This is a genomic window from Bradyrhizobium sp. USDA 3262 (genome assembly GCF_054060035.1).
Genome location: NZ_JBSSCT010000001.1, coordinates 742984 through 969339, shown reverse-complemented (window position 1 = coordinate 969339; position 226356 = coordinate 742984). Strand labels below are relative to the sequence as shown.

The following is a 226356-nucleotide window of genomic DNA, read 5'->3' as shown; positions in this document are numbered from 1 at the left end:
CATATGCGGCAGCAGCGTCACCTTGCCGGCCCGGGCGAGCCGTACCAGCTTGGGGTTCACCGCGGGCTCGTGCTCATAGACGTCGAGGGCTGCGCCGCCGATATCGCCGGCTTCGATCAGCTTGATCAGCGTGTCCTCGTCGATCACCTCGCCGCGCGCGGTGTTGACGACATAGGCCTCCTTGCGGATCAGCTTGAGCCGCCGCGCCGAGAGCAGATGATAGGTCGCCGGCGTGTGCGGGCAATTCACCGAGATGATGTCCATCCGCGCCAGCATCTGGTCGAGGCTTTCCCAATAGGTCGCCCCGAGCTCTTCGGCGATCATAGGCGCCACCGGGCGGCGGTTGTGATAGTGGATCTGCAGGCCGAAGGCGCGGGCACGGCGCGCCACGGCCTGGCCGATGCGGCCCATGCCGACGATGCCGAGGCGCTTGCCGCCGATGCGGTGGCCGAGCATCCAGGTCGGCGACCAGCCCGCCCAGTGCTGCTTGCCTTCGGTCAGGATCGAGGCGCCCTCGATCATGCGCCGCGGCACCGCAAGGATCAGCGCCATGGTCATGTCGGCGGTGTCCTCGGTCAGCACCTTCGGGGTGTTGGTCACCGTGATGCCGCGCGCATGCGCCGCGGCGACGTCGATATTGTCGACGCCGTTGCCGAAATTGGCGATCATCTTCAGCTTGCAGTCGGGCTGATTGATCACATCCTCGCGGACCATGTCGGTCACGGTCGGCACCAGCACGTCGGCGGTTCGCGCCGCCTCAGCGATCTGCTCCGGCGTCATCGGCGTGTCGTCGAGATTCAATCTGGCGTCGAACAGCTCGCGCATCCGGGTCTCGATCGAGTCCGGCAGCTTGCGGGTGACGACGACGAGAGGCTTTTTCTTCACCGACATGTCCTGCTTTCATGGGGCGCGCGGCGTGCCAAAAAACAAACCGTTCAGGCCTCATTAACCCGGTTGTTCGACACTGCTGATAGCCGCGCTGTCCCGGCGTTTCCTTCGCGTTTCCTAGGGTTCCCCGATACTTGCCCCGGCTTTTCGCCAAGGCGAAACAACGGGAAATTCGGGTGTTCTGGCTCTCAGGCGTTCCGTCCTCTCTAGCAGAAGGCCGGGCCAAGACAAGAACCCCCGGACTTGCTGTGCGGGAGCGAACGGGCGCAGGCGCAGGGGGCCTTCGGGCGTGGTTGGGGTTGCAGTGCGCCGGATGCGGGTTAGGCATCTCGGCAGGAGACGAGTTGATGGTGGCGTTCTGGCGTTTCAGTTCATTGGTGGCGCTGGTCGGAAGCATGCTGAGTGCGTCGGTCATGCCCGGACATTCCGCCAAGGATTTGAGCCCAACCACCAGCGGCCTGCCGATCCCGCGCTATGTCAGCCTGAAGTCGGATCACGTGAACGTCCGGGCCGGCCCGACCAAGGACAATGACGTCGCCTGGGTCTACACGCGGTCGGGGCTGCCGGTCGAAATCACCGCCGAGTTCGAGAACTGGCGCCGGGTGCGCGATTCCGAGGGCGCCGAAGGCTGGGTCTATCATTCCCTGCTGTCCGGCCGCCGCACTGCCGTCGTCACCATGAAGAACAAGGACGATCTGGCCTCGCTCTACGATCGCCCCGACGCCACCAGCGCCGTCGCGGCGCGCCTGCAGGCCGGCGTCGTCGCGCAGGTGAAGAAATGCGCCAACAACTGGTGCCGGGTCACCGGTAACGGCTTCGACGGCTGGATCGAACAGCAGCGCCTCTGGGGCGTCTACGCCGACGAGAAGGTGGACTGAGGTTTGTCGTCCCTGCGAAAGCAGGGACCCATACCGCGTGATTTATCGTTGGCGCGCGGTAGGAGACGCCTTTAGCCAGCAACCAAGATTTGTGGTTATGGGTCCCTGCTTTCGCAGGGACGACAGAACTCAGCGCTTCTTGCGCAGCCGCACGACCATGTCGACGCGGGAGATCTCGTAGCCTTCGGGCACGTCGGGCATTTTCGACAGCACGAGGTTCGGGTCGGGGATGTCGACCAGCTCGTGGTTGTGCTCGAGATAGAAGTGGTGGTGCGTCGACACGTTGGTGTCGAAATAGGTTTTCGTGCCGTCGACGCTGACCTGGCGCAGCAGGCCGGCATCGGTCAGCTGGTTCAGGGTGTTGTAAACGGTCGCCAGCGACACCGGAACCTTGGCCAGCGTGGCTTCCTCGTACAGCATTTCAGCGGTCAGGTGGCGGGCACCCTTGCCGAACAGCAGCCAGCCCAGCGCCATGCGCTGGCGGGTCGGCCGCAGACCGGCAGACTGCAACATTTCGTTGACGTCATGCCACGGACAGCCGGTCAGGGCAGGGTGGTGCCCAGCGCCCCGGGCAGCCGGGTGCACGGCATCATCGTTCACAGCCGGTACTTCCTCGTTCATATCCACTCTATGCACCCAACTCAGGCAATATTCCTCATAAATATAAAAAGGATGCCTATCAGATGCAAGTTTTTCGCAACTAGAACGAATCCAAGCTGCGGTAGAAACCTAAGGAGAAGCGGTCATTTATCATCGGAATGCCGCTTTGCCGCCCAGTTAGCCGTATGTTAGAGAGCGCGCGGACCACATATGCGCTTTCGGCAGAGATAACAGGCCGTAGCGTACCCAGGTAGCGCCAAGATGCGGGACGGGTTATTCCGGTTCCCGTGGGTAGATCAAGGTCCGACCAAGCAAAGCGCTTCATCGGGACATCAGAGGTGGAAAGAGGATGCTGGATCGGCGCGGCGGTTACGAATACGAGGATTTGCTGGCTTGCGGGCGGGGCGAGCTTTTCGGTCCCGGCAACGCCCAGTTGCCGCTGCCGCCGATGCTGATGTTCGATCGCATCAGCCAGATTTCGGAAAATGGCGGCGAGTACGGCAAGGGGCTGGTGCGCGCCGAGCTCGAGGTGAAACCGGATCTCTGGTTCTTCGGCTGTCATTTCAAGAACGATCCGGTGATGCCGGGCTGCCTCGGCCTCGATGCCATGTGGCAAATGGTCGGCTTTTACCTCGGCTGGATCGGCGGCGAAGGTCGTGGCCGCGCGCTCGGCCTCGGCGAGCTGAAGTTCTCCGGACAGGTCCTGCCGCACGCGCGCAAGGTTGTGTACAACATCGATATCAAGCGCGTGATGCGGTCAAAGCTCGTGCTTGGAATTGCCGATGGGTGGCTTTCCATGGACGACGAGATTATCTATCGCGCCAAGGACTTGAAGGTCGGGTTGTTCAAGCAGGGCACGGCGCCATCTTGAGCAGGATCATCATGCGGCAACATAAAGGCAGGGCGAGGCGAACATGAGGCGGGTTGTCATCACGGGGATGGGTATTGTCTCGTCCATCGGTAACAACACCCAGGAAGTGCTTGCGAGCCTCTACGAGGCGAAGTCGGGCATTTCGCGCGCGGAGAAGGCCGCCGAACTCGGCTTCCGTTCGCAGGTGCACGGTGCGCCGACACTCAATCCTGCCGAGGTGATCGATCGCCGCGCGATGCGGTTCCTTGCCGAAGGTGCGGCGTGGAATCACGTTGCGATGGAACAGGCGATCCGCGACTCCGGCCTCGAGGAGAATGAAGTCTCCAACATCCGCACCGGCATCATCATGGGATCCGGTGGACCGTCGACGCGCACGCTGGTGGAGGCCGCCGACATCGCGCGCGCCAAGGGCCCGAAGCGCGTCGGTCCGTTCGCGGTGCCGAAGGGCATGTCCTCGACCGCGTCGGCGACGCTCGCGACCTGGTTCAAGATCAAGGGCGTGAACTATTCGATCTCGTCGGCCTGCGCGACGTCGAACCACTGCATCGGCAACGCCTATGAGACGATCCAGATCGGCAAACAGGATATCATCTTCGCCGGCGGCTGCGAGGAGCTCGACTGGACGCTGTCGGTGCTGTTCGACGCCATGGGCGCGATGTCCTCGAAATACAACGACACGCCGGCCACCGCCTCGCGTCCCTACGACCTCAACCGCGACGGCTTCGTCATCGCTGGCGGCGCGGGTGTCGTGGTGCTGGAAGAGCTCGAGCACGCCAAGGCGCGCGGCGCCAGGATCTATGCCGAGGTCGTCGGCTACGGCGCGACCTCCGACGGCTACGACATGGTGGCGCCGTCGGGCGAGGGCGCCGAGCGCTGCATGCGCATGGCGATGTCGACGGTGAACACGCCGGTCGATTACATCAATCCGCATGCCACTTCGACGCCCGCCGGCGATCCGCCGGAGATCGAGGCGATCCGCAAGGTGTTCGGCACCGGCGACAAGTGCCCGCCGATCTCGGCCACCAAGGCGCTGACCGGCCACTCGCTCGGCGCCACCGGCGTGCAGGAAGCGATCTATTCGCTGCTGATGCTGAACAACGGCTTCATCTGCGAGAGCGCGCATATCACCGAACTCGATCCGGTGTTTGCCGACATGCCGATCGTGCGCAAGCGCATCGACAACGTCAAGCTCAACACCGTGCTGTCGAACTCGTTCGGCTTCGGCGGTACCAACGCCACGCTGGTGTTCAGGCGGCTTGACGCGTGATTTCGCCTCTCCTCGCTTGCTGAGGGAGGTCCGCGGGCAGCGAATGGGAACAGTGCAACGATCCGGAATGGGGTGGGAATGATTATTGAACCGCGCGTGCGAGGCTTCATCTGCACGACGGCACATCCCGTCGGCTGCGCCACGAATGTCCGCGAACAGATCGCCTATGTTCTGAAGCAGGGCCCGGTCGCCGACTGCCCGAAGCGGGTTGCCGTGCTGGGCTGCTCGACTGGGTATGGCCTCGCGAGCCGCATCGTCGCGACCTTCGCCGGCGGCGCTGACACCATCGGCGTGTCGCTGGAGCGCGAGCCGTCGGAAAAGAGAAGCGCCAGCGCCGGCTGGTACAACAACCGTGCCTTCGAGATCGAAGCCCAGAAGATCGGACGCTCGCCGCTCACGCTCGAAGGCGACGCCTTCTCCGACGAGCTGAAGGCGACCTTCATCGAGCGGGTGCGTGAGAAATTCGGACAGCTCGACCTGCTGGTCTACAGCATGGCGGCGCCGGTCCGGACTGATCCCGACACCGGCAAGACCTATCGTTCGGTGATCAAGCCGCTGGGCGCCCCCGTCGAGATCAAGACGCTCGACACCGAGACCGGTGAGGTGTTCCAGACGACGCTCGAGCCGGCGAGCGAGGAGCAAACCGCGGCGACCGTCGCGGTGATGGGCGGCGACGACTGGAAGCGCTGGATCGATCAACTCGCGGATGCCGGCGTTTTGGCGCCGGGCTTCCAGACGCTCAACTACACCTATATCGGCAGCGAGCTGACCTGGCCGATCTACTGGAACGGCACGCTCGGCCGCGCCAAGGTCGATCTCGACAGCAAGGCGGAAGCGATCCGCGGCCGGCTCGGACCTGACGCGGCGCGCGTCGTCGCGCTGAAGGCCGTCGTCACCCAGGCGAGCTCGGCGATACCGGTGGTGCCGCTCTACGGCACGGTGCTGTTCAAGGTGATGAAGCAGCTCGGTCTCCATGAAGGCTGCATCGAGCAGATCGACCGCCTGTTCCGGACGAAGCTCGGTAAGGGCGTCGCGCTCGATGACGCGCAGCGCGTCAGGGTCGACGACTGGGAGCTTTCGCCCGAAGTGCAGACGGAAGTGTCGCGGCGCTGGCCGCTGCTCACCACCGAGACGCTCGGCGAACTGGCGGACCTCGGCGAGTACAAAAGCCAGTTCCTCCGCCTGTTCGGCTTCGGCATCGACGGCGTCGACTACACGCAGGACGTCGATCCCCGCGTCGTCCCGGGTTAAGCCGTTCGAAAAACATCGCGAGCGGTTACAGACCGGTCTTCTCCTTCCCCCTGAAAGGGGGAAGGTCGGGATGGGGGTCAGCCGCAGGCGATGCTGCTAGCGGAGAGAGTTGATCCCCACCCGCTTTGCTCTGGCGAGCAAAGCGACCTCCCCTTTTCAAGGGGAGGTTAGTAGCCCGGATGAAGCGAAGCGCAATCCGGGAGAGCTCTTTCTACATCAGAGACTTTTCCCGGATTTCGCTTCGCTCCATCCGGGCTACAAGATCCGATGCTTACCCCGCCGCGATCTTCTCTGCGCGCTGGAACGCGGGCCGCGCCACGCAGCGGCCGATATAGGCCTCGAACGACGGCCGCGACGGCACCATCTTGAAGACGCGCACCGCAAAGTTCAGTCCCGCGCCGATCGCGATGTCGGCGGCGGAGAATTGATCGCCGAGGATCCACGGCCCCTTCTGCAGCTCGGCGTCGAGCACGTCGAACACCTGCGCGGCGCTGCCCCATGCAGCGGTGCTGGTCGGCACCTCGAGCTTGGTGAAGAGCTGGATCAGCGCCGGCTCGATGCAGCTCGGCGAGAAGAACAGCCACTGCAGATAGCGCGCCCGCTTCGGGTCCGTCGCTGCCGGCGCGAGTTTGGTTTCGGGATAGCGGTCGGCGATATAGGCGCAGATCGCGGCGGCCTCGGCGAGCTGCGCGTCGCCGTCGGTCAACGCCGGCACCTTGCCCATCGGGTTGATCTTGAGGAAATCCGGCGATTTCTGCGCGCCGGTGCTGATGTCGGTCAGCACCCGTTCGTATGGCAGGCCGGTTTCCTCCAGCAGCCAGATGGCGGAGAACGAGCGCGAGCGCGGCGACCAGTACAGCTTGATCATGGCTTAGCCTCCGATGTGCGGTTTGTTCTCGTCCACCGATAGTGCTTCATCGTGAAGCCGGTGACCGGATTGGGCGCTTCCTTCTCGAACACAAAGCCTTCGCGCTCGTACCAGCGCCAGGCCTTCTCATTCTCGCGGACGCATTTCAGCCGGATCTCGTCGGGCATCTGCCGGCGGGCGAAGGCGAGCAGCTGACGTCCCAGGCTCATGCCCTGATAGGCGGGCACGACCATCAGCTGGTCGAGCAGCGAGGTCGGCAGGTGCAGCGCCAGCATGGCGGCGATGCTGCCGCGATCGTCGGCGACGAACAGGGTCCAGCCGCCGGCGATCTCGCGCGGCAGACGGGCGCGCAGATCGTTCAACAAACTGTCGCTGGCTTGCGAGAGCCCGGTCGAGGCCCAGCTCGCCATCCAGGCGCGCGCGATCGCGTCATGTTCGTCGGAACGTGCAGGGCGGATGGTCGGCGGCGTCATCGTCGATCCTCACGGCGTTCGACACCGGCGGTGCGACGCTGTGGATACATAAAGGTGAAAGCCCCGCGAAGCGATCGCGGAGCTTTCGAAGGTAACGCAGTTCCTCGCGACCGGCGAGCCCGGCGGCTCACACGCCGAGCGTGCCGGCCTTCGCCGCCGCATAGCGCTCGGCCACGGCCTTCCAGTTCACCGTATTCCACCACGCCTTGAGATAGTCGGGGCGGCGGTTCTGGTAGGTCAGATAATAGGCGTGCTCCCAGACATCGTTGCCGAGCAGCGCGCGCTTGCCGTCCATGATCGGATTGTCCTGGTTCGGCCGCGTCTCGATCGCGAGATTGCCATCCTTGGTGACGGTGACGAACACCCAGCCGGAGCCAAACACGCGCCCGCCGGCGGCGTTGAAATCGGTCTGGAATTTCTCCATGCCGCCGAGGTCGCGATCGATCGCGGCGAGCACCTCGCCATCCGCCTTGCCGCCGTTCGGTCCCATGATCTGCCAGAACATGGTGTGGTTGGCGTGGCCGCCCATGTTGTTGCGCACGCCGGTGCGGATCGCGTCCGGCACGCTGCCGAGATTGGCGAGCACCTCGACGACCGGCTTCTCGGCGATCTGCGGATTGTCCTTCGCGAAATTGTTGAGGTTGGTGACATAGGCCTGATGATGCCGGTCGTGATGGATTTCCATCGTCTTGGCATCGATATGCGGCTCCAGCGCATTGGTGGGATAGGTCAGCGGATCGATCTTGAATGGTCCGGCCGGGGCCTGCGTCGTGGCCTGCGCGAACGCAGCGCGCGACGAGGCGGCGGCTGCAGCGATGCCGCCTGCTGCGATCATCAAATGGCGTCGGGACATCGAGGACATCGTGGTTCTCCGTGCTGGGAAAGCATCCTGATGTTAGGCCCGAGTTGTGAACGGGTTCCAACGAATCCCGATCACAATGCCGGGTCAAAACCGCGCATGCCGATCAGCGGAGATTGATTTGCGGCCGACCTCGGCAAACCAAAAAGGGCGGCCCGAGGGCCGCCCTTTTCGTAACAGTCGATTTGCCAGTCGATTGGCCTGGGCTTACTCGCCGGCAGCTTCGCGCGGCGCCGCAGCCTCGGTCTTCTGCGTGGCCTCGAGGTCCTCGCCGGTCGTCTGGTCGACGGCCTTCATCGACAGGCGGGTCTTGCCGCGATCGTCGAAGCCGAGCAGCTTGACCTTGACCTTGTCGCCTTCCTTGACGACGTCGGAGGTCTTCTGCACGCGGTTGGCCGCGAGCTGGCTGATGTGGACGAGGCCGTCCTTGGCGCCGAAGAAGTTCACGAACGCGCCGAACTCCATCACCTTGACGACGGTGCCCTCGTAGATCTGGCCGACCTCCGGATCGGAGGCGATCGACTTGATCCACTTGATCGCAGCCTTCATCGCCTCGCCATCGTTGGAGGCGACCTTCACGGTGCCGTCGTCCTCGATGTTGACCTTGGCGCCGGTCTTCTCGACGATCTCGCGGATCACCTTGCCGCCGGTGCCGATCACTTCGCGGATCTTGTCGGTGGCGATCTTGAAGGTCTCGATGCGCGGTGCGTATTCGCCGAGCTCGGCGCGCGCCGCGGTCAGCGCCTTGGCCATCTCGCCGAGGATGTGGATGCGCCCTTCCTTGGCCTGGCCAAGCGCAACCTTCATGATCTCCTCGGTGATGCCCTCGATCTTGATGTCCATCTGGAGCGAGGTGATGCCCTGGTCGGTGCCGGCGACCTTGAAGTCCATGTCGCCGAGATGATCCTCGTCACCGAGGATGTCCGACAGCACCGCGAAGCGCTGACCTTCGAGGATCAGGCCCATGGCGATACCGGCGGTCGGCCGCTTCAGCGGCACGCCGGCGTCCATCAGCGACAGCGAGGCACCGCAGACCGAAGCCATCGAGGACGAGCCGTTCGACTCGGTGATCTCGGAGACCACGCGGATCGTGTACGGGAACTCGTGGTGCGGCGGCAGCACCGGGTGGATCGCGCGCCAGGCGAGCTTGCCGTGGCCGATCTCGCGACGCTTGGTGCCGCCGAGGCGGCCGGTCTCGCCGACCGAGTAGGGCGGGAAGTTGTAGTGCAGCAGGAACGTTTCCTTGTAGGTCCCCGACAGTGCATCGATGTACTGCTCGTCCTCGCCGGTGCCGAGCGTGGTCACGACCATCGCCTGGGTTTCACCGCGGGTGAACAGCGCCGAGCCGTGGGCGCGCGGCAGCACGCCGGCTTCGGCGATGATGTTGCGCACGGTCTTGGCGTCGCGGCCGTCGATGCGCTTGCCGGTGTCGAGGATGTTCCAGCGAACGATCTTGGCTTCCAGTTCCTTGAACACGCCGGCGACGCGGAGCTTGTCGTATTTCGGCTCCTGACCTTCCGGGAAGAAGTGCGCGAGCACCTTCTCCTTGACGGCGCCGACCGCGGCATAGCGTTCCTGCTTGACCGGGATCGCGTAGGCATTGCGGAGCTCCTGCTCGGCGATGCCGAGCATCTCCTTCTCGATCTCCGAATTGTCGATCGTGGTGACTTCGCGCGGCTCCTTGGCCGCCTTCTCGGCGAGCTCGATGATCGCGTTGATGACGGGCTGGAAGTGGCGGTGGCCGAACATGACCGCGCCGAGCATCACGTCTTCGTTGAGCTCCTTGGCTTCCGATTCCACCATCAGCACGGCGTCGGCGGTGCCGGCGACGACGAGATCGAGCTGGGTCTCGGTCATCTCGTCGAGCGTCGGGTTGAGCACGTATTCGTCATTGGCAAAGCCGACGCGCGCAGCGCCGATCGGGCCCTTGAACGGCGCGCCCGACAGGGTCAGGGCGGCGGAGGCGGCGACCAGCGAGACGATGTCCGGATCGTTCTCCATGTCGTGCGACAGGACGGTGACGATCACCTGGGTCTCGTTGCGCCAGCCGTCGACGAACAGCGGACGGATCGGGCGGTCGATCAGGCGGGAGACCAGCGTCTCCTTCTCGGTCGGACGGCCTTCGCGCTTGAAATAGCCGCCGGGAATGCGGCCGGCAGCGTAGGTCTTCTCCTGGTAGTCGACCGTGAGCGGCAGGAAGTCGACGCCTTCGCGCGGTGCCTTCGCCGCGACGACGGTGGCAAACACCACGGTCTCGCCGTAGGTCGCCATCACGGCGCCGTCGGCCTGGCGGGCGATCTTGCCGGTTTCAAGTTTGAGGGGACGTCCACCCCAGTCGATCTCGACGGAATGCGTATTGAACATTTCGGTCTTCTTTCATGGTTTCACCAAAGCATGGCGCCCTGAAACACAAAGACCATGCCAAGACGGCGAGACACTGACACGCGGTTGCGATCAGTATCCGGCGATCCTGCCATGGTCCCTGGATTTCGGATGGCGTCCATCCTTTCGGTCATCTGGGCATCTTGCCCGGTCCAGCGGCCGGATTGCTGCTGGACGCTAGTTGGCATGGCACTATTGCCATGCTGCGCATGATCATCTTTCGGCAATTCGAAAGTCCGAGTTCGCGGACGACCATGCGGAAACGCGCGCGAACCCTCGCGCGCGTGCTTCTCAAATCAACGACGGATGTTGTGCTTTTCGAGCAGCGCCTTGTAGCGCGCCTCGTCCTTGCGCTTGATGTAGTCAAGCAGGGAGCGACGCGTCGACACGAGCTTCAGGAGGCCGCGGCGGGAATGGTTGTCCTTCACATGGCTCTTGAAGTGCTCGGTGAGGTTATTGATGCGTTCCGACAGGATCGCGACCTGAACCTCGGGCGAGCCGGTGTCGCCGGCTTTGTTGGCATTCGTCTTGATGACTTCCGCTTTGCGTTCGGCGGTAATCGACATCGTCAGTTACTTTCATTGTTGCGAGCCGGACCGGCAGTCAGTCCGTTCAGGTTGAACACGCGCTTGGGGATGAGTTCGCCATTGCCAATCTCGGCAAGCGCGAGAAGCCGGCCTGCCACCGTGACATAGACTGTGCCGCTGGTATTGGGCGCATCCCGTCCGCGCAACAAAACGGCCTGGCCCCTGTGGAGCCTTGCCGCATCAGCCCGTGTGACGGCCAGTGCCGGGATGTCGTCCAGCGCGGTCTCAACGGGCAAAAGCGCGTCGGCGAGGCTGCCCTCGCCAGACGCGGCTCTATTGCATAAAGCCTCCAACTGTTCCAGCGGAATCATGTCCCGTTCGGTAAACGGACCGACAAGGGTCCGCCGCAGGGCGCAGATATGGCCGAAACAGCCCAGAATCCGGCCCATATCGCGGGCCAGCGCCCGGACATAGGTTCCCTTGCCGCACTCGGCCTCGAACACGGATTGGCCGTTATCTCCATGTTCCACAAGGGTTAATTCGTGGATCTCGACCGGGCGGGGCTTCAGTTCCACGGTCTCGCCGTCGCGCGCCAGGTCATAGGCGCGCTCGCCCTGCACCTTGATCGCCGAATATTGCGGCGGGATCTGCTCGATCACCCCGGTGAAGCGCGGCAAAAGTTCCCGGATCGAATCCGCGGTCGGCCGGCTCTCGCTGGTCCTGACCGGCCGCCCCTCGGTGTCGTCGGTGTCGCGCTCCTCGCCCCAGCACACCGTGAAGCGGTAGCGCTTGCGGCCGTCCATCACGAACGGCACCGTCTTGGTGGCCTCGCCCAGCGCGATCGGCAAGCCGCCGGAGGCGAGCGGATCGAGCGTGCCGGCATGGCCGGCGCGCTTGGCCTGGAACAGGCGCTTGAGCACCGCGACCGCCTGCGTCGAGGTCATGCCGATCGGCTTGTCGAGCACCACCCAGCCATGGACGTCGCGCTTGTCGCGGCGCGGCTGCTGGTTCTGCCTGCCCTGCTTCTGGCGCGGGTCGTTGTTGGTGCGGCGCGCATCGTCGCTGCGCTGGCCGGCAAAAGCATCCCGCTCAGCGTCGCGCGCGTCGGCATCCTTCGCGTCGATAACGCCGTTGGTCGTCATCACAGTCATCACTCGTCGTCCGAATCGGGTGCAAGGTCTCGCTGCACCGCAGGTGTCCGCAGTAGTTTCTCGATGCGCTCCGCCTCGTCGAACCGCTCGTCGACGCGGAAGCGAATGTCGGGTGCAAATTTCAGGTTGACGCGATGCGCGATCTCGCCGCGAAGGAACTTCTTGTTGCGCTCGAGCGCTGATATCACCGTGTCGGTGTCGCGGCCGCCGAGCGGCATCACATAGATCGTCGCGAGCTTCAGGTCCGGCGACATACGCACCTCGGGAACGGTGATGATGTGGCCTTCCAGATCGGGATCGTGGACCTCACCCTGTGACAGAATCTCGGCAACTGCATGGCGAACCGTTTCGCCGACGCGCAGCTGACGTTGCGATCCGCCGGGGCTGGAACTCTTCTTTTGACGGGGCATGACCTTCTTCCAAAACCGTCACGCCCGCAGGCCTTGGCCGCGGGCATCAATGTCTAGCTTTGCTTTCAATCAGACAATGCGCTGGTGGCCGGACCAAAGTCCGGCCACGCAGTCGCATTTTCAGTTAAATGGACCCAACGCTTCGTAAGATTTGGACTTACAGAGAGCGCTGGATCGTCTCGATGCGGTAACACTCGATCACGTCGCCGACGCGCATGTCGCCGTAGTTCTCGAACGCCATGCCACACTCCTGGCCGGCGACCACTTCCTTCACTTCATCCTTGAAGCGCTTCAGCGTCGACAGCTTGCCTTCGTGCACCACCACGTTGTCGCGGATCAGGCGAACATTGGCGCCGCGTTCCACGGTGCCGTCGGTGACGCGGCAACCCGCGACCTTGCCGACCTTGGAAATGTTGAACACTTCCAGGATCTGCGCGTTGCCCAGCATGGTTTCGCGCAGCGTGGGCGCGAGCAGGCCGGACATCGCCTTTTTGATGTCATCCACGAGGTCGTAGATGATGTTGTAGTAGCGGATCTCGATGCCGTTGCGCTTGGCCGCGGCCGCCGCTTCCTTGTTGGCTCGGACCGAGAAGCCGATGATCGCGGCGTTGAAGCCTTCCGCGAGCGTGACGTCGGATTCCGAGATGCCGCCGACGCCAGCATGCAGGATGCGGGCGGCGACCTCGTCGGTGCCGAGCTTCTCGAGCGAGCCCAGGATCGCTTCCAGTGAGCCCTGCACGTCGGCCTTGACGATCAGCGGGAACTCCTTGCGGCCCGCGGTCTTCAGCTGCGACATCATCTGCTCGAGCGAGCCGCGCATGCCGGAAATCGAGGCAGCCGCGTTCTCGCGCTTCTGGTGCGCGCGGTAGCTCGTGACCTGGCGGGCGCGGGCTTCGTTCTCGACAACGGCGAGACGGTCGCCGGCTTCCGGCGGACCGTTGAAGCCGAGCACCTCGACCGGCACGGACGGACCGGCCTCTTCGAGATTCTCGCCCTGGTCGGAGATCAAGGCGCGGACACGGCCCATTTCGGCGCCGGCCACGATGATGTCGCCGATGCGCAGCGTGCCGCGCTGCACCAGCACGGTCGCGACTGGACCACGGCCGCGATCGAGCTTGGCTTCGATCACGGTGCCTTCCGCCGGACGCTGCGAATTGGTCTTCAGGTCGAGGATTTCGGCCTGCAGCGCGATCATCTCGAGCAGCCGGTCGAGATTGGTCTTGTTCTTGGCCGAGACCTCGACGTCGACGACGTCGCCGCCGAGCGATTCGACCTGCACCTCGTGCTGGAGCAATTCGGTGCGCACGCGCTCGGGGCGCGCGTCGGGCTTATCGATCTTGTTGATCGCCACGATCATCGGCACCTTGGCCGCCTTGGCGTGGTTGATCGCTTCGATCGTCTGCGGCATCACGCCGTCGTCGGCCGCGACCACCAGCACGACGATGTCGGTGACCTTGGCGCCGCGGGCGCGCATCGCGGTGAACGCGGCGTGGCCGGGCGTGTCGATGAAGGTGATCTTGGTGCCGCTCTCGGGCGACAGCACCTGATAGGCGCCGATATGCTGGGTGATGCCGCCGGCTTCGCCCGACACCACGTTGGCATGGCGCAGCGCGTCGAGCAGCGAGGTCTTGCCGTGGTCGACATGGCCCATGACGGTGACCACGGGCGAACGCGGCTCGGTGTCGGTGGAATCGTCGACGACGTCGAACAGGCCTTCTTCCACGTCGGACGCGGCGACGCGCTTGACGGTGTGGCCGAGTTCTTCGGCGATCAGCTGTGCGGTGTCGGCATCGATCACGTCGGTGATCTTGTGCATCGCGCCCTGCTTCATCAGCATGCGGATGACGTCGACCGCGCGCTCCGACATCCGGTTCGCGAGTTCCTGGATCGCGATCGCTTCCGGAATGACGACTTCGCGGATCAGCTTTTCCTTCTGCTCGTTTGCGGCGTGACCCTTCAGGCGCTGGGTACGGCGGCGGAACGAGGCGATCGAGCGCTCGCGCACGTCATCGGCGTTGAGCGCGGTGACGACGGTCAGGCGTCCGCGCTGCTTCTGCGGACCGGGCTTGTGAGTGGTCTTCGGGGCCGCGACGGGACGCACGGCGCCGCCGGGGCGGCGCACCAGGCGCGGACCTTCGTCCTCGTCCGCCTCGGCGGCAACGGCCGGCGGCCGCCCCGGGGCAGCCGGCGTGCGCGCAGCAGGCGTCGTGGTCGTTGTCGGGCGGGCTCCGCCGGGCGCACGGGCGGCCGGAGCAGACGCAGGTGCGGCTCCGGCAGGCTTGGCGGGAGCAGCGACAGGCGCCGCACCGGGCTTGGCCTCGCCTTCGCCAAAACGGCGCTTGGCCTCGACCTCGGCCTTGCGCTTGGCCTCTTCCTCGTGGCGATGGCGTTCCTCTTCCGCCTTGCGGCGGGCCTCGGCGGCCTCGCGCTCTGCCTTCTCGGCAGCCTCGCGGACGGCGCGGCGCTTGGCTTCCTCTTCGGCCTGGCGGCGTTCCTCGATATCGCGCTGACGGGCGTCGGCCAGCGCACTGGCACGCGCGGAACGCTCATCCTCGGTCAGCGTCGGCAGCACCACGCCGGAGCGGGTGTTACGCTGTTGCTGGCCCGGAGGCGGGCCCGAGGGGCGGCCGAGCGGCGGCTTGGCGGCGGGCGCCGCCGGCTTTGCAACCACGGGTTCCGGCGCATGCGCCTCGCCGGGGCCATCGCCACCGACGCGGCGCTTGCCGCGCTTCTCGACCACGACCTGCTTGGTCCGGCCGTGGCTGAAGCTCTGGCGCACGGTGCCCGTCTCGACGCGCGGCTTCAGCGACAACGTCTTGCTCGGGACACTCAAAGTCTTGTCGCCAGGGGTCTTGGTATCAACCATTCAGCAGTCCTAATCTCGTTTCGCTGTGCGTTTGCCGCACAAATCCTTCAACGTGTCGTCGTTTGCTGAGCATGACCGGTCGGAAAGACGGCGTCCGCCTTCCCGGATCACGCTCTGGAATTTCTGGCCGCTTCGGCGGTCTTGTCGTCGTCGGCCATCCGGTATCGGACCAGCATCTGGCAGCGCGACAGGAACGTCTTGCTCGCTGGGCCCGCGAGCAGCGCAGCATGTATCACATTTGACCGCCCAAGTGCCAAATCCAATTCTTCCGACGTCAAAACATTGACGACGGGGATTACCGGCGATTCACCACGTTTTTCGCCCCTTTGCCTGACGATCGCGTCCAATTTGCGGATTCCGTCCGCTGCGCCGTCGGAAGCGTGGATCAGGGCTGCAGTTTCGTTCCGGTTGAGTGCGTCCTCGACCTTGCCGAAGCCCGAAACGACCTGACCGGCCTTGGCGGCCATTGCCAGGGCCTCGGTGACGCTGCGCACCAGGAGGGTGTCGGTGTCGGTGGGGAGGGTCGGCGCGACGCGGACGTCGCGCTTGAATCCCTTGCTAAATTGGTGACGGCGGACCGCTTCCGCAACGCTGCGCCGCGATGCGGAAACCCATAATCCGCGGCCGGGCAGCTTGCGCTTGAGATCCGGGATCACCTCGCCCGTGGGCGCAATGACGAACCGGATCAGCTCGTCGATCGGACGCACCTCGCGGCTGACCGCGCACATCCGCGTGGTCGCGGACTTCTGCGTCCGCGGTCCATCGTCGAGATCGGGGTCAGCCTGAGCCAGCATCCGTCGGGCATCTCCTTACGAAGCCGTCGTTTCTGCTTCGGCGGCCTCGGCCTCCTCGGCAGGCTTGGCGAGGTCGGCCTCGGTGATCCAGCCGGCCTTCAGACGGGCCTGCATGATCATGGCCTCGGCCTCGTCGCGCGAAATCTCGATGCCGTCGAGGAACCCGGCATGCTTGGTCGGCTCGCCGCCTTCCTTGCGCTCCGTCCAGCCGACCAGATCGTCGGTGGCGCAGCCGGCGAGATCCTCGACCGTCTTGACCTCGTTCTCGCCGAGCTTGACCAGCATCTTGCCGGTGATGCCGGGCACGTCCTTCATGGCGTCCTCGACGCCGAGTTCCTTGCGCTTGGCTTCCAGTTCCGCCTCGAGCTGTTCCAGATACTCGCGGGCGCGGGTCTGCAGCTCGTTGGCGGTCTCCTCGTCGAAACCCTCGATGCCGGCGAGTTCCTTGACGTCGACCAGCGCGAGTTCCTCGACCGAGGTGAAGCCTTCGGAGGCGAGCAGCTGGCCGACCACCTCGTCGACATTGAGCGCTTCCATGAACACGCGGGTCGAGTTCTCGAAGTCGGCCTGGCGGCGCTCCGACTCTTCCTGCTCGGTCAGGATGTCGATGTCCCAGCCGGTCAGCTGCGAGGCGAGGCGGACGTTCTGGCCGCGGCGGCCGATCGCCAGCGACAGCTGGTTGTTGGTGTCGGGAACCACGACCTCGATGCGCTCGCGGTCCTCGTCGATCACGACCTTGGCGACTTCGGCCGGCGCCAGCGCGTTGACGACGAAGGTCGCGATGTCGGGCGACCACGGGATGATGTCGATCTTCTCGCCCTGCAGCTCATTCACCACGGCCTGCACGCGCGAGCCGCGCATGCCGACGCAGGCGCCGACCGGGTCGACCGAGGAATCGCGCGAGATCACGCCGATCTTGGCGCGCGAGCCCGGATCGCGGGCGACCGCCTTGATCTCGACGATGCCGTCGTAGATCTCCGGCACTTCCTGCGCGAACAGCTTCGCCATGAACTGCGGATGGGTGCGCGACAGGAAGATCTGCGGACCGCGGGTCTCGCGGCGGACGTCGAAGATATAGGCGCGGACGCGGTCGCCGTTGCGGAACACTTCGCGCGGCAGCATCTCGTCGCGGCGCACGATCGCTTCGCCGCGGCCGAGGTCGACGATCACGCTGCCATATTCGACGCGCTTGACGATGCCGTTGACGATGTCGCCGATGCGGTCCTTGAATTCCTGGTACTGCCGGTCGCGCTCGGCCTCGCGCACCTTCTGCACGATCACCTGCTTGGCCGACTGCGCGGCGATGCGGCCATATTCCAGCGGCGGCAGCGTGTCGGCGATGGTGTCGCCGACCTGGGCGCCCGGATTGGCGCGCTGCGCGTCGTGCAGCGAAATCTGGTTCGACGAGTTCTCGACGACGTCGACCACCAGCATGTGGCGGGTCAGCCGCAGCTCGCCCTTCTTGGCATCGATCTCGGCATGGACGTCGGTCTCGCTGCCGTAGCGGGCACGCGCGGCCTTGGCGATGGCGTCTTCCATCGCCGCGATCACGATGGAGCGGTCGATCGACTTTTCGCGCGCAACTGCGTCTGCGATCTGCAGCAGTTCGAGTTTGTTGGCGCTGACTGCCATGGCTTAGTCTCCTTCGGATGGATCGATCTCGCCACGGCGCGCGCGCTCGGCCGCCAGGCGGTGCTTTTTGGTGTTGGTCGGGGCCGGCTTCTTGCCGGGCATGTGAGCAGGCTTGTCACCAGGCTTGGGTTTCGGCTTCTGGCTCTTCGCCGGATCGCTCTTCTTGGCGTGGGCCGGTTGCGGCGGCGCGAGGCCGAGCTCGCGGCGCAGCTCGCGCTCGGCGGCCTTGCCGCGGCGCATCGATTCCTCGATCAGCTCGTCAGTCAGGACCAGCCGCGCGTCCGAGATGTCCTCCATCACCAGCAGAACCTCGGCGTCCTCGTCGGGACGCGGATCGTCACGCCTGATGCGCACCGCATCGCCCTCGACGCCGGCAAGCACGCCGCGGAACCGCTTGCGACCCTGATGCGCCACCGCCATCTCGATCTTCACGAGATGCCCGGTATAGCGCTCGAAGTCGGAGCGGCGCACCAGCGGGCGGTCGATGCCAGGCGAGGAGATTTCCAGCCGGTAGGCGCGCTCGATCGGGTCGGCGACATCGAGCACCGGAGACAGCGCGCGCGAGATCGCCTCGCAATCCTCCAGCTGCATCGAGCCGTCGGGCCGCTCCGCCATGATCTGCACGGTGCAGCCGGCATCGCCCGAGACCTTGATGCGCACCAGGCGATAGCCCATGCCCTGCAGCACCGGGACCGCGACCGCGGCGACGCGCGCCGCGACCCCGGGCTCGACGACGAGACGCGGCTCGGCGAGCAGTTCGGTGTCCACGGACGTGGCGGTCGGTTCGGTCATATCCAGTGTCAAAGTCTGTCTAAGGTCTAAAGGCTGCTGAGGTCTGTTGTGTTGTTCAGATGGCCTTAAGGGGCCGCTAACGCTACCCAAACGGGACCCGGCCTCGCTGGGTCCCGTCAGGTAATAAAAAAGAGCGGGTCCCGGGGGGCCCACTCTCCTACGCGATCGTATGAGATACCATAAGTTGCGCTGGATATAGCTCTTTTGCCCGGGTCCGGCAAGGCCCCAGGGTCCGGCGGGAGGCGATTTTACGGCTCCCCGGATGCCGGTTTGATCTAACCCTCCGTTTACGAACGGGACCATAGATTGCCGAAAATCGGCAGAAGTCGCCGGTTGGACAAGGCTCATGACGACAGCCCCCGCGCTGATCCCGGAACTCGACGACATCGTTCGCCGCGGCGACCCCAAGCGCCGCGCCGAGGCCGCGCGGCGGCTCGGCGAGCTGTTCCTGCAGGGCGCCGCGAGCTTCCGCCCCGACCATATCGACCTGTTCGACGGGGTGCTGACCAGCCTGGTGCCGCATGCCGAGCTTGCTGCGCGGGTCGATCTCGCCGAACGGCTCGCGCCCCTCGGCAACGCGCCGCGCCATCTGGTCGGGCAGCTCGCCCGCGACGACGAGGTCGCGATCGCGGGGCCGCTGCTGCGCCGATCGCCGGTGATTGACGAAAAGCTGCTGGTCGAGATCGCCAATGCCAAGGGCCAGGGCCATCTGCTCGCGATGGCCGAGCGATCGAAGCTCTCGACTGCGCTGACCGACGTCCTCGTCCGCCGCGGCGATCGCGATGTGATCCGATGCGCGGCCGGCAATGCCGGCGCCGCGTTCTCGGATGCGTCCTTCGCGACGCTGGTGCGCCGCGCCGGCCAGGACGGCGTGCTGACGCTGCGGATCGGCCGCCGCGATGATCTTCCGCCCGAGCATCTGAAGGGCCTGCTCGCCGGCTCGATCGACGTGATCCGCCGCCGTCTGCATGCCGTCGCCACGCCGGAACGCCAGGCCGAGATCAAGCTGGCGATGAACGAGATCGAGGGCGTGATCGTTCAGGTCGAGGGCCGCGATTTCACGGCTGCGCAGCGAGCCATCCTGGCGCTGCATCGCGCCGGCGAATTGAACGAGGCCGCAGTGGCCGGCTTCGCAAAGGCCTTCAAATATGAGGAATGCGTGGCGGCGCTCGCCGCGATGGCCGGCGTGAAGATCGTCACGCTCGATCGCCTGATCTCCGGCGACCGTTACGATCCGATCCTGATCGCCAGCAAGACGATCGGCTTCGAATGGCCCACCGTGCGCGCCCTGATCCTGATGCGGCTCGGGCCGAACCGCGTGCCGTCTCCTGCCGATATCGAAGGTGCGCGGGTGAATTTCGTGCGCCTGATGCCGTCAACGGCGCAGCGCGTCGTGGAGTTCTGGAAGTCGCGTTAGTTCACGCTAACAGCTCTTGGCTCCGTCATCCTGAGGAGCGCCGCAGGCGCGTCTCGAAGGATGCGCGGCCACAGTCGGGCCGTCGACCCTTCGAGACGCGCGTTCCGCGCTCCTCAGGGTGACGGACTAGAGCCGTTCCGCTATGCTTTCCGCAAGGCGCGACACAGCGCCAACGGGGAGATCGCCATGCTGACGGACGCCGACATCCAATCGCACGCCGCGCGGATCCGCGACGACGGATACACCGTGATCGAGCGCGCCGCCTCGCCCGATTTGGTCGAGGGGTTGAAGGCGGCGGTGCTGAGAATCGAGAGCGAGCACAATCTTGCACCTGCCAGGACGTCGTTCGAAGGCTTCAAGACGCTGCGCATCAACAACCTCCTGACCTATGACGATCTGTTCTGGGAGGTGCCGCTGCATGACAATGTGCTGCCGGTGGTCGAACGCGTGCTGGACAGGGAATGCCTGCTCTCGTCGTTCTGCTCGCTGGTGCTCGGCCCCGGCCAGGAGGCGCAGCCGATTCACGAAGACACCCAATTGATCCCGCTGCCGCGGCCGCACATTCCGATCACCATCAATGCGATCTGGGCGCTGTCCGGTTTCCGCGAGGATAACGGCGCGACGCGGATCATTCCGCGCAGCCACAAATTCGATTCGTCGCCCGAATACGGCAAGGAGTACGATGCGGTCACCGCGACCATGCCGGCCGGCAGCGTGATGCTGTTCGACAGCGCGCTGTGGCATGGCGGCGGCGCCAACAGCAGCGACGCCAGGCGCTTTGCCTTCTCCTGCGCCTATTGCTGGGGCTGGATGCGGCAGCAGGAGAACTTGCAGCTCGGCATTCCGCGCGAGACCGCGGCCCGCTTTCCGCGCCGTTTGCAGGAATTGTGCGGCTACAGCGTCTACAAGGGCCAGTTCGGCCACATCGACAATCACGATCCGATCGAACTGCTCGGCCGCGAGCGCGGCAAGCGGATGGTGTGGGAGGCGACCGACGTCAGGAAGGCGCGGCTGGCGGAAGTGAAGGGATAGCCACCCGTCATTCCGGGGCGGCGCGATAGCGACGAACCCGGAATCTCGAGGTTCCGGGTTCGATGCTGCGCATCGCCCCGGAACGACGACACTAAGGCGTGCGTCGAAACCTCAAATACGCCGCCTTGCGCCCCTCGCGCTCGGCCTTGGCGCCGTAGCGCGTCATCGTGTAGTTCGGCCACGGCCGTTGCCAGTCGATCGCGCGCTCGGCGAGCCAGGCGAAGTCAGGCGAGCGCATCAGATGCGCCAGCGTCCAGGCGCAGTAGTCGTCGATATCGCTGACGAAGCGGAATTCGCCGCCCGGCGGCAGCAGCCGTGTCATGGCAGTGACCGTAGCATCCTGCACGAAGCGCCGCTTCCAGTGCCGCCGCTTCGGCCAGGGATCGGGATGAATCAGGTCGATGCGCGCAAGCGAGCGCGTCGGCGCCCAGGCCAGCAGTTCGGCCGCGTCGCCGGCGAACAGGCGGATATTGCCGATATTGAGCGCCTCGATCTGGGTCAGGATCTTCGCCATGCCGTTGACATAGGGCTCGCAGCCGATGAAGCCGGTGGTCGGAAAGGCCTGCGCCTCCGCGATCAAATGCTCGCCGCCGCCGAAGCCGATTTCGAGCCTGACATTCTCGGTGCCGTCATCGAACAACTCGGTCAGCGCCTCGGGCGCGGACGTCGAGATGTCGACGGCCAGATGCGGCAGCAGAGTGTCGATCAGGTCGGCCTGATGCGGGCGCAGCTTGTGGCCCTTGCGCCGCCCGAAGAACGAGCCGCGCGCATGCGCCATCGCGCCGTCGTCGGAGGAATCGCGATCGCCGCGGTCGCCTGGAGCCGGTGTCATCGCAGCGTTTGATAGAGACGGTGGAGCAGCCGCGCGCGCGGCTCGATCGACGAGATGTAGAGCTGCTCGTAATGGGTATGCGCGCCCTCGCCGTCGACGCCGAGGCCGTCGAGGGTCGCGGTGTGCGGGGCGGTGAAATTGCCGTCGGAGCCGCCGCCGGTGAACACATCCGCCAGCTCGAAGCCGAGCTCGGCGGCCAGCCCCTTGGCGTGCTCGTAGAGCGCGGCGCCGGCGTTGCTTTTCTCATATGGCGGACGGTTCAATTCACCCGATATCTTCACGCTGACGCCCTCGGTGCGTGAGGTGATTCCGAGGATCTTCGGCACCAGCTCGTCGGCGTCGGCCATCGTCGGCACGCGCATGTCGACTTCCGCATAGGCCTCTTCGGCGATCACGTTCGGCTTGGTGCCGCCGCGGACGACGCCGACATTGACGGTGACGCCGCGCTTGAGATCGTTCATCGCCTCCAGCGCCTGGATCACATTGCCGAGTTCCCGGATCGCGCTGCGGCCGTCCTCGGGGCGCGTGCCGGCATGGGCCGGCGCGCCCTTGATGAACACGTCGAACCGCGCGACGCCCTTGCGTCCGGTGACGATCTTGCCGCCATCGCGCGCCGGTTCGGTCACCAGCACGTATTTGGCCTTGCGGCCCTCGGCCTCGATCAGCGCCCGCGAGGTCGGGCTGCCGATCTCCTCGTCCGAGACGTAGAGCTGGGTGATGCCGAGCGGCGGGCGCGAGCCGTCGGCGCAGACTTGCCTGAACGCATGATAGGCGAGATAGGCGCCGCCCTTCATGTCGTAGATACCGGGGCCGAACGCGCTGTCGCCGTCGACCCTGAATGGTAACCGTTCGATGAATCCCATCGGATGGACTGTGTCGAGATGGCTCAGCACCAGGATGCCCGGCGCGTCCTGGCCCCAGGACGAGCGCGTCACCAGGTGATCGCCGCAGCCGTCGCGTCCCGCGATGCGCTCCACCGTGGCCGGCAGGTCGCGATAGCCCGACGCGACGAGATCAGCCAGCTTGTTGACCTGGTCGGGCCGCTCCGTCGGAGATTCGATCTCGACCCAGCGGCGGATGCCGTCGAGAATTGCGGCGGTTTCGAACGGGTTGCTGGACATGCTGTTGTCGTCGCCTGTGAATTCGCTTTGTCATTGCGCGCACGCGCCAAAGCATGATCCGAAATCATGCTCAAACGAGGCGCTAAAGCGCGACGATGCTCAAGCTGAACTCATCGCGTTAGCGTACGCCGGAATGGCATATTCCAGATTTGACGATCGCTCAAACGGATATGGCTGAATCAGACCTGCTCGGCCGCCTCGCGCGCCGCGATCTGCTCGACCAGTTCAACGATGCTGCGGCGGAGCTTGGCGTCCGCAATCCGCGTGAAGGCGCGGGTCAGGGCCAGGCCCTCGGCGGTTGCCAGAAAATCGGAGACATAGGTCGGCGAGGCGCCCTCGCTGAAGCCGTCGGCGGTCTTGACCCCACTCGGGCCGCCGTCGAACAGGAAAGAAACCGGCACCTGCAGGATTTCGGAGATCTGCTGCAGCCGGCTGGCGCCGACGCGGTTGGTGCCCTTCTCGTATTTTTGCACCTGCTGGAACGTCAGGCCTAACGCCTCGCCCAGTTTCTCCTGGCTCATGCCGAGCATGATGCGTCGCATTCGGACGCGGCTGCCGACATATTTGTCAACAGGATTGGGCGCTTTGGTGGACATCTCCAACTCTCCTAAGGGATTGCGCGCCCGTGGATGAGGCAAGTTGGAAGTGGAGTATGCCTCAGGCGCCGGTGCCGTCAAATCCTGCAAGGAGGATCGGGACGAAATGCGGACAATTTGCGCAAAGGGGCTGACTTGGCTTGTGATTTCGCGTGGACCCGTACAATGCGAAGTGCACGGTCGATCTGTCAACTGGTGGAATCATACTGAGGTAAATTTCGACGTTTTTTCGGGTTCGCGACAACCGGCGATATGCGGTCGTCAGGGTTTTCGCCTCACAAACCGCCGCCGCAACACGAACGCCAGGGCTGTGATCACAATCACAGCGGCGGGGATGTTCCCGACACGCGCATAGATCGTCGGCGCGATGGCCGCCGGCAGGCCGGCATCGAGCACGCCTTCGATGCCGAGCCCGAGTTGTGCAACGATCCGGCCGACGGGGTCGATGACGGCCGAGATGCCCGTATTTGCGGCGCGGACCATCGGCAGGCCTTCCTCGATGGTGCGCAGCCGGGCCTGTTGCAGGTGCTGGTAAGGGCCGGTCGAGATTCCGAACCATCCGTCATTGGTGACATTGACGATCCAGCCGGGACGGTCGTCGCGGCTTACGACATTGCCGGGAAAGATCGCCTCGTAGCAGATCAGGGGCAGGGCGCGCGGTGCATTCGGAATATCGAGCGTACGGCGGATCGTGCCCGGAATGTAGCCGCCCTGCACCTTGGTGAGCTGCACGAAGCCGACCTTCTCCATCCAGTCCTGGAACGGCAGATATTCTCCGAACGGGACAAGATGCAGCTTGTCGTAGACCGCGAGCACGCTGCCGTCATGGTCGATGACGTAGATGGAATTATAGGCGCGCGTCACGCGGACGCCGGGCGGCAGATCGGGCGCGCGCACCGAACCGGTGATCAGTACGGTTCCCTTCGGTAGCAGGTCGGCGATCTGCGCCATCGCGTCGGCTTCCTTGGTCAGGAAGAACGGAAACGCGGATTCCGGCCAGATCAGGATGGTGGCATCCTTCACGCCGGTGGCGTGCGGCCCGGAGGCGCGATCCGACAAAGTGAGATATTTCTGCATCACCGCCGCCTTGGCGGAGTAGTTGAACTTGGCGTCCTGCTGCAAATCGGGCTGCATGAGGCGCAGCTTGACGCCGTCGACCATCCTGGTCGGCTGCTGCGCGAGGCGGACCACGCCGAACGCCAGCATCGCTGCCAGCACCAGCACCGCCGCCACCGGCGCGCGCCACGGCTTGCGGCCGCGCGAGGCGCCGTCGATCAACACGGCCGGGCTTGCGAAGATCGCGACGGCCAGGAACGTCATGCCCCACAGCCCGATCAGCGACGCGGTCTGGGCCAGCGCAAGCGGCTCGGTCAGTGCGTAGCCGAACGCATTCCACGGAAAGCCGCTGAGGAGATGGCCGCGCAGCCATTCCGAAATCGTCAGGCTGACCGCGAGCGCCAGCACGCGCGAGGCGTCGCGCGGCCAGATCAGCCGCGCCAGCGCGAAGCCGAACGCAGTGAACAAAGCGAGATAGGCAGGCAGGCCGAGCACCGCGAACGGCGTCAGCCAGGCGAAGGTGTCCGCATCGACGAAGAAGGCGTAGCCGATCCAGTACAGGCCCGGCACGAAATAGCCGAGGCCGAACCAGAACCCGGACAGCGCCGCGGCGGGCAGACCGCGCCAGCGGCCGGCCGCACTGCCGTCGATCAGCCAGACCGCGATGGAAAAGGTGAGAAACAGAACCGGCCAGGCGTTGAACGGCGCCATCGCCAGCGAAGACAGCGCGCCGGCCGTGAGCGCGAGGACGGCGCGTTTCCATCCCCAGGTCAGGATGATTGCAAGGCCGATCGATCGGAGCTTGTCGGACAGCCTCACTGCGGACCGGCTCCCTCGCCGGGCGGCGGCATGTTGTCGTTCGCCTGCGGGTTTCCGGAGTCCGGCGCCTGTTCGCGGCGCCGCTCGCGCTCCTTGCGCGGCGTCGGCCGTTCCTTGCGCGCGGTGATGCGCACGCGCTTGACCCGCCGCGGATCGGCGTCGAGCACCTCGACTTCGTAATTGCCGGGTCCCGAAATCACCTCGCCGCGCACCGGCAGGCGCCCGACGAACGATACGAGGTAGCCGCCGAGCGTCTCGACCTCCTCGCCGGCGTCGCCGATCACGAAGTCCTCGCCGATCACCGAGCGGACATCGTCGAGGCTGGCGCGCGCATCGGCGATGAAGGAGTTGTCCGGCTGGCGAACGATGGACGGCGGCTCGTCGGAATCGTGTTCGTCGTCGATCTCGCCGACGATCTGCTCGACGATATCCTCGATCGACACCAGCCCGTCGGTGCCGCCATATTCGTCGACCACCAGCGCGAGATGGATCCGCGAGGCCTGCATCTGCGCCAGCAGGTCAATCGCGCGCATCGATGGCGGGATATAGAGCAGCTTGCGGATGATATTGGCTTCCGACAGCGGCAGTGCGAGATCGACGCTGCGCAGATCGAGCCCGGCCGGGAACGGCTTCTTGCGCTTCGTCTTGGTCGCGTCGGTGACGCGGGCCTTCGCGGTCATGAAGGCGAGCAGGTCGCGGATGTGCACCATGCCCTCGGGGTCGTCGAGGGTTTCGTTGTAGACGACGAGCCGCGAATGCGCCGCGCTCTCGAACAGGCTCATCAATTCGCCGAGCGGAATGTCGCGCTTGACCGCGACGATGTCGGCGCGGTGCACCATGACGTCGGCGATCCGCCGCTCGTTCAGCGACAGGATGTTGCGCAGCATGGTGCGCTCGATCGCCGAGAAGCCGACATCGTCGGGCGTCGAGGCGTCGAGCACCACCTGTAGGTCGTCGCGCACCGAGCCGGCCTTCCAGCCGAACAACGTGCGGATCGCGCGCACCAGCCAGCCCTCGGCCGCCGGGCGCTGCACCTCGCCCTCGTGCACCACGGCGGGCAGGTTGCTCACGTTGCGCGGGTTGTCGTGGGTCGGTTCGGAATCCGGCATGTCAGGCGATCCGATCCGCATAGGGGTCGGGAATGCCGAGGGAAGAGAGGATCTCGCGCTCGAGCGCCTCCATGTCCTCGGCATCGTCGTCGTTCTCGTGGTCGTAACCGATCAGGTGCAGGAAGCCATGCACCGCGAGATGGCTCAAATGGTGGTCGAACGGTTTCTGCTCTTCATCGGCTTCCCGCCGCGTCGTCTCATAGGCGATCGCGATATCGCCGAGCATGCGTGGGGCATCGTCGGGTCCGCCGGCGCCTTCTGGCTGCAGCGCCGGAAACGACAGCACATTGGTCGGCTTGTCGATGCTGCGCCAGTTGGCGTTCAGGGTGCGGATACCGGCGTCGTCGGTCAGCATCACCGCAAGCTCGGCATCGGCGACACCGGCATCGGCGATTTCGGCGGCAGCCTCGATGGCGCGATGGATCACCGCGTCGGCATTGGGCTCGGCCTGCCAGCATTCGGCGGTGACGAGAACCTCGGTTGCAGGAAAAGCAGACACGTTGGTTTCAAAATCTGCGTTATGGCCGGATCTCGCACCGTGCGGGCTCGCGGCCGAAGCTATTGGTCTCAAGATCTGGCGTTTGCCGGCTTTTGCGGCAATCCCTCATAGGCGGCCACGATGCGCGCCACCAACTCATGGCGGATGACGTCCTCGGCCTTGAAATGCACCTGCGCGATGCCCTCGACGCCGTCGAGCAGCTTCACGGCTTCCGTGAGCCCCGAGGCCTGGCCGTGCGGCAGGTCGATCTGCGACGGGTCGCCGGTGACGATCATCCGGCTGTTCTCGCCGAGACGCGTCAAAAACATCTTCATCTGCATCGTCGTGGTGTTCTGCGCCTCGTCGAGGATGATGGCGGCATTGGTCAGGGTGCGGCCGCGCATGAAGGCGAGCGGAGCGATCTCGATCTCGTTGCCCTGCAGCGCGCGCTCGACGACGCGGGCGTCCATCAGATCGTACAGCGCGTCATAGATCGGGCGCAGATACGGATCGACCTTCTCCTTGAGGTCGCCGGGCAGGAAGCCGAGCCGCTCGCCGGCTTCCACCGCGGGCCGCGTCAGGATGATGCGATCGACCTCCTTGCGCTCGAACAACTGCGCGGCATGGGCGACCGCGAGCCAGGTCTTGCCGGTGCCGGCCGGGCCGATGCCGAACACCAGCTCATGCCGCTTCAGCGCGCGGATGTAGGAATCCTGCGCCGCGGTGCGGGCGCGCACCGGACGCTTGCGCAGATTGATGGTCTCGAAGGTCGGCTTGGCGGTCTTGTTGTCGAATTCGAACAGCGAGCCCTGCGCGATCACGGCGCGGATCGCGCCTTCGACCTCGCCCTGGTCGAGGTCGTGTCCCTCGACGGCCTGCGCGTAGAGCGTCTCCAGCACGCGCCGCGCCGCGTCGCAGCCGTCGCGGGAGCCTGCGATGGTCAGATGATTGCCGCGGGAATCGACCACGACGCCGAGCCGCCGCTCGATCAGCGCCAGATTTTGTCCGTAGGGGCCGACCAGCGCGGATGCCGCGCGGTTGTCGTCGAAATCGATGACGACCTGAGTTTCAGGGGGCCGGGTCTCAGGTGGCATTTGCATGTCGCGGTCAGGTTTGCGGCTGGGAGCGAGCGAAGACGAATCCGATGCGCTTTTGGGCAAGGATTTCAGGCTCCAATGGTCTGCGAAATGAGGCCGGGCGCGGGTCGCGGCGCGAGCTCGCCGATCAGGCTGTAGCGCTCGAGGCTGTCGATCCTCACCGGGAGGACCTGGCCGATGATGTCGGGCGACGCCATCACATGGGCGGGCTGCAGATAGGCGGTGCGGCCGACGATCTGGCCCGGATTGCGCGCGGCGCGCTCGAACAGCACATCGACCGTTGTGCCAATCGCAGCCCGGTTGAAGGCCGATTGCTGGCTGTCGATCAATTCCTGAAGCCGCCCCAAGCGCTCGTCCATCTCGGCTGCTGACACTGTCTCCCGCATCTCCGCCGCCGGCGTGCCCGGCCGTGGCGAATACTTGAATGAATACGCCGCAGCGTATCCGATTTGCGTGACAAGCGCGAGGGTGGCGGAAAATTCTTCCGCGGTCTCTCCTGGGAAGCCCACGATAAAATCTGATGAAAAAGCAATATCTTGCCGTGCGGCGCGGAACCGGTCGATGACGCGCCGGTAGTCATCGGCGGTATGTTTGCGGTTCATGGCGGCAAGGATCCGGTCCGACCCCGATTGCACCGGCAGGTGCACGAACGGCATCAGTTCGGGCAAATCGCGATGCGCCGCGATCAGGGCGTCGTCGACGTCGCGCGGATGGCTGGTGGAGTAACGCAGCCGCGTGACGCCTGGGATTGCGGCGAGCCGTTGCAACAATTTGCCGAGCGGCCAGACGCGGCCGTCGGGGCCTTCGCCGTGATAGGCGTTGACGTTCTGTCCGATCAGCGTGAATTCGCGCACGCCATTGTCGGCGAGCTGCTTCACATCGTCGATGATCCTGGCGACCGGACGCGAGACTTCCGCGCCGCGGGTGTAGGGCACCACGCAGAAGGTGCAGAACTTGTCGCAGCCTTCCTGCACCGTGACGAAGGCGGAGATGCCGCGGGCGCGGATCGCATCCGGCTTCGGCTGCGGCAGGAAGCCGAACTTGTCCTCGACCGGGAATTCCGTTTCCAGCGCGCGGCCGTTTTGTTTGGCGCGCTTCAAGAGCTCGGGCAGATGATGATAGCTCTGCGGCCCGACCACGATGTCGACGGTCGGCGCGCGATGGATGATCTCGGCGCCTTCGGCCTGCGCGACGCAGCCGGCGACCGCGATCTTCATCTCGCGGCCCGCCCGCGCGGCCTCGTCCTTGGCGACGCGCAGCCGCCCGAGCTCGGAATAGACTTTCTCCGATGCCTTCTCGCGGATGTGGCAGGTGTTGAGGATCACGAGGTCGGCGTCTTCGGCGCTCGCGGTCTCGACAAAGCCCTCGCTGGCCAGCGTGTCCGCCATGCGTTGCGCATCGTAGACATTCATCTGGCAGCCATAGGACTTGATGTGCAGCTTGCGCGGCGTCGTCATGGAACCCTGAGAGCGAAAAATGGAAACGGCGCCATCGGGGCGCCGAGGCTGAAATATAGCTTAAACCGGGGAAAATCCAGCCGTCCCGCCGGTCATTCCGGGATGGTCCGAAGGACCAGACCCGGAATCTCGAGATTCCGGGTTCGATGCTGACGCATCGCCCCGGAATGACCCTCCAGGGATCAGCCGGCGAGCGCTCTGGTACCCACCCGCGCGATCAAATCGGGCAATTTCCGCATATCGGCGAAGGTGACGGCCGCACCGGCCCGGCGCAGCATGTCCTCGTGTTCCGCAGTGCAATGGCTGCCGCCGTAAAAACCGAGCACGGTCATCCCGGCGGCACGGGCGCCGGTGACGCCGGCCACGCTGTCCTCGATCACGACGCAACGCGCAGGGGTCACGCCCATCTGCGTGGCCGCGAACAGGAAGAGATCGGGCGCCGGCTTGCCGCGCTTGACCTGCGTGGCGGAGAAAATATGCGGCGCGAGCTGGTCGTAGAGCCCGGCGCAGGTCAGGCCGTGATGGATCTTTTCCGGCGTGCCGCTCGACGCCACGCATTTCGGTAAGCCGAGCGCGGCGATCGCCTCGCCGACATGCGCGATGGCGCTGAGATCGTCGGCATAGAAGCTCAGCGTCGCGTGCTTGACCTCGGCCTCGAAGGTCTCGGGCAGCGCGCGGCCGATCTCGCTCTCGACGATCCGCCGCGCCTCGCGATCGGACACGCCGAGGAAGCGCTTCAGCACGCCGTTAGGCGTAATCGGAAAGCCATGCCGCGTCAGCGCTTCCGCATGCGCGCGACAGGAGATCACCTCGCTGTCGACCAGCACGCCGTCGCAATCGAAGATGACGAGATCGAATGTCATGGTCGGGTGACGCGTTCCCGCACGCGCCTAGGACTTGCTGTCTTCGTCGAGCGGGACGCAATACAGCTCGAGACGATGATCGACCAGCTTGTAGCCGAGCTTGCGCGCGATCTCGGCCTGCAGCTTCTCGATCTCCTCGGAGGTGAACTCGATCACCTTGCCGTCGCGCAGATTGATCAGATGGTCGTGATGGCTTTCGGGCATCTGCTCGTAGCGCGCGCGGCCCTCGCGGAAGTCGTGGCGCTCGATGATGCCGGCATCCTCGAACAACTTGACGGTGCGATAGACGGTCGAGATCGAGATCTTGTCGTCGACGGCCACGCAGCGGCGGTAGAGCTCCTCGACGTCGGGGTGATCCATGGCCTCCGCCAGCACGCGTGCGATCACGCGGCGCTGTTCGGTCATGCGCATGCCGGTCGCGGCGCAGCGCGCCTCGATGCCGGTATTCTTCTGCGCAGGCGTGATTTTCACCGTCGTCATGGGTCCTTGGCGGGTCCTTGGCCAGTCCTTGTGCCTTGGATGGCGGAGCAGGGCGCTGTTCTGCCATCGCGCCGATGTTACGACAAGTCGCGGCGCATCAGAAGCGCGTTCAAATGTTCCCCGCCGGGCTGCTTGTAGTAGCGTTCGCGGCGGCCGATCACGCCGAATCCGGCCCTTTCATAGAGCCGTCGCGCCGGCTGATTGTTCTCTTCCACCTCGAGGAAGATGGTGCGGATGCCGCGGCCGGCAAGATGGCCGAGATGGGTCAGCAGCAGGTCGCGCGACAGCCCGCGGCCGCGCTGATTGGAATCGATCGCAATCGACAGGATTTCGGCTTCGTCCGCCGCCATCCGCGAGACGGCAAAGCCGATCACCTTGCGTCCCTGCCGCAGCCGGTGCACCAGCGTGTTGCGCTCGGTCAGCATCGCCTCGAATTCGCCCTCGCCCCAGCCGCGATGAAACGACGCGCCGTGCAATTGCGCGAGCCGCGCCGCATCGCGCAGCGATGCGGGCTCGATCGCGGGCGGAGCGCCGCCCCACCATCGTGACAGCCAGCCGATCATGTCGATCGCGGCGTGCTGATTTCGAGCCGGTCCTTCGGCGGCTTGGCGTCGGGCGCACGCAGATAGAACGGCCGCGGCGGCGCGGTCTCAGGATCCACGGCCGCGCCGATCCAGGCGACCCAGTTAATATCGGGCGCGGGCTGCCGGTCGACCTTGACCGGCGGTGCGGCGTCGGCGGGCCAGCGCTCGGCGAGGATATTGGCGGCGTTGCCGACCAGATGCAGCGCGCCGTGTTGGGAGGCCTCGAGCGCTTCCGCGATCGGCGCCACCTTCGGCTTGATGATCGGGCTGCCGTCGCCGCCGACCAGCTGGAAATAGACGTGATCATGCCGCGCATCGATCGCCGACAGGATCGCAGACGCGCCGTTCTCGGCGACCACAGGCGCGGCGTAGGCGGCGAGCGTCGACAGCCCGACCACCGGCTTTTCCGCGGCCAGCGCCAGGCCGCGCGCCGCCGAGAGGCCGACGCGCAGGCCGGTGAAACTGCCGGGGCCGGTGGTGACGGCGATGCGGTCGAGCCCGGCAAAGCCGATGCCGCTCTCTTTCATCACCCGGGCGATCAGCGGCATCAGCGCCTCGGCATGGCCGCGCTGCATCGCCTGCGATTCAATGGCGATTGTATTGCCGGAGGTGGTGTCGAGCACCGCCGCGGAGCAGGCGTCGAGCGCCGTATCGATGGCGAGAATCATCATGGGAGGGCGAATAGCGAATAGGGAATGGCGAACAGAGGTCCAGCGGAGAATGCTATTCGCGATTCGCCACTCGCCATTCGCCGCTCCATCACATCGGCCGGACTTCCTGCACGTCGGGCACGAAGTGCCGGAGCAGGTTCTGGATGCCGTGTTGCAGGGTTGCGGTCGACGACGGGCAGCCGGCGCAGGAGCCCTTCATGTTGAGATAGACGATGCCGTCCTTGAAGCCGCGGAAGGTGATGTCGCCGCCGTCATTGGCGACCGCGGGACGCACGCGGGTCTCGATCAGGTCCTTGATCTGCTCGACCGTCTCGGCGTCGGCCTCGTCGAAGAACTCGTCTTCCTCATCGCGCGCGTCGTCGCTGGCCGCGGTGCCGTCGGCGAGCAGCGGCGCGCCGGACATGTAGTGCTCCATGATCGCGCCGAGGATCGCGGGCTTGAGGTGCTGCCAGTCGCCGTCGGCCTTGGTCACGGTGATGAAGTCGCCGCCGTAGAACACGCCGGTGACGCCGGATACGGCGAACAGCCGTTCGGCGAGCGGCGAGCGCGCGGCGGATTCGGGCGAAGAGAATTCCATGGTGCCGCTGTCGAGCACCATGCGGCCCGGGATGAATTTCAGCGTGGCGGGATTGGGCGTGGCTTCGGTCTGAATGAACATTTGCTGTCTCCGGCGTCGCCGGTTCAAGGCCGGCGCGTTGGGTTCCATTATAGCGTTTTCGAGCGAAGTGACACCGGTTCGCGAAGAAAACGCGTCAAATCAAGGAGTCAGATGGCAACTAAAAAGCCCGCGATCAAGCCGCAAAACCGCGGTTCCAGGCGCATACCCATGCCCGGAAGCGGGTCCGGGGCCGGTAACGGGCTAGGACAGGGCGTCGATCTCGGCGTCGGTCAGGCCGCCCGGCACGATGCTAACCGGGATCGGGAATGCCCCCATGGTCTTGGCCATGGTGGTGATGATCGGCCCGGGCCCCTCGGCGCCCGGATTGGCGGCCAGCACCAGCGCTGCGATATCGACGTCCTTGTCGATCACGTCGAGGATCTGCTCGATCGGGTCGCCCTCGCGAATCACCCGCTCCGGGGTGATCGCGGCGATGCCGTTGGCGCGGCCCGCGGCGCGGTCGAGCGCCTCGTTGGCGGCTTCCTCGGCCTCTGCGCGCATGATGTCAGCGACCCCGAGCCATTGCTGGTTCTGGTCCTCGGTCTCGATCACCCGCAGCATCACGACGCCGCCGCCGACCCGGATCGCCCACCGGCTGGCGTAATAGACCGCGCGGTCCCATTCCGCCGTGTCGTCAACGATGACGAGGCATTTCGGCTTGTGACCTGACTCGTAGCTTCGTCGCTGGGTGGTCATGCATGTCCCGGTGCTGAACCAAACCAACCCATGGTGCCATACTCCCTCGCCGTTTGGGAGAGGGAGCGCGCAGTTCCTGCCTTGCGTGTCAGCGCGGACGGATGAAGCCGACGATGTCCTTGGTGATGCGCATGGTCTCGTCGGCGATGCCGCGGGCGCGGTTGGCGCCGTCGGCGAGGACCGCGTCGACATGGCCGGGATCGGCGACCAGCTTCTTCATCTCGGAGGCGATCGGCGCCAGTTTTGCGACGCAAACCTCGACCAGCGCGTTCTTGAAGCTGGAGAACTGCCCGCCGCCGAACTGCGTCAGCACCTCCTGCTTGGAGATGCCGGCCAGCGCCGCGTAGATGCCGACCAGATTGTCGGCCTCGGGACGCGTCTCCAGGCCCTTTTCCTCCGACGGCAGCGGCTCCGGATCGGTCTTCGCCTTGCGGATCTTCTGCGCGATGGTGTCGGCGTCGTCGGTGAGGTTGATGCGCGAATTGTCCGACGCATCCGACTTCGACATCTTCTTGGTGCCGTCGCGCAGGCTCATCACCCGCGTCGCGGGTCCCGTGATCAGCGGCTCGGGCTGCGGGAAGAACAGGCCGTCGGCGAAACCGTGACCACGAACTGAATCGCCGAAATCGTTGTTGAACTTCTGCGCGATGTCGCGGGACAGCTCCAGGTGCTGCTTCTGGTCCTCGCCGACCGGCACATGGGTCGCGCGGTAGAGCAGGATGTCGGCGGCCATCAGCACCGGATAGTCGTAGAGGCCGACCGAGGCGTTCTCACGGTCCTTGCCGGCCTTCTCCTTGAACTGCGTCATGCGGTTCAGCCAGCCGATCCGCGCGACGCAGTTGAAGATCCAGGTCAGCTCGGCATGGCCGGCGATCTGGCTCTGGTTGAACACGATGTGCTTCTTGGCATCGATGCCCGCGGCGATGAAGGCCGCGGTGACCTCGCGGGTGTTGCGGGCGAGCTCGGCCGGGCCGCCCCAGACCTCGACGCCCTGCGTGATCGCATGCATGTCGACGACGCAATAGATGCAGTTGTGAGTCTGCTGCATCTTCACGAAGTTGACGATAGCGCCGAGGTAGTTGCCGAGGTGCAGATTGCCCGTCGGCTGGACGCCTGAGAAAACCCGTTCAACGAACGCCATGGTCTAATTCCCGGAAATGGCTAGTTTTGCCGCGTCGTTTGCCACTTAAGCTCCGCGCGCGCAAGTCAGGCGGGGCGCCTTTGCCTGACGGCGTTAACCGCCTCGCGCCAGCCGGTGACGCCGAAAAGCTGCAAGAACAGCCCGTAACCGGCGATACCTGAGGCGATCAGCATGAGCAGGGAGGCTGCCTGCACGAAACCGTGGCTGCCGGCTGACGGCAGCGCGCCCTGCGCGAGCCAGAGCAGGGCGCCCATCGCGAGCGCCGCGGCCAGGATGCGCGGCAGCCGGCGGCGCGCATCGGCATCGATCGAGAAGCCGAAGGTCGCGGCCCCCTTGCGGATCAGTGCCAGTGCGTTGCTCCAGGCGCCGAGCGCGATGCCTGCGGCAATTCCGCTCGCACCGAAGATCTGGCCGAGCAGGAAGGCCGCCGCGATCGCCACCACGACCGCTTTCAGCGTCGCGAGCAGCGGCGTCAGCGTGTCCTCGCGCGCAAAGAATGCCGGCGACAGCGCCTTCACCAGCACATGCGCCGGCAAGGCCAGCGTCAGCCAGGTCAAGGCTTGCGCGGTTGCCGCGCTATCCTGGGCGGTGAACGCGCCGTGCTCGAACAGCATCCGCACGATCGGCTCGCTCAGCACCATCAGGCCGAGCGTCGCCGGCAGCGCCAGCCCGACCGCCAGCTCGAGGGCACGCGATTCCGCATGCGCGATCGCGCTGGATTCGCCGCTGCGCACGGCGCGCGTCATCTCCGGGATCAGCACGGTGCCCATGGCGACGCCGACAATGCCGAGCGGCAGCTCGAGCAGGCGGTTGGCGAAATAGAGCCAGGACACCGCCGATGGCGAGGTCGATGCGATCACCGCGCCTGCCACCATCAGCCATTGCGGCGCGCTGCTCGCGACCATGCCCGGGACCGCGCGGCCGAGAAAGCGGCGCATGTCAGGATCGAAGGACACGCTGAGCGGCGAAGCGAGTTTCGCGCCGCGCAGCGCCAGCATCGACAGTTGCAGGAAGCCGGCGATGCCGATCGTCGCCGCCATGACAATCGCCGCCTGCGCCGGCTCCTGCTGCCGCACCAGCAGCACGGCCATCACTGATATCAGCGCGATGTTGAACAACAGCGGCGAGAACGCGGTCAGCGCAAAGCGCCCCTGGGCGCTGAGCAGCGCCATCATCACGGTGACCGGACCGGCGAAGGCGAGATAGGGCAGCATCAGCCGTGCGTAGTCGACGGCGAATTGCAGCGTGTCGCGGCCGACGAACCCCGGCGCGATCGCCGCGATCACCAGCGGCATCAGCACGCCGATGACGAGCGCGGCCGCGATCACGGCGGCGCTGATGGTGCCGAGCACGCGGCCGGCAAAGGCGGTTGCCGCGTCCAAGCCGCCGGCATCGCGCGCCTTCAGCCAGGCCGGCACCAAAGCGGCATTCAGTCCACCCTCGGCCAGCAGCCGTCTCACCACATTCACGAGCTGAAACGCCGCCAGGAACGCATCCGCCACCGGCCCTGCACCCAGCAGCGCCGCGATCACGGAATCGCGCACGAAGCCGAGCAGTCGCGAGGCCAGCGTTCCCGAGGAGACCGTGAGGAAGGAGCGGAACATGGGGTCTGTATAGCAGTAGCGCGCTTTGCTGCCAGCGCCACTCCGTCAGCCCCGTCATCCTGAGGTGCGAGCGAAGCGAGCCTCGAAGGATGCATCGGCCACTAGTCGGGCCGTCCATCCTTCGAGGCTCGCCAAGAGGCTCGCACCTCAGGATGACGGGTTACAGGCGAGGGGATGACGGAACTAGCAGCAGCCCTTCCCTTGCTGCCCCGAGCCTGAACGTGATAGGCCGCCACTCTTGTTGGGTGGCGTTAACACAGGGCAGGTCTATGGCTGACGCAAAATACGACGTTCTTGGGATCGGCAACGCGATCTTCGACGTGCTGGTGCAGACCGACGAGGGGTTCCTTGCCCGTCACGGCATGACCAAGGGCTCGATGCAACTGATCGACGAGGTGCGCGCCACCGCGATCTACGGCGACATGGGCGTGGCGACCGAAATGTCGGGCGGCTCGGCTGCCAACACCATCGTCGGCGTCGGCAGTCTCGGCGCCCGCGCCGCCTATGTCGGCAAGGTCAAGGACGACCAGATCGGCAAGCTCTACGTCCACGACATCCGCGCCGCCGGCGTCGCCTTCGACACCGCGCCGGCCAAGACCGGCCCGGCCACCGGCTGCTCCTACATCCTGGTGACGCCGGACGGCGAGCGCACCATGAACACCTATCTCGGCGCCGCGCAGGACCTGACGCCGGACGATATCGATCCGGCCCAGATCGCGGCCGCCGGCATCATCTATCTCGAGGGCTATCTCTGGGATCCGAAGAACGCCAAGGATGCCTTCGTGAAGGCGGCGACCATCGCGCACGGCGCGGGCCGCCAGGTCGCGCTGACGCTGTCGGATTCGTTCTGCGTCGATCGCTACCGCGACGAATTCCTCGACCTGATGCGCAAGGGCATCGTGGATCTGGTGTTCGCCAACGAGTCCGAGCTGCACTCGCTGTACCAGACCTCGGATTTCGACACCGCGCTGAAGCAGTTCGGCAAGGACACCAAGCTCGGCGTCGTCACCCGCAGCGAGAAGGGCTGCGTCGTGATCTCCGGCGACAGCGTCGTCGCGGCGCCCGCCTCGCCGATCGACAGGCTGGTCGACACCACCGGCGCCGGCGACCTGTTCGCCGCCGGCTTCCTGGTCGGCCTCGTGCGCAATGTCGGCCATGAGAATGCCGGCCGGCTCGGCGCGCTCGCCGCCGCCGAGGTGATCCAGCACATCGGCGCCCGGCCGCTGGTGTCGCTGCAGGATCTGGCGAAGCGGCAGGGGCTGCTGGTTTAAGGCGTAGTCTTTCTTCGCCTCTCCCGCTTGCGGGGGAGGCCGACGCGCGAAGCGCGGCGGGTGGGGGCTCTCTCCACGGAATGACTCGCGGAGAAAGCCCCCACCCCGACCCTCCCCCGCAAGCGGGAGAGGGGGAAGAACGGCATCACGCCGTCTTCGCCGCCTTCAATCCCAGCCGCTGCTCCACCGCGTCGCGCATCACGAATTTCTGGATCTTGCCGGTCACCGTCATCGGGAATTCGTCGACGAACTCGACGTAGCGCGGGATCTTGTTGTGGGCGATCTGGCCATGGCAGAAGGCGCGGACCTCGTCGGCGGTGAGCGTTTCGCCCTGCCTGATCCTGACCCAGGCGCACAGCTCCTCGCCATAGCGCTCGTCGGCGACGCCGAAGATCTGCACGTCCTGGATCTTCGGATGGCGGTAGAGGAATTCCTCGATCTCCCTCGGATAGAGGTTCTCGCCGCCGCGGATCACCATGTCCTTGATGCGGCCGACGATGTTGCAGTAGCCCTCGTCGTCGATCACGGCGAGGTCGCCGGTGTGCATCCAGCCATTGGCGTCGAGCACGTCTGAGGTCTTTTCCTTCTCGTCCCAATAGCCGAGCATGATGCTGTAGCCGCGGGTGCAGAGCTCGCCGCGTTCGCCGCGCGGCACCACCTTGCCGTCGAGATCGACCACCTTGACCTCGACATGCGGATGGATGCGGCCGACGGTCGAGACGCGGCGCTCCAGCGGATCGTCGGTCGCGCTCTGAAAACTCACCGGGCTGGTCTCGGTCATGCCGTAGGCGATCGTCACCTCGCGCATGTTCATCTCGGTGTTGACGCGCTTCATCACCTCGATCGGGCAGGGCGCGCCGGCCATGATGCCGGTGCGCAGCGAGGATAGATCGAAGCGCGCGAAGTCGGGATGGTCGAGCTCGGCGATGAACATGGTCGGCACGCCGTACAAGGTCGTGCATCTCTCCTGCGCGACCGTGGTCAGCGTCGCCAGCGGATCAAAGCCTTCGCCGGGATAGACCATGGTGGTGCCGAGCGTGACCGAGGCGAGGTTGCCCATCACCATGCCGAAGCAGTGATAGAGCGGCACCGGGATGCAGATGCGGTCCTGCTCAGTCAGGCGCATGGCGCGGCCGGTGAAGTAGCCGTTGTTGAGGATGTTGTGATGGGTCAGCGTCACGCCCTTCGGCGAGCCGGTGGTGCCGCTGGTGAACTGGATGTTGACGGGATCGTCGAATTGCAGGCTCTCGCCGAGCGCCGCAAGCTGCTCGCGATGGCGCTCGCCGCCCATCTGCGCGACCGCATCGAACGGAATGGTGCCCGGCGCCGCCGGTCCGCCGATCTGGATCACGGCGCGCAATTGCGGCAGCCGCGCCGAGCGCAGATGGCCGGGCTCGGAGCTCGCAAGCTCGGGCAGCAGCGTGTTCAGCATCTCCATATAGGCCGAGGTCTTGAATGCGGTCGCCGTCACGATCGCGGCGCAGCCGACCTTGCCGAGCGCGAATTCGAGCTCGCTGAGGCGATAGGCCGGATTGATGGTGACGAGGATCAGTCCGGCTTTCGCGGCGGCGAATTGCGTCAGTGTCCATTCCGGCCGGTTCAGCGACCAGATGCCGATCCGCTCGCCGCGTTGCAGCCCGAGCGCGAGAAAGCCCGCCGCCAAGGCCTCGACGCGACAGGCGAATTCGTTCCAGGTCCAGCGCACGTTGTGGCTCGGCGAGACCAGCGCTTCGCGCTCGCCCCAGCGCGCCCGTGCACGGTCGAGGCTGCGGCCGATGGTTTCACCGAGCAGCGGCGCATCGGAAATGCCGCACACATAGCTGTCTGCCTTGCCGTCTCCCTTGGGTGTGGGTGCCAAGCTCGTCCTCCTCGTGGTCGTGTTCGCGTGGCCGCGCTTTTTTGCGCGATCTTAGTCGTTTGGCGCTGACGGGACAGGCCCGACCAATGGCCGGTACGAAAAATCCCTCCCCGTGAGGGGAGGGATTAAGGGCCGAAATGGAACAGCGGTCCCCGCTTCACCTCGCCCCGCCTGCGGGGAGAGGTCGGAACGCATCGCAAGATGCGTTCCGGGTGAGGGGGTACAGGTCTCACCGTGGTCAGAGCTCGCGGAAGCAGCCCCTCACCCCAACCCTCTCCCCGTAAGAACGGGGAGAGGGAGAGGATATTTTAAGCCGCCCGCTGCCCGCTGCCGGCGTCGAGCCCGGCATAGATGCCCTTCTCGAAGCCTGCGAAGGCTTCCAGGCTGTGCTTGTCGGCGAACGGCAACAGCTGCGTCAGGATCACGCCGCAGACGTCGCGCGACGGATCGATCCAGTAATAGGTGTTGGCAAGGCCCGCCCAGGCGAGGCTGCCGGCGCTGCGGCCTTCCGGCGTCTTGGCGGTGTTGATGAGGAAGCTCAGTCCCCACTTCTTGACGATGTCAGGATAGAGATCGACATCGTTGGTGTACACCGGCAAGGCCGTCGTCATCTTGCCGACGGTGAGCTCGCCGATGTGATTCTGCCCCATGGTCGCGACCGTCTCGGCCTTCAGCACCTGATTGCCGTTGCCTTTGCCCTTGTTGAGGATCATCTGGCAGAACTTGATGTAGTCGGCCGCCGTCGAATACAGGCCGCCGCCACCCATGTGGAATTCAGGATTCTGCTCGAGCTCGAACGGGATTGCCGCCAGCGTGCCGTCCTCGCCGCGGGCATGCATGCCGACCAGCCGCTTGCGCATGTTGTCGGAGATCTTGAACGCGGTGTCGCTCATGCCGAGCGGTGCGAACATGTTGTCGCGCAGATAGGCATCGAGCTTCTGGCCGGATGCGGCCTCCACCGCCTTGCCGACGAAGTCGATATTGGTGCCGTACTCCCAGCGCGTGCCGGGGTCGGTCATGATCGGTGTCTTCAGCGCGGCATTCAGGCAGGTGATGATGCCGGGCGTGCCGGTCTTTTCCAGATATTTGCCGAGATTGGCGTCCCACATGTCGTAGGCGAAGCCGGCGGTGTGGGTCATCAGCTGGCGCAGCGTGATCGGCTTTTTCGCCGGCCGCAGCTGCGGCTCGCCCTTGGCGTCGAAGCCGTCAAGCACCTGCACCGCGGCGAGATCGGGCAACAGCTTGCCGATCGGCTCATCGAGCGAGAGCTTGCCCTGCTCGACAAGCTGCATCGCGCCCGCCGAGGTCACCGCCTTGGTCATCGAGGCGATCCAGAACACGCTGTCCGCCGTCATGGGATCGCTCTTGGAGAGGTCGCGCTTGCCGAACGCGCCTTCGTAGATCACGTCCTTGCCGGTGGCCGCGATGGCGACCACGCCGGGAATTTCCTTTGCCTCGCTCTTCTGGCGCAATACCTGATCGATCTGGGCCTTGCTCTGCATTGGGGGCTTCCTCCGGTGGGGTTTATTGTTTTGAAGTGGGCGGATCATCCTCCCGCTTTTCCGCTCCCGCAAGGCGGGCGCGATGCGACGATGTCGCGATGTCGTGAAGGCCGGGCCGCTAGGAACGGCCTTGGTCGGGAGACGTTCACCACGCGCGCAGATTTTGCAGGGGACGCCGCGCAAGTCCCGGTGACCTCCGCAAGCGGCCACGGTAACGTGATCAAGGAATGATTTTCGTACCTGATTATTTGCATTAACGCATTCAGATCGCTGCACAAACGGTGCGGCGGATTGGACCGGATTTGACGAAAAGATTCGTCATTTCCCGCCTTGCGGGGGCGCAGCAATGATTTCGACATGGAGTGAATGGAAGCGCTATCCGCGGCCGGGCCGCGGCGAGAATATCGAGGCGCCGATCAGCCCAGGTCTCTACGAAGTCCGCTACGCAGGTACCGGCGCACTGCACTCGTTCGAGGCCGTCGAGAATGTCGCGCAGGCGCTGGCGCTGCTGCGGTCCGGCGCCAAATCTTGGTTCGGCCGCCGCGATGCGCGGACGCAGGCCGACCTCGAATACCGGACCTGCGCGACCTCGACCAAGGCGGACGCCAAGGCCGCGGCCGAGCGCATGATCGGCCGTCGTGAAACCTATATGTCCGGCGGCGCAGTCTGATCAGAGCCGTCATTCCGGGGCGATGCGCAGCATCGAACCCTCAGGTGCGCAACTGCGCACCGAGAATCTCGAGATTCCGGGTTCGACTCCTAGAGCCGCCCCGGAATGACAACCCTCCAACAATCGCGCCGCGTTTGCATCCAAGCAGGGTCGCGCCCGGCGCCGGTGCATCGCAGCGGCTTTCCGCTTATATAGGCGGCGAACACCCCCAAGAAATTCCAGAAATGACAGGAGTAACGCCATGACCCCGCCCGTTGCCGCACGCGCCACCCAATCCGCAGCATCCTCCCTGCAAAGCCGCCTGAAGGACCCCTCGCTGCTGCGCGACCGCTGCTACATCGATGGCGCCTGGGTCGGCACCCCCGAATTCGCCGTCAACAATCCGGCGACGGGCGTCGAGCTGATCAAGATCCCGCAGCTGAGCGCCGACGACGCGACCAAGGCCGTCGAGGCCGCCGAGCGCGCGTTTCCGGCCTGGGCCAAGCTGACCGCGAAACAGCGCTCCAACATCTTGCGCAAATGGTTCGATCTGATCATCGCCAACCGCGAGGACCTCGCGCTGATCCTGACCTCCGAGCAGGGCAAGCCGCTGGCGGAAGCGCTCGGCGAGGTCGATATCGGCGCCGCCTATGTCGAATTCTTCGCGGAAGAGGCGCGTCGCGTCTATGGCGAGACGATCCCGACGCAGCGTCCGGACGCGCGTCTGCTCGCGATCCGGCAGCCGATCGGTGTCTGCGGCGCCATCACCCCGTGGAATTTCCCGAACTCGATGATCACCCGCAAGGTCTCGCCGGCGCTGGCGGCCGGTTGCACCGTGGTGCTGAAGCCCGCCAACGAGACGCCGCTGTCGGCGCTCGCGCTCGTTGCGCTGGCCGAGAAGGCCGGCGTGCCGAAGGGCGTGTTCAACATCGTCACCGGGGATGCGCCGCCGATCGGCAAGGTGCTGTGCGAGCATCCGGCGGTGCGCTTCGTCGGCTTCACCGGCTCGACCGAGGTCGGCAAGATCCTGTACCGGCAGGCGTCGGTCGGCGTGAAGAAGCTCGGCCTCGAGCTCGGCGGCAACGCGCCGTTCGTGGTGTTCGACGATGCCGACATCGATGCCGCGGTCGAAGGCGCCATCGTCTCGAAGTATCGCAACATGGGCCAGACCTGCGTCTGCGCCAACCGTCTCTATGCCCAGGACAAGATCTACGACGCGTTCGTCACGAAGCTGTCGAAGAAGGTCGCGGAGATGAAGATCGGCGACGGCACGGAAGCTGGCGTGACGCAGGGGCCGCTGATCAACATGGAAGCGATCGAGAAGGTCGAGCGGCACATCGCCGACGCCGTGAAGGGCGGCGCCAAGATCGTGACCGGCGGCAAGCGCTCGTCGCTCGGCCGCAGCTTCTTCGAGCCGACGGTGCTTTCGGACGTGCGGCCGGACGCGCTGGTGTCGCACGAGGAAACCTTCGGCCCGCTCGCGCCGGTGATCCGCTTCAAGGACGAGGCCGACGTGATCGCGATGTGCAACGCCTCGCCATTCGGCCTCGCTTCCTACTTCTACTCGCGCGACATCGGCCGCGTCTGGCGCGTCGCCGAGGCGCTGGAGTCGGGCATGGTCGGCGTCAACTCCGGCCTGATCACGACCGAAGTAGCGCCGTTCGGCGGCGTCAAGGAATCGGGCCTCGGCCGCGAAGGCTCGCGCCACGGCATGGATGAATATGTCGAGATCAAATACGTGATGATGGCCGGCGTCTGATCGCCGGGCTGCGTGTCCCTTCGCCCCGGCGGGCGAGGGGACGCATGCCGGTGAATCCATCGGTCGTCGCTGTCGATCGCTCCGTCCGCCGGCATCCGCGGTCTGCGACGATTCACCGCGACGGTTGGATGCAGCGCGTCGATCGCGACGACGCTCGCATCAAGAATTCCTCTAACCTCGAAGGTGTCGATTAGAAGCAAGCCGCATGCGCGCAAACGCCGATTCAGCGAAAGAATAATCGAAACGCGGAATCTGCCGCATCGATGTCGCTTCATGCAGCAGGTGTTATCCCCGTTGCTTAGATGCGTTCTAGTTGGCCTCACAACGCATGCTGCTTATGCCCCGGTGGTCGCGCTCGAACCCTGATGATGTTCGAGGCGAAGCCACGAAGAATCCGGGGACCTCATGCTCGTCAGTTCAAACGCTCCACGCGCATTTCAATTCGCGTGCGCGTCTCTCCTCCTTTCCGCGGTCCCTTCGCTCGCCCAGTCGCTTGAGCAGTCACCCGCGAGCAGCGTTGCGCCGCTGCCTCCAGTCGTCGTCACCGCGCCACAGCATCGAGCCACGCCGGTTCGGAGGCCGTCGTCGTCGCGCTCAGTGCGCCCGTCGGCACCGCGTCAGGTGAGCAGGCGCGAGCACGCGCCGCAGGCTGCGGCCGCGCCGACGGCCGGCGCGCAGCAGGCGGCGTTGCCCGTGCCCTATATCGGCGGCCAGGTCGCGCGCGGCGGGCAACTCGGCCTGCTCGGCAACAAGGACTACATGGAGACCCCGTACAGTCTGACGAGCTACACCGAGAAGACGATCCGCGATCAGCAGGCAACCAGCGTTGCGGAAGTGCTGACCAATTCCGATCCGTCGGTGCGTGCTGCGATCGGCAGCAGCAACCGTTACGACGCGCTGACCATCCGCGGCTTCCGGGTCGAGAACAGCGAAATCGCCTTGAACGGACTCTACGGCCTCGTTCCGGCCTACCGCATCAATCCGGCTCCCATCGAGCGCATCGAGCTGCTCAAGGGGCCGGGTGCCTTTCTCAACGGAATGGCTCCGCAAGGCAGCATCGGTGGCACGGTCAATGTCGTGACGAAGCGGGCGGCGGAAGACATCACGCGCCTGACCGCCGGCTACATCTCGGATGGACGTTTTGGAACGGAGCTGGACCTCGCACGGCGCTATGGCGAACAGAAGGAATGGGGCGTTCGCTTCAACGGCGGGATCGACGGCGGCAACACCACGATCGATCGGCAGTCGGCGCGCAACGGCGTGGGCTCGCTCGGCGTCGACTATCATGGAGAGCGCTTTCGCTGGTCGGCGGACATCATCTCCCAGGACGACTGGATGAAGGCGGCCCAGCGCGGCTACACGCCCGTGCCCGGCATCGCAATGCCGAGCGCCCCCGATCCGCGCATCAATCTCGCGCAACCGTTTGACTATGCGCGGTCGCAGAGCCTGACCGGCTTGACCAGGGCCGAATACGATCTCAGCAACAGCGTCACCGTGTTTGGCGCTGTTGGCGCCAACCAATTCCGCTACGACAAGCAGGAAGACCCGGGCGCGACGATTCTCAATAGCGCGGGCGATGCGCGGGGCACGTCCCGATTCCAGACCGGCAAGTCGGAGGGCGCCTCAGGCGAGGCGGGTGTACGCGCGCGTTTCGACACGGGTCACATCGGCCACGAGGTCGTGGTCAGCGGCAGCGCGCAAAACCGGACGGACTGGCTCGGCCAGACCAACTACGCGGCCTACCTGACGAACATCTACAGACCGACCTTGCTGACGACCGCCGGCACGCCGGTATCGACATTCCAGGAGGGCAAGTCCGGCTTCCTCGGGCTGCGCAGCGTCGGTGTTGCCGACACCATCACGACGATGGGGGGCCTGTTGGAGGTGATCGTGGGCGCGCGCCAGCAGCAGGTGATCGCGAACAGCTTCAATCCGGTCAGCGGCCTGGAAACAACACACTACGACGATAGCGCGACGTCGCCTTCGATCGCCTTGGTGGTGAGGCCGATCAAGCAACTCTCGCTTTATGCCAATTACATCGAAGGCCTGACGCCGGGGCCGACGCCGCCCTCCGGCGCGGTGAATACCAATGCGGTGTTTGCGCCGTTCAAGACGCGACAAGTCGAGGTCGGCACCAAGCTCGATCTCGGAGGCTTCGGCGCGAGCCTTGCCGCGTTCCAGATCAGCCAACCGAGCGGGGTGATCGATCCCGTCACCAAGATCTACAGTCTGGATGGCGAGCAGAGAAACCGCGGTATCGAGCTCAATACATTCGGCGAGGTCACGCCCGGCGTCCGCGTTCTCGGTGGCGTGACCTGGCTCGATGCCCGGCTCACCCAAACGCAGGGCCACCTCTACGACGGCAATCACGCGATCGGCGCGCCCGACCTGCAGGGCAATCTCGGTGTCGAATGGGATACGCCCTTCGTGCCCGGCCTCACCGCGACGGCGCGTGCCATCTACACCAGCCGGGCCTATGTCAGCGCCGACAACGTCCAAAGCGTCCCCGCCTGGGCGACCTTCGACATCGGTGCGCGCTACGCGACAACCCTCGCGGGGCGTCCGACCACCTTCAGGGCGTCACTGACCAATCTGTTCGACAAGCACTACTGGATCGGCAATCCAACCGGCTATGTGATCAGCGGCATGCCGCGGACGCTGTGGCTTTCCATGACGGTGGATTTCTAGAGCGTTTTCGAGCGAAGTGGATACCGGTTCGCGTGAAGAAAACGCGTCAAAACAAGAATCTAGAGCCCCGTTCCGATTCCATCGGAACGGGAAAGCTCTAGCAGAAAAGCCGAGGGCCATCGCGCGCCGCACGCTGGTGTGCGGTGGCCGCTCAGACGTCGCGGCTGTGTTGCGAAAGATCCGTCGCCGATCCGGCGATTGCCTCACACGCCCTTGTCGTTCGGGTTGGCGACGGCGTCCTTCAGCGGCGCCGTCATCGGAAAATTCAGGTTCACGTTCTTCGGCGGGATCGGCCGCGTGAACCATTTTGCGTAGAGCTCCTGGAATTCGCCGTTCTTCATCATGGCGACCAGCGTCTTGTCGACCAGCGCCTTGAACTCCGGATCGCCCTTGCGGATGATCAGCCCGTAGGGTTCGGTGCGCAGGCTGTCGTCGATGATGCGCCAGTCCGCAGGGTTGCGGCTGCCGGCGATCAGGCTCGCCAGCAGAATGTCGTCCATCACGAAGGCTTCGCTCCGCCCGGTGGTCAGCGCGAGGAACGATGCGGCGTGGTCCGCCGTCAGGATGTTCTTGGTCTGAAAGTTCTTCTCCTGGGCCCGTGCGCTCAACAGTCCGATCGAGGTCGAGCCCGAGGTGAGCGAGACCGGCCGGCCGCCGAGATCCTCAAAGGTCTTGATTGGCGCGTCCTTCTGCACCACCGCGCGGATGCTCGACACGAAGATCGTGTTGCTGAAGGCGACGACCTTCTGCCGCTCCAGCGTGTTGGTGGCGGGACCGCAGACGATGTCGATGGTGCCGTTCTCGATCAGCGGGATCTGGGTGGAGAGCTGGATCGGCTGCAGCCTGGTCTGCAGCGCCGGCAGCTTGAGATCGGCCTTCACCGCATCGACGATCCGGGTGCAAAGGTCCATCGCAAAGCCGACCGGCTTCTGGTTGTCGTCGAGATAGGAGAACGGGACCGAGACGTCGCGGTGGCCGAGCCGGATTTCGCCGGCATCGCGGATCTTGGCCAGGGTGCCGCCGGACGATTGGGCCTGTGCCGGGGCGGATGTCGCCGCAAGAAAAGCTAGGCAGATCAATCGCTTGGCGGCTTGATGCATCGGGTGCTCGCGAACGCTGGCAATGTTGGATACGATGAGGCAAGATTTTATACACAGCATTGCATAATCGGCCAAACTGATTTTATACAATCAGAGCTGGGTCGGATATCCCGATCCCGCCACGCAGCGAGAGAGAAGTCGGATGGAGCCCGCAACCGTCACCAGCCATCGAGGGGCCGGACCCCACGGTTCCGCGCCGGACGCCGTGCGCGAGGCATTGCGGGCCGCGATCAGCTCGGGCGAGCTCGCGCCCGGATTGCAGCTGCGTCAGGACGAGCTCGCCGCGCGGTTCGGGACCAGCCGCATCCCGGTGCGCGAGGCGCTGCGCCAGCTCGAGGCCGAGGGTTTTGTGACCTTCCTGCCCAACCGCGGCGCGGTGGTCTCGGATCTTTCGATCGACGAGGTAATCGAACTGCTCGAGATCCGGATCGCGCTCGAATGCCACGCGCTGCGCCTGGCGATCCCGGCCATGGGCGAGATCGATCTCGAGGCGGCGACGAAAATCCTCCGCGCCTACGATGCCGAGCCCGATCCGGCGCAATGGGGCGCCTTCAACTGGAAATTCCACGCAACGCTCTACGCGCCGTGCAATCGCCCGCGCCTGCTCGGCATGATCGAGGCGAATTATGGCCATGTCGGCCGCTTCACCCGGGCGCTGGTGTCGCAGGCGACCGGCAAGGAGCGACCGCAGCGCGAGCATTACCGGCTGCTCGAATTCTGCCGCGACGGCGAGGTCAAGAAGGCGGTCCGGCTGCTGCGCGACCATATCGAGGAGACGCAGAAGACGCTGCGCTCGGCGCAGCGCCAGGCGTTGCGGGATGCGGGCGAGGGTCGCCCTGCCTGATCGTCGTTCAGACAATGTGAGTGATCGCGGGCCGCGCTACGCGGCCGCAGGAGAGTGCGCGTGAAGACCAATGACGTCGAAATCCTGGTGATCGGTGCGGGAATCGTCGGCATCGCCGCGGCCTATTACCTCGCCGTTCAGCACAAGCGTTTGCGCGTGCTGATTGTCGACGAAGGCCAGCCGATGGCGTTGACCTCGGCGCAGTCCGGCGAGAACTACCGCAACTGGTGGCCGCATCCGACGATGGCCGACTTCACCAACCATTCCACGGACCTGATGGAGGAGATCGCGCGCCGCAGCGACAACCGCATCCACATGACCCGGCGCGGCTATCTCCTGGTCACGCGCGAGGAAAAACCCGAGGAACTGCTGCAGCAACTCCATGCCGGCTATGGCGAGCAGGCCGAAAAGCTGATCCGCCTGCACGAGGGGGCAAGCCGCGGCTACCTGCCGGCGCATTCGGCGGACCGGCAGAGCGCGCCCGACGGCGTCGACGTCCTGCTCGGCCGCGATCTGATCCAGGCCCATTACCCAACCTTCGATAAGGACGTCGCGACGGCGCTGCATATCCGCCGCGCGGGCGACATCAGCGGCCAGCAGCTCGGCCAGTACATGCTGGAAACGATGCGGCCGCTGGGCGCGCAATTCCAGCAGGCGAGGCTGCTCGGCATCGCGAAGACCGACCGCTTCGCCGTCGATGTGCTGGCCGATGGCGCGCGGCAAACCATCAAGGCCGACATCATCGTCAATGCCGCGGGCCCGTTCGCGGCGCAGGTCGCGGCGATGCATGGCGAAGAGCTGCCGATCATCAACGTGCTGCAGCAGAAGATCGCGTTCGCCGACCGCAACCGCGCGGTCGATCGCAAAATGCCGTTCGCGATCGATCTCGACGGTCAGACGCTGGCCTGGTCCGATGACGAGCGCGAGGCGCTGGCAGCTGCGCCGGAATTCGCGCGCCTCTTGGCGCCGATGCCGGGCAGCATCCATTGCCGGCCCGACGGCGGCGATCACGGCGAATGGATCAAGCTCGGTTGGGCCTTCAACGCCGAGCAGACCACAGAACCGGTGCGCGAGCCGGAGCTGAACCCTTATTTTCCCGAAGTCGTGTTGCGCGCCGCGAGCCGGTTGCAACCACGGCTCGCGCAATATCTCGGCGCCCTGCCGCGCGACCGCGTGCATTACGGCGGCTACTATCCGATGACGAAGGAAAACTGGCCGCTGATCGGTGCCGCGAAGACGCCGGACGTGTTCCTCGCCGCGGCGCTGTCGGGCTACGGCACGATGGGCGCCTGCGCCACCGGCGATCTCTGTGCCCGCGCCGTGGTCGGCGCGCCGGCACCCGCGTTCGCCCGCAGCCTCTCGCTGGCGCGCTATGACGACAAGGCGCTGATGGCCGAGCTCGCAGCGAGCGAAAGCCGCGGATTGCTGTAGTTCTCATCTTCGTAGCCCGGATGGAGCGACGCGCAATCCGGGACCCATGCCGCCGCGCGGCGATAACCCCGGATTGCGCTTCGCTCCATCCGGGCTACGCATCTTCAGCGACGCAGCACGGCGATGGTGCGGTTTGGCAAGGCGATCGCGCGCGAGATGTGCGTGTCAGCCGTGGCCGCCCTCATTGCCGAAGGCGCCGTGACGGCCGACGCCGGAGGCAAAGCGCGCCGCGCCCGACAGCGTTTCGCCCGAGGCGATCACCTGGAGCCCGCCGCGCATCTCGTTCCTGATCGCCTCTTCCTCGTCGAGGTCCCACTGCCGCAGCGCCGACAGCCGGTCGGCGCGCAGGCAGTTCTGCGGGAATCTCGCGATGTCCTTGGCGAGCGCGATGGCGTGCGCGCGCGTCTCACCCTTCGGCACCAGCCGGTTCGCGAGCCCCATGCGATGCGCCTCGGGCCCGGCAACCGGGCGTCCGGTGAGGATCAGATCGATCGCCTGCGAATGGCCGATCAGCCGCGGCAGGCGGATGGTGCCGAGATCGATCAGTGGCACGCCGAAGCGGCGGCAGAACACGCCGAAGGTCGCGTCCTCGGCCACGACGCGCATGTCGGCCCACAGCGCGAGCTCCATGCCGCCGGCGACCGCAAAGCCTTCGATCGCGGCGATCACCGGCTTCGAGAGCCGCAGCCGGCTCGGTCCCATCGGCGCGATCGTGTCGTGGCCGCCGACCTCGCGCTTCTTCTCGGGATCGCCCGCCGCCACCGCCTTCAGATCGGCGCCGGCGCAGAAATAGCCGCCGGTGCCGGTGAACACCGCGACGGATGCGCTCGCGTCCGCATCGAAGGCGAGAAACGCGTCATACAGCTTGCGCGCGGTGGCGCCATCGACGGCGTTGCGGTTGTGCGGACGGTTGATGGAGATGATGGTGACAGGACCGTCGCGCTCGACGAGCACGGTATCGGCATCAGGCATGGGGCGCTCCCTAGGCTGTTCTTGTTGTGCCCGGAGAGTGCCATCAGAGGTGAGGTGCGCGCAATCCCGCCACGGAAGGCGCAATTCCGTGGAGCGAGCGCGCCGATGGTGCAGCTAGACCTTCAGCTCGTAGGATGGGTAGAGCGTAGCGAAACCCATCACCATCGTGCCGCGGATCGAGATCGTGGGTTTCGCTTCGCTCTACCCACGCTACGGACGACCGATCAGACCTTCAGCTCGCTTCCCGTCACGCGGCGATATGCTTCCAGATACCGCTTGCTCGTCGCATCCACCACGCTCGCAGGTAGCGGCGGGGCGGGTGCGTCGCCGTTCCAGCGGCCGGCATGGCGCTCGACGTCAAGATAGTCGCGCAGCGGCTGCTTGTCGAAGCTCGGCTGTGGCTGGCCGGGCTTGTAGGCATCGACCGCCCAGAAGCGCGACGAATCCGGCGTCATCACCTCGTCGATCAGGATGATGCGGCCGTCCTTGTCGCGGCCGAACTCGAACTTGGTGTCGGCGATGATGATGCCGCGGGCGCGGCTGGTCTGTTCGCCGTAGCCGTAGACGTCGCGCGCCATCTTCTCCAGCGTCGCGGCGACGTCGGCACCGACGATCTCACGCACCCGCTTAACCGTGATGTTCTCGTCATGGCCGGCCTCGGCCTTGGTCGCCGGGCTGAAGATCGCGGGCTCGAGCTTCTGGCTCTCGACCAGGCCGGCCGGCAGCTTCTCGCCGGCCAGCGTGCCATCGGCCGCGTATTCCTTCCACGCCGAGCCGGAGATGTAGCCGCGGATCACGCATTCGATCGGGAACACGGTGGTGCGCTTGCACAGCATCGCGCGGCCGAGGATGTCGGCGCGATGATCCTTCAGTTCAGGCACCGCGCGGATGATCTCGTCGGCATCGGCGCTGATCATGTGATGCGGCACGGTGCCCTCGAGCTGCCGGAACCACCAGGCGCTGATCTGGGTCAGCACCGCGCCCTTCATCGGAATGGTTTCCGCCATCACCACGTCGAATGCCGAGATTCGGTCGGTGGTCAGCAGCAGCACGCGGTCGTCGCCGACGGCGTAGATATCGCGCACCTTGCCGCGGCCGATCCGGGGCAGGGGCAAATCGCTGGATAGCATCGCGGTCATGGCGTGATCTTTCAAGGTGGCTTTTCAAAATAGGTGGCTTGCAAAGACGAGCGCCCGCACACGAGGCGTGCGGGCGTTCAAGCCTATCACAGGAAATAGCTCACTCCGGCAGCGGAATGAACTCGTGTTCGTGCGGAACCTGCGTGAAGCGGCCGGTTTTCCAGTCCTGTTTGGCCTGCTCGATCCGCTCCTTGGAGGACGAGACGAAATTCCACCAGATGTGGCGCGGCCCCTCCAGCGCGTCGCCGCCGAGGAACATCATGCGGGTCGGCCGCAGCGTCTTCACGGTGATGCGGTCGCCGGGCCGGAAGATCAGGAGCCGCGGTCCCTCGTGGCGGTCGCCGGCGATCTCGACCTCGCCGTCAACGAGGTAGATCGCGCGCTCCTCATGGTCGGGGTCGAGCGGCACCGATGTGCCGGCCTTCGCGGTCACTTCAGTGTAAAACCACGGCGAGACCATGCTGACCGGCGAGGTGATGCCGAACGCGGAGCCGGCGATGATGCGCGCGGTGAAGTCGCGCTCGGAGATCATCGGCAGGTCGCCCGCGCCATAATGCTGGAACGACGGCGCGATCTCCTCCTTGCCCGCAGGCAGCGCGATCCAGCTTTGCAGGCCCAGCATCTTCTGGCCGTCGCGGCGCTGCACGTCAGGCGAGCGCTCGGAATGCGCAATGCCGCGGCCCGCGGTCATCAGGTTCATCGCGCCGGGCTGGATCTCCTGGATGTTGCCCTCGCTGTCGCGGTGCATGATGCTGCCGTCGAACAGATAGGTGACGGTGGCGAGCCCGATATGCGGATGCGGCCGCACGTCCATGCCCTTTCCGGCGAGATACTGCACCGGTCCGAAATGGTCGAAGAAGATGAAGGGCCCGACCATCTGGCGCTTGCCGTGCGGCAGCGCGCGGCGCACCGCAAAGCCGTCGCCGAGATCGCGGGTGCGCGGCACGATGATCAGATCCAGCGCGTCGCAGGTCTTGGGATCGCCGAGTTCGGGATCGGTCGAGGGCTGCCAGCTCATGTCGGACTCCTTGCAGTTTTACTGGATCATACTCTTTTGCCGCGATCATACTCTATCCGCCGTCCCGGCCAAGCGAAGCGCGAGCCGGGACCCATAACCACCGATGCTAGTTCTGCGAAGGCTGCGGCCCCAGCCCTGCTCACCAAGTGTTATCGGTGGTTATGGGTCCCTGCTTTCGCAGGGACGACGAATTACCTGTGGCTTGCACCTGCTCTCGATGGCAGCAAGTACAAACTTGGAAACCGGAGACAGTGATGGTTTCTCTGATCAAGCCAGGCGCAAGACTGCTGCGGGTCGATGGTCCCGTGATCGAGACCGCGCGGCTCATCCTGCGGCCGTGGCGCGCGTCCGATGTCGCTGAGAACACGAAAATGCTGTCCGATCCCGAGACGGCGCGCTTCATCACGCCGGATCATCAGCCGGTCACGTCGGAGCTGAAGGGCTGGCGCAATGCCGCCGTCATCTCGGGTCATTGGGCACTGCACGGTTTCGGCATGTTCGCGGTCGAGGAGAAGTCTTCCAGCCGCTACATCGGTCGCGTCGGCCCGTATTTTCCGCCGGAATGGCCGGGCTTCGAGGTCGGCTGGGGCATTGCCAAAGAGCGCCGCGGCAAGGGCTACGCGGTGGAGGCGGCGCGCGCCGCGATCGATTGGGTATTCGACAACTTCACGGTCGACCGCATCATCCATTGCATCGATCCGGCCAACGTCGCCTCGCAGGCGGTGGCGCGGCGACTCGGTGCCGTGAACGAGGGGCCGGGCAGGCTCGAGGGCGATGTGGTCGATATCTGGGTGACATCGCGTCAGCGCTGGCAGCGCGAGCCATCTTGAAAAACCATGTCCGACCGACGATTGTTCGGCGATGACATCGGCTGCTTCGGATTGGGCCGCACTTGAACTCTGCCTGCGCAGCGCCAGCGTGGCGCTGCTGCTGGTGCTTGCCGCCTTGCTGCTGACTGATTTTCGCAAGGCGCTTTCCGGGCGCCTTGCGGCCGCTTTCGCGCTCGGCTCGGCCGCGCATGCGGTGACCGCGTCGATCGGTGCCGGGCCGCCGGTCTCGGACTGGCATGCGCCGCTGATCGCGCTCTCGACCGGCGATATCGTGGTGTTCTGGCTGTTCACGCGCGCGCTGTTCGATGACGCGTTTGTGCTGCGCTGGTGGCACGGCCTGATCTGGGCCGCAGTCGTGGCCTACAGCTTCGTCAGTTGCATGTGGATCGCACCCGCCGGTCACGCACGGCTCGCGATCACCATGGTCAATTCGCTCTCGCTCGTGTTCGTTGCGCTCGCGGTGGCGCAAACCATCGGATCATGGTCGGCAGATCTGGTCGAGCGCCGCCGCCGTGTCCGCGTCTTCATCGTCGCCGCGTCTGCGCTGTACGGCGGATTCAATGCGCTGCTTCAGATAGCCTATGCCGGCAGCCGCGTGACAGTGGAATGGGCCAACCTGATGAACGCGGCCGTGCTCACCGTCATCGTGGCCGCAATCACCTGGGCGATGATGCGCGTCGACGGCGCCGACCTGTTCACGGTGCCGGCGGAGGCCGTCGTGCTGACGAAGCCAGCCGCGGCCGAGGAGGCGACCGACCGCAAGCTGGTCGATGCCCTGATGCGGCTGATGGCGGACGAGCGCATCTACCGCCACGACAATGTCACCATCGGCACGCTGGCGACCCGGCTGAAGATCCCCGAGTATCGTCTGCGGCGGCTGATCAACCAGCGGCTCGGCTACCGCAATTTCAACGTCTTCCTCAACAACCACCGGATCGAGGAGGCCAAGGCGGCGCTCGCCGATCCCGCGCAGGCCGAGGTCCCGGTCATCACCATCGCGATGGACGCCGGCTTCCAGTCGCTCGGCCCCTTCAACCGCGCCTTCAAGGCGACAACAGGCGTGACCCCGACGGAGTATCGGCGGCTGAAGGCGGGTGTGGCGTGACCCCGCGTATGTGAGGGACGCACCGTGGTAGGGTTCCCTCCCCCCTTGCGGGGGAGGGTTAGGGAGAGGGGTACCACACGACGCGCTCTTTCAGATTTCCCTCGGCGAGGGGGGAAAGCGATCTGCGATAGCGACGAATCTATCGACCATCTCGCCCGGGGCCTACCCCTCTCCCCAACCCTCCCCCGCAAGGGGGGAGGGAGCCCGACTGGCGTGCTCTCCTCACGAAGCACGCAGCTCGCGATTCTAGCCGTTGTAATCATTATAAAATTCCAGAATCGGCCAGCCGCCGCCAATTCTCGGCCAGCCCGATTTTCGAATCCGGCGAGCGCTATCGCACCCCCTGCGGCCTGATCCTGGCCATGCCCATCGCGCCATGCAGGAGGATCCCGTGACCCGTCGAAAGCTCGTCTTCATTCTCGCCGCCACCACCGCGTTCGGTGCGTTGGTGCTGTCTGCCGCCCGCGCCCGCGATGTGCCTGAGGTCGCGACCGGCTTTGTTGCCAATGTGATCTGCTCGGAGACCTTCGTCAGCGGGCTCGACCCCAGGCGAAACCTGACCGAGACCACGGACGCGATGCCGGGCGCCGGCCTGATCACCTGGGCGATGGACACCGAGGTCGACCTCGATCGCAAGGACGTCGCCGTGACGCTGTTCGGGCTCGGCCGCAGCCATGCGGTCTATCGCGAGGGCATGGGCTGCACGCTCGACCATGGCGAGACGCTGGGCGAGACTGCGTCGCCGCCTTTGAGGCCGCAGGCCGCGTTGCTGCCCGAGATCGCCGGCCCCGCGCTCGTCGCGCCGCAAACCCCGCAGCTTGCGGCCGCGCTCGACCGCGCCTTTGCCGAGCCCGCGGAGCCGCCGTTCCGCCGCACCCGCGCTGTTGTCGTGATGAAGGACGGCCGCATCGTCGCCGAGCGCTACGCCGACGGCGTCGGCACCGACACGCCGCTGCTCGGTTTCTCCGCGACCAAATCGGTGATCTCGGCGCTGATCGGAATCCTGGTGCGCGACGGCAAGCTGGCGGTCGATCGGCCGGTACCGATCGCGGCCTGGCAGGATCCGAAAGATCCGCGGCACGCCATCACGGTCGATCAGCTGTTGCGCCACACCGCGGGCCTCGCACTCGGCAGTTCGCTGCAGGCGTCGCTGGCATCCGTGCTCGAGCCGGTCAACCGCATGAAGTTCATGGAATCGGATATGGCCGCCTTCGCCGAGAGCGCTCCGTTGGAGAGCGCGCCCGGCCGGGTCTGGAACTATCACGACGGCAACTACCTGATCCTCTCGCATCTGATCCGGAACGCCGTCGGCGGGCATGCGGCTGATGTGATGCGCTTCGCGCGTGAGGAGCTGTTCGGACCGCTCGGCATGCGCAATGTCGTGATGCAGTTCGATGCGGCGGGCACGCCGGAAGGATCGGGCGCGATGATGGCGAGCGCGCGCGACTGGGCAAGGTTCGGCCAGCTCTACCTCGATGACGGCGTGGCGGGCGGCAAGCGCCTCCTGCCTGAGGGCTGGGTCAAGTATTCCGCATCGCCGACGCCGCACGCCTGGGTCGGCATCGGCGCGGGGTTCTGGACCGATCTCGGCGACAGCTTTGGCGCCAACTACCGGGTCGCGCACGGCTGGCCGCGCGATGCCTTCTTCGCCAAGGGCACGATCGGGCAGTATGTGATTATCGTGCCGTCGCAGCACCTCGTCATCGTCCGGCTCGGCCGCTCGCCGAACATGCCGACCGAGGCGGACGGCGTGTTCGATCTGGTCCGTGATGTCGTCACAGCGACGTCTGCAAGCGCGCGGCTCGCGGGCGGCAATTGACCGGCATGTCACACAACACCCGCGCGATCGTGAATTGAATCTCGGCCTCCGGAATTTTCTGATGCTGTGGCGCATCTCGCGAGGAGGCGCCATAGTTTCTTGAAGCACGCGTCAGCCGGAGACCATCATGCCGAAAGCCTACTGGATCGTGCACGTCACGGTTCACGATGAAGCCCGCTATCCCGACTATCTCGCCGCCGCGATGCCGGTGTTCGCCAGATACGGCGCCAATTTCATCGTGCGCAATGGCCCCTATGAGGTGATGGAAGGCGCAACGCGCCAGCGCAACTTCGTCATCGAATTCAAGGATCGCGCCACCGCGATGGAATGCTACACCTGCCCGGAATATCAGGCCGCGAAGGCGATCCGGCAGAAATACTCGGATGGGGATTTTGTGATCATTGATGGGGCGGAGTAGGCGAGGAGCTCGTGTTCTCCCAAACTCAGTGTCGTCCCTGCGAACGCAGGGACCCATAACCACAAATGCCGCTTATTGCGTGACGCTGGAACGACGAATCCCATTCACAACATCTGCTGCGGAGTATGGGTCCCTGCTTTCGCAGGGACGACAGTGGTGGGTGTGGCGCGCAGCCCCGCGCTGTAACAACGAGTGCAGACTTACTGCCGCCCCAGCTGCGTCGCCTTCTCCACGCGGTCGAAGCGCTCGAGCGTCAGGATGGCGTCGGCGAGCTGGTCGGCGCGTTTGTCGAGCACCGGGCGGGCCAGCGTCAGGAACTTCTGCTGCATCGCCTTTGCGTCGGGGAACGAGGTCGGCTCGCCGGAGGGATCGGCATAGAGGCGCTCATGGGTGCCGTCATCTGTCGTGATCGAGACGCGGGCGCCGAACGGATGGGTGCGGCCAATCTCGAGCCGGTCGTCCTGCACCACGTCGAACTTGTCGGCGAGCGCGTCGATGGCCGCATCGCCCAGCCGGTCGTAATCGTCCCAGCCGAAATGGCCCTGGTCGAGCGCGATCGCGCCGGTGAAGAACATCGAGAACTGGCCGCCGACCACCGAGGTCGGGTGGCGCTTGGTGGCGGCGTCGCCGGTCAGCGTGATGCCGTTGCGGTGCAGGCCGATCTCGACCTTCCTGATCTGGTCCGGCGTCAGATTGTGCTCGCGCCGCATCGCGATCAGCGCGTCGATCGCGGCGTGGGTGTAGCGGCAGCTCGGATACGGCTTCACGCCGATCTTCAGCGTCTCATAGGTGTGGCCCAAGCCCGCCACCGCCTTGTCCGGATGCGCATCGTCGCTATAGCCGACCAGCAGGCCGTGCTTGCCCTCGACCGCCTCGCTCGAGCCGACGAAGTCGTTGCGCGCCAGGGTCGCGGCGATCACGCCGTTCATCGCGGCGGCGCCGACCTGGTAGCGCTTGTTCCAGGCGCCGTTGACCAAAAATTGCAGCGAGCCCGCAGCCTGGCTGCCGGAGACGCCGAACGCGGAGATGATCTGTTCCTTCGACAGTCCGAACAGCTTTCCTGCTGCCGCGGCGGCGCCATAGGTGCCGGCGGTCGCGGTCGGGTGGAAGCCGCGGGCGTAATGCGAGGTCGGGTCGAGCGCGTTGCCGAGCCGGCAGCACACTTCATAGCCGGCGACGATCGCGGTCAGCACGTCGCGGCCGGAGGCGCCGACCATCTCGCCGACCGCGAACGCGGCGGGCACCACCGGTGCGCTCGGATGCAGCGAGGAATCGGCGTGGGTGTCGTCGAAGTCGAGCGAATGGCCGAGCGCGCCGTTGAGCAGCGCGGCGACCGCCGGGGTCCAGGTCTTGGTGTCGCCGAATACGGTGGCCTCGCCCTTGCCGTCGAGCGCCAGCGCCTCCAGCATCTTCATCAGCGACGGCGTCGATTCCGCATCGCGCCGGGCGCGGATGGTGCTGCCGAGGAAATCCAGCGTCAAAACCTTGGCGCGCTCCAGCACCTCCGGCGGAATGTCGGAATATTTCAGGTCGGCGACATAGGCGGCGAGCGTTGCGGTTTCGTGGGCCATCGTGTTTCCTCAATTTTGAGGCGCAGGGTAGGCGGGCAGGTCAGGCCTTTCAAGCCACCTTGCCGCCGCGGGCAGCTGCCATGCTCCAGATCGGTTAGCTTCAGGTCGGTTAGCTTCAAGTCATGTAACACGGGCCTTTCCTTTGATTGCGGATCACGGTGCATGAGGACCTTCGCAAAACGCATGTTCGACCAGCTCTGGACCCGCAAGACGCAGCTGGCGCTGGCGGTCCGGATCGCGTCCGCCGGCGTGGCGGCCTATACCATCGCGCTGGCGCTCAACCTGATGCTGCCGCTCTGGGCGGTGCTGACTTCGCTGATCGTGACCCAGATGAGCGTCGGACGCTCGCTGAAGGCCAGCCGCGACTACATGCTCGGTACCATCGGCGGCGCCGTCTATGGCGGCGCGATCGCGGTGCTGATCCCGCATTCCGGCGAGGGCAGCCTGCTGGCGCTGCTGGTGCTGGCGATCGTGCCGCTGGCCTTCATCGCCGCGCTCAATCCGAGCCTGAACTCGGCGACGGTGACGGCGGTGATCGTGCTGCTGCTGCCGACGATGCATCACTCCAACCCGCTGGATTCCGCGATCGACCGCGTCCTCGAGGTGACGGTCGGCGCGCTCACCGGGCTTTTGATCTCGTTCCTGGTGCTGCCGTCGCGCGCGGTCAGCCAGATCAGGGTCAATGCATCGAACCTGCTGGAGCTGCTGTCGGCGGCGTTCGCCGAATTGCTCGCCGGCCTGACCCGCGGCCTCGACAACGACGCGCTGCACCGGATCCAGGACGGCATCGGCACCGCGGTGAGCAATCTGCACGCGACCGGCCTCGAGGCCGAGCGCGAGCGCTCGATGCATCTGTCGTCGGGGCCGGACACCGGCCCGTTGCTGCGGACCATCCAGCGGCTGCGGCACGACGTCGTGATGATCGGGCGCGCCTGTGTGGTGCCGCTGCCGGCCGATATCCAGGCGAGGCTGGCGCGGCCATTGGCCGACGTCAGCAAGGCGATCGTGACTTACATGGTGGCGGTCGCGACCGCGTTGCGCGCCGGCAGCGGCCCGGCCGACATGGCGCCGGTCGATGCCGCGCTGCATGCCTATAGCGAGGAGGTCGCCGCGGTCCGCAGGGATGGCCTGATCCGCGGCCTGCCGGTCGATGCCGCCGAGCGCTTCTACGCGCTCGGCTTCTCGCTCGACCAGATGCGGCAGAATCTCAACGACCTCAAGCGCTGCCACGGCAATTGGTGCACCAACGCCGACGCCTCGGAGAAGATCGTCGGCGACACGCCGGAGAAGAGCGCGGCTTAAGATGGAGCAGGGCTCAGTCTACGGCCTTGCGCAGCATCGCGGGCACGATCAGGCGGTGGAACGGCATGATCGCCGTAAGATAGGCCCGCCCGAGCCAGTTATGGGTGAGCACCAGCGTGGTCGCGGTGATGCTGCGCGCGGGCCCTGCGGGCGCGACGTCGACGACGAGCCGGAAGTCGAGATGCTTGTCGTTGAAGCCCGCAACCAGCCGCTCCGGCGTTTCGCTGACCACCGGAAAGATCCCGATCATGTCGCGCGCCACGCCCTCAGTTGCGCCTGACGTCTTCAGGCCGAGCGGCGCGACCAGGAGATTGCGCAAGGCGATCAGCCATTCGAACCAGCGCGGCTGGCGCGTCACCATCGCTTCGGCGGCGTGGCGCGCGTCGAGGTCCGGACGCGTGGTCGCGATCCGGAACGCATCGATGAACTGCGCGCCGGCGAGCAGCGCGGCGGAGTCCACGTTCGGTGTGACTTCGTCGACCCTCATTTGGCCAGTTTGCGTGCCAGCAGGCGGAAACGCAAGACAAGGAGGGTCGCATAGACCGCCGTCCCGAGTGACAGCCCGATCCAGACACCGGCGGCGTCGAGCCTGGCCCCGAAGGCGAGCGCGGAGGCCGACGCAAAGCCGATCAGCCAATAGCTGATGACGGCGAACAGCAGCGGCACCTGGGTGTCGTTCATGCCGCGCAGCGCGCCCGCGGTGGTGGTCTGGATGCCGTCGGCGATGAAGAAGGTCGCCCCGATCAACAGCAGCGCCGCGGTGAGCTGCGCGGTGGTGTCGGAGGCCTCGCCGAGGAACAGCGCCGCGATCTCGAAGCGCGCCAGGATCACCGCGAGCGTCATGACGCTCATGAAGACGCCGGACAATGCGACCGCGACAAAGCCGGCACGCTGCACCGCGTCGGTATCGCGGCGGCCGACGGCCTGGCCGACCCGCACGGTAGCGGCCATGCTGACGCCGAACGGCACCATGAACAGGATCGCCGCGATCTGCAGCGCGATCTGGTGCGCGGCCAGCGCCGTGGTGCTGATCAGCCCCATCAGCAGACCGGCCGCACCGAACAGGCCGTATTCCAGCAGGAAGGCGATCGAGATCGGCGCGCCGACGGCGACCAGCTTGGCCGTCAGCGGCCAGTCGATGCGCCAGACGCGGCTGAATACGTGGTACTTGCGGAACGGGCGGCGGCGCGCCGCGAACCACACGCCAGCGAGGAAGGTGCCGAGATTGACGATCGTGGTCGCAAGCCCGGCGCCGAACATGCCGAGTTCGGGCATGCCCCATTTGCCGTACAGCAACAGGTAGACCATCAGCGCATTGGCCGGGATCGCCGCGAGCGTGATCCACAGCACCGGCTCCGGCCGGTTCACGGCGCTCATGAAGCCGCGGAGCGCGATGAACCACAGCGCCGGCAAGATGCCCCAGGCGAGCCCGAACAGGTATTGCTGCGCCAGATGCGCGGTGGCTTGGGTCTGGCCGAGCGCGAGCAGGATGCGCTCGCCCTGGAACGGCAGCGCCATCAGCGGCAGCACCATGAAGAAGCCGGCCCACAGGCCGACGCGGAGCGCGCGCCGCATCACGCGCGGGTTGCGCGCGCCGAACGCCTGCGCGGCCAGCGGCGAGACCGCCGACATCATGCCCATGCCGATGGTGAAGCTGACGAAATACACGGTGTGCGCCAGCGCCGCGGCGGCGACGTTTTCGCTGCCGAGCCGGCCGATGAAGGCGAGGTCGGTCGTCATCATTGCGATCTGACCGAGCTGCGTCAGCGCGAGCGGCACCGCGAGCTTCAGCGTTTCCGCGAGCTCGGCCGTGAGCAGGTTGCGAGGGACGACAACGGCCGCGTTCGGCGCGGCCGGGTCGATCTTGTCGATGCAGGTCATGACGGCACGCTTAGCACGGTAATCCGGCCGGAAGGATGGCCAAGCTGCCGCAGGGAATCACGATCGCGCGGGAATCCGCTTGATCTTGGCGCCGAGGGCGTTGAGCCGCTCATCGATCCGCTCATAGCCGCGCTCGATCTGGTCGGCGTTGTTGATGGTGGAGGTGCCCTCGGCACACACCGCGGCCAGCAGCATCGCCATACCTGCCCGGATGTCGGGCGAGTTCATCGGCGCGCCGCGCAGCCGGCTGGGGCCCGCGACGATCGCACGGTGCGGGTCGCACAGCACGATGCGGCCACCCATCGCGATCAGGTTGTCGACGAAGAACATCCGTGATTCGAACATCTTCTCGTGCATCAGGATGACGCCGTCGCACTGCGTCGCGGTGACGATCGCGATCGACATCAGGTCGGCCGGGAAGGCCGGCCAGGGCTGGTCCTCGAGCTTCGGCACATGGCCGCCGAAATCGTCCTGGATCTTCATGGTCTGGCCGGACGGTACGACGAGGTCGTCGCCCTCGACGCCGCAGACGATGCCAAGCCGCTCAAAACCCATCCGGATCGAGCGCAGATGCTCGACGCCGGCGCGCGCGATGCGCAGCGGCGAGCGGGTTACCGCGGCAAGCCCGACCAGCGATCCGACCTCGATATGGTCGGGCTGGATCGCGAAAGTCGTGCTGCCGAGCGTCGCCGGCCCGTGCACGATGATGGTGTTGGTGCCGACGCCTTCGATCCTGGCGCCGAGCGCGATCAGGAAATTGGCGAGGTCCTGCACATGCGGCTCGGAGGCCGCGTTGCGCAGATAGGTGGTGCCGCGGGCCGCGACCGCGGCGACCAGTGCGTTCTCCGTCGCGGTGACGCTGGGCTCGTCGAGGAACACGTCGGCGCCCTTCAGCCGCGTGGCGCGGAATTCGAGCCGGTGCGTCGCGGTGACGGTGGCGCCGAGCTGCTCGAAGGCCAGGAAGTGCGTGTCGAGCCGGCGGCGGCCGATCACGTCGCCGCCGGGCGGCGGCAGTGCGACCTCGCCGCAGCGGGCGAGTAGTGGACCGGCGAGCAGGATCGAGGCGCGGATGCGCGCGCACAGCGCCGGATCGAGATCGGCGGCGCGGATCTCCTTGGCATGAATCTGCAGCGTGTTGCGCTCGGTCCATTCGGCGGTGGCGCCGACCGAGCGGCACAATTCGACCAGCGTTTCGGTGTCGCGGATGCGCGGCACGTTGGTCAGCGTGACCGGGTGCTCGGTGAGCAGTGCCGCGGCGATGATCGGCAGCGCGGAGTTCTTGTTGCCCGACGGCTCGATGGTGCCCGAAAGGCGGCGGCCGCCTTCGACGATGTATTGGATCGGCGGCACGCGGATTGTCCCCTAACGCATCATTCAGACCGGGTCATTGGAAATTCCACAACGGAATCAATGGCCGTCCGGCACCGTAACACAACTTCCGGCGTAGCTTCCACACGAAAGGTAGCGCCGCGCCGGCGCCGAGAAGCGCACACCCGCCCGGCCGTGCGCAGAACCCTAGATGTCGATGGTGGCGCTGAGCGAATTGTCCTGGATGAACTCACGGCGCGGCTCGACCACGTCGCCCATCAGCTTGGTGAAGATATCGTCGGCCTCGTCGACCTCCTTGATCTTCACCTGCAGCAGCGAGCGCGCCTCGGTGTCCAGCGTGGTTTCCCAGAGCTGTTCCGGGTTCATCTCGCCGAGACCTTTGTAGCGCTGCAGCGAGATGCCCTTGCGGGCGGCGTCGGTCACGGCCTCGAACAGGTCGATCGGGCCGTGGATGATCTGCTCGGCATCCTTGCGCCGCAGCTTGCCCGCCCGCACGTAGATCTCCTGCAGTTCGGTCGCGTATTCATCGAGCTTGCGGGCGTCGGCCGAGCCGAGGAAGGCGTCGTCGATCACGGCGAATTCCCTGACCCCGCGCACGGTGCGCTCGAACTGGAACCCCTGGCCTTCCGTGAAGGTGCCGATCCAGCCGCGCTCGACCTCTTCGGCCACGGCGTCCAGCCGCTTGGCGATGTATTCGGCCGCCGAATTGGCGGTGGCGATATCGCTCGTGATCCTGGGATTGAGCACGCCCGCGATCGCGGCCTGCTCGATGACGGCGCGATTATAGCGGCTATGCAGGTTGCGCAGCACCGAGCGGATGACCCGTGCGTCTTCGACCAGCGACAGCAGATCACGGCCCGAGCGGTCGTCGCCGGAGGCCGGCTTGAAGACGCATTCGTCGAGCCCGGTCGAGATCAGATAGTCCTCGAGGGCGCGCTCGTCCTTCAGGTATTGCTCGGACTTGCCGCGCGAGACCTTATAGAGCGGCGGCTGGGCGATATAGAGATAGCCGCCATCGATGATCGAGCGCATCTGACGATAGAAGAAGGTCAGCAGCAGCGTGCGGATATGGGCGCCGTCGACGTCGGCGTCGGTCATCACGATGATCTTGTGATAGCGCAGCTTGTCGACCGAGAAATCGTCGCTGATGCCGGTGCCGAGCGCGGTGATCAGCGTGCCGATCTGCTCGGACGACAGCATCTTGTCGGGACGGACGCGCTCGACATTGAGGATCTTGCCGCGCAGCGGCAGCACCGCCTGGAATTCGCGGTTGCGGCCCTGCTTGGCGCTGCCGCCTGCCGAGTCGCCCTCGACGATGAACAGTTCGGATTTGGCCGGGTCCTTCTCCTGGCAGTCGGCGAGCTTGCCGGGCAGCGAGGAGACGCTGAGCGGATTCTTGCGGGTCAGCTCGCGGGCCTTGCGCGCAGCCTCGCGGGCCGCGGCGGCCTGGATCACCTTGCCGACGATCTCCTTGGCTTCCTTCGGATTCTCCTCGAACCAGGCGGCGAGCGCCTCGTTCAGGACGTTCTCGACCACCGGCCGAACCTCCGAGGACACCAGCTTGTCCTTGGTCTGCGACGAGAATTTCGGATCGGGCACCTTCACCGACAGCACCGCGGTGAGGCCTTCGCGGCAATCGTCACCGGTCAGCGCGATCTTTTCCTTCTTCGCATTGGCGTCGGCATAGCCGTTGACCTGGCGGGTCAGCGCGCCGCGGAAACCGGCCAGATGGGTGCCGCCGTCGCGCTGCGGGATGTTGTTGGTGAAGCACAGCACGTTCTCGTGGTAGCTGTCGTTCCACCACAGCGCCGCCTCGACACCGATGCCGTTGGCTTCCGAGCGCACCATGATCGGTGCCGGCACGATCGCCTTCTTGTTGCGGTCGAGATATTTGACGAATTCCTCGACACCGCCGGAATAGTGCATCTCCTCGCGCTTCTCGACCGCGTGACGCATGTCGGAGAGTACGATGTTGACGCCGGAATTGAGGAAGGCGAGCTCGCGCAGCCGGTGCTCCAGCGTCGCGAAATCATATTCGATGTTCTTGAAGGTCTCGGCCGAGGCAAGGAAGGTGACCTCGGTGCCGCGCTTGCCCGGGGCATCGCCGACCACCTTGAGCGGCGCCACGGCATCGCCGTGCGCGAATTCGATGTAGTGCTCCTTGTCGTCGCGCCAGATCCGCAAGCCCAGCTTGCTGGAGAGCGCGTTGACGACGGAGACGCCGACGCCGTGCAGACCGCCGGAAACCTTGTAGGAGTTCTGGTCGAATTTTCCGCCGGCGTGCAGCTGGGTCATGATGACTTCGGCTGCCGAGACGCCCTCTTCCTTGTGGATGCCGACCGGAATGCCGCGTCCGTCGTCGTACACGGTGACGGAATTGTCGGCGTTGAGGGTGACCAGGACGCGGCTGGCATGGCCCGCCAGCGCCTCGTCGATCGCATTGTCGACGACCTCGTAGACCATGTGGTGCAGGCCGGAACCGTCGTCGGTGTCGCCGATATACATGCCGGGCCGCTTGCGGACGGCGTCGAGGCCCTTCAGCACCCGGATCGATTCCGCACCATATTCAGCCGGAATGGGATGCTCAGATTCGGCAGGGGTCTGCCGGGCAGGTTCAGTCATGTGAGGCCTTCGAGGATGTCCCGAATCAGCTGCACAAAATAAGGCGCTGATTCCGCTATTTGTGCCATGAAAGACGAGTTGCGCCTAGCGCAAAGTCTCCATCTACAAACTATTGAATAGATGGGATTTTTTAGGCCTTTTTCAAGGTCTTCAAAGGCGGATTCCGAGGGCTCTGAAAAGCCCGATTCGGTGGCGGATTCGGAGCCCTCATCGAGGCCGATTCTGCGCCGCCAGAAACATGATGAGACCAGGCTGAATTGGAGCGGCTTCGGAGGTTCGCTTCTCCCCGCTGGGCATGGGCGAACCGGGGGGCGAGGGATGCTGGCGCAATTTCGGAATATTAGAATAATGTTCCTGAGTTGCCCGACGTGTCAAGCTGCTTGGTCGAACGCCGGCCGCCGCCGGCTACTTTGCATGGGGTTGTTTTCGATATTTTGGCAATGCGCTCTGCGACCGCGCCATCGCTTCAGATTGCCCTAGACTAGCCAATCAGCCGCGCCTTGTGGCGCGGCCGGATTCGACGTCGAAAATCTCCCCCCGAGGGCCGATGTCGACGAACGCCGCGGGATCGGCGCCGGTCATCCAGACCTGCGCGCCGAGCTTGGCGAGCTCGTCGAACAGCGCCTTGCGGCGGTTCGGATCGAGATGGGCGACGACCTCGTCGAGCAGCAGCAGCGGTGCGATGCCGGTCATCTCCGCGACCATCGTGGCGTGCGCCAGCACCAGCCCGATCAAGAGCGCCTTCTGCTCGCCGGTCGAGGCGTCACGCGCAGGCATGTTCTTCGGCGCGTAGACCACCTGCAGATCGGTCAGATGCGGGCCGTCGAGCGTGCGCCCGGCGGCGGCATCGCGCGGCCGGCCGGCGCGCAGGATCTCGCGGTAGCGGTCCTCCACCGCCGTTGCAGGCTCCTGCAGCAGTGCGTTCTCCATCCAGCCGTCGAGCATGATCTCGGCGGAGGGAAAGGCCGAGGCGGCGCCGCGCTCGCGCAGCATCGCGGCGAGCTTGGCGGCGGTCTGGCCCCGCGACGCGGCGACCGCGACCGCAAGCTCCGCGGTCTCGCGCTCGATCGCGTCACACCAATGGTCGTCATAGTTGCGCACCTCGAGCAGCCGGTTGCGCGAGCGCAGCGACCGCTCCAGCGCGGAGACTCGGCTGGAATGCTCGGAATCGATCGCCAGCACCAGGCGATCGAAGAAGCGCCGCCGTTCCGAGGCAGCGCCCATGAACAGGCCGTCCATCGCCGGCGTCAGCCACACGATGCGCAAATGATCGCCGAAGGCGGTCGCGGACCCCACCGGTTCGCGATCGATGCGGCAGCGCCGCGTGCTGCCCGCCTCGCCGGTTGGCGGATCGATACCGGTGCCGAGCGTGGCGAGGCCGAGCGCGCCCTCGACTTCGGCCGACACCGCCCAGGAGCCGTCGCCCTGATTGTCAGCGATGTCCTCCAGCGTCGCGCGGCGCAGGCCGCGGCCCGGCGACAGGAACGAGACCGCTTCCATGCAATTGGTCTTGCCGGCGCCGTTCGGCCCGACCAGCACCACCATGTCGCCGGCGACCTGCAGCGTCGCCGTCCGGTAGTTGCGGAAATGCGTCAGCGACAGACGGTGAATGCGGGACGGGGTCATCTCTCTTCCTTCCCCTCTCCCCCTGTGGGAGAGGGTGGCGCCTCACGAAGTGAGGCGACGGGTGAGGGGTATCTCACAGCTCGGCAAGCTTGGCGACAATGTCTTCCAGCACTGCCCCGGGCGTCCGCAAGACGTCATTGTTCCAGTAGCGCAAGACCTGAAAGCCTTCCGCCGCAAGCGCGTCAGTCCTGGATGCATCACGCGGCGACGAAGCGTGCTGACCGCCGTCGATCTCGATGGCGAGGCGCTTCTCAAAGCACGCGAAGTCGAGAATGTAATTGCGAAATGGAACCTGCCTTCGAAATTTCAAGTGCGACAGGCGCCGATCGCGCAGCAGGCGCCACATCTTCGCTTCCGCGTCAGTCGGCTCTCGGCGCATCTTCTTTGCGAAGCTGCGGAGGCGTTCATCGGTCGGTCGATGGTGCGGCGTTCGCGGCACCAACCCCTCACCCGGCGCCTTCGGCGCCACCCTCTCCCACAAGGGGAGAGGGTGCAGTTGCGCGTGTGGAGAGGGTCATCACACCCGCATCGGCATCAGCACGTAGAGCGCGCCCTTGCTGTCGCGGTCCTGCACCAGGGTCGGCGAACCGGGATCGGCGAGCTTCAGCACCGCGACCTCGCCCTCGATCTGAGCGGCGATGTCGAGCAGATAGCGCGAGTTGAAGCCGATATCGAGCGCGTCGGAGGCGTACTCGACCTCGAGTTCTTCAGTGGCGCTGCCGGAATCCGGGTTGGTGACCGAGAGCACCAGCTTGCCCGCGGACAGCGCGAGCTTCACCGCGCGGCCGCGTTCGCTGGAAATCGTCGAGACGCGGTCGACGGCGGCCTCGAAGTCCTTCTTGTCGACGACGAGTTCCTTGTCGTTGTTCTGCGGAATGACGCGGCCATAGTCCGGGAAGGTGCCGTCGATCAGCTTCGAGGTCAGCACCACATTGCCGAGCGTGAAGCGGATCTTGCCGTCCGACAGCTCGATCGAGATCTCGGCGTCGTCGCCCTCGATCAGCCGCTGCACCTCGCCGACCGTCTTGCGCGGGACGATCACGCCGGGCATGCCGGTTGCGCCCTTGGGCAGCGCGAGGTCGATCTGCGCCAGGCGGTGGCCGTCGGTCGCAACCCCGCGCAGGGTCGCCGCCTTGGCGCTGCCGGCCGCGTGCAGATAGATGCCGTTGAGGTAGTAGCGGGTCTCCTCGGTCGAGATCGCGAACTGGGTGCGGTCGATCAGGCGCTTGATGTCGGACGCCGGTAGCGAGAACGAATGCGTCATGTCTCCAGCGGCGAGGCCCGGGAAGTCGCTCTCGGGCAGGGTCTGCAGCGTGAAGCGCGAGCGGCCGGCACGCACCGCCAGCACCGAACGGTCGCCGTCGGCTTCCAGCACGATCTGCGAGCCGTCGGGCAGCTTGCGGACGATGTCGTAGAACATGTGCGCGGGCACCGTGGTCGAGCCGGCGGTTCCGGTCTCGGCGGCCAAGGTCTCCGTCACCTCGAGGTCGAGGTCGGTCGCCTTCAGCGACAATTTGGCGCCCTCGGCGCGGATCAACACGTTGCCGAGGATCGGGATGGTGTTGCGGCGCTCGACCACGCGGTGAACGTGACCCAGCGATTTCAGGAGTTGCGCGCGCTCGACGGTGACCTTCATTGCAATACCCGCCAGATCCCTCAGATGGAAAAGCCGGGCGGCCGTTCAGGGCAGCACCGCGGCATTGGAAACCCGAAAAGCCGGATCAATACCGGATTTGATCAAACCCACGGGGGGACCGCAAGGTGGCGCGGATGGGCGGCCGGTGCAAGGGATACGGGCGCGAAACGAGCCCCGTTCCCCACGTTTTGGGTCGGAAAAAAGTTTAGCCCTCCCCTTTGGCAAAGGGGAGGGCGATGGAACGAGCCGGCCGGATGAAGCGGCCCTATTCCTGTAGCTGGCGCTTCAGCGATTCGACTTCCTCCGAGAGTGTCGTGTCCTTGGCGACCAGTGCCTCAATCTTGCGCACGGCGTGCAACACCGTGGTGTGGTCGCGGCCGCCGAAGCGCCGGCCGATCTCCGGCAGCGAGCGCAAGGTCAGCGTCTTCGCCAGATACATCGCGACCTGACGCGGGCGCACCACATTGGCGGTGCGGCGGGACGACAGCAAGTCGGAGCGGCTGACATTGTACTGCCGGGCGACCACGCGCTGGATGTCCTCGATCTTGATCCGCTTCGGCTCCTGCGGGCGGATCAGGTCGCGCACCTCGCGCTCGGCCATCTCCAGCGTCACCGGCTGGTTGTTGAGCTTCGAGTGCGCCAGCAGGCGGTTGATCGCGCCTTCAAGGTCGCGGCCGTTATGGGTGATGGTGCGCGCCAGATAGTCGAGCACCTCCTCCGGCACGTCGAAGCTCGCATGGTGGACGCGGGCCGCGGCGACGCGCGACTTTAGGATGCCGAGCCGCAGCTCCTCGCCGAGCGAGCCCATCTCGACCACGAGGCCGCCGGCGAGCCGCGAGCGCACGCGGTCGTCGAGGCTTTCCAGATCGGACGGCGGACGGTCGGCCGCGATCACGACCTGGCGGCCGGCATCGATCAGCGCATTCAGGGTGTGGCAGAACTCGGCCTGCGTCGACTTGCCCTGCAGGAACTGCAGATCGTCGATGACCAGCACGTCGATGCCGCGCAGCGCCTCCTTGAAGGCCAGCGCCGTCTGCGTCTTCAGCGCCGCGACGAAGCCGTACATGAACTTCTCGGCGGTGAGATACAGCACCTTGCGCTCGCCGCCGGAATTGCCGGACCAAGTCACCGCCTGCAGCAGATGCGTCTTGCCGAGGCCGACGCCGGCATGAATGTAGAGCGGGTTGAACATCACGGGATCGCCGCGGCGACCTTCCGCGACCTGGCGGGCCGCCGCATGAGCCAGCGTGTTGGACCGGCCGACGACGAAGCTGGCAAAGGTCAGGCGCGGATCGAGCGGTGAGCCGCCGAGCGCGTCATGGCTTGCCGACACCGGCGCAGTCGCAAACGAGCGCAATTCGGGCGCGGGGCGACCGTCGGCGCGCTCGATGCGGCGCACTTCGACGGGCGCAGCCGTTTCCTTCACCGGAACCGTCGCGCGGATCGCCGAGCGGACGGTAAGGTCGATCTTGTGCACTTCCGGCATCTCGGCCTGCCAGCAGGACAGCACGCGATCGGCGTAATGCGCCTGGATCCAGCTCTTGAGGAACCGGGTCGGAACCGACAGGTGCACGCTCTCGTCGTGCACGCTCTCCAGATCCATCCGTGCGAACCAGCTCGTGTAAACGTCCTCGCCAACGCTCGTCCGCAGACGTCCCTTCACCCGCGACCAGCGATCCTGTTCCGTGTTCGTCATTGCCTTCGTACTTCCAAGTCTGAGAGATATTCGTTGCGAAAGCGCCGCGCAGGTTTGCTGCCACGGCGCGACCTCTAGCGGGCGCGGTCTGCTCCGGACAAAGCTCTCCCGTGCGGCGACCATGCGCCACCCGACAGATCAGCTGTTTGGAGAAGATGCGCCCCGCGAGGTCAGCGCGTACTCGACGGACGCTGCGGGTAGGAACTGACGTCCGAGGGGTTGATTACGGCACCACTGGAAATTTGCGCTTCGGCTGTCGTTGGTTCGACTGCAGTGATGATACCGTAAGGCATAAGTCCTCCCCCTCCCGCCGCGACGTATCGCGGCAAGTTGTCAGCTTGCTCGTGTCTTCAAATTCGAACTGCTGCTACCGAACACCGAAATGCCCGGCGCTTCGCCGCCGCCGTGTCGTCGTCAACCCGTTCACTCGCTCCGCGTTCCCGCTGCCAGATTCCGACCGACGTCCTGGTCTCTCTTGTTCGATCCCCCAAAATTGCCGGGGACATCGCCGGAGAATTTTTGACACAGGTCGTCCGTCCTCATATCGCTATGAGCCGTCAATCCAGCTTCGCTTGGAAAGCGTCGCTAACGCACACACCGCCGCCGATTTGTGCGTCCGCCCCTGGGTCTCAAACCGCGCTGATCTGGAGAGCCGTGGGCGTCGCGAACAAGAAATAAATACACCAAGCACATTTCCTGACAATCCGTGGATTCGACGGGGACCGAGACTCTTCGCGACTGTTGCGGCGTTGCCGATGCTGAGTTGCGAAAGCAAGTTTTTGAATCAGCGCACAGATTCACGCGCGTCACAAACGACGGTGCAATACCAAAAATTTTTCATAGAAAATTTACATTTGGTCTCGCGCCGGTCATTTTTCCAATCGCTGTCCAACGCTATGTGCATAAGTAATTCGCGAGACGTCATTTTTCTCGATTACTTTTGCAGGGTAACCCCGCGTCGCAAGTTTCGCCGCGAAATGCTTGCGCGCTATTCCATCTATCCAGCTTAGCGAAGGACAATCTGTGGGCGAGTGCGGCGCATTAAGCATGTTGAGCCGGTAGAACTACGGACGCGACGAAACGAAACATGACACGCAGTTCGTCGCGCGGCAACGCGAAGTGTTCTCGCGCTATGAAACTTCCACGACAAAAGTCGAGACAAAAACAAAAAGCCCGGCGTGAGCCGGGCTTCGTGACAAATGTGTCTTCCAGTCAGCTCACGCGCCGAGCTTTTACTTGGCGAGCTTGGCGATCCGCTGCGACAGACGCGACACCTTACGGCTCGCATTGTTCTTGTGAATGATGTTGCGCTGCGCTGCCTTCATCAGCTCGGGCTCGGCGCGGCTCATCGCCTTCAGTGCCGCCTCGCGGTCGCCGCTCTTGATCGCTTCCTCGACGGTGCGCACCGCGCCACGCATCTGCGTGCGGCGCGACTTGTTGACGATGGTGCGGCGGGCAATCTTGCGGGTCGCCTTCTTGGCGGAGGTGGTGTTGGCCATGGTTCTCTAACTGTCCTTCGGCGGTGATCGCTCGGTGGTCGGGCTTGCGCGCACCGGCCGGTTCAAATCTCAACTCTGATGTATTTGTCCAAGGTGGTTTTCTTGGGTGTCCTTGAGGCGGCCATGCGAGGAGCGCAAAATGCTGCCCCGCGCCTGCGGCACTGTCCAAAGAACAGCGGCGGCAGGATTGCGCCCGCCGCCATCGGCCGGTCTTATAGATGGCGCGGGCTGAAGCGTCAACGCTTTCGGGACCCAAAAAGGGCCCGAAATCGCCCCCGCGGGGGCCGGATAAGCCGCTGAAGAGGTTGAATTTCCGGGGGGCGCCCGGTAAGTCGTGACGACGCGTGGGGCGCGACTGGGAGTTAGGGTGACGCATGATCCGCGGCTTTTTCCGTCTGATCGGCCTTCTGCTGCTGGCCGGCAGCTTCATCTTCATGGTCTATGACGGGGCCCGCTACGTCGCCGACCAGAGCCTGCGGTTCACCCAATTCGGCCAGTTCTGGAACGACATCCACCAGTCGAGCCAGCAGGCATTCCATGCCTGGGTGGATCGCTTCGCGCCCTGGCTCTGGAATGACGTGATCCGCCTGCTTCTGGAGCAGCCGGTGTTCGCAGTGCTCGGCATTGCCGGCATCCTGCTGATGATCCTGTTCCGGCCGCGCAAGCCCTTGATCGGCTACGCGCGCGACTGACTTGTCGGCAGCCCTCCTTGGCTGCAGCCCTCAGTAACGGGGCTGCCATCATCCGCGTAAGGACATATATAGGTGACAGCCGGCCCGCAGGCCGTTGCCGCGTCGGCCGATGTCCCGCCTGGAGGTGTCCATGTTGTTCATGCGCAAGACCACCGCGTTGCCAAGCGCCGCCGAGGCGCTGCCGGGCCGCGCCACGCCGATCCCGACCGCGATCACCCATTTCGTCAATGGCAGCAAGTTGCAGCCGCCTTATCCGCAGGGCCTCGAGCAGGCGGTGTTCGGGCTCGGCTGCTTCTGGGGCGCGGAGCGCAAATTCTGGGAACTCGGCGAGGGAATCTACACCACCGCGGTCGGCTATGCCGGCGGCCACACGCCGAACCCCACCTATGAGGAAGTGTGCTCGGGGCGCACCGGCCACACCGAAGTGGTGCTGGTCGTGTTCGACCCGAAGAAGATCTCCTACGAGAAGCTGCTGAAGACGTTCTGGGAGAGCCACAACCCGACGCAGGGCATGCGCCAGGGCAACGACATCGGCACGCAATATCGCTCCGCGATCTACACGTTCAGCGACGCGCAGCGCAAAGCCGCCGACGAGTCGCAGGCGATGTATCAGAAGGCGCTGGCCGCCAAGGGCCTTGGAGCGATCACGACCGAGATCGCGCCGGCTGGTGAATTCTACTTTGCCGAGGACTACCACCAGCAATACCTCGCCAAGAACCCGGCGGGCTATTGCGGGCTCGGCGGCACCGGCGTGTCCTGCCCGATCGGCGTCGGCGTCACCGCCTGATCATCTTGTTGAGAAAGAGCTCGCTCCGGAAAGCCGGTTTGCGCTCTTGCCGGGCGCGGCGCTAAGCCAATGGGAGGCCGGCTTTTCCGGCCTCCCGCTCGACCCTCGAAAACCCTTTATTAACCATAAGTGGTGCAAGACTGGGCCTGTCTCGCCGTTGAGGGATAGGTCCGGTGCCGGTTGCACGCGCGTTACGATTGCCGATCACTGCCGTTGTGGCTGCGCTCGCGCTGTCTGGCTGCATGAGCACGTCCGGTCCCGTCGCCGTCGGCCCGCAAGGCGTCGATGCCGTCAGCTATGGTCCGGCCTACGCACCCGCTCCGGTTGCTGATGCAGGCGGCGGCGGTGCGATCAGCGCATTGCGTTCCGCCTTCGCCGGCGCGTCCCCTGGTTATGGCTATGCCGCGCCGGCCGCCGCCCCGGTCGTCTATGCCGCTGCCCCGGGTGGACCGCCGGCCGGTTACGACAACGGCTATCATCTTGGCCCCGGCGACAAGCTCCGCGTCGTGGTCTACGGCCAGGAAGGCCTGACCAATTCCTATGCGATCGACGCCGCGGGCGCGATCACGATGCCGCTGATCGGCTCGGTGCCGGCACGCGGCCGCACGCCGGCCGGGCTTGCCGGCGAAATCTCGGCACGGCTGCGCAACGGCTTTATCCGCGAGCCTTCGGTGGCGGTCGAGATCGAGTCCTATCGTCCGTTCTTCATCCTCGGCGAAGTCCAGGCCCCCGGCCAATATCCCTACGTGCCGAACATGACGGTCGAGAGCGCGGTCGCGATCGCCGGCGGCTTCTCGCCGCGGGCCCGCCGCGACAGCGTGACGCTGACCCACACCGATGCGTCCGGCTCCGGCCGCTTCGTGGTGCCGCTGGGCACGCCGATGAGCCCGGGCGATACGGTGTTCGTCGGCGAGCGCTGGTTCTGACGAAGGACAGCGTCCTTCGACTTTCCGGGGCGATGCGCAGCATCGAACCCGGAATCTCGAGGTTCGCCGGTGCGCAATTGCGCACCTGAGGTTCGCGCTTTGCGCGCCCCGGAACGACGGGTGGAGAAGCTCGCTTCCTATCGCTTCAAATGCTTTGCGAAAAATTCCATGCTGCGCGGCCAGGCGATGTCGGCGCTTGCCTTGTCGTAGCTGGCGCGCTCGTCGCAATGGAACCCGTGCTGCGCGCCGGGATAGATGAAGACCTCGACCTCGGGCCGCTTCGACTTGATGGTCTCGACATCGCTCAAGGGAATGCCGGCGTCCTTCTCGCCGAAATGCAGCTGCGTCGGCACTGCCGGCTTGTCGTCGGCGAAGCGCACGACGGCGCCGCCGTAATAGCCGACCGCGGCTGACAGCCCGGCGAGCTTGGTGGCGGCAGCATAGGCGACGCTGCCGCCGAGGCAGAAGCCGATGATGCCGACCGGCCCGACCGGTTTGACCGCGTCGATCGCGGCCTGGCTGTCGCGCAGCATCGCGGCCCAGTCCGGATTGGCGACGAACTTCCGCGCCTCGGCGATCTCGTCGGGGGAATAGCCGCTCTGGAAGTTCGGCGTGATGCGGTCGAAGATCGACGGCGCAACCGCGACATAGCCTTTCTTCGCCAGCCGGTCGCAGACCGAGCGGATGTGGTGATTGACGCCAAAGATCTCCTGGATCACGACGACCGCGCCCTTCGGCGCGCCGGCAGGATTGGCGCGGTAGGCGCCGAGTTCAAATCCGTCCGAAGCCTTGAGTTTGATGTCTTGTCCCATGGTCCATCCTTGTCATGTTGGGGGTTGCATGAAGGTCATCGACGATGTGGTCCAAAGCGCGATGACATTGTCGTCGCGCTTTGGCTCTTCGTTTGAGCGTGGCCTTTTCGGAAAACCGCTTCGCACGTTTCCGGACCATGCCCTAGCGCCACATCCAGTTCTCGCCCCAGTCGGCCTTCCAGCCGGTCAGCCGGTGCTTGCGGAATTGGAGGAAGAGACGGTCGTGGTGCGGGAACAGCCCGCTGCCGCCGAGGTCGCGGAAGGTCAGGAAGACCTCGTTGCCGGGCCGTCCGCTGACATAGGTGAGGGGCGTGCCGAGCGCGCGCTGCGCGTCCGCGACGCCCATGCCGAACACCAGCGGCGTGGTGTTCGACAACGTCGCGGTGAACGTGGACGGGGCTGTTACGAACGGCAGCTTCTGCGCGCTCGCCCCTGTCGTGGCCGCAGTCAGCAACAAGGCAACGGCGATTGTTTTCATGGCGCGGTCTTTCCAGGCGCGCCCTCAAGGCCGTCCAGGAACGGCAGCACCGCGGCGATGAAGGCCTGCGGCTGGTCGATGTTGACGGCGTGGCCGGCGTTCGGAATCACCGCCTTCTGCGCACCGTGGATCTTTGCCGCCATGTAGTCGGATGCCGCCAGGAACGGCGTGTCGTCGGCGCCGACCACAACCAACGCTGGCACCTGGATCCCGGGCAGCGATTCGATCACCCGTGCATCACGCTGGGCCAGCATGCCGCGCGCCGCGAGCGCGAGGCCCCTGGCGTCGCGATGGGTGACCGACGCGCGCTCGGCGCTCAGCGATCTCAGCACCTCGAGCCCTTCGCGGTCGAAGCGGTCGCCGGTCTCGCGGGCGCGCTTGTTCCAGACCTCGCGGGCGTCGTCCTTCTTGAAGCCCGGGCCGGTGTCGATGATCAGCAGCGCCCGCACCCGCTCCGGATGGGCGCGATGAAAGGCGAGCGACATGTAGCCGCCGAGCGACAGCCCGCCGACGATCGCCTTGTCGGCGCCGGCGGCGTCGAGCAAAGCGGCGATGTCGCCGACCGTCAGCGCTTCGCTATAGGCATCGGGATCGTCGGGATAGTCGGATTGGCCGTGCCCGCGCATGTCCCACAGGATCAGCTTGTGCCGTTGCGACAGCGCCTCGATCTGGCCCTGCCACATCGCCGACGTCGAGGAATAGCCGTGGGTCAGGATCAGCGGCGGGCCGCTGCCGTGAATCTCGTAGTAGATGTCGACGCCTTTGCGGTTGAGCTTGGCCATTGACGGGCTCCTTGTGTTTCTCTGGCCGCTGTCATCGGACGGCGTTGCCGGTGCTTGCTGCCGACGCTTTGAGCAAGCGCCTGTCGATTAGACACGAACGCTGGCATTCCAAAAAGCGTCATGCCGTTGCCGCATCGCACAACAGGCATCTTCGGAAATTTATTCTTTTCGAGCAATTCCAAATTGGATTGCCTCCAGCCGGGAACCGGATCATTGTTTCGGCAACTGTCGCTGACCCGGTGGGCGCCGGCCAAGACCCAACAGTGAGTTGCCGCCGTAAGCGGCTTCCTACACCGGAAGGGGAGAGAGATGCCAAATCTCAATATCAACGGACGGAATATGTCCGTCGAGGCGGCCAATGATACGCCGCTGCTTTGGGTCATCCGCGAGCAATTGCAGATGACGGGCACCAAATTCGGTTGCGGCGCCGGTCTGTGTGGCGCCTGCACGGTTCACGTCAACGGCGAAGCGGTGCGGTCCTGCCAGACCTCGGTCGCCGACGCCGTCGGCAAGAAGATCACCACCATCGAAGGCCTGTCCGCCAAGGGCGATCATCCCTTGCAGAAGGCCTGGGGTCGCCGAGCAGGTGCCGCAATGCGGCTACTGCCAGTCCGGCCAGATCATGCAGGCGGCAGCGCTGCTGTCGAAGAACACCAACCCGACCAAGGAAGAAGTGGTCGCGCATATGGACGGCAATCTCTGCCGTTGCATGACCTATTCACGAATCCAGAAGGCGATCATGCGCGCTGCGTCCGACATGCGCACCGCATCGGCCACCGGATCCGAGCGGAGGGCCACATGAACAAGCACGTGAACAACCTCGCGCCCGAGACGACCGATCTCAGCCGCCGTTCCTTCCTGGTCGGCACCGCTGCAACCGGCCTCGTGCTCGGCTACTCAGCGTCCGGCATCGACCAGGCGCTCGCGGCACCCGCACCCGCCAACTTCGAGCCGAGCGTCTGGTATTCGATCGCGCCCGACGGTCTCGTCACCGTGACCTGCGGCAAGGCCGACATGGGCCAGCACGTCGCCTCGACCATGGCGCAGATCGTGGCCGAAGAGCTCGGCGCGAACTGGAAGGACATGCGGGTTCAGCTCGCCTCCAACGATCCGAAGTTCAACGATCCCGTGCTGGGAGCGCAGATCACCGGCGGCAGCTGGTCGACGATGATGAACTTCGACGCCATGAGCCGCGCCGGCGCCGCCGGCCGTATCGCATTGACCGAAGCGGCGGCGGCCTCCATGGGCGTGCCGGCCGGCGAGCTGGTGGTGCGCGATTCCAAGATCAGCCATGCGAAGTCGAAGAAGTCGATGTCGTTCGCCGAAGTGGTGAAGAGCGGCAAGGCGACCAAGACTTTCACGGCGGATGATCTGAAGGCGATCAAGCTCAAGACGCCCGACCAGTACACCATGATCGGCGTCTCGGTGCCGCAGCTCGACATTCCGTCGAAGGTCAACGGCACGGCCAAGTACGGCATCGACGTGATGGTGCCGGGCATGGTCCACGGCGCGCTGGTCACCCCGCCGGTGCGTTACGGCGCCACCGTGAAGTCGGTCGACGATAGCGCGGCCAAGAAGCTGCCCGGCTTCATCAAGGCCGTCACCCTCGACGACAAGACCACAACCACGACCGGCTGGGTCGTCGCGGTCGCCAACACCTATGCGCAGGCCAAGAAGGCCGCCGCGGCGCTGAAGATCAGCTATGACGGCGGTCCGAACGCAAAACTGTCGAGCGAATCGCTGTTCACGGAAGCCAAGCGGCTTCAGGGATTGAGCGATTCCGGAGAGTTCTTCGTCAAGGACGGCGATCCGAACGCGGCCTTCGGCTCGGCGGCCAAGCTGTTGGAGGCGGAATACACCACCAACATCAACATCCACGCGCCGATGGAGCCGATGAACGCCACCGCGGAGTTCAAGGGCGACATCCTGCACATCTATTCCGGCAACCAGTTCGCGACGCGCTCCGGCGCGATTGCGGCCGGCGCCGCCGGGATCGATCCGAAGTTCGTGGTGATGCACCAGATGTGGCTGGGCGGCGGCTTCGGCCGGCGTCTCGACGCCGACATGATGGTGCCCGCGGTGCAGGCGGCGAAGGCCGTCGGCAAGCCGGTCAAGGTCATCTATACGCGCGAAAACGACATGACGATGGATTTCTCGCGTCCGCTGACCTACCAGAAGGTGAAGGCCGGCATGGACGGCGACGGCAAGATCGTCGCGATGAGCCACGACGTGGTCTCGGCCTGGCCGACCGCGCGTTGGGGAATCCCCGATTTCCTGACACCGTCGGTCGACAAGAAAGGCCCGCTCGACTCCTTCACCGTGAACGGAGCGGACTTCTTCTACACCGTGCCCAACCACTATGTGCGGGCGATCAAGAACGAGATGGCGCACAACGCCACCCCGTCGGGTCAGCTCCGCTCGGTGGCGCCGGGCTGGACGTTCTGGGCGGTCGAAAGCATGATCGACGAGATCGCGCATGCGACCGGCAAGGACCCGGCGCAGCTGCGCATCTCGTTGCTCGACGGCAAGGGCAAGAATGACGGCGGCGCGCAGCGTCTCCGCAACACCTTGCTCGCTGCGATGGGCCTTGCCGGCTACGGCACCAAGCAGCTGCCCAAGGGCGAAGGCATGGGGGTCGCCTGCGTGTCGTCGCAGGAGCGCGCCACGGCGAGCTGGACCGCCTGCGTCGCCCACGTCGCTGTCGCCCCGTCGGGCGAGGTGACGGTGAAGAAGCTGACGGTTGCGACCGACGTCGGTACGCAGGTGAATCCCGACGGCATCCGCGCCCAGGTCGAGGGCGCGGCGCTGTGGGGCATGTCGCTGGCGCTGTTCGAGAAGGCGACGTTGAAGGACGGCGGCATCGAGCAGACCAACTTCGACAGCTACACGCCGCTTCGGATGAGCCAGCTGCCGGAAGTCGCGGTCAACGTCATCGCCAATGGCGAGAAGGCGACCGGCGTCGGCGAGCCCGCGGTGACGGTGGTGGCGCCGGCGATCGGCAACGCCGTCTTCAACGCGGTCGGTGCCCGCGTCCGCGGCCTGCCGATCACCGCGGAAGCCGTGAAGGCGGCGATGAAGGCGTAACGACCTGAACGAACAAGGACGCCGGAGAGCACGAGCTCTCCGGCGTTTTCCTTTGCTCCGCGCGTCGGCCGGCCGGTGACGGCATCAACATTCTCGAAGCCGCAAAAATTCATGATTCGCCGCCGACGCTCGCATCTGCATTGATTTTCGGCCGGCCTGATTTTGCTGGCGGATTCGGCGATCCCTCAAATTGTATCCATTGCGCTTAAGCGCCGTTCAGCATCCCCATTAAGCCGGAGGGAACGCATCGTCAGGTAGCGTCCCGGCGTCGGTCGTTACCGCGACGGGGATGCCATGACTGCCTTAGCCAACAACCAGACTTCGAAGCGCCGCCTCCTGCTGGCGTCAGATCGAAGCGATCAGAGCAACGAGCTCGCGAGCATTTTGCGCTCGGTGGGCGAGGTCGATACCGTTCCGACCTCCGACATTCCCGAGCAGCCGGCCCGCGATCTCTCCGGCATCGTCGTCGACATCAACCTGCGCTCGCCCGAAGCCGTGCAGCTCGTCCGCGCCAAGCTGCAGGCCGACGCCTATCGCGAGATGCCGCGGCTGTTCGTGCTGGCGGATGCCTTGCATCACGCCTCGATGCAGGCCTGGGCGCTCGGCGCCACCGACACGATCTCGCGGCCGTTCGATGCGCGCGGCATCCTGCAGCGCATCCGCGCCGCGTTCCCCGACGACAGTGGTTATGACGAGACCGATCGCGGCAAGGCGCTCAACCGCGGCGTCGAAGCCGCGCACGGCGTGATGGTCAAGATGTTCGAGCGGATGCGCGCCGGCGAGCCGCTCAAGTTCGAGGACATCGTCGCCGCCGAAAACAAGATCCTCAAGGCGATCAAGCACAACTCGCTGCGCGAATGGCTGACCACGGTCGGCTGCCATCACCAGGAGACCTATCGCCACTGCCTGTTCGTGACCGGTTTCGCGGTTGCGTTCGCGCAGCATCTCGGCATGCGTGAGGACGATCAGCGCCGGCTCGCCCGCGCCGCGCTGCTGCACGACGTCGGCAAGGCCTTCGTTCCGGTCGCGCTGCTCGACAAGCCCGGCGCATTGACGGTCGAGGAAATGGCCGAGATGCGCGAGCATCCGCGCCGCGGCTACGAGGCGCTGTCCGCGCAGGGCGGCTTCCCGCCGGAAATGCTCGACGTGATCCTGCACCACCACGAATTCCTCGACGGCACCGGCTATCCGAACGGCCTCAGCGGCAACCAGATCAGCGACATCGTCCGCGTCACCACGATCGTCGACGTCTATGCCGCTTTGGTCGAGAAGCGCGCCTACCGGCTGCAGTTCACCCACGCCAAGGCGTTCTCCATGATGGAGGAGATGGGCGGCAAGCTCGACCAGCAATTGCTGCAGGCGTTCCGCCCGGTGGCGTTCGGGCATTATTGAGCGGATGCCATTCCGGGGCGATGCGTGAGCATCGAACCCGGAATCTCGAGATTCCCCGATGCGCAATTGCGCATCTGAGGTCTGGTCCTTCGGACCATCCCGGAATGACCTAGTCTGCGCTAGCCAATCAACGCAAGTCGTTCTCCTTACCTCCGCCTAGATTCCGATGATCATCGGCAAGACCGATGCTCCGACGGGTCAGGACGATCATGGATACGGCAACGACCGGGGATTTCGACATCCCCGCCGACATCGCGGCAACACTTGTCGATCCCGTCGCCTATGCGGACGACCGCATCCACGACAGCTATCGCTGGCTGCGCGCCAATAACCCGCTCGGCATCGCGCGGCCCGAGAAGTTCGATCCGTTCTGGGTGGTGACCAAGCACGCCCATATCCAGGCGATCAGCCGGCAGAACGAGCTGTTCCACAACGCCGACCGGCCGACCACGCTGACGACGCAGGCGCTCGAGGAGCGCGTTCGCAAGATCACCGGCGGGCCCAATCTGGTGCGCTCGCTGGTGCAGATGGACGCGCCCGATCACCCGAAATATCGCGCGCTGACGCAAGGCTGGTTCATGCCGGCCAATCTCGGCAAGTTCGAGGCCCGCGTCCGCGAGATCGCGCGCGCCACGGTGCGGCGTATGCTCGCGAGGGGCGGCGCCTGCGACTTCGTCGAGGACGTCGCGCTCGGCTATCCCCTGCACGTCATCATGGAGATCCTCGGCGTGCCCGAGGCGGACGAGCCGCGCATGCTCAAGCTGACGCAGGAACTGTTCGGCCCGCAGGATCCCGACACCGCGCGCGTCCGCGACGCGCTGAGCGCGGAGCAGGTCTCCGCGATGCTGCAGTCGATCATCGCCGACTTCTCCGCCTACTTCCGCAAGATCACCGAGGATCGCCGCCAGAACCCGCGCGACGATCTCGCCACCGTCATCGCCAACGCGAAGATCGGCGGCGACTACATGCCGGAGCACGACCAGACCAGCTATTACATGATCGTCGCGACCGCGGGCCACGACACCACCTCATCATCGACCGCCGGCGCGATCTGGGCGCTGGCCAGGGACGCCGCGGAATTCGCCAAGGTGAAGGCCAATCCGGAATTGATCCCGGGTCTGGTCGACGAGTCGATCCGCTGGATGACGCCGGTCAAGCATTTCATGCGCTCGGCCACCGCGGATACCGAGCTCGGCGGCCGCAAGATCGCCAAGGGCGATTGGCTGATGCTGTGCTACGCCTCGGGCAATCGCGACGAGGAGGTGTTCGAGGACCCCGATCGCTTCCGCAGCGATCGCAAGCCCAACCGCCATGTCGCGTTCGGCTATGGCGCGCATCTCTGCCTCGGCCAGTACCTCGCCAAGCTCGAGATGCGCATCCTGTTCGAGGAGCTGCTGCCGCGTCTGAAGTCGCTATCGCTCGACGGCGAGGTGAAGATGACGCAGGCCTATTTTGTCAACGGCCCGAAGAAGCTGCCGATCCGCTTCGAGGTGAATTGACGCGGCTTGGGCCACGTCACTCCAGCATCTTCCTGAGCTCCGCCTTCGCGACCTTCTCCAGCGTCGAGCGCGGCATGTCGTCGACGAAGCGGATTTCTCGTGGCACCTTGAAGTCGGCCAGCGCGGAGCGGCAGGCGATCAAGACGTTGTCGTGCAAATCGGCGGGCAGGGCGGCGACGCCGGCTTGCGGGATGATGAAGACGACGGGCACTTCGTCCAGCATCGGATGCTTCTTCGCCACGACAGCGGCCTCGCGCACGCCCGGCACCACCGCGATCACCTGCTCGATCTCGGATGCCGCGACATTCTCGCCGCCGACTTTCAGCATGTCCTTGGAGCGATCGCCGAACTTGATGTAGCCGCGCTCCAGCATCGTGACGCGGTCGCCGGTGATGAAATAGCCGTGCTCGTCGAAGCTCTCGCGCGTGGCCGTCTCGTTGTGCAGATATTCGGCGAACAGCGACAGGCCCGGAATGCCCTTGATCAGGAGGTTGCCGGTCTCGCCGACGCCGGTCGGCGTGCCGTCGTCATTGGTGATGCGGATTTCGTATTCGGGCGCGGCACGGCCGATCGACATCGGCGTGTTGGGTTGATCGACCTCGCCGATGATGCCGTGAGTGATGGTCTCGGTCATGCCCCACCAGCCGATGATCTTGATGCCGAACACGTTGAACGCCGGCGGCTCATTCACGGCGGTGCCCCAGAGCCGAAACTTGTGGTTCTTCGGCACCTCGTGTTCCAACAGCGCCTTCATGCAGAACGGGATCGTCGAGGTCCAGGTCGAGCTGTGTTCGAGCGCTACCGGCCAGAAGCGGCTCGCCGAGAAGCGCGGCTGGATCACACAGGTCGCCCCGACCCACAGGCTCGCCAGCATCGAATAGGCCAGCGCGTTGGTGTGGAACAGCGGCAGGTAGGTCTGGTGCACGTCAAAGGCGTGCAGGTCCTGATGCGCGGCGTTGATCTTGGCGCCCCACAGTGCGTTGGCGTGGGTCCACAGTACCGCCTTCGGCCGCGACGTGGTGCCGGAGGTATATTGCACGCTGCAGGGCGCGAGCGGATCGGTCGGGCGATGCGGCCGGTCGGCGCTGTCGGCAAACAGCGCGTCGAAACTGTCGCCGCGTGCAGGCGGCTGCGCCGGCGCTTGCCCGGCGTCGTGCGAGGTCACCGCGATCCAGCGCAGGCCCTTGCAGTTGGCTGATATCAGCTCGGCATAGGCCGGCTGGGTGATCGCGGCGACCGCGCCGCAATGGCCCGCAAAATATTCGATCTCGGCCGCGGCCGAGCGGGTGTTGGTGGTGACCGCGATGGCGCCGAGCTCGACGCAGGCGAACCACGACATGATCGCCTCGATGCAATTGTCGAGATGGATCAGGACATAGTCACCCTGCCGGATGCCGCGCTTCGCAAGGCCCGCAGCCAGCGCGCCGACGCGCTCGTGGAATTCGCCGTAGCTCCAGCGCCGTGCCGGCGCGTCGAACGGCGCCCAGATCAGGAATGGATGATCGCGGCGCACCTCGGCGCGCATCCGCAGCAACCATGGCACGTCGAGCCCCGCAAACGGTCCCACGACGCCCGGTACTGCTTTTGAATTGCTCATATGTCCTCCCGCGCGGCCTTGCCGGCCGCCATTGGTCTTGGTTGGGAGCAGTTCTGCCATCGGCGTGCGCCGAGAGCAAATCGGGATTTGCAAGGCGGTTTTGCGTTGAAGCAATCTGTTCCGCCGCGCGGAAGAGATCGATTTATTCGCGGCATCCGTCATCGGGCGCGCATTCGCACGCCGCGCCGGCTCGTAAGGACGAGCGAAAGCTAGTGTCCCGAATCCGAAGTTCGCATCATTCGCCGCACCTTCGGGACGAACTTCGGATTCGATAAGGACACTAGCAAACTTATGATTCTAGTGTGCTTTATGAATGCGAAGTTCGTGAAGGTGGTTGCCGCGAAATCGCACGAACTTCGCATTCAGCACACTAGGTCGCGCCCTTCTCGTACGACGAGATCTCGATCAGGCTGCCGTCGGGGTCGCGGCAATAGACCGAGCGCAGCGTGCCGCGCGCGCCTTGCTTGGCCACCGGGCCTTCCTCGATCCTGACGCCATTGGCTTTCAGATGCGCGACCACTTCCTCGGGCGTGCTCGAGGTGAGGAAGCAGAGATCGTCGCTGCCGGCCGCCTCGTGATCGGCGGTGAACCAGTCCACCTTGTCGGCATCGCGCGGCCGCACATTGATCTTCTGGTTGCCGAACACCAGCGAGGTGCGCGGTGTCTTGCCCTTGCCGGGGTCGAACACCTTCACCTCCATGCCGAGGATCCTGCTGTACCAGGCAACCGAGCGCACGACATCGGTGACGTTGATCACGAGATGGTCGAGCCCATTCACCTTGACGGACATGATCGATCCTCTTCGGTCCAGAGTGCTTTCGAGCGATGTGGTCGCCGGTTCTGGTGCGATCAGAGCCGAAGCTTAGTCTTTCGTCGCGGTCGACGGCGCACGTGTCGCACTGGCCGCTTCAGGCATTGTTTGTTAAAACCGCGCCGCACGCAACGCAACAGAAACGGGCAGGGCGCCAAACCCTGCTGGATTGGGAGAAACTTCATGATTTCACGCCGTACCGCGCTGGGCCTGATCGGGTCGGGGATTTCGACATTCGCGATCGGCCGCGCTTCCGCTGCCGACTATCCGGCGCGGCCGGTGCGCTGGATCGTGGGTTATCCGCCGGGCGGCGCCACCGACATCATCGCGCGCCTGGTCGGGCAGCGGCTGTCGGAGAGGCTCGGGCAGCAATTCGTGATCGAGAACAAGCCGGGCGCCGGCAACAATATCGGCACCGAGGCGGCGATCAACGCCGAGCCGGACGGCTACACCGTGCTGCTGGTCAATCCGGCCAATTACATCAACGCCTCGCTCTACGCCAATCTGAAGTTCAACTTCGTGCGCGATGTCGCGCCGGTTGCTTCATTCAATCGCGTGCCGAACGTGATGACCGTCAACAAGGACGTGCCGGCCAAGACCGTCGCCGAGTTCATCGAATATGTGAAGGCCAATCCCGGCAAGGTGAACATGGCCTCTTCCGGCAATGGCACCTCGGTGCATCTCTCCGGCGAGATGTTCATGGCGATGACCGGCTGCAAGATGCAGCACGTGCCGTATCGCGGCGCCGCGCCCGCGATCACCGACATGCTCGGCGGCCAGGTGCAGGTGATCTTCGACAACATGCCCTCGATCATCCAGCACATTCGCTCCGGCGCGTTGCGCGCGCTGGCAGTGACGTCAACGGAGCGATCCTCGCAACTGCCCGATGTTCCGTCGGTCGCCGAAACTGTGAAGGGCTACGAGGCGAGCGCGCTGTTTGGCATGGGCGCGCCGAAGAACATGCCGAAGGAAGTTATCGCCAAGCTCAACACCGAGATCAACGCCGTGCTCGCCGAACCCGACATGAAGAAGCGCCTGGTCGAGCTCGGCGGCGATCCGCTGATCCAGACGCCGGAAGCCTTCGGCAACGACATCAAGGCCGAGACCGACAAGTGGAAGAAGGTGGTCGAGTTCGCCGGCCTCAAGGTCGAGTAGGCTTCGCAAGAGGTGCGATGCTGGATCGCGCGGGACTAATGTGGCCCGCGCGGTACAGCCGGTCCCTGGCCGAAGCCAAATTCGTCGGCCTTGACGCGGAATAAAATGACGTTCAGGAACCTTACAAAAGATGCCGTATCTTGCTAACTGCGGCATCCGAGGAGCCGGATCATGCGCGCATCGGGATTGGCAATGCTTGTTCTGGGAACGGTGACGCTCGCCGGCGCGGCGAGTATCACGCCCGCTTCCGCCGATCCTTATGACTACCCATGGTGTGCGCAGGGCCCGAGCCTGGGCTATCCCGGCGAATGCGCCTACCGAACCTACGAGCAATGTCTCGCGAGCGTGTCCGGCCGCTATCTCTATTGCGGCGAGAATCCGCGCTTCCTGTTCAGCGAACCGCCGCCGCCACCACCGGGCCGCTATCAGCGTCGGCACCGGACCGTTTATCCCGACTAGCGTTGCGGCATTCCCGCAAAGCGGTCTGTCGCCACCGTTCCTGACGTTCGTCCCCGCGCCGGGCCACGTCCTGACGCGATCGTGAAGTCGCGCGCTTGACGTCGCGCCGTTTGCGTCTATACTAAACCATATGGTTAAGTATCAGGACGAGACGCTGGACCGCACCTTTGCGGCGCTTTCCGATCCCACCCGCCGCGCGCTGCTGGCGCGGCTCGGCGAGCAGGACAGCCTGTCGGTGAGCGAGCTGGCGCAGCCGTTCGCGATGTCGTTGCCCGCGATCATGAAGCATCTCGACGTGCTCACCGATGCGGGTCTCGTCGCGCGCGAAAAGACCGGCCGCACGGTGGCGTGCCGGCTCACCGCGCGGCCGATGGAGCAGGCGATGAACTGGCTCAATCGCTATGCGCAATTCTGGTCCGACAACCTCGACCGCCTTGCCGCTTTTGTGGAGGAAGAACCATGGCAAACAAATCCGCAGTCGCCGCCGACGCCGGCCTCGCCGCGCGCCCAAGCCTCACCCTCACGCGGCGGCTCCGCGCGCGGCCGGAAAAAGTCTACGCCGCGTGGACCGAGCCGGAAAATCTAGCGCAGTGGTTCGGACCGGGTGCGGTCAAGCCGGCCACGACGCGTGCGGAGCTCGATGTCCGCGTCGGTGGACGCTATCGCATCGGATTCATCGGCACGAACGGCGAGTATCACGAGGTCGGCGGCGTCTATCGTGAGGTGGTGCCGAACGAGAAGCTGGTGTTCAGTTGGGCCTGGCATTCGACGCCCGAACGCGAATCCGAGGTGACGATATCGATCAAGCCCGATGCCGGCGGTACGCTGCTCACCTTCCATCACGCGCAGTTCGTCGATGAGACCGCCCGCGACAACCACCAGCGCGGCTGGACCGCATTCCTCGGCAATCTGGAAAGCTTTGTCGACGCCTGATCTGCAAAGGAGCATCCCATGCAACAGCACAAGATCGTCTCGCGCGAGGAATGGATCGCAGCCCGCAAGGCGCTGATGATCGGCGAGAAGGAGTTGACCCAGGCCCGCGAAGCGCTCAGCCGGCAGCGCCGGGAACTGCCCTGGGTCAAGGTCGACAAGGACTATGTGTTCGACGGCCCTGGCGGCAAAATGACGCTCGGCGATCTCTTCAGGGGCAGGCCCCAACTCGTGGTGCAGCATGTGATGTTCGCGCCGGAGTGGGACGCAGCGTGCAAGAGCTGCTCGTTCTGGGTCGACGGCTTCGAGCGCATGGTTCCGCATCTGGCTGCGCGCGACACCACGATGATCGCGATCTCGCGGGCGCCGCTCGCCAAGCTCGACGCATTCAAGGCACGGATGGGCTGGACCTTCGACTGGGTCTCCTCGGGAGAGAACGACTTCAACTACGATTACGGCGTCTCGTTCACGCAAGCGCAGATCGATGCGGGGACCGCGAAGTACAATTATGGAACGACCCCGCTCTACGGTCCCGAGTTGCCTGGCATCAGCGTGTTCTGTCGCGACGAGCAGGGAAGCGTGTTCCACACCTACTCTACCTTCGCGCGCGGCCTCGACATGATGAATGCTGCCTATCACTATCTCGACCTGACGCCGCTCGGCCGCCACGAGGAAGGATTGCCCTATCCGATGGATTGGGTGCGGCTACGTGACCAGTACCAACCGGCGCCGGTTCAGGCATCCTGCTGTCACAGCTGACGAACGCTGACGCGTAGCGTTGGCGTTCGTCATCCCGGGGCGATGCGAAGCATCGAACCCGGGATCTCGAGATTCCGGGTTCACGCTTCGCGTGCCCCGGAATGACAATAGAACCGCAGGAAACGCCAATGCCTTACGTCGATGGATTCATCGTCGCCGTGCCGAAGAAGAAACTCAAAGCCTATGCGCAGCTCTCGAAGAAGGCCGGCAAGGTCTGGCGCGAGTATGGCGCGCTGGATTATCGCGAATGGGTCGCCGACGACGTCAAGCCGGGCAAGCTGACCTCATTTCCGCAGAGCGTGAAACTGAAGGCCGGCGAAACCGTCGTGTTCGCCTGGATCACCTACAAGTCGCGCGCCCAGCGCGACAGGATCAACGCCAAGGTGATGGCCGATCCGCGCCTGGCGTCGATGGGCACGGGCGATGTGCCGTTCGACGCCAAGCGGATGATTTATGGCGGCTTTGCCAGCCTCGTGAAGGTCTGACGCGGCACGGTTTCGCCGCAATCCGCGCAGTAACCGGCTGTTAAACATCACGCTCGGCAGGCGGCGCGATGCCGCTTGCGTTTACTTGGTGATCCCGTATACTTTGCAATACAAAGTTCGGGCGAATCATGCGTGACCTCGACAAGGCGTTGGCCGATATCCTCGCGATCCGCAGCCAGATTGCGGCCGGAACGGCGTTTCGCGGCTACGGTCCGGCGACCGTCGCCGCCACCAGCGGCATCGCGCTCATCACGGCGCTTGCGCAATATCTCTGGCTTGCCGATCCCACCGCTCATCCGATCGCGTTCCTCGCAGGCTGGGCGGCGGCCGCGTTGGTCTCCGCCGTGCTGATCTGGATCGAGATGCAGGCGCGCTCGCGCCGGCATCATTCCGGCCTTGCGGACGCGATGGTCCAGCAGGCGATCGAGCAGTTCGTTCCGGCTGTGATCGCCGGCGTGCTGCTCGCTGTCCTGCAATGGAAGTTCGCGCCCGAGACGCTGTGGATGCTGCCCGGCCTGTGGCAGGTGCTGGTCAGCCTCGGCGTATTCGCCTCGGTCCGCCTGCTGCCGCGCACGATCGCGCTCGGCGGCGCCTGGTATTTCCTGTCGGGCTTCACGGTGCTCTTGATCTCAAGCCAGAGCCACGCGCTGTCGCCCTGGACCATGGGACTGCCATTCGCGATCGGCCAGTTGCTGCTCGCAGCGCTGCTTTATTTCGCTTCCGGAGGCCACGATGCCGAAGACTGACCTGACCACCGCGCCGTTCGCCTATGATGGCCTCGACCGCGTCATCCACGAGAAGGCGCGGCTCGGCCTGCTGACCTCGCTGATGGCGCATCCGAAGGGGCTCGCCTTTGCCGATCTCAAGCAGCTCTGCGGCCTGACCGACGGCAACCTCAGCCGGCACCTGCAGGTGCTGCAGGAGGCCGGTCTCGTCGACGTCATCAAGGGCTATGAAGGCAATCGTCCGCACACCACCTGCCGCCTGACCAAGAGCGGTCGCCGCCGCTTCCTCGACTATCTCGCCGTGCTCGAGCAGCTGGTGCGTGACGCGGCCAAGGCCGCCGGCACGGCCGAGAGGGCTGCCGGCACGGCAGAAAAGGCCGCCGGCAAGGACGACCGCGCAGCTAGCCGCCTCGGTATCCAGCCGGTTTGAATCATCCCATTTTTGTCCGGAGACTTTGTGATGCAAAGTAACGTCGCGCTCAAGCCGGAAGCCGCCATCAGGCTCCATGTCGGCATCATCATGGATGGCAATGGCCGCTGGGCGACGCGGCGTGGCCTGTCGCGCCTGCGCGGACACGAGGCCGGCGTCGAGGCGATCCGCCGCATCGTCGAGGCCGCACCGGACCAGGGCGTCGGCACGCTGACGCTCTACGCCTTCTCGAGCGACAATTGGCGCCGTCCGAAGGCCGAGGTGGCGGCACTGATGGGGCTGTTGCGGTTCTACCTCGCCAACGAGATCGCCGCGCTCGTGCGCAACGGCGTTCGCCTCACCGTGATCGGCCGCCGCGACCGGCTGCCCGACGGCATCGCCGCAGCGATCACGCGCGCGGAGGCCGAGACCGCCGGCGGCGCCACGCTGCATCTGCGCATCGCGATCGATTATTCGGCGCGCGACGCCATCCTGAATGCAGCCGCGCGGGCGGCCGGCGCCGGCGAGCTGAGCCGCGAGACTTTCGCCGATCTCATCACCGGCGAGGCCGGCCTGCGCGACGTCGACCTGATCATCCGCACCTCGGGCGAGAAACGGCTGTCGGACTTCCTGCTCTGGGAGGGCGCTTATGCCGAGCTGCATTTCACCGAGCGGATGTGGCCCGAATTCGATGCCGACGATCTCGCCGACGCACTCGGCTCCTTCCATCGCCGCGAGCGCCGCTTCGGCGGACTGACCGCGATCGCGCCGGCGGAGGTGCCGAACCTCTAGCGCGTCAAGCCGCGCCAACTGCTCTCTTCCTAAAGCCCGGCCGGGGGGTTGGGCTCTTTCTCTCACAAGATGCGGGGACGAACGATCACGCCAACCATAGCGGGAGCGATCATCCATGCGCATTCTTCTCGTCAACGTGCCGCATCCGGCGATCGGCAGCCGGATCCCCGACGACCATCTGCCGCCACTCGGCCTGCTGTCGATCGGCGGGCCGCTGATCGATGACGGCCACGACGTCGGTCTTATCGATGCCGAGTTCGGGCCTATGCCGGTCGAAGCCATCGTGGCGGAGGCATCGAGATTTGCACCGGATGCGGTGTTGTTCGGTCATTCCGGCTCGACGTCGGGCCATCCTGTTATCACCGAGGTGGCGCAGGCGATCGTCAAGGCCGTGCCGAATGTGCGGATCGTCTATGGCGGCGTGTTTCCGACCTATCACTGGCGCGACATCCTGCGCGAGGAGCGCTACGTCACCGCGATCGTGCGCGGCGAGGGCGAAGAAACCGCGCGGCGCCTGATGCGGGCGCTGGAGGCCGGCGAGGATCTCCGCATCATCAACGGCATCGCATTCCGCGACGATTATGGGCCGCGCGTGACGCCGCCTGCGCCTGTTATCCGTGACCTCGATGCCTATCGCGTCGGCTGGGAATTGATCGATCACGCGCGTTACAGCTATTGGGGCGGCCTGCGCGCCGTCGTCGTGCAATTCTCGCGCGGCTGTCCGCATCTCTGCAATTACTGTGGCCAGCGCGGCTTCTGGACGCGATGGCGCCACCGCGATCCCGTGCGCTTTGCGAAGGAGCTGGCCCGGCTCCATCGCGAGCACGGCGTCAAAGTGATCAATTTCGCCGACGAGAACCCGACCGTCTCGAAGAAGGCATGGCGGACTTTTCTCGAGGCCTTGATCGCGGAGGATGTCGATCTGATCCTGGTCGGCTCGACCCGCGCCGACGACATCGTGCGCGATGCCGACATCCTGCATCTCTACAAGAAAGCGGGCTGGCAGCGCTTCCTGCTCGGCATGGAAAACACCGACGAGAAGACGCTGGAGCTGATCCGCAAGGGCGCGACCACCACGATCGATCGCGAGGCCATCCGTTTGATGCGCCGGCACGGCATCCTGTCGATGGCGACCTGGGTGGTCGGCTTCGAGGAGGAGACCGATCGCGATCATTGGCGCGGTCTCAGGCAGCTGTTGTCCTATGATCCCGATCAGATCCAGATGCTGTACGTCACGCCGCATCGCTGGACGCCGTATTTCCGTCTCGCGGCGGGGCGGCGCGTCATCCAGACCGATCGTAGGCTCTGGGACTACAAGCATCAGGTGCTGGCGACCCGGCACATGCCGCCATGGCGCGTGCTGCTCTGGTTCAAGTTCACCGAGATGGTGCTGCAATGCCGCCCGAAGGCGCTGCTCCGCGTGCTGCTTCACCGCGACGCCGAACTTCGTCACGCGATGCGCTGGTACACGCAGATGGGCCGCCGGGTCTGGCCGCACGAAATTCTCGGCTTCCTGCGCGACAAAAGACTGAAGCACGGACCGACGGTGCAGGAATTTTGGGGCGCGCCGCAGGATATGGAGGAGGAATCGATGTCGTCGCACCGGCCCGAGCGCCGCGTCGGCACATCACGCGCAGCGTAAGTCGATACCGTCTTGCCGGTTCTGGATAACTGGCGCTGATGACTGGACGCCTGAGTCATCAGCGCGATAATTTCCAGATCGGCTGCGCAGAACAAAAAGAACCGTGGCGGTCGAGGCGTCGAGTTGAGCATACAGGTTGCGATCTTAAAAATATTGGCCAGTCATTTCGGCGGCAGAGCCAGCCTCAATTCACTCAAGCACGACCTCGCAATGCTCTCATCGAGCGGCGACGATTGGCATGCGCGGATCAAACGTCTGGCATCGCGGGTCCCCGAACTCGACATCTTTAGCCATGGCTATGTGCTCCGTGACGTCGAAGGCTGGGAGATCACATCGTCCGGTCGTGAGTTCCTGCGCGCGCTGGAAGCGGTCACGCAAGACAATCTGCCGTCCGCGCCAGCGGCCGAGGCCGCGATCCGCGCCGAGGGCAAGCTGATCGTGGTCGGTCACCGCTTCAAAAGCCGGGTGCGGCCACAGCGTGATCCCGAACAGAGCACGTTGGCGCGCCGCCGGCCGATCCGCGAGCCGCATTGAACCTCACTGCGCTGCACGCGACCTACCTTCGGGACGTGGCTCCGGAGGTCGCAGATGGCTGCTTTGGCTCAATCGATCGCACGCGCGTTTCCGGCCAATTCGCTTCGAAGCAGCATCGCCCGGCATGTCCTGCTGTTTGCCGCCGCGGCCCTGTTCGTCGCGGCGCTCAGGGCGAGCTACGGCCTCGATCTCAGCGCCGGCTTCTTCTGAAGCATGATCCGGAAAAGTGCGAAGCGGTTTTCCGAAGAGATATTGCTCAAAAAAGACCGCGCGACAAATTCTCCCGCGGCAGGTCATACTGGGTTAACCGGACCGAGGTAGCTAGGCGCACGCTTTCCTTGCATCTCGAACCCAGGCCGGTTTTCCATGGATAAGCCGATGCGCTGCCAGTGCGGCAGGACGCGAACCATTGTGCTCGACAAGCATTTCCGCACTGCGCTGATATGCCCAAAATGCGATGAGGTTCAGCCGGCCGGGCCGGCGAGGCCAGAAGAACGGCTGCTGACCGCACGCTGAAGCGCAATGAGATCGGGTTGAATCGTCATCGCGTCTAGCTCGTTGTTTAAGCATGATCTTTCCGGAAAACGCTTCGCACTGTTCCGGATCATGCTCTGCGCGGTCGTTTTCGGCGCCGAAACCCGCTAGGTTCCGTCTGACGAAACGGACCAAAGCGAAACCCGATGCCGCAGCCTGCCCATACCGCCGCCATCACCCTTGCCGACATACGCCGTGCCGCGGATGTGATCCGGGATGCGGTCATGGTCACGGCCTGCAATGAGAGCCGCACGCTGGGCGAGATCTGCGGCTGCCGCCTGTTCCTCAAATTCGAAAACCTGCAATTCACGGCGACCTTCAAGGAGCGCGGCGCGCTGAATCGCCTGCAGGCGCTGTCGCCCGAGGAACGCAAGCGCGGCGTGATCGCGATGTCGGCCGGGAATCACGCCCAGGGCGTGGCCTATCACGCCAAGCGGCTCGGCATCCCCGCCACCATCGTGATGCCGATCGGCACGCCAATGGTGAAGATCGAGAACACCAGGCGGCACGGCGCCGAGGTCATCATCACCGGGCAGACGCTGGAAGAATGCTTCGCGTTCGTCGGCTCGCATGCCGCGCAGAAGGGCCTGATCCTGATCCATCCCTATGACGATCCGCTGATCATCGCCGGCCAGGGCACGATCGGACTTGAAATGCTCGCGGCGGTGCCGGAGCTCGATATCCTGGTGGTGCCGATCGGCGGCGGCGGGCTGATCTCGGGCATCGCCACCGCTGCGAAGGCGCTGAAGCCGTCGATCCAGGTCGTCGGCGTGCAGGCCCAGCTCTATCCGTCAATGTACAATACGGTCAAAGGCGAGCAGCTGCCGATGCGCGGCGACACGCTCGCCGAGGGTATTGCGGTCAAGGCGCCCGGGCGGATCACCACGAAAATCGTCCGCGAGCTCGTCGACGACATCATCCTGGTCAGCGAGGACCAGATCGAGCGCGCGGTCGCGACCCTGATCTCGATCGAAAAGACCGTGGTCGAAGGCGCCGGCGCCGCTGGCCTCGCGGCGGTGCTCGCAGCTCCCGAGCGCTTTGCCGGACGCAATGTCGGCCTGGTGCTGACAGGCGGCAATATCGACACCAGGCTGATCGCCTCGGTCCTGACCCGCGAGCTCGCCCGCGAGGGACGGCTGACGCAGCTGGCGCTCGACATCGTCGACCGGCCCGGACAGCTCGCGGCGGTGTCGATCCTGCTTGCCGACGCCGGCGCCAACATCATCGAGGTCTCGCATCAGCGCACCTTCTCCGACCTTCCGGCGAAGGCGACGCTGCTCGAGCTCGTGATCGAAACCCGCGACCGCGCGCATCTGGAAGAGGTGCTGGCAAGGCTCGGCGCTGAAGGATTCGCGGTGCGGGAAAGTTAGCTGTCAGACTGCTTGACCGTCGTCCTGAGGCGCGAGCGGAGCGAGCCTCGAAGGATGAATCGGTCACCAGCCGGGCCGTGCATCCTTCGAGACGCGCGCAAGTGCGCGCTCCTCAGGATGACGGTTTTCAATGGGCGAACTAACCTTCGTCATCACCCGCCGCCAGCTCGGCGAGCTTCGCGATGGTGTTGATGTTGCGCGCGGTGCCCTTGGCGGCGGCGGGGATCTTCAGCTTCGAGCGGCCCATGCCGCTGCCATAGGCGACATAGATCTCGCGCTTGCCGAGCCGCACCTCTTCGTCCTGCCGGCCCTTGATGTCCTTCAAGGCGTCCTTCGGCGGTGGCTCGTCGAGGAAGATCGCGACAGTATAGTTCGGCGGCGCTTTCGGAAACGGATTGGCCTTCAGCACCGCGGCGATCTCGTCCGCGCTGCGGACGACAACGCCGACCGGCTTGCCGGCATAAGCCTGCAGCCGCTGCTCCAGCGCGGCCTTGACCTTGGCCGCGCCGAGCTTCGAGGAGAGCACGACATTGCCGCTGGCGATATAGGTCTGCGCGTCGGAAAATCCCTCGTCGACGCACATCGCCTTCAACTCGGTCATTGGCAGCTTGCCGGTGCCGCCGACATTGACCGCGCGCAACAGGGCGACGTAACGCGGCATCGACTAGCCGTCGGCTTTCTTCTTCGCGGGCTTCTTGGCCGGCGGCGGCTCTTCCATCGCTTTCTTCATGGCGCGGGCATAGGCGTCGGCGGCGTTCTCGGCCGAATTCTGCAACCGCTTGGCAGTCGCGGTTGCGTTCAGCATCGTGCTCTTGGCCAGGAAGCGGAAGCGCGCCTTGGCCTCCTTGTCCTTGGCCTTGGCCGCGCGCGCGACCCAGACGGCCTGACGTTTCTTGGCAGCCGCCATCACGGCCTTGGTCTGCGCTCTTGCGGTTTGCCGGATGACGGCGTCGAGGTCGGCTTCGGCCATTCAGATGCACTCATTGACTGGACATGCGCCGGAGCGGGCGCGGAGGGAGGGGAGCTACCCCTAGCGTAACCGGTGCCGTTTGAACATGCGATCCTTTTGCGAACTCCCGAAGGATCGCATCGACCCCTGTACCGAGCCGTGCGCCGCGTGCGCTAGTCTCCTGACGAACCCGGCGGCACCTTCGCGCCGGCGAGCAGTCCGGCCAGCTCCACCTGCCGGCCGAGTCCGGTTTTGGCCAGCACCGCCTTGAGCTGGTTGCGCACCGTTTCGCGGGAGATGCCGAATGCGCCGGCGATTGCCTCGACGGTGCGTCCTTCGCCAATGCCGCGCGCAACGCGCGCCTCCGCCGGCGTCAGGTCGAACAGACCCTGCAGCACTTCCGCGGTCGGCACCTCTGCCGGCACCACCGGCGTCACGATCACGATCGCCGCCGCGCGGTCGAACAGGTCACGCGCCGCGCCGTGGATCGGGACCAGATGCACGATCAGCGGCGGCCGATCCTCCTGCGCCGCGATCGGCACCGAGCGCACCTCCACGCCGACCAGTCCCTGATCAAGCGCGGCCAGCGCCTGGGCGAACAGCGTGTCGGCAGTGGTCGCCGCCAGCGTCAGGCGCTCGCCGCGATCCTGCATCACGTCGGGCACGAGGCGGTCGAACAGCGTGTTGGCCGCCATCAGGCGGCCGCCGCGCCGCAGCACTGCCGCGGGCAGGCCGAGCATCGCCAGCGATTCGGTTGCCGCCCTGGCGCGCTCCATCCCGAGCCTCGCCGACAGCAGCGCGGCACGCGCCAGATGCGGCCGCAGTGCGTCGAGCTGCTCGATTGCTTCCCGCTCGATCGGTCCGTGCTGGTATTCGCGCTCGACGCTGTAGATCAGCACGTCGCCGCTTGGCACCGGGATCGCAGTACCGGCGCCCCATCCGAGCCCGCGCGGGCGGAAGAATTCGCGGATCTGGAAATCCTGCTGCACCTCCTCGGGCGTATCGAACACGTCGATGTCGCGCAGGAAGCCGGCATGGTTGGCCGCGAGCAGGCGCGGCAATCGCCCGTTGCGCTCGTGCCAGCCGCCCTCGACATAGGCCACCGTGTCGTCGTGCATGTCGGGCGACGCGACCCAGCGGACGTCGTGCGGGGCCGCCGTCAGCAGCACAATACCGCGCGCACGCGCGATCGCACCGACCTGATGCAGGACATTCGGCCACAATTCGGGGACGACCGCGGCCTCATAGGCCAGTTCAATCAGATGCTCGTGCAGGTCGTTCGCCATCGGTCATCCCAAAAACCGTTGTTGCCCAATAGATAAACCCGGCGACCCCGGAAATATTGCGTAAAGCAATTCAGCCCGAGCCACGAGTCCGGGCTATTCCGGTGCGCGTTCACGCGCATCAGGGGAAAATACGACGTTTTCGCTGCTCTTCTCCTCGATTTTCGGGCGGGCGCGTGGGGCCTCGCTCGGTCGGCTGCGACCCGGCGCGCGGCCGCCGGCGCCCGGACGACGAAAGGCCGATGCCGGTTCGGCGGGGTCAAGCCCAAGGCTTGATAGAGACTTGATGAAGACTCGATAATCAAGGCCTGACGATCATCGCCGTGTGTGGCGAAATCGAAGCTGCGTGACAGGCAGAAATATTCCGAAGCATCCCGAAACCTGATTGGCGTGGATCGACGCTGCGCCAGGCCTGCCGGCGTCACACATTTGCAACGCTGCACGCGATCGTTCGAGCATGGACATCCTTTAATTTGTGTCCGCGCAATCCTTAGCGCCAGCTACGGCATGATCCGGAAAAGTGCGAAGCGGTTTTCCGAAAAAGATCATGCCTAGGGAGCGGCCTCAAGCGCGATGACGATTCAAACCTGGTCTCATCGCGCTTTGGGCAACCACCTCTGACATTCATGCGAGCCATCGTCGGCTCGGGGAGAGTCGATGATCAGCCGCAGGGCGCTTTCCGGATTGTTGATGACGCTGGTCGGCCCCTCGTCGCGGGCCGGCAACGACGGGCTGGCGCTGGGCCATTGCCAGGGATCATGCGCGAATGTCGACTTGCCGACCCTTGGCTACGATCAGTTCTGCCGGTCGTTGTTCGATATCGCGGCAAGCGGCAGGCTGCATGCGGTCGCAACCGGTTCGGAGATTCGCGGAGAGATGCGATCTCTGTTCCGGGCGCGGCGGCTTTATCGGCCGTCGCACGACGAGATCCGGGTTCTCTGGCGCGCGCCCGCGGATGGATTCTCGGTCATGAAGGTCGAGTTCGATCTGGAATGCGGCGTGCCGGTGCGCGGATGTCTTGGCATTCCCGACGGAGAATTCAAGGGATTGATCCTGCTCGGCCACGGCATGGCGAGCACACCGGAGCGCTGCTTCGACGATGCCGACAAGGACTACATGAACGCGCTCGGCAAACGGCTATGTCGGGACGGCTATGTCGTCTGGTGTCCTTACATCGTCCAGATCGGAAATCAGGAGAGCCAGAACAACATCGCCGCGATGCTGGCATCCCACGGTGTCTCCGCCCACAACGTGTCGTGCGCATCGCTCGACGCCGGTGAAATCGTCTGCCGGAAGCTCATCGGCGCGTCGGGTTTGAACGTCGGCGTATACGGGGTGTCCTGGGGCGCCTTTCTCGCGCTCCATCTGGAAGCCGCGACAGGGCGGATGCGGCCGACCGTCGTCTCCGGATATATGCGCGACGAGAAGAGGTTTCTGACGTCGCCCGTCATCAGCAAGAATCTCGGCGTCGAACTTGCGGCTTACATCCATTTCAGCAACGGCCGCGCCAAGTACACCGGCGCGGAGCTGGCGTACCTGCTCTGCCCGTGCCCGCTGTTCGTCGAGATCGGGAGCCGTGACGGTGCAAACGCCATGGAACTTGGGCGGGATGAGAAGTTTACGCAAATGCAATCTGTCTACGCATCGTCGGGTCATCCACATTTGATCGACATGGACGTCTTCGACGGTGTGCACGAGGTCAGCGGCAAGCGCGCGCGGCCATGGCTGTCCGAACATCTGGCGTCGCCAGCCTATCAAGACACCGCTCGCTTGAAGAACGCCATCGCGCTGTGAGCGCAGCCTGACCTCGACCGTACCGAGGGTGCGCTCGCGTGGATCACATTGACGGGAGCTTTCGGCGCCGGCGGCATGCACTGAGCCGGCCCGTGCGGCCGCAATGGCTGTGTCATGGTGGCATTGCAGCGCTCTTGAAAGCTGGCTGTCGTCGGGATCGGCGCAACGATCGCGGTCGAGTTGCAGGATTGTCGGATTGGCCGCGTTATGATCTGCTGCAACGCACCTGCCCATCCTGACCTTCGGGTCTGAGGGAACTCGACGTCATATCCGTCTCGTAGCGTCTGTTGGTAGCCGAAGGGTTGGACTGCATGAGTGATACGGAACGCATGCGCGGTCGTTTGGCAGGGCTTCTCGTATCGGCGGGATTGGTGGCGGCGGGAGTATCAGCGGCCCATGCCCAGGCGGGGTCGCCCGGGCCTCCTGCCGTGGGCGTGTTCGAGGCGGTGAAGCGGCCGGTCACCGAAACGAGTGAATTTCTGGGGCGCATCGAAGCCCCCAACCGCGTCAACGTGGTGGCGCGCGTGACGGCGTTCCTGGACAAGCGGAACTTTGTCGAGGGCTCCGAGGTCAAGGCCGGCGATCTCCTGTATCAACTCGAGCGCGGACCGTTCGAGGCCGATCTTGCATCGAAGAAGGCCCAGGTCGCCCAGTTGCAGGGCTGGTCAACGCCAAGCTGACCACCGACCGCGCCAAGGCCCTGATGGGCGGGCCGGCCGGCCAGCAATCGAACGTCGATGCCGCGGTCGCCAACCAGCAGAGCCTCGAGGCACAGGTGCAGGCCGCGCAGGCGCAGGTCGACCTGTCCCAGATCAATCTCGACTACACCATGATCCACTCGCCGATCGACGGCAGGATCGGACGCACCGCGGTCACCGAGGGCAACGTCGTGACGCCGAGCTCGGGAACCCTGACGACCATCGTCAGCCAGGACCCGATGTATGTCACCTTTCCCGTGCCGGTGCGCGAGGCGCTCGATCTGCGCGACCGCTATGCGACGCGCGGCGGCTTCAAGGCGGTCGTCATCCGCCTGCGGTTGACGGACGGCCGGCTCTACGAGAAGACGGGTGAGCTGAACTTCGTCAACAACACGATCGCGCAGAACACCGACACCATCTCCCTGCGCGGCGTCATCCCAAACCCGTCAACATACACGTCCGTCGCAGCCGGCGGCTCGGTCCGCGAGCTGACCGACAATGAGTTCGTGACCGTTCTCCTCGAAGGCGTGCAGCCGGTCGAGGTGCTGGCGATCCCGCGTTCGGCGGTGCTGTCGGACCAGCAGGGTGAATATGTCTATGTCGTCGGCGCGGAGAACAAGGCCGAGCAAAGGCGGATTCAGCTTGGGCAATCGACCGCAACGATTGCGGCGGTGACGAGCGGCATCTCGCTTGGCGACAAGGTGGTCGTCGAGGGATTGCAGAAGGTCAAGTCGGGCGAGGTGGTGGCGCCGGGGCCTGTCAGCGCGCTGATCCAGTCGAGCATGAAGGTTTCGGCGGACGGCGGCGCCAGCAGCACGCCGAAATCGACGGGCAATAATCCATGATTTCCGCTGTCTTCGTCGATCGTCCGCGGCTTGCGATCGTCATCGCGTTCGTGATCACGATCGCGGGCGCGCTGGCGCTGATGCAGATTCCGGTCGCCCAGTTCCCGGACATCGTGCCGCCGCAGGTCACGGTCTCCGCCGTGTTCCCCGGCGCATCGGCTGAAGTGGTGGAATCGAGCGTCGCCCAGCCGCTGGAAGCGCAGGTCGTGGGCGTCGACAAGATGCTCTACATGAAGTCGACCAGCGGCAATGACGGCAGCTACACGCTGACGGTCTCCTTCGCGCTCGGCACCGATCCCGATATCAACACCGTCAACGTCAACAACCGCGTGCAGAGCGCGCTCGCGCAATTGCCGACCGAGGTGCAGGCGCAGGGCCTGACCGTGCAGAAGAAATCCTCGGCGGTGCTGCAATTCATCGTGCTGTACAGCAAGAGCGGCGAGCAGGACCCGCTGTTCATCACCAACTACGCCATCATCAACGTGCTGGATGCGATCTCGCGCACGCCGGGCGTCGGACAGGCCTCGCTGTTCGCGAAGCTGAACTACTCGATGCGGATCTGGTTCGACACCCAGCGCCTGACCAGCCTCAATCTGGCGCCGTCGGACGTGATCGCCGCGATCCGGGCCCAAAGCGTGCAGGCGCCGGTCGGCCGCATCGGCGCGCGTCCGATCAGCAATGACCAGCAGTTCCAGTTCAACGTGCAGACGCAGGGCCGCCTGACTACATCCAAGCAGTTCGGCGACATCGTGCTGCGGGCCAATCCAGACGGATCGGTGCTGCGGATCAGGGACGTCGCAACCGTCGAGATCGGCGCGCAGAACTCGGATTCGGAGTCGCGGATCGACGGCAATCCCGGCGTGCCGATGGGCATCTATCTCGCGCCCGGTGCCAATGCCGTGACCACGGCCAAGGCGGTGCAGGCCACGCTTGCGCGGCTGTCGGAGCGGTTTCCGCCGGGGCTGACCTATCTCGTGCAGTACGACTCCACCACCTTCGTGTCCGATACGATCAAGGAAGTGATGAAGACGCTCGGCGAGGCCTTCGTGCTCGTCGTGATCGTGGTGTTCCTGTTCCTCGGCAATCTGCGCGCCACGGTGATCCCCGCGGTCGCGGTTCCGGTCAGCCTGATCGGCGCCTTCGCGGTGCTGCTGGCGCTCGGCTATTCCGCCAATACGGTGTCGCTGCTGGCGATGGTGCTTGCGATCGGCATCGTGGTCGACGACGCCATCGTCGTGGTCGAGAACGTCGAGCGGGTCATGGAGGAGGAGCCGGAGCTGTCGCCGGCCGACGCCACCAAGAAGGCGATGGCGCAGATCACCGCGCCGATCATCGCGATCTCGCTGGTGCTGCTCTCGGTGTTCGTGCCGATCGCGTTCATCCCGGGCATTTCCGGCACGCTGTTCCGCCAGTTCGCGGTGACGATCAGCGCCGCGATGGTGATCTCGGCGCTGAATGCGCTGACCTTGTCGCCGGCACTGTGCGCCGTGTTCCTGCGCCATGGTGGGCCGCGCCGCGGCATCATGGGACGGGTGCTCGGCAGCATCGACTGGGTGCGCGACCGCTACGCCGGCGTGGTGCAACGGCTGGTTCGTGTGGCGGTGCTGTCGCTGGTCGCGGTGCTGGTGTTTGCCGGCGCGGTGTTCGGCGTGTCGAAGATCACGCCGACCGGCTTCCTGCCCGAGGAGGACCAGGGCGCCTTCTTCATCGCGGTGCAATTGCCCGACGGCGCATCGGTGGCGCGCACCAGCGAGGTCACCAAGCAGGTCGAGGCGCTGTTGAAGAAGAACCCGGCGATCGACCATGTGCTGTCGATCATCGGCTTCTCGCTGCTCGACGGTGCCAGCGAGCCGAATTCGGCCTTCATGGTGGCGCGCATGAAGGCGTTCGCCGATCGCAAGGCCGTCACCGACTCGGTGCAGGCGGCGATCGGGCAGACCTTCGTCGGGGGATCGCAGATACGCCAGGCCTCGGTGTTGCCGTTCAACCTGCCGCCGATCATCGGGCTTTCGACCTCCGGCGGCTTCGAATATCAGCTTGAGGCGCTGGAAGGGCAGGATCCGGCTTCGCTCAGCAGCGTGATGGGCGGGTTGATCGGCGCGGCGAACCGAAATCCAAATCTGGCCCGCGTGTTCTCGACCTTCACCGCGACCAACCCGTCGGTCTATCTCGATATCGATCGCGCCAAGGCGCAGGCGCTCGGCCTCAACATGGCGGACGTCTTCACCGCGCTGCAGGCCACGCTCGGCGGCATCTACGTCAACAACTTCAACCTGTTTGGCCGCACCTGGCAGGTCAATGTGCAGGGCGACGCGGCCAACCGCCGCGACATCCCCGACATATGGCAGATCTATGTGCGCAACAGCGGCGGCGAGATGGTGCCGATCCGCTCGATCGCGTCCTTGCGGATCGTGACCGGCCCGCAGGTGATCACGCGCTACAACAACTATCGTTCGGTCACCGTGAACGGCAGCCCGGCGGCGGGCGTGTCCTCGGGCACCGCGATCGCGACGATGGCCGATCTCTCCAAGTCGACGCTGCCTTCGGGCTATTCCTATGAATGGACCGGCACGGCCTATCAGGAGCAGGCCGCCTCCGGCCAGACCGGCATCATCCTCGGGCTCGCGGTGCTGTTCGCCTATCTGTTCCTGGTGGCGCTGTATGAGAGCTGGACGATCCCGATTCCCGTGCTGCTGTCGGTCACGGTCGGCGTGTTCGGTTCCTATCTTGCGATCAAGCTCGCGGGTCTGAATCTCGATCTCTACGGCCAGATCGGCCTCGTGGTGCTGATCGCGCTTGCCGCCAAGAACGGCATCCTGATCGTCGAGTTCGCCAAGGAGCAGCGCGAGGCCGGCAGGCCGATCGCGGAAGCCGCGACGATGGGCGCGCAAATGCGCTTCCGCGCGGTCATGATGACCTCGATCGCCTTCATCCTCGGCCTGGTGCCGCTGGTGGTCGCGACCGGCGCCGCGGAAATCAGCCGCCGCGCGGTCGGCACCGCGGTGTTCGGCGGCATGCTCGCCGCAAGCTCGGTCGGCATCTTCCTGGTGCCGATGCTCTTTGTCACCTTCCAGGGCTGGCGCGAGGGTGTAAAGAACCGCTTTGGCAGACGGAGCAAAGCCGAGCAGCCTGCCTCGCATTAGATTCCGCCTAATCCCTTCGCGCATTAGCGGGGCGCGTGGGGCGGGGCTATGCTGCTGGCCTCATCGATGGAGTTCCGGATTGAGCGTTGCCTTCACCAAGGAAGAAAGTGCCGAGACGGCGGCCGAAACGCTGTTGCCGGACCGTCCCATTTCGCCGCATCCCAACCTGGTGACCGAAGCCGGACGCAAGGCGCTGGAGCGTGAGCTCCAGGCGGCGCGCGAGGCCTTTGAGGCCGCGCAACAGCTGGACGACGTCAACGAACGGCGGCGGCAGTCGGCGGTTCCGCTACGCGACATGCGCTATCTCACGGAGCGGCTCCGCACCGCGCAGGTCGTGCCTGACCCTGCTTCCACCGAAACCGTTGCCTTCGGCAGCACGGTGACGTTCAGCCGCGCCGATGGGCGGGTGCAGACCTATCGCATTGTCGGCGAGGACGAAGCCGATCCCAAGGCAGGCTCGATTTCCTTTGTCTCGCCGGTGGCGAGGTCGCTGATGGGCAAGGCCGTGGGCGACGTCGCAGGCGCCTGCGATCAGGAGTTGGAGATCGTCGCGATCGCCTAGCGCGTAATGAGATTGGATTGCGGCCGCAAAGGCGGCCTGCTCCCTATCCCGCTTGCGGGGGAGGGCCGGGGTGGGGGTTCTCTCCACGAGTCACATTGTGGAAAGAGCCCCACCCGCATCGCATTTTCAATACGATGCGACCTCCCCCGCAAGCGGGAGAGGTGCAGGCAGTCTGCGGCATCATCGATTCAACCTGACTCCGTCGCGCTCGCGCAAATGCGACGTGAGTGGATACGGCTGCCTGCGAAGTCCGATCACGCCGTCGGCAGGGCAAGCCGTTCGATGGTTTGAATATGCCGCGCCAGCAGGCTGCAGGCCTGTTCGATGTTGCGCGCGCGTAGCGCCTGCAGGATCACGCGGTGATCCTGGCTCGGCCGCGGCCGCCAGCCGGCATTGCGTGCCATCGCGAACACCAGTCGCGAATTCGCAAGCTGCAGGCCGTCGAGGCTGGCAAGCAGTCGCGGCATCGCGCACGGCGCCACCAGCGCGTGATGAAAGGCGCGATTGGCCATCTCGAAATCCTGCACCGTCTCGGCATTGTCGCCTTCGATCATGGCGAGTTCGATCCGTGCCAGATGGGCCGATGTGAGCCTGGGGGCGGCATTGCGCAACGCGACCACTTCGAGCGCGGCGCGCATCTCGGCGATCTCCTTCACTGACCTGGTGTCGAGCGGCGCGACCCGAACGCCGCGACGGGGCACCGCAACGACGAGGTGCTGCGCCTCCAATTGCCTGAAGGCCTCGCGCACCGGGACGTGGCTCGAGTGGAATTCGCGCGCGACATGGTCCTGCCGCAGCGGCGCGTCCGGCAGCAACTCGCCGCTGATGATGCGCTCGCCGATCGCCTCGGCGATGCGCCCCGCGGTGGTCGTGTTCTCACCTTCGTTCGCCATAGATTATCTATCGTAAAAACGGGTGCGCGTTCGTCCGGGCTCGGCTAGCATCGTTCTAATTCCAAAGATCATAGATAATATGTCAGATTATCTATGATCTATAGCAAACGAGAAGGCAAGCTCTATGGTTGATGTCGTGGAGATCGAACGGACCGACAGCCGCACCAGCGCAGCGCCCCGCAAGACCTGGGAGCGTGCCGAGGCTGAAGCACTCTATAACCTGCCGTTCGCGGACCTGATGTTTCAGGCGCAAGGCGTGCATCGCGCCAACTTCAATCCGAACCATGTCGAAACCGCGAGCCTGCTCAGCATCAAGACCGGCGGCTGCCCGGAAGACTGCGGCTACTGCTCGCAGAGCGCGCATTACGACACCGGCCTGAAAGCCACCCGCCTGATGCCACGGGAGGAAGTGGTCGCGGTCGCGCAGCGCGCCAAGGACGCCGGCGCAACCCGCTTCTGCATGGCCGCGGCCTGGCGCAGCCCGAAGGACCGCGATCTCGATCAGGTCTGCGACATGGTCAGCGCGGTGAAGGGCCTCGGCATGGAAACCTGCGTCACGCTCGGCATGCTGACGCCAAAGCAGGCCGAGCGTCTCTCCGACGCCGGGCTCGATTTCTACAACCACAACGTCGACACCTCGCCCGAGTTCTACGACAAGATCATCACCACCCGCACCCTGCAGGACCGCATCGATACGCTCGCGCATGTGCGCGACGCCGGCATCAAGGTCTGCTGCGGCGGCATTATCGGCATGGGTGAACAGGTCGATGATCGGCTCGGCATGCTGATGCTGCTTGCCAATCTCCCCAGCCATCCGGAGAGCGTGCCGATCAATCTGTGGAACGAGGTCAAGGGCGTGCCGGTCAACGACACCGCGGAACGGCCCGATCCGATCGCGCTGGTGCGTCTGGTCGCCACCGCGCGGATCATGATGCCGAAGAGCGTGGTGCGGCTGTCGGCCGGACGGCAATACATGACCGACGAGCTGCAGGCGATGTGCTTCCTCGCCGGCGCGAATTCGATCTTCATCGGCGATGTGCTGCTGACCACCAGGAACCCGCAGCGCGATCGCGACGCCAATCTGCTGGACCGGCTCGGCATCAACTCCGCCCTCGCCTGAGCGTACTTCCGACGCGCGCGGCGGGATTCGCCGCGCGACCAACGACAAATCTGAGAGAGAAGCATGAGCGCAATCCATGCGGCCAAGGTCGCTGATTACGCCGCGGCCTTGCACGCCCTGAGCAAGGACGATCGGCTGCGCGGTCTCAAGCCGCGCGCGGGCATCGATTTCGTCTCGAACGACTATCTGGCGCTCGCGAGCGCGCCGCGCATCAAGCAGGCCGTCTCGGCCGCGCTCGAGGCCGGCACGCCGATCGGCGCCGGCGGGTCGCGGCTGCTGCGCGGCAATTGCGAGGAGCACGAACGGCTGGAGGCCGAAGCCGCCGCGTTCTTCAAAGCCGAGACCGCGTTGTTCTTCGGCGGCGGCTACGTCGCCAATTTCGCCGTGCTGACGACGCTGCCGCAGCGCGGCGACCTCCTGGTGCTCGATTCTCTCGTGCACGCCAGCATCCATGAGGGCGCGCGGGCCGGCCGGGCCGAATTCCGGATCAGCGCGCACAATGATCCCGGGTCGGTCGAAGCCACCATTTGCGGCTGGCGCGCCGAAGGCGGCACGGGCCGGGTCTGGATCGTGGTCGAAAGCGTCTACAGCATGGATGGCGACGTCGCGCCGCTCGACGACCTCGTCGCCATCGCGGACCGGCACGACGCGTTCCTGATGGTGGACGAGGCGCACGGCACCGGCGTCTATGGCGAGCAGGGGCGCGGGCTGACGGCGACCTATGAGGGGCGCGAGAACCTCGTGATCGTTCATACCTGCGGCAAGGCGCTGGGCGCCGCCGGCGCGCTGGTCACGGCCTCGACCGTGCTGCGCGACTTCATGGTCAATCGCAGCCGCCCGTTCATCTTCGCCACCGCGCCGTCGCCGCTTGTGGCCGTTGCGGTGCGTGAGGCGCTGCTGATCCTGCAGCAGGAGCCCGAGCATCAGCAGCGCCTGGCAAAACTGGTCGCGTTCACGCATCGCGAGCTCGACCTGCGCGGTTGGCGCAGCCCGTCGCGCTCGCAGATCGTGCCCTATATCGTCGGCGACAATGCGCGCGCGATGCAGCTGGCGTCTGCGCTGCAGGCGCGCGGCTTCGATATCAGAGGCATCAGGCCGCCGACCGTGCCGGCGGGCACCGCGCGGTTGCGAATTGCGCTGACCCTCAATGTCGATGAGAGCGACGTGCGCGCGCTGCTCGATGCGCTGGTCGAGGAGACGAAGGGCTGGTCGCGATGACGAGCCGGATCGTGGTGACCGGCACCGATACCGGGATCGGGAAGACGGTGTTCTCCGCAGGCCTCGCCGGTTTCCTCGGCGCGCGCTACTGGAAGCCGGTTCAGGCCGGCATCGAGGAGGAAACCGATGCGCAGCTGGTCGCGCGACTTGGCGGGCTCCCGGCCGATCGCATCGTGCCGGAGCGATACCGGCTTCGAACGCCGGCTTCGCCGCATCAGTCCGCCGCACTCGACGGCGTGCGCATCGATCCTGCCGCGCTCGGCGTGCCCGATGTCGGGGACCGGCCGCTGGTGATCGAGGGCGCCGGCGGGCTGATGGTGCCGCTCGACGGCGGCACGCTCTATATCGACGTCTTCGCGCGATGGCGCCTTCCGGTCGTGCTCTGCGCCCGCACCGCGCTCGGCACCATCAATCACTCGCTATTGTCGGTCGAGGCATTGCGCAAGCGCGGGATCCACATTCTCGGGATCGCATTCATCGGCGAGAGCAATCCCGAGAGCGAGCGCGCGATTTGCGAGATCGGGCAGGTGCGCCGGCTGGGCCGGTTGCCCTGGCTTGCTCCGCTTGCGGCAGACACGCTGCAGGCAGCGTTCAAGGCGTCGTTCCGGCGGGAAGATTTCAATCCATGACATCCGCTCGGAAGTCGCCGATCTGGCACCCGTTCACCCAGCACGCGCTGCACGGCGAGATGACGAGGATCGTGCGTGGCGAGGGAGCCTATCTCTACACCGCGGATGATCGCCGCATCATCGATGCGATCGCATCCTGGTGGGTCGTGACCCATGGCCACTGCCATCCGCACATCGTGCGCGCGATCCAGGACCAGGCGGAGCAGCTCAACCAGATCATCTTCGCGGGCCATACTCACGATCCGGCCGAACAGGTCGCCGCGCAACTCCTGAAGCTGGCGCCTGATGGGCTCGATTACGTGTTCTTTTCCGACTCTGGCTCGACCAGCGTGGAGGTGGCGCTGAAGATGGCGCTTGGCTACTGGCACAATATCGGCGCGACGCGCACCCGCATCATCGTGATGGAGCATTCCTACCATGGCGACACGATCGGGACGATGTCGGTCGGCGCGCGCGGCGTCTTCAACAAGGCTTACGAGCCGCTGCTGTTCGACGTCGCGTCGATCCCGTTTCCTGCGCCCGGTTATGAACAGACAACACTCGATGCGCTCGAGGCCGCGTGCAACGCGGAAACCGCGGCCGCGTTCATTGTCGAGCCGCTGATCCTGGGCGCCGGCGGGATGCTGATGTATCCGCCCTGGGTGCTGAAGGAGATGAAGCGGATCTGCGAAACCCACGATGTGCTGTTCATCGCCGACGAGGTGATGACCGGCTGGGGCCGCACCGGCACATTGTTCGCGTGCGAGCAGGTTGACATCACGCCGGATATCGCCTGCTATTCAAAAGGCCTCACCGGCGGTTCGCTGCCGCTCGCGGTGACGCTCTGCCGGGCAGAGATCTACGACGCGCATTATTCCAGCGATCGTTCCCGCACCTTCTTCCATTCCAGTTCCTACACGGCGAACCCGATCGCCTGCGCCGCCGCAAAAGCAAACCTCGAACTCTGGCAACACGGCGCGGGCGCGCGCGTCGCCGCGGTGGCTGCGATGCAGGAGCGCCTGATCGCACCGTTCCGCGCCGACGCGCGCTTCGAGAACGTCCGTCGCACCGGGACCATCACCGCGCTTGATCTGAAGGCAGTCGATGCGGGCTATCTCGCCGGCATCGGCCCAAAACTTCAGGCCTTCTTTGAACGGCGCGATCTGCTGTTGCGGCCGCTCGGCAACACGATCTACGTCATGCCGCCCTACTGCGTCACGGACGCGGATCTCGAGGAGATCTACGACGGGATCAGGTGTGCGGCCGACGAACTGGCTTGAGGACGCGCTTGGCGCCCGATAGTCCAGGATTGATGAATGCATCGCGAGTCGTTGTGCCTGCGATGGGGTGTCATACGACATCGGCGTGCCCTTGCAGGCACGCCGATGAACTCGATCATGAGTGTTGTTGTGGCGCCGGATGCGGCCTCGCAGCGGGATGTGGCCGTGGTGCCGGATGAGGCCGCGGCGCCGGTCGCGACACCTGCGGCGGCGCGGGCCGATGCACAACCGCTTGCGCGACGCGCGGTGCCGGCGGATGCGCAGCCGCGCGTGCCTGCGGCGGTGCATGCTGCACGAGCTGCGGTCTTGACGCCGGCGGAGCGGCGTGCGGCGCCGGTGCAGGATGTGCGCCTGCGCCGGGCAAAGCATGCGCAGTCGGCGGGGCGTGTGCCGGCGGCAAAGCGTTCCCGGTCGGTAGAGCGTGTCCGGCCGGCGAAGCATTTGCTGTCGGCAGGGCGTGTCCTGGCGGCGGAGCACTCCCCGTCGGGAGAGCATGTCCCGTTGGCAAGGCGTGCTCGGCCGTGGGCTGCGCATGTCGGGGCGGCGGCGCCGCAATCGGCTTGCCTGGGTGCGCGGCGATCACGCCGGCACCGCTGAACCGTGCTGCGTGCGCGGTCGCGGCGACCGCCGGATGACCATGGTTGTTGGCGAGCGTCAGCGCCGGATTCTTCATCGCTGCTTCCGCGTGTCGCGTCTGCTCGCCGGTCGCAGCCACGTGGTGCTCGCCCTGGGCAGCAAGCTGCTGCGGCGTCGGCTTTACCGCGGTCCCGCCGGTGCCGCCGTTGTAGCTGACGTTGGTCGTGTTGTTGACGACGGTCTTGTTGTAGACGTTGGTGACCGAGACGTTCGAGATGTTGTTGACGGAGCTGTTGTAGAAGAAGCTGCCGCCGCGCCAGTAGCCGCCCTCATAGCCGACGCCGGTGTAGCCGAAGCCATAAGAGATGCCGCCGTAGAAGCCGACGGTCGCGCCCCAATATCCGGCGTGGAAGGCGTAGGCGCCGTCGCTCCAGCCCCAATAGCCGGGTGTCCACAGCAATTCAGGCGCCGGCGGACGCACCCATGTGCCGGGCACCCAGTAGTAACCGGTGTCGTCGTTCCATGCCCAATAGCCCGGAGTCCAGATGTAGCCGGGCGCGGGGATCGGCGGCTGGACATAGACCGGCAATGGCGGCGGCGCCGCATTGACGGTGATGCCGATGGCAAGCTGCGCGCGTGCTGGCGCGGGCGGTGAGAGACAGCAGAGGCTGAGAGCCAAGGCGAAAGGCAGTCCGGCGATGCGGCGCATGGCACATACTCCAATCTTCTTCCCCCAGCGTTGGAGTCGAATAGTGGCGGCGACATGAACCCGTTGTGAATGTTTGTGCTGACACCGTGATTTCGAGATCGCGCGACGGCGGGATCGTTAACGACGGCGAATGCAAGTCAGCTCGGTGTCAGGATGGAACGCGACGGTGCGGTCGCGTCAGCTTCATCACTGCGCCAAATAGTCGAATTTTCGATTTGAATTGGACGACGACCCCCTGCGCGTCATCAATCGGTGCCCGGAGCATCCGGCTGCCAAAGGCCGGGCAGGGAGGTTTGGCATGGCGCGATCCGCCGACATCGACATCAACGCGGGCGCGCGCCTCGACAGGCTGCCGATCTGCGGATTCCACTGGCGCATCCTGGCCCTGATCGGCGCCGGCATGTTCCTCGATGCGTTTGATATCTATCTGGCCGGCGGCGTGCTGGGCGCCGTGCTCAAGGAAGGCTGGTCGACGCTCGAACTCAACGCCGCGTTCGTCTCCGCGACCTTCGTCGGGATGACGATCGGCGCGTGGTGCTCCGGCATCCTCGGCGATCGGTTCGGTCGCCGCTTCTCCTACCAGATGAACCTCGCGATTTTTGGCCTCGCGTCGATCGCCGCGGCCTTTGCGCCGAACATGATCGTCCTGATCGGCCTGCGTTTCATCATCGGCATTGGCCTCGGCGCGGAGATCGTGGTCGGCTATGCGACCTTGACGGAATTCGTGCCGGCTTCCTCGCGTGGACGCTGGATCGGGCTGCTGGCCGTGATCACCAATTTCTCGCTGTTCGTATCCTCCATGGTCGGTCTATGGGTGATCCCGACGCTTGGATGGCGCTACATGTTCGGCCTTGTCGGTTGCCTTGCGATGGTCGTCTGGTTTCTGCGCAAGTCGATGCCGGAATCGCCGCGCTGGCTCGCCGCCAATGGACGCGCCGATGAAGCCGAGAAGATCCTGTCGGCGATCGAAGCCGAGGCCGCGCGCAAGGCGGTACTTCCTGCCGTCGCTGCCCGCGCGCCGGCGCAGGAGTCTCCCGGCGCGGTCTGGCGTCTGTTCCAGCCGCCCTATCTCGCGCGCACACTGCTCGGCAGCCTGTTGCACATCGTCGTCGGCTTCAGCCTCTACGGGTTCATCGGCTGGCTGCCGACCTTCATGGTCAAGGGCGGCCACAGCGTGGTGTCCTCGCTGGGCTACACCACCGTGATGGCGCTGGGCGGGCCGGTCGGATCGCTGATCGGGCTCGTGCTGGCGGACCGGCTCGGACGCCGGCTGTCGATCGTCGGCTCGTCGATTGCGGCAGCGGCGCTCGGTATCGCCTATCCATACATGCCGGATGGTGTTGCGCTCGCAGCCGTGGGCTTCCTGCTGATCACGGCGATCTACGTGATGCTGGCGACCGGATTCGCGATGCACGTCCCCGAACTGTTTTCGACGCGGTATCGGCTTCGCGGCACGGCGATCTGCGCCACGTCCGGACGCGTCGCGACCGCGCTGGTCCAGTACGTCGTGGTCGCGATCTTCGCCTGGCAGGGGCTGACCGGCGTGCTGACGACCCTGGCGGGCATCCTCGTGTTCCAGGCCGTGGTCTTCCTCGTGTTCGGTTTCGAGACCAAGGGACGATCTCTGGAGGACGCGTCGGCGGTCACGGACGTCGAGGCGGGAGGGCGGTCGTCGATGGCGCGGAGGCCGGCCGACCTCGGCGCCTAATTCAGGTCGGAGCAGGCCGCCCTGATCCGGTCGCGGAGCCAGCCATTGGCATTGCTCTGATCGTATCTGCGGTGCCAGTACAACATCCAGTCGAACGGCGCGGACTCGAACGGCAGTTCCTCCATCCTCAGATCGTCGTCCATCAGCACGGTTGCGAGGTGTCCCGGCATCACCGCGAGCAGATCGGTCTTCTTCAAGACGTGAGGCACGACCAGCCAATGCGGCACGTTCAGGGCGATGCGTCTTCGATGGCCGCGTTCGGCGAGCACGTCGTCGACGAAGCGAAGATCGGTCGGGCTCATCGAGACCTTCATGTGCTCCTGCGCGATGAAGCGCTCGAAGGTCAGCCGTGCGCGCTTGATCTGGTGCCCGCGTCGCATCAGGCAGACCATGCGGTCGCGCAGCAACGTCTCGGAACGGATCGATGCGGAGTGCTCGAGCCCCATGCTCACCGCGACATCGATCTCGTCCCGCTCCAGCGCATCGATCGTCAGGGCAGGCGGCAGATGGATCGTGTTGTAGGAGATCCGCCCCTCCGGCGGCCGTGCTGCGGCGAGTCGCGGCAGCAGCAGGCACGCGAGAATGTCCGACATCCTGATCGTGAAGGTGCGTTCGGTCCGGTCTGGATCGAAGCCGGCGTCGCTCGCCATCACGCGCTCGACCTGGCGCAGGACCTGGCGCAGCGGCTCCGCCAGTTCGGTGGCGCGGGGCGTCGGCTTCATCCCGGTCGTGGTCCGCACCAGGAGCTCGTCCTTGAACATCGCGCGCAACCGATTGAGCGCATTGCTCATCGCCGGTTGGCTGAGGCCGACGCGATCCGCCGCTTTGGTGACGTGACGCTCGGTCAGCAGTGCGTCCAGCGCGACGAGCAGATTGAGGTCGATGGATCGGAGGTTCATTCATCATTCATATCGTGAATGGCGAAAGATCACAAATCCATTTCATCCATGACGATGCAGGGCGTATCAATCGATCCGACCAAGGAGGCATCAATGAACTTTGAGACGATCAAGCACGACGTGAAGATCTGCATGTTCGACCAGTACGGCACGGTCGTCGACATGCAGGGCGGCCTGACCAGGATCGCGGCGCCGTTCCTCGAGAACAAGGGCTGGAAGGGCGATCCGAATTCCTTCGTCACGTGGTGGCGTCGCACGCATTTCGAGAACTCGATGATCGATGCGCTGCTGCATCGCGAGCACACGCCCTATCGCGAGATCGGCCACCGCGCGGTTGCCCACGTCATGGATCGCGCGAGGATCGACTACACGATGGACGATGTGCGCTACCTCGTGAGCGAGATCGAGAAGCTGGTGCCGTTTCCGGAGGTGCCGGACGCGCTGGCGCGGCTGCAACGCAAGTACAAGCTCGTGGTGCTCTCGAACGGCGATCCGGACATGCTCGAGACCGCGAAGCAGTACCACAAGGTCCCGTTCGATCGCGTGATCTCGGTGGCCGAGGCCAATTCGTTCAAGCCGCATGTCGCGACCTATACGAAAGCGGCCGAGATCATGGGCGTGAAGCCCGAGCAGGTGCTGTTCGTGGCCAATCATGCCTTCGATTGCATTGGCGCCAAGTCCGCCGGCATGCGGACGGCCTTCATCGACCGGCGCAGCCGCCCGTTCGGCATCACGCCGCATCAGCCCGACATCCTGGTGCCGTCGATGAAGGACCTCGCCGATGCGATCGTCTGATCGCGAGCCGCTGTCGGGCATCAGGGTCCTCGACCTCTGCCGGGTGGTCTCCGGTCCGTTTGCCACGATGCAGCTCGGTGATCTCGGCGCCGACATCGTCAAGATCGAGGATCCCAGGCAAGGCGACGAAAGCCGCCGCTACGGCCCGCCGTTCATCGGCGGCGAGAGTGCGTATTTCCTGTCGGTGAACCGCAACAAGCGAAGTTGCGCCATCGATCTGAAATCCCCGGCGGGGCGCGACGCGGTGCTCGATCTTGCATCCGTCGCAGATGTCGTCATCGAGAACTTCCGTCCCGGTACGCTGGACAAATGGGGGCTCGGCTTCGACGCGCTGAGGGCCCGCAAGGGCGACATCATCCTGTGCAGCATCTCGGGGTTCGGGCGCACCGGCGCCGACGCCGCGCGCCCCGGCTACGATCTGATCCTGCAGGGCGAATCCGGCGTGATGGACATCACCGGCGATCCGGATGGGCCGCCGACCAAGGTCGGCACGTCGATCGCCGACCTCGTCACGGGCCTCTATGCGTCGCATTCGGTGCTGGCTGCCCTGATGCGGAAGAGCCGCACCGGCGAGGGCGGCCGGGTCGACGTCTCCATGCTCGACGCCATGGCATCGCTGCTGACGTTCAACGCCGGCATGTACTTCGCCTCGGGAGAAAGCCCGAGGCGCCGCGGCAATGTCCATCCGACCATCAGCCCGTATGAACCGTTCGAAACCAGCGATGGCTGGATCAATGTCGGGGTCGCGAACGACAAGTTCTGGGCGGCCTTCTGCGACGTCATCGGCCGTCCGGAGCTGCGCGAGGACGTCCGCTTCGTAACCGCTCCGAAGCGCGCGGCGAGCCGCAACGAGCTCGTCGCGATCCTTTCGCCGATCTTTGCCCGGGGAAGCCGCGCCGACTGGCTGCAGGCGCTCGGCGCGGCAGGCATTCCGTGCGGCGCGATCAAGTCGGTCGGCGAGGTCTGCGAAACGCCGCAGCTCACGCAGCGCGGAATGGTCCAGACCATCAGCCATCCGGCCGCGGGAGATGTGAAGTTCATCGCGAGGCCGACGCGGTTCGGCGACGACCCGCCGCCACCTTCCACGCCGCCGCCGATGCTCGGCGAACACACGAGCGAAGTGTTTGCGGAATGGCTCGGCTGGAGCGACGATCAGCTCGGGAGATTTGCCGACGAGGGCGCGTTCGGCGACTTTGGATGGACGTTCGTGCGATCGTCGACGTGAGTATCGTTATGCAGGCATCGTCATGAGAGCTATCGCCGGGCAGATGCCGCGTCGAGCCGTCGGCGACGAGCGGCGGATCGTTCTTCCTGTCTCTTCGGGCTTGAGATCGCCTACCGGGACGAGACGTGCATCGGACCGCAATCTGACACTTTGCCTTGCGAGGCAGCGCTCCCTCGGACGGGGCACTGGCATTGCCAGGATCGATATCCGGTTTCATACTGTGGCATAGGCCGGAGCCGGCCAGCTAACCTGTCGGCGCGGCCGACCCGGAGAATGCAAGAGACGATACCGGGTTACTGAGCGGCGGAGAGACGGCGATGTCGTTTCGTCTCGCATTTACCTTTGTGTCGATAGCGGCGCTGCTGTTTGATCCGACCGACGCCGTGTCGCAGGACATGCTGCGGAATGTCGACCTCAACAGTCCGGAAATGACGACGTCGGAGATGACGCGCGCCGAGGTCGACGCGCTCCTCAAGTCGGTCCCTCAAGGGGACGGGCGCACTGCGGATTTGGATGGAAAGCGACTGTCGCACCTCGATCTCTCGGGCCTCGACTTCACCGGCGGCAACCTTCATCTCGTAAAGCTCAACCGGGCCAATCTGAAAGGCGCCCGCTTCGATCGGGCCACCTTGAACCAGGCCTGGCTGATCGACGCAGACTTGACGGGGGCGTCCCTCGTCAAGGCATCGCTGCTCGGCACGCAGATGCAACGCGCCAGGCTTGGCGGCGCCGATTTGAGCGGCGCCCGGATAACCGCCGATCTTTCCGGCGCCAGCCTGATCGGGGCCAGGCTTGCGGGCGCCGATCTGAGCGCCGACATGCGCAACCAATCGATGGGCCTGATGCGTGGCGTGCTCAAATCCGCCGATCTGCGGAATGCGGATCTCAGCGGCGCCAATCTCTCGCGCGCCGATCTCGAATTCGCGCAACTGCAGAACGCCAATCTGGCGAACTGCAGCCTCTACAGAGCTGACCTTGCGGGAGCCGACCTGTCCGACGCCAATGTCGCCGGCGCAGATTTCACCGAGACCGACCTTGCGTCGGCCCTCTTGCCGGGCGCGGCCGCGCTGGCCGAGGCCCGCAATCTGGACAAGGCCCGGAACTTGAACCTGGCGCGGCGCCCCCGTTAGGGATCGAATTGCAGTGTCCTGCGACAAGACCTATGTTCTGTCTTGAGAACCACGCAGCCGCTCATCGTGCGGCGGGCAGGACCACGGTGGATGGTTGCATGTGGCACCGGAGGTGACGCCATGACCATTTCTCCCAAACTGCACAATTATCTCGCTGCAGAAAACATCGAGTACGACGAAATCCCGCACGTACTGACGATGTCGTCCGCCCTTACCGCCCAGGCTTGTCACGTCTCGGGCGATCGCTTGGCCAAGGCCATCGTGCTGCGCCGCAACGACGGGTACCTGCTCGCCGTGCTGCCGGCATCGCATCACCTCAGGCTGGCGGATCTCAGGGCGAGATTCGGTGACGATATCGCTATGGCCGCCGAAAGCGAGATCGATCGGCTGTTCACGGACTGTGCGCACGGAGCGGTTCCCGCCGCCGGCAGCTGCTACGGGCTCGACGTTATCGTTGATGACAGCATCCGGATGCAGCCCGAGATCTATATCGAAGCTGGCGATCATGAGACGTTGCTTCATCTCGGTCGTGCGCAATTCGCACGCCTGACCGCCGGTTCTCTGCATGGCAGCTTCAGTGCGCACGACTGAGGCGACATGACAGCGGGACCATCTGTCGGTGCGCCCCGACCGGAGCATGATCCGGGAGGGTGCGAAGTGTCTCTCTCCCGAGACAAGGGAGGAACGCGTTTGCGCGGAGATCATGCTCAAGCAAGGGGCTCATGCGCGATGACGATCCGACCCGGTTTCATCGCGTCTTAAGGCGCGGCACGCATGCGGTCGCGTCAACTCTGTTGTATATTTGCGAACGAGGGGGCTGCTGCCTTGGACGGGAGGTCCTCCATGAAAGTCAAGGACGTGATGCACAAGGGCGTCGATTGGGTAAGCCCCGACACGCCAATCACCGAAATCGCGAAATTGATGCAAGGCCACGACATCGGCTGCATTCCGATCGGGCAAGACGATCGTCTGATCGGGATGGTGACGGATCGCGACCTCGTCTGCAAAGGTCTTGCGAGCAAGGACTTCAACTCAGCGCGTACCACGGCGCGGGATGTGATGACCGAAGGCATCCACTGCTGCCGCGAAGACGACGATCTGACGAAAGCGGTGCACCACATGGAAACGCTGAAGATCCGCAGGCTGCCTGTCATCAACAAGAGTAAACGGATGGTCGGCATGGTCAGCCTGGGGGATATAGGCCAGTTTGCCGGTGCCGATCTCGTGTCCCAATGCATGAAGAGCGTGTCTGCTCATCATTGAAGCGAGGCCGGTCTGCGGGAATCCGGCAGACCGGCCAGTATCATGATCAACCGGGAAGGCAACCGGTGCCGGCTGTCTCACAGGCATCGGCCCGAAGCTGGACGGCGATCGGCACCGTTCGATCTCCATCCGATCTGTTGAGGGGCGGATCGCACCACGATCCGCCCGCCGTCGCGATATCGCCCGGTCAATCAACCCAGGTGATGAACCTTCTGCAAGCCGTAGACCGGCGTCGCGATGCCCTCCATCCGCGCCTTCAGTTGCAGCGCCAGATATTGGGAGTAATGCCGCGACTGGTGCAGGTTGCCGCCGTGGAACCACAGCGCTTGCTGCTGGGTCGGCTTCCACATGTTGCGCTGCTCGCCCTCCCACGGGCCGGGGTCCTTGGTGGTCTCGGATCCAAGACCCCAGACCTTGCCGACCTTGTCGGCGACGTCCTTCGAGATCAGGTCGGCGGCCCAACCGTTCATCGAGCCATAGCCGGTGGCATAGACGACGAGATCGGCGGGGAGTTCGCTGCCGTCCACGAACCTGACGCCGGTTTCGGTCAGCTCCTGCACTGCCGCGCCCTTGCCGCTCTTGAGCTTGATCGAACCGTCGATCACGAGATCGCAGGCGCCGACGTCGATGTAATAGCCCGAGCCGCGGCGCAGGTACTTCATGAACAGGCCGGAGCCGTCGTCGCCCCAGTCATGCATGAAGCCGACTTTCTCCAGCGCGGCGTAGAAATCCTTGTCGCGCTCGCGCATCTGTTCATAGAGCGGGATCTGGAATTCGTGCATGATCTTGTAGGGTAGCGAGGCGAAGATCAGGTCGGCCTTGCGTGTGGTCACTCCGCTCGCGACCGCCTGCTCCGAATAGAGCGCGCCGAGCCCGATATCCATCAGCGTGTCGGACTTCACGATGTGCGTGGATGAGCGCTGCACCATGGTGACGTCGGCCCCGCCTTCCCACAGCGCCGCGCAAATGTCGTGGGCGGAGTTGTTCGAGCCGATCACCACCACCTTCTTGCCGCGATATGTCTCCGGCCCCGGGTGGGTCGAGGAATGCTGCTGCTCACCCTTGAAGATGTCCTGCCCCTTGTAGGTGGGCCAGTTCGCCTTGCCCGACATGCCGGTCGCCAGCACGAGTTGCTTCGGCTTGAGCGTGATCTCCTTGCCGTCGCGCTCGACCACGACAGTCCATTCCCCGGCCTTCTCGTCATACCTGGCCGACTTCGCCGCGGTCGAGCTCCAGTAGTTGAGCTCCATCACCTTCGTGTACATCTCCAGCCAGTCGCCGATCTTGTCCTTCGGCGCGAACACCGGCCAGTTCTTCGGGAAGTCGATATAGGGCAGATGGTCGTACCAGACCGGATCGTGCAGGCAGAGCGACTTGTATCGCTTGCGCCAGGAATCGCCGGCGCGTTCGTTCTTCTCGATGATGATGGTCGGCACATTCAGTTGCCGTAGCCGCGCGCCAAGCGCGATGCCGCCCTGCCCACCGCCGATGATCAGCGCATAGGGTTGTTTTGCATGACCCAGCTCGGTGATTTCCTGGTCACGTTCCTCGCGCCAGCTCTTACGGTCCTTGCCATGGCCGTGCTTGGCGCCGAGCGGACGGGTGAAGCCGGATTTCTCCTCATGCCCCTTGAGCTCGGCCATGGTGGTGAGCAAGGTCCAGATGCGTCCATCCTTCATGCGCAGGTGACCATAGCCGCGCGCGACATCGGTCTCGAACTCGATCCAGCTCTCGATGATGCCGCCGGCCTCGCTCGCAGCTTCGCCATCGGCAATGCGCCATCCCGACGGTTTGCTGTCCGCAAGCCGCGTCTTCAGCATGTCGCGGATCTGATCCTTGCCTTCCATGGTTTTGATGTTCCAGGTGAAGGTGACCAGGTCGCGCCAGTAGCAATCGGTCTGGAACAGCGCGATCGCGCGTTCGATGTCACCTGACGACAACGCGGCGTTGAACTCGTCGAGCAGCGCGGTGATCTTTCCGTCCGGGGCTTTCGTGAGCATGTTTCATTCTCCCATATGCCGGCGTCGATCGCCTTTGCGTCGTGGTTCCGGCGCGTTCGTTAGCGAGGTCGAATCTTGCCTCGACCACCATGTCAGCAAGCCTCATGCCACCGCGGCGCATCTCGAAAAACGCTCGGCATTTCCTCGCGTTAACTGCCGGCGCCAGGCCGCCTCACTTGTTGCGCCATGCAACAGGTGTTGCACGCAACAAACTTGATCGGCAGCACAATCCGAGTGACACTCGAAGCAACAACGTGCGGGGAAACATCCAGGAGCATCAGCCGTGACGACGGAGCGGGCTGCGCACATCGACGAGCTGGTTCGCGTTGCGGTCGGCCAGACCAGCGCGCGTGATGCAATCATCCATCAGTCGTGGGTACGATGCGTCTCCGAACACAAGCTCGATCCGTTGGTCCTGCGCGACGCTCGTATCGTGACATCCGGGCGGCTGCGCGAGCATCGCGACGCCATGGACGAGTTCCTCCACACGGCGCGCTTCGGCGTCGAGATGCTGTATCGCCAGATCGCCGGACTCGGCTACGTGCTGCTACTCACCGATGCCAGGGGCATCACGGTGGATTTCATCGGCGACCCGACATTCAACAACACGCTTCGCAAGGCCGGCCTCTATCTCGGCGCCGACTGGAACGAGCCGCATGCCGGCACTTGCGCCGTCGGCACCTGCATCGCCACCGAAGAAGCCCTGACGGTGCATCAATCCGACCATTTCGACGCCACCCATATTCCGCTGACCTGCACGGCTGCGCCGGTCTTCGATCCCAGCGGCAAGCTCGCTGCGGTCCTGGATATCTCCGCGCTGCGCTCGCCGGAACCGAAGGCCAGCCAGTTCCTGGCGCTGCAGCTGGTCAAGTCGTTCGCTCACAAGATCGAGAATGCGAACCTGCTGAACCGTTTCCGGCAGGAATGGATCATCAAGCTGTCCGGCTCCGCGGAATTCGCCGATGTCGATCCGGATTATGTGATGGCCGTCGACAGCAGCGGCCGCATCATCGGCTTCAACAATCGCGCAAGGCAGCTGCTCGCCCGCGAACTGGCCAAGCGTCCGGACCTTCGCCTGCGGGCCGACGGCTTCGGCGTGTCCGACATCTTCGAATGCACCATCGACGATCTGCCGCGCTTCGCCCATTCGCGCCCCACCGGCCAGCGCACGCTGCGGCTTGCCAACAGCGGCGCGACGCTGTTCGCACAGACCTTGCCGCCCCCGAACAAGCTGGCGGCGCCGGCCTCCTCCCGCAGCGAGTCGGCGCTTCCGGCGCCGTTACGCAACCTGTTCCGGGGCGATCCCGCCATGCATCACGTGGTGACGCGCGCCGCCAAGCTCATCAATACCCAGATGGGCCTGCTCATCACCGGCGAAACCGGGACCGGCAAGGAGCACCTGACGAAGGCGCTGCATTCGGTCAGTGCGCGGGCAGGCAGGCCTTTCGTCGCGGTCAACTGTGCCGCGCTGCCGGAAAGCCTGATCGAGAGCGAGCTGTTTGGCCACGAGGCGGGCGCCTTCACCGGTGCGGCGGCCAAGGGCAAGAAGGGTCTCGTGCTCGAGGCCGATGGCGGCACCCTGTTCCTCGACGAGATCGGCGACATGCCGATCTCGTCGCAGACGCGCCTGTTGCGCGTGCTCGCCGAACGCGAGGTGACGCCGGTCGGCCGCACCCGGCCGGTCCCGCTCAATGTCCGCGTCATCGCTGCCACCCATCGCGACCTCGTCGCGCTGGTGAAGGCGGGGCAGTTCCGCGAGGATCTCTATTTCCGCCTCAACGGCGCGGTGCTTGCGCTGCCTCCGCTGCGTCAGCGCACCGATATCGAGTGGCTGATCGATCAATCCCTGCATCGGCTTTCGATGGAGCACCAGGCCAACTATGCGCTGACGGCAAGCGCGCGCAGCGCGCTGCTCAAGTACCAATGGCCTGGCAATATCCGCGAGTTGATCAACGCGCTCGATCATGGCTGCGCGCTGTCGACCGACGGCACGATCGATCTTGCCGATCTGCCGGACCGGATCGCTCAGCCCTTGCGTGAGGACAGCTCCGGAAAGCCGGTACGAGGCGGAACGGCAACGTCACGGCAAGCCGATGCGCTCTTGACGGCGTTGCGCAACAATCGCTGGAATGTCTCACGGGTGGCGCGTGAACGCGGGGTCGATCGCTCGACTATCCATCGCCAGATTCTCCGCTTCGGCATCACGATGCCGAAAGACCTGACCTGACCTCAGGCGCGGCCCGCCGTCGCTGACCGCCCTGGTCAAATACGATGTCCCTGCCGAACGGTGGCTGGCTGAATGGTGGAAAATCGGCACACTATTCAGAACAAAACCACGAACCCATACATAATTGAAATTGCACGTGATTTTTCCTGCCCCGAGGCGTTCGACCGCCGTCGCCGCCGACTTCGGCCCAGCCGCTGTCGCAAGCGAAAATTCGGCACGCCTCACGACAGCGTGCGCCGTTCGCTGCGGGATCGTAGTATTGTCGTCGGCAGCCGTCGAAGCTAGGATTTCGCGTAGCATTCGATCGCGACGCACGAAGAGATGCACTCCAGAATCAAGCGGATGGTCGCGGCTGCGATCGGACGGCACGGCAAATGGAGGACATTATGGCGTGGCGTGACGACAAGGCCCGGGCAGCCCTGATCCGCGATGCAGCGGGCAGCGTGCCAGCGGGCAAGAGCCCCCGGGCCTTCGCCGAGCCCTTGTTCGGCTACACCAATATCGAGGATCTCGCCAATTACGATGCCGCCTCGCTTGCCCAACTGGCGGAGCAAGCTTGGGAGCACGTGCAGCGACGCACGGCCGGCAGCGCCGATATCCGCGTCGTCAATCCGACGTTGCCGAACGGGCGCGAGATTTCCGTGCTCGAAATTCTCAACGACAACATGCCTTTCCTGTTCGATTCCACCATGGCGGAGCTCGCCGAGCAGGGCCTCGAGGTCACCCTGGTCGCTCACCCGATCATCGCCGTGGAGCGCGATGAAGGGGGCAAGCTGCTGCGATTCTACGGGGAAGCACTGCCGGAGGGAGCAAAGGGCGCGCGCGAAAGCCTGATTCATCTCCATATCACCCGCCTGGATGCGGATTCCGATCGCCAGAAGCTGATCGACGGCCTGACCAGGACGTTGAACAATGTCCGCGCCTGCGTTGCCGACTGGCGCGTCATGCGTGACAGTGTCGAGGAAGCGATCAAGACGTTCTCTTCCAATCCGCCGCCGCTGCCGATCGACGAACTCGCCGAAGCCAATCAGTTCCTGCAATGGCTCTGCGCGGACAATTTCACTTTCCTCGGCGTGCGCAAATATCGCTTCTCGCCCGACAGCGACGCGTCGGACGACATTACAACCGGCGAAGGCCTCGGCATCCTGCGCGATCCGGACGTGAAGGTCCTGCGCCGAGGCAGCGAAATGGTGGTGATGACGCCGGAAATCCGCGAGTTCATGCACGAGCCGACCCTGCTGATCGTCATCAAGGCCAATGTCTCCAGCCGCGTCCATCGCCGCACCCGGATGGATTATGTGGGCATCAAACTCTACTCGCCCGACGGCCGGCTCGAAGGCGAGTTGCGCGTCGTCGGCCTTTTCACCTCGGGCGCCTATACTCGCTCGGTACGGCAGATCCCTTATGTCCGCCACAAGGTTTCGCGGGTGCTGCAGCGCGCGGGCTTCGACCCGAACGGCCATTCCGGCAAGGCGCTGATGCATATTCTCGAAGATTATCCGCGCGACGAGCTGTTCCAGATCGACGTCGACACGCTCTACAACTTCGTCATCGAGATCCTGATCCTCTACGAGCGTCCGCGCGTCCGGGCGCTGCCGCGGGTCGACAAGTTCGACCGCTTTGTCTCCATCCTCACCTTCATTCCGCGCGACAAATACGACACCGACGTCCGCACGCGCGTCGGAGCCTTTTTGGCGCAGGCCTACAAAGGGAAGCTGTCCGCTTCCTACGTATCATTCCCTGAAGGGGCGCTTGCGCGCGTCCACTTCATCATCGGACGCTATGAAGGCAAAACGCCCGTCGTCGACCGCGCCCTGCTCGAAGCCGGGATCAGCGCCATAGCCGCGACCTGGGCCGACAAGCTGAAGGCCGCGCTCACCGCGTCGACCGATGGCATGCGGGCGCGCATGCTCACCAACCGATACGCCCAGGCCTTCAGCGGCGGCTATACCGAGGTGTTCAGCGCGGAACAGGCGATCGCCGATATCACGACCGTCGAAAAGCTGACGCCGGCCCGCCCGGTAACGATTTCGGTTTACCGCATCGAAGGCGACGATCCGAAGCGCTTCGGCCTCAAGGTGTTTTCGGACGCCGTACCGCTGTCGTTGTCCTACCGCGTGCCGGTGATCGAAAATCACGGCCTGCGCGTGGTCAACGAACGCACCTATCAGATCGTGCCCGGTACCAGGCCTGCGCCGGTCTGGCTGCACGACATGACGATCGAGACCAGCGACGGCCAGCCCATCGAGATCAACCCGGAATTCAGCCATCGCCTGGAAGCCTCGATCATGGCGGTGGTGACCGATCGCGCCGAATCCGACGGATATAACGGCCTGATCCTGCGCACCGCCCTAAGTTGGCGGGAAGTCTCGACCATTCGGGCGCTGTCGCGTTATCTCCACCAGATCCGCGCTCCGTTCACCCAGGATTACATGTGGGAGACCGTGCGCAAGAACGCCGCGATCACGGCCAGCCTGGTCGCGATGTTCCAGACCCGCCTCGATCCGCGCCTCGCCTTGACGGACGCCGAGCGCGCGGCGCGCGAGGCGGCTTTGCTTGCCGAGATCGAGGAACAGCTCAAATCCGTCGCCTCGCTCGATGAAGACCGCATCCTGCGCCGCTTCACCAATCTGGTGCAGGCTACCGTTCGCACCAATCTGTGGCAGATCGGCGAGGATGGACATCCGCGTCCGGTGATCTCCTTCAAGTTCGAGGCGCGCCGGATCGACGACTTGCCCGCTCCACGACCGCTCTACGAGATCTTCGTCTATTCCCCTCGCGTCGAAGGTATTCACCTGCGGTTCGGCAAGGTTGCGCGCGGTGGCTTGCGCTGGTCCGACCGGCCGCAGGATTTCCGCACCGAGATACTCGGCCTGGTGAAAGCGCAGCAGGTCAAGAACGCCGTGATCGTGCCGGTCGGTGCCAAGGGCGGCTTCGTGCCCAAGCGCCTGCCGCCGCCTTCCAAGCGCGACGCCTGGCTCGCGGAGGGCACCGAAAGCTATCGCATCTTCGTTCGCTCGCTGCTCGAACTCACCGACAATCTCGACGGCGACATCGTCGTGCCGCCCGATTCCACCGTGCGCCACGACGGCGACGACCCCTACCTCGTCGTTGCCGCCGACAAGGGCACCGCCACCTTCTCCGACGTCGCCAACGCGATCTCGGCCGAGAAGAACCATTGGCTCGGCGATGCCTTCGCATCCGGCGGCAGCCAGGGTTACGACCACAAGAAGATGGGGATCACGGCGCGCGGCGCCTGGGCGGCGGTCAAGCGCCACTTCCGCGAGCTCGGCACCGACATTCAGACCATGCCGTTCACCGCGGTCGGCGTCGGCGACATGTCGGGCGACGTTTTCGGCAATGGCATGCTGCTCTCGCCGGCGACAAGGCTTGTGGCGGCTTTCGATCATCGCGACATCTTCATCGATCCTTCGCCCGATCCATCGACCAGCTTCGCCGAGCGCAAGCGCCTGTTCGATCTGCCGCGATCGAGCTGGCAGGACTACAACAAGTCGCTGATCTCGCAGGGCGGCGGCGTGTTCTCGCGCTCGCTCAAGGCGATCCCGCTTGCGCCGGAAGTGCGCACGCTGCTCGATCTCGACAAGCCGCAAGCCACCCCTTTCGAGGTGATGACGGCGATCCTGAAGGCTCGCGCGGACCTGTTGTGGTTTGGCGGCATCGGCACCTATGTCCGCTCCTCCGGGGAAAGCGACGATCAGGTCGGGGACCGCGCCAACGATCCGATCCGCATCGCGGGTGGCGACGTGCGCGCCCGGGTCATCGGCGAAGGGGCCAACCTCGGCGTTACCCAGCGCGGCCGCATCGAAGCGGCGCAGAAGGGCGTCAAGCTCAACACCGACGCCATCGACAATTCGGCCGGCGTGAACACGTCCGACGTCGAGGTCAACATCAAGATCGCGCTGGCGCGCCCCGAGCGCGAGGGGCGCCTCAGTCCCACTGACCGCAACAGCCTGCTTGCCGCGATGACCGACGAGGTCGGCGCGCTGGTGCTGCGCAACAACTATCTGCAGACGCTGGCGCTCTCGCTGGCCGAGCGCAAGGGTGTGGCCGAGACCGGCTTCCTCACCCGCCTGATGCAGTCGCTCGAACGGCGCGGCTTGCTCAGCCGCGCTGTGGAGTTCCTGCCCGACGACGCCGCGCTCACCGAGCGCACACGGCGCGGCCAGTCGCTCGCGCGGCCCGAGCTTGCCGTGCTGCTCGCCTACGCCAAGCTGACCCTCTACGATGACCTGCTCGTCACCAGCGTGCCCGATGACCCCTATCTTGCCCGCGAACTATCCCAATATTTTCCGCGCGAAGTTCAAGACAAATTCCCGACCGCGGCCGGATTGCATCGCCTGCGGCGGGAGATCATCGCGACCAGTCTCGCCAATGCGGTGATCAATCGCGGCGGCCCGGCCTGTGTCGTGCGCCTGATCGACGAGACCGACGCCGATATCCCGACCATCGTCATGGCCTATGTGGCGGTCGATGAATGCTTCGGCCTGAAGTGGCTCAATGACGCCATCGACGCGCTCGACGCCTGCATCGACGGGCAGCTGCAGCTGTCCCTCTACGCTTCGGTGCAGGACCTCCTGCTCTCCCGCATGGTCTGGTACGTGCGCAATGTCGATTTCAAGGACGGGCTGGAGGCCGTCGTCGCGCGCTTCGGCCCGGCGATCCGCCAGATCGTCGCCGGCCTCGACACTGCCTTGCCGCCGGACTTGCAAGCCGCGCGCGTCAAGCGGCGGCAGGAACTCGCCGACGCCGGTGTCCCGGCCGGCCTCGCCGGCGAGCTCGCCGATCTTGACGCTTTGGTCTCGGCTCCCGACATCGTGACGGTTGCCGAGCGCACTGCGCGCCCCATCGGCGATGCCGCCGCGACCTTCTACGCCGCCGAGGCGAATTTCCGTCTCGACCGCATCATCGCCGCCGCACGCAGTGTGCCGGCCAACGATTATTTCGAACGCATGGCCATCGATCGCGCCGTCGAGCAGATCGCCAGCGCCGAAAGGAGACTGGCCGCCGATATGCTCGCAACCGGCCAGTCTGGCCAGCAGGCTGTCGAGACCTGGCTCGCGGCTCACCCCGAGGCGACGCGTATCCGCCGCTCGGTCGAGGAGATCGCTGCCAGCGGCCTGACCCTCGCCAAGCTCACGGTGGCGGCGAACCTGCTGGGGGACCTGGTCAAGGCCTGAGGGCGTGCGAGGCAGCGATGTGAGAAGCGCAATGCTGGCGCAGGTAGTTAGCCGGCAAACGGAGGAATCCAATGATCCACGCCACTTGTCATACCGCCGACAATGTTCGCTGCATCGAGTTCGATGCCACACCGTGGTTCAGCGAGGCTGACGCTCCGAGCATTATCGATTTGGCCCAACGAGGATGGACCAGCACTGCGATTGCAGATTCCCTCGAGCACAGACAAGGATACGAACGCCTGCACGACCTCGTTGAGTACGCGGCGAAGCGACTGCAACTGGAATCTCTGGAGGACCCAACCTGGGAAACCTTCGAGTGTGTCGTCGATGGACCCGAGGCCGTCGCCTGGCTCGAGAAAAACCGGCCCAACGTTGTGGCAAGAATCCCTTAAAGCCGCGGGAAGCGCGGCAAAGGCCACAATTGATCGGCGGCAAACGAAGCGGAAATGGCGCACCCGACACGATTCGAACGTGTGACCTTTGCCTTCGGAGCAAGATAACGTACTCATCCAAAAAGTACGATAGGGCGCGCTATTATGCGCTATCCAGCTGAAGCGTCTGGATATTCTCAACAACAGAAGCGACGTTCCTATCCGAAACCCCGCGCCGATTTTCTCCCGCCTGCTTACGCGTTGCTTATTTGGGAGATCGCGCCCGGACCGAAGTTATGGTCAAGATCACAAACAGGGTTGTCGAGGCGGCGGATGTCCGAGAGAAGGACTACCTGATCTGGGACGACGAACTGGAAAGGGAGGGCGACCAAAGAACGCCTCGACCATCGTCACCGACACTGGCCGTATCGAACGTCACATCATTCCTCTCATAGGAACCCGGCGCGTCAAGGACCTGACCAAGACCGACATCAACAAGGCCCTCAAAGACATCATGGCCGGCAAGACGCGGGTTTCGGTCAAGACGAAGAAACTGCGCGGAAAGGCCATCGTCCGGGGTGGCGCTGGAACGGCAACGCGTACCGTTGGTCTTCTCGGCGGCATTCTACGCCGTGGAAGCAGGAAAACCGTTTCGGCGATCATTCGTCGTCTTTATTTCGATAATACTAGAAATACGGTTGACATTCTGAAGCTGTTGCGACAGATTATGGACATGAAACTGGATGACGCAGCCATGCACCTTGAAGCTTTGGGCAATCCGACCCGGCTCAAGATCTATCGTGCCCTTGTTCGCGCTGGGCAGGCCGGTCTGGCCGTCGGCCGACTGCAGGATAAACTAAAAATCGCGCCATCAACCCTGTCGCACCACGTCAAGACGCTCGTGACCGCCGGCCTCATCACCCAGGTGCGGGAGGCAACGACTCTGACGTGTCACGCCAACTATGACGTGATGCAGGGGCTGGTCGACTTTCTAGTTGCTGAATGCTGCGCCGATGCGACCGAATGCAAGGATACGAGCACTGCGGCCTGATCTTTTCAGGTCGAAAATTTCGATATTTCTAGTTTGATAGGAGAAGCAAAATGGAACAGTCGAAGTCGGTTGCGATCATTGGCGCAGGTCCTGTCGGACTTGCCGCCGCTGCTCATGTTCTTGAACGCGGAATGACGCCGGCCGTTTTGGAAGCAGGTCCGGAAATTGGTCATGCGATGCGGCAGTGGAGCCACGTGCAGTTGTTCTCGCCGTGGGAATATAACGTCGACAAAGCGGCTGAGCGCTTGCTGGCGCCAACCGGTTGGAATTCGCCGGATCCAAAGCAATATCCGACCGGCGGTGAGTTGCTGTCGCAGTATCTCGAACCGCTGGCTCACCGCACGGTGCTCAAGGATCACATTCATACATCAAGCCGCGTGATCGACATCAGTCGCGTTGGTTTCGACAAGCTCAAGACCAAAGGCCGCGGCGACGCGCCTTTCGAGCTTCGCTACCAAAACGGGCAGGGCCCGAAAAGCATTCGCGCCGATGCGGTGATCGATACGTCAGGTACTTGGTTCTCGCCGAACCCTGGTGGCGCAAACGGTCTTCCGGCCCTCGGCGAGCGGGAGAACGCTACCAAGATCGCGTACGGGATGCCCGACGTGCTCGGCAAGGATCGCGCCCGGTATGCTGGAAAGGCCATCGCCGTGCTCGGGGCTGGGCATTCTGCGGTTGGCACGCTAATCGAACTCACGAACCTGAAATCTCAGGCTGCGAGCACCGGAGTCATTTGGGTCTTGCGCGGTGACAATCCTGCCAAAGCTTTTGGCGGGGGCGTCAATGACAAACTCGTGGCGCGTGGCGAACTGGGAATGGCTCTGGCAGGGCTGGTAACCTCTGGGCAAATCCGAGTGGAAGCCAGCTTCCCTGTGACTCGCATCGACCGTGACGGCGAGCGCCTGAAGCTTGCCACTGCCGGATGCTGCGACCGGAGCATTGTGGCTGACGAACTAATCGTCGCGACGGGGTTCCGTTCCGACCTCGAATTCTTGCGTGAACTTCGGATTCAGCTCGATCCGGCCATCGAATGCCCGATCGCGCTGGCGCCGCTGATCGACCCCAATGAACATAGCTGCGGCACAGTACGCCCACATGGCGCGGCCGAACTCGCGCAGGACGAGCCGGGATTCTACTTCGCCGGCATGAAGTCATATGGGCGTGCGCCAACGTTCCTGATGCTCACCGGCTATGAGCAGGTGCGGTCAATTGCGGCCAAAATTGCCGGTGACAATGAAGCGGCAGCGCGGGTTGAACTCGTATTGCCCGAGACAGGCGTGTGCAGCCGCAGCGCGACACCGGGACAGGTCGAATGCTGTGGCGGGCCGGCCACCGAACGGGCGGACGCCTGTTGCGTCGATGATGCTAAGGCGAAGGGTGCAGGAAAAGCTGGCTGTGGCTGCGCAGCTTAGCGCGGAAAGGTGCGAATGCTGACGCTAGAGGGGCGATCCGTCATCGCGGCGATGTGTGTGGGGCAGCTCGGTAGCTTGCTCCCGCATGTCGTCGTGCCGTCGATACTTGCCGCATTCCTGATTCCGGAATGGCACCTGAGCGGTGCGCAGGCTGGCCTTCTCGCCGGCTCGGGCGCAGCTGGCTACATGTTGACGGTGCCGGTGTTGGCCACGCTGACTGACCGGATCGACGCGCGCAAGATCCTGATTGCGGGCTCGGCGGTCAGTGCACTCGGTACATTGCTGTTCGGCCTGTTTGCGACCGGCCTCTGGTCCGGAGCATTGTTCAACGCCATTGCGGGCATCGGCTTCGCGGGCGCTTATATGCCCGGTCTCAAGGCGCTGACTGACCGGCTGGCACCCGGCGATTCATCCCGCGCGGTCACGCTGTATACGTCGAGCTTTTCGTTCGGCGTCGGGCTGTCGTTCCTGGTCTCGCAGCTCGTTGCGGAAGCTTTGGGCTGGCGCTCAGCCTTCCTCGTGACAGCGCTGGGCCCGCTGATGATGCTTTCGGTCTGCTTCCTGCTGCGGCCGGTGGCGCCAAAACCCGCGCAGGGCCGCCTCTTGGACTTCGCGCCAGTGTTCCGCAACACCAACGCCATGGGCTTTGTTCTCGGCTATGGCGCCCACTGCTTTGAGCTTTACGGCATCCGCACCTGGCTGGTTGGATTCTGGACTTTCGTGGCGGTGAGGAACTCGGAAGGCTCACTCCTGACGCCCGTCGTCGTCAGCGTGCTTTTCTCCTTGCTCGCGATGCCGGCTAGCATCCTCGGCAACGAATGCGCGATCCGGTTCGGCCGACATCGCGCCATCACCGCCGTGATGTTGAGTTCTGCTTGCGTGGCGCTGCTGATCGGCGCGTTCGCCGACAAATCGCCATGGCTGTTGCTGCCACTGGTGTTGGTCTACGCCATCACGGTGCCCGCCGATTCCGGTGCGTTGACCTCGGGAATGACGATGGCCGCCGATCCCAACTACCGCGGCGCAACGATGGCCGTGCATTCGACCGTTGGCTTTAGTCTGTCGGCTTTGGGCGCGTGGGCCCTTGGCGTCGCGCTGGATGCGGCGGGCGGACCATCGAGTGCCACCGCCTGGGCGGCAGCGTTTGCCGTACTCGCGGCAGGCATTCTGCTCGGCCCCGTCGCGCTCTATTGGTCGAGGGCGAGGACGCCACAGGGATGAGTCAACGTCAGCTTCCAATCATACTGGCGCTTGGCACCAGCCAAACGCTGGCGTGGGCCTCCACCTATTATCTGCCGGCGATTCTTGCCAATCCGATCGCCCGCGACCTTGGGATCTCGTCGACTCTCGTTTTCGGCGCGCTTTCGGTCGGCCTGATCATGGCGGGCCTCCTGGGACCGCGTGTTGGGCATTTCATCGATACGTTCGGCGGCCGGGGGCTGCTTGCCGTTTCGAACGTCGTGTTTGCGGCGGGACTGGTCCTTCTTTCTTTCGCGTCCGGAAGCGTTGTGTTGATCGCGTCGTGGCTCATCCTCGGCGTTGGCATGGGGATGGGGCTCTATGAGGCCGCCTTTGCGACACTGACGCGTATGTATGGATACGCCGCCCGCAGGCCGATCACCGGCATCACCCTGATTGCAGGCTTCGCAAGCACGATAGGTTGGCCGATCACCACCTATCTCGATGCGCACTTTGGCTGGCGGATTGCGTGCCAGGTTTGGGCGCTTATTCACATTGCGTTGGCGCTGCCACTGAACCTGTCGCTGCCGCGCGCTAAACCATTCCAGGCGGCTTTGCCCGATGAGGCAAGCCCCGCAGAGTCGGCGCAGCAAAGCGAGACAGTCGCCATGATCCTCGTGGCTTATGTCTTTGCGGCGACCGGGTTTGTGAGTTCGGGACTTTCTGCCTTGATGCCTTCCCTGCTCTTGCAGTTCGGTGCAACACCGGCGGCAGCGCTGCTCGCGGGAACCCTGATCGGCCCGGCACAGGTGGCAGCGCGGATTATCGAAGCGGGCTGGCTTAGCCGCTACCATCCTCTTGCGTCGACTCGGCTTGCGACGGTCATGAATCCACTCGGCATAGTAGTCCTTGCGGCTGGAGGACCGGTGCTCGCCCCCGCCTTCGCCATCTTCTACGGTGCGGGCAATGGCATCTTGACCATAGCGCGCGGCACGCTACCGCTCGCACTGTTTGGGCCGCACGGCTTTGGCCGTCGCGTTGGCGTGCTATCGCTTCCGGCCCGCGCGACCGGTGCAGTCGCGCCGCTCGCCGTTGGCCTGTTTGCTGAATATCTCGGTGCAGGAGCGTTATGGATCACGGCGCTAGCGTCGGTTTCCGCATTCATCGCGCTTTTTTTCCTGCGAGCGAGACAAGCGCCATAACGGAGTGGCAACACCTTAGGCGAGGCGAACTTCTGACCGACACTGTCAGTTAGCAACCTATCGACTCTCGGCGACGATTTTATCCAGATTGCTTACTCGCTCGCATGAGACAGAACTGGAATTTCGGTTCGGACGCTCATATCGCGTTGTAAACAAAGAAAAACTGGCGCACCCGACACGATTCGAACGTGTGACCTTTGCCTTCGGAGGGCAACGCTCTATCCAGCTGAGCTACGGGTGCGTGCAGGGGTTCATTTAGCTGATTGGCTCCCTGTCGGCAACGGCGTTGTCCGGCCGCTTAAGGGCTGTAAACTGCCTCCCGACAATATGACAGGCCGCGGAAAAAGGCCGTCTTTCGAGGGAGTTTGCCCATGCGTCCGCTGGAATTCGGCTGGTATCTGCCCACGCATGGCGACACCACGGCCTATGGGCTGATGGAGGCGCAGATCGCCGGCTCGCCGGAACTCTGCGAGCGCGTGGTCGCGGCCGCCGAGGACGCCGGCTTCGAGTATCTGCTGATCCCGGTGGGCTCGGTGTGCTGGGAGGCCTGGATCACGGGCGCCTTCATGGCGGCGCGCTCCAGCCGGATCAAGCCGCTGATCGCAGCAAGGCCCGGCTATATCAACCCGGTGCTGATGGCAAAGATGATCTCGACCTTCGACCAGATGTCGGGCGGGCGAATCTGCATCAATCTGATCGCCGGCCAGAACGAAAGCGAGGTCGAGGCCGAGGGCGTGCGTCAGCCCAAGGAAGAGCGCTACGCGCTGATGGAGGAGGAGGTCTCGATCCTGAAAGCGCTGTGGACGACGCGCGGTCCGGTGCATTTCCAGGGCAGGTTTCACACCATCTCCGGCGCGCATATCCGGCCGCGGCCGCTGCAGCAGCCGTTTCCAAAATTCTATCTCGGCGGCGGCTCGCGGCAGGCCTGGGAGGTGTCGGCGAAGCATTCTGACGTTCATCTGTTCTGGGGCGATCTGCCGGAGCGCATCGCGGAGAATATCGCCGAGATCCGGCGGATGGCGCGGGCGCATGACCGCGAGGATGCGATCGGCTTCGGCATGCGGCTGCAGGTGATCTGCCGCGAGAACGAGGCGGATGCCTGGGAGGCGGCCGACCAGCTGGTGCGCCACGCCACCGAGCGGCAGAAGCAGGAGATGAAGACGCTCTACAATCGCTCGGAGGCCAACCGGCGCGTGCAGCAGCTCGCGCGCGACTACGGCGATCTTCTGATGCCGCATCTGTGGACCGGCATCACCAAGGTGCGGCCCGGCGCCGGCATCGCGGTGGTCGGCAATCCCGCGCAATGCGCCGCCACCTTGCAGCAGTTCATCGACGCCGGCTGCCACTCCTTCTGCCTGTCCGGCTATCTGCATGACGAGGAGGCCGAGCGGTTCGGTCGCCTGATCCGCCCGATCCTCGCCGCCAACAATCATGGACGGCTCGTCGCCTGAGGCGCGATCCGGAAGCTTTCCGAAAATTCACGGGTGAATCTGCGCCTGACGCGCCATGATCCAGCCGAGCTCGCGGCAGCAACGGAGTCGAACCATGCATCACCGGGCCTGGCTTGCGGCCGCGGCATTGCTTGTCGTGGCGGCGGCGCGCGTACCCGCAGCGTCCGCGACCCAGGCACAGACCGAGCGCGACCTGAAGCCGGTCAAGGAGATCGCCAATGCGCGGATTGCCGTCGGCAATGCGAGCTTTCCGCTCTACCTCTCGGCCGACTGGTCCAGTCCGCTGCCGGATGTCACGCGCGCCGTGCTTGTGCTGCACGGGGTGCTGCGCAATGCCGATGACTATTTTCGCGCGGCTCTGAGCGCGCAGGCCGCGGCCGGCGATGCCGGCGAGCATGCGCTGATGATCGCGCCGCAATTCCTGATCGAGTCCGATGTCGAGGCATTCAAGCTGCCGGCGGAGACGTTGCGCTGGAGCCTCTATGGCTGGCAGGGCGGCGAGCCCGCGCTCGCGCCGAGCCCGGCGAGCTCGTTCGAGGCGCTCGACGCCATCCTGGCGAAGCTCGGCGACCGCAAGCTGTTTCCGAACCTGCAGCAGGTCGTCGTGTTCGGCCATTCCGGCGGCGGCCAGGTGGTGCAGCGCTATGCGATCGCGGTGAAGGGCGACCAGGTGCTGCTGCGCCAGGGCATCGGCGTGCGCTATGTGGTCGCCAATCCGTCCTCCTACGCCTATTTCACCAAAGAGCGGCCGGAGCCCGCGATCGCGGCGACCTGCCACGGCTATAACAGCTGGAAATTCGGCATGGATAACCGCCCGCCCTATCTTGCCGAGCCTTCGTCGGCTGCGCTGGAGCAGGCCTATGTCGCGCGCCGCGTGATCTATCTGCTCGGAACGCTCGACACCAACCCCAATCATCCCGCGCTCGACAAATCCTGCATGGCGGAGGCCGAGGGGCCGTACCGTTACGCGCGCGGGCATTCCTATGCCGCCGTGATGCAGGCCCGCGACGGCGGCGCGCCAAACCACAGCGTGTGGGATGTGCCCGGCGTCGGTCATGCGGGCGGCAAGATGCTCAACTCGCCCTGCGGCCTGACCGCGGTGTTCGACATCCCCGGCTGCGAAGCGGCGCGCTAGCCCCCCGACACCAGAATTTGTGCGCGGATTCGGTGGCAAGCGGCACCGAGATCGCCTACGCTCGTGTCGCGAATGGAGCATCACGACCGACAGCTCGATGGAGAACATCATGAGAGCAGGCTTGATCACGCTTCTGACAGCCGGTGCCTTTCTCGGCTTGACCCCGGCCAACGCCGCAGAGGGATGCGGCGACGGCTGCCACAGGACCTCGCGAGGTGCCTGCGTGATCGACGGCTGGGGCACCAGCGCGCGGGTCAGGAACGAGTGCCCCGCCACCTCGCGCGCTCGCCCCCCGTGTGGCGGCGGTGGCTTCATCTGGCGGCGCGACCTTCAGGCCTGTTCGCAGACGACGAAGGATTGGCTCTAGCCGTCGCCGGCCAGGCCAGCGTCACGCCGGCACGATCACCTTGCCGATCGGCCACAGTGCGATGCCGGCGAGCTTGAGATGCGCCCAGGCGAAGGGGATGCCGATGATGGTCACCGCGAGCAGGACCGCGGTGATCACATGGCCGATCGCGAGCCACCAGCCGGCCAGGATGAACCAGATCAGATTGCCGATCACCCCGAGCGGTCCGGTGCCGATGTCGGACGTGCCCGTCACCTCATCGCGGCGCACCGCACGCGAGCCGAACGGCAGCAGCGTGTAGACGGCGATGTTGAAGGCGGCGCGCGCCCAGGGCAGCCCGATAATGGTCACCGCCATGATCACGGCGGCGACCAGCCAGCCGAACGCCATCCACGCGCCGCCGATCAGGATCCAGAGGATGTTCAGGAGGATAGACACAGGCTGCATGGCTGACACCTTCGCGCCGCTTGGGACTATTCTTTATATACGCCGCTGCCCGGCGCCGCGGTAGGTGTGGCCTAAGCGCGCGCCTGCCGTGACGAGGCGCTTCACCGGCGGCCGGCGCTGAACGACAGCTCGCACCTCATTGCATCCATCGCGACGGCCACTAATCTCGCGCGACCGGGCAGGGCGCAAAGACGCCTGCACCGAAAAGGGAGAACAACAATGAGAACAATATTCGGAGCAGGGATTCTGGCGGCGCTGGCATTGTCGGTGTCGGCCGTGCGGGCCGAGGAGGCCGTGCGCTTCGCGCCGCTGAAGGCGGAGGAGCTGTCGCCGGCGCAAAAGGCCTGGGCCGACATGATCAGCGCGCCGCCGCGCAATGCCAAATTCACCGCGCCGCCCTACCGCGCCTATATCCGCAATCCCGATCTGGCGCCAAAGCTGTCGAACCTGTCGGAGTATCTGCGCTGGAATACCTCGCTGCCGGCGCGGCTCAGCGAAATGGCGTTCCTGATCACTGCGCGGCACTGGACCGCGCAATATGAATGGTCCGCGCACTATCCGCTGGCGATGAAGGGCGGGCTCGATCCGAAGATCGCGGACGCGATCGCCAAGGGCACGCGACCCGAGAGCATGAAGGATGACGAAGCCGCGCTGTACGATCTCGGCGTCGCGCTCTATCGCGACAGGAAGGTCAGCGACGCGGTCTACAAGGCCGCGCTGGAGAAATTCGGCGAGCGCGGCATCATGGATATCATCGGCATCATGGGCTATTACGACATGGTCTCGATGACGCTGATCACAATGCAGGCCGGCCCCGCGAATAACGGCGTGCCGCCGTTGGCGGTGCTGGAGAAGTAGCGCGTCTGCAGCGGTCTCGCTCTCCTACCTCTCCCGCTTACTGGGGAGGTCGCATCGCATCGAAGATGCGATGCGGGTGGGGCTTTCTCTACAGAACGATTCGCGGTTAGACCCCCACCCCAACCCTCCCCCGCAAGCGCAGGGCTATCGCATATGCCCCTTGGCGACCGCGCAAGTGCTTGGCCTCGTGGTTCGAGACGCGCCGCAAGCGGCGCTCCTCACCATGAGGGTCTACTATTGTGCCGCAGAACAAGACCTCATCCTGAGGAGCCCGCCGAAGGCGGGCGTCTCGAAGGATGGCCACGAGGGCGCCGCCACGAAATGCGATAGCCCTGCCCGCAAGCGGGAGAGGGAGCGCAGTCACGTCACGCCCCTACCGCCGGAAACCGCTGGCGCGCGAATAGGTCTGGCGGCCTTCCAGGGCCGGGCGCGCGGCCATGCTGGCGCGCGTTTCGCTGGCGACGGGCGTCGCCGGCTTCAAATCCTCGAGGAAGATCGGCTTGGCGAAGTAATAGCCCTGGGCATAGCGGATCTTGGTCGCCGCCTGCAGATAGGTGAGCTCTTCGTAGGACTCGATGCCCTCGGCGATCACGGTCATGCCGAGCGCCTCGCTCAGCGATTCGATCGCGCGCAAAATGCCCTGGCTGCGCGGCCGCTGATGGATGTCGGTGATGAAGGAGCGGTCGATCTTGATCTCGTCGGCGGTGATGTCGGCGAGCGCCGACAGCGACGAATAGCCGATGCCGAAATCGTCGATCGAGATGCCGACGCCGATGCCGCGCAGGATCGGCAGGATCTGGTCCTGGAAATGCGACCGCGTCACGAACGCGTCCTCGGTCACCTCGATCATGAAGCGTTTCGGAAAGCCGGTCTCCTCCAACGCGCGAGCGAACCGGCGCATGAATTCGAGGTTCGAGGCCTGCTTGGCGGCGACATTGATGCTGATCGTCGCCATCGGGCCGAACGTGTCGTTGATCAGGTCGATCGACTTGACGATCTCCGCCAGCACCAGGAACGTCAGCTCGTCGATCAGGCCGAGCTCGACCGCGAGATTGATGAAGGTGCCCGGCGCCTGGATCACGCCCTCGTCGTCGCGCAGCCGCACCAGCGCCTCGATGCCCTTCACCTCCTGGGTGCGGATATCGACCTTGGCCTGGAACGCGCAGCAGAAGCGCTTTTCCAGGATAGCCAGCCGCAGCGACTGCTCGATCTTCATCCGCGCCAGCGCCTCGCGCTCCATGCTGTTGTCGAAGAATGCGGTCGAGCCCTTGCCGTTGTTCTTGACACGGTACATCGCGATGTCGGCGTTCTGGCGCAGCGCCTCGTAGCTCCGGCCATGCATCGGATAGAGGCTGACGCCGATCGAGGTCGAGGCGAAGATCTCGGATTCCTCGATGAAGAACGGCGCCTTCAGCCGCTCCTGCATGACCTGGATGAATTCGGCGACTTCGTCATTGCCGCTGATCGGGTTGAGCAGCAGCAGGAATTCGTCGCCGGAGATGCGGGACAGGATATCGGTTTCGCGCAGCGCGTGGCCGAGCCGCTTCGATAGTTCGACGAGCAGCGCATCGCCGATCGCGTGGCCGTAATAGTCGTTGATGTGCTTGAAGTTGTCGACGTCGAGGAAGGCGAGCGCGAAATGGCTTTGCGAATCGTCGCGGATCAGGCCGCTGACGCGGTGCTCGATCACCCGGCGGGTCGGCAGGCCGGTCAGCTCGTCGTAATAGGCCGAGCGGAACAGCTGGTCCTCGAACGCCTTCTGCTCGCTGATGTCGGTCGAGGTCGAGATCAGGAGATTGCGACCGGCGATCCGGACCGGCCGGTGCGAGGTCAGGAACACATATTTGGAGGCGCCGCAGGAGAGCACTTCCTCGAGCACCACCGGACGGCCGCTGCGCAGCAGGTCGAGGTTGGCGGCGTGGCGCTCGTCGACCGGGGACGGCTGGCTCGCGCTGGCTGCCAGCTGCAGCTGGCTCGCTGCTGCTTCATTCACCAGGATGAGCTCGCCCTGCTCGTCCTGAACGGTCACGCCCGCCGGCAGCAGTTGGAGAAGGTCGCGCAGGATACGTAATTCATTGCTGGAAATATCGTCTTGGCCGGTCACTGCCGCGCCCGTCTGAAAATCGTGTCTGGTGAGACTGTGCATGCGCCGACCTTGGCAAAGTCCGTTGTAGTTTTGGTTAAGCGGACCTGCGAAATGCCGTGACAGAATGAGACCGCGACGGCTTTCGCAAGCCGTCGCGGCAATCGTCATTAACAGAGTATCAATGTCGGCTTTGGCCGCTGGTGAAAGCGATTGCGGCGCGCGCGGTTGCACCAACACATGCGGCTGTGCCGGAATGACGACTTATCAACAGCTCGGAAGCTTGCACTGCATGGTGCAGTGAACACCGGTCTTCAGATAACTGATCTCGGTCTTGCCGTCGAACGGCCGCAGCGCCGACTTGAGCAGCTTGGTGCCGAAGCCGGCTTCGCCGATCGCCTCGACCACCGGTCCCTCGGTCTCGTCCCAGATCACGTTGAGACGTCCGTCGTCGACGGTCCATGACACTTGTAAAAATCCGCGCGGCGAGGAGAAGGCGCCGTATTTTCCGGCGTTGGTTGCGAGCTCATGGAAGATCAGCGCCAGCGAGACGGCGAGCTTGGCGGGCAGGAACAGCTGCTCGCCATTAAGGTTGAACCGCACGTGGCCGTAGGGCCCGAGTTCCGAGCGCAGCAAATCCTTGATATCGCAGCCATAGCCGTCGACCCGCGCGATCAGATCGTCGGTCGCCGAGAGCGCGCGGATGCGATGGTCGATGCGCTGCCAGACATCGGGCCGGTCTTGCAGCGCCTGATGCAGCACGGCGTGAATGGTCGAGGACTTGTTCTTCAGCCGGTGCTGCAATTCGTCGACCACGACCTTGCGGTATTGCTCTTCCTCGATCAGCCTTTTGGAAACTTCGCGCTGCTGAGCGACCAGGGAGCGGTAGTGCTCCACGCCCCAGATCGCGATGCCGCACACAACCCAGAAGATCATCAACAGCGCAAAGCGCGCCGGATCGGCGTGCGCGCCGCTGAAATTGAGCACCACGCCGAGCAGCCCGCTCGCCAGCGCGGTTGCGATCCCGATCCGGAAACCGCCAAGGGCGGTGGCAAAGAACACCGCCGGGAAATAGGGCGTGAAGAACACGTCCGGCCGGATCTGGGCGAGCCCGAAGCGCGCGGCCGTGGCCAAAACGAGACAAAGCACCGCGAAGGCGACCGCAAGCCGCACCGACGGCTGGACATCGCCCCGCCAACACGCCCTGAAATCATCGATCCATTTCGCCATTGCTCGTTCCAGTTCACGTGAACAGGCGACCCAAAATAAGGCCGCTGCGACCGAAAAACCGCAGTTGTGGCCTTCTGGCCACAGGCGGACCTCGCGAGCGTGGCGGCGTGCAAGTGCTTGTATTGGCAGCAGGAGCTGGGGAATATCCGCAACATCATACGTAAGTTGAGGGACCGATATGGGACGGCTGGACGGCAAGGTCGCGGTGATCACAGGCGCGACCAGCGGCATCGGGCTACGCACGGCGGAGATCTTTGTCGCGGAGGGCGCGAAGGTCGTGATCGCCGGGCGCCGCGCACCGGAGGGCGAGGCGCTGGCGCAACAGCTCGGCGAGGCTTGCGTGTTTCGTCAGACCGACGTCACGGTCGAGGAACAGATGCAGGCGCTGATCGCGCTTGCGGTCGAGAAGTTCGGCCGGATCGACTGCCTGTTCAACAATGCCGGCGGCCCGGCGCAGACCGGGGGCATCGAAGGTCTCGACGTCGAGCGGTTCGACGCCGCGATGGCGACGCTGGTGCGCAGCGTCATGCTCGGCATGAAGCATGCCGCGCCCTACATGCGCAAACAGGGCTCCGGCAGCATCATCAACAATGGCAGCATCGCCGGTCGGCTAGCCGGCTTCTCGTCGTCGATGGTCTACGGCGCCGCGAAGGCGGCGGTCATCCATTTCACCAAATGCGTGGCGATGGAGCTCGGCGAGTCCGGCATCCGCGTCAACTCGATCTCGCCCGGCGCGATCGCCACCGGCATTTTCGGCAAGGCGCTCGGATTGTCGACGGAAGCGGCCGAGAAGACCGCGGCCGTGATGCGCGAGGTCTACAAGGCAGCGCAGCCGATCCCGCGCGCCGGCCTGCCCGACGACATCGCGCATGCCGCGGTGTTCCTGGCGAGCGACGAATCGAGCTTCATCAACGGCCATGACCTCGTGATCGACGGCGCCATCACCGGCGGCCGCAACTGGAGCCAGCAGCAGGCGGGCTACGTCTCGCTGCGCAAGGCGTTCGATCAGGGGGCGTAAGCCACGGCCGTCATTTCGGGGTACGCGCAGCGTGAACCCGGAATCTCGAGATTCCGGGTTCGATACTTCGCATCGCCCCGGAATGACGATCGAGGGTGTTTAGCTTTGGCGCGCTAAGGTGCGAGCATGAACGCGAAGCTCGCACGCCGGCTGCGCTATCTCGGCGCCATCATTGTCGCCGGCGCGGTGACGAGCGTCAGAATCAATCTCGCGCAAGGCCGTCATACGCTCGGGCCGCTGATTGCGGGATTCGCTTATGCCCTCGTCACCTCTGTGGCGATCGGAGTGGTCGGGATCGGCGCGATGGCGTAACGCGTCTGGATTCGCGCGCTGCGACAAATTAACCCGACGGGCAAATTAGCGCTTCCGTCGTCGGGCAAATCAGATGTTCAATTCCGCCCGTCTCACCCGATCGAGGGGCGCTTCGCGATCGTCACGAACGCGGCGTGGGATGCGGTGGACGCGGATTGCGCAACTGACGAGTGCGCATGAGGTGGACGGTGAAGTCGTGCAGGCTTGACGCCCTAGCGGCAGGTGTCCTCTCGCAAGGCGCGCAAACGTTTTGCGAGGGCGGTGACAATAAAGCCCAGTCTCGCCGGGGAGAGCACGTATAAGCCGTAAGCCATCGCGCAGGGAAAGCCGGATTGCTCCGGTTACACCTGTGGTCCTACCCCCGAGCTTTCTACCCATTGCTCGGGGCCCATGGGTGCGATCGGCACCCGGCTTTCCCTGCGCCCTCTGCAAGCAAGAGGGCGGAACGAAGAGCAAAGCTCGGACATTCATGTCGCGAGAATGCAAACTCACGATTCACGGGCCGCGCAACACACTCGCTGTCGTCCCTGCGAAAGCAGGGACCCATAACCACGAATGGTGATTGTTGCCCAATGGTGGAACGACGAGTCCCGTTCACAACAGAAGCCACGGCGTATGGGTCCCGGCCTTCGCCGGGACGACGCGTGGAAGAATTGTGCACTCACTTCGGTGTCCGGGAGATCCAGTACGCCGCGGCCTCTCGATTCGAGCACAAGCGTCTCTGGAATACTGGGTCAGCCGCATGCGCGAGTGATGATACCGCGGTGTTCGACGTCTTGAATCGCGACCGATCCTCACCGTCGTCCCTGCGAAAGCAGGGACCCATAACCACAAATGGTCATTGTTGAACGACGCTGGAACAGCGAATCCCTTCCACAACACCCGCCGCGGAGTATGGGTCCCTGCTTTCGCAGGGACGACGGTTGTGGATGTGGCGCGATGCTTTTCCCTCTCCCCTTTGGCGGGGCAAGGGTCGCAAATCACACCTTCTGCTTGGCCGCTGCCTTCGCAAGATCCGGTGCATTCACCGCGGGGATCGCGACGCGGCCGGGGCCGGTTTGTTGAAGCGCGGCGGCGGCCTTGTCGTTCTGCATGATCTTGGCCATGACAGCCTGGCCGGCGCGTTCGAACACGGCGCGGTTGTCGATCAGGAACTGCCGCGACTTGCGCAGGCCGTCGATATAGCCGTTGATCTCGGGCACGACATAGCGCGCGACCATGTCCCAGCTGCGGCGGGTGTTTTCCGGATTGGCCCAGTCGTGCGCGAAGCCGATGATCGAGCCGACGCCGCCCGACACATCGACCAGATTCTTGATCATCTTGATCAGATCATCCGGTGTGCCGATGGTGGACGCGGCGCCTTCGACGAACGCGGTCTTGTCGACGGCCTCATCGGGCGAAGAGAACGCCGTCAGGCCCGGCCGCATCAGGGTGCCGACATTATATTCGTTGTGCCAGCGCATCAGCCCGGCGCCGGCCTCGCGCCGCGCCTGCTCGCGGGTCTCGGCGATGTGCCAGGACAGCAGCACGCGCCAGTTGGAACGGCTCACGGTGGTGCCGGCCTTCTTGGCGGCGTCCTCGGCGAACTGCCATTGCTGCGGCAGCGCCATCAGGCCCTGGGTCGACATCGAGCCGAGCGAGATGATGCCGATGCCGTATTTGCCGGCGAGCGTCATGCCCGATGGCGAGATCTGCGAGGCCACCACGAACGGCATGTCCTCCTGCAGCGGCAGGATCTGCAACGCGGCGTCGTGCATCTCGAACCAGTCGGTCTTGGCGGTGACGCGCTCGCCGTTGAACAGGCGGCGGATCACCGCGATCGCTTCGTCCTGGCGGTCGCGCTGGGTCATCGGGTCGATGCCGAGCGTATGGGCGTCGGAGGCGAGCGCACCGGGACCGGAGCCGAAGATGGCGCGGCCGCCGGTCATGTGGTCGAGCTGCACCATGCGCTGCGCGACGTTGAAGGGGTGGTGATAGGGCAGCGAGATCACGCCGGTGCCGAGCTTGATGCGCTTGGTGCGCTCGCCGGCGGCGGCCAGAAACATTTCCGGCGAGGCGATGGTCTCCCAGCCCGAGGAGTGGTGCTCGCCGCACCAGAATTCGTCGTAACCGAGCGCGTCGAGCTGCTCGACGAAATCGAGGTCGCGGCGGAATTGCAGCATCGGATGCTCGCCGATCGGGTGATGCGGGGCGAGGAAGGCTCCGAACTTGAGGCGCGCCATGGGTCGTTCTCTCCGGACTATTGTTATCGGGGGCTTTCCGCCAACCTACGGGGTGGCCCGGGGCAAGGCAATGCTCGGGGGTTGCGGCGGTCGCATGGTTGTTGCGCAAATCGGCGGCGATTGCCGCCCTCCGGAATGTTTCCCAGCGCGTCAGCGCAAATTGGCAGCCGGGGCTCGAGCGTCCGTGATCCCGGGCTTACCTCGCAGGTAATCGAAGCGATGACCGGAATCTGCTGATGTCGCCATAACGTCATTTCGGGCAGGACAGGACATGCACCAGATCGTTTCGGCGCGAGCGGACACATCCCGCCGCTGGTGGGTGCTGGCGATCGTGGTGTCAGCGCAATTCATGTTCGGGGTCGATGCCTTCATCGTCAACGTCGCGATCCCAACGATCGCGGCGGAGCTGCACGCGACGCCGGCGCAGATCGAGGCCGTGATCGCGATCTACCTGATCGCCTATGCCACGCTGGTGGTCACCGGCGGCCGCCTTGGCGACATCCATGGCACCCGGAACGTGTTCATCGCCGGCGTCGCGGGATTCTCGGTGACCTCGCTGTGGTGCGGTCTCGCGCAGTCCGGGCCCGAGCTCATCGTCGCGCGGCTCGCGCAGGGCGCAACCGCGGCGCTGATGGTGCCGCAGGTGCTGGCGACGCTGCATCTGCTGTTCTCAGACGCCGCCCGCGCGCGGGCGTTCGGCATCTACGGCATCGTGCTGGGGCTCGCGGGCGCCGCCGGCTTCATGCTCGGCGGTGTGCTGGTGACGCTCGACCTCGCCGGGCTCGGCTGGCGCGCCGTGTTCTTCGTCAACGTGCCGTGCGGCGTCGTCATCATCGCCGCGGCGCTGAAGATCATGCCGACGGTGCCGCGCCGCGCCGGCACGCGGCTCGATATCCCGGGCGCGATCGTGCTGTTCGCGGGCCTGCTGTGCCTGATCGGTCCGCTGCTGTTCGGCCATGATCTCAATTGGACGGCATGGGTGTGGCTGGTGATGGCAGTGGGCATCGCTGTGATCGCGGCCTTCGTGCGGCTCGAGCGGTCCGTCGCGCGTCGCGGCGGCATGCCGCTGATCGATCTGTCGCTGCTGTCGGATCGCGCCTTCATGCGCGGGCTGGTCGCGGTGTTTTTCTTCTTCTTCGCCAACCTGTCCTTCTACCTCATCATGACCATGTTCATGCAGAAGGGCTTGCAGATTCCGCCGCTGGAGGCCGGGCTGGTGTTCGTGCCGCTGGCGCTGACCTTCGTGGTTGCCTCGCGTCACAGCGGCCTGCGCGCCAGGCATCGCGGCACGCTGGTGCTGATCGAGGGCTGTGCGCTGCAGATCGTCGGTCTCGCCGTGCTCGTCGCGACAATTGAGGCGGTCGCGACACCGTCGGCACTGCTGCTCGCACTGATGCTGATGATCTTCGGCTACGGCCAGGGGCTTGTCATGGCGCCATTGTCGAGCGCGGTGCTCGCGAGCGTGCAGCCCGCCAGCGCCGGTGCCGGCTCCGGCATGTACGGCACGACGACGCAGATCGGCAACGCGGCCGGCGTTGCCGCGATCGGCGCGATGTTCTTCGCCGTTGAGAGCGCGACGTCAGCACGTCTGGCGTTGTTTGCAGCATGCGCATTGTTTGTGCTGTCGATCACCATTTCAGCCGCATTTCTGTCATCGATGCGACGCGCGACGGCATGAATCCGCACGCATGTGGTGCATTCCTTTCGAAAAGTTCATGCTCGACAAGGTGCTAAGACAACTATTTCACTCAGCGCGCGGCGCGATCACGCGTTAACGCCGATTCTCACAATTCCGAAGGGAAAGACAGCACACGGCCTTTTCATTTTGCAGTGCAGCAATTATCTGATCGGGTGACACAGAAGACTAAATCACCTCAGGAGTTGCTGTTGTCCCTGATCAACAACGTCGAATTTCTGCGTCATCTGCCGAAGATGAACGCGTTCAGCGGCCTTGGCGCACTCACGCCGGCCGTGCCGACGCCGCTCGTCGAGACGACCGAATTCGGCGTCAACCCCGGCGATCTGAAAATGTTCTCGTTCGTGCCCGCGCAGCTGGCGCGGTCACCCGCGCTCGTCGTGGTCTTGCATGGCTGCGGCCAGACCGCCGCGTCGTACGATCTCGGTGCCGGCTGGTCGGCGCTTGCGGCGCATTACGGCTTCGCGCTGCTGATGCCGGAGCAGCAGGCTTCCAACAACGGCAACACCTGCTTCAACTGGTTCAATCCGCAGGACATCGCGCGCGGGCAGGGCGAGGCCGCGTCGATCAGGCAGATGATCGCGCATCTGGTCGGCACGCACGAGATCGACCCGCGCCGCATCTATGTGACGGGACTGTCCGCCGGCGGCGCGATGGCCTCGGTCATGCTCGCGGCCTATCCGGATGTGTTCGCGGCCGGTGCCATCATCGCCGGCCTGCCGTTCGGCGTCGCCACCGATCTGCGCGAAGCGCTGCACGCGATGATGCATGGCAGCGCGCTGTCCGCGCCCGAGCTCGGCGGTCTCGTCCGCAACGCCTCGACGCATGGCGGCGCCTGGCCGAGGATTTCGGTGTGGCACGGCAGTGCCGACCGCACCGTGCATCCGGGCAATGCCGATGCGATCGTCCGGCAGTGGCTCGACGTGCACGGCCTGCCGCTTGCTGCGATGTCGAAGGCGGATGTCGACGGCCATCCGCGCGAGGTCTGGTGGAACGCCGATGGCGAAACCCTGGTCGAGTCCTACACCATCGCCGACATGGCGCATGGCACGCCGCTCGGGCTTGCCGACAATGACGAGCGCTATGGCGTGGAGGGCGCGTTCCTGATCGAGGCCGGGATCTCCTCGTCCTATCACATCGCGAGCTTCTTCGGCCTGACCGACAAGGTCCGTCAGCCGCATATCGCGCCGACCGGAATCCCGCGCGAGCGCGCCGACACGGTGTCGATGACGGTACCGGTGCCCGCGGCCGAGCCAGAGGTGGCATCCGGCCGCAAGAGCGACCGGCCGCGCAAGCGACGGAGCAAGGGTGTCGATGTCGGCGGCGCCATCACGCGGGCGCTCACCGCCGCGGGGCTGATGAAGTAGTTACATCTCGCCGGTCAGGAACGGATTCGTCATCCGCTCCTGGCCGATGCTCGATCCCGCGCCGTGGCCGCAGATGAAGCCGACATCGTCGCCGAGCGGCAGCAGCTTGTCCTTGATCGACTGGATCAGCGTCGGATGGCTGCCGCCGGGCAGGTCGGTGCGCCCGACCGAGCCGGCAAACAACACGTCGCCGACATGGGCGAAGCGCAGCTCCTTGTTGAAGAACACCACGCTGCCCGGTGAATGGCCGGGGCAGTGCAGGATGTCGAAGGTGAGGTCGCCGATCGAGACCTGATCGCCCTCATCGAGCCAGCGGTCCGGCCCGAAATTGCGCACCCCGCTCATGCCGAAGCGCTCGCCGCTCGAGACGACATTGTCGAGCAGATATTTGTCGGCGATATGCGGGCCCTCGATCTTGACCTGCAGCGCGTCGCGCAGTTCGGCGGCGCCGCCGACATGGTCGATATGACCGTGGGTCAGCCAGATCTTCTCGACCGTCACGCCGGTCTGCTTGATCGCGGCCTGGATCTTCGCCACGTCCCCGCCGGGGTCGATCACCACGGCTTTCTTGGTGGGCTCGTGCCAGATGATGGTGCAGTTCTGCTCGAACAGCGTCACCGGCACGATGATCGCGCCGGCCTTCGGTTTGGTGTCGGTTGTCTCGTTCATGTGGGCACCATAGGCTTCCGGCAAACGCCGTCAACACGCGCCGGAAATGCGGCTGCCTCGGCGTGTGATCCCAAAACGGACCGTGATAAGGTCGCCTCCAGCAGAACAAGTTCGTGAGCACGCCGGTACGCGGCTGCTCTCGATCATGATTCAAGTCCTCGCAGTCCGGAACTTCATGACCCAGGCTCCCAAATCACCGATCGGCGGACCCCGGACCACCGCGCGCGCGCCTTCTTCGTCGCGGACCGCATCAACACGTCGGGCCTCGAGCGCGGCGACGTGCTGGCCACGACGCCGCTGGCGTTTCGCGTCAATGACAATGGTGTGGCGATTCTGTTCCGCTACGGCGTCGTCGTCCTGATCGGTCTCAATGCGTTGGAGGAGGATGAATTCCTGCGCAGCCTGCAGTCGCGCATGACCGGCCTGTTCACGCGGCGCGAGGAGGAGATCGCAATCATCGAGCTCGCTGCCGAGAAGGAGGATCAGATTCCGCCGGGCGGCCCGATCTATCTGCAAGGCCTCTCGCCGGAGCGGCTGATCCTGGTCGGCGAAGCGTTGGCGAAAAGCGTGGTGCTGGCGCGGCACGAGCGCGAGGTCCGGGCCGTCTTCGACACGACCGAGCCGCTTGCACGTGAGCTCGCCAAGGGCGGCCGCGTCCATGGCGGCCGCGTTGCGATCCTCAAGCACATCGGCAACGCGCTGCTGGTGCGGCATCGCGTGGCCGGACCGGTCGAAGTGTCGGAGAAGCCCGATATCCTCTGGGACAAGCCGCAGCTCGAGCGCCTCTACGCCAGGCTCGAGGACGAGTATGAATTGAAGGAGCGTGCGGAATCGCTGAACCGCAAGCTCGCGGTCGTGGCCGAAACCGCGCAGGTGCTGACCGACATCATCGACACCAGCCGCTCGCTGCGGCTGGAGCTGATCATCGTGTTTCTGATCCTGTTCGAGGTGCTGATCACGATCTATCAGCTGGCGATGGCCCGGCACTAAGCTACCCGTAGCCCGGATGGAGCGAAGCGAAATCCGGGAATCTCGCCAATTGTGCCAGTGGTCCCGGATTACGCTTTGCTCCATCCGGGCTACGGCGCTACGGCGCCATCTTTCCGTCCCGAATTGTGCGTCATCCCTGAACCGATCGGCCGCCCCGGGCGCGGAGCGGCCTGGGCCGGGCTGCGAGCTTGGGGGGACGAGATGGATCAGGACGACAGGGACTGGTGGCGACGCGGCATTTTCTATCAGGTCTATCCGCGCTCGTTCGGAGATAGCGACGGTGACGGCGTCGGCGATCTCAAGGGGATCATCACGCGGCTGCCCTATCTGACGCGGCTTGGCGTCGACGCGGTGTGGCTGTCGCCGATCTTCCCGTCGCCGATGGCCGATTTCGGCTACGATATCTCCGATTACACCGGCATCGATCCGTTGTTCGGGACGATGGAGGATTTCGACGCGCTGGTCGCGGCCGCGCACGATTCCGGCCTCAAGCTGATCCTCGATCTGGTGCCGAACCACACATCCGACCAGCATCCCTGGTTCATCGAGGCGAAGAGCTCGCGCGACAACCCCAAACGCGACTGGTACATCTGGCGCGATCCGGCGCCGGACGGCGGCCCGCCCAACAACTGGCTGTCCGAGTTCGGCGGCAGCGCCTGGGCGTATGACGAGGCCTCAGGCCAATACTATTATCACGCCTTCCTCGCGCAGCAGCCCGATCTCAACTGGCGCAATCGCGAGGTCAGGGACGCGATCTACGACGTGATGCGCTTCTGGCTGCGCAAGGGCGTCGACGGCTTTCGCGTCGACGTGATCTGGCACCTGATCAAGGATGCCGACTTCCGCGATAACCCGACGAACCCGCATTATCGCGCGGACCGGCCGCCGCACGAGAAGCTGCTGACGCAATATTCGACCGATCAGCTCGAGGTGCACACCGTCATCACCGAGATGCGCGGCGTCACCGAGGAATTCGACAACCGCGTGCTGATCGGCGAGATCTATCTGCCGCTGCACCGGCTGGTTGCCTATTACGGCAACGATCTGCGCGGCGCGCAGATGCCGTTCAACTTCGCGCTGCTGTCGACCTTGTGGAGCGCGCGAGCGGTCGAGATGATCATCGCCGATTACGAAAAGGCGCTGCCCCCGGGTGCGTGGCCGAACTGGGTGCTCGGCAATCACGATCGGCCGCGGGTGGCGAGCCGCGTGGGGCCGGCGCAGGCGCCGGTCGCCGCGATGCTGCTGCTGACGCTGCGCGGTACGCCCACGCTCTATTACGGCGACGAGATCGGCATGCGCCAGATTGCGATTGCGCCGGATCAGGTGCGCGATCCCTTCGAGAAGAACGTGCCGGACATCGGCGTCGGCCGCGACGGCTGCCGCACGCCGATGCAGTGGAGCGCCGAGCGCAATGCCGGCTTCTCGACGGCTCCGCCGTGGCTGCCGCTGGCGCAGGATTTTGCCAGCGACAATGTCGCAAGTCTCGAGGCGGAGCGGGCGTCGATCCTCAACCTCTACAAGGCGCTGATCGCGCTGCGGCGAAGGCTGCCGCAGCTCGTCCATGGCAGCTATGAGCCGGTGGCGGCGCACGGTGATGTGCTGCTCTACCGGCGGCGCAGCACTGAGGGCGTTGCCGTGATCGCGCTGAACTTCGGCGCGACCGCCGCGTCGGTCTCCTCAAGCGCGATCGGCTTCAGCAATGAAGTCTTGCTGTCGACCTTGATGGACCGGCAGGGCGAGAAGGTCGAAGGCGTGCTGGATCTGCGCGCCAATGAGGGCGTGATCCTCGGACCGCATCAGGACGATTGACGCCGTGTGCGGGGCTCATTGGTATCGATATCGCTGCGCTTGAGCAGATAGTCGAGCCCACCGACCCGGTACCAGCGATAGCCATAGGCCTCGATCAGAAGCTTGTGGCGACCGGCATCGTCTGCGCGGCTGTGATCCTCGGTCAGGAGATTGACCAGGAGATTGCCGGCGTCGTCAGGCAGGCCGACGTTGAAAGATATCTCGAGCGGCTTCTCCGCGAAATTGTGCACGAACAGCACCGAGTTGTTACGCCAGTCGTACCGGACGATCAGGATGGCGGGATTTCGGGTTGCGATGACCTTGAAATCTCCCCAGCCGACCTCGGGGACTTCCTTGCGCATGCGGACGATCCGCTCGGTCCAGTTCAGCATCGAATTGGGGTCGCGCCGTTGCTTGGCCGCGTTGACGTGCTCATAGCCATACGGTCCATTGTCGATGATGGGCACACATGGCCGATCGCTTTCGGTGAAGCCGGCGTGCGGCTCGGTCGACCATTGCATCGGCGTGCGCGCGCAGCCGCGCTCGGGCAGGTCGAGATTGTCGCCCATGCCGAGTTCATCGCCGTAGCGGATCACGGGCGTGCCGGGAAGCGTGCACATCACGCTGTAGGCGAGCCCGATGCGTCGGCGGTCGCCGCCCAGCATGGGCGCAAGCCGTCGCCGGATGCCGCGGTCGTAGAGCTGCATGCTCTTGTCGGCACCGAATGCCTTGAACACCGTCTCGCGCTGCGGCTTGGAGAGGCGGCCGAGGTCGAGTTCATCATGATTGCGCAGGAACAAGCCCCATTGTGCGGTCGCGGGCCGTGGCTTGGTCGCCGTGAGGGCCTTCGCCAACGGCTTCGTATCCGCCGACGCCAGCGCGTAGAACAGATGCTGATTGACGTGGAAGTTGAACATCATGTGCATCCGGTCGCCGTCACGCCCGAAATATTCCATGTCGGTCTCGGGCAATACGTTGGCTTCGGCGAGAATGATCGCGTTGCCCTGGCGCCATTGCAGGAATTCCCGAAACGATCGCAGCATGTCGTACTGCTCGACCGGCTTGCGCCTGGAGGCGCCCTTGGTCGCGATCACGAACGGCACGGCGTCCATGCGGAAGCCCGAGACGCCGAGCTGGATCCAGAACCCCATGATCTTGAGGATCTCGGCCTGCACATGCGGGTTCGAAGTGTTGAGGTCCGGCTGGAAATCGTAGAAGCGATGAAAGTACCAGGCACCGGCTTGCTTGTCGCGCGTCCAGGTCGATTTCTGAACGCCGGGAAATACCATGCCGGTATTGGCATTGGCGGGCTTCTTGTCCGACCAGACATACCAGTCGCGGTACGGCGAGTCCTTCGAGCTGCGCGCTGATCGAAACCAGGCGTGCTGATCCGAGGTGTGATTGACGACGAGGTCGATGATGACGCGGATGCCGCGCTGCTGGCAGCCATGGGTGAATTCAACGAAATCGCCCAGCGTGCCGTAGCGCGGATCGACGTCGTAATAATCCGAGATGTCGTAGCCGTCGTCCCTGTTGGGCGAAGGCTGAAACGGCATCAGCCAGATCGCGGTGATGCCGAGCCCGTGCAAATAGTCGAGGCGCCGCAGCAGGCCGCTGAAATCGCCGATGCCATCGCCGTTGGCATCCATGTAGGTGCCAACCGACAGGCAGTAGATCACTCCGTTCTTGTACCAGAGGTCGTCGATCACCAGGCAATCCTCTCCAGTCCACCCGTGGCGGCGGCCGGGAGGATAAGCGGTGAGGCGGCGACGGGTTCCTGTGGAGCGCCGTCCCGCACGGGAGCCGGACGACGCTCCGCGCCGAGTGGCTACCGCTTGATCTGCGCCTTCAGCGTGTCTTCGACGACGCGATCGAACGACGACGCCTTCGGCGCGCTCTTGCGGTGCTCGGCGACGTATTTGTCGCGCTTGGCGACCAGCGCAGCGAGCTTCTCGTTCAGCGCCTTGCGCTGGGTGATCTGCTTGTCGATCTCGGCGCTGCGTGCTTCCGGCTTCATGGCGCGGAGATTGTCTGGCAGATCCTCGTCCCTGACTTTGCCACATCGTTGCGGCCGGCCGCGACGTCGGCGACCAGGTCACCGTCGCCGGTGACCGCCTCCGATGAAGCTTGCCATCTCGGACGCACGGGCCGGCGAAGCCGCGGCGACGCTCGCCAGCTGCTGCGTTTTGGATTCCGTTCGCTTCTGCAGTACACGCGGACCGGAGGGGATCACGGTGCCGTTGATCTGGCGCTGCAGGATGATGACGTCCTCGTCGAACGGCGTCTCGATGGTGACGATCTGGCCGCGTCCCTCGGAACCAGGTTCCGTCGGCTTCGCGGTGCCTTGAGGCCGGAATCAAGGCGCCTTCCTCGCGAATTTGCAGCCGATTCCGGCGCTGCCGCGCTCTATCGGCTGGAGCATGATCTTCGCGGAAAACCGGCTTCCACTTTTCCGGATCATGCTCTCGTGGAATCGGCTAATCTTCGCGCGATGGACTCATCCGCCCGCCAGATCGCGCTTTTGCCCGCGCCCGACCGACGCCAGTCGGAGACCGCGCTTGCGATTGCGCGCGGCACGGCGAGGCTTCTGAGATCGCTGGGATTTTCCTGCATCAGCGAATTGTCGCTGCCGTCCGGCCGAAGAGCCGATCTGGTCGCGCTGAACGAGCGCGGCGAGATCTGGATCGTCGAGATCAAGTCATCGGTCGAGGATCTGCGCGCCGACCAGAAATGGCAGGACTACCGGATGCATTGCGACCGGCTGTTCTTCGCCTTCACGCAGGATCTGCCGTGCGAGATCTTTCCCGTCGACACCGGTTTGATCATCGCCGACGCCTATGGCGCGCATCTACATTGCGAGGCGCCGGAGCATCGCCTGCCGGCGGCAACCCGCAAGGCGATGACGGTGCGCTTTGCGATGGCCGCAGCGCAGCGGATCAACCGCCTGGTCGATCCGCAGGGGCACGAGTTTTAGGACAGGTGCGGTTGTGATCCGTCATCCTGAGGAGCCGCGAAGCGGCGTCTCGAAGGATGCACGGCCCGGCTGGTGGCCGTCGATCCTTCGAGGCTCGCTCCGCTCGCGCCTCAGGATGACGGTGTGAAATCAAGTAGCCCGGATGGAGCGCAGCGCAATCCGGGTGAGTCTTGCCGCCGACTGCGCTGCCCCGGATTTCGCTTGCGCTCCATCCGGGTTATGGGAGATCGAACGGAAATGGCCGGGACTGAGCCCGGCCATCGCAAACCAATATGAATCCTGCTTACCGCGGCGCGCGCTTGGCGAGGATGCGCTGCAAGGTGCGGCGGTGCATGTTGAGACGGCGCGCGGTCTCCGAGACGTTGCGGTTGCACATCTCGTAGATGCGCTGGATGTGCTCCCAGCGCACGCGGTCCGCCGACATCGGATTGGCCGGCAACTCGGACTTCTCGGTGCCAGTCGCGAGCAGCGCGGCGACGACGTCATCGGCGTCGGCGGGCTTCGAGAGATAATCGACGGCGCCCATCTTCACCGCGGTGACGGCGGTGGCGATGTTGCCGTAGCCGGTCAGCACGATCGCGCGCGCCTCGGGGCGCTTACGCTTCAACGCCGAAACGACGTCGAGGCCGTTGCCGTCGCCGAGCCGGAGGTCGACGACCGCGAAAGCGGGCGCAGCGCGGCCGATCTCGGCGAGACCATCAGACACCGTGTCGCATGACTTCACTGCGAAGCCGCGCGTCTCCATCGCGCGCGACAGGCGTTCCAGGAACGGCTTGTCGTCCTCAACAATGAGGAGCGAGCGGTCAGCATGGTCATTCAATTCAGTGATGGCGTTCACGGTCCATTTTTCCCTGTGGCAGACACCAACAATATGGGGTCCTACCGTGGCGCTGCCAAGGCAGCCGAAAGTCGCGTGCTCGTCTGGAAAGAGCAATGCATCCGTAATGCCAGAGTTGCGATTAAGAATCGTTCTTAGGATTCGGTTTCGTCGCCCGGCGCGGATTCCTCAAAGCTCTCTCGCGGCCAGACGATCTGCACCACGGCGCCGTGATCGGGGAAGGTGCGATTGGTAAACGACACTTTGGCGCCGGTGCGTTCCAGCAGCGTCCTTGCGATGAAAACGCCCAGACCGAGGCCCCCACGTGGGTTTTGGGCCTCATCCGCACCCCGGCGGCGTGACAGATACGGCTCGCCGATCCGCTTCAGCATGTCGGGCGCGATGCCCGGACCGTCATCGGAGACGACGACCTCAACGGTTTCGGCGTTCCACCACGCGTTCACCTCGACGGTCTGGTGCGCGAAATCGACCGCATTTTCGAGAATGTTTCCGACGCCATAGAGGATCGCCGGATTGCGCGCGGCGACCGGTTCAGGCGTTGCTGCGACAGCAAGCCGCACCTTGATGTTGATGCCGAAATCGCGATGCGGCGCCACCGCCTCCTCGATCAAAGTCGACAGCTTCATGGTGTCGAACGGCGCGCCGCTCGATGACAATTGCGCGATCTTGCTCAGGATGTCGCGGCAGCGCTGCGCCTGCTCGCGCAGGGTCTTCAGGTCGCCGGCGATCGCCGGTTCATGCACCGTCTTCTCGAGCTCGCGCGAGATCAGGAAGATCGTCGACAGCGGCGTGCCGAGCTCATGCGCGGCGGCGGCAGCGAGGCCGTCGAGTTGGGTCAGGTGCTGTTCGCGCGTCAGCACCAGCTCGGTCGCGGCGAGCGCATCGGAGAGCTGGCGCGCTTCCTCGGTCACCTGGAATGCGTAAAGACTGGTGACACCGATCGCGAGCAGGATCGAAAGCCAGACGCCGATCAGATAGATCGGCGGCAGCACCAAGGGATCGTCGGCGTCCCAGGGCAGCGGTAGATGGTAGAAGAACAGCGCCGAGGCGCAGGCGACCGCAAGGCAGCCGAGCGCGATCGTCAGCCGGATCGGCAGCACGGTGGCCGAGATCAGGACCGGTGCCAGGAACAGGAACGAGAACGGGTTCTGCAATCCGCCGGTGAAGTACAAGAGCCCGCCGAGCTCGACGATGTTGAACGCGAGCAGCGCGGCGGCATAGGCCGGCTCCAGCCGCTGCATCGGGTTGAAGGCGATCTGCAGCGCCAGATTGAGCAGCGCCGAGAACGTCACGATGGTGACGCAGGGGACGATCGGAACGTCGAATTCCAGTCCCTGCGCCACGATGAAGATGGCGACGAGCTGGCCGAGCGCGGCGAGCCAGCGCAGCCGCAGGATCGTATCCAGGCGGACGTAACGGCGGGGTTGGCGGAAATCGGAGGCGACATCGGTCATTCCTGGACCTTAGCTGTGCCGTGGGCGGCGCACAAATTCGCGACTTGGCGCAACGATGCAGGGCAAGCCTTTAATTACAGCCAAGCCTTTAATTACCGCCGAGCCTTGCGCTTATTGTCGCAATGGCTCAATGACGGCCATATGCAACAGATCGGGACAGGTCAGGCGCAAACGCCGGCGGTCGATCAGGGCGGATCGGCCGCGATCGACGTCGCGCATCTGGTCAAGGTCTACAAGACCACCCGCGCGGTCGACGATATCTCGTTCCGCATCGCGCGCGGCAGCATCACCGGCCTGCTCGGCGGCAACGGCGCCGGCAAGACCACGACGATTGCGATGATCATGGGCCTGGTGCTGCCGACCTCGGGCAGCGTCGAGGTGCTGGGTGCACGAATCCCCGAGCAGCGCTACGATGTGCTCGGCCGGATGAATTTCGAAAGCCCTTATGTCGACATGCCGATGCGGCTCACGGTGCGGCAGAACCTGACCATTTTCGGCCGCCTCTATGCCGTGCAGCATTTGCGCGAGCGGATCGACCAGCTCGCCGACGATCTCGATCTCAAGGAATTCCTCGATCGCTCCAACGGCAAGCTCTCCGCCGGGCAGAAGACCCGCGTCGCGCTGGCGAAGGCGCTGATCAACGAGCCCGATCTCTTGCTGCTCGACGAGCCGACCGCATCGCTTGACCCGGATACCGCCGACTGGGTGCGGCAGCATCTCGAGACCTATCGCAAGACCCATAACGCGACCATCCTGCTGGCGTCACACAACATGCTGGAGGTCGAGCGCCTCTGCGACCGCGTCATCATCATGAAGCGCGGCAAGATCGAGGATGACGACAGCCCCGAGCGGATCATGGCGCGCTACAACCGCGACACGCTGGAGGAGGTGTTTCTCGACGTGGCGCGTGGCCGGGTGCGGGAGGGGGCACCATGAGCGAACTCGTCAGCCAGCACCAGCACACCATTTCACTGCAACGCATCAACGCGATGGTGCTGCGCTATTGGTATCTCTTGATGTCGTCATGGCCGCGGCTGCTGGAGCTGGTCTACTGGCCGGCATTGCAGATCATCACCTGGGGCTTCCTGCAGAATTACATCTCGCAGGCATCCGGCTTCTTCGCCAAGGCGGGCGGCACGCTGATCGGCGCTGTGATCCTGTGGGACATCCTGTTCCGAGGGCAGCTCGGCTTCTCGATCTCGTTCCTGGAGGAGATGTGGGCGCGCAATCTCGGCAACCTGATGATGAGCCCGCTGAAGCCGATCGAATTCCTGCTCTCGCTGATGATCATGAGCCTGATCCGGCTCGCCATCGGCGTGATCCCGATGACGCTGCTGGCGCTGTTCTTTTTCGGCTTCAACTTCTACGCCATCGGGCTGCCGCTGATCGCGTTCTTCTGCAATCTGATCTTCACGAGTTGGTCGGTCGGCGTGTTCGCCTCGGGCCTCGTGCTGCGCAACGGGTTAGGGGCGGAAAGCATCGTCTGGACGCTGATGTTCGCGGTGATGCCGCTGGCCTGCATCTATTATCCGGTCGAGGTGCTGCCGGGCTGGCTGCAAGCTGTCGCCTGGACGCTGCCGCCGACTTACGTGTTCGAAGGCATGCGCTCGCTGTTGATCGATCACGTCTTCCGCGCCGACCTGATGGCGTGGGCGCTGGCCATCAACGCCATCCTGTTCGCTGCCTCTTTTGCGATCTTCCTTGCCCTTTTGCAGAGCGCCAAGCGCAACGGGTCGCTGCTCGCCGGTGGTGAATAAATGTCACTTTCTCGTGGATTCTCGGCCTTTTAGCCCGATATCGTCCCCAGATTCGGCTCGCGGCGCATTGACGCATTGTTACGCATTGGTCAGTATGCTGCGGCGCAAAACAGGGGTCTGAAAATACTATGCCCATTGGTGAATTTGGCGGTGCCCCGCCACTAGCGGCGGAAGGCAGCCCGGCACTCACGACGCCGTTGTACTGGATGTACGAGATGGCGCATGCGTCGCTCAATCCGGTGCGCGCGGTAACCGACGCCACCAAGATCCTGTTTCAGAACCCGCTCAATCCGTGGACCCACACCGAGTTCGGCAAGTCGATCGCCGCCGGCTGTGAGCTGTTCGAGCGCACCACGCGCCGCTACGGCAAGCCCGAATGGAACCTGCCGACGACCGAGGTCAACGGCATCCGCACCCCGGTGGAGGTCCGTTCGATCTGGGAAAAGCCGTTCTGCCGCCTGCTGCATTTCGATCGCAAGCTGACGCGGCCGTTGCGTTCGCCGCAGCCGCGCGTGCTGATCGTGGCGCCGATGTCGGGCCACTATGCGACGCTGCTGCGTGGCACGGTCGAAGCGTTCCTGCCGACGCATGAGGTTTACATCACCGATTGGGCCGATGCGCGCATGGTGCCGCTCGCGGCCGGCCGGTTCGATCTCGAGGACTATGTCGACTACCTGATCGAGATGCTGCACGCGCTCGGCGGCAACATGCACGTCATCGCGGTGTGCCAGCCTTCGGTGCCTGTCGTGGCGGCTGTTTCGGTGATGGAAGCCAACAACGACCCGTTCGTGCCGCTGTCGATGACGCTGATGGGCGGGCCGATCGACACCAGGCGCAATCCGACCGCGGTCAACAACCTCGCGGAAGAGCGCGGCATCGAGTGGTTCCGCAACAATGTCATCACCAAGGTGCCGTTCCCGCATCCGGGCGTGATGCGTGACGTCTATCCGGGCTTCCTCCAGCTCAACGGCTTCATCAGCATGAACCTCGACCGGCACATGGACGCGCACAAGGCGCTGTTTGCCAATCTGGTCAAGGGCGACGGCGATCTCGTCGACAAGCACCGCGAATTCTATGACGAATATCTCGCGGTGATGGACCTCACCGCCGAATATTACCTGCAGACCGTCGATCTCGTCTTCGTCAAGCACGCGCTGCCGAAGGGCGAGATGACCCATCGCGGCAAGCCGGTCGATCCGTCGAAGATCCGCCGCGTCGCGCTGATGACGGTCGAAGGCGAGAAGGACGACATCTCCGGCCTCGGTCAAACCGAGGCGACGCACGCGCTCTGCACCGCGATTCCGAACCATCGCCGCGTGCATTACGTGCAGAAGGGCGTCGGGCACTACGGCGTGTTCAACGGCTCGCGTTTCCGCTCCGAAATCGTGCCACGAATCTCCGATTTCATGGTTTCGGCGGCCAATACGCGGCTTTCGCTGGTCGCCGCCGCCGAATAGGTATCACCCCGGCCGCGATTGTTGCAGTCGCGCAAGTCATTGATTTAACTAAAAGAATCTCAAATCGGCCAAGGCTCAAGCGATGAATTTATTTTCATTTCTTGGGCCTTTTTCGTAACCTTGATTCATCGAAAAAATGCCGGTTCCGACCCCAGCCGGTAGAGGTCAATTAACGGCCAACCCCTGTATATTGGGCAAATGATTTGTTTTTGCGCCGAGCGCTTTCCCTGGCGGCGGATATGGCAAAGTTCGGGCGAACTCCTGCTCCCCGGACTCTCAGAAATGGCTACTCGCGCGCTCCTCTATCGGCGGCCTGCCGAACCCGCGACCGTATTGGTCAGACACGGCTCCCAGTTCTTCACCGTCAGATTGCGCCGGCACAGGCGCGCGCGCCGCTACACGCTCAGGATACATCCGACCGATCGCGAGGCGATCCTGACGATGCCGCCGCGCGGCACGATTCCCGAAGCGAAGGAGTTCGCCAATCTCCATGGCGGCTGGATTGCCGCCCGTCTTGGCCGCTTGCCGAAGGCCGCGCCGTTCCAGCCCGGCACCGTGGTGCCGTTGCGCGGCGTGCCGCATCGCTTGGTGCACCGCTCGGGCGAGCGCGGCACGGTTTGGACCGAGACGCGCGACAGCGGCGAGAAGATCATTTGCGTCGCCGGCGGCGTCGAGCACATGGATCGCCGCGTGCACGACTTCCTCAAGCGCGAGGCGCGCAAGGATCTGCAGAAGTCGGCACAGCTTCACGCCGCGGAACTCGGCGTGCGGGTCCGCCGGATCTCGATCCGCGATCAGTCGAGCCGCTGGGGCTCGTGCACCTCGGCGGGTTCGCTGTCGTTCTCATGGCGGCTGATCCTGGCGCCGCCCTTCGTGCTCGATTACCTCGCCGCGCATGAGGTCGCCCATCTCGTCGAGATGAACCACTCGGCGCGGTTCTGGCGGGTGGTCGACAAGGTCTGCGCGTCGGTGACCCGCGCCAAGAACTGGCTCGATACCTACGGCAACGACCTGCACCGCTACGGGATTCAGGAGTAGAGGAACTCTTAGCCCCGAACGTTGCTGTCATCGCCCGCGAAAGCGGGCGATCCAGTATTCCAGAGACAGTTGTATTTCAGCGGATAAACCGCGGCGTACTGGATCCCCGTGCGTAGCCCGGATGGAGCGAAGCGCAATCCGGGGCGGCTCTCAACACGGCGCGACCTGTCCCCGGATTTCGCTCCGCTTCATCCGGGCTACGAAGCTACGCGGTTCGTCCGCCCGGCGCCTTACCGAAACAACCGATCCGCCAGCCAGCCGTCCAGTCCGGCCGCAGCCTCGGGCCGCGCGTTCGGGTTGGGTGGTGCCGAGGCGCGGGCCGGGGTCGGCGGGGGCGCGCGATAATAGCCGCCACCGGATGGTGCCGGCACTGGCGGCTGCGGTGCCTGCATCGGCGGCTGAATCTGCATCGGTCCCGCCGGCGCAGACGGCGCGGTGACCTGCGACGAGATCTGCATCAGGTTCGCCGGCCCCCAACTGCCTTGCGAGTTCGGGATCGCCGCGACCGGCACGCCCTGATGCGCCGCCTTCATGAAGCGGGTCCACACTTCGACCGGCAAGCCGCCACCGGTCGCCTTCTTGGTCGGTGAATTGTCGTCATTGCCGAGCCAGACGCCGGTGACGAGCTTGGCGGTGTAGCCGATGAACCAGGCGTCGCGATAATCCTGGCTGGTGCCGGTCTTGCCGGCGGCGGTCCAGCCCGGGATCTCCGCCTTGCGCGCGGTGCCCGAGATCAGCGTCTCGCGCATCATGCTGTTCATCATCGAATCGTAGCGCGGCTCGATCACCTGGTTGGGCGGATCGGTCGGACGGTCATAGAGCAGCTTGCCCGAACTGGTCTTGATCTTGGTCACCACATGCGGCGACACCACGTAGCCGCCATTGGCGAACGGCGCATAGGCGCCGACCAGCTCGATCACGGAGACTTCCGAGGTGCCGAGCGCGATCGAGACGTTGGGCTCAAGCTTGGAGGAGATGCCGAGCCGGTGCGCGGTACGCACCACATTCTTGGCGCCGACCTCGACGCCGAGCCGCACCGCAACCGTGTTCAGCGACATCGCGAGCGCCTGGGTCAATGTCACCGAGCCGAAATATTCGTGGGTGTAGTTCTCCGGCTTCCAACCCTTGATGTCGAGCGGCGCGTCGGTGCGGATGGTGTCCGGCGTCAGCCCTGCTTCGACCGCGGTGAGATAGACGAACGGCTTGAACGCCGAGCCCGGTTGCCGCTTCGCGGTGACTGCGCGATTGTACTGGCTCTCCGAGTAGTTCCGGCCGCCGACCATGGCGCGCACCGCGCCGTCCGGCGTCATCGCCACCAGCGCGCCCTGGCTGACATTGAACTTCACGCTCTTGGCGGCGAGCTCATCGATGATGGCGGCTTCGGCGACGTTCTGCAGCTTCGGATCGATCGTGGTCTGCACCACGATGTCCTGGTCGATCTGGCCGACCAGATCGTCGAGCACTTCGCCGATCCAGTCGGCGACATAGTTCACGGTGCCGGCGCCGGCCGGCTTCACCGCAATCGAGGGCTGGCCGATCGAGGCCTTGGCCTGCGCCTCGGTGATGAACTTGGCGTCGGCCATCGCCGCGAGCACGACCTGCGCGCGCTGCTCGGCGCCTTCCGGGTTGCGGTTGGGCGCGAGCCGCGACGGCGACTTGACGAGCCCGGCCAGCATCGCGGCTTCCGGCAGCGTGACGTTCTTCGCCGACTTGCCGAAATAGCGCTGGGCCGCGGCCTCGACGCCATAGGCGCCGGACCCGAAATAGACCCGGTTGAGATAGAGCTCGAGGATCTCGTTCTTGGAATGCTTGCGCTCCAGCCAGAGCGCGAGCTCGGCCTCCTGCAGCTTGCGCTGCATGGTGCGCTCCTGGGTCAGGAACAGGTTCTTGGCGAGCTGCTGGGTCAGCGTCGAGCCGCCCTGCGAGACGCCGCGATGCAGGATGTTGGTCACCGCCGCGCGCAGGATGCCGACCGGGTCGACGCCAAAATGCGAATAGAAGCGGCGGTCCTCGATCGCGATGAAGGCCTTCGGCAGATAGGGCGGCAGATCCTTCAACGCGATGTTGGCGCCGGCCATTTCGCCGCGTTGCGCCAGCACGCTGCCGTCGATGCCGACGATCTGGATCGTCGGCGGACGCTTGGGAATTTCCAGCGACTGGATCGGCGGCAGATGCGCGCCGACCCACACCACGACACCGATCACCGCAATGCCGGCCCACAGGCCGAGCACCGCGGTCCAATAGAACAGGCGGCCGATGCCGAAGCCGCGCGACTTGCTGCGCCGCTTGCTGCTGCTGCGTGACGGGCGCGGTTTCTCGCTACCGGAATCGCTGCTCTTGGGTTTGGATTTGGCGGGCTTGTCGTCGTCGCCGCCGGGAATGCGATCGGACGGCGACAGTCGGAGGTCGGCAAGCGCGGCCGGAAGCCCGAACAGCGGCTCCTTGCGCGCACCGCCTTTTTTACGTCCCCACGCCATCCGCAACGCTCACACCCTGACAGGGACGCACGCTAGCGTTCCCGGTTTAAGGGGCGGTTACGCAAAGCTTAACGGGGGATTAGGAGGTGAGGCAGCGCGTGCTACATAAGGAGCATGATCAGGAAAAGTGGGCACCGGTTTTCCCTCGCGACAAACGCGGAGCGTTTGCGCGGAGATCATGCTCAAACAGGATGGAAGAGCGCGATCGAGCGATCGCGCTAGGGAACAAGAAAACGAAGGAGCACCGCATGGGCCATATCGATCCGACCAAGGACGTCTTCGCGCAATTCCGGGACAACAACCGGCCGGGCCCGATCCACATGCTCAACCTCGTGCGCCTGCGCGAATGGGCCGCCTATCCCGACGGCCGCAAGGCCACCGGCGCGGAGGCTTATGCGGCCTACGGCCGCGAGAGCGGGCCGGTGTTCGAACGGCTCGGCGGCCGCATCGTCTGGCAAGGCCGCTTCGAGCTGATGCTGATCGGTCCGCCGGAGGAGCGCTGGGATCACTGCTTCATCGCGGAATATCCTGATGTCGCCGCCTTCGTCGAGATGATCCGCGATCCCGTCTATCGCGAGGCCGTGAAACACCGCCAGGCGGGCGTGGAGGATTCGCGCCTGATCCGCCATGCCGTGCTGCCGGTCGGCAAGAATTTCGGCGAGATACCGGGGTGAGAGCAGGAAGCGAGATTTCTATCCCGTCATCCTGAGGAGCGCGTAGCGCGTCTCGAAGGATGCACGGCCCCGCTAGTGGCCGTCGACCCTTCGAGACGCCGCTTCGCGGCTCCTCAGGGTGACGGGGATAGATGGCGGCGCTCATCGCAAAAACAAATCGGCGGCCGGGAGGCCGCCGATCGCATTCAAGCCTGCGCGAACACTAACCCGCCGGGCCGGCGTCCTCGAGGATCGGGCCGAACAGCTCCCAGCGCTCGCCGTTAAAGCGCATCATCTGCAGCTGCTTGTTGACGCGATAGTCGTTCGGCGCGGTGTTGCCCTTGATGCCGGGCAGCGCCATGTCGAGCTCGACATTCTTCAGGTTGGTCGCCTGCTTCAGCACGTTGTCGCGGGTCAGGTCGTCGCCGCACTGCTTCAGCACATGCACCATCAGCTGGGCGGTCGAGTAGCCATAGGTGTTGAAGTTCGAGTTCTTGTCGCCGTCGGGATAGTACTTGGCCATGAAGTCGAAATAGCGCTTCATGCCCGGATCGTCCTTCCACTGCGGATCGGCCGGATCCTTGCCGTAATTGGTGCTGATCAGGCCCTTGGAGGCTTCCAGGCCCGCCGGCTGCAGCACGGCGCCGACCGAGGTCGCGTTGATGTCGACGATGTGGATCGGGTGCCAGCCGAGCTCGGCGATCTTCTTGATCGCCTGCGCCGCCTGCTTCGGCGTCGAGGCCGAGAAGAACAGGTCGGCGCCGGCATCCTTGATCTTGATCACCTGGGAATCGATGGTCGGGTCGGAGACCTCGTAGGAGGCTTCGGCCACGATCATCTTGGCGGCCTTGTCGCCGAGGCCGGCCTTGATGCCGTTCAGATAATCCTTGCCGAGGTCGTCGTTCTGATAGAGCACGCCGATCTTGGCGTTGGGATGCTCCTTCAGGATGTACTGACCGTAGATGCGGCCTTCGACGAAGTAGTTCGGGTTGAAGCCGAGCGTCCAGGGGAAGTTCTTCGGGTCGGTGAACTTCGAGGCGCCGGTGGCGGCAAACAGCTGCGGCACCTTCTTGCCGTTGAGATATTTCTGCACGGCGGCGTTCGAAGGCGTGCCGACGATCTGGAAGGTCAAGAGCACCTCGTCGCTCTCGACGAGCTTGCGCACCTGCTCGACGGCCTTGGGCGGCGAATAGGCGTCGTCATACTGGATCAGGTTGATCTTGCGGCCGTTGATGCCGCCCTGATCGTTGATCATCTTGAAATAGGCCGCCTGGGTCTTGCCGATCGAGGCATAGGCGGAGGCCGGTCCGGAGAAGGGGACGGTCTGGCCGATCTTGATCTCGGTGTCGCTTGCGCCGGGATCGTATTTCTTCTGCGCAAAGGTCGGACTTGCGGACAGCGCGATCGCAAGCGCCGTTCCCGTGACCAGGTGGAAAATCCCGTTCCTCATGATGCTGTTTCCCTCACGTGACTGATGGTTGGCCGATGATCTTGTCCGCGGGTTCAAGGTCCCGTGGTCGCCATCGCTGGGCCGGGATACTGGAGGAACCGTTATTGCAACGCAAGACGAGCGCTGCCGAAAAGGTGAGCGATTTCAGTCAACCAAAGTAGGGGGCGGTGCGAAAAGGTGAGTGGAGCGGCGCGAAGGTTGGGGCCCGCTTTACCTCGCCCCGCCTGCGGGGAGAGGTCGCATCGCATCGAAGATGCGATGCGGGTGAGGGGAGGCTCCGCGGGCGCAGCTACTGGAGCGGTGCACGGAAGCAGCCCCTCACCCCAACCCTCTCCCCGTAAGAACGGGGAGAGGGAGTGGAGTCTCGTCGCGACCTAGCCCGCCGGTCCGGTGTCCTCGATGATCGGGCCGAACAGCTCCCAGCGCTCGCCGTTGAACTTCATCATCTGCATCTGCTTGTTGATGCGGTAGTCGTTCGGTCCCGTCGTGATCGACATGCCCGGCAGCGCGAGGCTCGGCACGAACTTCTTCAGGCTGGTCACCTGCTTCATCAGGTTCTCGCGGGTGAGGTCGTCGCCGCACTGCTTGAGCACCTGGATCAGGAGTTCGGCCGTCGAGTAGCCGTAGGTGTTGACGGTGTTGAGCTTGTCGCCTTCCGGATAATACTTGTCCATGAAGGCGAAATAGGCCTTCACGCCGGGATCGTCCTTCCATTGCGGGTCGGCGGGATCCTTGCCGTAATTGGTCGAGATGATGCCCTTGGAGATGTCGAGACCGGCCGGCTTCAGCGTCGCCGACACCGGGCTCGCATTGATGTCGAGGATGTGCACCGGGTTCCAGTTGAGATCGGCGATCTTGCGGATCGCCTGTGCGGCGAATTTCGGTGTCGAGGCGTCATACACCAAATCGACCCCGGCGGCCTTCAGCTTCACGATCTGGGAATCGACCGTCGGGTCGGTCAGCTCGTAGGACACCTCGGTGACGATCATGCTCGCGGCCTTGTCGCCGAGCCCGCTCTTCAGGCCGGTGATATAGTCGCGGCCGAGATCGTCGTTCTGGTAGAAGATGCCGATCTTGGCGTTCGGGTGATTGGCCAGGATGTATTTGGCATAGATGCGTCCCTCCGACTGGTAGTTCGGGTTGAACGCGATCGTCCACGGCGCATTCTGCGGATCGGAGAAGCGCGACGCGCCGGTGGAGGCGAGCAGCTGCGGCACCTTCCTGGCATTCAGGTATTTCTGCACGGCGGCATTCGACGGCGTGCCGATGATCTGGAACGTGAAGAGCACCTCGTCGCCCTCGACGAGCTTGCGCACCTGCTCGACCGCCTTCGGCGGCGAATAGGCATCGTCATACTGGATCAGGTTGAGCTTGCGGCCGTTGATGCCGCCCTGCTCGTTGATCATCTTGATATAGGCGGCCTGGGTCTTGCCGATGCCGGCATAGGCGGATGCAGGGCCTGAGAACGGCACGGTTTGGCCGATCTTGATCTCGGTGTCGGTCGCGCCGACGTCGTATTTCTTCTGCGCGGTGGCCGATGTAACCGACAACGCGATCGCAAGCGCCGTCGCAGCGAGCAATTGCACGCTTCTCATGTCCGTGACCTCCCATGTTGCCGGTGATCTTGTCCGCAAGCGACGGCCGGCGGATGTCACCGTTGTCAGGGATGATGGAGGAACGTCGGGGGCATTGCAAGACGATGCACCCTGCGCGCGATGTCGCGTCAGCGTACGTCTTCTCCCTCTCCCCGTTCTTACGGGGAGAGGGTTGGGGTGAGGGGCCGAAGCTTCGCTTCGGCGTTCTGGAGGACGGCCGCCGTAGGCGGCCTATGCCTCTCCCCGCAAGCGGGGCGAGGTGAAGCAGAGCCGTCGTCAGGCAAGCCAGAGCAGGATCAGCGCGAGCGCAGCGGGAGCTGCCTGCACATAAAGAATGCGGCGGCTGACAGTGGCGGCGCCATAGGCGCCGGCGACGATCACGCAGAGCAGGAAGAATGTCTTGATCTGGAACGCGAAGCCGGCGTTGCCGTGCACCAGGCCCCAGATCAGTCCGGCGGCGAGGAAGCCGTTATAAAGCCCTTGATTGGCGGCGAGCACCGCAGAATCCGTTGCCTTCTCGATCGAGTTGCGGAAGGTCTTCAGCCCGAGCGGCCTGGTCCACAGGAACATCTCGAGCACAAGGAAATAGATGTGCAGCGCGGCCACCACCGCGACCAGAATATTGGCAAGCAACAGCATATTGCGGTCCCCCCAGAGCTTCGGTTCTGATTGAATCAGAACCGAAGCTCAAGATTCTTGTTTGACGCGTTTTCTTCACGCGAACCGGTGTCCACTTCGCTCAAAAACGCTCTAACCGGAATTCGGGTGGACGCTAGCATGCGGGCGGTGAATTGTATGCCGAGCAACTCCGAGAGTGATGACGATGGCCGACCGCAAGACTGCAACGACTTTCAACCTCGACCGCCTCAAGACCCCGATCGGCACGGCGCTGCTGGTGACCGATGATGACGGCGTGCTGCGCGCGCTCGACTGGGACGACTATGAAGGGCGCATGCTCGACCTGCTGCGGCTGCATTATGGCGCCGTGACGCTGCGGGACGGCCGCGCGCCGGCTGCGATGCGCAAGGCGCTCGGCGATTACTTCAAGGGCGATCTCGATCGGCTCACCGACGTCGAATGGCGCGTCGCCGGCACGCCGTTCCAGCAGAAGGTCTGGCACGCGCTGCCGAAGATTGCGCCGGGCACCACCATGAGCTACGGCGCGCTGGCGGCGAAACTGAACGCGCCGAACGCGATGCGCGCGGTCGGTCATGCCAACGGCTCCAACCCGATCAGCGTTGTCGTGCCCTGCCACCGCCTGATCGGTGCCAACGGCTCGCTGGTCAAATATGGCGGCGGGCTGGAGCGCAAGCGCTGGCTGCTGCGTCACGAGGGCGTGGAGGTATAGCGGCCCACTTCAGCCGCCGGTGCGCCGATCAATCGAGATCTTCGCGGGGCATGTTGCGCAGATCGCGCACGATATAGAGGAAGACAACGAACGAGGGCACCCACGCGAGGATCGCTCCTGCCAGCATCGCATCGACCGTCGTCATGGAGATTCCCTCAGGCGCTGTTGGCACTCGCCGTCAGATCGGCTTTTCGATGCGGCGCCGGTCCTGGGGAAGGGATACAGCCACTTCCAATAGGCCTTGTTGCGCTCCAGCTGCCGCTTGTGGACGTCGCGGCACTTCGTCGAGCAAAACTGCTCAAAATACCAGCTATGTCGGATCAGCCCGAAAGGCCGTTTGCATCCCGGGTTTCCGCAACGGGCTGTCATGACACCGCCTCCGCATTCGAACGCGTGAACCAGCGGATGAAATTCTCCTGACCTTTGTAAAGGCACAGGCGTCCGCAATAGCGTTCACCCGCCGGATTTCGCAAACAGATGATCTTGGGCTCTTCGCTGTCACACTGGGCGCAGCGCGGTTCCGCACGCATGGCGACCTCCCTCCGAGGAATTGCCATCTGCCAATCAAAATGTCTGGTGCTGTCCTTGCCGTCGATCTTCCCGAAGGACGACGATGCGAACTCTCGCGCCGCCGCCATCCATGCGCAACTTGTCCAGATGTTTTGTGGCATCATCCTTGCGTATAGCCGGCCCGGTGATGGCTGATTCAACTCACGCACCCGGCGCTGTGCTGTGCTGCGCGAGGGCGGTATCGAGGCATTTGATCAGGACGTCCCCGTCACAGGGCTTGCTCAGAAAGCAGATCGCTCCAGCCTTCAGCGCCCGGATGCGATCGCTTTCGACGGAGAACGCCGTGACGAAAATGAACGGAAAGCGGCGTCCGCTGGCAATCAGGTGGCTCTGCAGGTCGAGTCCACTCATGGCCGGCATCCTGACATCCGCGATCACGCAGGATGTGTCGTTCAGGCGAGGCGAGTGCAGAAATTCCTCGGCCGACGCGTAGGTCTCGACCGCGTAGCCCAGCGACCTGACGAGGTTGTCGGTCGCGGTGCGAACCGACATGTCATCGTCGATGATTGATATCACTGGCGGATTTGGCAAGGAGGTTTCCCCGGCCCGGAGGGGCCCCTGGCGGTGCGATCTTGTGCCGACCACAGTGCGTCGCCAATCGGGGCCGGAGAATCATACTTAGGTTTGCGCCCCGCCGGATGCCTGCCCGATGCCGAGCATCTGTGCCATCCTGACCAGGTCGGGCAACGATTTCGCCGCCATCTTCCGCATGATGTGCCCGCGATGGATCTTGACCGTGATCTCGGCTACGCCGATTTCAGCGGCAACTTGCTTGTTCATGAGCCCCGCGGTGACGAGGCTCATGATCTGGCGTTCACGCGGCGTCAGGGTCGCGAAGGCGGCGCGCAGGTTTGCAAGAACCTTGGCCTCATCGCGACGATTCCGGTCGCGCTCGATCGCTGTCGTGACGGCATCCAGCATGTCCTGGTCGCGGAACGGCTTGGTCAGGAAGTCCACAGCGCCGGCCTTCATGGCCCTGACCGTCATCGGGATATCGCCGTGGCCGGTCATGAAGATGATCGGAATGTGGATGCCGACCTTCGCCAGCTCCGCCTGAAAGTCCAGCCCGCTCACCCGCGGCAACCTGATGTCGAGGATCAGGCAGCTCGGGACATCCGGGGGCTTGCGCTGCAGAAATTCATGCGCCGAGCCGAACGCTGCGGTCCGCAAGCCGACGGACCGGAACAGATTGCTCAGTGCGTCGCGCACGGACGCGTCGTCGTCGACGACGAAGACGATTGGATCTTCGGCGCTTGCCAGACCCGAAGGCGATGCCGCGCGTCCGGTCACCATGCATTGTCCTCTTCGCGCAGTGGCAAGGCGAACTGGAACGTCGTGCCGGGGCCGATGTTTGCGGCCACGGACAGGCGGCCTCGGTGGGCCTCGACGATCGATCGGCAGATCGACAATCCCATTCCCATGCCGCTGGCCTTGGTGGTGTAGAAGGCGTCGAACAGCCGTTCGGCATTCTCGGCGGCGATCCCGACGCCACAGTCGGTGACGGTGACCACGATCTGCCCTGCATCGTCATGGCGCGTCCGGATCACGAGTTCCCGCGGCCTGTCCGTGACCGGCTGCATGGCCTCGATGCCATTGAGGACGAGGTTGAGGATGACTTGCTGCAGCTGGATACGGTCGGCGACGACAGACGGGAGCGCGGGAGCGAGGTCGAGCTGCAAGGATACGAGATGGCTCTGCAGTTCATGCTGCACCAGGCCGACCACCTGGTTGATGACGTCATTGATGTCGAGCGGCGCCTTCTGATCGGTCGTCTTGTTCACCATCGCGCGGACGCGCTGGATGACCTCGCCCGCGCGGTTGCCGTCGCTGATGATCGACCTGACCGCGCCGCGGGCTTCGTTCAGATCGGGGGCCGCCCGGTTGAGCCACCGCAGGCATGCCGCGGCATTGGTGACCACGGCAGCAAGCGGCTGGTTCACTTCATGGGCGATCGATGCGGCGAGCTCGCCGAGCGCCGTCACGCGCGTGACGTGCGCGAGGTTGGTCTGCGCTTCGTGCAATTCCGCCTCGGCTCGCTTGCGGGCGGTCACGTCGGTGACCGCTCCGACAAATTCGGTGTCGCCCGAAAGGTTCGTCACCGCATGCGCTCTGGCGTGAACAAATTTGATCGCCCCACTGGGCATCAGCAATCGATAGCCGTGCTCGAAGTCGTTGCCGTCGAGCGAGGCGCGGTCGATGGTCCGTTGCACGCGGGCACGATCATCCGGATGGACGCGCTGCAGCACCGTGGCATGTGTGATGGAAGGAGCCCTGTCGAATTCGAAGATCCTGAACGTCTCTTCGGACCAGATGATCTCGCCGCTGGCGACGTGCCAGCCGAAGCTGCCGGTGTGGCTCAATCGCTGGGCTTCGGTCAGGTACATTTCACTTTGCTGCAGCGCATTTTCGGCGTGCTTGCGCTCGGTAATATCCTCGCATGCGATCAGCACGATCAGCTGATCGCCCAGCCGCCGCACGGCCTTGGCGTTTTCGCGAACCCAAAGCCGTGAACCGTCCTTGCGGACCTTCCGGATTTCCCAATTGTGGGTCTGGCCGATGTTGGCGAGGCATGCCGCGACGTTGCGCTGGACCATATCCCGGTCTTCGGCGGCAAAGACCCGCAGCACGGATTGTCCGAGCAGCTCGTCGACGGTGTAGCCGAGTTGTGCCGCGCCGAACGTGTTGACCGACAGCACGAGGCCCGTTGCGTCGACCATGAAGTACATGACCGGGTTGTGTTCGAATACCTCCTTCCATTGCGCTTCGCTGTTGCGCAGCGCCTCCATCGCGCGCTCCTCGCCACTGGCTCGGCCGCGCAACATGGCTTCCATCCGCCTTTGCGAACGGCCAACCAGGCGGATCATCAGCAATGCGGCGGTCAGCGACGCGACGAGCAGCGCCAGGGCAATCAGATGGGCGGAAGCGGCCGGCTGCGGACCAAGCAACAGCCCGATGCAGGTTGCAGCCAAGGCCAGCACCATGCCGCCGAGCAGCCATTGCTCGGCCGACCAGGACTTCGTGGTCGGGTCGCGGATCATCGGCGCACCAGCACTTGGCCGTCATCATGGGCCGCGCTGCGTCGCTAGGTGACTGCTACCATCAGCGGCGACAACGTCGCCCTCCCAACAGACTGTATATTAGCAGCTTTCTTGCCGCCCGGACGGGATCACGCCGGCCTTTTTGGCGGTCCACATCCGTGAGATCGCGCAGAAAGCGAAGCCGTTGAGCGCGCTCAGGTCCAGGTTGCGACCTAAACTCAAGTATGAGTCGTCCCCACCGAATGTAACGGTCGGATCAACCTCCGTTCAATGGCCCGTTCCATCCCGGTGACTACGCTTATTGGGTAACTCGATGACGGTAGAGATTTCCGGGGTTCAGCAATCGCCAATCAGAGACGGAGATTGAAATGCCCAGCGCGCGCCTGCATCTGATCGTTTGCTCCGACGACGTCGACCACGAGGCAAGACCTCGGAGACGCGATCGCAGCTTCCAGCCTTCCGTCATCGATGGTGGCAAGCAAACAGCAAGCACGCTGGCCGATAGCCCGTGGATCGATCTGCTGGACGCATTCGATCTGGGCGTTGTGGTCTGTCAGGCCAGCTATCTGGCCTTGCTGGGAGCAAGCCTGGCGGCGCTGCAGCCGCAATTCGACGTGCCGGATTCAGGGCGGTAGCACGCCCTGAATTCCAAGTCCGGCAGGCTGCCGGGACCGAAGCGCTGGCTGCTCACGCCTGGGTCGCGCAAGACGGGTCCGATCACAGCCTCCGTGAGAGCCCGGAATCCATTCCCCGCCTAGCCCCGGCCTGATGGATTCCGGGCTCAGTCCCGCAGGCGCCTCAGCTGCGCAATGGCGCACCGGGAACGACCCGCCGACGGCGCGGCTCCCGCGCGAGGGTCCCGACCACGGCAAATTGCGGCAATTTTTTCGAAAGATGCCCCCTTCGCTTTAGCCGCTTTTGAAGCACCTGATTATTGGATCTGTCCGGCAACGGCATCGCTCTGCAGAGCTGTGCGTTGGTTCGCGCACTGACAGATCAGGGGCCGGTCATCATGAATCAGGCACAGCAGCACAAGCCGTTTCCCGAAGACAACAATTCCGTCGCCAGGGAAGAGGCCGAGGGCGCACGGGGATTGCAGCGCGATCTGCAGGAACGGCTGCAGCCGGAGCATGATGAGCCGATCAGCGATAGCGGTCCCCATCCCGAAGCGCCCGCCGGCTCGGGCCGGATGGTTCGCCGCCTGCTCAAGGTCGGCATCGGCCTTGCCATCGTCGCCGTCTTCGGATGGTTGCCGCTCAGGGCCGTGTTGCAGACCTCGAGCGTGGAGGCCGTGGTCAATGCCAGGATCGTGACCTTGCGGTCGCCGATCGACGGCACCGTGAGCGCGAAGCCGCAGAAATCCACGCAGCTCAGCGTGGTTCGCGAGGGCGATGCGATCCTTCATGTCGTCAATGCGCGCGGCGATCGTGCGCGGCTCGATGATCTCCGGCGACAGATGTCCCGGTTGGAAAATGAGCGCCCGAGTCTGGCCGCCAAGCTTGCGGCCGCCGAGACGGCGCAACAGGATCTTGCCCGCCAGGCCAGCCAGTTCCGTGACGGCCGCATCCTCCAGCTCGAGGCCCGGATCGCCGAAATCCAGACCGCGATCGAGGCCGCCGCCGCGCGGCGGGAGGAGGCCGTGGCCGCCGTCGAGCGGGCGTCGTCGCTGATCAAATCGGGCAGCGTGTCGACGGTCGAAATGGCTCGCCTGACGCGCGAGCAGGCGATCTCGCAGCAGACCGAAATCGGCGCTCGACGGCGCCTCGACGCCGCCAAGGTCGAGCTCACCGCGGCAAGGAACGGCACCTATCTCGGCGACAGCTACAATGACCGGCCGAGCTCCGTGCAGCGCGAGGAGGAGATGCGCCAGCGCGTCAGCGACCTGCGCGCCGATCTGGCGCATGCCGATGCCGAGATCGACTGGCTGACCCACGAGATCGCCGCCGAGCAGCTGCACTACGTCAACCGGGCCGAAGCCGACATCAAGGCCCCGGTCGGCGGCCGCATCTGGGAGATGATGACCTCGCCTGGCGAGGACGTCAGGGCCGGGCAGCCCTTGCTCAAGCTGCTCGACTGCAGCGGCGCGGTGGTCACGGCGAACGTCACCGAGAGCGTCTACAACGGGCTGAAGCTCGGCGAGCAGGCGAGCTTCGAGCCGAACGACGGCAGCGCCGCGCTCCAGGGCGAGATCGTCAATCTCACCGGCGCGTCGGGCGCGCCCGCGAACCTTGCGATCAATCCGGATGCGCTGAACAAGGAACCCTATCGGGTCACTGTCTCGATGCCGGCGCTCGACACCACGGGCAAGGATTGCGCGGTCGGCCGCACCGGACGTGTGGTGTTCAACGCGGACGCGGCAAAGTCATGATGGCGGCATTTGCGCCCGGGCTGGTCGCCTTCGGCGCCTGTCTTGCAATCCTGCCCCTGCTCCACCGCGAGCAGACCCTGGCCCGCGTCATGATGACCGGCATGTCGTTCGTCCTGCTGGTCCACTATTTCGCGTGGCGGGTAACCCACACCTTGCCGCCTCCGGGCCTCACCGCCGATGCGCTGGTCGGCTATCCCTTCGTTGCGGCCGAGGCGGCCTCGATGATCGCGGTGTGCCTGTCGCTGCTGTTCCTCAGCCGGACCATCGACCGCTCACCCGAGGTCAATGCGATCCTGCGTCGATCCAGAGCGAGCGCGGCCGCGCCGCTCGTCGACGTCTTCATCTGCACCTACAATGAGGAGAAGGCGATCCTGGAGCGCACCATCATCGGCGCGACCGGGCTGGACTATCCGAACTACCGCGTCTGGGTGCTCGACGACGGGCGGCGGCTCTGGCTGCGCCGGCTCGCCCAGGAACTCGGCTGCAACTATCTGGCCCGCCCGGACAACCGCCACGCCAAGGCCGGCAACATCAATCATGCGCTCCAGCACGTTTCCGGGCTGGCCGAGCGGCCGGAGTTCATCTCGATCCTCGATGCGGATTTTGTCCCGATGCCGGATTTCCTGACCCGGGCGATGAGCCTGATGCAGGACGGCAGCGTCGGCGTCGTGCAGACACCGCAGCATTTCATCAACCCGGATCCGATCCAGACCAATCTCGCGGCGACCGATGTATGGCCCGACGAGCAGCGCTTCTTCTTCGATATCCTGATGCCGGCCAAGGATGCCTGGGACACGGCGTTCTGCTGCGGCACCTCGTCGCTGATCCGCTTCTCCGGCCTGATGCAGATCGGCGGCTTCCCGACCGATTCGGTGACGGAGGATTACCTCGTCACGCTGCGCCTGAAGGAGAAGGGATTGCGCACGGTCTATCTGAACGAGCGCCTGACCATCGGCCTCGCGCCGGAGGGACTGAAGGAATACATCACGCAGCGCGGTCGCTGGTGTCTCGGTTTCATGCAGATCTTCCGCGGCCGTAGCGGGCCGTTCTCGCGGCAATCGAAGCTTGCCTTCATGGACCGGCTGTCGCTGGTCGACGCCTTCATGAGCTGGGCGGCGGTCTACAGCACCAAGGTTTTCGGCCTGGTCGTGCCGTGGCTTTATCTGCTGTTCGGGATCAAGGCGGTCCATGCCGACCTGTTCGAGCTGCTGAAATATTTCCTGCCGTTCTATGTCTGGCACGCCTTCACGATGGCCTGGATCTCGCGCGGCCGCTCGCTCGCGATCATGACCGACGTGTCGCAATACATCGCGGCGCCCGCGGTGTTGAAGGCGGTCGTGACCGGCCTCGCCAGGCCGCAGGGCCACAAGTTCAAGGTGACGGCCAAGGGCGGCGATCGCAACCGCCGCTTCATCGAATGGCCGCTGCTGCGGCTCTATGGCGCTGCCCTGCTGATCACGCTGCTGGCGATCGCCTATGCCTTCATCCTGCACCTGCGTGGCGACAGCATTGCCTATGGCGGGCTGGCGCTGGCCTGGAGCCTGTACAATTGCGTCGTGCTCGCGATCGTGTGCTTCATCTGCATCGAGCAGCCGCGGCGCCGCAAGGCCGAGCGGTTCGAACGCGACGAGCCGATCCTGATCCATCAGGACAGCGAGATGCGCTTGATCCGGATGGCCGACATCTCGATCTCGGGCGCGCGCTTCATCGATCCTGTCCCGCCCGCCATCGGCTCCCTGATCAAATGCAATGTCTACGGACAGAACGTGGCCGCGACCGTGGTCCGGCGCACCCGCGACGGCTTCGGCGTCCGCTTCGAGGATGCGGTGGCGACGCGGGTCAATGTCGTGCGCGCATTCTATGCCGGCGAATATGTCCGCGCTTTCCAAGGCGTGCGCGCGGCGCCGGTCGGCAAGGCCCTGCTGATGCGGCTGTTCGGTTGATCCGCGGGAGTCGGGGCTTCGCTCTTTCGGTGGAAACGGCTTTCGATCCCGTCATCCCCGCGCAAAGGCTTCGCCTTTGTCGCTGGAGGAGCGCGGAACGCGCGTCTCGAAGGATCGACGGCCCGGTCGCTTCGGCACACTCCCACTCTCTTGCGGAAAGAACGTGGCCGTCGATCCTTCGAGACGGCCGCTGCGCGGCCTCCTCAGGATGACGGTGTTGCACGCCCCCCCTACGCCTTGATCTACGCCGCCGGCTTCGCCGCCTGGTCCTCGCTCGACAACAGATGCAGCAGCGCGCTCTTGATTGCGGCCTGCCGGGTCGGCGCCGTGATCTGGGCGCCGAGCAGGTCGGTGACATAGAACACGTCGCGGGCGCGCTCGCCGAAGGTCGCGACATGCGCCGAGGCGATGTTGAGGTTGAGCTTCGAGATCGCGGTCGTGAGCTGGTAGAGCAGGCCGGGCCGGTCGAGCCCGGAGACCTCGATCACGGTGTAGCGGTCGGACCACTGGTTGTTGATGGTGACTTCGGGCTCGACGATGAACGGCCGCGCCTTGCTGCGCACCGCCCGCTTCGCCACCGCCTCGGGCAGCCGCAGCTTGCCTTCCAGCACATGCTCGATCATCTCGCCGATCCGCGTCGCGCGGCGGCCCTCGTCCTCGTCGCGGTCGTATTCGCGCGAGATCGAGATGGTGTCGAGCGCGCGGCCGTCGGTCGTGGTGTAGATCTGGGCGTCGACGATGTTGGCGCCGGCAGAGGCGCAGGCGCCGGCGATGATCGACAACAGCCAGGGATGGTCGGTCGCCAGGATCGTCAGCTCGGTGACGGCGCGGACCTCGTCGAAGCCGACATTGATCGCGAGCTTGTGGCCGGCCTGCTCGCTGGCGCGGATGAAGCGGGCCTGGCGGATCTTGCGCGGCAGCTCGACCTTGAGCCAGTAGGCGGGGTAATGCCGGCCGATATAGGCGTTGAGCTCGGCCTCCGGCCATTCGGTGAAGGCGCGGCGGAATTCGGCTTGCGCCACCGCGATGCGCTGGGCGCGGTTGACCTCGGAGAAGCCGCCGGTCAGCACCGGTTCGGTCTCGTAATACAGCGTTCGCAACAGCTGCGCCTTCCAGCCGTTCCACACGCCCGGGCCGACGCCACGGATGTCGGCGGTGGTCAGGATCGTGAGCAGCTTCATCTGCTCGACCGACTGCACCACGGCGGCGAAATTCTCGATCGTCTTGCGGTCCGACAGGTCGCGCGATTGCGCCACCGTCGACATCGTCAAATGCTCCTCGATCAACCACGCCACCAGCTCGGTGTCGGCCGCCGAGAAGCCGAGCCGCGGGCACAGCCGCCGCGCCACCTTGGCGCCGGCGATCGAATGGTCTTCCGGCCGGCCCTTGGCGATGTCGTGCAGCAGGGTCGCGATGTAGATCACCGGGCGGTGCTCGGGGCGGATCTTGCGGAACAGGTCGCTGGCGACCGTGAACTCCTCGTTGCCGCCGCGCTCGATGTCCTGCAGGAAGCCGATGCAGCGGAGCAGATGCTCGTCCACCGTGTAGTGGTGGTACATGTTGAACTGCATCATCGACACGATCTTGCCGAAGGCGCGGATGAAGTGGCCGAGCACGCCGGTCTCGTTCATCCGCCGCAGCACGATCTCCGCGTTGTCGGAGGTCAGGATCTCCATGAACAGGCGGTTGGCTTCGTCGTTCTCGCGCAGCTGGGTGTTGATCAGCTTGAGCGAGCGCGTCACCGTGCGCATCGCATCGGGGTGGAAGGCGAGGTTGTTCAGCTGCGCGAGGCGGAAGATCCTGATCAGATTGACCGGATCGTGCTTGAACACGTCGGGTGCCGCGAGGTTGATGCGGTTGTTGTCGACGATAAAGTCGTCGCTGCCGTTCACCCGCCGCCGCTTGGTGCCGGGCCGCAGCCGCGCCACCATCCGGCTCAGCACCGGTGCCGGCTTGTTGTGCTCTTCCTCGAGCTTGGCGCACAGGATCGCGGTGAGGTCGCCGACGTCCTTGGCGATCAGGAAGTAGTGCTTCATGAAGCGCTCGACGTCCTGCATGCCGGGATGCGAGGTGTAGCCGAGGCGGACCGCGATCTCGCGCTGCATGTCGAATGACAGCCGTTCCTCGGCGCGTCCGGCGAAGAAGTGCAGATTGCAGCGCACCGACCACAGGAAGTCGGCGCAGCGGCGGAAGGTGCGGTATTCCTGCGCGTCGAACACGCCGCGTTCCAGCAGCTCGTCGGTCTCGCGCACGCGGTAGACGTATTTGGCGATCCAGAACAGCGTGTGCAGGTCGCGCAGCCCGCCCTTGCCGTCCTTGACGTTGGGCTCGACCAGATAGCGCGACTGGCCGGCGCGGCGGTGCCGCTCCTCGCGCTCGGCGAGCTTGGCGGTGACGAATTCCGACGCGGTGCCCTGCACCACTTCCTTGTCGAAGCGCTCGACCAGCTCGTCATAAAGCGGCTGGTCGCCGGTCAGGAACCTGGTCTCCAGGATCGCGGTGCGGATCGTCATGTCGCCGCGCGCCTGACGGATCGATTCATCGACCGAGCGCGTGGCGTGGCCGACCTTCAGCCCCATGTCCCAGAGGCAATAGAGAATGGCCTCGGCAACCTGTTCGCCCCAGGCGGTCTGCTTGTAGGGCAGGATGAACAACAGATCGATGTCGGACTCCGGCGCCATCAGCCCGCGGCCATAGCCGCCGGTCGCCACCACGGCCATGCGTTCGGCGCCCGATGGGATCGGCGAGTGGTAGAGATGACGGGTCGCCGCCGCGTAGAGGATGCGGATGATCTCGTCCTGCACGAAGCAGAGCCGTTCGGCGCAGCGGCGGCCGTGACGGTCCTTCAGCAGTAGCGCCTGCGCCGTGGCGCGTGCCGCGATCAGCTCGGCCTTGAGCAGCTGCGCCATCGCGGCGCGGAACTGGTCCTCGCGGCCGGCGTGCTGTTCGGCAAGTGCATTGACCGCCGCGGTGATCCGAACGGTCCGACGCTCGAAACGATCATCCGCTTCAGGGCGGGCCTCGGCTACGACGCTGTCCATAGGTTCATCCGATATCGGACAGAGCTGTTGCTGTCACTGACCAAAGTATAAGGACAGCGGCTCCATGCTCTCTCCACGACGCTTTGAGCAAGATCGTTCTCGCGCCATCCCGTAAAGGGTAGAGATTTTCTCGTTGACCGCAAGGCTAACTCATTGAAATAAAAGATTGTTTCATAATCTGATCGAGGGGGTCGACGAATGCAAAAATTTTCCCGGCGCACGTTCGCAGCGCTGCTCGCGGTCTCGACCTTGCTGTCTGGCGCGGCGCGTGCCGCCGACGCGCTGAAGGAGATCCGGATCGACTGGGCGACCTACAATCCGGTGTCGATGGTCCTGAAGCAGAAGGGCCTCCTGGAGAAGGAGTTCGCCAAGGACGGCATCAACATCGTCTGGGTGCAGTCGGCCGGCTCCAACAAGGCGCTCGAATTCCTCAACGCCGGTTCGATCGATCTCGGCTCGACCGCGGGCTCGGCCGCGCTGGTCGCGAAGATCAACGGCAACCCGATCAAGTCGATCTATGTCTATTCGCGTCCGGAATGGACCGCGCTGGTCACGACCAGGGATTCCAAGATCGCGTCCGTCGCCGATCTCAAGGGCAAGCGCGTCGCGGTGACGCGTGGCACCGATCCGCACATCTTCCTGGTTCGTGCGCTGCTCGGCGCCGGCCTCACCGAAAAGGACATCACGCCGGTGCTGTTGCAGCATGCGGACGGCAAGACCGCGCTGATCCGCGGCGACGTCGACGCCTGGGCCGGCCTCGATCCGATGATGGCGCAGGCGGAGGTCGAGGACGGCGCAAAACTGTTCTACCGCAAGGCGGAAGCCAACACCTGGGGCATCCTCAATGTCCGCGAGGAGTTCCTGAAGGCGCATCCGGATATCGTCCGCCGCGTGCTCGCGACTTACGAGGAAGCGCGGAAATATTCGCTGGCCAACTATGACGAGCTGAAGAAGACCTTCATCGCGGTCACCAAGCTGCCGGATGCCGTGGTCGACAAGCAGCTCAAGGAGCGCACCGAGCTGACCCACAGCCGGATTGGCGCCCCGCAGCGCGAATCGATCCTCGCCGCCGGCCTCGCCTTGCAGCAGGCGGGCGTGATCGACGCCAAGACCGACGTCAAGGCCGCGCTGGATTCCTTGATCGACGATCAGGTCGCGCTGCCGACCAACTAACCACCGCCGTCAAACTAACCACGTCGTCCCGGCGAAAGCCGGGACGACGTGGATGGAGTTGGGCGGGCGCCACCTTGCAATCCCGCCGGAAGAATAGTTCTTGCTATGGCCATGACCGTTGACCTGCCCGCGCTGGAACAGACGGCCCCGACCGGTGCGCCGGCGCGGTGGTCGCGCCATGCGCGCCCGGTGCTCGGGCTCGCGCTGCCGGTCGCACTCGCGCTGGGCTGGGAACTCGTCGTCTTTCTCGGCTATTCCAACGGCCGCCTGGTGCCGCCGCCGTCGAAGGTGTTCGAAACCATCGTGGAGCTCGCCAGGAGCGGCGAGCTGTCGCGCCACATCCTCGCGACGCTGTGGCGCGTCGGCGCGGGCTTTGCGCTCGGCGTTGTCGCCGGCACTATCATGGGTGCGATCTCCGGCTACTGGGATTTCGCCAAGCGGCTGCTTGACCCGACGGTGCAGGCCTTGCGCGCGATCCCCTCGCTCGCCTGGGTCCCGTTGTTCGTGCTCTGGCTCGGCATTTTCGAGACCTCGAAGGTCGCGCTGATCGCGGTCGGCGTGTTCTTTCCGATCTATCTCGGCGTGATGGGCGCGATCCTCTCGGTCGATCGCAAGGTGGTCGAGGTAGGCCGCGTGTTCCGTCTCTCCGGACCGGCGATGATCCGCCGCATCCTGTTGCCCGCGGTGCTTCCGGCTTATGTGGTGGCGCTGCGGGTCGGGCTTGGTTTGGGGTGGATGTTCGTGGTCGCGGCCGAACTGATCGGCGCGTCCGAAGGCCTCGGCTACCTTCTGCTCGACGGCCAGCAGCTCGGCAAGCCGGCGCAGATCCTCGCCGCGATCGTGATCTTCGCGATCCTCGGCAAGACCACCGACTGGCTGATCGAGGTTGCGGCCGCGCCGCTGCTGCGCTGGCAGGACGCGTTCGGCGCGCGGGGAGGGCAGTGATGCTGGCGCTGAAGGAAGTCGGCAAGACCTATCCGAACGGCGTCCACGCGCTGGAGCGCTTCTCGGCCGAGATTGCGCCCGGCGAGATCATCGCGATCATCGGCGGCTCCGGTTGCGGCAAGTCGACGCTGCTGCGCGCCATCGCCGGCCTCGATCGTGCCAGCACGGGCAGCGTGACGCTCGACAATGCGGTGATCACCTCGCCGCACGCCAAGATCGGGATCATCTTCCAGGAGCCGCGGCTGCTGCCCTGGCTCAGCGTCGCCGACAATATCGGCTTCGGCCTCGCCGACCTTCCGGCCGAGGCGAGGCGCGCGCGCGTCGCGGCGGCGCTCGCCCGCGTCGGCCTTGCCGACAAGGCCGCGGCCTGGCCGCGCGAACTGTCCGGCGGCCAGGCGCAGCGGGTCGCGATCGCCCGCGCACTGGTGCCGCAGCCCGAAGTGCTGCTGCTCGATGAGCCGTTCTCGGCGCTCGATGCCTTCACGCGGCGCGATCTGCAGGATCATCTGCTCGATCTGTGGGCGGACACCCGGCCGACCCTGATCCTGGTCACCCACGACGTCGACGAGGCCGTGGTGCTGGCCGACCGCGTGCTGGTAATGCGGCCGCGGCCGGGCCGGCTGTTCGAGGAGATCATCATCAACCTGGCGCGGCCGCGCGACCGCAAATCGGAGCTGTTCGACACCTTCAAGCGCCGCGTGCTGACCGCGCTCGACCGCTCGCTCGACCGTTCGGTGCGGGACGTCACGGACAAATCGAGCGCCGGCGAGGCGATGTGGTGGTGACATCGGCGCGTTAAGGCCTTACATCGGCATAAAGAAGAATAGCCGGGAGCAGACCCATGGACTCCGCCGAACTCCGCGCAATGCAGGCTCCGATCAAGGAGCGCTACAAGACCGACCCCCAGGCCGCCGTGATCACGCTGAAGGCCAAGGGCTCGATCGACAATGAGAGCATCGCCTGCAAGGTCGAGACCGGCCGTGCGCTCGCGATCGCTGGCCTCCACCCCGCTACCGGCGGCTCCGGGCTCGAGCTTTGCTCCGGCGACATGCTGCTGGAAGCGCTGGTCGCCTGTGCCGGTGTCACGCTGAAGTCGGTTGCGACCGCCGTCGAGGTGCCGCTGAAGGTCGGCAACGTCCTCGCCGAAGGCGATCTCGATTTCCGCGGCACGCTCGGCGTCGACAAGGAGACCCCGGTCGGCTTCCGCGAAATCCGCCTCCGCTTCGAGATCGGCACCGACGCGCCGCAGGACAAGCTCGACCTCTTGCTGAAACTCACTGAGCGCTATTGCGTGGTCTATCAGACCATCAAGAACGGCCCGAAGGTGTCGGTCACGATGCAACGGGTGTAGCCGCATTCACCAGTGTCGTCCCGGCGAAAGCCGGGACCCATACGCCGTGTCTTCTCGATTCAAGCCCCGCTGCCCGACGGCTTTCGCTCCCAACGAATAGTCGTGGTTATGGGTCCCGGCCTTCGCCGGGACGACACTCAATGTCCCCCGAACTCCACTTCGTCCTGATCCTCGTGCTGCGCATGGCGGTGGCGGCCGCATTCGTGGTCAGCGCGTCCATCATCACGGAGCGTTCGGGACCGGTGATCGGCGCGCTGATCGCAACCCTGCCGATCTCGGCCGGGCCGTCCTACACCTTCCTCGCGCTCGACCATGACGCCGCCTTCATCGCCGAGGGCGCGCTGGCGAGCCTGCCGGTCAACGCCGCCACGATCTATATGGGCCTGACCTACGCCGTGCTGGCGCAGCGCTTCAGCATGTGGATCAGCGCGGGCAGCGCGATCGCGGTGTGGCTGGTGCTCGCCACCATCATCCGCCAGTTCGAGTGGTCGCTCGCCGCCGGGCTGATCGTCAATGCCATCACCTTTGCGATCTGCATCCCGCTGCTCCGGCCCTATCGGCACGTCGCGAAAATGCCGCTGATCGCGCGGCGCTGGTACGACATTCCGCTGCGCGCCGCGCTGGTCGCTAGCCTGGTCGGCACCGTGGTCACGGCGTCAGGCTGGGTCGGCCCGCGCGTCACCGGCGTGATGGCGCTGTTTCCGATTGTATTTTCCTCGATGATGCTGATCCTGCATCCGCGCATCGGCGGCCCCGCAACCGCCGCCGTGCTCGCCAACAGCGCCTGGGGCCTGATGGGCTTTGGCCTCGGGGTTGCAGTGCTGCACGTCGCTGTGCTGCACTTCGGCTCGCCCATCGGCCTCGCTTGCGCGCTCGCCACCTGCATCGCCTGGAATCTGGCGCTGTGGCAGATCGGGCGGAGGAAGAGTGGGAAGACGTCTTGACCTCCCCTTGAAAAGGGGAGGTCGCTTTGCTCGGCAGAGCAAAGCGGGTGGGGATCTGCTCTCTCCGCAAACAGCGTCGTCTGCGGCTGACCCCCATCCCGACCTTCCCCCTTTCAGAAGGAGAAGGATGATCCGTGGCCCGGATGAAGCCAACGGGTCGCGCGAACGCGCGCCCGATGACGGGCTCCGCGCAATCCGGGGCGGTCGTGCAACGGAGAGCGCGTTCCCGGATTTCGCTTCGCTGCATCCGGGCTACGGGGCTACTGCTTCGGCAGCTTCGCCCTTAGCGCATACAGTGCGTCCAGCGCCTCGCGCGGCGACATCTCGTCGGGGTGCAGCGCCTTCACCGCCTCGACCAGCAGATCGGCCTCGCTCGGCGGCTTGTCCTCGCTGGCGGCGCGGGAGGGGACGGCGAACAGCGGCAGATCGTCGACCAAAGCGCGCGCGGTCTGGCCGCGGTCCTGCGCCTCGAGTTTGGCCAGCACCGATTTGGCGCGCGTGATCACGGCCGGCGGCAGGCCGGCGAGTTTTGCGACCTGGATGCCGTAGGAGCGGTCGGCGGAGCCCGGCAGTACCTCGTGCAGGAACACGACGTCGCCCTGCCACTCCTTGACCCGCACCGTGGCGTTGAACATCCGCGGCAGTTTCGCCGAAAGCGCGGTCAACTCGTGATAATGCGTCGCGAACAGCGTGCGGCAGCGGTTGCCCTCATGCAGATGCTCGATCGCGGCCCAGGCGATCGACAACCCGTCGAAGGTCGCCGTGCCGCGGCCGATCTCGTCGAGGATCACCAGCGACCGCTCGCTGGCCTGGTTCAGGATCACTGCGGTCTCGACCATCTCGACCATGAAGGTCGAGCGTCCCCGCGCCAGGTCGTCGGCGGCGCCGACCCGCGAGAACAGCCGGTCGACGATGCCGAGCCGCGCCCGCGACGCCGGCACGTAAGAGCCGATCTGTGCCAAGAGCGCGATCAGCGCATTCTGGCGCAGGAAGGTCGACTTACCCGCCATGTTCGGACCGGTGATCAGCCAGAGCTGGCCGGATTTTTGTGCGGGCGCCGGCGACAGGTCGCAGGCATTGGCAATGAACGGCTGGCCATCGCGCTTCAGCGCCTGCTCGACCACCGGGTGCCGTCCGCCCTCGATCGCAAATCCGAGCGAGCCGTCAACGTCGGGCCGCACGTAATTGTCGTCGATCGCAAGTTTGGCCAATGACGTCGCGACGTCGAGCATCGCAAAGGCATGCGCGGCGTTGCGCAGATCGTCGCTGGCGGCGAGCGCCATTGCGCTGAGCCGCTCGAAGATCTCGAGTTCGAGATTGAGCGCGCGCTCGCCGGCATTGGCGATCTTGGCTTCGGTCTCGCCGAGCTCTGCGGTGGTGAAGCGGACCTGCCCGGCCAGCGTCTGGCGATGGATGAAGGTCGCATTCAGCGGCGGCGCGAACAGCTTGTCGCCGTGCTGCGCGGTGACCTCGACGAAATATCCGAGCACATTGTTGTGCCGGATCTTCAGCGTCTTGATGCCGGTGTCCTCGGCGGTAGCGCGCCTGCATCGCGGCGACGACGAGGCGCGAGGCGTCGCGCAAATTGCGGCTTTCGTCGAGCGCGGCCTCATAGCCCTCGCGGACGAAGCCGCCGTCGCGCTTGATCAGCGGAAGCTGCTCGGAGAGCGCGCGGGAAAATTCCTGCGCCAGATCGCGCGAGGGACGCTGCAAGGCCGCCATCACGGTGGAGACCTCGGCCGGCGGATTGGACAGCTGCGCCAGCAGCTCCAGCGCCTGGTCGGCGGCGAGGATGCCGTCGCGGAGGTTCGCGAGATCGCGCGGGCCGCCGCGGCCGACCGAGAGCCGCGCCAGCGCGCGCGACATGTCGGGCGCCGCGCGCAGCACGGTCCTGATGTCCTCGCGCGCCGCGGAATCCTCAACGAAGGCCGAGACCGCATCGAGCCGCCGCGCGATCACGGCGACATCGGTCAGCGGCGCGGCAAGGCGCTGCGCCAAGAGGCGCGAACCCGCCGCGGTGACGGTGCAGTCGATCGCATCGAGCAGCGAGCCACGGCGTTCGCCGGCCAGCGTGCGCGTCAGTTCGAGATTGGCGCGGGTCGCCGGATCGATCGCCATCGTTGTGCCGGCGGCCTCGCGCGCCGGCGGCGACAGCGGCGGACGCTTGCCGACCTGGGTGCGGTCGATATAGGTGACGGCCGCGGCGGCGGCGGTCGCTTCCAGCCGCGACATCGCCGACAGGCCGTCCATGGTCGCGACCGCGAAATAGTCGCACAGCCGGCGCTCGGCGGTGGCGCTGTCGAACACGTCGCGGGTCAGCGGCGTCACCGACGGCAGCTCGCGCAAGGTCGGCGCCAGCTCGCTGTCGCTGTAGAGCGCATCGGTGACGATGGCCTCGTTCGGATTGATGCGCGCCAGCGTCGCCGCGAGCTCCGCGGGCGAACACTCCGTCACCATGAATTCGGAGGTCGAGATGTCGATCCAGGCGAGCCCGAGCCGGTCGGCGCCGGCCGAGCCGCGGGCGCGCGCGATCGCGATCAAATAATTGTTGGTGCGGGCGTCGAGCAGCGTGTCTTCGGTCAGCGTGCCCGGCGTCACCAGCCGCACCACGCCGCGGCGGACCACGCTCTTGTTGCCGCGGGCTTTGGCCTCCGCGGGATTTTCCGTCTGCTCGCACACCGCGACACGATGTCCGGCGCCGATCAGGCGATGCAGGTAATCCTCGGAGCGCTCGACCGGCACGCCGCACATCGGGATGTCCATGCCCTGGTGCTTGCCGCGCTTGGTCAGCACGATGCCGAGCGTCCGGGAGGCGATCTCGGCATCCTCAAAGAACAATTCGTAGAAGTCGCCCATCCGGTAGAACAGCAGCAGGCCGGGATGGGCGGCCTTGATCTCCAGGTACTGTTCCATCATCGGCGTGACGCGCGACGGCGCCTCGGCGGCAGTGGCTTCGGGCGGAACGGGGATGGGCTGCTGAATGGTCATGAGGGGCCGGAAACTACAAAATTTCGTCGCGCGGTCCTATCCGCGAGGAGGGGGTTTTCCACCCTCTCCACGGGCTGAAATATGACGAGGCTTCACGGGAATGCGCTGATGCCACGCAGCCACGTCAATTGACCTGTCGCGGGCACGCTCCTAAAACCGATCTCAAGTTCCAGCCGATCCAGCGCCTAAGTCGCGGCATTCAGGGAGAGATTCAATGCGTGATGTGTTCATTTGCGATGCCGTCCGGACCCCGATCGGCCGTTTCGGCGGCTCGCTCGCCAAGGTGCGCGCCGACGATCTCGCGGCGGCCCCGATCAAGGCGCTGATGGCCAAGCACCCGACGCTCAATTGGAACGAGGTCGACGAGGTCTATTTCGGCTGCGCCAACCAGGCCGGCGAAGACAACCGCAACGTCGCGCGCATGGCGCTGTTGCTCGCCGGCATGCCGGAGTCGGTTCCCGGCCAGACCCTGAACCGGCTGTGCGCCTCCGGGCTCGATGCGGTCGGCGCCGCGGGCCGCGCCATCCGCGCCGGTGAGATCGATTTCGCGATCGCGGGCGGCGTCGAGTCGATGACGCGTGCGCCGTTCGTGATGGGCAAGGCCGCGGAAGCCTTCTCGCGCTCGTCCGAGATCTACGACACCACGATCGGCTGGCGCTTCATCAATCCGCTGATGAAGGCGCAGTACGGCGTCGATGCGATGCCGGAGACCGGCGAGAACGTCGCCGAGGAATTCCAGGTGTCGCGCGCCGATCAGGACGCGATGGCGATCCGTTCGCAGCAGCGCGCCGGTGCGGCGATCGCGTCGGGCTATTTCGCCGAGGAGATCGTGCCGATCCAGGTGCCCGGCGGCAAGGCCGGCCCGATCACCGTCGACAAGGACGAGCATCCGCGTCCGGAGACCACGCTCGAAGGCCTCGCCAAGCTGAAGCCGATCGTGCGCAATCCGGGCACGGTGACCGCGGGCAACGCGTCCGGCGTCAATGACGGCGCCGCCGCGATGATCCTCGCTTCCGAAGCCGCGGTGAAGAAGCACGGCCTGACGCCGCGCGCAAAAATCCTCGGCCTCGCCTCGGCCGCGGTGCCGCCGCGCATCATGGGCATCGGTCCGGTGCCGGCGACCAAGAAGCTGGTCGAACGTCTCGGCATCAAGGTGTCGGACTTCGATCTGATCGAGCTCAACGAGGCCTTCGCCTCGCAGGGCATCGCCTGCCTGCGCCAGCTCGGCGTCAAGGAAGACGCCGATTTCGTCAATCCGCATGGCGGCGCGATCGCGCTCGGCCACCCGCTCGGCATGAGCGGCGCGCGGCTGGTCCTGACCGCCGTGCACGGCATGGAGAAGCGGGGCGGGAAGCTTGCCTTGGCAACTATGTGCGTCGGGGTCGGTCAGGGCGTTGCGGTCGCGATCGAAAAGCTGAATTAAGCCAATGGCTTGGAGGGGCTGAAAACAGCCCTTCCCCAATTTGGTTATGCATTATAATGATCTGACGTGAGCCCACCGGGCGCGTGGGCCGCGGAGGAATTCGCCATGACCTTGTTGTACCCGCTGCAATCGCTTGCGGCCCATCCGGCGCGGCTGTCGCCGGACTATCGCTCCACCGTGAAGCGCTCGCCGCAGAAGCCGCTGATCCCGATGCGGCACACGCTCTCGGAACTGACCGGGCCGGTCTATGGCCATGAGACCGTGCGCGCGCACGACAACGACCTCACCATCCAGGCCAAGGGCGAGCCGCTCGGCGAGCGCATCATCGTGCACGGCTATGTGCTCGACGAGGACGGCCGCGGCGTGCCCAACACGCTGGTCGAGCTGTGGCAGGCCAATGCCTGCGGCCGCTACATCCATGTCGTCGACCAGCATCCGGCGCCGCTCGATCCCAATTTCACGGGCGCGGGCCGCACGCAATCCGATGCCAAGGGCTATTACAAGTTCATCACCATCAAGCCCGGCGCCTATCCCTGGGGTAATCACCACAATGCCTGGCGGCCCGCGCATATCCACTTCTCGGTGTTCGGCCACGCCTTCGTCTCGCGGCTGGTGACGCAGATGTATTTCCCCGGCGATCCGCTGTTCCCGTTCGATCCGATCTTCAACTCGGTGACCGATGCGAAGGCGCGGGCGCGGATGATCTCCTCATTCGATCTCGAGAACACCAAGCCGGAATGGGCGCTGTGCTACCGCTTCGATATCGTGCTGCGCGGGCAGAGTGCCACGCCGATGGAGACCAGGTAAGTGTCGAACCCGCGTCCTGATGGAATCACGCCCTCGCAGACCGTCGGCCCATACTTCAAGTATGGCCTGACGCCGAACGGCGAGTATGAGTGGAATGACGCCTTCACCAGCAACCTGCTGACATCAGATGTGTCTGGCGAGCGCATCCGCGTCGAGGGCAAGGTCTATGACGGCGACGGCGCCGTGATCCCGGATTGCATGCTGGAGATCTGGCAGGCCGACGCGCAGGGCCGCTTCTCCGATCCGCAGGATGCGCGCGCGTTGCCGAATTCGAGCTTCAAGGGCTTTGGCCGTTGCGGCACCGACAAGAACGGCGCCTACGCCTTCGACACCATCAAGCCGGGCTCAGTGCCGGATGCCGACGGCAAGCCGCAGGCGCCGCATATTCTGCTCGCGGTGTTCGCGCGTGGCATGCTGTTGCATCTCTACACCCGGATCTATTTCGAGGACGAAGCCGGCAACGCCGGCGATTCCACGCTGGCGCTGGTGCCGGCCGATCGCCGCCCGACGCTGATCGCCAGGCGCAAGGCCGGCACGGGCAGCGCCTACACCTTCGACGTCCATCTGCAGGGCGACAACGAGACGGTGTTCTTCGACGTCTAGCGAAATCCGGTGTCTCCGCGCGCGGCGACCGCGCGATGCGTGGTCGCCTCCCGGGCCGATCTCACGTCGTGACGCCTGGCTTGAACACGGCGAGCGGTGCGGGATCTCGGCTCGGCGGGGGCGGGACCTTGCCGTCGACATCGGTGAAGCCGTATTCGGCCGCCAGCTCCGAGGCGAGCAGGATCTGGCCGCTCTTGGCCATCACGTCGGGATCGCTGGCGAGTGCCGCCACCGCGCGTCCGGCGAACACCGGGGTCTCGCCGCGCTCGGCGATCAGCTTGGCGAGCGCCGGCGGCACGCGATCGGGCTGCGCCGCAAGCTTCTCGCTCTTGATGTAGCCGGGCCAGATCGAGACGGCGGCAATGCCGAACGGCTGCAACTCATGCGCCATGTCGCGCGCCATCCGGTCGACGCCTGATTTCTGCACGCCGAACGGAACGTTGAACGTGTACCTGACGCCGCCGCCCGACGAGGTATTGACGATCAGGCCGCACGCTTGCGGCAGCATCAGCGGGACGGCGAACTGGCTTGCGATGAAATGCGAGCGCAGGCCGACGCGATGCATGGTGTCCCATAGCGAGGCCGGCACCCGCCAGAACGGGACATTCACCGGCATCACATTCGGCGCCGCGAACACATTGTTGACGAGCACGTCGAGCCGGCCGTGGTCGCGCCGGATCAGGTCGAAGATCTGCTTCACCGAATCATCGTCGGAATGATCGCATAGAAGGCCGATGCCGCGGCCGCCGGCCTCGTCGATCGCGGCGATGGTCTCGTCAAGCGAACCCGGCCATTCCGATCCGCCGCTGTTGCGGGTGCGCGCCGTCACGATCACCGTCGCGCCGGCCTCGGCAAGGCCGATCGCTACGCCCTTGCCGACCCCGCGGCTCCCTCCCGTCACCAGCGCGATGCGATCCTTGAGGCGTCCCTTGGTCATGATCTCTCCCAACATGGCTTCTTTGGAAGATAACTTGACAATAATCTTCCTAGGAAGATATTAGGCCAGGACGGCAAAGGCGTCAATCACGGAGGTTTTGCGATGGTCACGAGGGAAGAGAACGAATTGCTGTGCCGCGTCACGGGTGACGCGCCGATGGGACGGATGCTGCGGCAGCATTACTGGCTGCCGGCCGTTCTCTCGGTGCGCGTCCGCAAGGGAGAGGCACCGGTTCGCGTCAAGCTGTTCGGTCGCAACTTCGTGGCGTTCAGGGGCAAGGACGGTTCGGTCGGTTTCCTCGACGAGGCCTGTCCGCACCGCGGCGCGTCGCTGGCGCTGGCGCGGGTCGACGACTGTTCGCTGACCTGCCTGTTCCACGGCTGGAAGATCAGTGCACAGGGCGAGGTGCTCGACGTTCCCAACGAGCCGAACAATCCAAAGGAATTCGCCAAGACCGTGAAAGCGAAAGCCTATCCGGTGCGCGAAGGCGCCGGGCTGATCTGGGTCTGGCTCGGCGAAGGCGCGGCGCCGCCCGCGCCCGACTTCGAGTGGATGGATCTGCCGCCGGATCAGGTTTACGCGGCCGGTATCGAGCTCAATGCGAACTGGCTGCAAGGCGTAGAGGCCACCATCGATTCCTCGCATGTCGCGCTGTTGCACCAGAGCTGGACCGCGACCTCGTCGAGCGACTTCGGCGCGACCCGCGTCAATACCGAAGTCGCTTACGAATTCGATAAGAAGTCCTATGGCTTCCGTGCCGCGGCGCTGCGCACCGCGCCGGATGGGTCGTGCCTTGCCCGCGTCACCGAGTTCGTGATGCCCTACTATGGCCTGATCGCGCCGATCTTCTCCGGACCGCAGCAGGATCGCACCGCGATCATCGCGGTGCCGATCGACGACGAGAACCTGATCCAGTGGTACATCTTCTACAATCCCGAGAAGCCGGTGGATTCCTGGCGCAAGGTGCAGCGCGCCAACCAGTGGCCGATGGCCGGCGGCCTGCCGGGCGATCAAAGCAATAATTGGGGGCAGAACCGCCAGATCATGGATGCCGGTAACAGCACCGGCTTCCATGAGATCGTCATCGAGGATTTCGTTGTCATGGTCAGCATGGGGCCGATCGTCGACCGTTCGCAGGAATATCTCTGCTCGGCGGACCAGGCGATTGTCAGGGTGCGCCGCCAGTTGCTCGACGAGGTGCGCGGATTCATGAACGGCAAGGCGCCGAAAAGCGGCCAGAGCGAGTCCATGTCCTACAAGGGCATCCGCGCGGTCGGTGGCCGGCTCGCCTCCGCTGCCGAGGATTGGCGGCAGATTCCCCGCTGATCGGATCGTACGCGCAGGGCGCGGGCAGTGTGCCCGCACCCCCTGTCCCAGCTTCAGCGCAGGAGATTCACCTCATGATCTGGCACCATCTATGCGCCGCCGCAAAACTGTCGGAAGGGGAGCCGCTGGGCTTCAGGGTCGGCGACCGGCGCGTCGCGCTTTACAAGGTCGACGACGACGTCTTCGCCACCGACGACGTCTGCTCGCACGCGTTTGCGCTGTTGTCGACAGGGTTCCTCGAAGGGCATGTGATCGAATGTCCGCTGCACGGCGCGATGTTCGATGTCCGTGACGGCAAATGCCGGTCGAGTGCCTACAGGGATATCAAGGCGTTCAAGGTCGAGATCCGCGACGGCGAGGTCTATGTGCAGCTCGGCGGCGGCGCTGCCCTGGAAACTGCCGGTGATTGCGGTGCGGACGTCAAGCTGTGAACGGCCTTGTCGTCATCGGCGCCTCCTATGCCGGCATTCAGGCAGCCCTCACCGCGCGTGAAGCCGGCTATGCCGAGCCGGTGACCGTGATCGCCGATGAGAGCGCGCTGCCGTATCAGCGGCCGCCGCTGTCAAAGGATTTCTTGCTCGACGAGATCAGCGCGCAGGGTCTCCTGATGCACGACGAGGCTATTTTCTCCGACAACAGGATCGAGCTGTGTCTTGGCAACCGCGTCGTCGGGATCGATCGCAGTGCCGGCCGGGTCGTGTTGGCCGGCGGCGCGGTCCTCGACTTCGAGCGCCTCGTCATTGCCACCGGCTCGCGCGCGCGCAGGATCGCGATCCGCGGCGTCGAACTCGACGGGGTCTGCTATCTCAGGTCGATCGCCGACGCCGGCGACCTCAAGGCGCGGCTCGGCGAGGCCAGCGAGATCGCGATCGTCGGCGGCGGCTTCATCGGGCTCGAGGTGGCGTCCTCTGCGGCGAGGCTCGGCAAGAAGGTGACGGTGATCGAGGCCGCGTCGCGGTTGCTCGAGCGGGCGGTCTCTCCGGTGGTGTCGCGTGTCCTGCTCGATCGTCACGTTCGAGCGGGCGTTGCGGTGAAGTTCAGCACGGCCGTCTCGGCAATGATTGGTGATGGCGGACGGGTTGTGGCGGTCGAGCTGAACGGAGGCGTGCATCTCGGCGCCGACCTCGTCGTGGTCGGCATTGGCGGCATCGCCAATGATGAGCTCGCCGTTGCCGCGGGGCTCGATTGCACCAATGGCATTGTGGTGGATGAGCACGGCCGGACGGCATGCCCGGGCATCTATGCCGCCGGCGACTGCGCCAATCACTACAGCCGCTTCGCGGCGGGATGGATCAGGCTGGAGTCGGTACAGCACGCGCAGGACCAGGGACGGTCCGCGGGGCTTGCGATCGCGGAAAGCCATGAGCCCTATGACAGCGTGCCACGATTCTGGTCGGATCAACACGATCTCAAGCTTCAGATCGTCGGCCACTCGGCGCGCAGCGACCGGATCGTGATCCGCGGCGCGATCGAAGCCGGCCGGTTCTCTGTGTTCAACTACCGGCAGGGCAAGCTCGTCGCAGTCGACAGCATCAACAATCCCACCGACCAGATGGTGGCGCGGCGCCTGATCGCAGCGGGCATTTCGCCGACGCCGGAGCAGGCGGCAGACAGCTCATGCGATCTCAAATCGCTGCTGAAGGCCGGCAACAAGGCTGTCGCATGATGTCGCCGGCGGCAGATCTAATCCGTCGTCGCAAGCCGGCCGGACTTCTTCGGCGCTTTCACGGTTCGGACCGCGAGCAGTTTGCGCAGGCAGCGGTCGAGCATGGCAAGCTCCGCCCTGGTCAGTCCGCTCGCCTCGGTCACGCCCTCGACAACCCTCGCCACCTCGGCAATGCCGCGGTCGGCGGTTGCAAGACCCTTGGCGGTGAGGCGGACCAGTTCCGAACGGCCGTCGTCGCTGGCCGAGACGCGCAGGACGAAGCCGCCTTCCTGGAGCCGGGCCACGCGCTTGGTCATGGCACCCGACGTGACGAGGAGGGCGCGGAACAGGTCGGTCGGGCGCAACTCATACGGCTTGCCCGAGCGCCGGAGCGCCAGCAGGACGTAGAGCTCGCCGGTTTGCAGGCCGACGGCCTTCGCTATGTCCTGCAGGCGCATTTCGTGCAGCTGGTTGACGCGCTCCAGCCGTAGCAAGGTGCAGGCCGCGGCAAGATCGAGGTCGGGGCGCTGCGCGAGCCAGGCCGCCTCGATGTCGTCGTAAAGGGTGCTGTCGGGCGTAGGCGGCTGCTTGATCGCAGCTTCGGCGCGGCGTGACACGCTGCTCTTCTTCATTCCCTTCCAGTCCCCTTCGTCCTGCGCCAAGGGCGCCGGCACCATGCATCGCAGCAATCTAACACCGTCGAATTGGCGTGTCGCCTCGCAAGTTCTTGCGATTGCCTTACACAAGCGCATCGCTCCGCGGAGCGGCCATTTGCCGCTCTTCGTCGAGGGTTGACAATTATCTTCCTAGGAAGAATATTCCGGGTAAGAAACAGAGGAGGAGCACATGCGCGGACTTCGCGCTGTCATATCCGCGGCCTTGGTTGCGGCCTGCGGCTCGGCCGGCGCTGCAGAGACCGAATTGATCCTTGGCCAGACCATGCCCTATAGCGGGCCGGCGTCGGCCCTGAGCGCGGTCGGCAAGGTGCAGACCCGCTACTTCCAGATGATCAACGATCGCGGCGGCATCAATGGCCACAAGGTCAAGCTGATCTCGCTCGACGACGGCTACAGCCCGCCGAAGGCGGTGGAGCAGACGCGCAGGCTGATCGAGAATGACGAGGCGGTCGCGATCTTCGGCAGCATGGGAACGGCGCAGAACGCCGCGGTGCAGAAATATCTCAACGCCAAGAAGATCCCTCAGCTGTTCGTGTTCGCGGCCAGCGAACGCTTTGCCGACCCGAAGACCAGTCCCTACACGATCTCGGGGATGACGTTGTTCAGCACCGAGGCTGCGATCTATGCGCGGCTGGTGGCCGAGCACACGCCCGGTGCGCGCGTCGCCGTGTTGTACCAGAACGACGACTACGGCCGCGAATATCTCCGCAGCTTCAAGGCCGAACTGGCCCGCCTCGATCCCAAGGCCGAGATTGTCGCGGCGTCGCCCTACGAAGTCACGTCGCCCACGGTCGATTCGCAGATCGTGGCGCTGGCGAGCACCAATGCCAACGTCTTTCTCAATGCGTCGACCGGCAAATTCACATCGCAGGCGATCCGCAAGGCGGGCGAGCTCGGCTGGCGCGCGCAGCAGTTCCTCCCGATCGGCAGCAACTTCGTGCCGACGATCCTCAAGCCTGCCGGCCTCGACAACGCCAGGGGAGCGATCTCGGCGACGCCGACCAAGTCGGTCGGCGATCCCGAATGGGCCAACGATCCCGCCTATCTGGAATGGTTGGCCTTCATGAAAAAATACTATCCCGAGGGCGATATCGAGGATCAGCTCAACTTCACCGGATGGAACGTCGCTGTGCTCATGACCAAGGTCATCGAGGCCTGCGGCGATGATCTGTCCCGGCAGAACATCATGAAGCAGGCCACCGCGCTGAAAAACCTGGCGCTGCCGGGCCTGATCCCGGGCATCACCGTCAACACCAGCCCGGATGATTATCGCCTGATCACGTCGCTGCGGCCGCAGCGTTTCGACGGCGAGCGCTGGGTTCCGATGTCCGGTACCATGGCCGCGCAATGAAGGCCGCGAATTGTGGTGAAGCGTGGCCAGCCGCTAGAGCATGATCCGGAAAAGTGCGAAGCGGTTTTCCGAAAGATCATGCTCAAACAACAAGCTAGAGCGCGATGATGATTCACTCCAATCTCATCGCGCTTTAGCGGCCGCGCCTGAGTTCTTCGGTGGCGCGCCGGAGCACCTCGTGAAGCCATTCGTGCGAAGGCTCGTCCTCGACGCGTTCGTGCCAGAGCAGCCGAACCTCCACCGGCGTCGTGGTGTAAGGCAGTTCGTAGGTCGTGATCGCATGCGCCTGCTCGAGCGCACGCGCCAGCGGCCGCGGGACGATGGCAGCAAGTTCGGAATCGATCAGCAGTGCGGGCAGGGCAAGGAAGTGCGGCAGCGAGACCGCGATCCGTGGCGGCCGGTCGCTGTCGGACAGCGCCCGTTCGAGCGCGGGGCGGTCGTACATCTCCGAACGCCTGGCGAGCCCGCGCTCGGAGATGAAGCCGCCGATCGCGCCCTCCTGCTCGCCGCCAAAGGACACCACGACCAGCGGCAAGGTCGCGAGCTTTGCCTTGTCGAGCCGGCCAAGCTTGCGTTTCTTGCCGACAATCAGCACGTCGTCATATTCGAACAGCAGTGCCGTGCGGAAGCGGCTCGGCGGCGACGAGAACACGCCGATCGCAACGTCGATGCGGCCGAGGTCGATCTGCTCGGCAAGATCGATCCGCGTCACCGGCTTGATGGTGAGGTCGATCGCCGGAGCTTCCCGACCCAGGATCTTCAGCAGCGGCGGCGCCAGCACCATCGTCGTGAAGTCGTTGGCGGCCAGCGTGAACGGTTTTGTGGAGGCCGCCGGCGCGAAGGTCGGCAGCTCGACCGCGGCCTCCAGCGATCGCAGCGCCTGGCGGACCTGCGGCGCCATCGTCAACGCGCGCGCCGTCGGCTGCATGCCGGTGGCCGTGCGCACGAACAGGTCGTCGTCCAGCATTTCGCGCAGTCGCGCCAGCGAGTGGCTGACGGCGGACTGGCTCAGCGCGACCTTCTGGCTGGCCCGCAGCACGCTGCGCTCCTCCATGACTGCGTCGAACACCTTGAGCAGATTGAGATCCAGGGTCTTGAAGGAAACGGACACGCTGCGAGTCCTGTCTGTAGCGGATCGCTCGCCTCGGCAAAATTCCACGATCGACGGCAGTTAAGGCCAGCCGTCTGGCGGATGCAACCGAGCGGATTCTCCACGAGCGTATTGCCGTGTCGTCACCACCAGCCATCTGAAGCCGGTTCAGGATCACTCTGCAAGACTTTCACTTCCGCAACGCGGCGTTCTGGCCAAGATTGCCGGCACCGGGTTGGGAGGAGAAAAAGCGATGAAGGCCTGGGTGATGTCGGCCCGAAGTGGCGCGCGTAAATCGATCGGACTGGCGTTGATGCTGGTGGCGACAGGGACGTCGGCGATTGCACAGAGCGGGCCGGTCAGGCTCGGCGTGCTGACCGACATGTCGTCGCTCTACGCCGACAATGGCGGCCAGGGCTCGGTGGTCGCGGCGCAGATGGCCGTGGACGATTTCAAGGGCAAGGTGCTCGGGCGCCCGATCGAGATCGTCGCCGGCGATCACCAGAACAAGGCGGATATCGGCTCGGCGATTGCCCGGCGCTGGCTGGAGAACGACAATGTCGAGGCCATCCTCGACGTCCCGAATTCCGCGGTCGCACTGGCGGTGCAGGGCATCACGCGCGACAAGACGAAGCTGTTCCTCGCCACCGGCGCGGCAACGTCCCGGCTGACCGGCGACGAGTGCTCGCCGACCGGCATCCACTGGACCTACGATACCTATGCGCTGTCGCAGGGGACGACGAGGGCGATTTCGCGCCTCGGCGCCAAGTCCTGGTTCTTTCTTTCGGCCGACTACTCGCTCGGTGCGCAGCTCGAGGCCGACAGCCGCAAGGTGATCGATGCCACCGGCGGCAGGGTCGTCGGCGCCGTGAAACACCCGATCAACACGCCCGATTTCTCGTCCTTCCTGCTGCAGGCGCAGGCGTCCAAGGCCGACGTGATCGCGCTCGCCGATGCGGGCGGCGACTTCATCAACGCCGTGAAGCAGGCCGGCGAGTTCGGCGTGACGCGCGGGCAGAAGCTTGCCGGCCTGATCGTCTTCATCGCCGACATTCACAGCCTCGGGCTGCAGAGCGCGCAAGGCCTGATGCTGAGCTCGGCGTTCTACTGGGACCTCAACGACGAGACGCGCGCGTGGTCGAAGCGCTTCATCGAGAAGACGAAGAAGGTGCCCACCATGATCCACGCCGGCACCTATGGTGCGGTCATGCACTACCTCAAGGCGGTCGAAGCCGCCGGCACGCTCGATGGGCCGACTGTCGCCGCCAAGATGCGCGAATTGCCGGTCAACGATTTCATGACCCGCAACGGCAGGATCCGTCCGGACGGCCGGCTGGTCCGCGACATGTATCTGTTCCGCGTCAAGTCGCCGGAGGAGTCGAAATACCAGTTCGACTACTACCAGCTGCTGGCCACGATCCCGGGGGAAGAGGCCTTCAGACCGATGGAGGATGGCGGATGCTTGCTCGTGAAGAAGTCATGATCGACCGGGACGCGGCGTGCGGCGTTGCGCGCAATCCGATCGACGAGGTGATCGCCGGCCGGCTGTCGTGCCGTGAGTTCTCCGGCAGTCCGGTCTCGCGCTCGACCATCGAGCAGATCCTGCGCGTGGCGCGGTTCGCGCCGAGCGGTGCGAACATCCAGCCCTGGCACGTCTACGTGCTCGCCGGCGTCGTCAAAACCGAGGTGTCGGCTGCGCTTCTGCATGCGTATGAGAACGAGCCGGGCGAGCACGTCTCCGAATATCAATACTACGCAAGCGCTTTCCCCGAGCCGTATCTCGGCCGTCGTCAGGAGTTCGGGCGATTGTTCTATGACTCGCTCGGGATCGCGCAAAGCGATACTGCGGCGAGGAGCCGGCAGACCGCAAAGAACTTCATGTTCTTCGGCGCGCCGGTTGGATTGATCGTCACCATCGATCGGCGCCTGGCGATGGGAAGCTGGCTCGATCTCGGCATGTTCATCCAGAACGTGATGCTGGCGGCGGTCGGACGCGGGCTGCAATCCTGTCCGCAGGAAACCTTCGCCAGATTCCATCGGATATTGCGTCCGCTGCTGTCGATCCCCACCGAGCAGATGGTGGCCTGCGGGATCTCGATGGGCCACCCCAGGGAGCGGTCGCGCACGCGGCTGATGCCGCGCGCGGAACTGGAGGCATTCGCCTCCTTCAAGGGTTTCGAGGATTAGACAGGAGAAAGTCATGGGAAGCCGGGAACAGCTTATCGAACGCAGCATTCCGTTTCTGCGCGAGGTCAAGGACATGACGCCGAGTGCGGCGATGGAGCGATGGCTCAACGAGACCTATGGAGAGGACAGCGCGCTGTACCAGGATCTGGCCCGCCTCATCAAAATGGGAGTCGAGGAGGGCTGGGCCGCAAACCAGGAGGTGGAAGGTCCGAACTATCGGCGCAGCCGCATCCTTGAGCCAGTCCCCGAGACGTTCCAGTTCAGCATCACCGCGGTCTACATGAACAGCGCCGATCCGCGCCGCTTCAAGGACGAGGACGATCACGACGTGCTGCGCGGGCAATATCATGGCCATCCCTATGGCGAGCTCAACCTCGTCGTTCCCCTCGACAAGGGCGCGCAGCTGAAGGGATTGCAGGGCTGGCAGGGGCCGGGCTGGACGGCGCCGGATCCCGGCAGCCGGCATTATCCGGAGGTGAGGGGCGGCGCGGTCATCGCGCTGTTCTATCTGCCGGCCGGGCGCATCTCCTACGATTTCAAGGCGCCGGCCTGATATCCGGCGCGGGCGGCAATCCGGTCTGGAGAAAGCACATGACGTTGATCTATCCGATCGCTTCGAACAGCGTCCATCCTGCGCGCCTGTCGCCTGCGTACCGCAGCGCGATCAAGCGTGCGCCCACGAAGCCGCTGATCCCGATGCGGCACACGCTCTCGGAACTGACCGGGCCGGTCTACGGTCATGAGACCGTGCGCGCGCACGACAATGATCTCACCATCCAGGCCAAGGGCGAGCCGCTCGGCGAGCGCATCATCGTGCATGGTTACGTGCTCGACGAGGACGGCCGCGGCGTGCCCAACGCGCTGGTCGAGCTGTGGCAGGCCAATGCCTGCGGCCGCTACATCCATGTCGTCGACCAGCATCCGGCGCCGCTCGATCCCAATTTCACCGGCGCCGGCCGCACGCAATCCGATGCCAAGGGCTATTACAAGTTCATCACCATCAAGCCCGGCGCTTATCCCTGGGGCAATCACCACAACGCCTGGCGGCCCGCGCATATCCACTTCTCGGTGTTCGGCCACGCCTTCGTCTCGCGTCTGGTGACGCAGATGTACTTTCCCGGCGACCCCCTGTTTCCGTTCGACCCGATCTTCAACTCGGTGACCGATGCGAAGGCGCGGGCGCGGATGATCTCCGCCTTCGATCTCGACAACACCAAGCCGGAATGGGCGCTGTGCTACCGCTTCGATATCGTGCTGCGCGGGCAGAGTGCCACGCCGATGGAGACCAGGTAAGTGTCGAACCCGCGTCCTGATGGAATCACGCCCTCGCAGACCGTCGGCCCATACTTCAAGTATGGCCTGACGCCGAACGGCGAGTATGAGTGGAATGACGCCTTCACCAGCAACCTGCTGACATCAGATGTGTCTGGCGAGCGCATCCGCGTCGAGGGCAAGGTCTATGACGGCGACGGCGCCGTGATCCCGGATTGCATGCTGGAGATCTGGCAGGCCGACGCGCAGGGCCGCTTCTCCGATCCGCAGGATGCGCGCGCGTTGCCGAATTCGAGCTTCAAGGGCTTTGGCCGTTGCGGCACCGACAAGAACGGCGCCTACGCCTTCGACACCATCAAGCCGGGCTCAGTGCCGGATGCCGACGGCAAGCCGCAGGCGCCGCATACTCTGCTCGCGGTGTTCGCGCGTGGCATGCTGTTGCATCTCTACACCCGGATCTATTTCGAGGACGAAGCCGGCAACGTCGCTGATTCCACGCTCGCGCTGGTGCCGGCCGACCGCCGCCCGACCTTGATCGCGCGGCGCAAGAAGGCCGGCACGGGCAACGTCTACACCTTCGACGTCCATCTGCAGGGCGACAGCGAGACGGTGTTCTTCGACATCTAGCTGCGCGCCGCGAACGGCGCGCAATTCCAGCATTGAAGGGACGACCGGAATCCGCTGCGCGCGTTCGCCGCAGCGGATTTCGCTTGACCATGCGTCATCGGTTATATAACATATAAATTATATAACCGAACGAGATCAAGCATGGCCAACCTCGATGCCGCCTTTTCCGCGCTCGCCGACCCGACCCGCCGGGCGATCCTGGCGCGCCTCGCGCTGGGCGAGGCGACTGTCATGGAACTGGTCGAGCCGTTCGACATGACCCAGCCCGCGATTTCCCGCCATCTCAAGGTGCTCGAGGGCGCGGGCCTGATCGTCCGGCGCATCGAGGGCACCAAGCGGCCGTGCCGGCTGGCGCCATCAGCGGTTGCCGAGATCGATCAATGGCTCGGCATGCTGCGGCGCGCAATGGAAACCAATTACGACCGGCTGGACGACGTGCTGGCCGCAATGAAGCCTCAGCAGTGAAGGGTATCCCCATGAGCAAGTTGACGCTGAAGACCGAAGGCGACCGCTATGTCGTCGTGACCAGGCGCTTCGTCGCGCCCCCGGAGGCGGTGTATCGCGCGCATACCGAGCCGGAGTTGCTGCAAAAGTGGCTGCTCGGTCCCGACGGCTGGACCATGCCGGTCTGCATCAGCGAGGCGAAGCCCGGCGGCAGGATCCGCTACGAATGGACCGACGGCAAGGGCGGCGGCTTCCATTTGACCGGCGAGTATCTCGCGCTCGAACCGTTCAACCGCATCGTGCATGTCGAGCGCATGCACCTGCCGGATCCGACGCCTGACAATCACGTCGAGACGCGCTTCGCGCCCGACGGCGACGGCACCTTGATGACGATGCGGATGACGCTGCCGGATGCCGAAACGCGCGCGGCGATGCTCGCGACCGGCATGGAGCACGGCATGGAAGACAGCTATGCTCGGCTCGACCGGATGAGCTGAACGCGACTGACGTGAGGGACAATGCGCGACCGTTTCCTGACGGGGCTGATTGGCTGTCCGATCGCGCATTCGGCGGCGCCTGCGATGCACGAAGCGGCCGCAGCAGCGCTCGGCGTCCGCTGTCACTACCAGCTGATCGAGGTCAAGAGCGCCGATCGCGACGATCTGCGCGCGATGCTCGACGGCATCCGGCGGCTCGGCTTTGCCGGCGTCAACGTTACCTTTCCCTACAAGGAGGCGGTGGTCGAGCTGCTCGATGACCTCGCACCCGATGCGCGCGCGATCGGCGCGGTCAACACCATCGTCGCCGATGGTGCGCGGCTGGTCGGACACAACACCGACGCGTCAGGTTTTGTGCGCGCGATCGCGCCGCTGCTTGCATCAGCGCCGCGCGGCCCGATCGCGCTGATCGGTGCCGGCGGCGTCGGCAAGGCGATCGCGTTTGCGCTCGCCGGCCTCGGTGTCGGTGAGCTCCGCATCTTCGACGCCGATGCCGCGAAGGTCGCGCGGCTGGCCGGCCAGTTGGCCGGCCGTCATGCGGTTCGTGGTGTCGCCAGCGTCGAGGGCGCGGTCGACGGCGCGACCGGCGTCGTCAATGCAACGCCGGTGGGCATGCTGCCGAACCGCGACAGTCCCGTGCCGGAGAGCTTGTTGCATTCGTCGATGTGGGTCGCCGACGCGGTCTACACGCCGCTGTGGACGCCGTTGCTGTTGGCGGCCAAGGCCAAGGGCGCCAAAGTCTTGACCGGGCGCGATCTTGCGATCTACGCAGCAGCGGACGCGTTCGAATTGTTCACGACAATGATGCCTTCGATTGATGTCATGACAAATGCGTTCGACGCGGTGATGGCCGCGCGCTACTCTGCGCCCGCCTGAGGGGCGGAGACACAAAATGACAAAAATCAGGATCGGGCTGGCCGGCTGCGGCTTCGTGTCAGAGCTGCACATGGTTGCCTACCGGCGCGTCTATGGCGTCGACGTCGAGGTGAGGGCGGTCGCGGCGCGCGGCGATCATGTCAATGCGTTCGCCCGCAAGCACGCAATCCCGAACGCCTATCGCAGCTTCGCCGAACTGATCGCCGACCGCGAGCTTGATGTCATCGACATCTGCACGCCGCCGAACCTTCACGCCGCGATGATGGTCGAGGCAATGCAGGCCGGCAAGCACGTGATCTGCGAGAAGCCGTTCAGCGGCTATTTCGGCCGCGACGGCGACAAGGCGCCTATCGGCAGGCATGTGCCGAAAGCGCTGATGTACCAGCGGGTGATGGAGGAGATGGAGGTGACCCGCGCCGCGATCGAGCGAAGCGGACAACTCTTCATGTATGCCGAGGACTGGATCTACGCGCCGGCGGTGACCAAGACCGCGGAGATCATCCGCGCCACCGGCGACAAGATCCTGTTCATGAAGGGCGAGGAGAGCCATTCCGGCTCGCATGCGGCGCATGCCGCCGAGTGGGCGATGACCGGCGGCGGCTCGCTGATCCGGATGGGCTGCCATCCCTTGTCGGCGGTGCTCTATCTCAAGCAGGTCGAGGCGAAAGCGCGCGGCGAGACCATCACGGTCGCCAGCGTCACCTGCGACGTCGGCAATGTCACGGCCGGCCTCAAACCGCAAGAGCGCGCCTACATCAAGGCCAATCCGGTCGACGTCGAAGATTGGGGCACGCTGACCGCAACCTTCTCCGACGGCACCAAGGCCACGGTGTTTTCGGGCGACATGATCATGGGCGGCGTACGCAATTTGATCGAGACCTACACGAGCGGCGGCTCGCTGTTCGCCAACATCACCCCGAACACGCATCTGATGAGCTACCAGACCTCCGAGGAGAAGCTCGCCTCGGTCTACATCACCGAAAAGGTCGATCGCAAAACCGGCTGGCAATATGTCTGCCTCGAGGAGGAATGGACCCGCGGCTACCTGCAGGAGATCCAGGATTTCATGGAGTGCGTGACGACCGGCCGGCAGCCGCTTGCGGACCTCGCGCTGGCGTATGAGACGACCAGGGTGAACTACGCCGGCTACTGGGCGGCGGATGAGGGCAGGCGGGTGGTACTGTAGGCTAAGGACAACAGCGGGCTTGCTCTCGTCTCGCTTGCCCATGCCAGATCCGTCATCCTGAGGCGCGAGCGGAGCGAGCCTCGAAGGGTGCGCGGCCCCGCTGCTGGCCGTCGATCCTTCGAGACGCGGCCAACAGGCCGCTCCTCAGGATGACGGACTGAGCTCCCAGCATGCTGCAAGAGGCCGAAATCTACGCCCCGTATACCGAGCCCTTCGGCAACGGGAACACCGGATCCTGCGTGCGGATATTGGTCGGCCACACCACGGTGATGCGCTCGCCGGCGTTCTGCATCACGACCGGGGTCGAGCGCTCGTTCTGGCCCGACAGCGGCGTGCCCGGCGGATAGAACTTCACGCCATAGCCCTGGATGGTGCCGCCTGCGGGGATGTCGACGTCGAGCGCCGCCTTGCGGATCGCCTCCGGATCGAAGCCGCCATACTTGTCCTTGGCGACCGGCAGCACATTGTTGAGCAGGATCCAGGTCTGGTTGAAGCCCATCGAGCAGTGCGGCGGCACTTCGGTTGCATTGGTCTTCTCGCGGTAGCGCGCGACCATGGTCTTGGTGAGGTCGCCGACGCCGGGTGCGAGCTTGGCGGGATCGAGCAGCTGCGCCGGAACGGGGTCGATATTGCAGAAATTGTCGATGTCGGCGCCGAAGGTCGCGCGCAGCTTGTCGAGCTGGCTGTAGCCCGCGCCGGCGCCGAACAGCATCTTGAACTTCAGCCCGCTCTCGCGCGCCTGGCGCAGGAACAGCGTGATGTCGGGATTGTAGCCGGCATGCGAGATCACGTCGGCCTTGGCGCGCTTCAGCTTGGTGACCAGCACCGAGAGATCGGGCGCGGAAGCCGAATAGCCCTCCTTCAGCACGACCTGAAGCCCGACCTCCTTGGCGAAGGCCTCGTCGGCGGCGGCGACGCCGACGCCATAGGGCCCGTCCTCATGGATCAGCGCCACCTTGACGTCCTTCGGCTCCATACCGAGCTTGGCCTTGGCGTGCTCATTGATGAAGCTCGCGAAGGCCTGGCCGTACTGGTCGGAATGGATCTGCGCGCGGAACACGTATTGCAGGTTCTTGTCCTTGAACACGGCGGTCGAGACCGCGGTCGTGATCCACAGGATCCGCTTCTGCTGCTCGACCTTGGCGGCGAGCGGCACCGCGTGGGAGCTTGCGAACACGCCGTTGAGGATGTCGACCTTCTCCTGGTCGATCAGGCGATTGGCCTCGTTGATCGCGACATCGGGCTTGCTCTGGGAATCGACGTTGACCGGCGCGATCTTGTACTTGCCGCCGACGCCGCCCTTCTCGTTGACGAGGTCGATCGCGATCTGGGTGCCGATCGAGGAGGCGACCGAGCCGCCGGCGGCGAACGGGCCGGTCAGGTCGTAGATCACACCGATCCGGACCGTCTCGGCCTGCGCCTGTGCCCGTGTCCAATCCAAGCTGAAAGCAGCGGCGGCAGCCGCTGAAGTCTTCAGCAGCGTCCTGCGTGAAGTCGGCATCGCGTCCTCCCCTGAAACCGTCAGTTGTGTGACGGGTCTTGCTTGTTTTCGCGGAGTATTGGGAGGCGAGGTCGGAAAGTCAACGCGGCTTGCGGCTGCGGCGTCTTGCGCTTTAGGAGGGTTGGCCGCAACAAAGACTGTCGTCGCCCGGCTCGACCGGGCGACCCAGTATTCCAGAGGCCGCAGTGCTTGAGCCGATAGGCCGCGGCGTACTGGATCGCCCGGTCAAGCCGGGCGATGACACCGATAAAGCGGTGAGGGGCGCGCTATCGGACACATAGACGTTGAAACCTACTCCATCACCGCGGCATGGTCCGACGGCGCGGACTGCGAGCGCAGCGTGGCCTTGGTCGAGCCGATCATCAGCGCGAGCGGGATCGAGACCAGGATGAACAGCATCACCAGCTGGTAGTCGTGCGAGAACGCGATGATCTGCGACTGCGCCGCCACCATCTTGTCGGCCATCGCGCGGCCGGCATCGGTGTTGAGGTTGATCATGCCCGATACGTCAGGCATCTGCAGCGCGTGGTTGAACGGGTTGATCTGCTCCGACAGCTTTGCGTAGATCCGCCGTCCGCCTTCCGTCAGCTGCGCGATCACGATCGAGATGCCGACCGAGCTTGCGACGTTGCGCAGCAGCGTCAGCATCGAGGTGCCGTCGGTGCGCAGATGGTTGGGCAGCGACATGAACGCCACCGTCGACAGCGGCACGAACACGAGGCCGAAGCCAAAGCCCTGAACCACGCTGACGACGATGATCTCGTTGGCCTGGGTCATGTCGGTCCAGCCGGTCATCTGGAACAGCGAGGCCGCGGTCAGCGCCAGGCCGGAGATGATCAGCGTGCGCGCCTCGATATAGCGCATCATGCGGCCGACCAGCATCATCGCGACGAAGGTGCCGGCGCCGCGGGTCGCCAACAACAGGCCGGCGGTGATGATCGGGTAGCCGACCACGTTCTGCAGATAGGGCGAGGACAGCGCCATGGTCGAATACAGCACGAGGCCCATGACAGTCATGAACACGCAGCCGCCAAGGAAGTTCTTGTCCTTGAACAGCGCGAACTGGATGAACGGCCGGCTGGTCGTCAGCGAATGGGCGAAGAAATAGTAGAAGCCGACCGCGGAGACGATGAATTCGATCATGATCTCGTTGGATTCAAGCCAGCCGAGCTGCTCGCCGCGGTCGAGCGCGAGCTGCAGCGAACCGATCGCGACCGCGAGCGCACCGAACCCGAACCAGTCGAAGCGCAGATTGAGGTCCTGCTTGGTTTCGTCCATGAAGACCGCAAGGCCGAGCACGGTGATCGCGCCGAACGGCAAATTGACGAAGAACACCCAGTGCCAGGAATAGGTCTCGGTCAGCCAGGCGCCGAGCGAGGGCCCCATGATCGGGCCCATCATCACGCCCATACCCCAGATCGACATCGCTTTGGCACGCTCATGCAGCGCGTAGGAGTCGAGCATCACGGCCTGCGACAGCGGCACCAGCGCCGCGCCGAACACGCCCTGCAGCAGGCGGAACAGCACCATCTGGTTGATGTCCTGCGCCAGGCCGCAGAACACCGAGGCGACCGTGAAGCCGGCCGAGCAGATGATGAAGATGCGCTTCCGGCCATAGCGGTTGGCGATCCAGCCGACCGGCGCGGTCATGATCGCGGCCGCGACGATGTAGGAGGTCAGCACCCAGTTGATCTGGTCCTGCGAGGCCGACAGCGAGCCCTGCATATAGGGCAGCGCAACGTTGGCGATCGTGGTGTCGAGCGCCTGCATGATCGTCGCGGTCATCGCGCAGATCGTCACCATGTTCCGGCGCATGCCGGGCACGGCTGATGGTGACGGTGCATTCATTCAGGTCGGTCCTGTTCGAGCGTTGGAGTCACCTCTCCCGCTTGCGGGGGAGGTCGGCGCGTAGCGCCGGGTGGGGGCTCTCTCCACAACATGACTCGTGGAGAAAGCCCCCACCCCGGCCCTCCCCCGCAAGCGGGAGAGGGGGCGCACTGTCTCTGCGGTCGACTATCGACCGCTTCTTATCTCTATTCGTGGTCCGGGTGCGCCGAGGCCGGCGCCAGCCCGAGCAGGCCGGCCAGCGTGCGGCGGTGGTTGGTGTCGATCGTCGCGTAGACGCTCATGCCGGCTTTCAGCTTCTTCACGAACGGATCGTTCTCGTCGAAGTAGATCCGCACCGGCACACGCTGCACCACCTTGACGAAGTTGCCGGTCGCGTTCTGCGGCGGCAGGATCGCGAATTGCGCGCCGGTGCCGGGCGAGAGCGAGCCGATCTTGCCCCTGAACTGATGGTTCGGGAACGCGTCGACGTCGAGCTCAACCGGCTGGCCGACCGCGACATAGGTGAAGTCGCTCTCCTTCGGATTGGCGTCGACCCAGGGATGGTCGACATCGATGACCGAGAACACCGGCGAGCCGGCGGCGACGAAGCGGCCGAGCTGGATCTGGTCGACCTGGGTCGCGACGCCGTCCATCGGCGCGCGCAGCACGGTGTGGTCGAGATTGCGCTGGGCGTCGTCGAGCTTGGCCTTGGCCTGGGCGTAGGGCGGGAACTGCTCGATCGGCAGGTCGATATCGCCGAGCAGCTGCGTCTTGTCCTTGGAGATCTGCTGCCTGATGTATTGCGCCAGACTCTCGGCCGTCACTTGCGCATTCGCCGCGTTGTCGAGGTCGAGCTGCGAGCCGAAATTCTGCTTGGCCAGCGTCGACTTGCGATCAACGTCGCGCTTCTTCAATTCGATGCTCTGCTGGGCGAATTCCAGCATCCTGCCGTTGATCTTGATGTTGTCGACCAGGTTGTCATAGGTGGTCCTGGTCTGGTCGAGCGCGGCCTTGGCCTGCGCCACCGCGAGGCGGAACGGCACCGGGTCGATCTCGAACAGCTCGTCGCCCTTCTTGACGTGCTGGCCTTCCTTCACGACGATCTTGTCGATCTTGCCGGAGATTTCCGGCGTGATCAGCACCTTCTGCGCCCCGACATAGGCGTCGTCGGTGCCGACATAGCGGCCGCCATTGAGATAGAACACGGTGCCGCCGATCGCGGCGAGGCTCGGCAGCACGACCAGCAGCAGCACCCGGCGATAGCGTCGCAGGCCCGCCATCAGGCGACGGCGCGGCGCGCGGCTGGCCTTGCCCGACGGGGTGGGCTCGCCCGGATTGCTCTTCTGCTCGGGGGCCAGTTTGAGGACGGGTTCAGCCATAGCGCTGTTCCTTTCGGGAGGGCTCGCCGGCTGGGGTTTGGACGGCATTGCGAACGTTTTCCTTGATCGATTCCAATTGGGTGAGCAGGCGATACGCGTCAGCGGGGCTGATGCCTTCGAGCGCGGTCGCGGTGAGTTCGGAGCGGAGGCCGGCGAGCTTGCCGAGCAGCGGGCGGGCGGCCTTCTTCAGATAGAGGCGGTTGACGCGGCGGTCGTTCTCGTCGCTGCGGCGTTCGATCCAGCCATTGTCGCAGAGCTTGTCGATCAGCCGCGTCAGCGTGATCGGCTGCACCTCGAGCAGCTCGGCGAGCTCGGTCTGTTTCAAGCCTTCCTGGCGTTCCACCTTGGACAACACGGCCCATTGCGCGCGGGTGATGCCGTAGCGCGCGGCCTCCTTGTCCGCATAGACGCGGATCAGCCGGAACACTTCGCCCAGCGTAAACAAGAAATCGGTGTCCACCGAACCGCGCATCGATCCTGCCTCCATAAGCTTGGGATATAATAAGCTTGCTTATGATTTCTGCATGCCGGGTTAACGCGAGGCTGCCCCGCATTGCGGGCATGGCTGCAACGCGGCGGCGGACCGGGGCTGGGAGCCGGGCTTTGGGAACGGGCGCGCAAATGCTACATATCGAGGCAATGAGCCTGGCCAAGCCGACATTTCCTGCCCCCGACCACGATCACGGCCGCTGCGCCGCGGACGCGATGGCGCATGCCGAGCAGGTGTGTGCGCGCCGCGGCCAGAAATTCACCCCGATCCGCCGCCAGGTGCTGCAGGCGCTGCTGTCGAGCCATCGCCCGCTCGGCGCCTATGAGGTGATCGACGAACTGGCCAAGACGATGCCGCGGCCGGCACCGATTACCGTCTACCGCGCGCTCGACTTCCTGATGGAGAACGGCCTCGTCCACCGCATCGAGAGCCGCAACGCCTTTCTCGCCTGCGCGCATGACCATGACGAGACCTCGATGGTGGCGTTCCTGATCTGCGACCATTGCGGCTCGGTCGGCGAGATCCCGGCCGCCCCCGTCGCGCAAAGCCTGACCGCGGCGGCGCGGGCCTCGGGGTTCATCCCGAAACTCTCCGTCGTCGAGATCGCCGGCACCTGCGCGCATTGCCAGAAGACGTGATGCGCGATGGTTTCAGCTAACTCGCACTGCTTTCGAGCTACCTCGCCCCGCTTGCGGGGAGAGGTCGAAATTCGCGGTAGCGAATTTCGGGTGAGGGGGACTCTCCGCACGCTCGGCTCTATCGAATTTGCGGCGACGGCCCCTCACCCCAACCCTCTCCCCGCAAGAGCGGGGCGAGGGAGCCCAACCGGCAATTAACAACACGGCACCAAGCCGGCCCGCGAGGAAACATGTCGACCCAAGCGATCTCCGCCAGCGTCACGAGGCCCGTCAGCGTCGGGCACGGGCTGCCGCCCGGCGCCATCGCCGTGATGCTGATGCTGTGCGTGAGCTGGGGCTTCAACCAGCTTGCGGTGAAACTCGCGCTGCCCGACGTGCCGCCGATGTTGCAGGCGTTGATCCGCTCCGCCGGCGCGCTGCCGGTGATGCTGATCGTCGGCCACCTGCGTGGCGTCAAATTCTTCGAGCGCGACGGCACCCTCGTGCCCGGCATCATCGCCGGATTGATGTTCGGCTGCGAGTTCGTGCTGATCTTCACCGGCCTCGTCTTCACCTCGGCCTCGCGTGCCTCGGTGTTCCTCTACACCGCGCCGTTCTTCGTCGCGCTCGGCTCGCACCAGTTCCTCGGCGAGCGTCTCTCGACCGTGCAGTGGAGCGGGCTTGCGCTGAGCTTTGCCGGCGTCGCGCTCGCGATCGGCGTGCCGCAGCCGAACGTCGATGCCAAGGTGCTGCTCGGCGACCTCATGGTGGTCGGCGGCGGCGCGCTGTGGGCGGCAACCACGCTGGTCGCCAAGGGCACACAGCTGCGCAAGGCCGCGCCGGAAAAGGCGCTCGGCTACCAGGTCGCGATCTCGATTCCGATCCTCGGCTTCGCCGCCTGGATCGCGGGCGAGCGCATCGAGCATGTGCCGAGCGCGCTGTCGATCTCGCTGCTCGCCTATCAGGCGGTCTGGGTGGTGGGCTGCACGTTTGTCATCTGGTTTGCGATGGTGAAAACCTACTCCGCGAGCAAGCTGTCCGCCTTCACCTTCGTCACGCCGCTGTTCGGCGTCGTCGCGGCCTATTTCATCATGCACGACACCCTGACGGCGGTGTTCGGCGTCGCCGCGCTGCTGGTGATCGCGGGGCTCTATCTCGTCAACAAGCCCGACCCGAAGGTGACGCCGGATCCCAATGTGCCGGCGTGAGAGCGCGGCACATCATTGGCGGCGAATGAGGCCGCTTGATGCGGTGTTGATCTACATCAACACTGCCACCGATACTCCGTGAACCCTCCCATGGGAGGAAGGCCGTGGAGGCGCGCTGATGCCAATCGATGCCACCGATGCAATTGAAGCCGGAATTCGCTCCGCGTTCACCGCATACTCCAAGGAGGATGATCCGGACTGGCGGAGCGCGTGCTGGATCAAGCCGGATGAGTGCTCCCACCTCGCACGGAGCATCCTGAAAGAATTGGCGGCCCGAGGCCTTGAGATCGTCAAGAAGCCGGCTTGATCGCCCGCGCCACCGGGCCGCTGCGACAAAAGCTGACGCCTTAGTGGCAGGTGTCCTCTCGTAAGCGCGCCAAACATTCAGCGTCGTCCTGGCGAAGGCCAGGACCCATTACCCCAACTGTCGGTTGTCGCGCGATGCTGGGGCCGCTTTCCCGTTCGCAAGCAAATTCGGTGGTCATGGGTCCCGGCCTACGCCGGGACGACGTGAGGAGAGAGCCCCGCTTCTTTCCACTAACCCCTTTCGATCGGCAGAGACTCATCCTTCGCCCATTCGCCCATCGAGCCGTCATAGAGCGTGAGATTGTCGTAGCCGAGCCGATGCAGCTGGAACAGATCGATGGTCGCGGAGATGCCGCCGCCGCAATAGGCGACGACGCGCTTGTCCCTGGTGATGCCTTGCGCAGCAAACGTTGCTTCGGCCTCCTCAAGCGGCACGAACGTCTTGTGCTTCGGATCGATCAAGGTCGCCGCCGGCACGCTGACGCTGCCGGGGATGCGGCCGGGCCGGCCGTAACGGCTCGGCTCCAGTCCCTTGTAGAATTGCGGGCCGAGCGCGTTGACGATGACGGTGTCGCCCTCCGTGGTCGCGGCGAGCACGTCATGCTTGTCGACGAACATGCCGTCCTTCGGCCGTGCCGGAAACGTCGCCGGCGGATAGCCGCCGGCGAGTCCGGTCTCGATGTCGCGTCCTTCGGCGGTCCATTTGTCGATGCCGCCGTCGAGCACCGCGGCACCCTCGAAGCCGAGCGAGCGCAGCATCCACCAGAACCGCGTCGCCCACATTGCGGTGCCGATCGAATAGAGCACGACGCGGCTGCCCGCCGAGATGCCGTGGCGGCCGAACGCGGCTTCGAGCTGCGCGACCGGGGGCATCATGAAGCGCAGATGGGTATGGGCATCCGAGAACTCGGCCTGCAAATCCAGGAAATTCGCGCCCGGGATGTGGCCGGCCTCGAACGTCTGGCGGCCCGAGACGACAATATAGGGAACGTTGCTGCCGGCGGGGGCCGGCTCCAGATAGGTCGTGCAGTCGAACAGGCGAAGGTCCGGCCGGTTCAGGATCTCGGCAAGTTCCGCCGTGGTGATCAGCTCGCTGTGGCCGGCCATTTCACGTCCTCCCGGAATGATCTTAAGGCAATGCTAAGATGCGCCAGATCACATGAAAAGCTGTCACTTTGCCCTTTGATTCACCCCAATCCGGCCCAATATAGCTGATCATGCAGGACGCCGCTGCATGGCTTGCGTTTGGCCTCAATCGGCGCCATAAGCTGTTGAATTCACTCCGAAACATGATCGTTTGGTCCGCCGCGCGCGAGGCCCATCGCCCCCTTGGTGAATGTCACCAAAACCTGATATTCGAGACGCCATGAACAAGCCCGAGATTTTGCCGCAAGACGACGTCGCCGGCCCCGCGCCGCGGCACCAAACCACGCAGGTCATGGTCGGCAACGTCGCCGTCGGCGGCGGTGCGCCGATCGTCGTGCAGTCGATGACCAACACCGACACCGCCGATGTCGACGGCACCATCGCCCAGGTCGCCGCGCTCTCCCGCGCCGGCTCCGAGATGGTGCGCATCACGGTCGACCGCGAGGAAGCCGCCGCTGCGGTGCCGCACATCCGTGACGGCCTGCGCAAGCGCGGCATCACCACGCCGCTGATCGGCGACTTCCACTATATCGGCCACAAGCTGCTCGCCGAATATCCGGCCTGCGCCGAGGCGCTCGACAAGTACCGCATCAATCCCGGCAATGTCGGCTTCAAGAACAAGCGCGACACGCAGTTCGCCGACATCATCGAGATTGCCAACAAGAACAACAAGCCGGTGCGCATCGGCGCCAATTGGGGCTCGCTCGACCAGGAGCTGCTCACCAAGCTGATGGACGAGAACACGGCGTCTGCCAATCCGCGCGACGCGCGTGCGGTGACGCGCGAGGCGATGGTGCAGTCGGCGTTGCTGTCGGCGGCGCGCGCCCAAGAGCTCGGCATGCCGAAGAACAAGATCATCCTGTCGGCCAAGGTGTCGGCCGTGCAGGACCTGATCGCGGTCTATCAGGAAGTCGTGCGCCGCTCGGATTATGCGATCCATCTCGGCCTCACCGAGGCCGGCATGGGCTCGAAGGGCATCGTGGCCTCCTCGGCCGCGCTCGGCATCCTGCTGCAGCAGGGCATCGGCGACACCATCCGCATCTCGCTGACGCCGGAGCCCGGCGGCGATCGCACGCTGGAAGTGCAGGTCGCGCAGGAATTGCTGCAGACCATGGGCTTCCGCACCTTCGTGCCGCTGGTTGCGGCCTGTCCGGGCTGCGGCCGCACCACCTCGACCACGTTCCAGGAGCTGGCGCGCTCGATTCAGGATTTCATCCGCGACGAGATGCCGGCCTGGAAGACCAAGTATCCGGGCGTCGAAGAGCTCAACGTCGCGGTGATGGGCTGCATCGTCAACGGCCCCGGCGAATCCAAGCACGCCAATATCGGCATCTCGCTGCCCGGCACCGGCGAAGCGCCGGCTGCGCCTGTGTTCGTCGACGGCAAGAAGTTCCGCACCCTGCGCGGTCCCGGCATCGCCGCCGACTTCAAGGCACTGGTGATCGAGTATATCGACCAGCGCTACGGCAACGGCGCCAAGCTGCCGGAGCAGGCCGGCGCCGAGGAGTAATTTCACTCCGCGCGTAACCCACACACGCGTGACCCATACTCAGTGTCGTCCCGGCGAAAGCCGGGACCCATAACCCCAGGCCGTGGTTATGGCGCGAGATGCGGGTTACCAGCCTTCGCAAAAACCCGACCCTGTGGTTATGGGTCCCGGATCTGCGCTCCGCTTCGCTACGCTTGTCCGGGACGACGGATATGCTTGCGGCGCGGATTGCGCTTCGCTTCATCCGGGCTACGATGGTCAGAACAAGAACCATCGGGAGAACGCCCATGAGCTCGCTGTCCGGCAAGCAAGGTCCGCGCTACCGCCACCTCGCCGACCAATCCGAGCCCTATGAGACCATCGGCGTCGAGAAGCTGACGCCGATCATCGGCGCGGAGATTTCCGGCGTCGATATCGGCAAGCTCGTGGGCGACGATGCGCGCTCCAACCGCCAGATGGACGAGATCCATCGCGCGCTCGCCGAAAACCTCGTCATCTTCTTCCGCGACCAGCACATCAGCCCCGACGAGCACCTCGCCTTCGGCCGCAAGTTCGGCGAGCTGCACGTGCACCCCGCCGCGCCCAATGAGGGCGATCCGGCGCTGATGAAGATCTACGCCGACAAGGATAGCCCGCGCGCCAATGGCGAGGGCTGGCACACCGACGTGTCCTGCGACCTCGAGCCGCCGATGGGCTCGATCCTCTACATCAAGCAATGCCCGCCGCGCGGCGGCGACACCTTGTTCGCCAACATGTACGCCGCCTATGAGGCGCTGTCGGACCGCATGAAGGCCTATCTCGACGGGCTGACCGCGCTGCATGACGGCGAGCAGACTTATCGTGGCCTGTACGCCAATTATGGCGTCGCCGACAAACGGGAATATCCCCGCGCCGAGCATCCGGTGGTCCGCACCCACCCGGTGACCGGCAAGAAATCGCTCTATGTCAATCGCGGCTTCACCCGCTTCATCGTCGGCATCCCGCGCGACGAAAGCGACGCCATGCTGGCTTATCTCTACCAGCACGCCGAGAACCCGCTGTTCCAGTGCCGCTTCCGCTGGACCGAGAACGCGATCGCGTTCTGGGACAACCGCTGCGCCCAGCATCGCGCGATGTGGGACTACTGGCCGCACACCCGCTCCGGCACCCGCGTCACCGTGAAGGGAGAGCGGCCGGTGTGAGGATTGCGTGGTGCGTAGGATGGGTAGAGCCAACGGGTCCGCGCAACGCGCGGCCCGATGATAAACTCCGCGAAACCCATCGTCTCATCGTGCGGCTCAAAAAGTTGATGGGTATCGCTTCGCTCCACCCATCCTACGAACTACGAACTGAAAAAAGCCATCGGGAGACCGCCCATGCTTCGCGCCGAAGACAACATATTCCTCACCGAATCCGGTGAGGGGACCGGCATGGGCGAATTGCTGCGGCGGTTCTGGATTCCGGTGCTGCTGTCGGAGGAGCTGCCGGAGCCGGACAGCGATCCGAAGAAGATCGTGGTGATGGGCGAGGAGCTGCTCGCCTTCCGCGACACCAGAGGCGTGGTCGGCGTCATCGACCAGTACTGCCCGCATCGTGGCGCCAATCTCTGGCTCGGCCGCAACGAGGAATGCGGCATCCGCTGCGTCTATCACGGCTGGAAGTTCGACACCGACGGCCGCTGCGTCGACATGCCGACGTCGTATCCCGACCTCAACGCAAAGGACCTGATCCGGATCAAGTCCTATCCGGTGCGCGAATGGGGCGACATGATCTGGGCCTATATGGGCCCGGCCGATGCGATGCCCGAACTGCCGGCGCTCGAGATGGCGCTGCTGCCGGCCTCGCACCGCTTCGTCACCAAGAAGTGGCAGGACTGCAACTGGGTGCAGGCGGTGGAAGGCTCGATCGACACCGCGCATTTCACCTTCGCGCATCTCTCCTTCGAGAAGGAGGAGAACGAGATCCTCGACATCAAGAAGCATTTCGTGAACCCGCTGACGCGGGTCGCGACCGATCACATGCGCTGGATCGCAGAGGATCCGCGCCCGGTGATCAAGATCAATCCGCATGAGGCGGGCCTCACGGTGGCCGGCGGACGGCTCGCCGGCAGCGACAATATCTACTGGCGCATCGCCCAGTTCCTGATGCCGTTCCACAGCTACGCGCCGAGCTCGATGCCGGGCGAGAACATGTTCGGCCAGACCTTCGTGCCGGTCACCGACACCAATTGCTGGATCTACACCTATGCGTGGAATCCGCACCGGCCGCTGACCGACGCCGAGCGCGAAGGCTACGCCAACGGCAACGGCGTGATGGCTGTGGTCGACGAGAACTACGTGCCGCTGCGCAACAAGGCAAACGACTATCTGATCGACCGCAAGCTGCAGCGGACCAAGAGCTACACCGGCATCAAGGGCGTTTCCGAACAGGACGCCGCGGTGCAGGACAGCCAGGGCCCGATCGCCGATCGCACCCGCGAGCATCTCGGCCCGACCGATCTCGGCATCATGCATTTCCGCAAGCTGGTGATGGAGGCGGCCCGCGCGCTGCAAAAGGGCGAGGCGCCGCCGCATGCTCAGCATCAGGACCGCTACACCGTGCGCTCCGGCGCCTGCGTCACCAGCAAGACCAAGGACCTCACCGCCGTGATGATCGAGCGGTTCGGCGATCCCGCCGGCTTCGTCGGCGGTCCCGGCCAGAACGCCGCGGCGGAATGATCTGTCGTCCCTGCGAAAGCAGGGACCTATAACCACCGACGCGAATTGTAGGAGCACGCTGTCGCTCCAACCTTCGCCAAACCGGCAACGGTGGTTATGGGTCCCGGGTCAAGCCCGGGACGACGTGTGGAGAAAGCGGCGCCTCACATTCAGTGTCGTCCCTGCGAAAGCAGGGACCCATAACCACGGTTGGAAATTGTTGGAATGGGCTGTGGCCGCAACCTGGTCGAATAACATCGATCGGTGGTTATGGGTCCCGGGTCGCGCTTCCGCCTTCGCACGTTGAGCTACGGCGGACGAGTCGCTTGCCCGAGACGACGTGGGATGGAGTTCGCTACAACGGAATCCTGCGATACTCGCGGTTGGCGAGGCTGGCCTCCTCGAGGTCGAGGTCGCGCTCGATGCGCCGCCTGGTCTCGTCGGTGATTTTGCCGTCGTGCAGCAGCATATGGATGAACTTGCGCTCGGAGGCGATCAGCTCCCGCGTCAGCTCGGTGCCGGTGGCGGAGACGTCGTGGGTGTCGGGATTGAGCGAGTCGGGCAGCTGGTTGATGCGGATCTCGTGCCGCGAGCGCAAGAGCTTGATCACCTCGTCGGAAAGCTCGCGGTCGTCGGTGATGGCATCGAGCGACTTCAGCGCGGCGTTCAGCGCCTCGCGCCGCGCCGCGATCTCCTGCTCGTGCTCGGCGATGTGCTCGCTGCGCCCGTCCTTGGCGAGGCCGAGCCAGCGCACCACCGGCGGCAAAGTGAGACCGAGCCCGACCAGCGTCACGAAGATCACGCCGAAGGCGACGAACAGGATCAGGTCGCGATACGGGAAGGCGTCCCCGTTCGGCAATGTCAGAGGCAGCGCCAGCGCCGCGGCGAGCGAGACGGCGCCGCGCACGCCGGTGAAGGCCACCACGAACACCGCCCGCCACGATGGCAGCGGATCGCGCTCGCTCACGCGCCGGCTGATCCAGCGCGGCAGATAGGTGCCGGGAAACACCCAGACGAAGCGCGCGACGATCACGATGACGGCGACCAGTACGGTGGCAGTAAGGATGTCGTGCAGCGGAAACGACTTCGACTTCTCGTACAGCGAGCGCATCTGGAAGCCGGTCAAGAGGAACAGCAGGCCCTCGATCAGATAGATGATCAGGTCCCAGAAGAAGATGCCCTGCAGGCGCGTCGCGGCCGAGATCAACAGCGGCCCGTTCCAGCTCATGTAGAGGCCGCAGGCGACGGTCGCGATCACGCCGCTGCCGCCGAAATGCTCCGGGATCCAGTAGGCGAGATAAGGCGTGATCAGCGACAGCGTGATCTCGACCTGCGGATCGCGGGCGCGGCGGCGGGCGCGCAGGCTGAGCCAGCCGACCGCGGTGCCGAACGCGATCTCGCCGGCGACGATGACGAGGAAGGTGCCGGTCGCCTTCGGCAGCGAGAACAGCCCGGTGGTGATCGCGGCGAGCGCGAAGCGGTAGAGGATCAGCGCGGTCGCGTCATTGGCGAGCCCTTCGCCCTCGAGCACCACCAGGATGCGCCGTGGCATGCCGAGCTTGCGGGCGATCGCCAGCGGCGCGACCACGTCCGGCGGCGCGACGATGGCGCCGAGCAGGAAGCCGATGCTCCAGGGCAGGCCGATCAGATAATGGGTCGCGGTTGCGACCATGAAGGCGGTGAAGATCACGCAGCCGACCGACAGCAGGATGATCGGCCGCAGGTTGGCCTTGAACTCGCGCCAGCTCATCGCGACGCTCGCCGAATAGATCAGCGGCGGCAGCACCACCAGCAGCACCAGCTCAGGCGGCAGTTCCAGCGACGGCATGCCCGGCACGAAGGCGAGCACGATGCCGACCAGCAGCAGCAGGATCGCGGGCGCGATATCGGTCCGCCGCGCCACCAGGGCGGTTCCCGCCAGCACGCCGAGCAAAGTGAGAAAAATCTGAAACTTGGCTTCCATAACGGGCTCAATTCGCCCGGAAACCACCGCCAGTCAATGCGGTCCGGCCGGAGCCGGACCGCGGGGGCGTGTCACAAAGCCGTCGCGCGCCGCGCCCGGTCGATCAATCCCTGAGGTCGTAGCGGTACGACTTCGAGACGATCTGCCAGCCGTCGGCGAGCTTCATCGCCACCATATAGTCGGTGAAATAGCGCGGCGGCAGCTGGCAGCGCACCTTGATGAAGGCGGTGTTGTCGTCGGAGCGGTCGATGGTGACGATAAAATCCTCGCGCGGCTTGCCTTCGGCCTTCGCCGAGGTGCGCTTGCGCACCAGGGCAAGCCAGTCCGGCACGGTCAGGACCTTCAGCTCGCCCTTCTCCACCCAGCGCAAATCGGCGCTCGGATGAAAGGCCTCGGCGAGCTTGTCGGCATTGCTCTCGTAGAGACCGTCGAAATAGGTTTGCACGACGCTTTCGACGCTGGATCGATCTTGGCTCATTGGTTGGTCCTCCCGGCAGGATTGGATCGGCTGGAGCGTTTTCGAGCGAAGCGGGTGCCCGTTCGTGTGAAGAAAACGCGTCAAAGCTCGAATCTGGAGCCCCCCGTTCCGATTCAATTTGAACGGAAAGGGCTTTAGGATTTAGCCATGAACCGCCGGATTGCGCCATGGCCGGCGACAAAATTCTGCGTGAGGGATGAGTTGTGACCGCATCTGCATATTCGAACGAACATATCCTGACCGGCGAATGCTTCTGCCGCGACGTGCGCTACGAGGTGGCCGACGCGTTTGCCTATGCGCTCAATTGTCACTGCTCGAACTGCCGGCGCACCACGGGATCGGCGTTCAAGCCGTTCGCGGGAATCGCGCGCGACAAATTCACCGTGGTCAGCGGCGCTGATGGGCTCCTGATCTATGGCGATGAGCTCACCCACGACGCGCATTGCGGCCGCTGCGGCTCGCTGCTCTATTCGCAGGTCCGCGGCGGCGCCTATGTCCATGTGGCGATGGGCACGCTGCGCGATGCGCCGGCGATCCGGCCGACCGCCCACATCTTCGTCGGCTCCAAGGCGCCGTGGTACGCGATATCGGACGATCTGCCGCAATATCAGCAGCACGTGACGCAAGGCGGGGAATAAATTCGCGCGACGTCATCGGCGTGCTGCTTGTACTCCTTGCCGACCGCCTTGCGGACGCCATCTCATCAGGCGGCGCGGCTAGATCGCGCTCGCGGCGATGTTCACCATCAGGGCGAGCAGCGCGGTGTTGAACACGAACGAGATGATGCCGTGCACGGTCGCGGTGCGGCGGATGATCTTGTCGGTGATGCCGACGTCGGAGACCTGCGCCGTCATGCCGATCACGAACGAGAAATAGACGAAGTCCCAGTAATCGGCGTCGACATGTTCCTCGCCGCTCGGAAACTGCAATCCGCCGGGCGTCTTGCCGCGATAATACTCATGGGCGTAGTGCAGCGCGAACGCGGTGTGCACCAAGGCCCATGACAGCGTGATGGTGACGATTGCCAGCGCCAGTCCGGCCGGGCTGCCCTTGGATGCACCGAGCTCGAACACGATAGCCGCAAGGCTCGCCAGCGCGCCGAACGCGGTCAGCAGCAGGATCAGGAAACGGCCATCGTCCTGCAGCATGGCGCTTCGCTTGATATGGGCGACGCCACAGCGCAGCATCATCACATAGGCGAGCACGAGATAGAGCGCTGTGAAGGCATCCCAGCCCGCGAGCAGGCGCGTGACGATGCGCGGTGCTCCCGGCACCAGCAGCGCAGCCAGGATGCCGAAAGCGATCGAGCCGAACGTGCGCGGCCGGCCCACGACGACGCGGACCGGCAGCGGCAGCTTGCGGAAGCGAACAAGGCGGTCGTCGATCTCCCTGTTCATGTCGCGCAGTGCCTTCGGCTAGAGCCTGATGAGATTAGGTTGAGCTGGAGCGGCGTCGAAAGTTCACCTCTCCCTTGGGAGAGGTCGATTTGCGCAGCAAATCGGGTGAGGGGTTACGGTCCATCGAGAGAGCAAAAGCCCTCACCCGGATTGCACTGGACGATGCTTCGCATCGCCAGGCGCAATCCGACCTCTCCCCAACGGGGAGAGGTGAACCGAGACCGCGCCAAGCCGATTCAACCAAGACTCATCCCGCTTTAGTTCTTGCGCTCGGCGACGAAGCGGGCGGCCGCGCGCAGCACGTCGCCGCGGTCGCCGAAAACCGACAGCGCGGCATCGGCGCGCGCCAGGAGATCGCGGACGCGCTGCTTGGCGCCGTCGATGCCGAGCTGGGTGACGAAGGTGGTCTTGCCCAGCGCGGCGTCAGCGCCGGCCGGCTTGCCGAGCGCGGCAGCATCGCCCTCGACGTCGAGCAAATCGTCGGCGATCTGGAAGGCTTCGCCGAGCGCTTTGCCGTAATCGTCGAGCGCCTGGTATTCCTTCTGCGAGGACTGGCCGAGGATCGCGCCGGCGATGCAGCCGAAGCGGAGCAGCGCGCCGGTCTTCATCTGCTGCACGCGCGCGACGTCGACCGGCTCGCGGTCGCCGAAGCGGCCTTCGCCGGCGAGGTCGAGGATCTGGCCGCCGGCCATGCCGCCGATGCCGGAGGCGCGCGCAAGCGCGCGGGTCAAGGCCAGGCGCACCTGGGCGTCCTTGTGGATCGCATCGCGGGTAATGATGTCGAAGGCAATCGTCAGCAGCGCGTCGCCAGCGAGGATCGCGGTGGCGTCGTCATAGGCCTTGTGCAGGGTCGGGCGGCCGCGGCGCAGATCGGAATTGTCCATCGCCGGCAGGTCGTCGTGGATCAGTGAGTAGCAGTGGATGCATTCGAGCGCGGCGCCGACCAGCAGGGCGGCTTCGCGCGGGATGCCGAACACCGCCGCGCTCTCGACCACGAGGAACGGCCGCAGCCGCTTGCCGCCGCCGAGGCTCGAATAGCGCATCGCCTCGATCAGCCGCTTCGGGCGCACGATCTCGTCGCTTTCGGTCGCGTCGGACAGCAGTTTCGCGAGCAGGGCTTCGGTATCCTCCGCGGTCTGGTCCAGCCGCTTGGAAAACTCTGCAGTACCGGTCGTCATTAAGAATTGCTCCAGATCGATTTTCGGCGGGACAATCGTTGATGGCATCGGCTTCGTCAATTCCTGCCCTGCGACGGAATGCGCCTTAAAAGTGCTGGAAAAACCGTGAATTATCCCGCAGACGTCGACGGCGCCGGCCGTGTTCTGGCGGGCGGGTCCCAAATCCTTCCTGGAATGGTCCTCCCCGGAAACCCCTGTTTTGCGCATCGTCCGAATTTTATTGCTGGTTTTGCTGGCCCTGCTGTTGCTGCCGTATCTGGTGGCGCCGTTCTACCGCACCGGCCATCCGGTTTCGGCGCTGATGGCGTGGCGGACCCTGCGAGGGGCTCCGGTCACGCGGCACTGGATCGATTTCGGCGCCATGTCGCCCTATCTGGTGCGGTCCGTGGTAGGCTCGGAGGATGCCCATTTCTGCAAGCATCGGGGCATCGATTGGGGCGCGCTGCGCGAGGTGCTCGACGACGCCGAGGATGGCGAGGTGGCCCGCGGCGGCTCGACCATCACCCAGCAGGTCGCCAAGAACCTGTTCCTGTGGTCCGGCCGCAGCGTTGTCCGCAAGGGGCTGGAACTGCCGCTGGCGCTCTGGATCGATCTCGTGCTGCCCAAGCAGCGGATCCTGGAAATCTACCTCAATATCGCGGAAATGGGCCCGTCCGGCCAGTTCGGCGCTGAGGCCGGCGCCCAATATGCTTTCGGCCGGTCGGCGGCGGGGCTGTCACCCCGTGAGGCCGCGCTTCTGGCGGCGATCCTGCCGAATCCGGTCAAGAGGAGCGCCCGGAGCCCGGGGCCGGGGGTCCGCAGGCTGTCTGCGACCTATATGGTCCGGGCCAACGCGGTGGAGCGCTGCTGGCGCGAAAATCGCGGCTCCTGAGGGCCATTTCGGGCGCTTTTTGCTGGCCCGGACCCTAGCTTTACGCGATGCCTTCCTCTATAAGCGCGGCCTTACCGGCATCGCAGCTTGCGCTTCGAAGCGCTGAGCCGTCCGCATTTCGGACGATGCCTCCGCAACACCCCTAGAGGACACCGTCATGGCCGTTCCCAGAAGAAAAACCTCGCCGTCGCGCCGTGGCATGCGCCGTTCGGCCGATGCGATCAAGACCCCGACCTATGTCGAGGACAAGGACTCCGGCGAACTGCGCCGTCCGCACCACCTCGACCTGAAGACCGGTATGTACAAGGGCCGCCAGGTCCTGAAGGCCAAGAAAGAGTCCTGATCGGACATTCGGCCTACGCGCCGCAGCCATGCGGCGCGGCGCCTGAATTCGGTCAACGAGTGCGGCCAAGACGGGCGCGTCCGCGGCGAGGCCAATGAGCATCGCCGCATTGCTGGTTCTCCCTGAATAAGGCGCAAGCCCCGATGGTCGGTTTTCCGCTGCTGCTCGTTCCGCTCGCGGTCTACAACATCATCGCTTTCCTGATGCCCGGCGTGTCCTTCACGGACCCGCTGATCAGGCTGACATTGCTGTCGGGCGAGCAGTGGCAGATCACGCTCAGCGACATGCTGCTCGCGGCCGCCGTGCTGCTGTTGCTGCTCGAGGTCATCAAGGGCGCGCGCCCTGGCGCGAAATATCTCACCGACCATCTGCTGTCGCTGATCGTGTTCGGCGCCGCCGCCGCCGAATTCGTGCTCTGGCCGAAATTCGGCAACTCGACCTATGGCCTGCTCACGCTGCTGGCGCTGGTCGATTTCATTTCCGGAATTGCGCTGCGCACCCGCCGCCGTGCGGTGGTCGCGCCTGCGGCACCAAGCGCCAGCAGGCCGCAGCCCGAGGCGCCGCCGGCAGAGGCGCCCGCGCCGCGTTCCGAGCCCGCGCCCGTCGCCGCGCCGGCGCCTGCTGCTCCGCCGCCAGCCGCGCCCGTTCCGCCAGCGACGTCGGTTGCGGAATCCGTGCTGCTCGATCAGTCCGCGCCGAAGCCGACCGTCGCCTCACCGGACTTGCAGCCGGGCGGTCATCCACCGTCGGACGCGCCACAGCGCTGAGTGTTTTCGAGGCCGATCATGAGCGCAGAAACGCCTCTTCCGATCGCCGACTCAACGACAACTCAATCCATATTTGACTGGCTCGAACGGTTCGCCGCCTGCGTCAGGGCGGTCGACTATGCTGCCGCGCGTCCGTTCTGGCATTCGGACATCATCTCGTTCGGCACCTACCAGGAACTCATCCACGGCCGCGCGCGCTGGACCGAGATGCAATGGGACAATGTCTGGCCCCGCACCGCGGATTTCGCCTTCGATCTCGCGCATACGGCGGTGCTGATCAGCGCCGACGGCGGCATGGCGACGGTGATCACGCCCTGGACGAGCACCGGCTTCCATGCGGACGGCAGCCGCTTTGATCGGCCGGGGCGAGCGACGATCATTCTCGCGCGTCAGGCCGACGGGCGCTGGCTGGGCATCCATTCCCACATGTCGCTGCAACGCGGCGTGCCGCAGGACAGTCACGGCAATCGGCCCGTCAAGGCCCGCTGATCACCTGCTGCCTGGACGCCAGTTCCGGCGTCCGGTCTTTCTAGATGATTTGCTAGATGATTTGCCGGGTCCGCCGCGCCACGCTGCGGCGTTCGTCGACATGCGGGCCGTAGGCGCTCTGCGCGTCGGCCAATGACCCACGCCGCTGCCCGCGCGTCTGCGGTTCGTGTGCGGCGGTTGCGATCAGATGAGCCACAAACGACGGATCGGCATGCGGCAGCGGGATCTTGGGCGCCCAATGGGTGGTCGTGGCCAGCGGCACCAGCGCCGTGCCGGCCGCAGCAGGATCGCCGGTGCACTCACCGTCGAGGATTTCCGATTGATCGATATCCGGCATCGTCTGCGACCCGTTGGAGCGTCATAGTTTGGGACGTTGCGTCCCTCCGCAACACCCCTGTGGCAAGGGTCATGCCCGCCGTCCCCAGTTCGTTCCCGGACAGTCGAAAACGTGGTTTCCAGATTATTTATCAACTTCACCTAGCGTTGGATTCGCCGGAACCACTATCTTGAGAGCGTGTAGAATCACCGGGCGCCGTCCCAAATCGAGACATGTTCGATGCCCCCTGTCCCGCCAGCTGCCAGCATCCTCGCCTCGCTCGGCCAAGCGACATTCGCCTGGGACCTGGCGACCGATGCGATTGCCTGGAGCGACAATGTGGCGGCGGTCTTCCCGGATATCCCGGTCGCGGCGCTTGCGAGCGGTGCCGAGCTTGCAAAGTTGATCGAGCCATCGCGCTCGGTGCGATCCGATGCGCTCGGCGCGCCGGCGCCGGTGCGCGGCGGGGAGGGCGTTCCCTACCGGATCGAATATGGCGTGCGGGCCGTCACCTCGGCGCCCGTGATCTGGATCGAGGAGACCGGCTGCTGGTTTGCCGGCGCCGACGGCAGGCCAGCGCGCGTGCAGGGCGTCGTCCGCATCAACAATGAACGGCATGCCCGCGACGAGCAGCTGCTCAAGCTGTCGCGGCACGATCCGCTGACCAATGAGCTCAACCGCACCCATCTGATCGCCTCGCTCGCCGAGGCGATGGAGGAGTGCGCGCGCTTCCGCAGCTCCTGCGCCTTCATGCTGATCGGCATCGATCACCTCGCGCGCGTCAACGATGCCTTCGGCTTCGATGTCGCCGACGCCGTCATCGCCGAGGTCGCGAAGCGGATTCGTGCGCGGCTGCGCAGCGGCGACATGCTCGGTCGCTTCTCCGGCAACAAGTTCGGCCTGATCCTGCGCAACTGCACTGTCGACGACACCAATGTCGCGGCCGAGCGCTTCCTCGCCGCGGTGCGCGACGAGGTGGTGCCGACCAAGTCCGGCCCGGTGTCGGTAACGGTCTCGATCGGCGCCGTCACCATTCCGCGCCATGCGAGGTCGGCGGAGGAGGCGGTCAATCGCGCCCAGGAGACGCTGGAGACCGCCAAGAGCCGCCGCGCCGGATCGTTCGCGCTGTGGAAGCCGAATGTCGAGCGCGACGCCCAGCGCCGCGTCAACATCCGCGTCACCGACGAGATCGTCACCGCGCTGAACGAGCGCCGCATCGTGATCGGCTTCGAGCCCGTGGTCGATGCGCGCTTGCGGCAGCCCGCGTTCTACGAGTGCCTGGTCCGCATGGAGCAGGACGACGGCCGCGCGTTGCTCGCGCCCGATATCGTGCCGGTCGCCGAGCGGCTCGGCCTGATCCGGCTGGTCGATCATCGCGTGCTGGAGCTCGCCATCGCCGAGCTCGCCGCCGCTCCCGGCGTACAGCTCAGCCTCAACATCTCGCCCGACACCACGATGGATCCGGACTGGTGGGCCACCATCGAATCCTTGATGCGCGCGCATCCCGGCGTCGGCGAGCGGCTGATCGTCGAGATCACCGAAACGGTCGCGATCCAGGATATCGACGACGTGCGTGGCTTTGTCACGCGCCTGAAGAACTTCGGCAGCCGGATCGCGATCGACGATTTCGGCGCCGGCTACACTTCATTCCGCAATTTGCGCAAGCTCGGCGTCGACATCGTGAAGATCGACGGCGCCTTCGTGCAGAACATCGTGCGTTCGGCCGACGACCGCGCCTTCGTGCAGACGCTGATCGATCTCGCGCGCCGCCTCGAGATCAAGACAGTCGCCGAATGGGTGCAGGACGAGGAAGCCGCCGTGATGCTGCGCGAATGGGGCTGCGACTTCATCCAGGGCCGCCTGATCGGCCTCGCCTCGCCGGACCGCCCGTGGAATGCGCCGGCGGAGAAGCCTGTGCCCGCCACGGGCTAGTTCACAGTCGCCGGCCAAATTAACGGTGTCGTCCCGGCCTAGTGCGCAATTGCGCACGGGGGCCGGGACCCATACGCCGCGGCTTCTCGATGAAGCGATCTGGTAGACGCTTGCTTCAAACAACCGACATTTGTGGTTATGGGCCCCGGCTCCCGTGCGCAATTGCGCACTAGGCCGGGGCGACGTTGTATTAGGTGCGCGCAGCAAAGCCCTGCTCGCCCTTCTTCGGCTGACCGCCACGCTCGCTCCTGGCCTTTTCGTCAGCTCTCGCCGCCGGCGAAGATGTCCTTGCGGATCACCGCGTGGACGCCCCAATTGCCGTCGACCACCTGGGTGACGCCGAAGTCGACGCCGAGCGAGATCAGCGAGATGGCCTCGTCCTCGGTCAGCTTCTTCGTCGTCATCAGGAATTTGCGCATCTTGCGGAAGGCATCGCGCAAGGCAAGGTCGACCGAGGACTTCTTGTAGATCTCGGTCTGCGCGCTGGAGCCGAGCTCGCTGAGGTAGTTGGCATAGCTGAAGCCGTGCACCAGCCATTCGTCCTGGGTCTCCAGCATCGGGTAGTCGAGCGCTTCCAGCGCAGTGCCGGCGAGGTCGGCTTTCTTGTGCAGGATGATCTGGAAGGTGCCGTTGAGCGAGCATTCGATCGCCGTGCCGCACAGTTCGGAATCGCCCTGCGAGGCGTGGGAGTCGCCGACCGACAGCAGTCCGCCCTCGACCGCCACCGGGTAATACATCGTGGCGCCCTTGCCGATGCGCCAATTGTCGATGTTGCCGCCGGTATAGCTCGGCGGGATCGAATCGACGAACTCGGCCTCTTTCGGCGCGAGCCCGATCACGCCGAAATGCGGACGCACCGGGATACGCACGTTCTTCAGGATGCCGTGGTTCTCCTTGACCGTCGAATGATCGACCGGGACGCCGGGATAGTCGATGGTCTTGTGCACCACGCCGGACGGATCGGTCTGCGGCGTCCAGATGAAGTTATAGACGGCGCGCGCCCAGTTGCGCTCACCGGTCGCGTCGACCTCGTAGATGGTGACCACCTCGCGTGGCTTCGGCTCGGTGAGCAGATCCTTGTAGTGGAAGCCCCACGATGCCGCGGCGTTGCTGCCGAATGCCTTGCCGGAATATTTTGGATTGGCGCAGGGCCGCGGCGCGACGTCGATGATGCGCAGCTCGAGCACATCGCCTTCCTCGGCGCCGCGCACGAACACCGGCCCGGTGCAGATATGCACGCCGAGGCCCTCGCCGGCGCCGCGTCCGTACAGCGAGGCATCCATCGGGCCGGCGCCGCGCCGGTTCACGCCCTTCTTCTCCTTGGTCCAGAGATAGACGCTCTCGACGCCGGGATCGCCCTTCACCATGCGCTCGGCATCGTCATTGGCGTGATGCGTCAGCGCCTCGATGGTGATGAAGTCGCCGGAATTGATCTCGACGCGCGGCTTCAGCGACTTGCTGAAATAGCCCCAATGCACGGTGTCGGCATTCGCCGGCAGATGGTGATAGGCGCGCTGAGCCGGCTGATGCTTCTCGGCGGCGGCCGCCATTTTCGGCGTCACCAGCGAGATGCCGCCGGCGGTCATTGCCGCGGCGCCGCCCGCCGCGGCGAAGCTCGAGCGCAGGAACGAACGGCGTTCCCGGTCGAGCGTCTCCTTGAACTGGCGATGATGCAATTCGAAGTCCGGGCAGTTCTTGTCGTCACCTGCGCACATCTTGAGCTCCTCCTTGGATCGAAAGTGCGGATGAGAGTGCATGGCGCCGCGCCGCTCCGACATGACCGGGCGCGCCCAATAATTTGTCGGCGCGCTTGCTGTCGTCGCGGCGCAAAGGCCTGTGCAGCAGCGTGCGAGGCATCTGCGGCGGCCGCCTTCGCATCGCGGCATGGCCGGAGCGGTCAAGAATTTGGGCGCATTCGATCAAGTTGCACTGCGTTCGCCGCTGATAGCGCTGCCACGCGAAGGCGGCCGCTTCCGCGCGTTGCACGCAGGGTGGGCAACATGTGCCGTCGCAGCACGCTTGCCGCCTGCCTGCAATCGGTGCAGGCTGCGTTCACGGCTCTGTGAGTGGAAGGCCGCGGTGCTGCGGCCTGGAGGGGTGATGGTCGCGACGACCTATCGGGTTTCGGTCGATGCGATCCCGCGGCAAAACCGGCGGGAGGTCTGGCGCGAGGCGCTGGCCGGTTTGCAGCTCGATTGCGAATTGCCGGAGGCCGGCCAATTCCAGTTCGGCGAATTGACCGCGA

General features: G+C 64.9%; 199 protein-coding genes, 2 tRNA genes and 5 pseudogenes (2 of these 206 cut by a window edge). 113 read left to right on the top strand and 93 right to left on the bottom strand.

All coding sequences use genetic code 11. The features are described 5' to 3' along the window. Positions 1 to 891, bottom strand: partial view of a 2-hydroxyacid dehydrogenase gene (locus ACVWYP_RS04505; RefSeq protein WP_304497889.1) — the 5' portion only. It extends 114 nt beyond the left edge of the window; 891 of the gene's 1005 nt are visible here — the first part of the coding sequence; the start codon lies at positions 889 to 891; its stop codon lies off the left edge, out of view. A 347-nt stretch (positions 892 to 1238) separates the two neighbouring features. Here ACVWYP_RS04505 and ACVWYP_RS04500 point away from each other — a divergent pair, with 347 nt between their 5' ends. After that, complete coding sequence (locus ACVWYP_RS04500; RefSeq protein WP_028343923.1) at positions 1239 to 1766, top strand: SH3 domain-containing protein; 528 nt, start codon at positions 1239 to 1241, stop codon at positions 1764 to 1766. 129 nt (positions 1767 to 1895) lie between these two features. Here ACVWYP_RS04500 and irrA read toward each other — a convergent pair whose 3' ends face one another. Beyond that, the gene (gene irrA / locus ACVWYP_RS04495; RefSeq protein WP_026192029.1) at positions 1896 to 2387 is read right to left on the bottom strand and encodes an iron response transcriptional regulator IrrA; all 492 of its coding nucleotides are present in this window, start codon (positions 2385 to 2387) and stop codon (positions 1896 to 1898) included. Between the two features lie 328 nt (positions 2388 to 2715). Between irrA and fabA the strand changes: the two genes are divergently transcribed. The 3 genes from fabA (at position 2716) to fabV (ending at position 5755) form a co-directional block, all read left to right on the top strand. Then, complete coding sequence (gene fabA, locus ACVWYP_RS04490; protein WP_304497888.1) at positions 2716 to 3237, top strand: 3-hydroxyacyl-[acyl-carrier-protein] dehydratase FabA; 522 nt, start codon at positions 2716 to 2718, stop codon at positions 3235 to 3237. Between the two features lie 43 nt (positions 3238 to 3280). Further along, the gene (gene fabB, locus ACVWYP_RS04485) at positions 3281 to 4504 is read left to right on the top strand and encodes a beta-ketoacyl-ACP synthase I (RefSeq protein WP_028343921.1); all 1224 of its coding nucleotides are present in this window, start codon (positions 3281 to 3283) and stop codon (positions 4502 to 4504) included. A 78-nt stretch (positions 4505 to 4582) separates the two neighbouring features. Beyond that, on the top strand, positions 4583 to 5755 hold the full coding sequence (gene fabV, locus ACVWYP_RS04480) for an enoyl-ACP reductase FabV (protein WP_038382609.1): 1173 nt from the start codon (positions 4583 to 4585) through the stop codon (positions 5753 to 5755). Positions 5756 to 6026: 271 nt separating this feature from the next. Here the strand turns inward: fabV and ACVWYP_RS04475 are convergent, their stop codons facing one another. From ACVWYP_RS04475 to rimP, 11 genes are all read right to left on the bottom strand, one after another. Then, positions 6027 to 6623 carry a glutathione S-transferase family protein gene (locus tag ACVWYP_RS04475; RefSeq protein WP_304497887.1) on the bottom strand — a complete coding sequence of 199 codons (597 nt, stop codon included), beginning with the start codon at positions 6621 to 6623 and terminating at the stop codon, positions 6027 to 6029. After that, entirely contained in the window at positions 6620 to 7096 is a 477-nt protein-coding gene (locus ACVWYP_RS04470) for a GNAT family N-acetyltransferase (RefSeq protein WP_304497886.1), read from the bottom strand. Before ACVWYP_RS04470 ends, ACVWYP_RS04475 begins: the two co-directional genes overlap by 4 nt. Before the next feature lie 127 nt (positions 7097 to 7223). Next, positions 7224 to 7958 (bottom strand): superoxide dismutase, encoded by a 735-nt coding sequence (locus ACVWYP_RS04465; protein ID WP_028343917.1) that lies wholly within the window; start codon positions 7956 to 7958, stop codon positions 7224 to 7226. 204 nt (positions 7959 to 8162) lie between these two features. Next, the gene (pnp, locus tag ACVWYP_RS04460; protein ID WP_304497885.1) at positions 8163 to 10319 is read right to left on the bottom strand and encodes a polyribonucleotide nucleotidyltransferase; all 2157 of its coding nucleotides are present in this window, start codon (positions 10317 to 10319) and stop codon (positions 8163 to 8165) included. 314 nt (positions 10320 to 10633) lie between these two features. After that, a complete protein-coding gene (gene rpsO, locus ACVWYP_RS04455) occupies positions 10634 to 10903 on the bottom strand; it encodes a 30S ribosomal protein S15 (RefSeq protein ID WP_016844725.1) in 270 nt (89 codons plus the stop codon). 2 nt (positions 10904 to 10905) lie between these two features. Beyond that, positions 10906 to 12015 carry a tRNA pseudouridine(55) synthase TruB gene (gene truB / locus ACVWYP_RS04450; protein ID WP_304500434.1) on the bottom strand — a complete coding sequence of 370 codons (1110 nt, stop codon included), beginning with the start codon at positions 12013 to 12015 and terminating at the stop codon, positions 10906 to 10908. Next, the gene (gene rbfA / locus ACVWYP_RS04445; protein ID WP_028343913.1) at positions 12015 to 12425 is read right to left on the bottom strand and encodes a 30S ribosome-binding factor RbfA; all 411 of its coding nucleotides are present in this window, start codon (positions 12423 to 12425) and stop codon (positions 12015 to 12017) included. The genes truB and rbfA overlap by 1 nt, the downstream gene beginning before the upstream one ends. A gap of 157 nt (positions 12426 to 12582) precedes the next feature. After that, on the bottom strand, positions 12583 to 15291 hold the full coding sequence (infB, locus tag ACVWYP_RS04440) for a translation initiation factor IF-2 (RefSeq protein ID WP_304497884.1): 2709 nt from the start codon (positions 15289 to 15291) through the stop codon (positions 12583 to 12585). Positions 15292 to 15398: 107 nt separating this feature from the next. Further along, complete coding sequence (locus ACVWYP_RS04435; RefSeq protein ID WP_028343911.1) at positions 15399 to 16085, bottom strand: RNA-binding protein; 687 nt, start codon at positions 16083 to 16085, stop codon at positions 15399 to 15401. A gap of 15 nt (positions 16086 to 16100) precedes the next feature. Beyond that, positions 16101 to 17717, bottom strand: a complete 1617-nt coding sequence (gene nusA / locus ACVWYP_RS04430; protein ID WP_212057943.1) for a transcription termination factor NusA — start codon at positions 17715 to 17717, stop codon at positions 16101 to 16103. A gap of 3 nt (positions 17718 to 17720) precedes the next feature. Next, entirely contained in the window at positions 17721 to 18509 is a 789-nt protein-coding gene (rimP, locus tag ACVWYP_RS04425) for a ribosome maturation factor RimP (RefSeq protein WP_304497883.1), read from the bottom strand. 346 nt (positions 18510 to 18855) lie between these two features. Between rimP and ACVWYP_RS04420 the strand changes: the two genes are divergently transcribed. Continuing rightward, entirely contained in the window at positions 18856 to 19926 is a 1071-nt protein-coding gene (locus ACVWYP_RS04420; RefSeq protein WP_304497882.1) for a DUF2336 domain-containing protein, read from the top strand. 186 nt (positions 19927 to 20112) lie between these two features. Then, positions 20113 to 20958 carry a phytanoyl-CoA dioxygenase family protein gene (locus ACVWYP_RS04415; RefSeq protein WP_304497881.1) on the top strand — a complete coding sequence of 282 codons (846 nt, stop codon included), beginning with the start codon at positions 20113 to 20115 and terminating at the stop codon, positions 20956 to 20958. Between the two features lie 91 nt (positions 20959 to 21049). On the opposite strand, the gene trmB is transcribed toward ACVWYP_RS04415, so the two are convergent. From trmB to murJ, 16 genes are all read right to left on the bottom strand, one after another. After that, entirely contained in the window at positions 21050 to 21790 is a 741-nt protein-coding gene (gene trmB / locus ACVWYP_RS04410) for a tRNA (guanosine(46)-N7)-methyltransferase TrmB (protein WP_439711135.1), read from the bottom strand. Continuing rightward, positions 21787 to 22911, bottom strand: a complete 1125-nt coding sequence (locus tag ACVWYP_RS04405; RefSeq protein WP_304497880.1) for a M20 family metallopeptidase — start codon at positions 22909 to 22911, stop codon at positions 21787 to 21789. The genes trmB and ACVWYP_RS04405 overlap by 4 nt, the downstream gene beginning before the upstream one ends. 179 nt (positions 22912 to 23090) lie before the next feature. Next, positions 23091 to 23507 carry a helix-turn-helix domain-containing protein gene (locus ACVWYP_RS04400; protein WP_016840389.1) on the bottom strand — a complete coding sequence of 139 codons (417 nt, stop codon included), beginning with the start codon at positions 23505 to 23507 and terminating at the stop codon, positions 23091 to 23093. A gap of 261 nt (positions 23508 to 23768) precedes the next feature. Beyond that, positions 23769 to 25382: an apolipoprotein N-acyltransferase gene (gene lnt / locus ACVWYP_RS04395; protein WP_304497879.1), complete on the bottom strand. Its 1614-nt coding sequence runs from the start codon at positions 25380 to 25382 to the stop codon at positions 23769 to 23771. Beyond that, positions 25379 to 26491 carry a hemolysin family protein gene (locus tag ACVWYP_RS04390; RefSeq protein ID WP_028343903.1) on the bottom strand — a complete coding sequence of 371 codons (1113 nt, stop codon included), beginning with the start codon at positions 26489 to 26491 and terminating at the stop codon, positions 25379 to 25381. Before ACVWYP_RS04390 ends, lnt begins: the two co-directional genes overlap by 4 nt. A gap of 1 nt (position 26492) precedes the next feature. Then, the gene (gene ybeY, locus ACVWYP_RS04385) at positions 26493 to 26990 is read right to left on the bottom strand and encodes an rRNA maturation RNase YbeY (protein ID WP_028343902.1); all 498 of its coding nucleotides are present in this window, start codon (positions 26988 to 26990) and stop codon (positions 26493 to 26495) included. A gap of 68 nt (positions 26991 to 27058) precedes the next feature. Beyond that, the gene (locus tag ACVWYP_RS04380) at positions 27059 to 28129 is read right to left on the bottom strand and encodes a PhoH family protein (protein ID WP_080686933.1); all 1071 of its coding nucleotides are present in this window, start codon (positions 28127 to 28129) and stop codon (positions 27059 to 27061) included. A 5-nt stretch (positions 28130 to 28134) separates the two neighbouring features. Continuing rightward, positions 28135 to 29523 (bottom strand): tRNA (N6-isopentenyl adenosine(37)-C2)-methylthiotransferase MiaB, encoded by a 1389-nt coding sequence (gene miaB, locus ACVWYP_RS04375; protein WP_304497878.1) that lies wholly within the window; start codon positions 29521 to 29523, stop codon positions 28135 to 28137. Positions 29524 to 29705: 182 nt separating this feature from the next. Next, positions 29706 to 30386: an HAD family hydrolase gene (locus ACVWYP_RS04370; RefSeq protein WP_304497877.1), complete on the bottom strand. Its 681-nt coding sequence runs from the start codon at positions 30384 to 30386 to the stop codon at positions 29706 to 29708. A 27-nt stretch (positions 30387 to 30413) separates the two neighbouring features. Continuing rightward, positions 30414 to 30866 (bottom strand): Fur family transcriptional regulator, encoded by a 453-nt coding sequence (locus ACVWYP_RS04365; protein WP_016840396.1) that lies wholly within the window; start codon positions 30864 to 30866, stop codon positions 30414 to 30416. Positions 30867 to 30943: 77 nt separating this feature from the next. Beyond that, entirely contained in the window at positions 30944 to 31429 is a 486-nt protein-coding gene (rimI, locus tag ACVWYP_RS04360) for a ribosomal protein S18-alanine N-acetyltransferase (RefSeq protein ID WP_304497876.1), read from the bottom strand. Further along, entirely contained in the window at positions 31426 to 32121 is a 696-nt protein-coding gene (gene tsaB / locus ACVWYP_RS04355) for a tRNA (adenosine(37)-N6)-threonylcarbamoyltransferase complex dimerization subunit type 1 TsaB (RefSeq protein ID WP_304497875.1), read from the bottom strand. Before tsaB ends, rimI begins: the two co-directional genes overlap by 4 nt. A gap of 88 nt (positions 32122 to 32209) precedes the next feature. Then, a complete protein-coding gene (locus tag ACVWYP_RS04350) occupies positions 32210 to 32779 on the bottom strand; it encodes a NifU family protein (RefSeq protein WP_028335524.1) in 570 nt (189 codons plus the stop codon). Positions 32780 to 32980: 201 nt separating this feature from the next. After that, positions 32981 to 33475 carry a universal stress protein gene (locus ACVWYP_RS04345; RefSeq protein ID WP_304497874.1) on the bottom strand — a complete coding sequence of 165 codons (495 nt, stop codon included), beginning with the start codon at positions 33473 to 33475 and terminating at the stop codon, positions 32981 to 32983. A gap of 88 nt (positions 33476 to 33563) precedes the next feature. Further along, positions 33564 to 34616: a tryptophan--tRNA ligase gene (gene trpS, locus ACVWYP_RS04340; RefSeq protein ID WP_304497873.1), complete on the bottom strand. Its 1053-nt coding sequence runs from the start codon at positions 34614 to 34616 to the stop codon at positions 33564 to 33566. 65 nt (positions 34617 to 34681) lie between these two features. Continuing rightward, positions 34682 to 36220, bottom strand: a complete 1539-nt coding sequence (gene murJ, locus ACVWYP_RS04335) for a murein biosynthesis integral membrane protein MurJ (RefSeq protein ID WP_304497872.1) — start codon at positions 36218 to 36220, stop codon at positions 34682 to 34684. A gap of 269 nt (positions 36221 to 36489) precedes the next feature. On the opposite strand from murJ, the gene ACVWYP_RS04330 reads away from it, so the two are divergent. Then, on the top strand, positions 36490 to 37491 hold the full coding sequence (locus tag ACVWYP_RS04330; RefSeq protein WP_304497871.1) for an adenosine kinase: 1002 nt from the start codon (positions 36490 to 36492) through the stop codon (positions 37489 to 37491). A gap of 145 nt (positions 37492 to 37636) precedes the next feature. Here ACVWYP_RS04330 and ACVWYP_RS04325 read toward each other — a convergent pair whose 3' ends face one another. Then, the gene (locus tag ACVWYP_RS04325) at positions 37637 to 39349 is read right to left on the bottom strand and encodes an AMP-binding protein (protein ID WP_304497870.1); all 1713 of its coding nucleotides are present in this window, start codon (positions 39347 to 39349) and stop codon (positions 37637 to 37639) included. Positions 39350 to 39657: 308 nt separating this feature from the next. Further along, on the bottom strand, positions 39658 to 40851 hold the full coding sequence (locus ACVWYP_RS04320) for a serine hydrolase domain-containing protein (protein WP_304497869.1): 1194 nt from the start codon (positions 40849 to 40851) through the stop codon (positions 39658 to 39660). A 346-nt stretch (positions 40852 to 41197) separates the two neighbouring features. Between ACVWYP_RS04320 and ACVWYP_RS04315 the strand changes: the two genes are divergently transcribed. The 3 genes from ACVWYP_RS04315 to ACVWYP_RS04305 all read left to right on the top strand — a co-directional run bounded on the left by ACVWYP_RS04315 (position 41198) and on the right by ACVWYP_RS04305 (position 45947). Beyond that, the gene (locus ACVWYP_RS04315) at positions 41198 to 41521 is read left to right on the top strand and encodes a hypothetical protein (RefSeq protein ID WP_028344328.1); all 324 of its coding nucleotides are present in this window, start codon (positions 41198 to 41200) and stop codon (positions 41519 to 41521) included. A gap of 241 nt (positions 41522 to 41762) precedes the next feature. Further along, on the top strand, positions 41763 to 43259 hold the full coding sequence (locus tag ACVWYP_RS04310) for an NAD-dependent succinate-semialdehyde dehydrogenase (protein WP_304497868.1): 1497 nt from the start codon (positions 41763 to 41765) through the stop codon (positions 43257 to 43259). Between the two features lie 621 nt (positions 43260 to 43880). Further along, positions 43881 to 45947: a TonB-dependent receptor gene (locus ACVWYP_RS04305; protein WP_304497867.1), complete on the top strand. Its 2067-nt coding sequence runs from the start codon at positions 43881 to 43883 to the stop codon at positions 45945 to 45947. Between the two features lie 203 nt (positions 45948 to 46150). Here ACVWYP_RS04305 and ACVWYP_RS04300 read toward each other — a convergent pair whose 3' ends face one another. Beyond that, complete coding sequence (locus ACVWYP_RS04300) at positions 46151 to 47047, bottom strand: transporter substrate-binding domain-containing protein (protein WP_304497866.1); 897 nt, start codon at positions 47045 to 47047, stop codon at positions 46151 to 46153. A gap of 142 nt (positions 47048 to 47189) precedes the next feature. Here ACVWYP_RS04300 and ACVWYP_RS04295 point away from each other — a divergent pair, with 142 nt between their 5' ends. Continuing rightward, entirely contained in the window at positions 47190 to 47891 is a 702-nt protein-coding gene (locus ACVWYP_RS04295; protein ID WP_225164358.1) for a GntR family transcriptional regulator, read from the top strand. Between the two features lie 60 nt (positions 47892 to 47951). Beyond that, positions 47952 to 49322: an NAD(P)/FAD-dependent oxidoreductase gene (locus ACVWYP_RS04290; RefSeq protein WP_304497865.1), complete on the top strand. Its 1371-nt coding sequence runs from the start codon at positions 47952 to 47954 to the stop codon at positions 49320 to 49322. A gap of 165 nt (positions 49323 to 49487) precedes the next feature. Here the strand turns inward: ACVWYP_RS04290 and ACVWYP_RS04285 are convergent, their stop codons facing one another. From ACVWYP_RS04285 to ACVWYP_RS04275, 3 genes are all read right to left on the bottom strand, one after another. Further along, complete coding sequence (locus tag ACVWYP_RS04285; protein WP_304497864.1) at positions 49488 to 50294, bottom strand: crotonase/enoyl-CoA hydratase family protein; 807 nt, start codon at positions 50292 to 50294, stop codon at positions 49488 to 49490. Positions 50295 to 50518: 224 nt separating this feature from the next. Further along, the gene (locus ACVWYP_RS04280; protein WP_304497863.1) at positions 50519 to 51433 is read right to left on the bottom strand and encodes a phosphoribosylaminoimidazolesuccinocarboxamide synthase; all 915 of its coding nucleotides are present in this window, start codon (positions 51431 to 51433) and stop codon (positions 50519 to 50521) included. Between the two features lie 100 nt (positions 51434 to 51533). Further along, positions 51534 to 52451, bottom strand: coding sequence for a pirin family protein (locus tag ACVWYP_RS04275; RefSeq protein WP_304497862.1), 918 nt, complete (start codon positions 52449 to 52451; stop codon positions 51534 to 51536). A 254-nt stretch (positions 52452 to 52705) separates the two neighbouring features. Between ACVWYP_RS04275 and ACVWYP_RS04270 the strand changes: the two genes are divergently transcribed. The 4 genes from ACVWYP_RS04270 (at position 52706) to ACVWYP_RS04255 (ending at position 56623) form a co-directional block, all read left to right on the top strand. Next, a complete protein-coding gene (locus ACVWYP_RS04270; protein ID WP_304497861.1) occupies positions 52706 to 53281 on the top strand; it encodes a GNAT family N-acetyltransferase in 576 nt (191 codons plus the stop codon). Positions 53282 to 53312: 31 nt separating this feature from the next. After that, positions 53313 to 54386: an AraC family transcriptional regulator gene (locus ACVWYP_RS04265; RefSeq protein WP_304497860.1), complete on the top strand. Its 1074-nt coding sequence runs from the start codon at positions 53313 to 53315 to the stop codon at positions 54384 to 54386. Between the two features lie 391 nt (positions 54387 to 54777). After that, positions 54778 to 56205 (top strand): serine hydrolase domain-containing protein, encoded by a 1428-nt coding sequence (locus tag ACVWYP_RS04260; protein ID WP_304497859.1) that lies wholly within the window; start codon positions 54778 to 54780, stop codon positions 56203 to 56205. Between the two features lie 127 nt (positions 56206 to 56332). Further along, positions 56333 to 56623: a DUF1330 domain-containing protein gene (locus tag ACVWYP_RS04255; protein WP_304497858.1), complete on the top strand. Its 291-nt coding sequence runs from the start codon at positions 56333 to 56335 to the stop codon at positions 56621 to 56623. A 200-nt stretch (positions 56624 to 56823) separates the two neighbouring features. On the opposite strand, the gene ACVWYP_RS04250 is transcribed toward ACVWYP_RS04255, so the two are convergent. Further along, positions 56824 to 58194 carry an MmgE/PrpD family protein gene (locus ACVWYP_RS04250; RefSeq protein WP_304497857.1) on the bottom strand — a complete coding sequence of 457 codons (1371 nt, stop codon included), beginning with the start codon at positions 58192 to 58194 and terminating at the stop codon, positions 56824 to 56826. 162 nt (positions 58195 to 58356) lie between these two features. On the opposite strand from ACVWYP_RS04250, the gene ACVWYP_RS04245 reads away from it, so the two are divergent. Further along, positions 58357 to 59496 (top strand): FUSC family protein, encoded by a 1140-nt coding sequence (locus ACVWYP_RS04245; protein WP_304497856.1) that lies wholly within the window; start codon positions 58357 to 58359, stop codon positions 59494 to 59496. A 13-nt stretch (positions 59497 to 59509) separates the two neighbouring features. Here ACVWYP_RS04245 and ACVWYP_RS04240 read toward each other — a convergent pair whose 3' ends face one another. From ACVWYP_RS04240 to rpsT, 9 genes are all read right to left on the bottom strand, one after another. Continuing rightward, positions 59510 to 59983, bottom strand: a complete 474-nt coding sequence (locus ACVWYP_RS04240; protein WP_304497855.1) for a DUF2867 domain-containing protein — start codon at positions 59981 to 59983, stop codon at positions 59510 to 59512. Next, on the bottom strand, positions 59980 to 61377 hold the full coding sequence (locus ACVWYP_RS04235; protein ID WP_304497854.1) for an MATE family efflux transporter: 1398 nt from the start codon (positions 61375 to 61377) through the stop codon (positions 59980 to 59982). The genes ACVWYP_RS04240 and ACVWYP_RS04235 overlap by 4 nt, the downstream gene beginning before the upstream one ends. 57 nt (positions 61378 to 61434) lie before the next feature. Continuing rightward, positions 61435 to 62727, bottom strand: coding sequence for a UDP-N-acetylglucosamine 1-carboxyvinyltransferase (murA, locus tag ACVWYP_RS04230; protein WP_304497853.1), 1293 nt, complete (start codon positions 62725 to 62727; stop codon positions 61435 to 61437). A gap of 165 nt (positions 62728 to 62892) precedes the next feature. Further along, the gene (gene gyrB, locus ACVWYP_RS04225) at positions 62893 to 65328 is read right to left on the bottom strand and encodes a DNA topoisomerase (ATP-hydrolyzing) subunit B (RefSeq protein ID WP_304497852.1); all 2436 of its coding nucleotides are present in this window, start codon (positions 65326 to 65328) and stop codon (positions 62893 to 62895) included. A gap of 489 nt (positions 65329 to 65817) precedes the next feature. After that, positions 65818 to 66954 carry a DNA replication/repair protein RecF gene (gene recF / locus ACVWYP_RS04220; RefSeq protein ID WP_304497851.1) on the bottom strand — a complete coding sequence of 379 codons (1137 nt, stop codon included), beginning with the start codon at positions 66952 to 66954 and terminating at the stop codon, positions 65818 to 65820. Positions 66955 to 67027: 73 nt separating this feature from the next. Further along, the gene (locus ACVWYP_RS04215) at positions 67028 to 67393 is read right to left on the bottom strand and encodes an endonuclease domain-containing protein (protein WP_076824746.1); all 366 of its coding nucleotides are present in this window, start codon (positions 67391 to 67393) and stop codon (positions 67028 to 67030) included. Between the two features lie 78 nt (positions 67394 to 67471). Continuing rightward, positions 67472 to 68590, bottom strand: coding sequence for a DNA polymerase III subunit beta (gene dnaN, locus ACVWYP_RS04210; RefSeq protein ID WP_074126563.1), 1119 nt, complete (start codon positions 68588 to 68590; stop codon positions 67472 to 67474). Positions 68591 to 68855: 265 nt separating this feature from the next. Next, positions 68856 to 70286: a chromosomal replication initiator protein DnaA gene (gene dnaA, locus ACVWYP_RS04205; RefSeq protein ID WP_304497850.1), complete on the bottom strand. Its 1431-nt coding sequence runs from the start codon at positions 70284 to 70286 to the stop codon at positions 68856 to 68858. Positions 70287 to 71518: 1232 nt separating this feature from the next. After that, on the bottom strand, positions 71519 to 71785 hold the full coding sequence (gene rpsT / locus ACVWYP_RS04200) for a 30S ribosomal protein S20 (RefSeq protein WP_016842667.1): 267 nt from the start codon (positions 71783 to 71785) through the stop codon (positions 71519 to 71521). A gap of 374 nt (positions 71786 to 72159) precedes the next feature. On the opposite strand from rpsT, the gene ACVWYP_RS04195 reads away from it, so the two are divergent. The 3 genes from ACVWYP_RS04195 (at position 72160) to ACVWYP_RS04185 (ending at position 74190) form a co-directional block, all read left to right on the top strand. Then, positions 72160 to 72477 (top strand): hypothetical protein, encoded by a 318-nt coding sequence (locus ACVWYP_RS04195; RefSeq protein ID WP_016842666.1) that lies wholly within the window; start codon positions 72160 to 72162, stop codon positions 72475 to 72477. A gap of 130 nt (positions 72478 to 72607) precedes the next feature. Beyond that, positions 72608 to 73264 (top strand): peptide-methionine (S)-S-oxide reductase MsrA, encoded by a 657-nt coding sequence (gene msrA / locus ACVWYP_RS04190; RefSeq protein WP_304497849.1) that lies wholly within the window; start codon positions 72608 to 72610, stop codon positions 73262 to 73264. Positions 73265 to 73437: 173 nt separating this feature from the next. Next, entirely contained in the window at positions 73438 to 74190 is a 753-nt protein-coding gene (locus ACVWYP_RS04185) for a polysaccharide biosynthesis/export family protein (RefSeq protein WP_304497848.1), read from the top strand. 137 nt (positions 74191 to 74327) lie between these two features. Here ACVWYP_RS04185 and ACVWYP_RS04180 read toward each other — a convergent pair whose 3' ends face one another. From ACVWYP_RS04180 to ACVWYP_RS04170, 3 genes are all read right to left on the bottom strand, one after another. Then, positions 74328 to 75002, bottom strand: a complete 675-nt coding sequence (locus ACVWYP_RS04180; protein ID WP_304497847.1) for a dienelactone hydrolase family protein — start codon at positions 75000 to 75002, stop codon at positions 74328 to 74330. A gap of 142 nt (positions 75003 to 75144) precedes the next feature. Further along, the gene (locus ACVWYP_RS04175; RefSeq protein ID WP_304497846.1) at positions 75145 to 75480 is read right to left on the bottom strand and encodes a hypothetical protein; all 336 of its coding nucleotides are present in this window, start codon (positions 75478 to 75480) and stop codon (positions 75145 to 75147) included. Beyond that, positions 75477 to 76262 carry an alpha/beta fold hydrolase gene (locus tag ACVWYP_RS04170; RefSeq protein WP_304497845.1) on the bottom strand — a complete coding sequence of 262 codons (786 nt, stop codon included), beginning with the start codon at positions 76260 to 76262 and terminating at the stop codon, positions 75477 to 75479. The genes ACVWYP_RS04175 and ACVWYP_RS04170 overlap by 4 nt, the downstream gene beginning before the upstream one ends. Before the next feature lie 309 nt (positions 76263 to 76571). On the opposite strand from ACVWYP_RS04170, the pseudogene ACVWYP_RS04165 reads away from it, so the two are divergent. The 4 genes and pseudogenes from ACVWYP_RS04165 to ACVWYP_RS04150 all read left to right on the top strand — a co-directional run bounded on the left by ACVWYP_RS04165 (position 76572) and on the right by ACVWYP_RS04150 (position 82237). Further along, positions 76572 to 77064 (top strand): annotated as a pseudogene (locus tag ACVWYP_RS04165) ((2Fe-2S)-binding protein). Next, a complete protein-coding gene (locus tag ACVWYP_RS04160; RefSeq protein WP_304497844.1) occupies positions 77061 to 79346 on the top strand; it encodes a xanthine dehydrogenase family protein molybdopterin-binding subunit in 2286 nt (761 codons plus the stop codon). Before ACVWYP_RS04165 ends, ACVWYP_RS04160 begins: the two are co-directional and overlap by 4 nt. Positions 79347 to 79640: 294 nt before the next feature. Then, positions 79641 to 80738: an HD-GYP domain-containing protein gene (locus ACVWYP_RS04155; RefSeq protein WP_028341404.1), complete on the top strand. Its 1098-nt coding sequence runs from the start codon at positions 79641 to 79643 to the stop codon at positions 80736 to 80738. 209 nt (positions 80739 to 80947) lie between these two features. Then, positions 80948 to 82237 (top strand): cytochrome P450, encoded by a 1290-nt coding sequence (locus ACVWYP_RS04150; RefSeq protein ID WP_304497843.1) that lies wholly within the window; start codon positions 80948 to 80950, stop codon positions 82235 to 82237. 16 nt (positions 82238 to 82253) lie between these two features. Here the strand turns inward: ACVWYP_RS04150 and ACVWYP_RS04145 are convergent, their stop codons facing one another. Together ACVWYP_RS04145 and ACVWYP_RS04140 are read right to left on the bottom strand one after the other, a co-directional pair. After that, the gene (locus ACVWYP_RS04145; protein ID WP_304497842.1) at positions 82254 to 83834 is read right to left on the bottom strand and encodes an AMP-binding protein; all 1581 of its coding nucleotides are present in this window, start codon (positions 83832 to 83834) and stop codon (positions 82254 to 82256) included. Between the two features lie 370 nt (positions 83835 to 84204). After that, positions 84205 to 84624: a VOC family protein gene (locus ACVWYP_RS04140; RefSeq protein ID WP_038382552.1), complete on the bottom strand. Its 420-nt coding sequence runs from the start codon at positions 84622 to 84624 to the stop codon at positions 84205 to 84207. Between the two features lie 204 nt (positions 84625 to 84828). On the opposite strand from ACVWYP_RS04140, the gene ACVWYP_RS04135 reads away from it, so the two are divergent. The 13 genes and pseudogenes from ACVWYP_RS04135 to ACVWYP_RS04075 all read left to right on the top strand — a co-directional run bounded on the left by ACVWYP_RS04135 (position 84829) and on the right by ACVWYP_RS04075 (position 94439). Further along, positions 84829 to 85800, top strand: a complete 972-nt coding sequence (locus ACVWYP_RS04135; RefSeq protein ID WP_016843619.1) for a Bug family tripartite tricarboxylate transporter substrate binding protein — start codon at positions 84829 to 84831, stop codon at positions 85798 to 85800. Positions 85801 to 85971: 171 nt separating this feature from the next. Continuing rightward, the gene (locus tag ACVWYP_RS04130; protein ID WP_028341408.1) at positions 85972 to 86259 is read left to right on the top strand and encodes a DUF3551 domain-containing protein; all 288 of its coding nucleotides are present in this window, start codon (positions 85972 to 85974) and stop codon (positions 86257 to 86259) included. 130 nt (positions 86260 to 86389) lie between these two features. Next, entirely contained in the window at positions 86390 to 86845 is a 456-nt protein-coding gene (locus ACVWYP_RS04125; protein WP_304497841.1) for an ArsR/SmtB family transcription factor, read from the top strand. Continuing rightward, positions 86830 to 87192: pseudogene (locus tag ACVWYP_RS04120) on the top strand (SRPBCC family protein); the annotation flags it as partial. The gene ACVWYP_RS04125 and the pseudogene ACVWYP_RS04120, both read left to right, overlap by 16 nt. Before the next feature lie 18 nt (positions 87193 to 87210). Then, positions 87211 to 87948: a DUF899 domain-containing protein gene (locus ACVWYP_RS04115; protein ID WP_304497840.1), complete on the top strand. Its 738-nt coding sequence runs from the start codon at positions 87211 to 87213 to the stop codon at positions 87946 to 87948. A 128-nt stretch (positions 87949 to 88076) separates the two neighbouring features. Beyond that, positions 88077 to 88433, top strand: coding sequence for a DUF1428 domain-containing protein (locus tag ACVWYP_RS04110; protein ID WP_028341411.1), 357 nt, complete (start codon positions 88077 to 88079; stop codon positions 88431 to 88433). 128 nt (positions 88434 to 88561) lie between these two features. Then, positions 88562 to 89179, top strand: a complete 618-nt coding sequence (locus ACVWYP_RS04105; protein ID WP_304497839.1) for a hypothetical protein — start codon at positions 88562 to 88564, stop codon at positions 89177 to 89179. Further along, positions 89166 to 89588: a transcriptional regulator gene (locus ACVWYP_RS04100; protein WP_304497838.1), complete on the top strand. Its 423-nt coding sequence runs from the start codon at positions 89166 to 89168 to the stop codon at positions 89586 to 89588. The genes ACVWYP_RS04105 and ACVWYP_RS04100 overlap by 14 nt, the downstream gene beginning before the upstream one ends. 30 nt (positions 89589 to 89618) lie before the next feature. Beyond that, positions 89619 to 90359 carry a di-trans,poly-cis-decaprenylcistransferase gene (locus tag ACVWYP_RS04095; protein ID WP_304497837.1) on the top strand — a complete coding sequence of 247 codons (741 nt, stop codon included), beginning with the start codon at positions 89619 to 89621 and terminating at the stop codon, positions 90357 to 90359. Positions 90360 to 90474: 115 nt separating this feature from the next. Beyond that, positions 90475 to 92001: a magnesium-protoporphyrin IX monomethyl ester anaerobic oxidative cyclase gene (bchE, locus tag ACVWYP_RS04090; protein WP_304497836.1), complete on the top strand. Its 1527-nt coding sequence runs from the start codon at positions 90475 to 90477 to the stop codon at positions 91999 to 92001. A gap of 210 nt (positions 92002 to 92211) precedes the next feature. Further along, positions 92212 to 92535 (top strand): aminoacyl-tRNA deacylase, encoded by a 324-nt coding sequence (locus ACVWYP_RS04085; RefSeq protein WP_304497835.1) that lies wholly within the window; start codon positions 92212 to 92214, stop codon positions 92533 to 92535. 54 nt (positions 92536 to 92589) lie between these two features. Next, positions 92590 to 92745 (top strand): response regulator, encoded by a 156-nt coding sequence (locus ACVWYP_RS04080; protein ID WP_411783504.1) that lies wholly within the window; start codon positions 92590 to 92592, stop codon positions 92743 to 92745. Positions 92746 to 93215: 470 nt separating this feature from the next. Beyond that, the gene (locus tag ACVWYP_RS04075) at positions 93216 to 94439 is read left to right on the top strand and encodes a threonine ammonia-lyase (protein WP_304497834.1); all 1224 of its coding nucleotides are present in this window, start codon (positions 93216 to 93218) and stop codon (positions 94437 to 94439) included. 139 nt (positions 94440 to 94578) lie between these two features. On the opposite strand, the gene ACVWYP_RS04070 is transcribed toward ACVWYP_RS04075, so the two are convergent. The 3 genes from ACVWYP_RS04070 to ACVWYP_RS04060 form a co-directional block, all read right to left on the bottom strand. After that, positions 94579 to 95100 (bottom strand): DUF1697 domain-containing protein, encoded by a 522-nt coding sequence (locus ACVWYP_RS04070; protein WP_304497833.1) that lies wholly within the window; start codon positions 95098 to 95100, stop codon positions 94579 to 94581. Positions 95101 to 95103: 3 nt separating this feature from the next. Beyond that, positions 95104 to 95409 (bottom strand): hypothetical protein, encoded by a 306-nt coding sequence (locus ACVWYP_RS04065; protein ID WP_304497832.1) that lies wholly within the window; start codon positions 95407 to 95409, stop codon positions 95104 to 95106. A 152-nt stretch (positions 95410 to 95561) separates the two neighbouring features. Next, on the bottom strand, positions 95562 to 96674 hold the full coding sequence (locus ACVWYP_RS04060) for a helix-turn-helix transcriptional regulator (protein WP_304497831.1): 1113 nt from the start codon (positions 96672 to 96674) through the stop codon (positions 95562 to 95564). A 966-nt stretch (positions 96675 to 97640) separates the two neighbouring features. Here ACVWYP_RS04060 and ACVWYP_RS04055 point away from each other — a divergent pair. The 4 genes and pseudogenes from ACVWYP_RS04055 to greA all read left to right on the top strand — a co-directional run bounded on the left by ACVWYP_RS04055 (position 97641) and on the right by greA (position 103713). Then, positions 97641 to 98465: a hypothetical protein gene (locus ACVWYP_RS04055; protein ID WP_304497830.1), complete on the top strand. Its 825-nt coding sequence runs from the start codon at positions 97641 to 97643 to the stop codon at positions 98463 to 98465. A 428-nt stretch (positions 98466 to 98893) separates the two neighbouring features. Continuing rightward, positions 98894 to 100008, top strand: a pseudogene (locus tag ACVWYP_RS04050) (efflux RND transporter periplasmic adaptor subunit). Continuing rightward, positions 100005 to 103151, top strand: a complete 3147-nt coding sequence (locus ACVWYP_RS04045) for an efflux RND transporter permease subunit (RefSeq protein WP_304497829.1) — start codon at positions 100005 to 100007, stop codon at positions 103149 to 103151. The pseudogene ACVWYP_RS04050 and the gene ACVWYP_RS04045 overlap by 4 nt, the downstream one beginning before the upstream one ends. A gap of 79 nt (positions 103152 to 103230) precedes the next feature. Beyond that, positions 103231 to 103713, top strand: a complete 483-nt coding sequence (gene greA, locus ACVWYP_RS04040; RefSeq protein ID WP_304497828.1) for a transcription elongation factor GreA — start codon at positions 103231 to 103233, stop codon at positions 103711 to 103713. Positions 103714 to 103967: 254 nt separating this feature from the next. Here greA and ACVWYP_RS04035 read toward each other — a convergent pair whose 3' ends face one another. After that, positions 103968 to 104606: a GntR family transcriptional regulator gene (locus ACVWYP_RS04035; protein WP_304497827.1), complete on the bottom strand. Its 639-nt coding sequence runs from the start codon at positions 104604 to 104606 to the stop codon at positions 103968 to 103970. 124 nt (positions 104607 to 104730) lie between these two features. On the opposite strand from ACVWYP_RS04035, the gene bioB reads away from it, so the two are divergent. The 4 genes from bioB to ACVWYP_RS04015 all read left to right on the top strand — a co-directional run bounded on the left by bioB (position 104731) and on the right by ACVWYP_RS04015 (position 108832). Further along, on the top strand, positions 104731 to 105726 hold the full coding sequence (gene bioB, locus ACVWYP_RS04030; RefSeq protein ID WP_304497826.1) for a biotin synthase BioB: 996 nt from the start codon (positions 104731 to 104733) through the stop codon (positions 105724 to 105726). Positions 105727 to 105789: 63 nt separating this feature from the next. Further along, entirely contained in the window at positions 105790 to 106944 is a 1155-nt protein-coding gene (locus ACVWYP_RS04025; protein ID WP_304497825.1) for an 8-amino-7-oxononanoate synthase, read from the top strand. Next, positions 106941 to 107573 (top strand): dethiobiotin synthase, encoded by a 633-nt coding sequence (gene bioD, locus ACVWYP_RS04020; protein WP_304497824.1) that lies wholly within the window; start codon positions 106941 to 106943, stop codon positions 107571 to 107573. The genes ACVWYP_RS04025 and bioD overlap by 4 nt, the downstream gene beginning before the upstream one ends. Next, complete coding sequence (locus tag ACVWYP_RS04015) at positions 107570 to 108832, top strand: adenosylmethionine--8-amino-7-oxononanoate transaminase (RefSeq protein ID WP_304497823.1); 1263 nt, start codon at positions 107570 to 107572, stop codon at positions 108830 to 108832. The genes bioD and ACVWYP_RS04015 overlap by 4 nt, the downstream gene beginning before the upstream one ends. Before the next feature lie 115 nt (positions 108833 to 108947). On the opposite strand, the gene ACVWYP_RS04010 is transcribed toward ACVWYP_RS04015, so the two are convergent. Next, a complete protein-coding gene (locus ACVWYP_RS04010) occupies positions 108948 to 110117 on the bottom strand; it encodes a YXWGXW repeat-containing protein (protein ID WP_304497822.1) in 1170 nt (389 codons plus the stop codon). A 298-nt stretch (positions 110118 to 110415) separates the two neighbouring features. Between ACVWYP_RS04010 and ACVWYP_RS04005 the strand changes: the two genes are divergently transcribed. Further along, positions 110416 to 111825 carry an MFS transporter gene (locus ACVWYP_RS04005; protein WP_304497821.1) on the top strand — a complete coding sequence of 470 codons (1410 nt, stop codon included), beginning with the start codon at positions 110416 to 110418 and terminating at the stop codon, positions 111823 to 111825. Here the strand turns inward: ACVWYP_RS04005 and ACVWYP_RS04000 are convergent. Beyond that, on the bottom strand, positions 111822 to 112724 hold the full coding sequence (locus ACVWYP_RS04000) for a LysR family transcriptional regulator (RefSeq protein WP_304497820.1): 903 nt from the start codon (positions 112722 to 112724) through the stop codon (positions 111822 to 111824). The two genes, ACVWYP_RS04005 and ACVWYP_RS04000, sit on opposite strands and share 4 nt — an antisense overlap. A gap of 93 nt (positions 112725 to 112817) precedes the next feature. On the opposite strand from ACVWYP_RS04000, the gene ACVWYP_RS03995 reads away from it, so the two are divergent. The 5 genes from ACVWYP_RS03995 (at position 112818) to ACVWYP_RS03975 (ending at position 117137) form a co-directional block, all read left to right on the top strand. Beyond that, the gene (locus ACVWYP_RS03995; protein WP_304497819.1) at positions 112818 to 113519 is read left to right on the top strand and encodes a haloacid dehalogenase type II; all 702 of its coding nucleotides are present in this window, start codon (positions 112818 to 112820) and stop codon (positions 113517 to 113519) included. Next, entirely contained in the window at positions 113506 to 114744 is a 1239-nt protein-coding gene (locus ACVWYP_RS03990; RefSeq protein ID WP_304497818.1) for a CaiB/BaiF CoA transferase family protein, read from the top strand. The genes ACVWYP_RS03995 and ACVWYP_RS03990 overlap by 14 nt, the downstream gene beginning before the upstream one ends. A gap of 317 nt (positions 114745 to 115061) precedes the next feature. Further along, entirely contained in the window at positions 115062 to 115874 is an 813-nt protein-coding gene (locus tag ACVWYP_RS03985) for a pentapeptide repeat-containing protein (protein WP_304497817.1), read from the top strand. Between the two features lie 120 nt (positions 115875 to 115994). Next, positions 115995 to 116465 carry an aminoacyl-tRNA deacylase gene (locus tag ACVWYP_RS03980; protein WP_028341435.1) on the top strand — a complete coding sequence of 157 codons (471 nt, stop codon included), beginning with the start codon at positions 115995 to 115997 and terminating at the stop codon, positions 116463 to 116465. 252 nt (positions 116466 to 116717) lie between these two features. Continuing rightward, complete coding sequence (locus ACVWYP_RS03975; RefSeq protein ID WP_304497816.1) at positions 116718 to 117137, top strand: CBS domain-containing protein; 420 nt, start codon at positions 116718 to 116720, stop codon at positions 117135 to 117137. Positions 117138 to 117328: 191 nt separating this feature from the next. Here ACVWYP_RS03975 and ACVWYP_RS03970 read toward each other — a convergent pair whose 3' ends face one another. Beyond that, a complete protein-coding gene (locus ACVWYP_RS03970) occupies positions 117329 to 119137 on the bottom strand; it encodes an NAD(P)/FAD-dependent oxidoreductase (RefSeq protein WP_304497815.1) in 1809 nt (602 codons plus the stop codon). 283 nt (positions 119138 to 119420) lie between these two features. On the opposite strand from ACVWYP_RS03970, the gene ACVWYP_RS03965 reads away from it, so the two are divergent. The 3 genes from ACVWYP_RS03965 to ACVWYP_RS03955 all read left to right on the top strand — a co-directional run bounded on the left by ACVWYP_RS03965 (position 119421) and on the right by ACVWYP_RS03955 (position 126954). Then, positions 119421 to 121364, top strand: coding sequence for a sigma-54-dependent Fis family transcriptional regulator (locus ACVWYP_RS03965; protein WP_304497814.1), 1944 nt, complete (start codon positions 119421 to 119423; stop codon positions 121362 to 121364). Between the two features lie 374 nt (positions 121365 to 121738). After that, on the top strand, positions 121739 to 126562 hold the full coding sequence (locus ACVWYP_RS03960) for an NAD-glutamate dehydrogenase (protein WP_304497813.1): 4824 nt from the start codon (positions 121739 to 121741) through the stop codon (positions 126560 to 126562). 71 nt (positions 126563 to 126633) lie between these two features. Continuing rightward, the gene (locus tag ACVWYP_RS03955; protein ID WP_016843580.1) at positions 126634 to 126954 is read left to right on the top strand and encodes a hypothetical protein; all 321 of its coding nucleotides are present in this window, start codon (positions 126634 to 126636) and stop codon (positions 126952 to 126954) included. Between the two features lie 55 nt (positions 126955 to 127009). Here ACVWYP_RS03955 and ACVWYP_RS03950 read toward each other — a convergent pair. Further along, positions 127010 to 127092: transfer RNA gene (locus tag ACVWYP_RS03950), tRNA-OTHER, on the bottom strand. Positions 127093 to 127306: 214 nt separating this feature from the next. Here ACVWYP_RS03950 and ACVWYP_RS03945 point away from each other — a divergent pair. The 5 genes and pseudogenes from ACVWYP_RS03945 to ACVWYP_RS03925 all read left to right on the top strand — a co-directional run. Then, positions 127307 to 127561, top strand: a pseudogene (locus tag ACVWYP_RS03945) (tyrosine-type recombinase/integrase); the annotation flags it as partial. Positions 127562 to 127666: 105 nt separating this feature from the next. After that, on the top strand, positions 127667 to 127984 hold the full coding sequence (locus ACVWYP_RS03940) for an ArsR/SmtB family transcription factor (RefSeq protein WP_028341441.1): 318 nt from the start codon (positions 127667 to 127669) through the stop codon (positions 127982 to 127984). 50 nt (positions 127985 to 128034) lie between these two features. After that, on the top strand, positions 128035 to 129396 hold the full coding sequence (locus ACVWYP_RS03935; protein WP_304497812.1) for an NAD(P)-binding domain-containing protein: 1362 nt from the start codon (positions 128035 to 128037) through the stop codon (positions 129394 to 129396). 51 nt (positions 129397 to 129447) lie between these two features. Continuing rightward, on the top strand, positions 129448 to 130617 hold the full coding sequence (locus ACVWYP_RS03930; RefSeq protein WP_304500430.1) for an MFS transporter: 1170 nt from the start codon (positions 129448 to 129450) through the stop codon (positions 130615 to 130617). Continuing rightward, positions 130614 to 131777, top strand: a complete 1164-nt coding sequence (locus ACVWYP_RS03925) for an MFS transporter (RefSeq protein WP_304497811.1) — start codon at positions 130614 to 130616, stop codon at positions 131775 to 131777. The genes ACVWYP_RS03930 and ACVWYP_RS03925 overlap by 4 nt, the downstream gene beginning before the upstream one ends. 164 nt (positions 131778 to 131941) lie before the next feature. Here ACVWYP_RS03925 and ACVWYP_RS03920 read toward each other — a convergent pair. Further along, positions 131942 to 132018, bottom strand: a tRNA-Arg gene (locus ACVWYP_RS03920). Between the two features lie 130 nt (positions 132019 to 132148). Between ACVWYP_RS03920 and ACVWYP_RS03915 the strand changes: the two genes are divergently transcribed. The 3 genes from ACVWYP_RS03915 (at position 132149) to ACVWYP_RS03905 (ending at position 134730) form a co-directional block, all read left to right on the top strand. After that, positions 132149 to 133228, top strand: coding sequence for an LLM class flavin-dependent oxidoreductase (locus tag ACVWYP_RS03915; RefSeq protein WP_304497810.1), 1080 nt, complete (start codon positions 132149 to 132151; stop codon positions 133226 to 133228). Between the two features lie 94 nt (positions 133229 to 133322). Beyond that, positions 133323 to 134363: an alpha/beta fold hydrolase gene (locus tag ACVWYP_RS03910; protein ID WP_304497809.1), complete on the top strand. Its 1041-nt coding sequence runs from the start codon at positions 133323 to 133325 to the stop codon at positions 134361 to 134363. A 109-nt stretch (positions 134364 to 134472) separates the two neighbouring features. After that, a complete protein-coding gene (locus ACVWYP_RS03905) occupies positions 134473 to 134730 on the top strand; it encodes a GCG_CRPN prefix-to-repeats domain-containing protein (RefSeq protein ID WP_304497808.1) in 258 nt (85 codons plus the stop codon). Between the two features lie 21 nt (positions 134731 to 134751). Here the strand turns inward: ACVWYP_RS03905 and ACVWYP_RS03900 are convergent, their stop codons facing one another. Beyond that, positions 134752 to 135156 carry a YccF domain-containing protein gene (locus ACVWYP_RS03900; RefSeq protein WP_304497807.1) on the bottom strand — a complete coding sequence of 135 codons (405 nt, stop codon included), beginning with the start codon at positions 135154 to 135156 and terminating at the stop codon, positions 134752 to 134754. A gap of 219 nt (positions 135157 to 135375) precedes the next feature. Between ACVWYP_RS03900 and ACVWYP_RS03895 the strand changes: the two genes are divergently transcribed. Then, complete coding sequence (locus tag ACVWYP_RS03895) at positions 135376 to 136014, top strand: carboxymuconolactone decarboxylase family protein (RefSeq protein ID WP_304497806.1); 639 nt, start codon at positions 135376 to 135378, stop codon at positions 136012 to 136014. Between the two features lie 373 nt (positions 136015 to 136387). Here the strand turns inward: ACVWYP_RS03895 and ACVWYP_RS03890 are convergent, their stop codons facing one another. After that, positions 136388 to 138118, bottom strand: coding sequence for an EAL domain-containing protein (locus ACVWYP_RS03890; RefSeq protein ID WP_439711132.1), 1731 nt, complete (start codon positions 138116 to 138118; stop codon positions 136388 to 136390). Between the two features lie 246 nt (positions 138119 to 138364). Continuing rightward, the gene (locus ACVWYP_RS03885; RefSeq protein WP_028341450.1) at positions 138365 to 139327 is read right to left on the bottom strand and encodes a sensor histidine kinase; all 963 of its coding nucleotides are present in this window, start codon (positions 139325 to 139327) and stop codon (positions 138365 to 138367) included. A 178-nt stretch (positions 139328 to 139505) separates the two neighbouring features. Between ACVWYP_RS03885 and ACVWYP_RS03880 the strand changes: the two genes are divergently transcribed. Continuing rightward, positions 139506 to 140345: an SDR family NAD(P)-dependent oxidoreductase gene (locus tag ACVWYP_RS03880; RefSeq protein ID WP_304497804.1), complete on the top strand. Its 840-nt coding sequence runs from the start codon at positions 139506 to 139508 to the stop codon at positions 140343 to 140345. 126 nt (positions 140346 to 140471) lie between these two features. Then, positions 140472 to 140657 (top strand): hypothetical protein, encoded by a 186-nt coding sequence (locus ACVWYP_RS03875; RefSeq protein ID WP_304497803.1) that lies wholly within the window; start codon positions 140472 to 140474, stop codon positions 140655 to 140657. A gap of 980 nt (positions 140658 to 141637) precedes the next feature. Here the strand turns inward: ACVWYP_RS03875 and ACVWYP_RS03870 are convergent. Next, entirely contained in the window at positions 141638 to 142879 is a 1242-nt protein-coding gene (locus ACVWYP_RS03870; protein ID WP_028335602.1) for an LLM class flavin-dependent oxidoreductase, read from the bottom strand. 271 nt (positions 142880 to 143150) lie between these two features. Here ACVWYP_RS03870 and ACVWYP_RS03865 point away from each other — a divergent pair, with 271 nt between their 5' ends. Together ACVWYP_RS03865 and ACVWYP_RS03860 are read left to right on the top strand one after the other, a co-directional pair. After that, a complete protein-coding gene (locus tag ACVWYP_RS03865) occupies positions 143151 to 144557 on the top strand; it encodes an MFS transporter (protein WP_304497802.1) in 1407 nt (468 codons plus the stop codon). Between the two features lie 209 nt (positions 144558 to 144766). After that, positions 144767 to 145942 (top strand): extracellular catalytic domain type 1 short-chain-length polyhydroxyalkanoate depolymerase, encoded by a 1176-nt coding sequence (locus ACVWYP_RS03860; RefSeq protein WP_304497801.1) that lies wholly within the window; start codon positions 144767 to 144769, stop codon positions 145940 to 145942. Here the strand turns inward: ACVWYP_RS03860 and ACVWYP_RS03855 are convergent, their stop codons facing one another. Then, complete coding sequence (locus ACVWYP_RS03855) at positions 145943 to 146611, bottom strand: MBL fold metallo-hydrolase (RefSeq protein WP_304497800.1); 669 nt, start codon at positions 146609 to 146611, stop codon at positions 145943 to 145945. It abuts the gene before it with no gap. Between the two features lie 192 nt (positions 146612 to 146803). Between ACVWYP_RS03855 and ACVWYP_RS03850 the strand changes: the two genes are divergently transcribed. Beyond that, positions 146804 to 147601, top strand: coding sequence for an RMD1 family protein (locus ACVWYP_RS03850; RefSeq protein ID WP_304500429.1), 798 nt, complete (start codon positions 146804 to 146806; stop codon positions 147599 to 147601). Between the two features lie 201 nt (positions 147602 to 147802). Continuing rightward, positions 147803 to 149410, top strand: a complete 1608-nt coding sequence (locus tag ACVWYP_RS03845) for an alpha-amylase family glycosyl hydrolase (protein ID WP_304497799.1) — start codon at positions 147803 to 147805, stop codon at positions 149408 to 149410. Here the strand turns inward: ACVWYP_RS03845 and ACVWYP_RS03840 are convergent. Both ACVWYP_RS03840 and ACVWYP_RS03835 read right to left on the bottom strand, forming a co-directional pair. Next, complete coding sequence (locus tag ACVWYP_RS03840) at positions 149398 to 151098, bottom strand: alpha-amylase family protein (protein WP_304497798.1); 1701 nt, start codon at positions 151096 to 151098, stop codon at positions 149398 to 149400. The genes ACVWYP_RS03845 and ACVWYP_RS03840 overlap by 13 nt on opposite strands. Positions 151099 to 151217: 119 nt before the next feature. Next, complete coding sequence (locus tag ACVWYP_RS03835) at positions 151218 to 151406, bottom strand: hypothetical protein (protein WP_369525546.1); 189 nt, start codon at positions 151404 to 151406, stop codon at positions 151218 to 151220. 474 nt (positions 151407 to 151880) lie between these two features. On the opposite strand from ACVWYP_RS03835, the gene ACVWYP_RS03830 reads away from it, so the two are divergent. After that, positions 151881 to 152363, top strand: coding sequence for an MmcB family DNA repair protein (locus tag ACVWYP_RS03830; protein WP_304497797.1), 483 nt, complete (start codon positions 151881 to 151883; stop codon positions 152361 to 152363). A gap of 283 nt (positions 152364 to 152646) precedes the next feature. Here ACVWYP_RS03830 and ACVWYP_RS03825 read toward each other — a convergent pair whose 3' ends face one another. Both ACVWYP_RS03825 and ACVWYP_RS03820 read right to left on the bottom strand, forming a co-directional pair. After that, entirely contained in the window at positions 152647 to 153201 is a 555-nt protein-coding gene (locus tag ACVWYP_RS03825; protein ID WP_016845514.1) for an ActR/PrrA/RegA family redox response regulator transcription factor, read from the bottom strand. Positions 153202 to 153335: 134 nt separating this feature from the next. Beyond that, complete coding sequence (locus ACVWYP_RS03820) at positions 153336 to 154655, bottom strand: ActS/PrrB/RegB family redox-sensitive histidine kinase (protein WP_304497796.1); 1320 nt, start codon at positions 154653 to 154655, stop codon at positions 153336 to 153338. 141 nt (positions 154656 to 154796) lie between these two features. Here ACVWYP_RS03820 and ACVWYP_RS03815 point away from each other — a divergent pair, with 141 nt between their 5' ends. The 4 genes from ACVWYP_RS03815 to ACVWYP_RS03800 all read left to right on the top strand — a co-directional run bounded on the left by ACVWYP_RS03815 (position 154797) and on the right by ACVWYP_RS03800 (position 158907). Continuing rightward, the gene (locus tag ACVWYP_RS03815; RefSeq protein ID WP_035631809.1) at positions 154797 to 155591 is read left to right on the top strand and encodes an ABC transporter ATP-binding protein; all 795 of its coding nucleotides are present in this window, start codon (positions 154797 to 154799) and stop codon (positions 155589 to 155591) included. Then, entirely contained in the window at positions 155588 to 156412 is an 825-nt protein-coding gene (locus ACVWYP_RS03810; RefSeq protein ID WP_028341464.1) for an ABC transporter permease, read from the top strand. Before ACVWYP_RS03815 ends, ACVWYP_RS03810 begins: the two co-directional genes overlap by 4 nt. Positions 156413 to 156540: 128 nt before the next feature. Further along, positions 156541 to 157869: a polyhydroxyalkanoate depolymerase gene (locus ACVWYP_RS03805; RefSeq protein WP_028341465.1), complete on the top strand. Its 1329-nt coding sequence runs from the start codon at positions 156541 to 156543 to the stop codon at positions 157867 to 157869. A 198-nt stretch (positions 157870 to 158067) separates the two neighbouring features. Continuing rightward, positions 158068 to 158907, top strand: a complete 840-nt coding sequence (locus ACVWYP_RS03800) for a M48 family metallopeptidase (protein ID WP_028341466.1) — start codon at positions 158068 to 158070, stop codon at positions 158905 to 158907. 230 nt (positions 158908 to 159137) lie between these two features. Here the strand turns inward: ACVWYP_RS03800 and ACVWYP_RS03795 are convergent, their stop codons facing one another. Then, positions 159138 to 161384 carry a transglycosylase domain-containing protein gene (locus ACVWYP_RS03795; protein ID WP_304497795.1) on the bottom strand — a complete coding sequence of 749 codons (2247 nt, stop codon included), beginning with the start codon at positions 161382 to 161384 and terminating at the stop codon, positions 159138 to 159140. Between the two features lie 248 nt (positions 161385 to 161632). Here ACVWYP_RS03795 and ACVWYP_RS03790 point away from each other — a divergent pair, with 248 nt between their 5' ends. Continuing rightward, entirely contained in the window at positions 161633 to 162058 is a 426-nt protein-coding gene (locus ACVWYP_RS03790) for a DUF1330 domain-containing protein (RefSeq protein WP_304497794.1), read from the top strand. A 202-nt stretch (positions 162059 to 162260) separates the two neighbouring features. On the opposite strand, the gene ACVWYP_RS03785 is transcribed toward ACVWYP_RS03790, so the two are convergent. The 3 genes from ACVWYP_RS03785 to ACVWYP_RS03775 all read right to left on the bottom strand — a co-directional run bounded on the left by ACVWYP_RS03785 (position 162261) and on the right by ACVWYP_RS03775 (position 165721). Then, positions 162261 to 163487 carry an ABC transporter substrate-binding protein gene (locus tag ACVWYP_RS03785; RefSeq protein ID WP_304497793.1) on the bottom strand — a complete coding sequence of 409 codons (1227 nt, stop codon included), beginning with the start codon at positions 163485 to 163487 and terminating at the stop codon, positions 162261 to 162263. Between the two features lie 374 nt (positions 163488 to 163861). After that, positions 163862 to 165082 carry an ABC transporter substrate-binding protein gene (locus ACVWYP_RS03780; RefSeq protein WP_028341470.1) on the bottom strand — a complete coding sequence of 407 codons (1221 nt, stop codon included), beginning with the start codon at positions 165080 to 165082 and terminating at the stop codon, positions 163862 to 163864. 276 nt (positions 165083 to 165358) lie between these two features. Beyond that, positions 165359 to 165721 carry a DUF1304 domain-containing protein gene (locus tag ACVWYP_RS03775; protein WP_028341472.1) on the bottom strand — a complete coding sequence of 121 codons (363 nt, stop codon included), beginning with the start codon at positions 165719 to 165721 and terminating at the stop codon, positions 165359 to 165361. 184 nt (positions 165722 to 165905) lie between these two features. On the opposite strand from ACVWYP_RS03775, the gene ACVWYP_RS03770 reads away from it, so the two are divergent. Next, on the top strand, positions 165906 to 166430 hold the full coding sequence (locus ACVWYP_RS03770) for a methylated-DNA--[protein]-cysteine S-methyltransferase (RefSeq protein WP_304497792.1): 525 nt from the start codon (positions 165906 to 165908) through the stop codon (positions 166428 to 166430). A 365-nt stretch (positions 166431 to 166795) separates the two neighbouring features. On the opposite strand, the gene ACVWYP_RS03765 is transcribed toward ACVWYP_RS03770, so the two are convergent. From ACVWYP_RS03765 to ACVWYP_RS03750, 4 genes are all read right to left on the bottom strand, one after another. Then, positions 166796 to 167104, bottom strand: a complete 309-nt coding sequence (locus ACVWYP_RS03765; RefSeq protein ID WP_155258553.1) for a hypothetical protein — start codon at positions 167102 to 167104, stop codon at positions 166796 to 166798. A gap of 37 nt (positions 167105 to 167141) precedes the next feature. Beyond that, positions 167142 to 167516: a response regulator transcription factor gene (locus ACVWYP_RS03760; RefSeq protein WP_028341475.1), complete on the bottom strand. Its 375-nt coding sequence runs from the start codon at positions 167514 to 167516 to the stop codon at positions 167142 to 167144. A 102-nt stretch (positions 167517 to 167618) separates the two neighbouring features. Beyond that, positions 167619 to 168293 carry a response regulator transcription factor gene (locus ACVWYP_RS03755; RefSeq protein WP_035631798.1) on the bottom strand — a complete coding sequence of 225 codons (675 nt, stop codon included), beginning with the start codon at positions 168291 to 168293 and terminating at the stop codon, positions 167619 to 167621. Continuing rightward, positions 168287 to 170038 (bottom strand): PAS domain-containing sensor histidine kinase, encoded by a 1752-nt coding sequence (locus tag ACVWYP_RS03750; protein ID WP_456683986.1) that lies wholly within the window; start codon positions 170036 to 170038, stop codon positions 168287 to 168289. Before ACVWYP_RS03750 ends, ACVWYP_RS03755 begins: the two co-directional genes overlap by 7 nt. Before the next feature lie 368 nt (positions 170039 to 170406). Here ACVWYP_RS03750 and ACVWYP_RS03745 point away from each other — a divergent pair, with 368 nt between their 5' ends. The 3 genes from ACVWYP_RS03745 (at position 170407) to ACVWYP_RS03735 (ending at position 174349) form a co-directional block, all read left to right on the top strand. After that, positions 170407 to 170673: a hypothetical protein gene (locus ACVWYP_RS03745; RefSeq protein WP_304497790.1), complete on the top strand. Its 267-nt coding sequence runs from the start codon at positions 170407 to 170409 to the stop codon at positions 170671 to 170673. Positions 170674 to 171050: 377 nt separating this feature from the next. After that, positions 171051 to 172406: an HlyD family efflux transporter periplasmic adaptor subunit gene (locus tag ACVWYP_RS03740; protein WP_304497789.1), complete on the top strand. Its 1356-nt coding sequence runs from the start codon at positions 171051 to 171053 to the stop codon at positions 172404 to 172406. Then, positions 172403 to 174349, top strand: a complete 1947-nt coding sequence (locus ACVWYP_RS03735) for a glycosyltransferase (protein ID WP_304497788.1) — start codon at positions 172403 to 172405, stop codon at positions 174347 to 174349. The genes ACVWYP_RS03740 and ACVWYP_RS03735 overlap by 4 nt, the downstream gene beginning before the upstream one ends. A gap of 242 nt (positions 174350 to 174591) precedes the next feature. Here the strand turns inward: ACVWYP_RS03735 and ACVWYP_RS03730 are convergent, their stop codons facing one another. After that, positions 174592 to 177390: a [protein-PII] uridylyltransferase gene (locus ACVWYP_RS03730; protein WP_456683985.1), complete on the bottom strand. Its 2799-nt coding sequence runs from the start codon at positions 177388 to 177390 to the stop codon at positions 174592 to 174594. Between the two features lie 198 nt (positions 177391 to 177588). Between ACVWYP_RS03730 and ACVWYP_RS03725 the strand changes: the two genes are divergently transcribed. The 5 genes from ACVWYP_RS03725 to ACVWYP_RS03705 all read left to right on the top strand — a co-directional run bounded on the left by ACVWYP_RS03725 (position 177589) and on the right by ACVWYP_RS03705 (position 181803). After that, positions 177589 to 178563, top strand: coding sequence for an aliphatic sulfonate ABC transporter substrate-binding protein (locus ACVWYP_RS03725; protein ID WP_304497786.1), 975 nt, complete (start codon positions 177589 to 177591; stop codon positions 178561 to 178563). 111 nt (positions 178564 to 178674) lie between these two features. Continuing rightward, on the top strand, positions 178675 to 179508 hold the full coding sequence (locus ACVWYP_RS03720) for an ABC transporter permease (protein WP_304500428.1): 834 nt from the start codon (positions 178675 to 178677) through the stop codon (positions 179506 to 179508). Continuing rightward, the gene (locus tag ACVWYP_RS03715) at positions 179508 to 180293 is read left to right on the top strand and encodes an ABC transporter ATP-binding protein (RefSeq protein ID WP_304497785.1); all 786 of its coding nucleotides are present in this window, start codon (positions 179508 to 179510) and stop codon (positions 180291 to 180293) included. The genes ACVWYP_RS03720 and ACVWYP_RS03715 overlap by 1 nt, the downstream gene beginning before the upstream one ends. A gap of 56 nt (positions 180294 to 180349) precedes the next feature. Further along, entirely contained in the window at positions 180350 to 180859 is a 510-nt protein-coding gene (locus ACVWYP_RS03710) for an OsmC family protein (protein WP_304497784.1), read from the top strand. Positions 180860 to 180999: 140 nt separating this feature from the next. Beyond that, the gene (locus ACVWYP_RS03705; protein WP_304497783.1) at positions 181000 to 181803 is read left to right on the top strand and encodes a hypothetical protein; all 804 of its coding nucleotides are present in this window, start codon (positions 181000 to 181002) and stop codon (positions 181801 to 181803) included. 260 nt (positions 181804 to 182063) lie between these two features. Here ACVWYP_RS03705 and mutS read toward each other — a convergent pair whose 3' ends face one another. After that, positions 182064 to 183293, bottom strand: a complete 1230-nt coding sequence (gene mutS, locus ACVWYP_RS03700; RefSeq protein WP_456683984.1) for a DNA mismatch repair protein MutS — start codon at positions 183291 to 183293, stop codon at positions 182064 to 182066. Then, positions 183283 to 184716: pseudogene (locus tag ACVWYP_RS03695) on the bottom strand (MutS N-terminal domain-containing protein); the annotation flags it as partial. The pseudogene ACVWYP_RS03695 and the gene mutS, both read right to left, overlap by 11 nt. Positions 184717 to 185005: 289 nt before the next feature. Between ACVWYP_RS03695 and pcaF the strand changes: the two are divergent. The 3 genes from pcaF to pcaG (ACVWYP_RS03680) all read left to right on the top strand — a co-directional run bounded on the left by pcaF (position 185006) and on the right by pcaG (ACVWYP_RS03680) (position 187624). Continuing rightward, positions 185006 to 186214 carry a 3-oxoadipyl-CoA thiolase gene (gene pcaF / locus ACVWYP_RS03690; protein ID WP_028337987.1) on the top strand — a complete coding sequence of 403 codons (1209 nt, stop codon included), beginning with the start codon at positions 185006 to 185008 and terminating at the stop codon, positions 186212 to 186214. Between the two features lie 105 nt (positions 186215 to 186319). Next, the gene (gene pcaH, locus ACVWYP_RS03685; protein WP_304497781.1) at positions 186320 to 187021 is read left to right on the top strand and encodes a protocatechuate 3,4-dioxygenase subunit beta; all 702 of its coding nucleotides are present in this window, start codon (positions 186320 to 186322) and stop codon (positions 187019 to 187021) included. Then, positions 187022 to 187624, top strand: coding sequence for a protocatechuate 3,4-dioxygenase subunit alpha (gene pcaG, locus ACVWYP_RS03680; protein WP_304497780.1), 603 nt, complete (start codon positions 187022 to 187024; stop codon positions 187622 to 187624). Positions 187625 to 187685: 61 nt separating this feature from the next. On the opposite strand, the gene ACVWYP_RS03675 is transcribed toward pcaG (ACVWYP_RS03680), so the two are convergent. Beyond that, complete coding sequence (locus ACVWYP_RS03675) at positions 187686 to 188561, bottom strand: SDR family NAD(P)-dependent oxidoreductase (protein WP_304497779.1); 876 nt, start codon at positions 188559 to 188561, stop codon at positions 187686 to 187688. A 102-nt stretch (positions 188562 to 188663) separates the two neighbouring features. On the opposite strand from ACVWYP_RS03675, the gene ACVWYP_RS03670 reads away from it, so the two are divergent. The 3 genes from ACVWYP_RS03670 to ACVWYP_RS03660 all read left to right on the top strand — a co-directional run bounded on the left by ACVWYP_RS03670 (position 188664) and on the right by ACVWYP_RS03660 (position 191553). Next, positions 188664 to 189887 carry a Rieske 2Fe-2S domain-containing protein gene (locus ACVWYP_RS03670; protein ID WP_304497778.1) on the top strand — a complete coding sequence of 408 codons (1224 nt, stop codon included), beginning with the start codon at positions 188664 to 188666 and terminating at the stop codon, positions 189885 to 189887. 74 nt (positions 189888 to 189961) lie between these two features. Further along, complete coding sequence (locus tag ACVWYP_RS03665; RefSeq protein WP_304497777.1) at positions 189962 to 190318, top strand: non-heme iron oxygenase ferredoxin subunit; 357 nt, start codon at positions 189962 to 189964, stop codon at positions 190316 to 190318. Beyond that, positions 190315 to 191553: an NAD(P)/FAD-dependent oxidoreductase gene (locus ACVWYP_RS03660; protein WP_304497776.1), complete on the top strand. Its 1239-nt coding sequence runs from the start codon at positions 190315 to 190317 to the stop codon at positions 191551 to 191553. Before ACVWYP_RS03665 ends, ACVWYP_RS03660 begins: the two co-directional genes overlap by 4 nt. A 17-nt stretch (positions 191554 to 191570) precedes the next feature. Here ACVWYP_RS03660 and ACVWYP_RS03655 read toward each other — a convergent pair whose 3' ends face one another. Continuing rightward, positions 191571 to 192194: a MarR family winged helix-turn-helix transcriptional regulator gene (locus ACVWYP_RS03655; protein WP_304497775.1), complete on the bottom strand. Its 624-nt coding sequence runs from the start codon at positions 192192 to 192194 to the stop codon at positions 191571 to 191573. A gap of 184 nt (positions 192195 to 192378) precedes the next feature. Between ACVWYP_RS03655 and ACVWYP_RS03650 the strand changes: the two genes are divergently transcribed. Further along, entirely contained in the window at positions 192379 to 193560 is a 1182-nt protein-coding gene (locus ACVWYP_RS03650) for an ABC transporter substrate-binding protein (RefSeq protein WP_028344382.1), read from the top strand. A gap of 133 nt (positions 193561 to 193693) precedes the next feature. Here ACVWYP_RS03650 and ACVWYP_RS03645 read toward each other — a convergent pair whose 3' ends face one another. Next, positions 193694 to 194671 carry a LysR family transcriptional regulator gene (locus tag ACVWYP_RS03645; protein WP_028344383.1) on the bottom strand — a complete coding sequence of 326 codons (978 nt, stop codon included), beginning with the start codon at positions 194669 to 194671 and terminating at the stop codon, positions 193694 to 193696. A gap of 232 nt (positions 194672 to 194903) precedes the next feature. Between ACVWYP_RS03645 and ACVWYP_RS03640 the strand changes: the two genes are divergently transcribed. The 9 genes from ACVWYP_RS03640 to ACVWYP_RS03600 all read left to right on the top strand — a co-directional run bounded on the left by ACVWYP_RS03640 (position 194904) and on the right by ACVWYP_RS03600 (position 201739). Continuing rightward, complete coding sequence (locus ACVWYP_RS03640; protein ID WP_439711131.1) at positions 194904 to 196133, top strand: ABC transporter substrate-binding protein; 1230 nt, start codon at positions 194904 to 194906, stop codon at positions 196131 to 196133. Then, positions 196109 to 196837, top strand: a complete 729-nt coding sequence (locus ACVWYP_RS03635) for a nitroreductase (protein ID WP_304497774.1) — start codon at positions 196109 to 196111, stop codon at positions 196835 to 196837. Before ACVWYP_RS03640 ends, ACVWYP_RS03635 begins: the two co-directional genes overlap by 25 nt. Before the next feature lie 13 nt (positions 196838 to 196850). Then, positions 196851 to 197390, top strand: coding sequence for a 4-hydroxylaminobenzoate lyase (locus ACVWYP_RS03630; protein WP_225164047.1), 540 nt, complete (start codon positions 196851 to 196853; stop codon positions 197388 to 197390). A gap of 38 nt (positions 197391 to 197428) precedes the next feature. Beyond that, positions 197429 to 198130: a protocatechuate 3,4-dioxygenase subunit beta gene (gene pcaH, locus ACVWYP_RS03625; protein WP_304497773.1), complete on the top strand. Its 702-nt coding sequence runs from the start codon at positions 197429 to 197431 to the stop codon at positions 198128 to 198130. Further along, a complete protein-coding gene (gene pcaG / locus ACVWYP_RS03620; protein ID WP_304497772.1) occupies positions 198131 to 198736 on the top strand; it encodes a protocatechuate 3,4-dioxygenase subunit alpha in 606 nt (201 codons plus the stop codon). Between the two features lie 141 nt (positions 198737 to 198877). Continuing rightward, the gene (locus tag ACVWYP_RS03615; protein WP_304497771.1) at positions 198878 to 199201 is read left to right on the top strand and encodes an ArsR/SmtB family transcription factor; all 324 of its coding nucleotides are present in this window, start codon (positions 198878 to 198880) and stop codon (positions 199199 to 199201) included. Positions 199202 to 199212: 11 nt separating this feature from the next. Continuing rightward, positions 199213 to 199677, top strand: coding sequence for an SRPBCC domain-containing protein (locus tag ACVWYP_RS03610; RefSeq protein ID WP_304497770.1), 465 nt, complete (start codon positions 199213 to 199215; stop codon positions 199675 to 199677). Positions 199678 to 199698: 21 nt separating this feature from the next. Beyond that, positions 199699 to 200553, top strand: coding sequence for a shikimate dehydrogenase (locus tag ACVWYP_RS03605; protein ID WP_304497769.1), 855 nt, complete (start codon positions 199699 to 199701; stop codon positions 200551 to 200553). Between the two features lie 16 nt (positions 200554 to 200569). Next, complete coding sequence (locus ACVWYP_RS03600; protein ID WP_304497768.1) at positions 200570 to 201739, top strand: Gfo/Idh/MocA family protein; 1170 nt, start codon at positions 200570 to 200572, stop codon at positions 201737 to 201739. A gap of 190 nt (positions 201740 to 201929) precedes the next feature. Here ACVWYP_RS03600 and ACVWYP_RS03595 read toward each other — a convergent pair whose 3' ends face one another. From ACVWYP_RS03595 to ACVWYP_RS03580, 4 genes are all read right to left on the bottom strand, one after another. Then, complete coding sequence (locus tag ACVWYP_RS03595) at positions 201930 to 203240, bottom strand: ABC transporter substrate-binding protein (RefSeq protein WP_304497767.1); 1311 nt, start codon at positions 203238 to 203240, stop codon at positions 201930 to 201932. Positions 203241 to 203531: 291 nt separating this feature from the next. Continuing rightward, positions 203532 to 205088: an MDR family MFS transporter gene (locus tag ACVWYP_RS03590; protein WP_038387626.1), complete on the bottom strand. Its 1557-nt coding sequence runs from the start codon at positions 205086 to 205088 to the stop codon at positions 203532 to 203534. A 185-nt stretch (positions 205089 to 205273) separates the two neighbouring features. Beyond that, positions 205274 to 206446 carry an HlyD family secretion protein gene (locus ACVWYP_RS03585; RefSeq protein WP_304497766.1) on the bottom strand — a complete coding sequence of 391 codons (1173 nt, stop codon included), beginning with the start codon at positions 206444 to 206446 and terminating at the stop codon, positions 205274 to 205276. Continuing rightward, positions 206439 to 206918, bottom strand: coding sequence for a MarR family winged helix-turn-helix transcriptional regulator (locus tag ACVWYP_RS03580; protein ID WP_085970781.1), 480 nt, complete (start codon positions 206916 to 206918; stop codon positions 206439 to 206441). Before ACVWYP_RS03580 ends, ACVWYP_RS03585 begins: the two co-directional genes overlap by 8 nt. A gap of 167 nt (positions 206919 to 207085) precedes the next feature. On the opposite strand from ACVWYP_RS03580, the gene ACVWYP_RS03575 reads away from it, so the two are divergent. The 3 genes from ACVWYP_RS03575 (at position 207086) to ACVWYP_RS03565 (ending at position 209068) form a co-directional block, all read left to right on the top strand. After that, positions 207086 to 207574 (top strand): Fur family transcriptional regulator, encoded by a 489-nt coding sequence (locus tag ACVWYP_RS03575; protein ID WP_026191999.1) that lies wholly within the window; start codon positions 207086 to 207088, stop codon positions 207572 to 207574. A 230-nt stretch (positions 207575 to 207804) separates the two neighbouring features. Then, the gene (locus tag ACVWYP_RS03570) at positions 207805 to 208761 is read left to right on the top strand and encodes a DMT family transporter (RefSeq protein ID WP_304497765.1); all 957 of its coding nucleotides are present in this window, start codon (positions 207805 to 207807) and stop codon (positions 208759 to 208761) included. 118 nt (positions 208762 to 208879) lie between these two features. After that, positions 208880 to 209068, top strand: a complete 189-nt coding sequence (locus ACVWYP_RS03565) for a hypothetical protein (RefSeq protein WP_038387623.1) — start codon at positions 208880 to 208882, stop codon at positions 209066 to 209068. Positions 209069 to 209298: 230 nt separating this feature from the next. Here ACVWYP_RS03565 and ACVWYP_RS03560 read toward each other — a convergent pair whose 3' ends face one another. Beyond that, on the bottom strand, positions 209299 to 210174 hold the full coding sequence (locus ACVWYP_RS03560; protein WP_304497764.1) for a sulfurtransferase: 876 nt from the start codon (positions 210172 to 210174) through the stop codon (positions 209299 to 209301). A 259-nt stretch (positions 210175 to 210433) separates the two neighbouring features. On the opposite strand from ACVWYP_RS03560, the gene ispG reads away from it, so the two are divergent. The 3 genes from ispG (at position 210434) to ACVWYP_RS03545 (ending at position 214398) form a co-directional block, all read left to right on the top strand. Continuing rightward, a complete protein-coding gene (gene ispG, locus ACVWYP_RS03555) occupies positions 210434 to 211723 on the top strand; it encodes a flavodoxin-dependent (E)-4-hydroxy-3-methylbut-2-enyl-diphosphate synthase (protein ID WP_304497763.1) in 1290 nt (429 codons plus the stop codon). A gap of 266 nt (positions 211724 to 211989) precedes the next feature. Beyond that, the gene (locus ACVWYP_RS03550; protein WP_304497762.1) at positions 211990 to 212883 is read left to right on the top strand and encodes a TauD/TfdA dioxygenase family protein; all 894 of its coding nucleotides are present in this window, start codon (positions 211990 to 211992) and stop codon (positions 212881 to 212883) included. Positions 212884 to 213057: 174 nt separating this feature from the next. Beyond that, entirely contained in the window at positions 213058 to 214398 is a 1341-nt protein-coding gene (locus ACVWYP_RS03545; RefSeq protein WP_304497761.1) for a Rieske 2Fe-2S domain-containing protein, read from the top strand. A gap of 334 nt (positions 214399 to 214732) precedes the next feature. Here ACVWYP_RS03545 and ACVWYP_RS03540 read toward each other — a convergent pair whose 3' ends face one another. Then, positions 214733 to 216340, bottom strand: a complete 1608-nt coding sequence (locus ACVWYP_RS03540) for a Na+/H+ antiporter (protein WP_304497760.1) — start codon at positions 216338 to 216340, stop codon at positions 214733 to 214735. Between the two features lie 103 nt (positions 216341 to 216443). Next, the gene (locus tag ACVWYP_RS03535; RefSeq protein ID WP_304497759.1) at positions 216444 to 216818 is read right to left on the bottom strand and encodes a nuclear transport factor 2 family protein; all 375 of its coding nucleotides are present in this window, start codon (positions 216816 to 216818) and stop codon (positions 216444 to 216446) included. Between the two features lie 203 nt (positions 216819 to 217021). Here ACVWYP_RS03535 and ACVWYP_RS03530 point away from each other — a divergent pair, with 203 nt between their 5' ends. After that, complete coding sequence (locus ACVWYP_RS03530) at positions 217022 to 217456, top strand: GFA family protein (protein WP_304497758.1); 435 nt, start codon at positions 217022 to 217024, stop codon at positions 217454 to 217456. Positions 217457 to 217534: 78 nt separating this feature from the next. On the opposite strand, the gene ACVWYP_RS03525 is transcribed toward ACVWYP_RS03530, so the two are convergent. Both ACVWYP_RS03525 and ACVWYP_RS03520 read right to left on the bottom strand, forming a co-directional pair. Beyond that, positions 217535 to 218215 carry a DUF1345 domain-containing protein gene (locus ACVWYP_RS03525; protein WP_304497757.1) on the bottom strand — a complete coding sequence of 227 codons (681 nt, stop codon included), beginning with the start codon at positions 218213 to 218215 and terminating at the stop codon, positions 217535 to 217537. Between the two features lie 257 nt (positions 218216 to 218472). Beyond that, positions 218473 to 219393 carry a polyprenyl synthetase family protein gene (locus tag ACVWYP_RS03520; RefSeq protein ID WP_028343566.1) on the bottom strand — a complete coding sequence of 307 codons (921 nt, stop codon included), beginning with the start codon at positions 219391 to 219393 and terminating at the stop codon, positions 218473 to 218475. A gap of 199 nt (positions 219394 to 219592) precedes the next feature. Between ACVWYP_RS03520 and mtgA the strand changes: the two genes are divergently transcribed. From mtgA to ACVWYP_RS03500, 4 genes are all read left to right on the top strand, one after another. Beyond that, entirely contained in the window at positions 219593 to 220264 is a 672-nt protein-coding gene (gene mtgA, locus ACVWYP_RS03515) for a monofunctional biosynthetic peptidoglycan transglycosylase (protein ID WP_028343567.1), read from the top strand. A 157-nt stretch (positions 220265 to 220421) separates the two neighbouring features. Next, positions 220422 to 220607, top strand: a complete 186-nt coding sequence (rpmF, locus tag ACVWYP_RS03510; RefSeq protein ID WP_021077536.1) for a 50S ribosomal protein L32 — start codon at positions 220422 to 220424, stop codon at positions 220605 to 220607. Between the two features lie 143 nt (positions 220608 to 220750). Further along, positions 220751 to 221374 (top strand): hypothetical protein, encoded by a 624-nt coding sequence (locus ACVWYP_RS03505; protein WP_304497756.1) that lies wholly within the window; start codon positions 220751 to 220753, stop codon positions 221372 to 221374. Positions 221375 to 221392: 18 nt separating this feature from the next. Next, a complete protein-coding gene (locus tag ACVWYP_RS03500) occupies positions 221393 to 221863 on the top strand; it encodes a YybH family protein (protein ID WP_304497755.1) in 471 nt (156 codons plus the stop codon). Positions 221864 to 221915: 52 nt separating this feature from the next. Here the strand turns inward: ACVWYP_RS03500 and ACVWYP_RS03495 are convergent, their stop codons facing one another. Continuing rightward, the gene (locus ACVWYP_RS03495; protein WP_304497754.1) at positions 221916 to 222200 is read right to left on the bottom strand and encodes a hypothetical protein; all 285 of its coding nucleotides are present in this window, start codon (positions 222198 to 222200) and stop codon (positions 221916 to 221918) included. A 219-nt stretch (positions 222201 to 222419) separates the two neighbouring features. On the opposite strand from ACVWYP_RS03495, the gene ACVWYP_RS03490 reads away from it, so the two are divergent. Next, on the top strand, positions 222420 to 224111 hold the full coding sequence (locus ACVWYP_RS03490; RefSeq protein ID WP_304497753.1) for a putative bifunctional diguanylate cyclase/phosphodiesterase: 1692 nt from the start codon (positions 222420 to 222422) through the stop codon (positions 224109 to 224111). Between the two features lie 260 nt (positions 224112 to 224371). Here ACVWYP_RS03490 and ACVWYP_RS03485 read toward each other — a convergent pair whose 3' ends face one another. Next, positions 224372 to 225826: an acetamidase/formamidase family protein gene (locus ACVWYP_RS03485; protein ID WP_304497752.1), complete on the bottom strand. Its 1455-nt coding sequence runs from the start codon at positions 225824 to 225826 to the stop codon at positions 224372 to 224374. 385 nt (positions 225827 to 226211) lie between these two features. Between ACVWYP_RS03485 and ACVWYP_RS03480 the strand changes: the two genes are divergently transcribed. Further along, positions 226212 to 226356, top strand: partial view of an acetamidase/formamidase family protein gene (locus ACVWYP_RS03480; RefSeq protein ID WP_304497751.1) — the 5' end (the start) only. The gene runs 2222 nt beyond the window's last position; 145 of the gene's 2367 nt are visible here — the first part of the coding sequence; its start codon is at positions 226212 to 226214; its stop codon lies beyond the right edge, outside the window.

Bases quoted from the DNA above. Each gene is read 5' to 3' on its own strand.
- ACVWYP_RS03930 (WP_304500430.1), top strand. From the start codon at position 129,448: ATGTGTGTGGGGCAGCTCGGTAGCTTGCTCCCGCATGTCGTCGTGCCG.
- rimI (WP_304497876.1), bottom strand. From the start codon at position 31,429: ATGATCGGCTGGCTGTCACGATGGTGGGGCGGCGCTCCGCCCGCGATC.
- ACVWYP_RS03605 (WP_304497769.1), top strand. From the start codon at position 199,699: ATGCGCGACCGTTTCCTGACGGGGCTGATTGGCTGTCCGATCGCGCAT.
- ACVWYP_RS03820 (WP_304497796.1), bottom strand. From the start codon at position 154,655: ATGACCGATGTCGCCTCCGATTTCCGCCAACCCCGCCGTTACGTCCGC.
- rimP (WP_304497883.1), bottom strand. From the start codon at position 18,509: ATGACCGAACCGACCGCCACGTCCGTGGACACCGAACTGCTCGCCGAG.
- bioB (WP_304497826.1), top strand. From the start codon at position 104,731: ATGGTTGATGTCGTGGAGATCGAACGGACCGACAGCCGCACCAGCGCA.
- ACVWYP_RS03715 (WP_304497785.1), top strand. From the start codon at position 179,508: ATGCTGGCGCTGAAGGAAGTCGGCAAGACCTATCCGAACGGCGTCCAC.
- ACVWYP_RS04465 (WP_028343917.1), bottom strand. From the start codon at position 7,958: ATGTCCTCGATGTCCCGACGCCATTTGATGATCGCAGCAGGCGGCATC.
- ACVWYP_RS03630 (WP_225164047.1), top strand. From the start codon at position 196,851: ATGGGAAGCCGGGAACAGCTTATCGAACGCAGCATTCCGTTTCTGCGC.
- ACVWYP_RS04055 (WP_304497830.1), top strand. From the start codon at position 97,641: ATGAAGGTCGAGTTCGATCTGGAATGCGGCGTGCCGGTGCGCGGATGT.
- ACVWYP_RS04435 (WP_028343911.1), bottom strand. From the start codon at position 16,085: ATGCTGGCTCAGGCTGACCCCGATCTCGACGATGGACCGCGGACGCAG.
- ACVWYP_RS04025 (WP_304497825.1), top strand. From the start codon at position 105,790: ATGAGCGCAATCCATGCGGCCAAGGTCGCTGATTACGCCGCGGCCTTG.
- ACVWYP_RS03940 (WP_028341441.1), top strand. From the start codon at position 127,667: ATGAAACTGGATGACGCAGCCATGCACCTTGAAGCTTTGGGCAATCCG.
- ACVWYP_RS03785 (WP_304497793.1), bottom strand. From the start codon at position 163,487: ATGAGGAACGGGATTTTCCACCTGGTCACGGGAACGGCGCTTGCGATC.
- ACVWYP_RS03670 (WP_304497778.1), top strand. From the start codon at position 188,664: ATGGTCACGAGGGAAGAGAACGAATTGCTGTGCCGCGTCACGGGTGAC.
- ACVWYP_RS03595 (WP_304497767.1), bottom strand. From the start codon at position 203,240: ATGCCGACTTCACGCAGGACGCTGCTGAAGACTTCAGCGGCTGCCGCC.
- ACVWYP_RS03710 (WP_304497784.1), top strand. From the start codon at position 180,350: ATGGACTCCGCCGAACTCCGCGCAATGCAGGCTCCGATCAAGGAGCGC.
- gyrB (WP_304497852.1), bottom strand. From the start codon at position 65,328: ATGACTGAACCTGCCCGGCAGACCCCTGCCGAATCTGAGCATCCCATT.
- dnaN (WP_074126563.1), bottom strand. From the start codon at position 68,590: ATGAAGGTCACCGTCGAGCGCGCGCAACTCCTGAAATCGCTGGGTCAC.
- ACVWYP_RS03575 (WP_026191999.1), top strand. From the start codon at position 207,086: ATGAGCCTGGCCAAGCCGACATTTCCTGCCCCCGACCACGATCACGGC.
- ACVWYP_RS04075 (WP_304497834.1), top strand. From the start codon at position 93,216: ATGCCGCAGCCTGCCCATACCGCCGCCATCACCCTTGCCGACATACGC.
- ACVWYP_RS04010 (WP_304497822.1), bottom strand. From the start codon at position 110,117: ATGCGCCGCATCGCCGGACTGCCTTTCGCCTTGGCTCTCAGCCTCTGC.
- ACVWYP_RS04100 (WP_304497838.1), top strand. From the start codon at position 89,166: ATGCCGAAGACTGACCTGACCACCGCGCCGTTCGCCTATGATGGCCTC.
- ACVWYP_RS03870 (WP_028335602.1), bottom strand. From the start codon at position 142,879: ATGGCGCGCCTCAAGTTCGGAGCCTTCCTCGCCCCGCATCACCCGATC.
- ACVWYP_RS03755 (WP_035631798.1), bottom strand. From the start codon at position 168,293: ATGGTGACCGGACGCGCGGCATCGCCTTCGGGTCTGGCAAGCGCCGAA.
- rpmF (WP_021077536.1), top strand. From the start codon at position 220,422: ATGGCCGTTCCCAGAAGAAAAACCTCGCCGTCGCGCCGTGGCATGCGC.
- ACVWYP_RS03900 (WP_304497807.1), bottom strand. From the start codon at position 135,156: ATGCAGCCTGTGTCTATCCTCCTGAACATCCTCTGGATCCTGATCGGC.
- miaB (WP_304497878.1), bottom strand. From the start codon at position 29,523: ATGACGACGCCGCGCAAGCTGCACATCAAGTCCTATGGCTGCCAGATG.
- rpsT (WP_016842667.1), bottom strand. From the start codon at position 71,785: ATGGCCAACACCACCTCCGCCAAGAAGGCGACCCGCAAGATTGCCCGC.
- ACVWYP_RS04180 (WP_304497847.1), bottom strand. From the start codon at position 75,002: ATGGGACAAGACATCAAACTCAAGGCTTCGGACGGATTTGAACTCGGC.
- ACVWYP_RS03830 (WP_304497797.1), top strand. From the start codon at position 151,881: ATGGACTCATCCGCCCGCCAGATCGCGCTTTTGCCCGCGCCCGACCGA.
- fabA (WP_304497888.1), top strand. From the start codon at position 2,716: ATGCTGGATCGGCGCGGCGGTTACGAATACGAGGATTTGCTGGCTTGC.
- ACVWYP_RS03535 (WP_304497759.1), bottom strand. From the start codon at position 216,818: ATGAGCCAAGATCGATCCAGCGTCGAAAGCGTCGTGCAAACCTATTTC.
- ACVWYP_RS03960 (WP_304497813.1), top strand. From the start codon at position 121,739: ATGGAGGACATTATGGCGTGGCGTGACGACAAGGCCCGGGCAGCCCTG.
- ACVWYP_RS04470 (WP_304497886.1), bottom strand. From the start codon at position 7,096: ATGACGCCGCCGACCATCCGCCCTGCACGTTCCGACGAACATGACGCG.
- fabV (WP_038382609.1), top strand. From the start codon at position 4,583: ATGATTATTGAACCGCGCGTGCGAGGCTTCATCTGCACGACGGCACAT.
- tsaB (WP_304497875.1), bottom strand. From the start codon at position 32,121: ATGATGATTCTCGCCATCGATACGGCGCTCGACGCCTGCTCCGCGGCG.
- ACVWYP_RS04140 (WP_038382552.1), bottom strand. From the start codon at position 84,624: ATGTCCGTCAAGGTGAATGGGCTCGACCATCTCGTGATCAACGTCACC.
- ACVWYP_RS03725 (WP_304497786.1), top strand. From the start codon at position 177,589: ATGCAAAAATTTTCCCGGCGCACGTTCGCAGCGCTGCTCGCGGTCTCG.
- nusA (WP_212057943.1), bottom strand. From the start codon at position 17,717: ATGGCAGTCAGCGCCAACAAACTCGAACTGCTGCAGATCGCAGACGCA.
- ACVWYP_RS04270 (WP_304497861.1), top strand. From the start codon at position 52,706: ATGGTTTCTCTGATCAAGCCAGGCGCAAGACTGCTGCGGGTCGATGGT.
- murJ (WP_304497872.1), bottom strand. From the start codon at position 36,220: ATGTTCCGCTCCTTCCTCACGGTCTCCTCGGGAACGCTGGCCTCGCGA.
- trmB (WP_439711135.1), bottom strand. From the start codon at position 21,790: ATGACACCGGCTCCAGGCGACCGCGGCGATCGCGATTCCTCCGACGAC.
- ACVWYP_RS04195 (WP_016842666.1), top strand. From the start codon at position 72,160: ATGATCCGCGGCTTTTTCCGTCTGATCGGCCTTCTGCTGCTGGCCGGC.
- ACVWYP_RS04125 (WP_304497841.1), top strand. From the start codon at position 86,390: ATGGTTAAGTATCAGGACGAGACGCTGGACCGCACCTTTGCGGCGCTT.
- ACVWYP_RS04015 (WP_304497823.1), top strand. From the start codon at position 107,570: ATGACATCCGCTCGGAAGTCGCCGATCTGGCACCCGTTCACCCAGCAC.
- ACVWYP_RS03855 (WP_304497800.1), bottom strand. From the start codon at position 146,611: ATGAACGAGACAACCGACACCAAACCGAAGGCCGGCGCGATCATCGTG.
- ACVWYP_RS04115 (WP_304497840.1), top strand. From the start codon at position 87,211: ATGCAACAGCACAAGATCGTCTCGCGCGAGGAATGGATCGCAGCCCGC.
- dnaA (WP_304497850.1), bottom strand. From the start codon at position 70,286: ATGACGAACACGGAACAGGATCGCTGGTCGCGGGTGAAGGGACGTCTG.
- ACVWYP_RS03485 (WP_304497752.1), bottom strand. From the start codon at position 225,826: ATGTGCGCAGGTGACGACAAGAACTGCCCGGACTTCGAATTGCATCAT.
- ACVWYP_RS04045 (WP_304497829.1), top strand. From the start codon at position 100,005: ATGATTTCCGCTGTCTTCGTCGATCGTCCGCGGCTTGCGATCGTCATC.
- ACVWYP_RS03985 (WP_304497817.1), top strand. From the start codon at position 115,062: ATGTCGTTTCGTCTCGCATTTACCTTTGTGTCGATAGCGGCGCTGCTG.
- ACVWYP_RS03770 (WP_304497792.1), top strand. From the start codon at position 165,906: ATGGCCGACCGCAAGACTGCAACGACTTTCAACCTCGACCGCCTCAAG.
- ACVWYP_RS03990 (WP_304497818.1), top strand. From the start codon at position 113,506: ATGCGATCGTCTGATCGCGAGCCGCTGTCGGGCATCAGGGTCCTCGAC.
- ACVWYP_RS03565 (WP_038387623.1), top strand. From the start codon at position 208,880: ATGCCAATCGATGCCACCGATGCAATTGAAGCCGGAATTCGCTCCGCG.
- ACVWYP_RS04390 (WP_028343903.1), bottom strand. From the start codon at position 26,491: ATGCCGGATTCCGAACCGACCCACGACAACCCGCGCAACGTGAGCAAC.
- ACVWYP_RS03540 (WP_304497760.1), bottom strand. From the start codon at position 216,340: ATGGAAGCCAAGTTTCAGATTTTTCTCACTTTGCTCGGCGTGCTGGCG.
- ACVWYP_RS03520 (WP_028343566.1), bottom strand. From the start codon at position 219,393: ATGACGACCGGTACTGCAGAGTTTTCCAAGCGGCTGGACCAGACCGCG.
- ACVWYP_RS04135 (WP_016843619.1), top strand. From the start codon at position 84,829: ATGATTTCACGCCGTACCGCGCTGGGCCTGATCGGGTCGGGGATTTCG.
- ACVWYP_RS04150 (WP_304497843.1), top strand. From the start codon at position 80,948: ATGGATACGGCAACGACCGGGGATTTCGACATCCCCGCCGACATCGCG.
- ACVWYP_RS04370 (WP_304497877.1), bottom strand. From the start codon at position 30,386: ATGACATTCGATCTCGTCATCTTCGATTGCGACGGCGTGCTGGTCGAC.
- ACVWYP_RS04160 (WP_304497844.1), top strand. From the start codon at position 77,061: ATGAACAAGCACGTGAACAACCTCGCGCCCGAGACGACCGATCTCAGC.
- ACVWYP_RS04320 (WP_304497869.1), bottom strand. From the start codon at position 40,851: ATGCAGAGCAAGGCCCAGATCGATCAGGTATTGCGCCAGAAGAGCGAG.
- pcaH (WP_304497773.1), top strand. From the start codon at position 197,429: ATGACGTTGATCTATCCGATCGCTTCGAACAGCGTCCATCCTGCGCGC.
- ACVWYP_RS03745 (WP_304497790.1), top strand. From the start codon at position 170,407: ATGCCCAGCGCGCGCCTGCATCTGATCGTTTGCTCCGACGACGTCGAC.
- fabB (WP_028343921.1), top strand. From the start codon at position 3,281: ATGAGGCGGGTTGTCATCACGGGGATGGGTATTGTCTCGTCCATCGGT.
- ACVWYP_RS04350 (WP_028335524.1), bottom strand. From the start codon at position 32,779: ATGTTCATTCAGACCGAAGCCACGCCCAATCCCGCCACGCTGAAATTC.
- rpsO (WP_016844725.1), bottom strand. From the start codon at position 10,903: ATGTCGATTACCGCCGAACGCAAAGCGGAAGTCATCAAGACGAATGCC.
- ACVWYP_RS04250 (WP_304497857.1), bottom strand. From the start codon at position 58,194: ATGGCCCACGAAACCGCAACGCTCGCCGCCTATGTCGCCGACCTGAAA.
- ACVWYP_RS04280 (WP_304497863.1), bottom strand. From the start codon at position 51,433: ATGACCGCGATGCTATCCAGCGATTTGCCCCTGCCCCGGATCGGCCGC.
- infB (WP_304497884.1), bottom strand. From the start codon at position 15,291: ATGGTTGATACCAAGACCCCTGGCGACAAGACTTTGAGTGTCCCGAGC.
- ACVWYP_RS03970 (WP_304497815.1), bottom strand. From the start codon at position 119,137: ATGCTCACGAAAGCCCCGGACGGAAAGATCACCGCGCTGCTCGACGAG.
- ACVWYP_RS03525 (WP_304497757.1), bottom strand. From the start codon at position 218,215: ATGAACAGGGAGATCGACGACCGCCTTGTTCGCTTCCGCAAGCTGCCG.
- ACVWYP_RS03550 (WP_304497762.1), top strand. From the start codon at position 211,990: ATGAGCTCGCTGTCCGGCAAGCAAGGTCCGCGCTACCGCCACCTCGCC.
- ACVWYP_RS03925 (WP_304497811.1), top strand. From the start codon at position 130,614: ATGAGTCAACGTCAGCTTCCAATCATACTGGCGCTTGGCACCAGCCAA.
- ACVWYP_RS04080 (WP_411783504.1), top strand. From the start codon at position 92,590: ATGGCTGCTTTGGCTCAATCGATCGCACGCGCGTTTCCGGCCAATTCG.
- ACVWYP_RS04105 (WP_304497839.1), top strand. From the start codon at position 88,562: ATGCGTGACCTCGACAAGGCGTTGGCCGATATCCTCGCGATCCGCAGC.
- ACVWYP_RS03600 (WP_304497768.1), top strand. From the start codon at position 200,570: ATGACAAAAATCAGGATCGGGCTGGCCGGCTGCGGCTTCGTGTCAGAG.
- ACVWYP_RS03585 (WP_304497766.1), bottom strand. From the start codon at position 206,446: ATGGCTGAACCCGTCCTCAAACTGGCCCCCGAGCAGAAGAGCAATCCG.
- ACVWYP_RS03665 (WP_304497777.1), top strand. From the start codon at position 189,962: ATGATCTGGCACCATCTATGCGCCGCCGCAAAACTGTCGGAAGGGGAG.
- ACVWYP_RS03505 (WP_304497756.1), top strand. From the start codon at position 220,751: ATGGTCGGTTTTCCGCTGCTGCTCGTTCCGCTCGCGGTCTACAACATC.
- ACVWYP_RS03875 (WP_304497803.1), top strand. From the start codon at position 140,472: ATGAACGCGAAGCTCGCACGCCGGCTGCGCTATCTCGGCGCCATCATT.
- ACVWYP_RS03865 (WP_304497802.1), top strand. From the start codon at position 143,151: ATGCACCAGATCGTTTCGGCGCGAGCGGACACATCCCGCCGCTGGTGG.
- ispG (WP_304497763.1), top strand. From the start codon at position 210,434: ATGAACAAGCCCGAGATTTTGCCGCAAGACGACGTCGCCGGCCCCGCG.
- ACVWYP_RS03640 (WP_439711131.1), top strand. From the start codon at position 194,904: ATGAAGGCCTGGGTGATGTCGGCCCGAAGTGGCGCGCGTAAATCGATC.
- ACVWYP_RS03905 (WP_304497808.1), top strand. From the start codon at position 134,473: ATGAGAGCAGGCTTGATCACGCTTCTGACAGCCGGTGCCTTTCTCGGC.
- trpS (WP_304497873.1), bottom strand. From the start codon at position 34,616: ATGGCGTTCGTTGAACGGGTTTTCTCAGGCGTCCAGCCGACGGGCAAT.
- ACVWYP_RS03750 (WP_456683986.1), bottom strand. From the start codon at position 170,038: ATGATCCGCGACCCGACCACGAAGTCCTGGTCGGCCGAGCAATGGCTG.
- ACVWYP_RS04295 (WP_225164358.1), top strand. From the start codon at position 47,190: ATGGAGCCCGCAACCGTCACCAGCCATCGAGGGGCCGGACCCCACGGT.
- ACVWYP_RS04275 (WP_304497862.1), bottom strand. From the start codon at position 52,451: ATGAGCTGGCAGCCCTCGACCGATCCCGAACTCGGCGATCCCAAGACC.
- ACVWYP_RS04310 (WP_304497868.1), top strand. From the start codon at position 41,763: ATGACCCCGCCCGTTGCCGCACGCGCCACCCAATCCGCAGCATCCTCC.
- ACVWYP_RS04130 (WP_028341408.1), top strand. From the start codon at position 85,972: ATGCGCGCATCGGGATTGGCAATGCTTGTTCTGGGAACGGTGACGCTC.
- ACVWYP_RS04345 (WP_304497874.1), bottom strand. From the start codon at position 33,475: ATGACCACCCAGCGACGAAGCTACGAGTCAGGTCACAAGCCGAAATGC.
- ACVWYP_RS04255 (WP_304497858.1), top strand. From the start codon at position 56,333: ATGCCGAAAGCCTACTGGATCGTGCACGTCACGGTTCACGATGAAGCC.
- ACVWYP_RS03730 (WP_456683985.1), bottom strand. From the start codon at position 177,390: ATGGACAGCGTCGTAGCCGAGGCCCGCCCTGAAGCGGATGATCGTTTC.
- ACVWYP_RS03815 (WP_035631809.1), top strand. From the start codon at position 154,797: ATGCAACAGATCGGGACAGGTCAGGCGCAAACGCCGGCGGTCGATCAG.
- bchE (WP_304497836.1), top strand. From the start codon at position 90,475: ATGCGCATTCTTCTCGTCAACGTGCCGCATCCGGCGATCGGCAGCCGG.
- ACVWYP_RS04405 (WP_304497880.1), bottom strand. From the start codon at position 22,911: ATGTCCAGCAACCCGTTCGAAACCGCCGCAATTCTCGACGGCATCCGC.
- ACVWYP_RS04085 (WP_304497835.1), top strand. From the start codon at position 92,212: ATGCTCTCATCGAGCGGCGACGATTGGCATGCGCGGATCAAACGTCTG.
- ACVWYP_RS03805 (WP_028341465.1), top strand. From the start codon at position 156,541: ATGCCCATTGGTGAATTTGGCGGTGCCCCGCCACTAGCGGCGGAAGGC.
- ACVWYP_RS03580 (WP_085970781.1), bottom strand. From the start codon at position 206,918: ATGCGCGGTTCGGTGGACACCGATTTCTTGTTTACGCTGGGCGAAGTG.
- ACVWYP_RS04005 (WP_304497821.1), top strand. From the start codon at position 110,416: ATGGCGCGATCCGCCGACATCGACATCAACGCGGGCGCGCGCCTCGAC.
- pcaF (WP_028337987.1), top strand. From the start codon at position 185,006: ATGCGTGATGTGTTCATTTGCGATGCCGTCCGGACCCCGATCGGCCGT.
- ACVWYP_RS03995 (WP_304497819.1), top strand. From the start codon at position 112,818: ATGAACTTTGAGACGATCAAGCACGACGTGAAGATCTGCATGTTCGAC.
- ACVWYP_RS03780 (WP_028341470.1), bottom strand. From the start codon at position 165,082: ATGAGAAGCGTGCAATTGCTCGCTGCGACGGCGCTTGCGATCGCGTTG.
- ACVWYP_RS04175 (WP_304497846.1), bottom strand. From the start codon at position 75,480: ATGAAAACAATCGCCGTTGCCTTGTTGCTGACTGCGGCCACGACAGGG.
- ACVWYP_RS03635 (WP_304497774.1), top strand. From the start codon at position 196,109: ATGCTTGCTCGTGAAGAAGTCATGATCGACCGGGACGCGGCGTGCGGC.
- ACVWYP_RS03490 (WP_304497753.1), top strand. From the start codon at position 222,420: ATGCCCCCTGTCCCGCCAGCTGCCAGCATCCTCGCCTCGCTCGGCCAA.
- ACVWYP_RS03650 (WP_028344382.1), top strand. From the start codon at position 192,379: ATGCGCGGACTTCGCGCTGTCATATCCGCGGCCTTGGTTGCGGCCTGC.
- ACVWYP_RS04400 (WP_016840389.1), bottom strand. From the start codon at position 23,507: ATGTCCACCAAAGCGCCCAATCCTGTTGACAAATATGTCGGCAGCCGC.
- ACVWYP_RS03980 (WP_028341435.1), top strand. From the start codon at position 115,995: ATGACCATTTCTCCCAAACTGCACAATTATCTCGCTGCAGAAAACATC.
- ACVWYP_RS03935 (WP_304497812.1), top strand. From the start codon at position 128,035: ATGGAACAGTCGAAGTCGGTTGCGATCATTGGCGCAGGTCCTGTCGGA.
- ACVWYP_RS03495 (WP_304497754.1), bottom strand. From the start codon at position 222,200: ATGCCGGATATCGATCAATCGGAAATCCTCGACGGTGAGTGCACCGGC.
- ACVWYP_RS04155 (WP_028341404.1), top strand. From the start codon at position 79,641: ATGACTGCCTTAGCCAACAACCAGACTTCGAAGCGCCGCCTCCTGCTG.
- ACVWYP_RS03735 (WP_304497788.1), top strand. From the start codon at position 172,403: ATGATGGCGGCATTTGCGCCCGGGCTGGTCGCCTTCGGCGCCTGTCTT.
- ACVWYP_RS03570 (WP_304497765.1), top strand. From the start codon at position 207,805: ATGTCGACCCAAGCGATCTCCGCCAGCGTCACGAGGCCCGTCAGCGTC.
- ACVWYP_RS03765 (WP_155258553.1), bottom strand. From the start codon at position 167,104: ATGATGCCACAAAACATCTGGACAAGTTGCGCATGGATGGCGGCGGCG.
- pcaH (WP_304497781.1), top strand. From the start codon at position 186,320: ATGACCTTGTTGTACCCGCTGCAATCGCTTGCGGCCCATCCGGCGCGG.
- ACVWYP_RS03880 (WP_304497804.1), top strand. From the start codon at position 139,506: ATGGGACGGCTGGACGGCAAGGTCGCGGTGATCACAGGCGCGACCAGC.
- ACVWYP_RS03615 (WP_304497771.1), top strand. From the start codon at position 198,878: ATGGCCAACCTCGATGCCGCCTTTTCCGCGCTCGCCGACCCGACCCGC.
- ACVWYP_RS04000 (WP_304497820.1), bottom strand. From the start codon at position 112,724: ATGAACCTCCGATCCATCGACCTCAATCTGCTCGTCGCGCTGGACGCA.
- ACVWYP_RS03915 (WP_304497810.1), top strand. From the start codon at position 132,149: ATGCGTCCGCTGGAATTCGGCTGGTATCTGCCCACGCATGGCGACACC.
- ACVWYP_RS04170 (WP_304497845.1), bottom strand. From the start codon at position 76,262: ATGGCCAAGCTCAACCGCAAAGGCGTCGACATCTACTACGAGATTCAC.
- ACVWYP_RS04060 (WP_304497831.1), bottom strand. From the start codon at position 96,674: ATGGCGAACGACCTGCACGAGCATCTGATTGAACTGGCCTATGAGGCC.
- bioD (WP_304497824.1), top strand. From the start codon at position 106,941: ATGACGAGCCGGATCGTGGTGACCGGCACCGATACCGGGATCGGGAAG.
- msrA (WP_304497849.1), top strand. From the start codon at position 72,608: ATGTTGTTCATGCGCAAGACCACCGCGTTGCCAAGCGCCGCCGAGGCG.
- ACVWYP_RS03740 (WP_304497789.1), top strand. From the start codon at position 171,051: ATGAATCAGGCACAGCAGCACAAGCCGTTTCCCGAAGACAACAATTCC.
- pnp (WP_304497885.1), bottom strand. From the start codon at position 10,319: ATGTTCAATACGCATTCCGTCGAGATCGACTGGGGTGGACGTCCCCTC.
- ACVWYP_RS03895 (WP_304497806.1), top strand. From the start codon at position 135,376: ATGAGAACAATATTCGGAGCAGGGATTCTGGCGGCGCTGGCATTGTCG.
- ACVWYP_RS03955 (WP_016843580.1), top strand. From the start codon at position 126,634: ATGATCCACGCCACTTGTCATACCGCCGACAATGTTCGCTGCATCGAG.
- ACVWYP_RS04475 (WP_304497887.1), bottom strand. From the start codon at position 6,623: ATGATCAAGCTGTACTGGTCGCCGCGCTCGCGCTCGTTCTCCGCCATC.
- ACVWYP_RS03975 (WP_304497816.1), top strand. From the start codon at position 116,718: ATGAAAGTCAAGGACGTGATGCACAAGGGCGTCGATTGGGTAAGCCCC.
- ACVWYP_RS03775 (WP_028341472.1), bottom strand. From the start codon at position 165,721: ATGCTGTTGCTTGCCAATATTCTGGTCGCGGTGGTGGCCGCGCTGCAC.
- ACVWYP_RS04240 (WP_304497855.1), bottom strand. From the start codon at position 59,983: ATGAGGGTCGACGAAGTCACACCGAACGTGGACTCCGCCGCGCTGCTC.
- ACVWYP_RS04145 (WP_304497842.1), bottom strand. From the start codon at position 83,834: ATGAGCAATTCAAAAGCAGTACCGGGCGTCGTGGGACCGTTTGCGGGG.
- ACVWYP_RS03845 (WP_304497799.1), top strand. From the start codon at position 147,803: ATGGATCAGGACGACAGGGACTGGTGGCGACGCGGCATTTTCTATCAG.
- ACVWYP_RS03610 (WP_304497770.1), top strand. From the start codon at position 199,213: ATGAGCAAGTTGACGCTGAAGACCGAAGGCGACCGCTATGTCGTCGTG.
- ACVWYP_RS03675 (WP_304497779.1), bottom strand. From the start codon at position 188,561: ATGACCAAGGGACGCCTCAAGGATCGCATCGCGCTGGTGACGGGAGGG.
- ACVWYP_RS03545 (WP_304497761.1), top strand. From the start codon at position 213,058: ATGCTTCGCGCCGAAGACAACATATTCCTCACCGAATCCGGTGAGGGG.
- ACVWYP_RS03795 (WP_304497795.1), bottom strand. From the start codon at position 161,384: ATGGCGTGGGGACGTAAAAAAGGCGGTGCGCGCAAGGAGCCGCTGTTC.
- ACVWYP_RS03835 (WP_369525546.1), bottom strand. From the start codon at position 151,406: ATGAAGCCGGAAGCACGCAGCGCCGAGATCGACAAGCAGATCACCCAG.
- ACVWYP_RS04235 (WP_304497854.1), bottom strand. From the start codon at position 61,377: ATGACCTGCATCGACAAGATCGACCCGGCCGCGCCGAACGCGGCCGTT.
- ACVWYP_RS04245 (WP_304497856.1), top strand. From the start codon at position 58,357: ATGAGGACCTTCGCAAAACGCATGTTCGACCAGCTCTGGACCCGCAAG.
- ACVWYP_RS03810 (WP_028341464.1), top strand. From the start codon at position 155,588: ATGAGCGAACTCGTCAGCCAGCACCAGCACACCATTTCACTGCAACGC.
- ACVWYP_RS04065 (WP_304497832.1), bottom strand. From the start codon at position 95,409: ATGGCCGAAGCCGACCTCGACGCCGTCATCCGGCAAACCGCAAGAGCG.
- ACVWYP_RS04300 (WP_304497866.1), bottom strand. From the start codon at position 47,047: ATGCATCAAGCCGCCAAGCGATTGATCTGCCTAGCTTTTCTTGCGGCG.
- ACVWYP_RS03885 (WP_028341450.1), bottom strand. From the start codon at position 139,327: ATGGCGAAATGGATCGATGATTTCAGGGCGTGTTGGCGGGGCGATGTC.
- ACVWYP_RS04070 (WP_304497833.1), bottom strand. From the start codon at position 95,100: ATGCCGCGTTACGTCGCCCTGTTGCGCGCGGTCAATGTCGGCGGCACC.
- ACVWYP_RS03800 (WP_028341466.1), top strand. From the start codon at position 158,068: ATGATTTGTTTTTGCGCCGAGCGCTTTCCCTGGCGGCGGATATGGCAA.
- ACVWYP_RS03910 (WP_304497809.1), top strand. From the start codon at position 133,323: ATGCATCACCGGGCCTGGCTTGCGGCCGCGGCATTGCTTGTCGTGGCG.
- ACVWYP_RS04095 (WP_304497837.1), top strand. From the start codon at position 89,619: ATGCAAAGTAACGTCGCGCTCAAGCCGGAAGCCGCCATCAGGCTCCAT.
- ACVWYP_RS04420 (WP_304497882.1), top strand. From the start codon at position 18,856: ATGACGACAGCCCCCGCGCTGATCCCGGAACTCGACGACATCGTTCGC.
- ACVWYP_RS04315 (WP_028344328.1), top strand. From the start codon at position 41,198: ATGATTTCGACATGGAGTGAATGGAAGCGCTATCCGCGGCCGGGCCGC.
- ACVWYP_RS04330 (WP_304497871.1), top strand. From the start codon at position 36,490: ATGGCTGACGCAAAATACGACGTTCTTGGGATCGGCAACGCGATCTTC.
- ACVWYP_RS03590 (WP_038387626.1), bottom strand. From the start codon at position 205,088: ATGAATGCACCGTCACCATCAGCCGTGCCCGGCATGCGCCGGAACATG.
- ACVWYP_RS04415 (WP_304497881.1), top strand. From the start codon at position 20,113: ATGCTGACGGACGCCGACATCCAATCGCACGCCGCGCGGATCCGCGAC.
- ACVWYP_RS03500 (WP_304497755.1), top strand. From the start codon at position 221,393: ATGAGCGCAGAAACGCCTCTTCCGATCGCCGACTCAACGACAACTCAA.
- ACVWYP_RS04035 (WP_304497827.1), bottom strand. From the start codon at position 104,606: ATGGCGAACGAAGGTGAGAACACGACCACCGCGGGGCGCATCGCCGAG.
- truB (WP_304500434.1), bottom strand. From the start codon at position 12,015: ATGACTGTGATGACGACCAACGGCGTTATCGACGCGAAGGATGCCGAC.
- ACVWYP_RS04110 (WP_028341411.1), top strand. From the start codon at position 88,077: ATGCCTTACGTCGATGGATTCATCGTCGCCGTGCCGAAGAAGAAACTC.
- ACVWYP_RS03560 (WP_304497764.1), bottom strand. From the start codon at position 210,174: ATGGCCGGCCACAGCGAGCTGATCACCACGGCGGAACTTGCCGAGATC.
- ACVWYP_RS04265 (WP_304497860.1), top strand. From the start codon at position 53,313: ATGACATCGGCTGCTTCGGATTGGGCCGCACTTGAACTCTGCCTGCGC.
- ACVWYP_RS03790 (WP_304497794.1), top strand. From the start codon at position 161,633: ATGGGCCATATCGATCCGACCAAGGACGTCTTCGCGCAATTCCGGGAC.
- ACVWYP_RS04285 (WP_304497864.1), bottom strand. From the start codon at position 50,294: ATGCCTGATGCCGATACCGTGCTCGTCGAGCGCGACGGTCCTGTCACC.
- rbfA (WP_028343913.1), bottom strand. From the start codon at position 12,425: ATGCCCCGTCAAAAGAAGAGTTCCAGCCCCGGCGGATCGCAACGTCAG.
- ACVWYP_RS03720 (WP_304500428.1), top strand. From the start codon at position 178,675: ATGACCGTTGACCTGCCCGCGCTGGAACAGACGGCCCCGACCGGTGCG.
- irrA (WP_026192029.1), bottom strand. From the start codon at position 2,387: ATGAACGAGGAAGTACCGGCTGTGAACGATGATGCCGTGCACCCGGCT.
- recF (WP_304497851.1), bottom strand. From the start codon at position 66,954: ATGACCCCGTCCCGCATTCACCGTCTGTCGCTGACGCATTTCCGCAAC.
- ACVWYP_RS03705 (WP_304497783.1), top strand. From the start codon at position 181,000: ATGTCCCCCGAACTCCACTTCGTCCTGATCCTCGTGCTGCGCATGGCG.
- ACVWYP_RS04365 (WP_016840396.1), bottom strand. From the start codon at position 30,866: ATGACGACGGTGAAAATCACGCCTGCGCAGAAGAATACCGGCATCGAG.